At 65.8% G+C, this 230,686-nt stretch carries 198 protein-coding genes, 2 tRNA genes, 1 pseudogene, 1 riboswitch and 1 other annotated feature (2 of these 203 cut by a window edge); of the genes and pseudogenes, 106 read left to right on the top strand and 95 right to left on the bottom strand.

The window, feature by feature from the left end; translation table 11 throughout:
* Together U1763_RS02360 and U1763_RS02355 are read right to left on the bottom strand one after the other, a co-directional pair.
* Window positions 1–40, bottom strand: partial view of an ABC transporter permease/M1 family aminopeptidase gene (locus U1763_RS02360; RefSeq protein ID WP_332753926.1) — the beginning only. It extends 3,551 nt beyond the left edge of the window; only the first 40 of its 3,591 coding nucleotides appear in the window; the start codon lies at window positions 38–40; the stop codon falls past the left edge of the window.
* The gene (locus U1763_RS02355) at window positions 40–948 is read right to left on the bottom strand and encodes an ABC transporter ATP-binding protein (protein ID WP_332753925.1); all 909 of its coding nucleotides are present in this window, start codon (window positions 946–948) and stop codon (window positions 40–42) included. The genes U1763_RS02360 and U1763_RS02355 overlap by 1 nt, the downstream gene beginning before the upstream one ends.
* A gap of 272 nt (window positions 949–1,220) precedes the next feature.
* Between U1763_RS02355 and U1763_RS02350 the strand changes: the two genes are divergently transcribed.
* On the top strand, window positions 1,221–3,437 hold the full coding sequence (locus U1763_RS02350; RefSeq protein ID WP_332753924.1) for a hybrid sensor histidine kinase/response regulator: 2,217 nt from the start codon (window positions 1,221–1,223) through the stop codon (window positions 3,435–3,437).
* A 6-nt stretch (window positions 3,438–3,443) separates the two neighbouring features.
* Here the strand turns inward: U1763_RS02350 and U1763_RS02345 are convergent, their stop codons facing one another.
* From U1763_RS02345 to U1763_RS02325, 5 genes are all read right to left on the bottom strand, one after another.
* Complete coding sequence (locus U1763_RS02345) at window positions 3,444–4,790, bottom strand: ABC1 kinase family protein (protein WP_332753923.1); 1,347 nt, start codon at window positions 4,788–4,790, stop codon at window positions 3,444–3,446.
* Window positions 4,791–4,926: 136 nt separating this feature from the next.
* Window positions 4,927–8,055 (bottom strand): PAS domain-containing protein, encoded by a 3,129-nt coding sequence (locus tag U1763_RS02340; RefSeq protein ID WP_332753922.1) that lies wholly within the window; start codon window positions 8,053–8,055, stop codon window positions 4,927–4,929.
* Between the two features lie 274 nt (window positions 8,056–8,329).
* A complete protein-coding gene (locus U1763_RS02335) occupies window positions 8,330–9,883 on the bottom strand; it encodes an aldehyde dehydrogenase (NADP(+)) (protein WP_332753921.1) in 1,554 nt (517 codons plus the stop codon).
* Window positions 9,884–10,025: 142 nt separating this feature from the next.
* Window positions 10,026–11,222 carry a sensor histidine kinase gene (locus U1763_RS02330; RefSeq protein WP_332753920.1) on the bottom strand — a complete coding sequence of 399 codons (1,197 nt, stop codon included), beginning with the start codon at window positions 11,220–11,222 and terminating at the stop codon, window positions 10,026–10,028.
* The gene (locus U1763_RS02325) at window positions 11,212–12,426 is read right to left on the bottom strand and encodes a sigma-54-dependent transcriptional regulator (RefSeq protein WP_332753919.1); all 1,215 of its coding nucleotides are present in this window, start codon (window positions 12,424–12,426) and stop codon (window positions 11,212–11,214) included. The genes U1763_RS02330 and U1763_RS02325 overlap by 11 nt, the downstream gene beginning before the upstream one ends.
* Before the next feature lie 126 nt (window positions 12,427–12,552).
* Between U1763_RS02325 and U1763_RS02320 the strand changes: the two genes are divergently transcribed.
* The 7 genes from U1763_RS02320 to U1763_RS02290 all read left to right on the top strand — a co-directional run bounded on the left by U1763_RS02320 (window position 12,553) and on the right by U1763_RS02290 (window position 20,469).
* Entirely contained in the window at window positions 12,553–13,836 is a 1,284-nt protein-coding gene (locus U1763_RS02320) for an efflux RND transporter periplasmic adaptor subunit (RefSeq protein ID WP_332753918.1), read from the top strand.
* Between the two features lie 8 nt (window positions 13,837–13,844).
* Complete coding sequence (locus U1763_RS02315; RefSeq protein WP_132741823.1) at window positions 13,845–14,525, top strand: ABC transporter ATP-binding protein; 681 nt, start codon at window positions 13,845–13,847, stop codon at window positions 14,523–14,525.
* Window positions 14,525–14,653, top strand: coding sequence for a hypothetical protein (locus U1763_RS02310; RefSeq protein ID WP_279388909.1), 129 nt, complete (start codon window positions 14,525–14,527; stop codon window positions 14,651–14,653). The genes U1763_RS02315 and U1763_RS02310 overlap by 1 nt, the downstream gene beginning before the upstream one ends.
* A 10-nt stretch (window positions 14,654–14,663) precedes the next feature.
* The gene (locus tag U1763_RS02305) at window positions 14,664–17,081 is read left to right on the top strand and encodes an ABC transporter permease (protein ID WP_332753917.1); all 2,418 of its coding nucleotides are present in this window, start codon (window positions 14,664–14,666) and stop codon (window positions 17,079–17,081) included.
* A gap of 10 nt (window positions 17,082–17,091) precedes the next feature.
* Window positions 17,092–18,477, top strand: coding sequence for an ABC transporter permease (locus tag U1763_RS02300; RefSeq protein WP_332753916.1), 1,386 nt, complete (start codon window positions 17,092–17,094; stop codon window positions 18,475–18,477).
* A gap of 30 nt (window positions 18,478–18,507) precedes the next feature.
* Window positions 18,508–19,497 carry an FtsX-like permease family protein gene (locus tag U1763_RS02295; RefSeq protein WP_332753915.1) on the top strand — a complete coding sequence of 330 codons (990 nt, stop codon included), beginning with the start codon at window positions 18,508–18,510 and terminating at the stop codon, window positions 19,495–19,497.
* Window positions 19,498–19,668: 171 nt separating this feature from the next.
* Window positions 19,669–20,469: a SirB1 family protein gene (locus U1763_RS02290; RefSeq protein ID WP_332753914.1), complete on the top strand. Its 801-nt coding sequence runs from the start codon at window positions 19,669–19,671 to the stop codon at window positions 20,467–20,469.
* Window positions 20,470–20,484: 15 nt separating this feature from the next.
* On the opposite strand, the gene U1763_RS02285 is transcribed toward U1763_RS02290, so the two are convergent.
* The 3 genes from U1763_RS02285 to U1763_RS02275 form a co-directional block, all read right to left on the bottom strand.
* Window positions 20,485–20,706: a hypothetical protein gene (locus U1763_RS02285; protein WP_332753913.1), complete on the bottom strand. Its 222-nt coding sequence runs from the start codon at window positions 20,704–20,706 to the stop codon at window positions 20,485–20,487.
* A gap of 104 nt (window positions 20,707–20,810) precedes the next feature.
* Window positions 20,811–21,059 (bottom strand): hypothetical protein, encoded by a 249-nt coding sequence (locus U1763_RS02280; protein WP_332753912.1) that lies wholly within the window; start codon window positions 21,057–21,059, stop codon window positions 20,811–20,813.
* An 85-nt stretch (window positions 21,060–21,144) separates the two neighbouring features.
* Window positions 21,145–22,659, bottom strand: a complete 1,515-nt coding sequence (locus tag U1763_RS02275; protein ID WP_443026879.1) for an alkaline phosphatase D family protein — start codon at window positions 22,657–22,659, stop codon at window positions 21,145–21,147.
* Window positions 22,660–23,211: 552 nt separating this feature from the next.
* Here U1763_RS02275 and U1763_RS02270 point away from each other — a divergent pair.
* Window positions 23,212–23,580 carry a MerC domain-containing protein gene (locus U1763_RS02270; RefSeq protein ID WP_332753910.1) on the top strand — a complete coding sequence of 123 codons (369 nt, stop codon included), beginning with the start codon at window positions 23,212–23,214 and terminating at the stop codon, window positions 23,578–23,580.
* 42 nt (window positions 23,581–23,622) lie between these two features.
* Here U1763_RS02270 and U1763_RS02265 read toward each other — a convergent pair whose 3' ends face one another.
* Together U1763_RS02265 and U1763_RS02260 are read right to left on the bottom strand one after the other, a co-directional pair.
* A complete protein-coding gene (locus U1763_RS02265; protein WP_132897069.1) occupies window positions 23,623–24,105 on the bottom strand; it encodes a peptide-methionine (S)-S-oxide reductase in 483 nt (160 codons plus the stop codon).
* A gap of 118 nt (window positions 24,106–24,223) precedes the next feature.
* On the bottom strand, window positions 24,224–24,907 hold the full coding sequence (locus U1763_RS02260) for a RibD family protein (protein ID WP_332753909.1): 684 nt from the start codon (window positions 24,905–24,907) through the stop codon (window positions 24,224–24,226).
* 336 nt (window positions 24,908–25,243) lie between these two features.
* On the opposite strand from U1763_RS02260, the gene U1763_RS02255 reads away from it, so the two are divergent.
* From U1763_RS02255 to U1763_RS02245, 3 genes are read left to right on the top strand one after another with little or no spacing between them, the layout of a single operon-like run.
* Window positions 25,244–26,221: a L,D-transpeptidase gene (locus tag U1763_RS02255; RefSeq protein WP_332753908.1), complete on the top strand. Its 978-nt coding sequence runs from the start codon at window positions 25,244–25,246 to the stop codon at window positions 26,219–26,221.
* Window positions 26,218–28,845, top strand: a complete 2,628-nt coding sequence (locus tag U1763_RS02250) for a cation-translocating P-type ATPase (RefSeq protein ID WP_332753907.1) — start codon at window positions 26,218–26,220, stop codon at window positions 28,843–28,845. Before U1763_RS02255 ends, U1763_RS02250 begins: the two co-directional genes overlap by 4 nt.
* Window positions 28,827–30,452 carry a SulP family inorganic anion transporter gene (locus U1763_RS02245; protein ID WP_332753906.1) on the top strand — a complete coding sequence of 542 codons (1,626 nt, stop codon included), beginning with the start codon at window positions 28,827–28,829 and terminating at the stop codon, window positions 30,450–30,452. The genes U1763_RS02250 and U1763_RS02245 overlap by 19 nt, the downstream gene beginning before the upstream one ends.
* Here the strand turns inward: U1763_RS02245 and U1763_RS02240 are convergent.
* Entirely contained in the window at window positions 30,444–31,007 is a 564-nt protein-coding gene (locus tag U1763_RS02240; RefSeq protein WP_332753905.1) for a GNAT family N-acetyltransferase, read from the bottom strand. The genes U1763_RS02245 and U1763_RS02240 overlap by 9 nt on opposite strands.
* Before the next feature lie 167 nt (window positions 31,008–31,174).
* Here U1763_RS02240 and U1763_RS02235 point away from each other — a divergent pair, with 167 nt between their 5' ends.
* Window positions 31,175–31,789 carry a hypothetical protein gene (locus U1763_RS02235; protein ID WP_277982572.1) on the top strand — a complete coding sequence of 205 codons (615 nt, stop codon included), beginning with the start codon at window positions 31,175–31,177 and terminating at the stop codon, window positions 31,787–31,789.
* 60 nt (window positions 31,790–31,849) lie between these two features.
* Window positions 31,850–32,386: a hypothetical protein gene (locus U1763_RS02230; protein WP_332753904.1), complete on the top strand. Its 537-nt coding sequence runs from the start codon at window positions 31,850–31,852 to the stop codon at window positions 32,384–32,386.
* Here U1763_RS02230 and U1763_RS02225 read toward each other — a convergent pair.
* From U1763_RS02225 to U1763_RS02210, 4 genes are read right to left on the bottom strand one after another with little or no spacing between them, the layout of a single operon-like run.
* Window positions 32,383–33,093 carry a Crp/Fnr family transcriptional regulator gene (locus U1763_RS02225; RefSeq protein WP_332753903.1) on the bottom strand — a complete coding sequence of 237 codons (711 nt, stop codon included), beginning with the start codon at window positions 33,091–33,093 and terminating at the stop codon, window positions 32,383–32,385. The genes U1763_RS02230 and U1763_RS02225 overlap by 4 nt on opposite strands.
* Window positions 33,094–33,148: 55 nt before the next feature.
* Window positions 33,149–33,271, bottom strand: coding sequence for a cytochrome bd-I oxidase subunit CydX (gene cydX / locus U1763_RS02220; RefSeq protein ID WP_132897062.1), 123 nt, complete (start codon window positions 33,269–33,271; stop codon window positions 33,149–33,151).
* Window positions 33,272–33,297: 26 nt separating this feature from the next.
* Window positions 33,298–34,437 (bottom strand): cytochrome d ubiquinol oxidase subunit II, encoded by a 1,140-nt coding sequence (cydB, locus tag U1763_RS02215; protein WP_332753902.1) that lies wholly within the window; start codon window positions 34,435–34,437, stop codon window positions 33,298–33,300.
* 14 nt (window positions 34,438–34,451) lie between these two features.
* Entirely contained in the window at window positions 34,452–36,038 is a 1,587-nt protein-coding gene (locus U1763_RS02210) for a cytochrome ubiquinol oxidase subunit I (RefSeq protein WP_332753901.1), read from the bottom strand.
* A 121-nt stretch (window positions 36,039–36,159) separates the two neighbouring features.
* On the opposite strand from U1763_RS02210, the gene cydD reads away from it, so the two are divergent.
* Together cydD and U1763_RS02200 are read left to right on the top strand one after the other, a co-directional pair.
* Complete coding sequence (gene cydD, locus U1763_RS02205) at window positions 36,160–37,836, top strand: thiol reductant ABC exporter subunit CydD (protein WP_332753900.1); 1,677 nt, start codon at window positions 36,160–36,162, stop codon at window positions 37,834–37,836.
* Complete coding sequence (locus U1763_RS02200) at window positions 37,833–39,476, top strand: amino acid ABC transporter ATP-binding/permease protein (RefSeq protein WP_332753899.1); 1,644 nt, start codon at window positions 37,833–37,835, stop codon at window positions 39,474–39,476. Before cydD ends, U1763_RS02200 begins: the two co-directional genes overlap by 4 nt.
* 195 nt (window positions 39,477–39,671) lie before the next feature.
* Here the strand turns inward: U1763_RS02200 and U1763_RS02195 are convergent, their stop codons facing one another.
* The gene (locus U1763_RS02195) at window positions 39,672–40,367 is read right to left on the bottom strand and encodes an OmpW/AlkL family protein (protein WP_332753898.1); all 696 of its coding nucleotides are present in this window, start codon (window positions 40,365–40,367) and stop codon (window positions 39,672–39,674) included.
* A 290-nt stretch (window positions 40,368–40,657) separates the two neighbouring features.
* Between U1763_RS02195 and U1763_RS02190 the strand changes: the two genes are divergently transcribed.
* The 4 genes from U1763_RS02190 (at window position 40,658) to U1763_RS02175 (ending at window position 47,826) form a co-directional block, all read left to right on the top strand.
* The gene (locus tag U1763_RS02190; RefSeq protein ID WP_332753897.1) at window positions 40,658–43,762 is read left to right on the top strand and encodes a TonB-dependent receptor; all 3,105 of its coding nucleotides are present in this window, start codon (window positions 40,658–40,660) and stop codon (window positions 43,760–43,762) included.
* A 54-nt stretch (window positions 43,763–43,816) separates the two neighbouring features.
* Window positions 43,817–45,367, top strand: coding sequence for a tryptophan halogenase family protein (locus tag U1763_RS02185; RefSeq protein ID WP_332753896.1), 1,551 nt, complete (start codon window positions 43,817–43,819; stop codon window positions 45,365–45,367).
* Window positions 45,364–46,896: a tryptophan halogenase family protein gene (locus U1763_RS02180; protein ID WP_332753895.1), complete on the top strand. Its 1,533-nt coding sequence runs from the start codon at window positions 45,364–45,366 to the stop codon at window positions 46,894–46,896. The genes U1763_RS02185 and U1763_RS02180 overlap by 4 nt, the downstream gene beginning before the upstream one ends.
* A gap of 171 nt (window positions 46,897–47,067) precedes the next feature.
* The gene (locus U1763_RS02175; RefSeq protein ID WP_332753894.1) at window positions 47,068–47,826 is read left to right on the top strand and encodes a FadR/GntR family transcriptional regulator; all 759 of its coding nucleotides are present in this window, start codon (window positions 47,068–47,070) and stop codon (window positions 47,824–47,826) included.
* 59 nt (window positions 47,827–47,885) lie between these two features.
* On the opposite strand, the gene U1763_RS02170 is transcribed toward U1763_RS02175, so the two are convergent.
* From U1763_RS02170 to U1763_RS02150, 5 genes are all read right to left on the bottom strand, one after another.
* Complete coding sequence (locus U1763_RS02170) at window positions 47,886–49,517, bottom strand: alpha-L-fucosidase (protein ID WP_332754398.1); 1,632 nt, start codon at window positions 49,515–49,517, stop codon at window positions 47,886–47,888.
* Window positions 49,518–49,519: 2 nt separating this feature from the next.
* Window positions 49,520–50,320, bottom strand: coding sequence for an SGNH/GDSL hydrolase family protein (locus U1763_RS02165; RefSeq protein WP_332753893.1), 801 nt, complete (start codon window positions 50,318–50,320; stop codon window positions 49,520–49,522).
* Window positions 50,317–52,617: a glycoside hydrolase family 31 protein gene (locus tag U1763_RS02160; RefSeq protein ID WP_332754397.1), complete on the bottom strand. Its 2,301-nt coding sequence runs from the start codon at window positions 52,615–52,617 to the stop codon at window positions 50,317–50,319. The genes U1763_RS02165 and U1763_RS02160 overlap by 4 nt, the downstream gene beginning before the upstream one ends.
* A gap of 251 nt (window positions 52,618–52,868) precedes the next feature.
* On the bottom strand, window positions 52,869–54,944 hold the full coding sequence (locus U1763_RS02155) for a beta-galactosidase (RefSeq protein WP_332753892.1): 2,076 nt from the start codon (window positions 54,942–54,944) through the stop codon (window positions 52,869–52,871).
* 60 nt (window positions 54,945–55,004) lie between these two features.
* Entirely contained in the window at window positions 55,005–56,561 is a 1,557-nt protein-coding gene (locus tag U1763_RS02150) for an alpha-L-fucosidase (protein WP_332753891.1), read from the bottom strand.
* Window positions 56,562–56,950: 389 nt separating this feature from the next.
* Between U1763_RS02150 and U1763_RS02145 the strand changes: the two genes are divergently transcribed.
* The 4 genes and pseudogenes from U1763_RS02145 (at window position 56,951) to mqo (ending at window position 66,822) form a co-directional block, all read left to right on the top strand.
* Window positions 56,951–59,758, top strand: coding sequence for a TonB-dependent receptor (locus tag U1763_RS02145; protein ID WP_332753890.1), 2,808 nt, complete (start codon window positions 56,951–56,953; stop codon window positions 59,756–59,758).
* 157 nt (window positions 59,759–59,915) lie between these two features.
* On the top strand, window positions 59,916–62,843 hold the full coding sequence (galA, locus tag U1763_RS02140; RefSeq protein ID WP_332753889.1) for a beta-galactosidase GalA: 2,928 nt from the start codon (window positions 59,916–59,918) through the stop codon (window positions 62,841–62,843).
* Window positions 62,844–62,955: 112 nt separating this feature from the next.
* Window positions 62,956–64,599: a DUF5597 domain-containing protein gene (locus U1763_RS02135; RefSeq protein WP_443026869.1), complete on the top strand. Its 1,644-nt coding sequence runs from the start codon at window positions 62,956–62,958 to the stop codon at window positions 64,597–64,599.
* A 480-nt stretch (window positions 64,600–65,079) separates the two neighbouring features.
* Window positions 65,080–66,822, top strand: a pseudogene (gene mqo / locus U1763_RS02130) (malate dehydrogenase (quinone)).
* A gap of 219 nt (window positions 66,823–67,041) precedes the next feature.
* Here mqo and U1763_RS02125 read toward each other — a convergent pair.
* The 6 genes from U1763_RS02125 to U1763_RS02100 all read right to left on the bottom strand — a co-directional run bounded on the left by U1763_RS02125 (window position 67,042) and on the right by U1763_RS02100 (window position 70,677).
* Window positions 67,042–67,917, bottom strand: a complete 876-nt coding sequence (locus U1763_RS02125; RefSeq protein ID WP_132897050.1) for a hypothetical protein — start codon at window positions 67,915–67,917, stop codon at window positions 67,042–67,044.
* Between the two features lie 37 nt (window positions 67,918–67,954).
* A complete protein-coding gene (locus U1763_RS02120) occupies window positions 67,955–68,206 on the bottom strand; it encodes a CsbD family protein (RefSeq protein WP_207894213.1) in 252 nt (83 codons plus the stop codon).
* On the bottom strand, window positions 68,203–69,672 hold the full coding sequence (locus tag U1763_RS02115) for a PAS domain S-box protein (RefSeq protein ID WP_332753888.1): 1,470 nt from the start codon (window positions 69,670–69,672) through the stop codon (window positions 68,203–68,205). The genes U1763_RS02120 and U1763_RS02115 overlap by 4 nt, the downstream gene beginning before the upstream one ends.
* A gap of 52 nt (window positions 69,673–69,724) precedes the next feature.
* Window positions 69,725–70,090, bottom strand: coding sequence for a CsbD family protein (locus U1763_RS02110; protein ID WP_332753887.1), 366 nt, complete (start codon window positions 70,088–70,090; stop codon window positions 69,725–69,727).
* A 211-nt stretch (window positions 70,091–70,301) separates the two neighbouring features.
* Entirely contained in the window at window positions 70,302–70,472 is a 171-nt protein-coding gene (locus U1763_RS02105; RefSeq protein ID WP_332753886.1) for a hypothetical protein, read from the bottom strand.
* A 128-nt stretch (window positions 70,473–70,600) separates the two neighbouring features.
* Window positions 70,601–70,677, bottom strand: a tRNA-Arg gene (locus U1763_RS02100).
* 60 nt (window positions 70,678–70,737) lie between these two features.
* Between U1763_RS02100 and U1763_RS02095 the strand changes: the two genes are divergently transcribed.
* Complete coding sequence (locus tag U1763_RS02095; RefSeq protein ID WP_132897048.1) at window positions 70,738–71,505, top strand: queuosine precursor transporter; 768 nt, start codon at window positions 70,738–70,740, stop codon at window positions 71,503–71,505.
* 105 nt (window positions 71,506–71,610) lie between these two features.
* Here U1763_RS02095 and purQ read toward each other — a convergent pair whose 3' ends face one another.
* Genes purQ through purC form a run of 3 tightly spaced genes read right to left on the bottom strand, consistent with a single transcriptional unit; the run spans window position 71,611 to window position 73,303 of the window.
* A complete protein-coding gene (purQ, locus tag U1763_RS02090) occupies window positions 71,611–72,279 on the bottom strand; it encodes a phosphoribosylformylglycinamidine synthase subunit PurQ (protein WP_332753885.1) in 669 nt (222 codons plus the stop codon).
* Between the two features lie 13 nt (window positions 72,280–72,292).
* Window positions 72,293–72,523 carry a phosphoribosylformylglycinamidine synthase subunit PurS gene (gene purS, locus U1763_RS02085; protein ID WP_332753884.1) on the bottom strand — a complete coding sequence of 77 codons (231 nt, stop codon included), beginning with the start codon at window positions 72,521–72,523 and terminating at the stop codon, window positions 72,293–72,295.
* On the bottom strand, window positions 72,524–73,303 hold the full coding sequence (gene purC, locus U1763_RS02080; RefSeq protein ID WP_055876188.1) for a phosphoribosylaminoimidazolesuccinocarboxamide synthase: 780 nt from the start codon (window positions 73,301–73,303) through the stop codon (window positions 72,524–72,526).
* A gap of 244 nt (window positions 73,304–73,547) precedes the next feature.
* Between purC and U1763_RS02075 the strand changes: the two genes are divergently transcribed.
* From U1763_RS02075 to U1763_RS02030, 10 genes are all read left to right on the top strand, one after another.
* Complete coding sequence (locus tag U1763_RS02075) at window positions 73,548–74,954, top strand: L-serine ammonia-lyase (protein WP_332753883.1); 1,407 nt, start codon at window positions 73,548–73,550, stop codon at window positions 74,952–74,954.
* Window positions 74,955–74,964: 10 nt separating this feature from the next.
* Window positions 74,965–77,001, top strand: a complete 2,037-nt coding sequence (locus U1763_RS02070; RefSeq protein ID WP_332753882.1) for a M3 family metallopeptidase — start codon at window positions 74,965–74,967, stop codon at window positions 76,999–77,001.
* Entirely contained in the window at window positions 76,998–78,059 is a 1,062-nt protein-coding gene (locus U1763_RS02065; RefSeq protein WP_332753881.1) for a PLP-dependent cysteine synthase family protein, read from the top strand. The genes U1763_RS02070 and U1763_RS02065 overlap by 4 nt, the downstream gene beginning before the upstream one ends.
* Window positions 78,060–78,066: 7 nt before the next feature.
* On the top strand, window positions 78,067–81,609 hold the full coding sequence (locus U1763_RS02060; RefSeq protein WP_332753880.1) for a hydantoinase B/oxoprolinase family protein: 3,543 nt from the start codon (window positions 78,067–78,069) through the stop codon (window positions 81,607–81,609).
* Window positions 81,606–82,595: a DUF2891 domain-containing protein gene (locus tag U1763_RS02055; protein ID WP_332753879.1), complete on the top strand. Its 990-nt coding sequence runs from the start codon at window positions 81,606–81,608 to the stop codon at window positions 82,593–82,595. Before U1763_RS02060 ends, U1763_RS02055 begins: the two co-directional genes overlap by 4 nt.
* 297 nt (window positions 82,596–82,892) lie before the next feature.
* Window positions 82,893–83,348, top strand: coding sequence for a DUF4126 domain-containing protein (locus U1763_RS02050; RefSeq protein ID WP_332753878.1), 456 nt, complete (start codon window positions 82,893–82,895; stop codon window positions 83,346–83,348).
* Window positions 83,345–84,727, top strand: coding sequence for an FAD-containing oxidoreductase (locus U1763_RS02045; protein WP_332753877.1), 1,383 nt, complete (start codon window positions 83,345–83,347; stop codon window positions 84,725–84,727). Before U1763_RS02050 ends, U1763_RS02045 begins: the two co-directional genes overlap by 4 nt.
* Entirely contained in the window at window positions 84,724–86,388 is a 1,665-nt protein-coding gene (locus U1763_RS02040) for an FAD-dependent oxidoreductase (protein ID WP_332753876.1), read from the top strand. Before U1763_RS02045 ends, U1763_RS02040 begins: the two co-directional genes overlap by 4 nt.
* Window positions 86,385–86,690 carry a UBP-type zinc finger domain-containing protein gene (locus tag U1763_RS02035; protein WP_132741759.1) on the top strand — a complete coding sequence of 102 codons (306 nt, stop codon included), beginning with the start codon at window positions 86,385–86,387 and terminating at the stop codon, window positions 86,688–86,690. Before U1763_RS02040 ends, U1763_RS02035 begins: the two co-directional genes overlap by 4 nt.
* A gap of 263 nt (window positions 86,691–86,953) precedes the next feature.
* Window positions 86,954–87,625, top strand: coding sequence for a peptidylprolyl isomerase (locus U1763_RS02030; protein WP_332753875.1), 672 nt, complete (start codon window positions 86,954–86,956; stop codon window positions 87,623–87,625).
* Window positions 87,626–87,772: 147 nt separating this feature from the next.
* Here U1763_RS02030 and U1763_RS02025 read toward each other — a convergent pair whose 3' ends face one another.
* Window positions 87,773–89,404 (bottom strand): NAD(P)/FAD-dependent oxidoreductase, encoded by a 1,632-nt coding sequence (locus U1763_RS02025; protein ID WP_332753874.1) that lies wholly within the window; start codon window positions 89,402–89,404, stop codon window positions 87,773–87,775.
* 54 nt (window positions 89,405–89,458) lie between these two features.
* On the opposite strand from U1763_RS02025, the gene cobO reads away from it, so the two are divergent.
* The 5 genes from cobO to cobS all read left to right on the top strand — a co-directional run bounded on the left by cobO (window position 89,459) and on the right by cobS (window position 93,287).
* On the top strand, window positions 89,459–90,064 hold the full coding sequence (gene cobO / locus U1763_RS02020; protein ID WP_332753873.1) for a cob(I)yrinic acid a,c-diamide adenosyltransferase: 606 nt from the start codon (window positions 89,459–89,461) through the stop codon (window positions 90,062–90,064).
* Window positions 90,065–90,225: 161 nt separating this feature from the next.
* Window positions 90,226–90,421: riboswitch (cobalamin riboswitch) on the top strand.
* Window positions 90,422–90,593: 172 nt separating this feature from the next.
* Window positions 90,594–91,001 (top strand): DUF1636 domain-containing protein, encoded by a 408-nt coding sequence (locus tag U1763_RS02015; RefSeq protein ID WP_332753872.1) that lies wholly within the window; start codon window positions 90,594–90,596, stop codon window positions 90,999–91,001.
* Window positions 90,998–92,011: a nicotinate-nucleotide--dimethylbenzimidazole phosphoribosyltransferase gene (gene cobT, locus U1763_RS02010; RefSeq protein WP_332753871.1), complete on the top strand. Its 1,014-nt coding sequence runs from the start codon at window positions 90,998–91,000 to the stop codon at window positions 92,009–92,011. The genes U1763_RS02015 and cobT overlap by 4 nt, the downstream gene beginning before the upstream one ends.
* 8 nt (window positions 92,012–92,019) lie before the next feature.
* Window positions 92,020–92,577, top strand: a complete 558-nt coding sequence (locus tag U1763_RS02005; protein WP_443026868.1) for a histidine phosphatase family protein — start codon at window positions 92,020–92,022, stop codon at window positions 92,575–92,577.
* The gene (gene cobS / locus U1763_RS02000; RefSeq protein WP_332753869.1) at window positions 92,574–93,287 is read left to right on the top strand and encodes an adenosylcobinamide-GDP ribazoletransferase; all 714 of its coding nucleotides are present in this window, start codon (window positions 92,574–92,576) and stop codon (window positions 93,285–93,287) included. Before U1763_RS02005 ends, cobS begins: the two co-directional genes overlap by 4 nt.
* Here the strand turns inward: cobS and U1763_RS01995 are convergent.
* From U1763_RS01995 to U1763_RS01985, 3 genes are read right to left on the bottom strand one after another with little or no spacing between them, the layout of a single operon-like run.
* Window positions 93,252–94,721: a cobyric acid synthase gene (locus U1763_RS01995; RefSeq protein ID WP_332753868.1), complete on the bottom strand. Its 1,470-nt coding sequence runs from the start codon at window positions 94,719–94,721 to the stop codon at window positions 93,252–93,254. The genes cobS and U1763_RS01995 overlap by 36 nt on opposite strands.
* The gene (gene cbiB / locus U1763_RS01990) at window positions 94,709–95,647 is read right to left on the bottom strand and encodes an adenosylcobinamide-phosphate synthase CbiB (protein WP_332753867.1); all 939 of its coding nucleotides are present in this window, start codon (window positions 95,645–95,647) and stop codon (window positions 94,709–94,711) included. Before cbiB ends, U1763_RS01995 begins: the two co-directional genes overlap by 13 nt.
* Entirely contained in the window at window positions 95,640–96,614 is a 975-nt protein-coding gene (locus U1763_RS01985; RefSeq protein ID WP_332753866.1) for a threonine-phosphate decarboxylase, read from the bottom strand. Before U1763_RS01985 ends, cbiB begins: the two co-directional genes overlap by 8 nt.
* Before the next feature lie 72 nt (window positions 96,615–96,686).
* Here U1763_RS01985 and cobU point away from each other — a divergent pair, with 72 nt between their 5' ends.
* From cobU to U1763_RS01970, 3 genes are all read left to right on the top strand, one after another.
* Window positions 96,687–97,244, top strand: a complete 558-nt coding sequence (cobU, locus tag U1763_RS01980) for a bifunctional adenosylcobinamide kinase/adenosylcobinamide-phosphate guanylyltransferase (protein ID WP_332753865.1) — start codon at window positions 96,687–96,689, stop codon at window positions 97,242–97,244.
* Window positions 97,245–97,380: 136 nt separating this feature from the next.
* Window positions 97,381–97,560 (top strand): hypothetical protein, encoded by a 180-nt coding sequence (locus U1763_RS01975; protein ID WP_132897027.1) that lies wholly within the window; start codon window positions 97,381–97,383, stop codon window positions 97,558–97,560.
* A 335-nt stretch (window positions 97,561–97,895) separates the two neighbouring features.
* On the top strand, window positions 97,896–98,603 hold the full coding sequence (locus U1763_RS01970; protein WP_132741735.1) for a Crp/Fnr family transcriptional regulator: 708 nt from the start codon (window positions 97,896–97,898) through the stop codon (window positions 98,601–98,603).
* A 4-nt stretch (window positions 98,604–98,607) separates the two neighbouring features.
* Here U1763_RS01970 and U1763_RS01965 read toward each other — a convergent pair whose 3' ends face one another.
* The 6 genes from U1763_RS01965 to U1763_RS01940 all read right to left on the bottom strand — a co-directional run bounded on the left by U1763_RS01965 (window position 98,608) and on the right by U1763_RS01940 (window position 103,838).
* Complete coding sequence (locus U1763_RS01965) at window positions 98,608–98,826, bottom strand: hypothetical protein (RefSeq protein WP_132741733.1); 219 nt, start codon at window positions 98,824–98,826, stop codon at window positions 98,608–98,610.
* A 65-nt stretch (window positions 98,827–98,891) separates the two neighbouring features.
* Entirely contained in the window at window positions 98,892–100,145 is a 1,254-nt protein-coding gene (locus tag U1763_RS01960; protein WP_332753864.1) for an N-succinylarginine dihydrolase, read from the bottom strand.
* Window positions 100,142–101,158 carry an arginine N-succinyltransferase gene (locus tag U1763_RS01955; RefSeq protein WP_332753863.1) on the bottom strand — a complete coding sequence of 339 codons (1,017 nt, stop codon included), beginning with the start codon at window positions 101,156–101,158 and terminating at the stop codon, window positions 100,142–100,144. The genes U1763_RS01960 and U1763_RS01955 overlap by 4 nt, the downstream gene beginning before the upstream one ends.
* A complete protein-coding gene (locus U1763_RS01950) occupies window positions 101,155–102,360 on the bottom strand; it encodes a hydrolase (RefSeq protein WP_332753862.1) in 1,206 nt (401 codons plus the stop codon). Before U1763_RS01950 ends, U1763_RS01955 begins: the two co-directional genes overlap by 4 nt.
* A gap of 40 nt (window positions 102,361–102,400) precedes the next feature.
* A complete protein-coding gene (locus U1763_RS01945) occupies window positions 102,401–103,303 on the bottom strand; it encodes a DUF481 domain-containing protein (protein ID WP_243643137.1) in 903 nt (300 codons plus the stop codon).
* 52 nt (window positions 103,304–103,355) lie between these two features.
* The gene (locus U1763_RS01940) at window positions 103,356–103,838 is read right to left on the bottom strand and encodes an RNA pyrophosphohydrolase (protein ID WP_332753861.1); all 483 of its coding nucleotides are present in this window, start codon (window positions 103,836–103,838) and stop codon (window positions 103,356–103,358) included.
* Window positions 103,839–103,912: 74 nt separating this feature from the next.
* Between U1763_RS01940 and U1763_RS01935 the strand changes: the two genes are divergently transcribed.
* The 3 genes from U1763_RS01935 (at window position 103,913) to U1763_RS01925 (ending at window position 107,579) form a co-directional block, all read left to right on the top strand.
* Window positions 103,913–104,854 (top strand): histone deacetylase family protein, encoded by a 942-nt coding sequence (locus U1763_RS01935; RefSeq protein WP_332753860.1) that lies wholly within the window; start codon window positions 103,913–103,915, stop codon window positions 104,852–104,854.
* Window positions 104,851–106,212, top strand: a complete 1,362-nt coding sequence (locus tag U1763_RS01930; RefSeq protein ID WP_332753859.1) for a cryptochrome/photolyase family protein — start codon at window positions 104,851–104,853, stop codon at window positions 106,210–106,212. Before U1763_RS01935 ends, U1763_RS01930 begins: the two co-directional genes overlap by 4 nt.
* 122 nt (window positions 106,213–106,334) lie before the next feature.
* A complete protein-coding gene (locus U1763_RS01925) occupies window positions 106,335–107,579 on the top strand; it encodes a class I SAM-dependent methyltransferase (RefSeq protein WP_332753858.1) in 1,245 nt (414 codons plus the stop codon).
* 124 nt (window positions 107,580–107,703) lie between these two features.
* On the opposite strand, the gene U1763_RS01920 is transcribed toward U1763_RS01925, so the two are convergent.
* Window positions 107,704–108,414: an SDR family NAD(P)-dependent oxidoreductase gene (locus U1763_RS01920; RefSeq protein WP_332753857.1), complete on the bottom strand. Its 711-nt coding sequence runs from the start codon at window positions 108,412–108,414 to the stop codon at window positions 107,704–107,706.
* A 16-nt stretch (window positions 108,415–108,430) separates the two neighbouring features.
* A complete protein-coding gene (gene purF, locus U1763_RS01915) occupies window positions 108,431–109,888 on the bottom strand; it encodes an amidophosphoribosyltransferase (protein ID WP_332753856.1) in 1,458 nt (485 codons plus the stop codon).
* A 120-nt stretch (window positions 109,889–110,008) separates the two neighbouring features.
* On the opposite strand from purF, the gene hisI reads away from it, so the two are divergent.
* From hisI to U1763_RS01895, 4 genes are read left to right on the top strand one after another with little or no spacing between them, the layout of a single operon-like run.
* On the top strand, window positions 110,009–110,371 hold the full coding sequence (hisI, locus tag U1763_RS01910; protein ID WP_192144636.1) for a phosphoribosyl-AMP cyclohydrolase: 363 nt from the start codon (window positions 110,009–110,011) through the stop codon (window positions 110,369–110,371).
* Entirely contained in the window at window positions 110,368–110,853 is a 486-nt protein-coding gene (locus U1763_RS01905; RefSeq protein WP_332753855.1) for a hypothetical protein, read from the top strand. The genes hisI and U1763_RS01905 overlap by 4 nt, the downstream gene beginning before the upstream one ends.
* A gap of 32 nt (window positions 110,854–110,885) precedes the next feature.
* Window positions 110,886–111,338, top strand: a complete 453-nt coding sequence (locus U1763_RS01900) for a MerR family transcriptional regulator (RefSeq protein WP_056049049.1) — start codon at window positions 110,886–110,888, stop codon at window positions 111,336–111,338.
* 3 nt (window positions 111,339–111,341) lie between these two features.
* A complete protein-coding gene (locus U1763_RS01895) occupies window positions 111,342–113,144 on the top strand; it encodes an acyl-CoA dehydrogenase C-terminal domain-containing protein (protein WP_332753854.1) in 1,803 nt (600 codons plus the stop codon).
* Window positions 113,145–113,216: 72 nt separating this feature from the next.
* Here U1763_RS01895 and U1763_RS01890 read toward each other — a convergent pair whose 3' ends face one another.
* The 3 genes from U1763_RS01890 to U1763_RS01880 all read right to left on the bottom strand — a co-directional run bounded on the left by U1763_RS01890 (window position 113,217) and on the right by U1763_RS01880 (window position 116,808).
* The gene (locus tag U1763_RS01890) at window positions 113,217–114,452 is read right to left on the bottom strand and encodes a cell wall hydrolase (RefSeq protein WP_332753853.1); all 1,236 of its coding nucleotides are present in this window, start codon (window positions 114,450–114,452) and stop codon (window positions 113,217–113,219) included.
* Between the two features lie 86 nt (window positions 114,453–114,538).
* Window positions 114,539–115,459, bottom strand: coding sequence for a cysteine synthase A (gene cysK / locus U1763_RS01885; RefSeq protein ID WP_056048760.1), 921 nt, complete (start codon window positions 115,457–115,459; stop codon window positions 114,539–114,541).
* Window positions 115,456–116,808, bottom strand: a complete 1,353-nt coding sequence (locus U1763_RS01880; protein ID WP_332753852.1) for an MFS transporter — start codon at window positions 116,806–116,808, stop codon at window positions 115,456–115,458. The genes cysK and U1763_RS01880 overlap by 4 nt, the downstream gene beginning before the upstream one ends.
* Window positions 116,809–117,279: 471 nt before the next feature.
* Between U1763_RS01880 and pdhA the strand changes: the two genes are divergently transcribed.
* Window positions 117,280–118,332, top strand: a complete 1,053-nt coding sequence (gene pdhA / locus U1763_RS01875; RefSeq protein ID WP_056048766.1) for a pyruvate dehydrogenase (acetyl-transferring) E1 component subunit alpha — start codon at window positions 117,280–117,282, stop codon at window positions 118,330–118,332.
* Window positions 118,332–119,768 carry a pyruvate dehydrogenase complex E1 component subunit beta gene (locus tag U1763_RS01870; RefSeq protein ID WP_332753851.1) on the top strand — a complete coding sequence of 479 codons (1,437 nt, stop codon included), beginning with the start codon at window positions 118,332–118,334 and terminating at the stop codon, window positions 119,766–119,768. The genes pdhA and U1763_RS01870 overlap by 1 nt, the downstream gene beginning before the upstream one ends.
* 45 nt (window positions 119,769–119,813) lie before the next feature.
* Here U1763_RS01870 and U1763_RS01865 read toward each other — a convergent pair whose 3' ends face one another.
* From U1763_RS01865 to U1763_RS01855, 3 genes are read right to left on the bottom strand one after another with little or no spacing between them, the layout of a single operon-like run.
* Entirely contained in the window at window positions 119,814–120,533 is a 720-nt protein-coding gene (locus U1763_RS01865) for a TadE/TadG family type IV pilus assembly protein (protein ID WP_332753850.1), read from the bottom strand.
* 20 nt (window positions 120,534–120,553) lie between these two features.
* Window positions 120,554–121,168 carry a TadE family protein gene (locus U1763_RS01860; RefSeq protein ID WP_132735224.1) on the bottom strand — a complete coding sequence of 205 codons (615 nt, stop codon included), beginning with the start codon at window positions 121,166–121,168 and terminating at the stop codon, window positions 120,554–120,556.
* Entirely contained in the window at window positions 121,165–123,084 is a 1,920-nt protein-coding gene (locus U1763_RS01855; RefSeq protein WP_332754395.1) for a pilus assembly protein TadG-related protein, read from the bottom strand. The genes U1763_RS01860 and U1763_RS01855 overlap by 4 nt, the downstream gene beginning before the upstream one ends.
* On the opposite strand from U1763_RS01855, the gene U1763_RS01850 reads away from it, so the two are divergent.
* From U1763_RS01850 to U1763_RS01840, 3 genes are all read left to right on the top strand, one after another.
* Window positions 123,032–123,187 (top strand): hypothetical protein, encoded by a 156-nt coding sequence (locus U1763_RS01850; RefSeq protein WP_332754421.1) that lies wholly within the window; start codon window positions 123,032–123,034, stop codon window positions 123,185–123,187. The genes U1763_RS01855 and U1763_RS01850 overlap by 53 nt on opposite strands.
* A gap of 131 nt (window positions 123,188–123,318) precedes the next feature.
* Complete coding sequence (locus tag U1763_RS01845; RefSeq protein ID WP_332753849.1) at window positions 123,319–123,975, top strand: squalene/phytoene synthase family protein; 657 nt, start codon at window positions 123,319–123,321, stop codon at window positions 123,973–123,975.
* A 73-nt stretch (window positions 123,976–124,048) separates the two neighbouring features.
* Window positions 124,049–124,519: an EF-hand domain-containing protein gene (locus tag U1763_RS01840; protein ID WP_332754394.1), complete on the top strand. Its 471-nt coding sequence runs from the start codon at window positions 124,049–124,051 to the stop codon at window positions 124,517–124,519.
* On the opposite strand, the gene trmFO is transcribed toward U1763_RS01840, so the two are convergent.
* The gene (gene trmFO / locus U1763_RS01835; RefSeq protein ID WP_332754393.1) at window positions 124,455–125,822 is read right to left on the bottom strand and encodes a methylenetetrahydrofolate--tRNA-(uracil(54)-C(5))-methyltransferase (FADH(2)-oxidizing) TrmFO; all 1,368 of its coding nucleotides are present in this window, start codon (window positions 125,820–125,822) and stop codon (window positions 124,455–124,457) included. The genes U1763_RS01840 and trmFO overlap by 65 nt on opposite strands.
* Window positions 125,823–125,895: 73 nt before the next feature.
* Between trmFO and U1763_RS01830 the strand changes: the two genes are divergently transcribed.
* The 5 genes from U1763_RS01830 to U1763_RS01810 all read left to right on the top strand — a co-directional run bounded on the left by U1763_RS01830 (window position 125,896) and on the right by U1763_RS01810 (window position 131,837).
* Entirely contained in the window at window positions 125,896–126,339 is a 444-nt protein-coding gene (locus U1763_RS01830; protein WP_332753848.1) for a DUF488 domain-containing protein, read from the top strand.
* A gap of 254 nt (window positions 126,340–126,593) precedes the next feature.
* Window positions 126,594–126,649 (top strand) — a sequence feature (sul1 is cis-regulatory element that is thought to sense ions involved in sulfur or methionine metabolism; They are found in Alphaproteobacteria).
* Window positions 126,650–126,717: 68 nt separating this feature from the next.
* A complete protein-coding gene (locus U1763_RS01825; protein WP_332754392.1) occupies window positions 126,718–128,196 on the top strand; it encodes a SulP family inorganic anion transporter in 1,479 nt (492 codons plus the stop codon).
* Between the two features lie 70 nt (window positions 128,197–128,266).
* On the top strand, window positions 128,267–129,193 hold the full coding sequence (gene cysD / locus U1763_RS01820; protein WP_332753847.1) for a sulfate adenylyltransferase subunit CysD: 927 nt from the start codon (window positions 128,267–128,269) through the stop codon (window positions 129,191–129,193).
* Complete coding sequence (gene cysN / locus U1763_RS01815; protein ID WP_332753846.1) at window positions 129,193–131,106, top strand: sulfate adenylyltransferase subunit CysN; 1,914 nt, start codon at window positions 129,193–129,195, stop codon at window positions 131,104–131,106. Before cysD ends, cysN begins: the two co-directional genes overlap by 1 nt.
* Before the next feature lie 5 nt (window positions 131,107–131,111).
* Entirely contained in the window at window positions 131,112–131,837 is a 726-nt protein-coding gene (locus U1763_RS01810) for a 3'(2'),5'-bisphosphate nucleotidase CysQ (RefSeq protein WP_332754391.1), read from the top strand.
* Between the two features lie 81 nt (window positions 131,838–131,918).
* Here the strand turns inward: U1763_RS01810 and U1763_RS01805 are convergent, their stop codons facing one another.
* From U1763_RS01805 to U1763_RS01765, 9 genes are all read right to left on the bottom strand, one after another.
* Window positions 131,919–132,254: a hypothetical protein gene (locus U1763_RS01805; protein ID WP_132733984.1), complete on the bottom strand. Its 336-nt coding sequence runs from the start codon at window positions 132,252–132,254 to the stop codon at window positions 131,919–131,921.
* Between the two features lie 11 nt (window positions 132,255–132,265).
* The gene (locus U1763_RS01800; protein ID WP_332753845.1) at window positions 132,266–133,792 is read right to left on the bottom strand and encodes a L,D-transpeptidase family protein; all 1,527 of its coding nucleotides are present in this window, start codon (window positions 133,790–133,792) and stop codon (window positions 132,266–132,268) included.
* 140 nt (window positions 133,793–133,932) lie between these two features.
* Complete coding sequence (locus tag U1763_RS01795) at window positions 133,933–134,736, bottom strand: TrmH family RNA methyltransferase (protein ID WP_332753844.1); 804 nt, start codon at window positions 134,734–134,736, stop codon at window positions 133,933–133,935.
* A gap of 105 nt (window positions 134,737–134,841) precedes the next feature.
* Window positions 134,842–135,117 carry an HPr family phosphocarrier protein gene (locus U1763_RS01790; RefSeq protein WP_132733989.1) on the bottom strand — a complete coding sequence of 92 codons (276 nt, stop codon included), beginning with the start codon at window positions 135,115–135,117 and terminating at the stop codon, window positions 134,842–134,844.
* Complete coding sequence (locus tag U1763_RS01785) at window positions 135,114–135,521, bottom strand: PTS sugar transporter subunit IIA (RefSeq protein ID WP_132896320.1); 408 nt, start codon at window positions 135,519–135,521, stop codon at window positions 135,114–135,116. The genes U1763_RS01790 and U1763_RS01785 overlap by 4 nt, the downstream gene beginning before the upstream one ends.
* 15 nt (window positions 135,522–135,536) lie before the next feature.
* Window positions 135,537–136,451 carry an RNase adapter RapZ gene (gene rapZ, locus U1763_RS01780; protein ID WP_132733993.1) on the bottom strand — a complete coding sequence of 305 codons (915 nt, stop codon included), beginning with the start codon at window positions 136,449–136,451 and terminating at the stop codon, window positions 135,537–135,539.
* Window positions 136,452–136,461: 10 nt separating this feature from the next.
* The gene (locus U1763_RS01775) at window positions 136,462–136,896 is read right to left on the bottom strand and encodes an HPr kinase/phosphorylase (protein ID WP_332753843.1); all 435 of its coding nucleotides are present in this window, start codon (window positions 136,894–136,896) and stop codon (window positions 136,462–136,464) included.
* Between the two features lie 6 nt (window positions 136,897–136,902).
* Window positions 136,903–138,486, bottom strand: coding sequence for a sensor histidine kinase (locus tag U1763_RS01770; RefSeq protein WP_332753842.1), 1,584 nt, complete (start codon window positions 138,484–138,486; stop codon window positions 136,903–136,905).
* Window positions 138,455–139,162, bottom strand: coding sequence for a response regulator transcription factor (locus tag U1763_RS01765; protein WP_056058673.1), 708 nt, complete (start codon window positions 139,160–139,162; stop codon window positions 138,455–138,457). The genes U1763_RS01770 and U1763_RS01765 overlap by 32 nt, the downstream gene beginning before the upstream one ends.
* A gap of 180 nt (window positions 139,163–139,342) precedes the next feature.
* On the opposite strand from U1763_RS01765, the gene U1763_RS01760 reads away from it, so the two are divergent.
* Entirely contained in the window at window positions 139,343–140,953 is a 1,611-nt protein-coding gene (locus U1763_RS01760; protein ID WP_332753841.1) for a phosphoenolpyruvate carboxykinase, read from the top strand.
* Window positions 140,954–141,116: 163 nt separating this feature from the next.
* Here the strand turns inward: U1763_RS01760 and U1763_RS01755 are convergent, their stop codons facing one another.
* Together U1763_RS01755 and U1763_RS01750 are read right to left on the bottom strand one after the other, a co-directional pair.
* Window positions 141,117–141,578, bottom strand: a complete 462-nt coding sequence (locus U1763_RS01755) for an NfeD family protein (protein WP_332753840.1) — start codon at window positions 141,576–141,578, stop codon at window positions 141,117–141,119.
* Window positions 141,578–142,564 carry an SPFH domain-containing protein gene (locus tag U1763_RS01750; RefSeq protein WP_332753839.1) on the bottom strand — a complete coding sequence of 329 codons (987 nt, stop codon included), beginning with the start codon at window positions 142,562–142,564 and terminating at the stop codon, window positions 141,578–141,580. Before U1763_RS01750 ends, U1763_RS01755 begins: the two co-directional genes overlap by 1 nt.
* Before the next feature lie 133 nt (window positions 142,565–142,697).
* Between U1763_RS01750 and guaB the strand changes: the two genes are divergently transcribed.
* From guaB to U1763_RS01735, 3 genes are all read left to right on the top strand, one after another.
* Window positions 142,698–144,155, top strand: coding sequence for an IMP dehydrogenase (gene guaB, locus U1763_RS01745; protein WP_056048837.1), 1,458 nt, complete (start codon window positions 142,698–142,700; stop codon window positions 144,153–144,155).
* A gap of 452 nt (window positions 144,156–144,607) precedes the next feature.
* On the top strand, window positions 144,608–145,795 hold the full coding sequence (locus U1763_RS01740) for an RsmB/NOP family class I SAM-dependent RNA methyltransferase (RefSeq protein WP_332753838.1): 1,188 nt from the start codon (window positions 144,608–144,610) through the stop codon (window positions 145,793–145,795).
* A 32-nt stretch (window positions 145,796–145,827) separates the two neighbouring features.
* Entirely contained in the window at window positions 145,828–146,328 is a 501-nt protein-coding gene (locus U1763_RS01735; protein WP_332753837.1) for a tetratricopeptide repeat protein, read from the top strand.
* 153 nt (window positions 146,329–146,481) lie between these two features.
* Here the strand turns inward: U1763_RS01735 and rsmA are convergent, their stop codons facing one another.
* From rsmA to U1763_RS01715, 4 genes are all read right to left on the bottom strand, one after another.
* On the bottom strand, window positions 146,482–147,312 hold the full coding sequence (rsmA, locus tag U1763_RS01730; RefSeq protein ID WP_332753836.1) for a 16S rRNA (adenine(1518)-N(6)/adenine(1519)-N(6))-dimethyltransferase RsmA: 831 nt from the start codon (window positions 147,310–147,312) through the stop codon (window positions 146,482–146,484).
* A gap of 11 nt (window positions 147,313–147,323) precedes the next feature.
* Complete coding sequence (gene pdxA / locus U1763_RS01725; RefSeq protein WP_332753835.1) at window positions 147,324–148,361, bottom strand: 4-hydroxythreonine-4-phosphate dehydrogenase PdxA; 1,038 nt, start codon at window positions 148,359–148,361, stop codon at window positions 147,324–147,326.
* Entirely contained in the window at window positions 148,339–149,832 is a 1,494-nt protein-coding gene (locus U1763_RS01720; RefSeq protein ID WP_443026867.1) for a peptidylprolyl isomerase, read from the bottom strand. The genes pdxA and U1763_RS01720 overlap by 23 nt, the downstream gene beginning before the upstream one ends.
* Window positions 149,833–149,911: 79 nt before the next feature.
* Window positions 149,912–152,176 (bottom strand): LPS-assembly protein LptD, encoded by a 2,265-nt coding sequence (locus tag U1763_RS01715; RefSeq protein ID WP_332753834.1) that lies wholly within the window; start codon window positions 152,174–152,176, stop codon window positions 149,912–149,914.
* Between the two features lie 173 nt (window positions 152,177–152,349).
* Between U1763_RS01715 and U1763_RS01710 the strand changes: the two genes are divergently transcribed.
* From U1763_RS01710 to U1763_RS01695, 4 genes are all read left to right on the top strand, one after another.
* Window positions 152,350–153,825, top strand: coding sequence for a leucyl aminopeptidase (locus U1763_RS01710; protein ID WP_332753833.1), 1,476 nt, complete (start codon window positions 152,350–152,352; stop codon window positions 153,823–153,825).
* A gap of 116 nt (window positions 153,826–153,941) precedes the next feature.
* The gene (locus U1763_RS01705) at window positions 153,942–154,388 is read left to right on the top strand and encodes a DNA polymerase III subunit chi (protein ID WP_332753832.1); all 447 of its coding nucleotides are present in this window, start codon (window positions 153,942–153,944) and stop codon (window positions 154,386–154,388) included.
* A 74-nt stretch (window positions 154,389–154,462) separates the two neighbouring features.
* The gene (gene ndk / locus U1763_RS01700; protein WP_031393391.1) at window positions 154,463–154,885 is read left to right on the top strand and encodes a nucleoside-diphosphate kinase; all 423 of its coding nucleotides are present in this window, start codon (window positions 154,463–154,465) and stop codon (window positions 154,883–154,885) included.
* The gene (locus U1763_RS01695) at window positions 154,885–155,403 is read left to right on the top strand and encodes a GNAT family N-acetyltransferase (protein WP_332753831.1); all 519 of its coding nucleotides are present in this window, start codon (window positions 154,885–154,887) and stop codon (window positions 155,401–155,403) included. Before ndk ends, U1763_RS01695 begins: the two co-directional genes overlap by 1 nt.
* A gap of 96 nt (window positions 155,404–155,499) precedes the next feature.
* Here the strand turns inward: U1763_RS01695 and U1763_RS01690 are convergent, their stop codons facing one another.
* Genes U1763_RS01690 through purM form a run of 4 tightly spaced genes read right to left on the bottom strand, consistent with a single transcriptional unit; the run spans window position 155,500 to window position 158,147 of the window.
* Window positions 155,500–156,108 (bottom strand): hypothetical protein, encoded by a 609-nt coding sequence (locus tag U1763_RS01690; RefSeq protein WP_332753830.1) that lies wholly within the window; start codon window positions 156,106–156,108, stop codon window positions 155,500–155,502.
* Window positions 156,105–156,470: an MmcQ/YjbR family DNA-binding protein gene (locus tag U1763_RS01685; RefSeq protein WP_332753829.1), complete on the bottom strand. Its 366-nt coding sequence runs from the start codon at window positions 156,468–156,470 to the stop codon at window positions 156,105–156,107. The genes U1763_RS01690 and U1763_RS01685 overlap by 4 nt, the downstream gene beginning before the upstream one ends.
* Window positions 156,467–157,039 (bottom strand): phosphoribosylglycinamide formyltransferase, encoded by a 573-nt coding sequence (gene purN, locus U1763_RS01680; RefSeq protein WP_332753828.1) that lies wholly within the window; start codon window positions 157,037–157,039, stop codon window positions 156,467–156,469. The genes U1763_RS01685 and purN overlap by 4 nt, the downstream gene beginning before the upstream one ends.
* Window positions 157,032–158,147: a phosphoribosylformylglycinamidine cyclo-ligase gene (gene purM, locus U1763_RS01675; RefSeq protein ID WP_332753827.1), complete on the bottom strand. Its 1,116-nt coding sequence runs from the start codon at window positions 158,145–158,147 to the stop codon at window positions 157,032–157,034. The genes purN and purM overlap by 8 nt, the downstream gene beginning before the upstream one ends.
* Before the next feature lie 64 nt (window positions 158,148–158,211).
* On the opposite strand from purM, the gene U1763_RS01670 reads away from it, so the two are divergent.
* Genes U1763_RS01670 through U1763_RS01655 form a run of 4 tightly spaced genes read left to right on the top strand, consistent with a single transcriptional unit; the run spans window position 158,212 to window position 163,802 of the window.
* Window positions 158,212–159,456: a heavy-metal-associated domain-containing protein gene (locus U1763_RS01670; RefSeq protein ID WP_332753826.1), complete on the top strand. Its 1,245-nt coding sequence runs from the start codon at window positions 158,212–158,214 to the stop codon at window positions 159,454–159,456.
* 11 nt (window positions 159,457–159,467) lie between these two features.
* The gene (locus tag U1763_RS01665) at window positions 159,468–160,112 is read left to right on the top strand and encodes an HdaA/DnaA family protein (RefSeq protein ID WP_056482954.1); all 645 of its coding nucleotides are present in this window, start codon (window positions 159,468–159,470) and stop codon (window positions 160,110–160,112) included.
* A gap of 16 nt (window positions 160,113–160,128) precedes the next feature.
* Window positions 160,129–162,294 carry an RNA degradosome polyphosphate kinase gene (locus tag U1763_RS01660; protein WP_332753825.1) on the top strand — a complete coding sequence of 722 codons (2,166 nt, stop codon included), beginning with the start codon at window positions 160,129–160,131 and terminating at the stop codon, window positions 162,292–162,294.
* The gene (locus U1763_RS01655) at window positions 162,291–163,802 is read left to right on the top strand and encodes a Ppx/GppA phosphatase family protein (RefSeq protein ID WP_332753824.1); all 1,512 of its coding nucleotides are present in this window, start codon (window positions 162,291–162,293) and stop codon (window positions 163,800–163,802) included. The genes U1763_RS01660 and U1763_RS01655 overlap by 4 nt, the downstream gene beginning before the upstream one ends.
* A 125-nt stretch (window positions 163,803–163,927) precedes the next feature.
* On the opposite strand, the gene U1763_RS01650 is transcribed toward U1763_RS01655, so the two are convergent.
* Entirely contained in the window at window positions 163,928–164,224 is a 297-nt protein-coding gene (locus tag U1763_RS01650; protein WP_332753823.1) for an I78 family peptidase inhibitor, read from the bottom strand.
* Complete coding sequence (gene rnd, locus U1763_RS01645) at window positions 164,221–165,396, bottom strand: ribonuclease D (RefSeq protein WP_332753822.1); 1,176 nt, start codon at window positions 165,394–165,396, stop codon at window positions 164,221–164,223. Before rnd ends, U1763_RS01650 begins: the two co-directional genes overlap by 4 nt.
* Before the next feature lie 177 nt (window positions 165,397–165,573).
* On the opposite strand from rnd, the gene aspS reads away from it, so the two are divergent.
* From aspS to U1763_RS01630, 3 genes are all read left to right on the top strand, one after another.
* Window positions 165,574–167,397, top strand: a complete 1,824-nt coding sequence (aspS, locus tag U1763_RS01640; RefSeq protein WP_200912536.1) for an aspartate--tRNA ligase — start codon at window positions 165,574–165,576, stop codon at window positions 167,395–167,397.
* A gap of 224 nt (window positions 167,398–167,621) precedes the next feature.
* Window positions 167,622–169,022 carry an APC family permease gene (locus U1763_RS01635; RefSeq protein ID WP_332753821.1) on the top strand — a complete coding sequence of 467 codons (1,401 nt, stop codon included), beginning with the start codon at window positions 167,622–167,624 and terminating at the stop codon, window positions 169,020–169,022.
* Window positions 169,019–169,795 carry a polyphosphate kinase 2 family protein gene (locus tag U1763_RS01630; RefSeq protein WP_332753820.1) on the top strand — a complete coding sequence of 259 codons (777 nt, stop codon included), beginning with the start codon at window positions 169,019–169,021 and terminating at the stop codon, window positions 169,793–169,795. The genes U1763_RS01635 and U1763_RS01630 overlap by 4 nt, the downstream gene beginning before the upstream one ends.
* On the opposite strand, the gene U1763_RS01625 is transcribed toward U1763_RS01630, so the two are convergent.
* Window positions 169,781–170,422 (bottom strand): carbonic anhydrase, encoded by a 642-nt coding sequence (locus tag U1763_RS01625; protein ID WP_332754389.1) that lies wholly within the window; start codon window positions 170,420–170,422, stop codon window positions 169,781–169,783. The genes U1763_RS01630 and U1763_RS01625 overlap by 15 nt on opposite strands.
* A 174-nt stretch (window positions 170,423–170,596) precedes the next feature.
* Between U1763_RS01625 and lipA the strand changes: the two genes are divergently transcribed.
* Window positions 170,597–171,523: a lipoyl synthase gene (lipA, locus tag U1763_RS01620; RefSeq protein ID WP_120300234.1), complete on the top strand. Its 927-nt coding sequence runs from the start codon at window positions 170,597–170,599 to the stop codon at window positions 171,521–171,523.
* Window positions 171,523–171,996 carry a type II toxin-antitoxin system RatA family toxin gene (locus U1763_RS01615; RefSeq protein WP_132896343.1) on the top strand — a complete coding sequence of 158 codons (474 nt, stop codon included), beginning with the start codon at window positions 171,523–171,525 and terminating at the stop codon, window positions 171,994–171,996. The genes lipA and U1763_RS01615 overlap by 1 nt, the downstream gene beginning before the upstream one ends.
* On the opposite strand, the gene U1763_RS01610 is transcribed toward U1763_RS01615, so the two are convergent.
* The 3 genes from U1763_RS01610 to U1763_RS01600 are packed head-to-tail and all read right to left on the bottom strand — an operon-like array spanning window position 171,942 to window position 174,129.
* Window positions 171,942–172,457 (bottom strand): CinA family protein, encoded by a 516-nt coding sequence (locus tag U1763_RS01610; protein ID WP_132896344.1) that lies wholly within the window; start codon window positions 172,455–172,457, stop codon window positions 171,942–171,944. The two genes, U1763_RS01615 and U1763_RS01610, sit on opposite strands and share 55 nt — an antisense overlap.
* On the bottom strand, window positions 172,457–172,981 hold the full coding sequence (locus tag U1763_RS01605; RefSeq protein WP_332753819.1) for a hypothetical protein: 525 nt from the start codon (window positions 172,979–172,981) through the stop codon (window positions 172,457–172,459). The genes U1763_RS01610 and U1763_RS01605 overlap by 1 nt, the downstream gene beginning before the upstream one ends.
* Window positions 172,978–174,129 carry a bifunctional 2-C-methyl-D-erythritol 4-phosphate cytidylyltransferase/2-C-methyl-D-erythritol 2,4-cyclodiphosphate synthase gene (locus U1763_RS01600; RefSeq protein ID WP_332753818.1) on the bottom strand — a complete coding sequence of 384 codons (1,152 nt, stop codon included), beginning with the start codon at window positions 174,127–174,129 and terminating at the stop codon, window positions 172,978–172,980. Before U1763_RS01600 ends, U1763_RS01605 begins: the two co-directional genes overlap by 4 nt.
* Window positions 174,130–174,220: 91 nt before the next feature.
* Here U1763_RS01600 and dusB point away from each other — a divergent pair, with 91 nt between their 5' ends.
* From dusB to hflX, 7 genes are all read left to right on the top strand, one after another.
* Entirely contained in the window at window positions 174,221–175,219 is a 999-nt protein-coding gene (gene dusB / locus U1763_RS01595) for a tRNA dihydrouridine synthase DusB (RefSeq protein ID WP_132896347.1), read from the top strand.
* Window positions 175,206–176,270 carry a two-component system sensor histidine kinase NtrB gene (locus tag U1763_RS01590; protein ID WP_332753817.1) on the top strand — a complete coding sequence of 355 codons (1,065 nt, stop codon included), beginning with the start codon at window positions 175,206–175,208 and terminating at the stop codon, window positions 176,268–176,270. The genes dusB and U1763_RS01590 overlap by 14 nt, the downstream gene beginning before the upstream one ends.
* Entirely contained in the window at window positions 176,267–177,718 is a 1,452-nt protein-coding gene (ntrC, locus tag U1763_RS01585; protein ID WP_332753816.1) for a nitrogen regulation protein NR(I), read from the top strand. The genes U1763_RS01590 and ntrC overlap by 4 nt, the downstream gene beginning before the upstream one ends.
* 52 nt (window positions 177,719–177,770) lie before the next feature.
* Window positions 177,771–180,041, top strand: coding sequence for a sensor histidine kinase (locus U1763_RS01580; protein WP_332753815.1), 2,271 nt, complete (start codon window positions 177,771–177,773; stop codon window positions 180,039–180,041).
* Window positions 180,042–180,045: 4 nt separating this feature from the next.
* Window positions 180,046–181,422, top strand: a complete 1,377-nt coding sequence (gene ntrX, locus U1763_RS01575) for a nitrogen assimilation response regulator NtrX (protein WP_132734059.1) — start codon at window positions 180,046–180,048, stop codon at window positions 181,420–181,422.
* Between the two features lie 88 nt (window positions 181,423–181,510).
* Window positions 181,511–182,077, top strand: coding sequence for an RNA chaperone Hfq (hfq, locus tag U1763_RS01570; RefSeq protein ID WP_435368360.1), 567 nt, complete (start codon window positions 181,511–181,513; stop codon window positions 182,075–182,077).
* Complete coding sequence (hflX, locus tag U1763_RS01565; RefSeq protein WP_332753814.1) at window positions 182,074–183,366, top strand: GTPase HflX; 1,293 nt, start codon at window positions 182,074–182,076, stop codon at window positions 183,364–183,366. Before hfq ends, hflX begins: the two co-directional genes overlap by 4 nt.
* Here hflX and mazG read toward each other — a convergent pair.
* Window positions 183,347–184,081, bottom strand: coding sequence for a nucleoside triphosphate pyrophosphohydrolase (gene mazG, locus U1763_RS01560; protein ID WP_332753813.1), 735 nt, complete (start codon window positions 184,079–184,081; stop codon window positions 183,347–183,349). The two genes, hflX and mazG, sit on opposite strands and share 20 nt — an antisense overlap.
* Before the next feature lie 290 nt (window positions 184,082–184,371).
* Between mazG and U1763_RS01555 the strand changes: the two genes are divergently transcribed.
* From U1763_RS01555 to U1763_RS01545, 3 genes are read left to right on the top strand one after another with little or no spacing between them, the layout of a single operon-like run.
* Window positions 184,372–185,049: an ABC transporter ATP-binding protein gene (locus tag U1763_RS01555; protein WP_332753812.1), complete on the top strand. Its 678-nt coding sequence runs from the start codon at window positions 184,372–184,374 to the stop codon at window positions 185,047–185,049.
* The gene (locus U1763_RS01550) at window positions 185,046–187,553 is read left to right on the top strand and encodes an FtsX-like permease family protein (RefSeq protein ID WP_332753811.1); all 2,508 of its coding nucleotides are present in this window, start codon (window positions 185,046–185,048) and stop codon (window positions 187,551–187,553) included. Before U1763_RS01555 ends, U1763_RS01550 begins: the two co-directional genes overlap by 4 nt.
* The gene (locus U1763_RS01545; RefSeq protein WP_332753810.1) at window positions 187,553–188,626 is read left to right on the top strand and encodes a lipocalin-like domain-containing protein; all 1,074 of its coding nucleotides are present in this window, start codon (window positions 187,553–187,555) and stop codon (window positions 188,624–188,626) included. The genes U1763_RS01550 and U1763_RS01545 overlap by 1 nt, the downstream gene beginning before the upstream one ends.
* On the opposite strand, the gene U1763_RS01540 is transcribed toward U1763_RS01545, so the two are convergent.
* Window positions 188,602–189,819, bottom strand: coding sequence for an MFS transporter (locus tag U1763_RS01540; protein ID WP_332753809.1), 1,218 nt, complete (start codon window positions 189,817–189,819; stop codon window positions 188,602–188,604). The genes U1763_RS01545 and U1763_RS01540 overlap by 25 nt on opposite strands.
* A gap of 83 nt (window positions 189,820–189,902) precedes the next feature.
* On the opposite strand from U1763_RS01540, the gene U1763_RS01535 reads away from it, so the two are divergent.
* Window positions 189,903–191,573 carry a formate--tetrahydrofolate ligase gene (locus tag U1763_RS01535; protein ID WP_332753808.1) on the top strand — a complete coding sequence of 557 codons (1,671 nt, stop codon included), beginning with the start codon at window positions 189,903–189,905 and terminating at the stop codon, window positions 191,571–191,573.
* Window positions 191,574–191,690: 117 nt separating this feature from the next.
* Here the strand turns inward: U1763_RS01535 and U1763_RS01530 are convergent, their stop codons facing one another.
* The 3 genes from U1763_RS01530 to thiS all read right to left on the bottom strand — a co-directional run bounded on the left by U1763_RS01530 (window position 191,691) and on the right by thiS (window position 193,909).
* Entirely contained in the window at window positions 191,691–192,344 is a 654-nt protein-coding gene (locus U1763_RS01530; protein WP_332753807.1) for an HAD-IA family hydrolase, read from the bottom strand.
* A 278-nt stretch (window positions 192,345–192,622) separates the two neighbouring features.
* Entirely contained in the window at window positions 192,623–192,805 is a 183-nt protein-coding gene (locus tag U1763_RS01525; protein ID WP_056050734.1) for a CsbD family protein, read from the bottom strand.
* Between the two features lie 111 nt (window positions 192,806–192,916).
* The gene (gene thiS, locus U1763_RS01520) at window positions 192,917–193,909 is read right to left on the bottom strand and encodes a sulfur carrier protein ThiS (protein WP_332753806.1); all 993 of its coding nucleotides are present in this window, start codon (window positions 193,907–193,909) and stop codon (window positions 192,917–192,919) included.
* A gap of 170 nt (window positions 193,910–194,079) precedes the next feature.
* On the opposite strand from thiS, the gene aroQ reads away from it, so the two are divergent.
* The 12 genes from aroQ (at window position 194,080) to U1763_RS01460 (ending at window position 206,592) form a co-directional block, all read left to right on the top strand.
* Window positions 194,080–194,526 (top strand): type II 3-dehydroquinate dehydratase, encoded by a 447-nt coding sequence (aroQ, locus tag U1763_RS01515; RefSeq protein ID WP_132896360.1) that lies wholly within the window; start codon window positions 194,080–194,082, stop codon window positions 194,524–194,526.
* Window positions 194,527–194,540: 14 nt separating this feature from the next.
* The gene (gene accB, locus U1763_RS01510; protein WP_107955192.1) at window positions 194,541–195,029 is read left to right on the top strand and encodes an acetyl-CoA carboxylase biotin carboxyl carrier protein; all 489 of its coding nucleotides are present in this window, start codon (window positions 194,541–194,543) and stop codon (window positions 195,027–195,029) included.
* Window positions 195,029–196,381: an acetyl-CoA carboxylase biotin carboxylase subunit gene (accC, locus tag U1763_RS01505; RefSeq protein WP_056490598.1), complete on the top strand. Its 1,353-nt coding sequence runs from the start codon at window positions 195,029–195,031 to the stop codon at window positions 196,379–196,381. The genes accB and accC overlap by 1 nt, the downstream gene beginning before the upstream one ends.
* A gap of 144 nt (window positions 196,382–196,525) precedes the next feature.
* On the top strand, window positions 196,526–196,861 hold the full coding sequence (locus U1763_RS01500) for an arsenate reductase family protein (protein WP_332753805.1): 336 nt from the start codon (window positions 196,526–196,528) through the stop codon (window positions 196,859–196,861).
* 184 nt (window positions 196,862–197,045) lie between these two features.
* Window positions 197,046–197,384: a P-II family nitrogen regulator gene (locus U1763_RS01495; protein ID WP_055875939.1), complete on the top strand. Its 339-nt coding sequence runs from the start codon at window positions 197,046–197,048 to the stop codon at window positions 197,382–197,384.
* A 143-nt stretch (window positions 197,385–197,527) separates the two neighbouring features.
* Window positions 197,528–198,940 (top strand): type I glutamate--ammonia ligase, encoded by a 1,413-nt coding sequence (gene glnA, locus U1763_RS01490; protein ID WP_056490605.1) that lies wholly within the window; start codon window positions 197,528–197,530, stop codon window positions 198,938–198,940.
* Between the two features lie 302 nt (window positions 198,941–199,242).
* Window positions 199,243–200,838: an isocitrate lyase gene (locus tag U1763_RS01485; RefSeq protein WP_332753804.1), complete on the top strand. Its 1,596-nt coding sequence runs from the start codon at window positions 199,243–199,245 to the stop codon at window positions 200,836–200,838.
* 184 nt (window positions 200,839–201,022) lie between these two features.
* Entirely contained in the window at window positions 201,023–201,991 is a 969-nt protein-coding gene (locus U1763_RS01480) for a cytochrome c oxidase subunit II (RefSeq protein WP_332753803.1), read from the top strand.
* The gene (ctaD, locus tag U1763_RS01475) at window positions 201,988–204,534 is read left to right on the top strand and encodes a cytochrome c oxidase subunit I (protein WP_332753802.1); all 2,547 of its coding nucleotides are present in this window, start codon (window positions 201,988–201,990) and stop codon (window positions 204,532–204,534) included. The genes U1763_RS01480 and ctaD overlap by 4 nt, the downstream gene beginning before the upstream one ends.
* Window positions 204,531–204,950 carry a hypothetical protein gene (locus U1763_RS01470; protein WP_132896365.1) on the top strand — a complete coding sequence of 140 codons (420 nt, stop codon included), beginning with the start codon at window positions 204,531–204,533 and terminating at the stop codon, window positions 204,948–204,950. The genes ctaD and U1763_RS01470 overlap by 4 nt, the downstream gene beginning before the upstream one ends.
* Window positions 204,947–205,567 carry a cytochrome c oxidase assembly protein gene (locus tag U1763_RS01465; RefSeq protein ID WP_332753801.1) on the top strand — a complete coding sequence of 207 codons (621 nt, stop codon included), beginning with the start codon at window positions 204,947–204,949 and terminating at the stop codon, window positions 205,565–205,567. The genes U1763_RS01470 and U1763_RS01465 overlap by 4 nt, the downstream gene beginning before the upstream one ends.
* A complete protein-coding gene (locus tag U1763_RS01460; protein WP_332753800.1) occupies window positions 205,564–206,592 on the top strand; it encodes a c-type cytochrome in 1,029 nt (342 codons plus the stop codon). Before U1763_RS01465 ends, U1763_RS01460 begins: the two co-directional genes overlap by 4 nt.
* Before the next feature lie 4 nt (window positions 206,593–206,596).
* Here the strand turns inward: U1763_RS01460 and treY are convergent, their stop codons facing one another.
* The 4 genes from treY to glgX are packed head-to-tail and all read right to left on the bottom strand — an operon-like array spanning window position 206,597 to window position 214,813.
* On the bottom strand, window positions 206,597–209,023 hold the full coding sequence (treY, locus tag U1763_RS01455) for a malto-oligosyltrehalose synthase (RefSeq protein WP_332753799.1): 2,427 nt from the start codon (window positions 209,021–209,023) through the stop codon (window positions 206,597–206,599).
* On the bottom strand, window positions 209,020–210,996 hold the full coding sequence (malQ, locus tag U1763_RS01450; protein ID WP_332753798.1) for a 4-alpha-glucanotransferase: 1,977 nt from the start codon (window positions 210,994–210,996) through the stop codon (window positions 209,020–209,022). Before malQ ends, treY begins: the two co-directional genes overlap by 4 nt.
* Window positions 210,993–212,696 carry a malto-oligosyltrehalose trehalohydrolase gene (gene treZ, locus U1763_RS01445; protein ID WP_332753797.1) on the bottom strand — a complete coding sequence of 568 codons (1,704 nt, stop codon included), beginning with the start codon at window positions 212,694–212,696 and terminating at the stop codon, window positions 210,993–210,995. The genes malQ and treZ overlap by 4 nt, the downstream gene beginning before the upstream one ends.
* Entirely contained in the window at window positions 212,696–214,813 is a 2,118-nt protein-coding gene (gene glgX / locus U1763_RS01440) for a glycogen debranching protein GlgX (protein WP_332753796.1), read from the bottom strand. The genes treZ and glgX overlap by 1 nt, the downstream gene beginning before the upstream one ends.
* 157 nt (window positions 214,814–214,970) lie before the next feature.
* On the opposite strand from glgX, the gene U1763_RS01435 reads away from it, so the two are divergent.
* Window positions 214,971–216,074 (top strand): NADH:flavin oxidoreductase/NADH oxidase, encoded by a 1,104-nt coding sequence (locus U1763_RS01435; protein WP_332753795.1) that lies wholly within the window; start codon window positions 214,971–214,973, stop codon window positions 216,072–216,074.
* Window positions 216,075–216,253: 179 nt separating this feature from the next.
* Here the strand turns inward: U1763_RS01435 and U1763_RS01430 are convergent, their stop codons facing one another.
* The 3 genes from U1763_RS01430 to U1763_RS01420 are packed head-to-tail and all read right to left on the bottom strand — an operon-like array spanning window position 216,254 to window position 219,705.
* Window positions 216,254–217,057, bottom strand: a complete 804-nt coding sequence (locus U1763_RS01430) for an SDR family NAD(P)-dependent oxidoreductase (protein ID WP_332753794.1) — start codon at window positions 217,055–217,057, stop codon at window positions 216,254–216,256.
* Between the two features lie 28 nt (window positions 217,058–217,085).
* Window positions 217,086–218,921 carry a glycoside hydrolase family 15 protein gene (locus U1763_RS01425; protein ID WP_332753793.1) on the bottom strand — a complete coding sequence of 612 codons (1,836 nt, stop codon included), beginning with the start codon at window positions 218,919–218,921 and terminating at the stop codon, window positions 217,086–217,088.
* A complete protein-coding gene (locus U1763_RS01420; RefSeq protein ID WP_332753792.1) occupies window positions 218,914–219,705 on the bottom strand; it encodes a glucose 1-dehydrogenase in 792 nt (263 codons plus the stop codon). The genes U1763_RS01425 and U1763_RS01420 overlap by 8 nt, the downstream gene beginning before the upstream one ends.
* A gap of 171 nt (window positions 219,706–219,876) precedes the next feature.
* On the opposite strand from U1763_RS01420, the gene U1763_RS01415 reads away from it, so the two are divergent.
* Entirely contained in the window at window positions 219,877–220,029 is a 153-nt protein-coding gene (locus tag U1763_RS01415; RefSeq protein WP_165886423.1) for a hypothetical protein, read from the top strand.
* Between the two features lie 33 nt (window positions 220,030–220,062).
* Here U1763_RS01415 and U1763_RS01410 read toward each other — a convergent pair whose 3' ends face one another.
* Window positions 220,063–220,329 carry a hypothetical protein gene (locus tag U1763_RS01410; protein WP_132734113.1) on the bottom strand — a complete coding sequence of 89 codons (267 nt, stop codon included), beginning with the start codon at window positions 220,327–220,329 and terminating at the stop codon, window positions 220,063–220,065.
* A gap of 118 nt (window positions 220,330–220,447) precedes the next feature.
* Between U1763_RS01410 and U1763_RS01405 the strand changes: the two genes are divergently transcribed.
* A tRNA-Ser gene (locus U1763_RS01405) sits at window positions 220,448–220,537 on the top strand.
* A gap of 8 nt (window positions 220,538–220,545) precedes the next feature.
* Here the strand turns inward: U1763_RS01405 and U1763_RS01400 are convergent.
* Window positions 220,546–221,184: a glutathione S-transferase gene (locus U1763_RS01400; RefSeq protein WP_332753791.1), complete on the bottom strand. Its 639-nt coding sequence runs from the start codon at window positions 221,182–221,184 to the stop codon at window positions 220,546–220,548.
* Between the two features lie 133 nt (window positions 221,185–221,317).
* On the opposite strand from U1763_RS01400, the gene U1763_RS01395 reads away from it, so the two are divergent.
* Both U1763_RS01395 and U1763_RS01390 read left to right on the top strand, forming a co-directional pair.
* Window positions 221,318–221,521, top strand: coding sequence for a DUF5818 domain-containing protein (locus U1763_RS01395; RefSeq protein WP_332753790.1), 204 nt, complete (start codon window positions 221,318–221,320; stop codon window positions 221,519–221,521).
* A gap of 139 nt (window positions 221,522–221,660) precedes the next feature.
* Window positions 221,661–222,176, top strand: a complete 516-nt coding sequence (locus U1763_RS01390) for a Ros/MucR family transcriptional regulator (RefSeq protein WP_132734119.1) — start codon at window positions 221,661–221,663, stop codon at window positions 222,174–222,176.
* A 48-nt stretch (window positions 222,177–222,224) separates the two neighbouring features.
* On the opposite strand, the gene poxB is transcribed toward U1763_RS01390, so the two are convergent.
* Window positions 222,225–223,964, bottom strand: a complete 1,740-nt coding sequence (gene poxB, locus U1763_RS01385) for a ubiquinone-dependent pyruvate dehydrogenase (protein ID WP_332753789.1) — start codon at window positions 223,962–223,964, stop codon at window positions 222,225–222,227.
* Window positions 223,965–224,292: 328 nt separating this feature from the next.
* On the opposite strand from poxB, the gene U1763_RS01380 reads away from it, so the two are divergent.
* On the top strand, window positions 224,293–226,710 hold the full coding sequence (locus U1763_RS01380) for a TonB-dependent receptor domain-containing protein (protein ID WP_332753788.1): 2,418 nt from the start codon (window positions 224,293–224,295) through the stop codon (window positions 226,708–226,710).
* 25 nt (window positions 226,711–226,735) lie between these two features.
* Here the strand turns inward: U1763_RS01380 and U1763_RS01375 are convergent, their stop codons facing one another.
* The 4 genes in view from U1763_RS01375 to U1763_RS01360 are tightly spaced (at most 50 nt apart) and all read right to left on the bottom strand, a layout consistent with a single transcriptional unit that may run on beyond the window.
* A complete protein-coding gene (locus U1763_RS01375; protein ID WP_332753787.1) occupies window positions 226,736–227,500 on the bottom strand; it encodes an MBL fold metallo-hydrolase in 765 nt (254 codons plus the stop codon).
* Window positions 227,497–228,291 carry a TatD family hydrolase gene (locus tag U1763_RS01370; protein WP_332753786.1) on the bottom strand — a complete coding sequence of 265 codons (795 nt, stop codon included), beginning with the start codon at window positions 228,289–228,291 and terminating at the stop codon, window positions 227,497–227,499. Before U1763_RS01370 ends, U1763_RS01375 begins: the two co-directional genes overlap by 4 nt.
* Window positions 228,291–229,838: a methionine--tRNA ligase gene (metG, locus tag U1763_RS01365; RefSeq protein WP_332753785.1), complete on the bottom strand. Its 1,548-nt coding sequence runs from the start codon at window positions 229,836–229,838 to the stop codon at window positions 228,291–228,293. Before metG ends, U1763_RS01370 begins: the two co-directional genes overlap by 1 nt.
* Before the next feature lie 50 nt (window positions 229,839–229,888).
* A protein-coding gene (locus tag U1763_RS01360) for a DNA polymerase III delta subunit-related protein (RefSeq protein WP_332753784.1) crosses the window boundary here: on the bottom strand, window positions 229,889–230,686 show its 3' portion. 180 nt of this gene lie beyond the right edge of the window; the window shows 798 of its 978 coding nt (coding positions 181–978); its start codon lies beyond the right edge, outside the window — the gene reads right to left on this strand; it ends in the stop codon at window positions 229,889–229,891.

Raw genomic sequence — 230,686 nt, 5'->3', positions numbered from 1 at the left:
GTTGATAGCGCAGTTCGAAGCGGGCGATCTGGCCGAACATCAGGCAGCGACGAACTGGTCGGATGCCGCTGCCGGTATTCGCCGCGACCTAGCGAGCGTCGAGAAATAGACGTCCTCGAGCCCGCCATGTGCGGCGGCAAAGCCATCGCCGGGATCGTCGGGCGACAGGATGTGGATGATCGTCCGGCCAGCGAACAGGCGTGTCGAGATCACCTCGTAGCGCAGCTTGGCCTCATCGAGTTCGTCCCTGCCGATCGTCTTCGCCCAGACCTGGCCGCGGGTCCGCTCGATCAGGTCGAGGGGGGCGCCTTCGAGCTGGATCCGCCCGCCCGCTAGTACCGCCATCCGCGGGCACAGATCGGCGACGTCCTCGACGATGTGCGTCGACAGGATCACGACGACGCTCTCGCCAATCTCGGCCAGCAGGTTGAGGAAGCGGTTGCGTTCCTCCGGGTCGAGGCCAGCGGTCGGTTCATCGACGATGATGAGACCGGGGTTGCCGATCAGCGCCTGCGCGATGCCGAAACGCTGGCGCATGCCGCCCGAGAAGCCGGCGATCGCCTTCTTGCGGACGCTCCACAAATTGGTCTGGTTGAGCAGCGTGTCGACCGTCTCCTTGCGTTCGCGCGCCGAGGCGATCCCTTTGAGCACTGCCATGTGATCGAGCATGTCGTACGCCGACACGCGCGGATACACGCCAAAATCCTGCGGGAGATAGCCGAGCGTCTCGCGCAACGCCTCCGGGCTGGCGATCACGTCGATATCGCCGAACCGGATCGTCCCCGAGGTGGGGGTCTGCAACGTCGCCACCGTCCGCATCAACGTCGACTTGCCCGCACCATTGGGACCAAGCAGTCCGAACATGCCGTTGGGGATGCTCAGCGTCACGTCATCCAGCGCGCGCGTGCCATTGGCATAGACGTGCGTGACGTTGACCAGATCGAGCATGTGGAACCCCCGTTCGTTTCGAAGGCGCAACCTATCAAGTGTATTGCCGTTGTAAAGCGCTCAGACTGAGGGGATGCCCCGCGCGCGGTGGCGCACGATGGATTTCAGGGGCGGCGAGTCAGCACGATCCTTGTGTTTCAAAGACGTCGCTAGGCGGCGGGTAGTTGTGTCGATCCTGAGTTAACCGCGCGCCAACATGCGGAAAACAATCTTGTATTGTTGAGCGGGCCCCGACAGAGACGCGGAGCGGTCGGCGTGGAAAAGGCGGAATGGTGTCGAAGGAATTCGCGTTCTTGGGCGACGGCGGGCGACTGGCGACGCTGATCGGCGAGACGGACTGGGCGTCGACCCCGCTCGGACCGATCGACGGCTGGCCGCAATACCTCAAGACCGCGACGTCGATCATCCTGCGGGCGCCGGTGCCGATGGCGTTGTTGTGGGGCAGCGACGGCGTCATGATCTATAACGACGCCTATGCCGCCATCGTCGGCGCCCGGCACCCCGCGGGTTTGGGGGCAACGGTTCATGCTGCGTGGCCCGAGGCGCGGGCATTCAACGAGCATGTCCTGCGCGTCTGCCTGGCCGGCGAAACGCTGTCGTTCGCGCGACAGGAGATGTCGCAATATTTTCCGACACGCGATCATGCGGTCTTTCTCGATCTCAATTACTCGCCGGTGCTCGATCATGATGGCGTGCCCGGCGGCGTGCTCGCCGTCGTCGTCGAGACGACCAACGCGGTGCTCGCCGAGCGCGGGCTGCGGGGAGAGACGCACACGCTCGAGACGCTCAACCTCACCGGCGCGGCGCTGGCGGCCGAACTGGAGCTCGAGCCGCTGATCCAGATGGTGACCGATGCCGGCGTCAAGCTGACCGGTGCGCAGTTCGGAGCGTATTTCCACAACCTGATGGATGAGACGGGCGAGAAGCTGCATCTGTTCACGCTGGCCGGCGCCGAGCGTGCGGCGTTCGAAGCGCTCGGGCGCCCGCGTGCGACCGCGGTGTTCGGCCCGACCTTCCGCAACGAAGGCGTGATCCGTTCGGACGATATTCTCGCCGATCCGCGCTATGGTCGCAGCGCGCCGCATTACGGAATGCCCAAGGGGCATCTGCCGGTCCGCAGCTATTTGTCGGTGCCGGTGACGTCGCGATCGGGGGCCGTGCTGGGCGGGTTGCTGTTCGGGCATTCGGCGGTTGGGCGGTTCACCGAGCGGCACGAACGGCTGCTGGTCGGGGTCGCGGCGCAGGCGGCGATCGCGATCGACAATGCACGGCTGTTCAAGGCGGTCCAGGACGTCAACGACACGCTGGAGCAGCGCGTGGTCGAGCGTACGCTGGAGTTGACCGAGGCGCACGAGGCGCTTCGCCAGGCGCAGAAGATGGAGACGCTGGGCCAGCTGACCGGCGGGATCGCGCATGATTTCAACAACCTGCTGACGGTCATCCGCGGATCGGCCGATCTGCTCAAGCGCCCCGACCTGACCGAGGATCGCCGGACGCGCTATATCGCCGCGATCGCCGATACCGCCGACCGTGCGACCAAATTGACGAACCAGCTGCTCGCGTTCGCCAGGCGATCGTCGCTGACGCCGACCATCGTCGATGCGCGGACGATCCTGCGCGGGATGACCGACATGATCGCGACGCTGTCGGGCGCCTTTATCGAGGTGTCGATGCGGCTTCCCGACGAGCCTTGCCTGGTCAACGCCGACGCCAGCCAGCTTGAGACGGCGATCGTCAACCTGGCGGTCAATGCGCGGGATGCGATGCACCAACGCGGCCGCCTGACGATCGACGTCGATGCCGCGCAGCGTATTCCGGCGGTCCGCGGTCACGCGGCACAGCATGGGGATTTCGTCAGGATCGCGATCCGCGATACCGGCACGGGCATCGACCCTGCGCATATCGAGCACATCTTCGAACCGTTCTTCACGTCCAAAGCAGTCGGCCACGGCACCGGACTTGGGCTGTCCCAGGTCTTCGGGTTCGTCAAGCAATCGGGCGGTGAAGTGATCGTCGACAGTGTCCCGGGCGAAGGCGCGACGTTCGCGCTGTATCTCCCGCGCGAGCGTAATATGACCCCGATCATCGCCGATCCGGAGCCGGCCATCTGTCCCGAGCAGGTCTCGCTGCGTATCCTCGTGGTCGAGGACAATCCCGATGTCGGCAATTTTGCGATTTCGGCGCTTGCCGATCTGGGTCACGCTATCGTTTTTGCGCGCGATGCCGAGGAAGCGCTCGACGTGCTCGACGGGCAAACCACGAGGTTCGATGTCGTTTTTACAGACGTGATGATGCCGGGCATGACCGGGATCGAGCTCGGGCGCGAGATCCGCCGGCGCTATCCCGAGACCGCGATCCTGCTGACCAGCGGGTATAGCGAAGTCATTTCGCGGGAAGGCTCGCATGGATTCGATCTGTTGCGGAAGCCGTATTCGATGGGCGAACTTGCCGCTGCGCTTCAGCGCGCAACGTCGGCGTTTGTCGAGTAGATCCAGTCAGTCGACCGACGGTGCGGCGCAATAGGTGGCGACCATCGTCCGGATATCGACCTTCGCCTTCAACCGAGCGGCCAACAACGCCGTGCCGCTGATCTTGCGCTGGACGAACAGCGTGTCGATCGGCGGGAGGTGCCAGGTCTCGCGATCGCGCGCGATCTCGGTGCCCTGCTCGCGCAGCACGCCGACGAACGCGCGGTCGCCAAAGTCGAACGGGCCGGGCTTGGCGAGCTCGCCGAGGATCACGTCGATCATCCGGTCGACCAAGGCTCGATGCCGGACCACCGCCGCCTCGCCGAGGAAACCCGCAGCGATGGCGGCCTCGCGAACCGCATCGCGGTCGCCAGCCAGTGCGGCGGCGAGCAGGCGGCGATAGCCTTCGCCGGTTTCCGCAGGCAGCGGGCGCGCCGCACCGAAATCGAGCAGGACTAGCTTTTCGGTATCGGGCTGCCAGCGGTAATTGGCGAAGTTCGGATCGGTCTGCATCAACCGCCAGTCGAATAATTCGCGAAGGACCAGCGAGATCAGATCATGCATTACCCGGTCGCGCACCGCCTGCGGGGCGGTTTCGAGCGACTCGACGGGCACGCCGGTGACGAAGCTCATCGCCAGCACGCGCGGTGTCGTCAGGTCGGCGACCAGCGACGGCACGACAAACGCGCTCTCGCCCGCCAGGAGTTCGCCGTAGCGCGCGAGCATCGTCGCCTCGCGCAGATAGTCGGCCTCCTCGTGGAGCTGGCGCTTCGCCTCGTTCAGCAGCGGGGCGATGTCGAGCGACTTGGGCAACAGCCCCGACACGCGGAGCAGCGTGGCGACGTTGTCGACATCGGCGTCGATGCTGTCCTTCACGCCGGGATACTGGACCTTGATCGCCAGTTCGGATCCGTCGGGCAAGCGCGCGCGGTGGACCTGGCCGATCGAGGCGGCGGCAACCGGGTGCGCCTGGAAATGCGCGAACCGACGGCGCCAGTCCTTGCCCCATTCGGTGGCGAGCACGCGGTCGAGCTGTTGCGGCGGCATGTGGTGCGCGTTGTTGCGAAGCTTGGCGAGGATCGTCGCGAGTTCGGGCGGGAGCATGTCGCCCGCGTCCATCGAGATCATCTGACCGAGCTTCATCGCCGCGCCGCGCAGATGCGAGAGCTGATCGGCGACGCGCGTGGCGTTGGCGGGGGTCAGCAGCAGGTCGCCCATGCTCGGACGTTCGCCGCTGGCGAGCCGCCGTGCACCTTCCGCGACGACCCCGCCGGCGACACCACCCGCGAGACGTCCGAAAACGCCGAGACGCGCGAGACGGCCACTGGGAATCGCGCGTCCTGCGCTGGCTTTGCTGCCGCGGTCTTCGGTCAAATCACATCCTTCGGTCGCTGGGCGCGACCTTCGACCAGAATATGGGGCGGGAGAGCGAGGGCGCAATTGATGTGAGTCACCGCGGACCGATAACATCTCGATCCTCCCCCTGGCGGGGGGAGGATCGACTGGCGTTCTATTCTGCGTCGGTCAGGCGAACCGTCGCTGTTGCGGCCTCCAGCGGATCCGCAAGGATCGTTTCGCCGAGCGATGCCAGCACCGCGGCCGCGAGCGCGTCGAGGCCGTAGGGCTTCTCCAGCATGATCGCATCGGTTTCGTCCGCGACCGACGCCGTATCCCCCGTCGCGAAGACGATGCCGACGCCAGGCCGCAACGCCCGCGCGGTCCGTGCGAAGTCCGGCCCGGACACGCCCGGCAGGTTCACGTCGGTGACCAGCGCATCGATCGGCACGGTCTGGAGCGCGGTCATCGCGTCCTCCGCGCTCGCCGCGTCGACCACCACGAAGCCGCTGCCCTGCAACATCTCGGCGGTGTTGGCGCGGATCAGCGCGTCGTCCTCGACCAGCAGCACGGTGCGGCGGGCAGGCGTGTCGAGCCGACGATCGGCCTCGATCCGTGCGTCGCGCGCGGCCTTGGCGGCGGGGCTGCCCGAGCGCTGGCGATTGGCGAGCACCTGGCGGAATTTCCGCGCGAGGGCTTCCCGCGTGTATGGCTTCGACAACAGCTCGAGACCCGCATCGAGCTTGCCGCCATGGACGATCGAATTCTCGGTATAGCCAGATGTGAACAGCACCGCGAGATCGGGCAGGCGTTCCTTGGCCTTCCGCGCGAGTTCGGGGCTTTTCAGCGTGCCGGGCATCACGACGTCGGTGAACAGGATATCGATCGGCACGCCGCTCTCGACCACGTTCAGCGCGCTGGCCGCGTCGACCGCCTTCAGCACGCTGTAGCCGAGATCGGTGAGCAGCTCGACGACCGTGCCGCGCACCTCGTCATCGTCCTCGACCACCAGGACGGTCTCGATGCCGCCGGAGATCGGGCTGGCATCGGCGACGACCTCGACGTCCTCGCTCTCCATCGCGCGCGGCAGGTAGAGCTTGATCGTGGTGCCTTCGCCGACCTCGGAATAGATCTTCACATGGCCGCCGGACTGTTTGACGAAGCCATAGACCATCGACAGGCCGAGGCCCGAGCCCTTGCCCTCGCTCTTGGTCGAGAAGAACGGTTCGAAGACCTTTTCAATGATCTCCGGGCTCATGCCGGTGCCTGTGTCCGACACGGCGAGCATCACATATTGCCCGGCTTCGACCTCGTCATGACCCTGTGCGTAGCTGTCGTCGAGATGCGCGTTGCCGAGTTCGATCGTCAGCTTGCCCTGGCCCTCCATCGCGTCGCGCGCGTTGATCGCGAGGTTCAGGAGCGCGTTCTCGATCTGCGCAGGGTCGATGAAGGTGTTCCACAGGCCACCGCCGACCACCGTCTCGATCTCGATGCCTTCGCCGATCGCGCGACGGAGCATGTCGTCCATCCCGCGCACGAACCGCGTGACGTTGACGACCTTGGGCTCGAGCGCCTGGCGACGCCCGAACGCGAGCAGCTGCGCGGCGAGCTTCGACCCGCGCGAGACGCCGGCCATCGCGTTCTCGACCCAGCGCTCTGCGCGCGCGTTGCCCGCGAGGTTCTTGCCGAGCAGCTGGAGGTTGCCCGAGACGACCTGGAGCAGGTTGTTGAAATCATGCGCGACGCCGCCGGTGAGCTTGCCGACCGTCTCCATCTTCTGCGACTGGGCGAGCTTGGCTTCGGCCTGGCGACGTTCGTCGATCTCGCGGATGACGCGCGCTTCGAGCGTCTCGTTGAGCTGGCGGAGCTGATCCTCGGCGCGCTCGCGGTGGCGGACTTGCCGCGCGAGCGCCTCGGCCTGTTCGCGCAAGGCGGCTTCGGCAGCGCGCTGATGCGTGATGTCGGTGTGGACGCCGACCCATTCGAGGATTTCGCCGGCGTGGTCGAACATCGGCAGGCCGCGTACCGCGAAAGTGCGCCACGTCCCGCAGTGCCGACGGACGCGGTGCTCGAAAACGAACATCGACTTGCTAAGGACGGCGGCAGTCCACGCCTTGATCGTCGACGCCACATCGTCCGGGTGGATCGCGTCGGCCCAGCCGAAATTCTGGTATTCGTCGATCGACTGGCCGGTCAGCGCCGCCCAACCGGGCTGTTCGCCGATCATCCGGCCATCCGGGCTGTTGGTCCAGAGTACGCCGTGGACCGCGTCCATCGCGGTGCGGAAGCGGCCGTTGCTGATGCCGATCGCCGCTTCGCGCTCGGCGCGCTCCTCGACGTCGATGCCGAGCACGTAGATGCCAGGGATCGCGCCATCCGCCGCGATGTGTGGCACGTAACGAAATTCGGCACGGCGTGCGCGACCGTCGCGGTGCGGAAAGACGGTCTGCGCGGTGAAGCTTTCGCCGGCCAGCGCCCGGTCGAATGAGGGGCGGCGATCCTGATAGACCGTGTCGCCGAGGACGTCGCGGACGGGTCTGCCGATCATGGCTTCGGGGTTGGCGCCCAGCCACTCCTCGTACTGCGCATTCGCCAGGCGGTAGACGTGATCGCGGTCGATGTACGAGATCAGCATGGGCACCGCATCGGTGATCCGGCGCAGTTCGGCTTCGCTGGCGGCGAGACGGTGCTCGGCTTCGACCCGGCCGGTATTGTCGACCATCGTGCAGAGCACGCCGCCGACGCCGGCATGCGGGCGGTAGACGGGCGTATAGAACAGGTCGAGCGTCAGCGTCTCGGGGCCGTCGGGGCGCTGGAACAGGATCGGCTGATCGCGATAGGCGACGGTCTCGCCGCGGAAGCCGGCTTCGAGGACGGCGCGGTTCCAGTCCCACACTTCGGGGAATGCGGTCGCGACCGGGCTGCCGAGCGCGGCGGGATGGCGATCGCCGGCGACGGCACGGTAGCTGTCGTTGTAGAGCATGATGTGCTCGGGACCCCACATCACGACCTTGGCGACCGGCGAGTTGAGGATGTTGGCGAGCGTGACGCGGAGCTCGGCGGGCCATGAGTCGATCGGGCCGAGCGAGGTCGCGCTCCAGTCGCGCTGGCGGACGAGCATGCCGCATTCGCCGCCACCGATCAGGCTTTCGCTTGACGATGTCGCTTCGCCGTCGCGCATCCGTTCGAGCGCGGTGCGGAGAATCGTGGTGGCGTCGCCGTGGCCGGCGGCGGCGAGATCGTCGATATAGCCTGCAAGGTCGTCTGGCAGGGAAATGGTGCGCGACGCGACTGGGGTTGTCATGCCGGACTAGTGCGTATGCGGCGCACGCGTGTCAATGAATTCGCGTGGTTAGGGGGTGGCATGCGCCGTATCCAGACACCCGTCACCCCCGCGAAAGCTGGGGTATCCCCGTGACGAGCGATCCTTGCGCCAAGCCTGATACCCCAGCTTTCGCTGGGGTGACGGCGTTTGAATGCGTCGGGCGCAGCAGCTTCCGCCGGACACCGCACCACCGGCAGAACCCAAGAGGGCGCTTCCGTACGGCAGCGCCCTCTTCCCTATCACTTCGAGTCGATCAGCCCTCGGTGCGCGGCAGGCCCAGCGGGTTGCCGTGCTTGACTGCCTTGGGCAGCAGCGCATCCGGCAGGTCCTGATAGCAGACCGGGCGCAGGAAGCGCTCGATCGCCGCGGTGCCGACCGAGGTCGTGCGTGGGTCCGAGGTGGCCGGGAAGGGGCCGCCATGCACCATCGCCGGCGCGACCTCGACACCCGTCGGCCAACCGTTTGCGAGGATGCGCCCAGCCTTGCGCTCGAGCACCGGCACCAGCGCGGCGGCGTCGGCATAGTCACCTTCGTCGATCTGCAGCGTGATCGTGAGCTGACCCTCGATCTTTTCCAGTACGCTGTGAACCTCGGCGAGATCGGCGCAACGGACGATGATCGAGGCTGCCCCGAACACTTCGTGCGACAGCGCCGGATCGGCGACGAACGCCTTGCCGGTGGTCGAGAACAGCGCGGCGCGACCGCGGTTTGCGCCCTCGGCCTCGGTGCCTCGCGCGAGTGTCTCGACCGAGTCGTGCCCGGCGAGCGCCGATACGCCCTGCTCGTAGCTGGCATGGATGCCGGGCGTGAGCATCACCTGCGGCGCGGCCTCACCCAAGGCGGCAGCCGCTGCCTCGACGAACACGTCGAGATCGGGGCTGTCGACCGCGACGACGATGCCGGGGTTGGTGCAGAACTGACCCGACCCCATCGTCAGCGACCCGACATAGGCCTTGCCAAGCGCTTCGCCACGCGCCGCGAGCGCGGCGGGGAACAGGATGACCGGGTTGATGCTGCTCATCTCGGCATAGACCGGGATCGGCTCGGGACGCGCTGCGGCGAGCTTGACCAGTGCGAGGCCACCACCACGCGAACCGGTGAAGCCGACCGCCTTGATCCTTGGGTCGGTGACGAGCGCCGCGCCGAGTTCGTTCGCCGGACCCTGCACCAGCGAGAACACGCCCTCGGGCAGCCCGCATTTGGCGACGGCGGCCTGGATCGCCTTGCCGACCATCACCGACGTGCCGGGATGCGCAGGGTGACCCTTGACGACGACCGGGCAACCGGCCGCCAGCGCGGAGGCGGTGTCGCCACCCGCGACCGAGAAGGCGAGCGGGAAGTTCGACGCCCCGAACACAGCGACCGGACCGACCGCGATGCGGCGCTGGCGCAGGTCGGAGCGGGGCATCGGCTTGCGGTCGGGCTGCGCGTCGTCGATCACGACCGACGCCCAGGTGCCCGCGCGCAGATGCTTGGCGAACAGGCGGAGCTGGCCGGTGGTACGACCGCGCTCACCCTCGAGACGCGGGCGGGGCAGGCCGCTTTCCTGGATCGCACGCGCGACGAGCGGCTCGTGGATCGCCTCGATCTCGTCGGCGATCGTCTCGAGAAATACTGCGCGAGCCTCGGGATCGATCTCGCGGAAAGCGTCGAACGCCGCTGCGGCGAGCGTGCACGCCTCGGCGACATCGGCCTCGCTCGATACGGCGAAGGCGGGCTCGATCCTCGCATCCGTCGACGGGTCGATCGCGAGGAAGGTGACGTCGCTGCTCACGGCGCGCGCGCCGATCGGGAAGGTGCCGTCCATATCAATTCTCCAGGTCAGTCGATGCCCGCCGGACCATCGCGTCGGGGCCGGCGAGCGTTGCGCATGCAGTATTAGTGGGAGCGGTAACACGCAAGCGCAAGCCAAGCGTGATCACGGTGCAACGGCTTTGATGATGTTGCGATCACGGCGTCACGGCCGACGGAAGGATGCCTTCAAACCGAGTTTGCCCCGCGAGGGAATGGGTGAGCGTAAGATCGCCATTATGGCCGCGAACGATCTGGCGAGCGAGGGCCAGCCCTATTCCGCTGCCCGCCTGTTTCGTCGTGAAAAAGGGTCGGAAGATGTCCTTCAGGTTCTCAGCAGGAATACCGGGTCCGTTGTCCGTCATGGTTATGCGCGTTTCGCCGACGCGGGCCTGGATAGCCAGCGTGACGTGAGGAGCGGGCGTGGCGGCCAACGCCTCCGCTGCGTTTTGCAGCACCGCCCAAATTGCGGCGGTCAATTGATCAGGATCGGCCAGCAGAAGCGCCGGCGCCTCCTCAAGATCGGCGGTGAAGGCGATGTGGGGCCATCTGATCGTGAACAACGCCGTAAGGTCGTTCACAAATCCCGTGAGCGGAATCCGCGCGGGGATCGGCAAGGGCAGCTTTGCGAGCGTACGGTAGCTTTCGCCGAAACGATGCAGGCTGGCGGCGCGGCGCGCGACCGTCTCGATCGCCTCGCGGATCTTGGGCAGCGCAGGCTCGGGATCGTCGAGCATCGCCACCGCGGTCTCGGCGAGCGAGGCGATCGGGGTCAGCGCGTTGACGATCTCATGGCTCAGCACCTGGACGAGATCGCGCAATGCGGCAGCCTCGGCCGCCTTCAGTTCGGCGTCGATGTCGATCAGCGCGCCGATCCGCGTCATCCGGCCGGTCAGCGCGAGATCGCCGGTGGCGAGCGCGAAGCTGCGGACGTCGGCGTCTTGGCCGATGTCGATCGTGACGGTGCGGCCGGGACGGGTTTCCGAGAGCGCCGCGACGAGCCCCTCGGGTGGATCGGCGACCAGATCGCTGGCGCCGAGCAAGCGCCGCGCGGCGCGGTTGACGACGCGCAGCCGACCGTCGTCGAGCGCGACCAGCGGTGCGGGCGACAGATCGAGATAGGCGTTCAGGCGGCGCCGTTCCTCTTCTCCGGGGAAAACGGGCGCGGGGGGCGGGGGTGCCGGCGGCTGTCGAGGACCGCGATCGACCAGGTCGAGCGCGGCGATCCAGATCGTGATCAGCGCGGCAAGCAATGCGGTGGCGTACAGGCCGCGCATGGCGGCAACCGCGCCGCCAGCGCCGGCCGCGGCGATCACCAATGCGCGCAGCATCCCGCGCACCTGGTCAGAGGCCATAGCGCGCCATCCGTCGATACAGCGCGGCGCGCGTCAGACCGAGTTGGGCGGCGGCGCGGCTGACGTTAAAGGCATGGCGTTCGAGTGCTGCGGTGATCAGGGACTCTTCGTTGCGGGCCAGCGACAGGTCGGGCGCGAGCGCTGCGGGCTCGGCGGTGGCGGGTGACAGCATGAGGTCGCCGTTGCCGAGCAGTACCGCGCGTTCGATCGTCTGGCGCAGACCGCGGACGTTGTCGGGCCAGCGATCCGCGGCGATCGCGCGCGCGGCCTCTTCGTCGAGCGCTATGGTCGGCCGGCCATGACGGTACGCGAACAGCGCCAGGAAATGGCGGGCGAGCATCACCGCGTCGCCGCCGCGATCGACGAGCGGGGACAACGGGATTTCGATCGTGGCGATCCGGTCGAGCACGTCTTCGCCGATCGCCGCCCGGATCCCGGTGCGATCCAGCCGCGCGGTCGCTATGACGCGAATGCCATCTAACGCAGCCAGCAGAACGCCGTTGAGCGCGCGAGGCAGTCGGTCGATATGGTCGATCACCAGCATCCCACCAGCTGCGGCCGCAGTGCGTTCGGCGATAGCCGCGGCGTCCGCCGCCTCGGCATCCAGCGTGACGAGCGGCAAATGGGCATGCGGCGAGGCCTGATGGATCAGCCGGGCGATCAGCGTCTTGCCGGTGCCCGCAGCACCGTGGACGAGGATCGGCGCGGTGGTCGGCGCGACGCGGGCGATCAGGTCGCGGGCGCGCGCGATCCCGGCGCTTTCGCCGAGCAGGATGCCGTCATGGACAGGCGGTGTCGCGGCGGTCTCCAGCCTCGCGCGGCGCAGCGCCAGACCGCGCTCGACCGTCGTCAGCAGCCGTTCGTTGTTCCAGGGCTTGATCACGAAATCGGTCGCGCCGCTGCGCATCGCCCGCACTGCCACCGCGATCCCGCTATGCCCGGTGACGACGATCACGACCGCGCGCGCGTCCGCGGCGATCAGCCGGTCGAGCATCGTGAAACCCTCCTCGCCCGTGGTCCGCCCGCGCGCGAAATTCAGGTCGAGCAGGATGACGTCGATCGGTTCGCCCGCGAGCAATACCCAGGCCGCCTCCGGGTTCGCCGCGGTCGACACGCGCATCCCATGCCGCTCGAGCAACAACCGCGCCGCCTTGGCGATGTCGGGATCGTCGTCGATGACCAGGATATGCGATTCGGTTGACATGGCCGGCATAGTGTCCGGAAACGGACAGTTGGTACAGTCGTAGTGACCGCTCCGGTGCTTTCCTCAACAAAGCCGCCTAATAACAGCGGCTTAGGTTTGCTTCGTTCGATCCCGTACACTGTCGGCATGACGGAGACGACCTCAACAGGAACCGGTACCGCAATGGACCGGCGTATCGAGCGTCCGCACGCCCGGCGGCGCAAGCGGATCGTGCGCGGTGCGCTTGTACTCGTAGTGCTGGCTGCCGCGGTGCTGCTATGGGTGCTGATGCCCGGCGCCAATGCGCTGACCGTCGATGCCGCGGCGATCCGCACCGGCGATGTGTTGCGCGCGCCGTTCCGCGATTTCGTGCCGCTACGTGCCGAGGTCGCACCCTTGCGCACCGTGTTCGTCACCGCGATCTCGGGCGGACAGGTCGCCGAACTCGCCGCAAGCGACGGCGCCATGGTCGCGGCCGGCACGCCGCTCGCGCGCCTGTCCAATCCATCGCTCGAACTCGACGTCGCCAGCCGCTCGGCCGATATCGTCGGGCAATTGAGCGCGATCAGCGGCCAGCGGCTGTCGGTCCAGAACACCAGGCAGGATGGCGCACGCGATCTGGCCGAGGCACGCAACGCGCTGTCCAAGGCGCGGACGTTGCTCGCGCAGAAGCAGGTGCTGTTCGACCGGGGGATCATCACGCGCGCCGCGATCGATCCGGTGCGCGAGGATGTCGGCTATCAGCAGGCGCGCGTTTCGGCGCTCGATCGCGGGACCGCGGAAGTGGGGGCGACGCTGGCGGATCAGTCCTCGGGCATCGCCGCCACCGCGCGGCAGTTGCGCGAGAGCCTGGCGATGGTTCGCGCGAGCCTGTCCGCGCTGGTGCTGCGCGCGCCGGTCGCGGGACGGCTGACCGCCTTCACGTTGCAACCCGGCCAGACGCTCAAGAGCGGCGACGCGGTCGGCCAGATCGACTCCGAAGGACAGTGGAAGCTGACCGCCGATGTCGATCAATTCTACCTCGGACGCGTCCGGGCCGGGCTGGCGGCGACCGCGGATATCGACGGGCGCAGCTATCCGATGTCCGTCATCAAGATCCTGCCACAGGTGACCGAAGGCCGGTTTCGCGTCGAGCTTGGTTTTCGTGGGGCTGCACCCACGGGACTGAACCGCGGCCAGACGCTCGACGTGCGGCTCGTGCTCGGCGCGGACCGGCCCGCGGTGGTCGCGCCCTCAGGCGGCTGGCTCGATGCCGGCGGCACCACCGCGTTCGTGCTCGACGGTGACAAGAAGGCCGTCCGGCGGGCGATCGTCACCGGTCGGCGCAATCCCGACCAGGTCGAGATCGTCTCGGGCCTCGCCCCCGGCGAACGGATCGTGACCACCGCGCTCGGCACCTACACCCCCTTCCAGACCCTCATCATCCGATAGGATTCGATATGATCCAGCTACAGGACCTCAGCCGCACCTATGCCTCGGACGAGATCGAGACGACCGCGCTCGGCGGTATCGACCTGCTCGTCGAGGCGGGGGAATTCGTCGCGATCATGGGGCCGTCGGGGTGCGGCAAATCGACCTTGCTTAACATCATCGGCACGATCGACCGGCCGACCGATGGACGCTATCTCTTCGAAGGCGCCGATATCGCGCGCGCTCCCGAGGCCGAACTCGCCAGGCTGCGCCGCGACAGGCTGGGCTTCGTGTTCCAGAGCTTCAACCTGATCGACGAGCTGACGATCGCCGAGAACGTCGCGCTGGGGCTCGCCTATCGGACGATGCCCGCGCGCGAGAAGAAGGAGCGGGTTGCGGCGGCGATGGACCGCGTTGGCATCGCCCACCGCCAGCGTCATCACCCGCACCAATTGTCGGGCGGCCAGCAACAGCGCGCCGCGATCGCCCGCGCGATCGTCGGCGAGCCGCGGCTGATCCTCGCCGACGAGCCGACCGGCAACCTCGATACCGAGAACGGCGCACAGGTGATGGACATTCTCGGCCAGCTGAATGCGGAGGGCGCGACGATCGTGATGGTCACGCACAGCCCGTCGCACGCCGATATCGCCAAGCGGACGGTGCATATGCTCGACGGCCGCATCCTGTCGTCGGCACGGCGCGCCGCCTGATGCGCCGCTCGCTCCAGATGATCGTGCTGATGCTGCTCGTGGTGGTGCTCGTCCGCCATCTCGCGGCGACCAAGCCCGGGGCCAAGCCCGGCCCCCAGCTCGACCCCACGCCCGATAGCGAAGCCTGAAGGAACCGCCATGTCCGCGCTCACCAGTCTCTATCGCTCGCTCGCGCATCACCGGTTGTTCGCGCTGCTCAACATCGGCGGTCTCGCGCTCGGGATCGCGACGTTCCTCGTCCTGTTCCTCTTCGTGCAATTCGAGACCGGGTACGACCGCGTATTGCCGCAACAGGACCGCTTGTGGGTGATGGAGGAGCGCTATGTGATGCCGGGCTACCCGGCGGACACCAATCCGAGCACGATGGGCAGCGAGCTCAAGATCCTGCAGGCGGATTACCCGCAGCTGGTCGGCACGCGCTACATGAACATGGCGGCGACGGTGCAACAGGGCGGGCAGGCGACCGCCGAGGATTTGGGCACGGTCGACCCGAACTTCTTCGATCTCATGCGCTTTCCCGCGGTCGAAGGCGATCCGGCAGCAACGCTCGCCGATCCGAACGGCTTGGTCGTCACCCAGAAGACCGCGCGGAAATATTTTGGGAGCCAGTCGGCGATCGGCCGAACGCTGCAACTGTCGATCGATGGGACGACCTATCCCTACAAGGTCGGGGCGGTGCTGCGCGACATGCCCGACGACGTCACCTTCAAGAGCGAGATGTTCGCGCAAATCTCACGGACTCGCTTCGGCAACGAATGGTGGGAGCATTGGGGCAGCGCGTCGCTGACCACGTTCCTGCGGTTTCCCGATGCGGTGGCAGCGCGGGCGTTCGAGGCGCAATTGCCCGCCTTTCTCGACCGGCACGCCTATGCCGACCACAATCTCAAGAAAGGCGAGTATTTCCAGTCGCTGCGACCGCTGACCGCGATGCATCTGTATAGTCCGGGGGATCGCGCGATCGTCACGACCTTGGGGGCGGTCGGGCTGCTGACGCTGCTGATCGCGATCGTGAACTACGTCAATCTGGCCACCGCCCGTGCCGGGTTGCGTGCGCGCGAGGTGGCGATGCGCAAGGTGCTGGGCGGCACGCGGCAGTCGCTCATCCGCCAGTTCCTGGGCGAGGCGCTGGCGACCGTCGCGGTGGCGGCGCTGATCGGGCTCGCGCTTGCCGAGATCGCGCTGCCGTTCGTCAACGCGCTTGGCGGAACGTCGCTGGCGATCCGCTATGTCGGTTGGGACGGCGTCGTCCTGCCGCTGGTCCTGCTGGTCCTGGGCATAGCACTGGTCGCGGGGCTGTATCCCGCGTTCGTGCTGTCGGGGTTTCGCCCGGCGGCGGTGCTCGCCTCGACGCGCGCGCCCGGTGGTGGGCGGAGTGGCACGAGGCTGCGGAGTGCCTTGGTGGTCGTGCAGTTCGCGATCGCGATCGCATTCGCCATCGCCACCGGGGTCATGCTCAAACAGACCGAGCATATCCGTGACGCCGATCTCGGTTTTCGTCGCGACGGCTTGATGATCGTCCGCTCGCTGATGACCGGCGGGATCGACTCCCCGCAGCGCGCTGCGATCCTGCGCAGCCTCGCGGCGGCCCCCGGCGTCGTCGGTGTCACCGTCGCCAACAATGCCCCGGGCGACCAGAGCACGACCAATTTTTCGGGGTACACTCGCGCGGGCGCGTCGGGCGGCAAGATATCGTTGATGGATGTCGGTACCGGTCGCGACTATTTCCGCGTGTACGGCGCACGGCTTGTCGCGGGGCGCCTGTTCGACGCCGCGCATGCCGACGACCGCGGCCTGTTGACGACGGCCGAACGCAAGCGGGCAGGGCCCAACGTGGTGATCAACCGGACCGCGGTGACCGCATTGGGCTTCGCGTCGCCGGCCGCGGCACTGGGACAGGCGATCAACGATGGCGAGCGGGACGCGACGATCATCGGCGTGGTCGACGACCTGCGCTTCAGGAGCCCGCGCGATGCCGTCACGCCGGTCGCCTACACCTACAACACGGTCGATATCCTCTCGCCGTTTGCGGCGGTGCGCTATGCCGGCCGCGATGCGAAGACGATGATGGCGGCGCTCGAGGCGGCCTGGAAGCGCGTCGTTCCCGGCGTTCCGTTCGAGGCGCGCTCGGTCGAGGACAATCTGTACCAGCGCTATTACAAGGCGGATGCGCAACGCTCGCGGCTGTTCACGATCGGCGCGGTGCTGGCGGTCCTGATCGGTTGCATCGGGCTTTACGGCCTGGCGGCGTTCGACACCGCGCGGCGCGTGAAGGAGATCGGTATCCGCAAGACGCTCGGCGCCTCGACCGCCGAGGTGCTGCGGCTGCTGATCGGGCAGTTCCTGCGACCGGTGATCCTCGCCAACCTCGTCGCGTGGCCGCTCGCCTATGTCGCGATGCAGCGCTGGCTCGGCGGGTTCGACGACCGGATCGCGCTGTCGCCGCTGTTCTTCGTCGGTGCCTCGCTCGCCGCGGTGCTGATCGCGAGCGGCACGGTCTTCGGCCAGGCCTGGCGCGTCGCCCGCGCCGAGCCCGCGCGCGCGCTGCGTCACGAATAGGGGCCGATCGATGTCCCCAGCCTTCCTGACGCTGTACCGTTCGCTCACCCGGCATCGGCTGTATGCTGTGCTCAACATCGGCGGGCTCGCGCTCGGCATCGCGGTGTTCCTGGTGCTGTTCCTCTTCGTCCGCTTCGAGACCGGATACGACCGCGCGTTGCCGGGATGGGAGCGGGTCCGCGTCGTCAAGCAGACGATGCAGTTTCCAGGGTCTCCGGAAATGGCCATCCCTTCGCCGATGCCGCTGCTCGGCCAAATCGAGAGCGACTGGCCAGAGGTCGACGGCGCGCGGTTGCTGGAGGACTCGATGCCGGTGCAGAACGGCACTATGCTCACCAAGGAGAAGGTGGCCCGCGTAGACCCTGCCTATTTTACGCTGTTTCCCCTGTCAGCGATCGCCGGAAACCCCCATTCAACACTTGCGACCCCCGATGGCGCGGTGGTCACGCAGCGGATCGCCGAAACCTACTTCGGCAAGGGACCTGCGATCGGACGCACGCTGATGCTGATAGTCGATGGCAAGGCGACACCGTTTCAGGTCGGAGCGGTGATCGCCGAACCGCCGGCTGCGATGACGTACCGCCACTCCATTTATGTCGCCTTGCCGAGCGTGGATGTCGGCTTGGCGGGCGGGTCGGGCGTGGTCACCTTCCTCCGCTTTGCCGATGCACAGGCCGGGGCGCGAAGGGCTGCGATGTTTCCGGCATTCCTGCGCCGCCATCCCGGTCTCAATTTCGCGGACCTGCCGCGCGACGTGCTGAAGCAGAGCTTGGTACCGGTGGCCGATGTTCATCTGGCGAACCCGACCGACCGGATCGTCGTCGGTGCCTTGGGGTCAGTCGGCGTCCTCGCGCTGCTGATCGCGATCGTGAACTACGTCAATCTGGCCACCGCGCGCGCCGGGTTGCGTGCGCGCGAAGTGGCGATCCGCAAGGTTGTCGGCGCGACCCGCCAAGGGCTCGTCGCGCAGTTCGTCGGTGAGGCGATGGTGACTGCGGCAATGGCTGGGCTGATCGGGCTGGCGCTTGCCGAACTGGCGTTGCCGCTGGTCAACGTCGCTGGCGGTACGACGCTGTCGATGACGTATATCGGCACGGGATCGATCGTGCCGCCGCTTATGCTGCTGGTCCTCGCGGTCGGGCTGGTCGCCGGCATCTATCCCGCGTTCATCCTGGCGCGGTTCCAGCCGGCGGCGGTACTTGCGTCGGTCCGTTCGCCGGGTGGGCATCGTGCCGGAACGCTGCTGCGTCGCGCGATGGTGGTCGGCCAGTTCGGAATCGCGATCAGGTTGATGATCGGTACCGCGGTGCTGGTAGCCCAGACGCGCCATCTCCAGGCTTCGGACGTCGGGTTCGATCGTGAAGGGCTGATCGCTCTACGCATGTTCGGGGACTAGGCCATCGACGATAGTCAGCGGCGGGCGTTCATGGCCGCGGTTGCGCGACTACCCGGTGTCATGGCGGTGGCACAATCGGCGGTGGCACCGACCGGTGGCAGCTTCGGGATCGCGGCGATGCACCGCGAGGGTGCAACCGGCACGGAGCCGATGATCGTGCGTGCCGACGTCGCGCAGGGGTTCTTTGCGACCTATGGCGCGCATCTGCTCGCCGGACGATTTCTCGATGCGCACCGCTATCGCGGTGACGACGCGCTACGCAAGGCACCCGGTGCCAGCGCGATCGTGCTGAACCGGACCGCGGTGCGAATGCTGGGTTTCGCCACCCCGCAGGCGGCGATCGGCCGTACCGTCCGCGACGCCAGCAACGCGGGCACGGGGAATAGCGCCACCGTCGTCGGGGTCATTGATGACATGCGGTTCAAATCACCCCGCGATCCGGTCGAACCGCAAGCCTATTACCAACGCGATCAGACCCTTTCGAACCCCGTCCTAGCCGTCCGTCATGCCGGCGATGGTCGCCAGTTGACGGCTGCAATGGAGACGCTCTGGCGGCGGATCGCGCCGGCTATACCCTTTGTCGCGTTGCCGGTGGATCGACAATTATACGACACCTATTACCGCGCCGATGCGCAACGGTCGCACCTGTTCATGATCGGAGCAGTGCTCGCCGTCGCGATCGGCTGTATTGGTCTCTATGGCCTAGCCGCATTCGACACCGCGCGGAGGATCAAGGAGATCGGTATCCGCAAGACGCTCGGGGCCTCGACCGGTGACGTCCTGACGCTGCTGATCGCGCAGTTCCTAGTTCCTGTCTTCGTTGCGGGAGTGATTGCAATACCGGTGTCATACCTTGCGATGACCCGCTGGTTGGCCGGGTTCGACGATCGGGTCGCGCTATCCCCCTGGCTGTTCGTGGGGGCGATCGCGTTTGCCGGGAGTATCGCGACGGCAACGATCTTTGGTCAGGCATGGCGGGTCGCGCGCAGCGAGCCTGCGCGCGCCTTGCGGTACGAATAGCTCCGACGCGGCGCTCCGTAGTTCGCAACCGGTCTACGCACCGGAGGATCATGACGTTTTACTCTATTCGTCCAACGAATCTGCACGGTGCGGACGACGCCGCGCGAAGAGATATTCGTTTCATAGTGCCGGACGCGTTGCGGACGGTGGCGGCGCTACCATGTTGTCGGGATGCATGATGATTTGATCCGTCTCGGCCTTATCGATGACGACGACGTCGTTCTCGACGAGGCGGCGCTGGCGTTGGCGATGCCCGATCATCCCAATGTCGATCCCGATCGCGTGCTGAATGTGTTTCAGTCGATCGCAGACAGGCTGGCCGCAATCGGCGGCGAGGCGCGTGACGCCAAGTCGCAGGCCCGGCTTCTCGCCAATGTCCTTGGCGACGAATTCGGTTTTGTCGGTGATCGAACGACGTATGATGATCCCGCCAATACCGACATGATCCGCGTTATCGAACGCCGTCGGGGGCTGCCGGTGAGCCTGTCGATCCTCTACGTCGCGGCGGCGCGGCGGCTGGGTTGGACGGCGAACATGCTCGACGTTCCGGGCCATGTGCTCGTGTTGCTCGGCGAGGACGCGGTTCCGGTCATGATCGATCCGTTTCGCGGAGGCGAGGCCGTCGATCGCGATCAACTCGTCGTACTGCTACAAACGATGGATCCCGGGCGGATCGCTGCGGCCAGCCACGTCGCGACCATGTCGAACCGGGCGATCCTGGTCCGCCTGTTGCTGAACGAGGCGACGCGGGCGGAAGCGGCAGGGGAGGGACGGCGCGCGCTCACCCTCTACCACCGTATGACCCTCGTAGCGCCCGACTCCGGTCATGCCTGGTGGGAGCGGGCGCGTCTCGAACTCATTGGCGGCGACGTTGCCGGCACTCGCAAGAGTCTAAGTGCCATGCTGGAGATCACACGCGAGCCGGAACTGCGCGCAAAGGTCTCCAGCATATTGGCGTCCTTGCAGACGTGAGAGCCGCGTCGGGGTTCAACCGGGAATACCCCAGTTCGCATCCTCGTTCGCGGCCTTGGCGGTCCGCACCAGATGCTCGACATAGTTCTGGAAAACCGGGACCGTAAAGGTGACGAGCGTCGGCTCGCCGTTCGGCTCCTTGAACCTGAGCACGACGAAGCGGCTGCCTTCCTCGTCGAGGACCAAGCCGGCTTCCATAGCGCCGGGGCCGCTGGGCGTGATGACAGTTGGGGTCATGGACAGGTTCTCTTGGGTGCGGCGTTACGCGCTAGGCGGGCGCAGCCACGTCGCAACGCCGATGTTGTCGGTTCGGCATCAATTTGCACAGGTTCGTCGACGTGTCACGGTCGCGTGCGTCGCAGGTCGATGATGAGAGCGTCAATCGCGTGGCGGTCGAACGTATGCGGCGGGACGCGACGATCGGGTAATGATACCGACAGGCCGCGACGCGCGTCCGGCGGCATTGCGGCAACCGTCTCCACCACGTGGTGCAGCGGGCCTTGCTGCACCATCTTGCGGCTCGCCGCCGTTTCAGTCGTACGGTCGGTGACCCGGATCAGCGTCGCCAACTCGTTCCACGGGATACCCATGTCATTCCCCCCAGGCCACAGTCCAAAAGGGTGTTTAGCATCGTCGTCGCAAACTTAAATTGACGTGGCGCAATACGCGCGGGTTTCAGGCGGAGGCGGTCATCGTCACCGCCGCGAGGCCGTGTTCGATGATCGCGGTGCCGGCCGTCTTCACCGGCGCATCGGGACGTGTGACGCTGTCGACGGTGCGGAACTCGGTCTTCCACTGGTCGGCGGTCACCTCGCAGAGCAGGTAACCGCGCCGGTCATTGGTCCAGGCGAGGAACGGGTTGCGGTCTCGGATGCGGTCCTCTCCGACGCGGCGGTCCGCGCCATCGCCGCCCGAGGTGATCGACGTGCCGACGAACTCGACGGCGACTGCGTCCCCCTGGCCAGCCTCGGTACGTAGCACGCCTGCATAGTTCTGATGCTCGTCGCCGGTCAGGACGACGGTGTTGCCGAGTCCTTCGACCATCTTCAGCACGCGTTCGCGCGGCGCGTCGTAGCCGCCCCAGCTGTCCATATTGCGGATCGGCGTGGGCTCGTCACCGGTGCGACGGTCGAGCGGCATCATCATCACCTGCTGCGCCAGCGCGTTCCAGCGCGCCTTTTTTTGCTTCAGCGCGGTCGCCAGCCACGCTTCCTGCGCGCGTCCCATGACCTGCGCCGCCGGATCCGCCCACCCCTTGCAACGCGTCTTGAAGCCATCGTCGCAGGGCTGATCGGTCCGAAATTGCCGGGTGTCGAGCAGGTGCAGGTCGAGCAAATTGCCGATCGTCGCGCGACGGTAGATCTGCATGCCGGCCGGTCCCGGAAACGCCGAACGACGCAGCGGCATGTGCTCGTAATACGCCTGGAACGCCGCAGCCCGGCGCAGCGCGAACACTTCGGGCGGATCATTCTCCTGGTCGATCTCGCCGACCCAGTTGTTCTCGATTTCATGATCGTCGAACGTCACGAACCACGCCGCCGCCGCATGCGCCGCCTGGAGGTCCGGGTCGGTCTTGTACTGGGCGTAACGGCGGCGATAATCGGCGAGGTCGAACAGCTTCTGCCCGGCATGCTCGCGAACGAACCGTCGCGGCTTGCCGTCATACCCGACCGGCATCGGCGCGCTTCGGCCTTCGTAGATATAGTCACCATAGTGGAAGACGAACGCCGGTTCCTCCGCTGCGAGGTGGCGATAGGCGGTATAGAGCCCATCCTCGTAGTTCTGGCACCCGGCGACCGCGAAGCGAAGCCGCTCGAGCGACGCGCCGGCGATCGGCAGTGTCCGGGCACATCCTGCCGGCGAGCGCTCGCTGCCGACGCTGAACCGGTACCAATAGGGGCGATCGGGCAGTAGGCCTTCGACCTCGACATGGACCGAATGCGCGAGTTCTGGACGTGCCAGCGCCTTGCCGCCGGCGACCAACGTCGCGAAGCGCGGATCGGTCGCGACCTGCCACGCGACCTCGACCGGCTGCATCGGCATGCCGCCATGCTCGGCCAGCGGATCGGGGGCGAGCCGCGTCCAGATGACGAAGCCGTCCGCGACCGGATCGCCCGCCGCGATGCCCAGGCGAAACGGGTAGGCGCCGAACAGCTGTTGTGCGTGCAGGATCGCCGGTGCGCCGATCATCGCTGCGGCGGCACCGATCAGGGTGCGGCGATCGAGAAGCAGGCGCGAGCTAGTGTCGGTCATGGATGTCCCGTCAGTAGAGAGGTTGGGTATGCAGAATGCCGTGTCGGGTTTCGCCGCGCCGCCGTCCTGTCGGAGCGCCGCGATCTCGTGTCGGGCCGCGGCGAGATCGGCGGTGAACGCCGGGTCGCCTTGCATCGCTGACACCATCAAACGCGTCATAGGGTGAGCATCCTGCTGCCTCGGACCACAGATGAGCCCGGCTGACACGTATCGATCATGGATCGCGAATGTGTCAGCTGCGTTGCATGGCGCCGTTTTCCCGCCATTGCGGGTCTGATGTTCGAGGACAGTCCAACGCGCGAAGCCGCTGCGCTGCGGCAGCGGGAGCCCATGGTAGAGACTTTGGATCCGAAATTTTGGTCCGAACAACCGTCGAAGCTTTCCTGCAACCGCCTATGGTGCATCGGTGCGTTACCCCTTACGTGAGATGATGTATCATAACCTAAAGTATGTGAGGTCGGCAAGATTAATAGTGCGCGTATCTACGGTGTGGACTGGCTCGATCGGGTGGCGGTGACGGGATCGGCGGCGTGCATGATCCATTGTCTGGCACTGCCGTTGCTTCTGGCTGCGGCACCGTCATTGTCCGCGATCATCGCCATTCCCGAAAGCTTTCATCGCTGGGTACTGCTGTTCGCGGCGCCGGTCGCTGTGGTCGCTCTGCTAGGTGGAAACGTCCGCCACAAGGTCCCGTTGCCGCTCTGTCTCGGGCTGATCGGGCTCGCGCTGATGACGATCGGCGCATTTGCGCTGCAGGAGGGAGCGGCCGAGATCGCCATGACCGTTGCCGGTAGCGTCCTGGTTGCTACGGCGCACATCATAAACCTGCGTCTGCGGCATTCCTCCTGCACCGCCTGACGGCACGATGCGCAATACGCGCTCGGTACGATATCCCGCCTCTCAAGGCCGCGCTATGGCCGCGAAATTGCGCCGGATATAATCCAGTTTGGGATCGATATAGCGGCGGCAAAAGGGCCGGTCCGGGTTGCTGCGGTAGTAATTCTGGTAGCGCGCCTCGGACGGTTTGAAGGCGACGAACGGGAGCACCATCGTCCGTGCCGGCGCTCCGGACTCGGTCGCGATATGGTCAATCATCAGCACCGCTGTCTGACGCTGATGCGCGTCGAAAACGTAGATAGCGCTGCGATACCGTCCGCCGGGGGAGTAGGTTCCGTTCGCCGAATGCGTCCTCAGGTGGACCTCGGCGAGTGTTCCGAGATCGATGATCGCAGGGTCGAAATGGACCAGCACACCTTCTGACCAAGCATCCCACGGGGCGTCAGACTGAATGAAGCCCTGCTCAACCTCGACGACGCCGAGCAACGCTTGGAATACCCCTTCGGTGCACCAGTGGCAGCCACCGCCAAAGCCGATTTTCTGCATTGCCAATTCCCCAACGCTGGTTGCGACGCCATGTTACGCCGGGCGGTCAGCGGCAGACCGCCCGGAGAGTATGACCGCTGTCCCCAGCCGGCGCGCCATGGTGATGAAACGTCCGAGCCTAGCGCCCGTCAACCGAACGGACGTCGTAACATAACAGGACGGCGCCGTGATCGAGGCGATCGCAGCTTTTCAACGACAGACTGGTTTTGCCGGCAAGTCCGTCTCGACCATATGAGACGAATGCCTGCATGTCCGTACGCGCGTCGAGCGTTGGCGTGACGATGACGTTCAATTCGTCGACCAGACTCTCTGCCAGAAAGCTGCCGATGATTGCGGCACCGCCCTCCACCAGCAAACGCGTGACGCCAAGATCATCGCGCAGGGCGCGAAGCGCTGCCTTGAGATCGACCTGCTCTTCGGCAGAGACAATGTAAGATACGCCGCTGGCTGCCAGTTCCGCGAGATGCGTGTCCGAGACGTCTCTGCCGAGCAGCACCACGACGTCGTCGCCGGCTATCTTCGGCTCACCGAAGTGCAGTTCGCCGCGCGTATCGATTGTGATCGCGAACGGCTTGGCAATCCCCTTTGCGAAATGCCGTGGCCGCTGGACCGTCGAGACGGCCGCAAGCGGGTTAGCCTCACCCTTCGCCATTTCCGCCATCGTCGCGCGCCCGACGAGCCAGGCATCTCCCGCCAACCGATCGTGCAGAGCCTCGTAGAGCATGGCCCAGTCCTTCGACGTGCCGTCGGGGCTCTTGGTACACCGACTGGCGTGGAGACCGCCGTCGAGGGACGATGACATCAGGCAAATGGTGTGAAGGCGATCAGGCATGGGCGAACTCCGCTACGACGTTGAAGCGCCGGTCGTGTGATACTCGACGCCAAAGATACCCATTATTGTCAGCGCGTTATAGCGCCATCACAATTAACGGGACGGTCTAGCGATGATCGCCGCGCCGAGCCGGGTGCAGCTGGCGAACACCGCCCTGAGCCGATCTGAGGGTAATGCTCGAGCTGGGCGCGTGCGGGGTGATCCACCCCCGATTGTGTAGTTTCCGACGGTGATGCTTGGCGACGTCGATCGATAGCAGCGGGTCGAATACTCGCTTCGGCGAGGCCCTTTGGATCGGAACAGATCATGATGCCGTGCCGAACCTCGCGCCGTATCCGTCCCGCACGGTCACTTGTCCTGCCGCTGGCCCTGACGCTTGCCATGACGCTCGCGGGCCCCGTGGTAGCGCAGGCCCCGCCGAGTATCGACGGCCGGATCGAGCAGCTCAAACCCGGCGAGTATCTCTGGGCGCCCGAGATTGCCCCCGCCGGGCCCGTCACCGTGATCGTCAGCCTCGCTACGCAAAAGGCCTATGCCTATCGCAACGGTGTGGCAATCGGCGTCTCGACCGTGTCGACTGGCAGCGATGGCCATGCGACGCCGACCGGGGTCTTCACCGTGCTCCAGAAGGATGCGGATCATGTGTCGAACGTCTACAAGGACGCGCAGATGCCGTTCATGCAGCGGCTGACTTGGGGCGGGATCGCGATGCATGCAGGCAATCTGCCAGGCTATCCCGCGTCGCATGGCTGTATCCGCCTGCCGCCCGCGTTCGCCAAACTCCTGTTCGGGATCACCCGGCTGGGGATCACCGTCGTCATCACGCGCGACGCGACCGTTCCGGTGGTGGCCGCCGCGCCGGGCATGCTGACGTCGGCGGGATCGGCGGGCGGGGACTTCGCGTGGAACCCCGCCTTGTCGCCCAAGGGGCCGGTCTCGATCGTGATCAGCGGGCGCGACCGGCGCGTGGTTGTCCTGCGCAACGGTATCGAGATCGGCTCCAGCGCGATCGCGTTCGATGCGCCGATCGCGCAGACCTCGGCGTTCACGCTGCAATCGATCGATGCGGACGGCGAGCATTGGCTGCGCCTGCCGTTGCCCGGCGATCCGAGAACCGGCGAACTGACCGCCGAGGACCGCGCCAAGGGGCATCTCCCGGAGAGCTTCCGCATCGCGCTGGCGACCGTGACGACGCCCGGTACGACGCTGTTGGTAACTCGCGAGACGCTGGCGAGCGCGGGCACCGGTACGCCCGTGACGATTATCGAGGCGACCGGGCAATGATCGCCGAGCGCCCGATCGACCAGCCGCACTCGCCGGCGCTCATTCCGCGACCCTGGCATGCGAAGTCGGCAGCACGCGTGATGGCGTTGCTGAACACCCGTGCGACCGGCTTGAGCGCGGTAGATGCTGCCGCGCGCCTGATCCATGACGGCCCGAACGCACTCGCGCCACCGCCCGTCCCATCGATGCTGCGGCTGTTCGTGCGGCAGTTCGACAGTCCGCTGATCTATCTGCTGATCGCGGCGGCGGCGATCTCGCTCGGGCTGGGCCACCACACCGATGCGGGGTTCATCGGCGTCGTTCTGCTCGTCAACGCGGCGATCGGCACGGTGCAGGAGAGCAGGGCGGCCGACAGTCTGGCCGCGCTCGGCCGGATGATCGGGCAGACCGCGACCGTGCTGCGTGACGGTGCGGTGTCCGTGATCGACGCGCGTGCGCTCGTAGTCGGTGATGTCGTCGTGCTCGAGAGCGGCATGGCGGTGCCCGCCGATATCCGGCTGTCGTCGAGCAGCGCGCTCAGCGTCGACCAGTCGACCTTCACCGGCGAGTCCGTCGCGGTTGCCAAGGACCAGGCAGCGCTGTTGCCCGAGCGGACCGCGCCGGGCGAGCGGACGACGATGGTGCTGGCGGGGACGATGATCGAGCAGGGGCGTGGTGGCGGCATCGTCGTCGCGACCGGCGCGGATACCGCGCTGGGGGCGATCGATGCGTCGTTGCGGACCGCCAAGGCGCCGCCGCCGCCGCTCGTAATCCGGCTCGACCGGCTGGCGCGGCAGATCAGCCTCGCGACGATCGCGTTGATCATTCCGTTCGCGCTTGTCCTGCTGGTGCAAGGGCGGCCGGGCGACCAGATCCTGCTGCTCGCCGTTGCGCTGGCGGTGTCGGCGATCCCCGAGGGGTTGTCGATCGCGGTGACGGTTGCGCTGGCGGCGGGCACGCGGCGGATGGCGGCGCGGAACGTGATCGTCCGCTCGCTGCCTGCGGTCGAGGGGCTCGGTGCGTGCACGATCATCGCCAGCGACAAGACGGGCACGCTGACGCGGAACATCCTCTCGGTGGAGAAAATACTGCTCGGCGGTGGACGGGCGTTCGCGAGCGGGGACTGGTCGAAGGATGCCCTGACCGAAATCCGCCGTGCCGCCGCGCTCTGCAACGAGGCGTCGATCGGACCCGATGGTGTGCCGGTTGGGGATTCGGTCGACGTCGCTTTGCTCCGGTTTGCGGGCGAGGGCGACGAGGATCTTGCCGCGCTGCATGCGGTGGTGCGGACCGCGGCGCTTCCTTACGAACCGGTCCGCAAATTCTCGACCGTCGCGGTGTCCGAGGGGCAGGGCGTCCGCGTGTTTGCCAAGGGGGCGCCCGAGATCATCCGGCAGATGTGCCGCGCGATCGATCCCGCCGCGTTCGCCGCCGCCACCGCGATGGCCGGCGAAGGCTATCGCGTGATCGCGGTCGCTGCGTCGGACGGTGCGACGACCACCGACCTGACCTCGCCGACCGATCTCGTCCTGCTTGGCTGGATTGGGCTGATCGATCCGGTTCGCCCCGAGGTCCCCGCAGCGATCGCACGCTGTGCCGAGGCTGGGATCGGCGTGCGAATGGTTACCGGCGATCATCCCGGCACCGCGTTGACAATCGCCCGCGGGCTCGGGCTTGAGGTCGCGGCCGAGCAGGTTGTCACCGGTGCGCAAATGACCGACCTCGTGGACCAACCGGAACGGCTCCCCACCCTCGTGCTCGGCGGCCGCGTGTTCGCGCGGATCGAACCGGTGCAGAAGCTCGAGATCGTCCGCATCCTCGCTGCCAGCGGCGAACTCGTCGCGGTCACCGGCGACGGGGTGAATGACGCCCCCGCGCTCCAGGCGGCGCATATCGGCGTCGCGATGGGCGTGGCCGGCACCGACGTCGCGCGCGGCGCCGCCGACCTGGTGCTCGCCGACGACAATTTCGCGTCGATCGTCGCAGGCGTCGAGGAGGGCCGCGTCACTTACGCCAACGTCCGGCGAATCGTCATTATCCTGCTCGCGACGGGCGCCGCCGAGATCGGCATGTTCATCGGCGCGGTGATGCTTGGCCTGCCGATGCCGCTGACCGCGGTGCAGCTGCTGTGGCTCAACCTCGTCACGAACGGCGCGCAGGACGTGATGCTAGGCTTTGGTCGCGGCGAGGGCGACGAACTGCGCCAGCCACCGCGTCCGCCGAGCGCGCCGATCCTCGACCGGAGCGCGATCGCGCTGATGATCCCGCCCGCACTGCTGATGACCGGGCTGGCGCTGTGCCTCGTGGCGCAGATGCGGGCCGAGGGGCGCCCGCTGGCCGAAATCCAGAACGCGGTGCTGCTGATGACGGTGCTGTTCCAGAACGCCTATGTGCTGTGCATGCGCAGCGAGCGTCGCTCGATCGTCCGCGAGCCGCTGTTCTCGAATACTTGGCTGCTGGTCGGTGTCGGCATCGCGCTGGCGTTGCAGGCGACCGCGATGCTGTGGCCGCCGCTCGGTAGCGTGCTCGGGACGTCGCCGGTCTCGGCTGCGACGATGCGGTTCTGTGTCGTCGCGGTCTTTGGGACGATCGTTGTCACCGAAGTGACCAAGCAGGTGGTTGCGCTATGGCAACGCCGCGCGTGACCGCCTTCGTCCCGAAGATCGTCACGACGATGCGCGAAGGCTATTCGCTCGCCACGTTGCGCGCCGATGCGATCGCCGGCGCGACGGTCGCGGTCGTCGCGTTGCCCCTGGCGATGGCGCTTGGCATTGCGAGCGGCGCTTCACCCGACAAGGGGCTGATCACCGCGATCGTCGCAGGCTTCCTAGTGTCGGCGCTCGGCGGATCGCGCGTCCAGATCGGTGGCCCCACCGGGGCGTTCGTGGTCGTGGTGTTCACCGTGATTGCGCGGCACGGTTATGACGGCCTGGTCCTGGCGACGTTGCTCGCCGGCATTATCCTGATCGTCGCTGGCTATGCCCGGTTGGGGGCGATGATCCGGTTCATCCCCTATACCGTCGTCACGGGCTTTACCGCAGGCATCGCGGTGATCATCGCGTCGAGCCAGGTTCGTGACTTCCTCGGGCTGGCCATGGCCTCGGTGCCCGCCGACTTCGTGCCGAGATGGGCGGCCTATGCGGGCGCGATGCGGACCATCGACGTCCCGACTGTTGCAGTCGGAGTAGGCGCGCTGGCCGTCATCCTGATCTTGAAGCGGATCGCACCGCGCGTGCCCGGGTTCCTGGTCGCGGTCGTGCTCGCCTCGATCGTCGTCGTCGTAGGCGGCGTGGATGTCGCAACGATCGGCTCGCGCTTTCCGGCGATGCCGAACGGGATCGCGATGCCGGCTTTCCCCGTCTGGACGCTCGCGAAGCTTCAGGCGGTGCTGCCCTCGGCGTTCACTATCGCGTTTCTTGCCGGTATTGAGGCGCTGCTCTCCGCGGTCGTCGCGGACGGGATGATCGGATCGCGACACCGGTCGAACCAGGAACTGGTCGCGCAAGGGATCGCCAACATCGCGTCGGCGCTGTTCGGCGGGCTGCCCGCGACCGGCGCGATCGCGCGCACCGCGACCGCGATCAAGGCGGGCGCGCGGACCCCGGTCGCGGGGATGCTCCACGCGGTGTTTATCCTGCTGTTCGTGGTGTTCGGCGGGCGGCTGATGGCGTTCGTCCCGATGGCGGCGCTCGCGGCGATCCTGTTCGTCGTCGCCTGGGGGATGAGCGAGCAGGAGCGCTTCGTCGGCCTGTTGCGGATGCCCAATGGCGACCGGGCGGTGTTGCTGCTGACGTTTGGCCTGACGGTGCTGTTTGACCTGACGGTGGCGATCGGCGTCGGCGTGACGCTCGCCGCGCTGCTGTTCATGGCGCGAATGAGCGAGACGGTCGCGATCATTGGCCCCGAAGACGACGCGCCCACCGAACGCGCGGCGCTGCCTGCCGGCGTCGAAATGTTCCGGATCGACGGGCCATTCTTCTTCGGTGTCGCGGCCGGATTGATGGATACCTATCGCAGGTTGGGCAGCGTGCCGCGCGTGCTGATCCTGCGGCTGGAACGCGTGCCGATGCTCGATGCGAGCGGCGTCGCGGCGATCGCCGAGCTGCTGCGGCGGGCGGGGATGACGCATACGCGCGTTATTCTCTGCGGCATGGCCGCGCAACCGGCCGCGATGCTGGGCCGCGCCCGGCTAGGGCCGATGACCAGCACCGCCACGTATGCCGAGGCGTTGGCGATGTCGGCGTCAGGCTGAGAGCGTCATTCGCAGCATCATTGAAGCGGGATCGCCCGGGCAGGCGGACGCGATCCAGCCGCGTTGTCGTTCCAGCTCGATTGCTTGGTGATTGTCCCGGCTCTCGATCGATTCGAGCGTCGCGATACCCTTCGCACGGGCGAATGCCGCGACGTGATCGAGCAAAGTCCAGCTGATCCCGCGGCGTTTGAAGTCGGCGCGGATCGCGACGGCGACTTCGGCGCGGGTCAGGCTCTCGTCCGCCGCCAACATCGCGGTCGCGATGATCCGCCCGGTCGCGGGATCGAAGGCGAGGAAGCTCTCAATATGCTCGTGGTCGACGGTGACGAGTGCGCGGAGCTGGTCTTGACCGACCTTGTGGATCGCGCTGAGGAATCGGAACCGGAGGTCCTCCCTGTCGACATGCTCGAAGAATTCCGCGAGCGCGGGTTCGTTAGCGGGCGAGGCGGGGCGGACGTGGAAGACGTAACCGTCGCGTGTCGTCAGGTCGGCGCTCCAAGACACGGCCGGGAGTGTATGTGGGGCGGCTGCGCGCTCGCTGACAAGTTCGACCATGAGAAATCCTTTGCGATTGCGCGCCGTCGATGGCGATGCACGTCGTGCTAACCGCAAAGCCCGCGTCCCCGCAGCGTCGGGAAACACGTAGTTTCCGACGCTACCGGGCCGGTTGGTGCGCGCTAGGCTGCCTCCCAAGGGCGATCTCCGCCCGTCAAGGAGACCGCATGACGATCGATATCCAGCGGATGCAGGATCTGGCGCACGAGATCGTCCGGCTTCAGGGCGAACTCGATCGCGAGATCGAGAACAGGCGGCGGGCACTCGGCGTCGAACTCACCGGCCGGATCGTCGGGTTCGAACACGGCGTGCTCGATGCGCAGCGGCGGCTGAAAGTGTCGGTGCTGCGGTTCGTCGCGCGGTCCGACCTGGTCTCGATCGTCACCGCGCCGGTGATCTATTCGCTGATCGTGCCGCTGGTCATCGTCGACCTCTGGGTCACCGCGTATCAGGCGATCTGCTTCCGCGCCTACGGGATCGCGCGGGTGCGGCGGCGCGACTACATCATGTTCGACCGCGCGCATCTCGGCTATCTGAACCGGATCGAGGCGCTCAACTGCGCCTTTTGCTCCTATGCCAACGGCTTGATCGGGTTCGTCCGCGAGGTCAGCAGCCGGACCGAGCAATATTGGTGCCCGATCAAGCACGCGCTCCGCGTCAGCGATCCGCTCCACCGCTATTACGCATTCCTCGAATATGGCGATGCCGATGGGTATCGCGCGCGGCTGGCGGAGTTTCGCGACCGCCTTCGCGAGCGTGAGGTGGCGGATCGCACGGCCTGATTGACCGTCGTCAATGTCGCGCGCGAAACGGCGTGCGACCGCGGCTCATGAAGAGCCGCGATGACCGAGCATGACGAGTTTGCCGCGCGCGTCGTGCCGTTCGCGGCGCGCTGGCATGTCATCCACGAGCTCGATCTGGCAGGGCTGGTTGCTGCCCATGCCCGGCTGCGCGACGTGTGCGATCGGCTGGAGGCGTGCGCCGATGCGTTGCCGGGGCGGCTGTCCGATGCCGAAGCCAAGGCGATCTGCCGAGACTTGCGCGCGGTTGTCATCAGCCAACCGCGTGACGAGACTGCGGTGGTCGACGCGCTGTTCGCGCGGAATTTGGGCGATCCCCTCACAACGGCTGTGACGGCGCGCGTGCGGGCCCGTCATGCGAGCGAGGCAATCCAGGCCGATGACATTCTCGCCGCGCTGTCCGGCGTTACGACGCCCTGCGCGGAAGCGTTCGGCTATATCTTGCGGAGCTTTTTCGACGGGGCCCGGCAGGCGATGGACTTCACCCAGCTCGCCATCCTGATGCTCGGCGCCGGACGTCTGACGCGTGGCGCACGCGGCATGCTGGTACGCGGGCTTTGCGAGCGCAGCGTGGTCTAGGCCGCCTCGGCGCGTCCTTGCAGTGCATCCGGGTCGGAGATCGTGATCGCGCGGCCCCCCGGTAGAGCGATCACGCCGGCAGCTTTCAACCGGGTCATCTGGCGGCTCACCGTCTCGATCGTCAGCCCGAGCACGTCGGCGATCTGGCCGCGCGTGAGCGGCAGGTCGAACGTCATCGGTCCGTCCGGCGTCGCGCGACAGCCGGTCGCCGTGGCCCGTGTCGCCATGTCGAGAAGAAAACCGGCGATCTTCTCCTGCGCCGACTGTCGGGCGAGGGACAGAATCCGCGTCCGGGCGACGCCAAGCGCCGCCAGCGTACGCTGCAACAAGAGCCGCTCCATCCGCGCGTGATCTTCCAGCACGCGTTCGAAGGCGTCGCGCGGGAAGATGCACAGCTCGGACTCGGTCAATGCGGTGATCGTGAAGTCGGCGTGGCCGGCATAGGGCTGGCCCACGAAATCGGCGGGATACAGCAGCCCGACGATCTGTTCGCGGCCGTCGGACGTCGCCGCCACCAGCTTGAGCACGCCCGACAACAGGTTCGCGCAGATGATGCTCTCGTCGCCCGCCCAGATCAGCGTCTGGCCGCGCGCGATCTTGCGACGACGGCCAAACGTATTAAGCGCGCCCAGCTCGACGTCGCTCAGGCTGCTGCACAGAGCCTTGTCGCGGACCGCGCAGTCAGCACAGATGTCGTGGTGAGCCATTGATCGAGTATAGTATGAAGGCGCACAATATCCGCGCGAATTCTTTACGCGACCGTTACGAGTTCGCCGGAGCGTCCAGATCGTCTTCGATCGGCAAATGGAACTCATGCCAGATGCCGTTGAGAATGCCGAAGCCGACCGCGAGTCCAAGGCCGAGAACCCAGGTGAAATACCACATGATCAGATGTCCTTGGTGATCGAGGGTCAGTAGAAATCGGGGTTGGTCGCGACCTCCTGCGTGGTCACCCGGCCGAACATGACCTTGTACGCCCAGGCGGTGTACGCGACGACGATCGGCAACAGTACTGCGGTGACGAACAGCATGATCCCGAGCGTCTTGGCGCTCGACGACGCGTTCCAGACGGTGAGACTGGAATGCGAGTCGATGCTCGACGGCAGGATGAACGGGAACATCGACAGCCCGACCGTCGCGATGATTCCGATCGCCGACGCCGACGACCCGGCGAACGCGGCGGCCTCCGATCCACGCCGGATGCCGAACAGCGCGAGCGCCGCGCCGCCGAAGCCGAGGACGGGGGCAATCATCATCCACGGGTAGAGGCCGTAATTGGCGAGCCAGCCACCACGCGCGAGTTCACTGGTAGTGCGTAGCGGGTTGGAAGGCCCCGAGGGATCGATCGCGCCGACGATCCGGTAGCCGATGTCGCCATAGGTCACGAACGCCCAGCCGGCTGCGAACAGTGCGAGAGAGGCGACCCCGGCGACCGTGCCGAACTTGCGCGCGCGATCGTGGACCGGGCCATGCTCGATCTTGATCGCCAGCCATGCGCTGCCGTGCAGCACCATCATCGCGACAGACAATAGTCCGCACAGCAATGTGAACGGTGTGAACAGCCCGAGAAAGCTGCCGTCGAAGAATGCGCGCAGGTCGCTGTCGAGGCGGAACGGCGCGCCCGACAGGACATTGCCGACCGCGACGCCGAACACGAGCGCGGGCACGAACCCACCGACGAACAACGCCCAGTCCCAGCGCGACCGCCAAGCGGGATCGGGGCGTTTCGAGCGGTATTTGAACCCTACCGGCCGCAGGATCAGTGCCGCGAGGACTAGGAACATCGCGAGGTAGAGCCCCGAAAAGCTGATCGCGTAGACGAATGGCCACGCCGCGAAGATCGCCGCGCCGCCGACGATGAACCACACCTGGTTGCCTTCCCAGGTCGGCCCGACCGCGTTGATCACCATCCGTCGCTCGGCATCGGTGCGGCCGACGAACGGGAGCAGCGCCGCGACGCCGAGGTCGAAGCCGTCAGTCAGCGCGAACCCGATCAGCAGCGTGCCGAGCAACACCCACCAGATCAGGCGCAGCGTTTCATAGTCGAACATCGTCTTGTCTCCGGTCAGGCGGCCAAGGGAAGGGGTGGGGTCGGTGCTTCGAGGATCGGGCTCGCAGCCGGCTGCGGGTCCTCGTCATGCTCGAACGGCCCTTTGCGGATCGTCGCGAGGATCAGCCGCACCTCGATCACCGCCAGCGTGCCGTAGATCGCGGTGAAGCCGATGATCGTCGTCCACAGCACCCCGGGGGTCAGCGACGAGGCGGCGAGGAAGGTCGGCAGCACGCCCTCGATCGCCCAGGGCTGGCGACCGATTTCGGCGAGCATCCAGCCGAGTTCGATCGCGATCCACGGCAGCGGGATCGCGATGACCGCGAGCTTCAGGAACCATCGCGTCTGCGTATGCATCCGCAGCGAGGTTAGCACGAACGCGGTGCCGAACAGCGCGATCATGAAGAAGCCGATGAACGCCATGATCCGGAAGCTCCAGAACATCAGCGGCACGTTCGGCACGACGTCCCAGGCGGTCGAGGCGATCAGTTGCGGGCTCGCCATCCGCGGATCCGCGACATGGCGTTTCAGCAGAAGCGCATAGCCGAGGTCCCGCTTGTGCGCCTCGAACCGCGCGCGTTGCGCGATGTCGGTGCGGTCGATCTTGAGATTTTGAACCGCGTCATAGGCGGTGACGCCCGACGTGATCCGCTCCTGTGCCTTCAGCACGAGTTCGGACATGCCGGTCACCTCCTTATCGAGGCTGCGCGTCGCGATCAGGCCGAGTACCCAGGGCACCTGCACCTCGTAGCGCGTTTCGCGCGCGGCGACGTCCGGTACGCCGAACAGCGTCAGCCCGGCGGGGGCGGGCGCGGTGTGCCAGGCGGCCTCGATCGCGGCGAGCTTCATCTTCTGGTTGTCGGTCAGCGCGTAACCGCTCTCGTCGCCGAGCACGACGACCGACAGCGATCCGGCGAGGCCGAACGCGGCGGCGACCGTCATGGAGCGGCGTGCAACCGCGGTGTAGCGGCCCTTCAGCAGCCAGAAGGCGGAGATACCGAGCACCACGACCGAGGCACAGACATAGCCCGCGCTGACGGTATGGACGAACTTGGCCTGCGCGATCGGGTTGAACAGCACCGCGCCGAAATCGCTGACTTCCATCCGCATCGTGTCGGTGTTGAACTCCGCGCCGGTCGGGTTCTGCATCCAGCCGTTCGCGACGAGGATCCACAGCGCCGACAAATTGGTGCCGAGCGCGACCATGCAGGTGACGATCAGGTGGCCGAGCTTCGACAGGCGCTCCCAGCCGAAGAACATTAGCCCTACGAACGTCGCCTCGAGGAAGAAGGCCATCAGCCCCTCGATCGCGAGCGGCGCGCCGAAGATGTCGCCGACGTAGTGCGAGAAATACGCCCAGTTGGTGCCGAACTGGAATTCCATCGTCAGCCCGGTGGCGACGCCCAGCACGAAGTTGATCGCGAAGATCCGCCCCCAGAACCGCGTGATCACACGCCAGATCGGCCGGTTCGTCATCACGTACACGGCCTCCATGATGACCAGCATCATCGACAGCCCGAGCGTCAGCGGCACGAACAGGAAATGGTACAAGGCGGTCAGCGCGAATTGCAGCCGCGACAGATCGATGACCCCAAGGTCCATGGTGATGCTCCCCGCAAGGCCGTCGACGGCGCTGCCTGGACGCCGGGCTAGCCGCGGTCGGCGACGCGAACATTGACCGCGGTCAAAGACGCGCGCGGTCTAGCGCTCGATGGCGGTGGGCATGAACAGCCTTACCGAGCGCGACGGTTCGAAACAGCGCGCGCGTGCGTCGAAAGCGTATCTGAGCGCGGTGGTCGCGGACGGCGGTGGCGCGCGCGTGTCGGCCAGCCTGTTGGTGCTCGACAGCGTTGCGGCGATCGGCTTCGCGGCAGGGCTGGCGGGCGGGGTCGTCGTGGTTCCCGCGGGCCTCGCGGCGATGCTGCCTTGGGTGGGGCTGGCATTGGCGTCCGCGATAGGCCGAGGTGCGTGCGCGATGCTGGCAGCGCGCGTCGGCGCGGGCGGTGCGTACAGGGCGAAGACGCGGTTGCGGCGGCGGATCGTCGACGCGGCGCTGCACCGCACGCCGGGCTCCGACGTGACCACCGGTACATTGATGACCGCGGCGGTGGACGAGGTCGATGCGATCGATGGCTATGTGTCGCGCTTCTTGCCCGCGCGGATGGCCGCATCGATCGCGCCGCTGTTGGTGCTTGCCGCGACCGCCATCGCTAGCCCGATTGCGGCGGCGATCTTGGTGGCGACGGTCTTTCCGTTCCTCGCGGCGATGATTCTTGCAGGCGGTGCCGCGGCGGACGCGTCGCGCCGTCAGTTCGTGGCGCTCGCCCGATTGTCAGGACTGTTCGCGGATCGGATCGGCGCGCTGCCGATCATCCTCGCCTTTCGTGGAGAGGGGCGCGAGGCCGCGGTGCTGGGCGACGCTGCGGAGGATCTTGCGCGGCGGACGATGCGCGTGCTGCGCGTCGCGTTCCTGTCGTCGGGGGCGCTGGAGTTCTTCGCCGCGCTGTCGGTCGCGCTGGTCGCGGTGTATACCGGGTTCAACCTGCTCGGCTTGCTCCCGTTTCCGGTTCCCGAGACACTCGACCTCGGCCGCGCGTTCTTCGTGCTCGCGCTCGCGCCGGAGTTTTATGCGCCGACGCGTCGGCTGGCGGCGGCGTATCATGATCGACAGGCGGCGGAGACTGCGGCGGAGCGATTGGCGACGGTCGAGCAGGCCAAAGCCGCGTCGCCTTCGACCGTACCAGTCTGGTCGAACATCGCGCCGACGATCCGCTTCGAATCCGTGGCGATCCGCTACGATGGCCAGGACCGCGCTGCGGTATCTGGCGTTTCGTTCGAGGTTCTGTCCGGCATGGTCGTGGCGCTGGTAGGTCCCTCGGGGAGCGGCAAGAGCAGCCTGCTGCATCTGTTGCTCGGCCTCACGCCCTTGTCCGAGGGGCGCGTTTGGATCGGCGACCTTAGCCTTGCCGAGATCGGCAGCATCGCGCCCGTCGCGGCGTGGATGGGGCAATCGCCCTTGATCTTGCCCGGAACGATCGGCTCGAACATCGCGCTCGCCGATCCGAGCGCCTCGGCCGAGCGCATCGCGGAGGTCGCACGGATTGCCGGGCTGTCGCCGATGCTGCTCGCGCGTGGAGGGTTCGGTGCGGTGATCGACGCAAGGGGCAGCGGGCTGTCGGGGGGAGAACGACGCCGGGTCGCGCTCGCCCGCGCGCTGTTGAAAGCCGCGCCCGTATTGTTGCTCGACGAGCCGACCGCGCATCTGGATGCGGACTCCGAAGAGCGCCTGATCGAGGCAATCGCGCGGGCTTGTGTCGGGCGAACGACGATCATCGCAACGCACAGCGCGCGGCTGGCCGCGATCGCCGATGTCGTGATCGACCTGGGAGAGCGGGCATGACCGCTTTTGAGGCGCTGATCACCGACGAGCGACGGCGGCAACGGCGCGGGCTTTTGCGGGCGAGCAGTTATGTCGCGATCGTCGCGATGGCGTCGGTCTTGCTGCTCGGACTTTCGGGCTGGTTCATCACCGCCGCCGCGGTCGCCGGGCTTGCCGGGCCGATCGCCGCGCAGGGCTTCAACTACATGCTGCCGAGCGCGGGGATCCGTCTGCTCGCGATCCTGCGCACTGCCGGGCGCTATGGCGAGCGGCTGGCCAGCCACGACGCGGCGTTCGGCGCGCTCGCCCGCATCCGCCCCGCGCTGTTCCTCGGTCTGACGCGCGGCCCTGTGGATCAGGCGCTGGCGCTCACCCAGGGCGAGGCGACCGCACGGATCGTCCAGGACGTGAACGTGGTCGAGGCGCAGTTCGTGCGGCTCTCCGCGGTGCCCGGCATGATCGCCGCACTGGCGAGCGGCCTGTTCCTGTGTGCCTTGGGAGGGTGGCGGCCTGCTTTGGCGTTGGTACTGTGCTTGGCGGGTTTGTTGATGATCGCGACCGCGCTAGCGAGACGGTTGGAAGGACCGGGACGCGACGTGCAGCGCGCGAGCGGAGCGTTGAAGGAGGCGTTTGCCGGCATGGCCGATGCCGCCGCCGAACTCCGATGCTATGGGATCGAAGCGAAGGCGCTGGCCGCGGTCGATGGCTGCAGCCTGCGTCTGGCGGCAGCGCAACGCGCGCAGGCTGGCGTCGCGGGTTGGTTCGAGTTCATCCAGGCGGTCGCGCTCGGCGTGGCGGGACTCGCGGTGCTGCTGCTCGCCGCGCCTGCGGGTGCACCGATAGCCGCGTTGTGCGCGCTGGCGGCGGTCATGACGATCGACGCGGCGGGGCCGGTGCTGCGCAGCCTTGCGCAGCGGAGCGCGGTGCGTGAGGCTGTCGCGCGGCTCGATCATCTGTTGCCAGCTGCGGTGGAGCCGGACGCAGCGATCGCGAGCGTAACCGCGCCGTCGATCGTTCTGCTCGGCGCGTGCCTGTCCGCTGGAACGCGTGTCGCGTTGGTGGGCGCGTCAGGGACGGGCAAGACCACGCTCGTGGAAAGTCTGCTCGGTCTTCGTTCGGTGGAGCCGCGCACGGCGTTCATCGACGGGGCGGACATTGTCGGCATCCCGCTCGCTATCCGCCGCGCGACCTTCGGTTGGGCACCGCAGGACGCGGCCTTGTTGTCGGGCACGATCCGCGACACGCTCGCGCTCGGCGATCCCTTGGCCGAAGATGCGGCGATGTGGGCAGTGCTCGCCGACGTTGCGCTAACCGACGTGATCCAGGCCATGCCGAACGGTCTGGACAGCTGGATCGGCGGGCACGGCGTACGCTTGTCGGGCGGCGAAAGGCGGCGGCTTTCGCTTGCCCTCGCCTATCTCGCCAAGGTGCCGTGGCTGTTGCTCGACGAACCGACCGAGGGGCTCGATACCGCCACCGAGCGGCGCGTCGCCGACCATCTGTCCGTGCGGCTCGCAAGAACCGGGCAGGGGCTGATCATGGTCAGCCACCGTCCGGCGATGGTCGCGCTGTGCGATCAACAACTCGCGGTCGCGCCGGATGCGATCGTCGCGCGCCCCACGGATGCCGTGCCGCGACCACGACGGTATAGCCGAGATTAAACACCGTCGGGCTGTTTAACGGCCGTTCGCCGCGCCGATAGAGCAACCAAAGCACGCGGTCCGAGGCAAAACCGGTGATCCCGAAATGACCCGTCTCGTCGTGGAAATGATGCTCAATGTGATGCACCTTGATCGTCGCCAGCCATGCGAACCAGGGCTTGTACGCGGGGTACTAAGTGCAAAACGCGTGCGGCGTCACAACCGGATGCCGAGCCCGATCCCGAACACGAGCGGATCGAGGCTGATCGCGACCCGCTGCGTGCCGGCCGCGGTTGTCCGCAGCCGTGCGGTCGTGTCGATGTCGATGTATTTGACGTCGAGATTGAGGAAGACCTTCGGCGTGATGTCGATGTCGACGCCCGCCTGTGCCGCCCAGCCGAAACTGTCCTTCATGCGGACGTCGGTCGGTCCGACCGAGGCGGCGAGCCCCGACGACGCCTTTTCGTTCCAGAAAATCGTGTAGTTCACGCCGGCACCGACATAGGGCCGGATCTTGCCCATCGGGTTCAGGTGATATTGTGCGGTCAACGTCGGCGGCAGGACCCAAGTCGAGGCGAGCTTGCCGATCGAGCCGGTCGTGCCGGTGCGGCCATCGGCGTGGTGTTTGGTGGTCGCGGCAATCAGCTCGAAGCCGATATGGTTGGTCGCCATGTAGGTGACGTCGACCTCGGGCATGACGCTGTCGTTGACGCGTACATGCTCGCCGGGAAACGCGGGCAGGACGCTGCCCGAGGTCTCGTTCGGCGCTACCATGATCGCCCGGACGCGGACGAGTACGTCGCCGGCGGCGATGCCTTGTCGCGGTGCTGCGTCGGCCTGCGCGAAAGCGGGGGATGCGACCGCAGTCGCTGCGCATGCCGCTAAGGCGAGGCTCTTGATCCACGTCGTCATGGTCCGGCTCCTGTAATCCATACGGCCGGGCTATCTGCGCTGGAGAGTCGTGGCGTTGATCGCGGACAAGCAACGTGTTGACCGCGATCAAGGCGCCGTCCGGGCCGCGGCAATGCCGAGCGTTTCCGGACGGCCATCCGGCGCGCGTTCGAATGGTAAAATATGACAAAGAAATTAATTGTCGTATAATAATGGTAGGGCTAACACGGAACGAAGCACCAGGCTGATAAGGTGCCGGTTGGGGACTGCGACGGCCAAGAGCCTGTTGCAGAAAAAAGGGGGAGGATTTCATGAGCGCGCATATTCTTGACGTTGATCGGCGCCGCGGAGCCGTTGCTGCAATGCGGACCGGTGTATCCCTGGTCGCTTTGCTGACCGCTGGGGTAAGCGGTACGGCGTGGGCGCAGGCTGAGACACAAAGCATCTCCCCCGACACGACCCAGGCCGCCGTGCCTGGGCAGAACGTCGGCGAGCCCGCAGCGGACCAGACGGATGGTGACATCGTCGTTACTGGTCGCCGCGCCGCGCTCGAGGCTGCCGACGAGCGCAAGCGGCGCAGCGAGACGATCGTCGACTCGGTCGTCGCCGACGATGCCGGCAAGCTGCCCGACAACTCGATCACCGAAGTCCTGCAGCGCGTCTCGGGCGTGTCGATCGTGCGCTTTGCCGCACTTGGCGATCCCGATCACTATTCGGTCCAGGGTTCGGGCGTGCAGGTGCGCGGCCTGACCGGCGTCGCTTCGCGCCTCAACGGCCGCGAGATCTTCAGCGCGAACAATGGTCGCGCGATCCTGTGGAGCGACGTGACCCCCGAACTGATGTCGGCAGTCGACGTCTACAAGGCATCGACAGCAGACCTGATCGAGGGCGGCACCGGCGGCCAGATCGATCTGCGCACCAAGCTGCCGTTCGACTTCAACGGCAAGTTCCATATCGCGGGCACCAGCGAACTCGCGCTCGGCGACATGGCGAACAAGGCGGATCCGTCGGGTTCGGTGCTGATCACCGACTCGTTCGATACCCCGATCGGCCGGATCGGCCTGCTCGGCGACGTCGCGTTCAGTCAGTTCAGCTCGCTGTCGCAGTTCATCCGCGTCAGCCCGTATTTCAAGACGACGCTTAGCGACGGCAGCAGCAAGTACGTCCCGAGCGGCTTCGCGTATGGTGACGAGGCGTTCCAGTATAAGCGCTACGGCATCTATGGCGCGGCGCAGTGGCAGCCGGCAGAGTCGCTGACCTTCACCGGCAGCTTCTTCCAGTCGCGCTACAAAAGCCAGTCGAGCGATTACGGCACGCAGCTCGATGCGCAGACGCTGGCGGTCGATCCGGCGAGCAGCACGTTCGACAGCAACGGCCTGCTGACGAAGACCGACGCGCTCTTCAATCGCGATACGGCCACGTTCCTCCCCACCGGCGGCGCGGTCAACAGCAGCGGCAACAAGGGTTTCGTGGAGAGCAATACGCGGACGCGCGATTACTCGCTGTCGTTCGCCTGGGCACCCGTTGATAGCCATTTGTCGCTCAAGGGCTCGTTGCAGCGCGTCGACTCGCGTCAGATCTACGATCGCCTCGACATTTTTCGCGACATCGGCTTCGGCCAGAGCTTCGGCATGGATCTGACCGGCGACCTGCCGCAGATCACCGTCAGCCCGGCGACGCAGGCGTCGTTCGCGGATCCGGCGAATTATTTCTGGACGGCGTCGATGCCGCACAACGAACGCAACAAGGGCCGTCTCGACGCAGGGCAGCTCGATGCCGAATACAAGTTCGACAACAGCTTCTTCCGGTCGGTTAAGGTTGGTGGCCGTTATGCCAAGCGGACCGAGCGCGACCTGTCGAACGGCTATAACTGGACCGCGCTCGGCCGCGGCTGGAACGGCGACCCGCAGCTGACCTACGCCAACGCGGCGCCGGGCGACGTCGCCAGCCACGCGTTCAAGGACTTCTTCCGCGGCAACACGACGCTGCCCGGCAACCTGATGTTCGCGTCGGAAAGTCTGGCGGACCGGTTTAACGCCAACCGCACCGGGCTGGTAACGGCGCCGCCTGCCGGCTTCTGCACCGGTCGTGAGTTCGATTGTTCGGCCTCAGGTCCTCTGCCGGTCACCGGCTATGGCGGCCAGTTCAATCCGGACGGCACCCTGGCGATCAGGCCAGTCGGTTTCGTCCTGCCGGGCGATCAGGTCGAGAACCGCACCAAGAACATCGCAGGCTATGCGCTGGTGCGTTTCGGCCCCGAGGGCGACGCGCGCGGCATCTCCGGCAATATCGGCGTGCGGGTCGTGCGCATCGAGAACGAGGGCAGCGGCTTCATCCAGCAGAATGGCGGGACCGTCTTCATTCGCAATGGCGCTCAGGTGACGCTTGCGAACACCTTCCTCGCACGCGGCGGCAAGGCCGACTTCACGCGCGTCCTGCCGTCGGTCAATCTCGAATATGCGCCGACCGACAAGATCAAGGTGCGCGGCGGCTATAACATCACGATGGATTTGCCGACCTTCAACGCACTGCGCGCCTCGGGTTCGATCGGCGTGGCGACGACGCCCAGTCAGACTCCGGGCGGGATCGGGACGTTCAACAACTTTACCGCGGACACCGGCAATCCGTTGCTCAAGCCGACGCTGTCTAACAATTTCGATCTCTCGCTCGAATATTACGGACGCGCGGGCACGTCGTTCCACATCGCCCCATTCTACAAGCGGCTGACCAACCTGCCGATCTACGCGCTGACGACCCGGCAGGTGACGGTCCAGTTTACCGATGGAACGACGGAGAACGTATCGGCGTCGGCCACCGATTACAGCAACTCGACCAAGGAGGCTACCGTCAAGGGCGTCGAGGTCGGCGGACGCTTCTTCTTCGACATGCTGCCGGGTGCGCTTGCCGGGATCGGGTTCGAGGGGAACTACACGTTCATCAAGAGCAGCAATCCGGGCGACGTCTACCGCGACATTACCGGCGCGGTGAAGAGCGACGCGCCGCTGGTGGGTCTGTCGAAGCACAATCTGAACGCGACGCTGCTATATGAGCGCAATCCGATCTCGCTGCGGATCGCGTACTCGTGGCGCTCGCAATATCTGCTGTCGACCAACAGCAACGGCACGAACGGCACGTACACCTATTACAGCGCGCCAGGCGTCGTCAGCAATCAGGATGGCGGCCTCGATGCCTCCACCCAGATCGCGCTGCCGATCTATGGCGGCAATTACGGGTCGATCGATGCCGGCGTCCGCTTCAAGGTGACCGACTATCTGTCGTTCGGCGTGCAGGGGACCAACCTGACCGCGTCGACGCAGCGTACGCTGATGGGCGGGTATCCCGGCGGCAAGCTGGTCGGGCGTAGCTGGTTCCAGGCCGATCGTCGTATCAGCACTGGTATCAACCTCGCCTTCTGACGATGATACGCCGCTCGTCGACACCGTGTCGGCGAGCGGCAAAGCGAGGCTGTGATGACCAAGCGGATCCTGATCGTGGGCGGCGGCACTGCCGGGTGGCTGACCGCAGGCTATCTCGCCAAGCGGCTCGGCGCGGACCTTCCGGGCGGCGTCGCGATCACGCTCGTCGAATCGCGTGACATCGGGATTCTGGGTGTCGGCGAGGGGACCTTCCCGACAATCCGGCGGACGCTGGCGACGATCGGGATTGACGAGGCCGACCTGATCCGGCGCTGCGGCGCGACGTTCAAGCAGGGTGCCAAGTTCGTCCACTGGCGCCACGCGCCGGGGCAGGGGGCGACCGATCATTATTCGCACCCGTTCCAGGTCGCAGACGCGAGCGATGGCCTCGACCTGTTGCCCTATTGGCTGCTGGGCCTCGGCGGCACGGAGAATTGGGACGAGGTCTCCAACCCGCAGAAGAAGGCGGCCGACCGGCACCGCGCGCCCAAATTACCGACGCATCCCGATTATGTCGGTCCGCTGAACTACGCCTTCCACTTCGATGCGATTGCGCTGGCGGGGCTGTTGCGGGAGCAGGGCGTGAAGAACGGCGTCCGCCACCTGACCGACACCGTGAGCGAAGTGCTTCTTGAAAACGACGGCGCGATCGGTGGCGTCCGCACCGAGCAGAACGGTACACTTGACGCTGATCTCTATATCGACTGCACTGGCTTTCGCGCCGAGCTGATCGGCAAGGCGATGAATATCCCGTTCCGGTCGTGCCGCGACGTGCTGTTCTGCAACCGCGCGATCGCCGCGCAACTACCCTATACGCGGCCCGACGAACCGATCGCCTCGTACACGATCTCGATCGCGCAGGAGGCGGGCTGGATCTGGGATATCGGGCTCGATCGCCGGCGTGGCATTGGCCATGTCTATTCGTCCGACCATAGCGACGACGATGCTGCCGAGCGTGTGTTGCGCGGCTATCTAGGCGCGGCGGGCGAGACGGCCGACGTGCGCCACTTCAAGTTCGAGGCCGGCTACCGCGAGGTCAATTGGTACAAGAACTGCGTCGCGGTCGGGCTGTCGAGCGGCTTTTTCGAGCCGCTCGAAGCAACCGGCATCGCGTTTGCTGAGGTGTCCGCCGGGATGATCGCCAACCTGTTTCCCTGGGGTGGCGATTACGAGACGTCCGCACGCCAGTTCAACGCCAACATGCTGCGCCGCTACGAACGTGCGCTCGATTTCATCAAGCTGCATTATTGCATTTCGGAACGCCGCGACACCGCGTTCTGGCGCGACAATGTGGCCGACGCCTCGGTTCCGGATCGTCTGCTGGAGATGCTCGATCGCTGGCGGTTCCGGCCGCCCAACGAGCTCGACATCGACGGGCAGGTCGACATCTTCACCGAGGCAAGCTGGCAATATGTCTTGTACGGCATGGGCTGGAAGACCGACCTGAGCGCCAAGGCCGGCGTGCTGCGCTATGGCGACGACGCACGCCGGGCGTTCGCTGAGGTACAGCGCCAGGCGCGCTATGCGATCGCCAACCTCCCGTCGAACCGCGAATTGGTATCCTACGCCCAGTCCCACAGCTTTGGCGCGCGGGTCGCAGCGTGATCGGCCCATGGCCTGGGAAAATCACAAAGGTCGTGATCGTCGGCGGCGGTACGGCAGGCTGGATGACCGCGGCGGCCCTGTCGCGACTGGTCGCCAGCGGCGTTTCGGTCACCTTGGTCGAATCCGAGGAGATCGGCACGGTTGGCGTCGGCGAGGCGACGATCCCATCGCTGCTCGATTACAACCGCATGCTCGGGATCGACGAGGACGCGTTCGTCCGCGCGACCGGCGCTACGTTCAAGCTGGGGATCGAGTTTCGCAACTGGACGCGGGCCGGCGACTCCTATCTGCACCCGTTCGGCACGCACGGCCGCGACATCGACGGCGTTTCCTTTCATCAGCTCTGGCTCCGGCAGGCTGCCTCGGGCAACGCGGATCCGGGACCGATCGGCGACTATTGCCTGTCCTCCGTGGCGGCTCGGCGCGGGCGGTTCACTCGGCCGAGCGCCAATCCGCAGTCGGTGCTGTCGACCTTGTCGTACGCGTTCCATTTCGACGCAGGCCTCTACGCGACGTTCCTGCGCGACATCGCCGAGCAGGACGGGGTGGTCCGCGTCGAGGGGCGCGTGATTGCAGTCGATCGGAATGCCGAAACGGGATTCATCGAGGCGGTGCGGCTCGAAGGCGACCGCCGGATCGAGGGCGAATTGTTCATCGACTGCAGCGGTTTCCGGTCGCTGCTGCTCGGTAATACGCTGGGTGTGCCGTTTACGAGCTGGAAGCGATGGCTTTCCTGCGACCGGGCGTGGGCGGTGCCGAGCGAACGGCAGGGGCCACTGACGCCCTATACGCGGGCGACCGCGGATAGCGCCGGATGGCGCTGGCGGATTCCGCTCCAGCACCGGGTCGGCAACGGCTATGTCTATTCCAGCGCGCATATCGACGACGACGATGCCAAGCAGGTGCTGCTGGCGGGGCTTGATGGCGCGGCGTTGGGCGACCCCCGCCAGTTGCGTTTCGAGGCCGGGCGGCGCGAGCGGCTTTGGGACCGGAACTGCGTGGCGATCGGGTTGTCCGGCGGTTTCCTCGAACCGCTCGAATCGACCAGCATCCACTTGATCCAGTCGGGCATCGCGCGGTTGATGACCCTCTTCCCCGATCGTGGTTTCGATCCGGTCGAAATCGACGAGTACAACCGTGTCATGCTCCGCGAATACGCGCAGGTCCGCGATTTCATCATCCTCCATTATCACGCGACCGAACGATCGGATTCGCCATTCTGGGACCATTGTCGGACCATGGCGCTGCCGGAATCGCTGAAGGGCAAACTCGCGTTATGGCGGGGCAAGGCGCGGGTATTTCGCGGGCAGGGCGAATTGTTCACCCCCGATAGCTGGATCGCGGTGTTGCTCGGCCAGAATGTGCAGCCGGCGTCCTTCGATCCGTTGACGGGCGGGTTGCCGCTTGGCGAGGCGACGCGGTTCATGGCCCATATTCGAGAGATGATCGGCAAGACCGCCGAAGCGATGCCGACACACGAGGATTTCATCGCCCAGCACTGCGCGGCACCGATGTTCCGACAAGCGTGATGGGGACGCGCTATTCGGCCGATGCCGCGGCCATGTGCGGGGTGGGATGAGATACGGTGCTGGTGAGGCAATCGGGTGCGCTCATGATCTTCGCAGCGTAAAAGTGGGCACCTGTCGTCCGATATGCAGAGGGACGCTTGTAGCGGTCACGAATTTGGGCAACCAAGCCCTATGACCGAACCCAAGCCCACGAAGGTCCGCACGGCGCTGGGCCGCAATCTGACTTACGGTATGCTCGACGCCGTGGGACGCGCGATCGTCACGGGCCATTACGACGGAAAGCGATTTCCTACCGAGGCGGAACTGGCGATCGAGCACGGCGTGAGCCGGTCGGTGACGCGCGAGGCGGTCAAAATGCTGACCGCGAAGGGTTTGCTTTCCGCGCGTCCGCGGCAGGGTACCATCATTCAGCCAAATTCGACCTGGAACCTCTTCGACACCGATGTGCTGCGCTGGTTGCTCGAACGCCAGTTTACCCTGCCGCTGCTCCGCAGCTTCAACGAGCTGCGCCTTGCGGTCGAGCCGATGGCGGCGCAACTCGCGGCACTGCACGCCACGCCGTCGGGCATCGCGATGATTGCGGCGGGCTATGCGCGCATGGAGGCGGCCGAGCGCGGCGATGACGATGCGCTCGAGGCCGACATCGTGTTCCACGTTGCGATCCTGCGAGCGTGCGACAACCCGTTCTTCGCGCAGTTCGAGGATCTTGTGTCGACGGCGCTACGGACCTCGATCCGCTTCACCAACCGGTTCAAGGGCCGCAGCGCAAGCCTGCCCGCGCATAAGGCCGTGCTCGAGGCGATCGCTGCGCGCGATGCGGCTTCCGCGAGCGCCACGATCCGATCGATCATCGAGGACGTTATGATCTTGATCCGCCAGGCCGAGAGCGAGGGCGCGGTGGTCGATCGCGGGGCGGCCCTGCTGGGCTGAGCAGCGCTCCCAATCGTATCCGCGTTGATCCGTGGTCCGTAAGGCGCAGCCCATAATGGTTAGACCAGGCCTCGGCCTTCGATCTTCAGGACAGGGACGAAGCTGTCCCCCGGGTTCGTGGGCATCGTCAGGTGCAGACCGCGCGCGTCGCGGTGATGCGCCATGCCGCCGCCGCCGAGCAACGTCACACGCTCGACCACGCCATCGGCGAAACGGTTGCGCCCCAGTGCCTCGATCGTGACCTCGCCCTGCGGCCAGCCGAGGAACAGCGCGTAGAGTGCGCCCTTGTTGGTGGTGAAGCGCACGTCGCGCGGCGTGAACACGCCCGACGACTGCTCGTTCTGCATGCCGGCCTGAAGCTTTGTCGGGCCTTCGCCGTAGATCCGCCATGGCCGCGAGCCGAAGATCGCTTCGTCGTTGACCGCGATCCAGCGGCTCATGCCGTCGAGGATCTTTTCCTCTTCGCCGTCGATCGAGCCGTCGCCGGGCTGCGGGATCGAGAGAAGCAAATTGCCGTTCTTCGACACGACATCGGCGAGCCGCTGGATCACCTGCTCAGCGGTCTTGTAGCTTTTGTCGTTGAGCCGGGCGACGTTGTAGAACCAGTCGCCGATACAGGTGTCAGTCTGCCACGGCTCGTCCCACAGATGGTCGGTGAAGCCGCGCTCGACGTCCTGCACGAGGCCGAACCGCGCATAGGGCTTCAGTTGCTTGGCGGTCAGCACGACGTCGATCTTGCCGTGCCAGGCGATCGAGCGGTTGTAATAATCCGCCGCTGCCTGGAGCCCGATCGGCCCGAACGGCAGTTCGTAATCGTCGAAATAGCAGAAGTCGGGCTTGTACTTGTCGATCATGTCGGTCTGCCGCAGCAGCCATTTCGCGGCATAGCCCGGATCGTTAGGCGGCGGCGTCTCGATCCACTGGCCGTCATTCGCGTCGTGCCATGCGTTCATCGCCGCGATCGTATCGATGCCGTTGGGCAGGACCGCATGCGCGCCGGTATAGAGCTGTTGCGGGTCGAGACCTTCCCACCACTTACCGTGGCCATCGGCGGTCCGCAGTTTGAACGCGTCGTAGCGCTGGCCCTTCAGCGGACCGGTCGGATCATAGCCATAGGCGGTCTGATACCAGTGCCAGCTGTGTGCGGCATGGTTCGAGACGCCGAACTTGAGCCCGGCCTTCCGTGCCGCCTTTTCCCAGGTGCCGACGACGTCGCGCTTCGGCCCGACGCGGAGCGAATTCCAGGCGTGATAGCGGCTGTCGTAGCAGTCGAGATTGTCGTGGTGATTGGCGAGCGAAACGAAATATTTCGCGCCGGCCTTCGCATAGCGGGCGATCAGCGCGTCGGGATCCCAGCGTTCCGCGGTCCAGCGGTTCATCACCTCCATCATCCCCAACTTAGTCGGATGACCATAGGTCTTGAGGTGATGTTCGTACGCCGGATGGCCCTGCATATACATGAAGCGGCCGTACCAATCGCCTTGCTCGGGCACCGACTGCGGACCCCAATGCGACCACAGGCCGAGCTTCGCGTCGCGGAACCACTCGGGGTAGCGATAGTGATCGACCAGCGATTGCCAGGTCGGCTGTACCGGCCCGCGCGCGAGCCCCATCGGGCTTTGCGCAAGCGCGTGTGTTGCCGGACCGAGTGCGGCGATCCCGGCGAGGACCGAACGGCGGCTGAGATCGATACTCACTTGGCTGCGATGGTCCGGCGGATCGCGGCCAGGGCCAGCGGGCGCATCACCGCATAGCCGGCGGGAGTCGGGTGGACGCCGTCGCTCGCGAGCCCCGGCTTCATCGCGCCTTCGGGTGTGGCTAGCGCGGTGTAATAGTCGACATAGGTGAAGCCGTTCTTCGCCGCATAGGCCTTCAGCCAGCTGTTGAGCGCGCGGATCTGCGGCACCGGCTGCTTGTCCTTGCTCCACGGGAAGGCGGCGGCGGGCGGGGTCGAGGCGATAATCACCTTGATACCGTTCGCACGCGCGAGGTCGGCCATGCTGGCAATGTTGCCCTGGACGATTTCCATCGTCGAGGCACCGGTGTTGCCGGCGATGTCGTTGGTGCCCGCCATGATATGGACCGCGCGCGGTTTCAGCGCGATCACGTCCTCGCGGAAGCGTACCAGCATCTGCGGCGTGGTCTGCCCGCTGATCCCGCGATCGACCAGTCCGTCGGTGAACAGCGTGGCATCCGCACCGATCCAGTTGTCGGTGATCGAATCGCCCATGAAGACCACGCGGACCGGTGTGTTGGAAGCCTTCAGCTCTTCGTTCTGCCCGCGGTAGCGGCACAGTTGGCCAAAGTCGCGCGTGAGCGAATGCAGCTTCCACGCCTCCCATCCGGCGCCGTCTGTCGGCGACGGATGCGCAGGGCAGGGCGCCGTGACGATCCCGACCGGATCGCCGGCATAGGGATCGCCCGGGATATTGGTCTGCGCGGCCACCGGTAAGGCGACCAACGTCAGCGCGGCGATGCAGACTGCGCGGATCACTTCGAAGAGACGATCTGGATCAGCGATGCGGCGTCCTGCCCGGTCGGCAGCTTGCCCGATGCGGTCAGGCGCCGGGTCTTGTCGTCCCAGCGCAGCATCGCCTTGCGCCCGCCCTTGGTCCGATAGTCGTTGGTCACGCCGTCATCGTCGTACAGAGCGAAGCTCGCGTCTGCGCCGGGATACACACGGATGCTCTCGAGCGCCTGCGCGGTCGCGGTGCTCGGCACCTGGACGCCCATCGGGATGATCGAGCCGGCGCGCACGAACAGCGGGATCTTGTCGATCGGCGCATTCGCGGTGACGGTCTGGCCGCCTGTGAACCGCTGGTTGGTCCAGTAATCATACCATTCGGCACCCGCCGGCAGATAGACCTGGCGGCTGGTCTTGCCCTGTTCGGTGACAGGCGCGACCAGGAAGGCGGGGCCGAACATATATTCGTCGCCCATGTCGGCGACGTTGGGATCGTTCGGGAAATCCATGAACAACGCCCGCATCATCGGCGCATTGCTCTCGTAGGTGTGGCGACCAAGCGAGTAGATGTACGGCATCAGCGCATAGCGCAGCTTCAGGAAGTTCGCGAGGACCGGCTCGGCGGCCGTGCCATATTGCCAGATCGCGGTTGCCGGACGCTGGCCGTGAATACGCAAGGTCGGCGTGAACACGCTATACCCGAACCAGCGCGTGAACAGCTCGGGGTAGTCCGCGTAATCCGGCGCCATCGCGGTCGCGCCGGCGGGATCGAGCAGCACAGGACGCGTCGCCTTCGGCCCGTTCGGCCATTGCCAGCCACCGATGTCGCTGCCCCAATAGGCCATGCCGCTCGCGGTGAAGCCGAGCCCGGCCGGCACCTGTCGATGCAGCGCTTCCCAAGTCGACTTGATGTCCGACGACCAGAACAGGCCGCCGTTGCGCTGGGCACCCAGATACGCCGCGCGCGACAGGATCAGGTTGCGCATCGTGGGACGGTCCTTGGCCGACCCGTCCGCGACGCTCATCGTATGGAGCAGCGGGAAGACGTTGTGATAGCGGTCGCCCGAGCCGATCGAGTAGAAGCTGCCGTCGGGCACCAGATCGGGTTCGGTCTCGTCGAGCCAGAACCAGTCGAAGCCCTGGCTGGCGATGTTGTCGCGGATCCGGTCCCAGAACCAGTGGCGCGCATCGGGGTTGGTGCTGTCGAGCAACGCGCCCGCACGATCCGAGCGGATCGGCAGGCCGTCGACGACGTTGCCGTCTTTGTCCTTCAGCAACCAGCCCTTGGTCGACAACAGGTCGAAATACCGCGATTCCTTCTCGAAGCGCGGCCAGACGCTGATGATCGAATGCATCCCCATCGACTTCAACTTGTCGTTCATGCCCTTGGGATCGGGGAAATAGTTCCGGTCGATGTCGAGCTGGCCCATGCGCGACCAGTAGAACCAGTCGAGCACCATGATGTCGAGCGGCAGGCCGCGGCTGCGATACCCGGTGGCGACGTCGAGCAATTCTTTCTCGGTCTCGTACCGCGCCTTGCTCTGGATAAGGCCGAACGCAGCCTTTGGCGGCAGCGGCGTGGTGCCGGTCAGCGTCGCGTAGCCGGCATAGATCTCGTCGGTGGTGGCGCCGGTGATGACGAAGAACGAGACGCGCTCGCCGACCTCCGACTGCCAGTGCGTCGAACTATGCAGGCCGGGGGAAACGACGGTCGAGGACGGATTGTCCCATACGATGCCATAGCCCTTGTTGGTGACCATGAACGGCACGCAGACCGTCTCGCCCGCGGGCGCATCGTAATTGTGGCGGCAGTCGATCGTGCGGCCGCGCAGGTCGAGCTTGCCCTCCTGGTTCTGGCCGAGCCCGTAATAATGCTCGTCAGCGGGCGAGGCGAAGCTCGCGCCGACGCGGAACGTCTTCTCGCCGTTGACGGTATGCGGCGCCATTTCCCAGCCGGTCATCTGCGTTAGCATAGTGCCGTCCGCCTTGCGGATCGTCACCGACACCGGCGGTAGCGACGGTGCGAAATAACGCTCCATCTGCGTCGGCGCCTTGGGCCAAGGCTTCGCATCGACCGAGAGCGACAGCGCGGAAGAGACGAAGACGTCGGCGCCTGCGTCGTTACGATGCATCCAGCCGGCGGCATCGGGCTTTGCGTTGGGGCCATCGCCGGGGGGCGCGTCGACCTGCCCACGGTCGGTCGCGATCGTCACGCGGACGATGTTGGGGGCATAGGCCTCGACCGAAACCAGGCTGCCGTTGCGATCGACCGTCGCGATCGGTGCAGCAGTGGCGGCGGTGCCGAGCGTCGCTAGTGAAACCCCCATGGTCAACCGGGCGATCAGCCGCGAAGACCAGCCCCATCGCGACGTGGTGCGGGACTGGTCAGACGATTGCGCGTCGATACGGGCTGGGGAAATGTACATCGAAATCCTCTCCACGGGTCTATGCCCTGACGGTAGCGCTATCTTGGCCGAGACGGTAATTTTGTCGTATAATTGCAGATACGGCGCGCGGATCAACCGTATTCCGCGTCGACGCAAGGCGAAGACCCGGATTGGCCACTTATCGGGCGTCGTTATTGGAGCAGCGCCACGCCGTACGGCGGAAGGTCGAGCCGATCGGTATAGGCTTTGCCAATCAGAATATCGTGCTGCTTGCCTGCCAAGGCCACACGAGCAGGCGCGGTGTTCGTGTTCACGTACAGCGTCCGCCTATCGACAATGCGCGCGACCACGCCCGGCGGAGTGACCGGGCCACGCTCGATCCCGAGTTCGGTATAGAGCGATCGCACGAGCGGATCGAGAAACGCGCCTTGCGCGGCGGTGGCGAGATAGATCGCCCGGCCCTTGCCGAAGCGGTTGACCGTGACCGCCGGGCTGGGCTTGGGCGTGTTGGTGAACATGGCCAGCGGTTTGGCCGTGCTCGGTTCGAGCACCTCGTAATAGGGATCGCTACCAATCTGCTCCTTGCCGTCGAACATGATCTTCAGCGGTTGCTCGGCGCTATAGAATTCGTTGGTCCGCACGCCGAACACGTCGGTCAGCCGGCCGGGCAGCGGCGTCTCGAACCATTTGCCGGTCTCGTCGACCTTAGCAGAATAGCCGGTCATGATCACCGTCCCGCCGTTCGCGACATAGCGACGCACGGCCTCGGCGGTTTCCTTGTCGATCATGTATGCGCTGGGCAGGATCACGAGCTTGTAGCGGTCGATCGCGTCGTGGCCGATGTCGATCACCGCGGTATCGATGTTGTCGGCGAACAGCGGTGCGAGCGCAGCCTTGGCCTGATCGGGATAGCTGGTCTTGAAATATTCCTGCATTGTGTTCGGCCCCGGCGGGGGCGAGGTCAGCCAGTTGGTCTGGAACGAATAGGCGATCGCCACCTCGGGCTTGCGATAGCGCGGGAAGCCCATCGACTTCAGCTTGGCGAACTCGCTGGCGATCTGGCCGAACTCGCCGACCTTCCACGACGGGCGGCCGTCATGGTCGACCAGCCCGAACAACCCCTGTTCCTCGCCGCCGCTATGCGAGTTGAAGGTCCAGGCGAGGAAGGTCTGCGCGTAATAGATCAGCCCGAAATAGGCCCACATCCGCGACCGGCCCGGCGTGCCGTAATAACCGCCGCCGCCCGCAGTGAACTCGTTCAGCCACATCGGCGTATCGTGGCCGGCGCGGTTGCGCGACACGTCGAGCGCGGCGCCGAGCGGCTCGCCCGGATAGAAGCCCTGGCCGCCATAGGTCGAGACCTTCTCCCACGACCGCAGATAATCGAACCCCTTGGTCCAGGCGTCGGGCCAGAAATTCGACGCGACGGGCAGGTTGGGCGCGTATTGTTTCCGCACCGCTTCGAGGTCGGTCAGCGCGCCGACCGTGTCGTCGGACCAGAAGCGGCGGAGGTCGAGATTGCGCTCGTTTGGTCCGGGGCCAGTGCCATAGGGCAGGTCGACCTCGTCCCAACTGTTGATCCGACGCGACCAGCGCTGCGTCGCCCAGGCGGTGTTGAGCGCTACGATCGTCCCGTATTTCTTCTGCAGCCAGCCGACGAAGCGTTGCCGATCAGCCGGCGAATACGACATCTGGCCGTTGCCGATCTCGTTGGTGTAGCCGACCGCGATCACCGCGGGATTATGCGCGTACCGCTTGAGCATCTGCTCGGCGAGCCGCCGAACCAGCCGGCGATAATCGGGATCGCTGATATTGTCCCAATAGCGCGTCGCGGCATTGCGGCGGACGCCGTCCTGGGTGACGAGATCGACACCGGGGTAGTGTTTGTGCAGCCAGGTCGGGGCGGGCTGGCCGGGAATGTCGAGGAGCACCTTGATCCCGGCGGCATGCATCTGGTCGAGGATCGCGTCGAACCATTCGAACGTGAAATGGCCTTCCTGCGGCTCGAACGAATCCCAGGACAGGTCGCCCATCCGGACCATGGTGAACCCGGCCTTCTTCATGATCGCGATGTCCTGGCGGATCTGCTCGGGCGAACGGTCGATTGGCTGGTAGCAGGCGCCGACGAACAGGTCGCCGCGGCCGGGCCAGTCGGGATGCCCGACGGCACTCTGCGCCTGCGCCGGAGCGATGCCGGCAAGCGGTACCGACAGCGTTGCCGCGGCGAGCATCGCAAACCGCAGGGCGCGGATCAGGGGGTGTTTCAAATAGCCTCTCCAAGCTCGTGTTCGATCGACGCGCACATCGTGCACGTGCGGTATTTCCGGTCAGGCGAAATCGATCGCGAACGCGCTCGCGTGACGCGTCGGCAAAGTCGCAGGCAGGTCGATCACCAGAGCCTGTCCGGTCTGGCGAAACGCGATCGCGCCGGGGCGGCCGAGCAGGCGCACTGCGCGTACCCGGCGTCGTTCGTGCGGGTTGGGCTGGGCGAGCGACGTGATCACGGTCTGCCCCCGAGGCATGCCGAGCGTGATCGCGTACAGCGTCTCGCCCTTCGTCGTGAAGCGGATGTCCTGCGGGGTGTAACTCGTCTTTTCCGCAAACGCGCCAGCGACCGCAGTGGTCGGTCCCTCGCCATAGATCTTCCACGGACGCGTGCCGTGGATCGCCTCGCCATTGGCAGCCATCCATGGCGCCAGATCGCTCAGCAACCGATCGGATTCCGGGGGCAGGCTGCCGTCGCCGTGCATCACGACGTTCAGCAGCAGGTTGCCGTTCTTGCTGACGACGTCGGCCAGCATCGCGACGACCTCGTCGGTGGTCTTGTAGGTGTCGGTCCGGTTGAAGAACCAGTCGCCGTTCGAGGTGTCGGTCTGCCAGGGGTGTGGGTTGATACCCTTCAGGACCCCGCGCTCGACGTCCTGCACCGCCCAGTCCGTGCTGAACGCGCCCGAGCCCGTATCCTTGCAGTTGTAGACGGTGTCCAGCTTTCCGGTGCGCGCCATGCTGTTGAAGAAATGTGCGAGCAGCGAGCGTCCGACCTCGCCGAACGGCAGGCCGCCATCCGAATACAGCAGGTCGGGCTGGTAGCTGTCGATGAGGTCGCGGATCCGGTCGAACCACAGCGCGTGATATGTCGGGTTGGTCGTGTACCAGCTCGCGGGCGTGTTGATGAACGGCTCGTCGCGGTTGGTGTGATAGAGATCGGCATAGCGCGGATCGGCGCCGTCATAGGCGACCCCGAGCTTGGGCCAGAACTGATCGTAGAGGTGGTTGGGATACCACCAGCTATAGCTCGCGCCGAGATGCTCGGACACGCCGAAGCGAAGGCCGCGCCGTGTCGCAGCCGCTTTCCACTCGCCGACGATGTCGCGCTTTGGGCCCATTGCCACAGCGTTCCAGCGATGATGTTTCGACCGCCACAGGTCGAAATTATCGTGATGCACGCCCATCGAGACGAGGTAGCGCGCGCCGGTGGCGGCATAGCGCGCGGCGAGTGCGTCGGGATCGAACTTCTCCGCGCGCCATAAAGGAATGATATCCTTGTAGCCGACCTTGGAGGGGTGGCCGTAGGTCTTGACGTGGTGGTTGTAATGCGGGTGACCGGGGACGTACATGAAGCGTGCGTACCAGTCGCCCTGGCTCGGTACCGCCTGTGGTCCCCAATGAGCCCAGATCCCGAACTTGGCGTCGCGAAACCAGTCCGGTGCGCGATAACCGGCGAGCGACTGTGCGGTGGAATCGAACCGGCCGGGCGTTATGGCGCGATGGAAGAGAGGCGACGGTTTCGTCGCCGCCGGCGATGCGGCGGCACGCGACAGCCCGCTCAGACCCAGCGTCGCTGCTAGCGGTGCTCCCAGTATCTCGCGTTTGCTGAACGTCATTACGCTTCTCCCCACACGCGGTTTCGACAGTCCGGAAAGAGCGTCGATGGAATTTACGCCTTTTTTTTTAGGTCGGCGTTTAAGTCCTACAATTACAATTTGATACGCTACCTTGCTGGAAGCCTACACCAGGATCGCATAGCAGTTTAGGACCGATTTGGTCGGATATTGACGTAGTTCGACGAAACAACTCCGAGTATCGTCATTCCATGTGCGACATTTTTGCCATCGTACCGGATGAATTGTCCGCGTAAATCGAATTAGCATATAAATGATCTAAATCATTCGCTAGGCGCCGCTGACGATACGGTAGTGGCGTGGCCGCGCACGATATCCAAGAGTGAACCGCAGGCGGTCCGTAAGGATCAGACCCGCTGGAGGAGAGTGTGATGAAGCGTTCCAAGATTAGCGTTGGCAGCATCAAGGGTCTGAGCACGACCGTGTCGCTGCTAGCACTCGTGATAGTCGGTTCGGTAGCGCAGGCGCAGGTCGCGGCACCGCAGGATGGCGCGCCCGCGCCGGTTGCGGATGCTCAGCAGACCAGTGGTACTGCCGCCCCGAGCGCCGATCAGGGCCAAGCAGTCGATACCGCCCCCGTCGCCGCAGAGGGGGGCGACGACATCGTCGTGACCGGCGTCCGTGCGAGCCTTCAGTCCGCCCAGAACATCAAGCGCAACTCGGCGCAGATCGTCGACTCGATCGTGGCCGAAGACATCGGCAAATTGCCCGACCGCAACATCGCCGAAGCCCTGCAGCGCATTTCCGGCATCCAGATCCAGCGCAATTTCGGCGAGGGCAGCTCGGTCGCGATCCGAGGGCTCACGCAGGTCCGCACCGAGCTGAACGGGCGCGACATTTTCACCGCGAGCGGCTCGAGCAACGCGCTGAGCCTCGAGGACGTGCCGTCCGAGCTGCTTGCCGGGATCGACGTCTACAAGAACCCGTCGGCGGACCTGATCGAGGATCAGCTCAGCGGCACGATCAACTTCCGCACGCGCAAGCCGTTCGACTTCGACGGCTTCAAGATCTCGGGTTCGGCGACCAACACCTATTACGATCTGATCAAGAAGAGTCAGCCGGCCGCATCGCTGCTCGTCAGCGATCGCTGGAATACCGGCATCGGCGAAATCGGCATCCTTGCCAGCGCGTCGTATCAGAAGACCAATTTCCGCCAGGACACGATCTCGACCGAGCCGTTCTACACGCTCGACGAGAGCAATCCCGGTGACGCCGCCACCGCAGCGCTGCTCGGGCGGACCGGCCAGACTACGACGCTGCCGCATGGCACCGGGATCGGCGAAGTGTTCGGCGACCGCCGTCGCCTCGGCATCGACGTGTCGCTCCAGTGGCGTCCGACCGACACGCTTGAGTTCACCGGCGAGGTGTTCCGCAACGATTACAAGCTGCGGTCCTACGGCTACAGCTATTTCGCGTACACCAGTGGGGCGTCGATCACCCCGCTGGCCGGCGCGCCGTTCACCTATGCACCGAACGGCGATTTCCAGAGCGGCACGTTCACCAACGTCCCGATCGGCAACAACACCTCGCTCGGTTCGCGGCATTCGGTGACGACCGATTATTCGCTCAACGGCAAGTGGAAGCCGACCGCCAACCTGACGATCACCGGCGATCTCCAATATGTCGATTCCAAGACCGACAACCTGAACTCGATCGTCGGATTGAGCGGCGTCGCCACCACGTTGACGCAGGACATCTCGGGCGAGATCCCGTCGTTCCAGATCGCGTCCGCCGATGGCCTCGCGAACCCCGCGACCTACAGTAACGGCTTCTACCTGGATAACCTCAACAACTCGAAGGGTACCGACAAGGTCGGCCGCCTCGACGGCGAATATCGCTTCGACGGAGGTATCCTGAGCTCGATCAAGGCGGGCTTCCGGTTCGCAGATCGTCGCAACCGCACCAGCGATACCGGCTATCGTTATACCGGGCTGACCGGCGCTGCGACAAATCTCCGTTATGTCGACCTCGGCGGCTTCTTCCGCGGCCAGGCCGATCTGTTCGGCGACATCCAGGCGTTCTCGCTGCCGACCGTCCTCGACTACGACGCCACGCGAGCATCGCTCGGCATCGCGACCACGCCGAGCTATGTCCCGAGCGGGACCAACACACAGGCGCAGAAGACCTATACCGGCTATGCCGCGGCGTTCTTCAAGGCGGACGACCTGCCGGTGCCGATCGACGGCAACATCGGCGTGCGCGTGGTCCAGAGCAAGGTCGCGGTCTCGGGCTTCTACCAGCAGGTCGACCTGATCACCGCGCCCGACGGCACTCAGTCGACCGCGGCTCCGACCTTCACCGAGGTCAACGAGGCGACCAAGTACACGTCGGTTCTGCCGAGCCTCAACGTCCGTGGGCGTCTGACCGACCGGCTCCAGCTGCGTTTTGCCGCGTCGAAGAACATCTCGCGCCCGAACTTCAACCAGCTCAACCCGAGCCTGACGATCACCGAGCCCGGCACCGCGCAGATCGACCAGCAGCATGTGACCTCGACCGGCAATCCGAATCTCAAGCCCATGAAGTCGACCAATTTCGACGCCTCGCTCGAATGGTATTTCGCCAAGAGCGGATCGCTGACAGTCGCGGGATTCTACAAGGATATCTCGAACTACATCCAGACGGTCATCACGCCGCGTGACGTAACCTTTACCGACGGCGTCACCGCGACCTACGACGTGACCACCTACAGCAACGCCGCCAAGGCCAAGGTGAAGGGTGCGGAAGTCGCGTATCAGCAGTTCTTCGACTTCCTGCCGGGTCCGCTCGCCGGCCTCGGCGTCCAGGCGAACTTCACCTATGTCGATTCCGAAGCGCCGAGCCCGGCCAGCGACGGTCCGGTGACGCAATTGTCGCTCGAAGGGCTGTCGAAGTATAACTACAACCTGATCGGCATCTACGAGCGCGGGATCGTTTCCGCCCGCGTCGCTTATAACTGGCGCAGCGAGTTCCTGGTGACGACGTCGGCCAACGGCACCGGCAACCTGCCGCAGTTCCAGAAAGCGTCGGGGCAGCTCGATGCGTCGGTCACCGCCAACGTGACCCCGCATCTGTCGCTGACGCTGAACGGGACCAACCTCACCAACACGGTGCGGTCGACCTATTACGGCATCACCACCCGGCCGCGCGATTCGATCATGAGCGACCGCCAGATCAGCGGCGTGGCGCGGATCACCTTCTGATCCGGCAACGCTGGACGTCAGGGCTGGGCTCGATCTTCGGATCCGGATCAGCCCCTGGCGGGCAGGGAATGATAGACACGGTTATGACAGAGCCGCTGGCTTCGGATACGCAAGCGTAAAGCATGGCCGCTATATGCGCGCTTCGGAGGGGGAAACGATGAAGCAGGACCAGCCGACGACTCGGATCAGCCGCCGCCTGTTTCTTGCGAATAGTGCAGCGCTTGGCGCGGCGGTAGGTCCGGCTCAAGTCGCGCGCGCCACAGTGCGTTCCGCCGAACCCGATGCGGGGGCACTGCCTATGCCGGCGACGCGCGATGCTCTGCCGCTACGGGCGCCGGTCGAGGATCCGGGCCGGCTGCTGCTCGACGGCGGCTGGCGGTTTCATCTCGGCGACATACCGATGCCCGAGATTCGCGGGCATGGCTGGTCCTACAACAGCGCGAAGGCCGGACAGGCACAGGGTGCCGCGGCCCTATATTATGACGATTCGGACTGGCCCGAGGTCGCCTTGCCGCACGATTGGGCCATGGCGATGCCCGTTGCCGAAAGCGCCAACGTGTCGCAGGGTTATCGCCGCCGCGGTTTCGGCTGGTATCGGCGCACGTTGCGGCTCGATCCGCAGGATCGCGGTCGGTATCTCGAAATCCAGTTCGGCGGGATCGCGACGAACGCGACGATCTGGTTCAACGGATCGGTCGTGGCGCACAACTGGAGCGGCTACAATTCGGTGTATGTCGATATCACCGACCTCGCACGCTATGGCGACGACCTGAACACGATCGTCGTGCGCGTCGATGCGCAGACAATGGAAGGCTGGTGGTACGAGGGCGCAGGGCTGTACCGCCACGTCTGGCTGGTGAAGCGCGATGCCACATACATCACCACCGATGGTATCCATGCCGATCCGCGCCGCGGACCCGACGGCGCATGGTCCGTCCCGGTCACCTCGACGCTCGGCAATATTGGCAAGGACGCGGCCGCGGTCACGATCGAAGCGACGCTGATCGATCCGGACGGCCGCGTGACCGCGACGCAAACCGCCGGCGGGACGGTGCCGTCGCTCACCCCGGCCGACGTTGCGCTTACTCTCCCGGTCACGAGTCCCCGGCTTTGGTCGGTCGAGACGCCGACGCTCTACACGCTGCGGGCCAGGCTGATCCGCGCGGGAAAGACGGTCGACGAGCGGACGCTTCGGATCGGCTTCCGGACGCTGCGGTTCGATGCCGCGACCGGGTTTTATCTCAACGACCGCCCGCTCAAGATCAAGGGGACGTGCAACCACCAGGATCATGCCGGCGTCGGTGTCGCGGTGCCCGATGCGCTGTGGGACTGGCGGCTCCGGCGTCTGAAGGATCTTGGCTGCAACGCAATCCGGTTTTCGCATAACGCGATCGCGACCGAGGTGTTGGATGCCTGCGATCGCCTGGGTTTTCTGGTGATGAGCGAGAACCGCAACTTCAACACCAGCCCCGATTATATCGCGCAGCTGCAATGGCTGGTCCGACGCGATCGCAACCGGCCGAGCGTCATCATGTGGTCGGTCTTCAACGAGGAGCCGATGCAGGGCACGCCCGCCGGCTATGAAATGGTCCGGCGCATGTCGCGGACCGTCAAGGCGCTCGACGACAGCCGCCCGGTGACCGCGGCAATGAACAGCGGGATGTTCGCCCCCGTCAACGTCAGCCAGGCGGTCGACCTGGTCGGCTTCAATTATCAGCGCGACCAGTATGACCGGTTCCACGCCGCCAATCCGACGCTGCCGATGATCAGTTCGGAGGATACGTCGAGCTTCATGACGCGGGGCGCGTGGAAGACCGACCGTGCCGCCCACGTCATGGCATCCTATGACGAGGAACCGGCCGACTGGGGCAGTACGCACCGCGCCGGCTGGAAATCGATCGCCGAGCGCCCCTTCGTCGGCGGGACGTTCGTGTGGACCGGGTTCGACTATCACGGCGAACCGACACCGTTCGAATGGCCGTCGGTCAGCAGCTATTTCGGGATCATGGACCTGTGCGGGTTTCCCAAGATGGCCTTTTATCTCCACCGCGCGCAGTGGATCGACGACGTGCCGCTGCTGGACCTGATGCCGCACTGGAACTGGCCGGGCCGCGAGGGCCAGCCGGTCAAGGTGATGGCGCTGACCAACGTCGATACGGTGCGGCTGCTGCTCAACGGTACGGTGATCGGCGAGCAGGCGGTCGATCGTTTCACGATGCCGCAGTGGCAGGTTTCCTATGCGCCGGGGCGGCTGGAGGCGATCGGCTATCGCGGCGGGCGCGAGGTCGTGCGCAGCGTGGTCGAGACGACCGGCGCGCCGGTCGCGCTTCGGATCACGCCCGATCGCCGTGTGATGGCCGCCGATGGCGAGGACGTGCAGCCGTTTACGATCGATGCGGTCGATGCGCGCGGACGCCATGTGCCGACCGCCAACCTCCCCGTCGCGTTTGCGGTGACCGGGGGCACGATCATCGGGCTCGGCAACGGCGATCCGATCAGCCACGAGGCCGAGCAGGGTGACAGGCGAGCGCTGTTCAACGGCCTGGCGCAGGTCATCGTGCGCGCCGAGCAGGGCGGGGCAGGGGCGCTGTCGCTTAAGGCGACGTCGGCCGGTCTGCGCAGCGCGACGACTACGGTCCGCCTGCTGGCAACCGCACCCCGGCCGAGCGTACCGACCACCGCAGCGACGCTCATGCTGCAGGACTGGCGGCAATCGCCCGCGTTTGCGACCCGGCCATCGCCCGATATCGTGCTCGCGGACAACGACATGAACAGCTGGCTGTTCGTGCGCGCCGGCGAGGTCCAGGCGGCGCAGGGTCAAGGGACCTGGAGCGTGCTGCGCGCGAAGGTCACGCCGCGTCGGCCGGTGCGGGAGCGCGGCGGTAAGCTGGTCTTCCAGGGCGTCGTCGGTCGTGGCGAAGTCTGGGTCGACGGCAAGCGCGTCGGGACGAAGGCCGGGTTCGCACCGGCGACGGTCATCGTGCCGATGCCTGCGGGCGAAGGCGAACGGATCGTAACGGTTGTGCTGGAAAGCAACGGCACGCAAGCGTCGGGGCTGGGGGGCATCGTATTCGTAGAGGAATGACGCGGTGAGCGTGCGTGCGTCACGCCGATAGCCGGTGCGGAACGCAAGTATTTCGGTGTCGATCGGCAGGGGATTTCCGGTCGGCGCCGCTTCGACAGAAAAGGATTCAGTGATGGTTCGTATGAAGAAAATGCTCGCGGGCTTGGCTCTTTCCGCATCGTTGATCGCCGGCATCGCGTCGGCACAGACGACGACTGAGGTACCGCGGATCGTCACCAAGGGCGGCCGGCATGCGCTGATGGTCGATGGGGCGCCGTTCCTGATGCTCGGCGCGCAGGTCAACAACAGCAGCAACTATGCGTCCGCATTGCCGCAGATTTGGCCGATGCTCGACCGGATGCATGCGAACACCGTCGAGATCCCGATCGCCTGGCAACAGATCGAGCCGGTCGAGGGCAAGTTCGACCTGTCGTTTCTCCAGACACTGCTCGATCAGGCGCGCGCGCATGACAAACGCGTCGTGCTGCTCTGGTTCGGGACGTGGAAGAACACCTCGCCCGGCTACACGCCCGACTGGTTTAAGGCCGATAACAAGCGTTTTCCCCGGATGAAGCTGAAGGACGGCACCGATCATTATGTCCATTCGCCGATGTTCCGCGCGACGCTGGAGGCGGACAAGCGCGCGTTCGTCGAGGTGATGAAGTACCTCAAGGCGCATGATCCGCAGAACACGGTGATCATGGTCCAGCCCGAGAACGAGGTCGGCAGCTATCGCTCGCCACGCGATTACGGCGCCAAGGCCAGTGCGGTGTTTGCCAAGCCGGTGCCCGCCGAACTGGCGAAGGCGCTCAAGAAGCCGGGCGGAAGCTGGACGCAGATGTTCGGTGCGCAGGCCGACCGCGCGTTCAACACCTGGCATACCGCGCGGTTCGTCGATGAGATCGCGGCGGCGGGGAAGGCGATCAAGCCGCTGCCGATGTACGTCAACGCCTCGCTCGCCGGACCGTCGAACGTGCCTGACCCGACCGGCGTGGCAAGCGGCGGTCCGCAGCAGGACGTGCTGGATATCTGGAAGGCGGCGGCGCCCGCGATCGATTTCCAGGCGCCCGACATCTACGATCGAGATGCCGCCCACGTCGCGCTGTACCTCGACGCCTATGCGCGCCCCGACAACGCGCTGATGGTCCCCGAGATCGGCAACGCGAAGGAATTTGCGCGGTTCTTCTACGCGGCGCTCGGCCGCGGCGCGATCGGCTATGCGCCGTTCGGCATGGATGAGACCGGGTATTTCAATTACCCGCTCGGCGCGAAGGCGCTCGACGACGAGACCGTCGATGCGATCGGGCTGAAATACGCGGCACTGTCGACGATGGCGCGCGACTGGGCGAAGATCGCGTTCGAACATCCCACCTGGGGTGTCGCCAAGCCTGACGAAAGCGCGGGGCAGGCCGCAGTCCAGTCGGTCACGATGGGCGACTGGACGATCGGCACCAGCTATGGCGAATGGCAGTTCGGGCAGAAGGACTGGACGTGGATCAAGTCCGAGCCGCCGGTCTGGGCGAAGGAGCCAGTCGGCGGTGTCGCGGTCGCGCATCTGTCGCCGAACGAATTCCTAGTGGTCGGCGATCATGTCCGATTGAACTTCGGGACCGCGAAGGGTGGCCCCGCGAACGGCTCGGTATTCCGCGTCGAGGAGGGCCGCGTGGTCGACGGACGCTGGGTGATGAGCCGCATCTGGAACGGCGACCAGACCGATTACGGCATCAACCTGCTCACCCCGGTCATTCTTAAGGTGACGATGGGGCGCTACAAATAGCGATCGCGGCGCCGCTGATCGTCGCGCGGGGACTCGCTGAACGCTATCCGCTTTCTGGTGCTGCCGGCAGGTCAGGCAGCACCAGAAGCTGACGCGTGCGTCTGGATAGCCGGGCACGGCGCGGCTTTCAGACGAAAGCAGATGGGAAAATATCGCGTCCGTCGCCTGAACGCCAGCGGGGCGGAGAGAGGGATCGACGGCAAGGCTAGGGCCCCTGCCGTAAGCGTTAACCTTGCGTGAAGCGCCCTAGAATGCCATATCCGGCATGGATAGTCGCCGCTTACCATAGACATGGCGACACCCAGACATTCCGACGACAGATTAGGCGAGGACTTGGAGCATCAGCTGTGCTCGGTCGTCGGCCTCGTGCTGTCGGTTCCGTTTCACACATGCTCCCGACGATAACCAGGTGATGGACGATCGCCTTTCGCCGTTTGACCGGTGAAAAGCGCGCGAGGCCAGCCGCAACGAGAAGGTAGCATGGTGCCGCGCGACATGAACAACGATAACTCACATTCCACGACCATTTCGGCCGCAGATCCGGCCGGTGCCGCGGCAGGCGTAACGCGGCGCGGCCTACTCGGCTCCGCGATCGGCGCGGGCGTCGTTGGCGGGGCTTCGATGCTACCGCTGGCGCAAGCCGATGCCGCGACGACCGAGCGCAACGTCGACGTGCTGCTGGTCGGCGGCGGCATCATGAGCGCGACGCTCGCGGTGCTGCTCCGCCAGCTCGAACCGACCTGGACGATCGAGCTGATCGAACGCCTCGACAAGGTCGCCGAGGAGAGCTCGAACGGCTGGAACAACGCCGGTACCGGCCACTCGGCATTGTGCGAGCTGAACTACACGCCGGTCAACGCGGCGGACGGACTGGTCGAGATCAAGAAGGCGATCGAGATCAACTAGCAGTTCCAGGTCACGCGCCAGTTCTTGAGTCATCAGGTCAAGGCCGGGATGCTCGCCAACCCGCGCTCGTTCATCAACTCGACGCCGCACATGAATTTGGTGTGGGGCGACGCAAACGTCGAATTCCTGCGCAAGCGCCATGCCGCGTTGCAGGCGAGCCCGCTGTTCTCGGGGATGGAATTTTCGACCGATCGCAAGCAGATCGCACAGTGGGTGCCGCTGATGATGCAGGGCCGCGACCCGACGATGAAGCTCGCCGCGACGCGCTCGCCGCTCGGCACCGATTGCAACTGGGGCGAAGTGACGCGCCAGTATATCAAGACGATGACCGCGCAGCCGGGCTTCACGCTAACCACCGGGCATGAGGTCCGCTCGCTCGAACGTAGCGCCGACAAGAGGTGGCGCGTGACCGCGCGCGACATGAAGAGCGACCAGAAGCAGATCATTAACGCGCGCTTCGTGTTTGCGGGCGCGGGCGGCGGCGCGCTGCCGATTCTGCAGAAGTCGGGGATCCCCGAGGCCGACGATTATGCCGGCTTTCCGGTCGGTGGGTCGTTCCTGGTAACCGAGAAGCCCGCGGTCGCGCAGGCGCATCTCGCCAAGGTGTACGGCAAGGCTGCGGTCGGTTCGCCGCCAATGTCGGTGCCGCATCTCGACACGCGCTATCTCGACGGCAAGCAGGCATTGCTGTTCGGGCCGTTTGCGACCTTCTCGACCAAGTTCCTCAAGGAAGGCTCGTATTTCGATCTGCCGGCGTCGGTGACGCTAGACAATTTCCGGCCGATGATCGCGGTCGGCTGGGACGATTTCGACCTGGTCGAGTATCTTGCGGGCCAGCTGATTATGTCGGATGCCGACCGGATGACCGCGCTGCGCGAGTATTTCCCGGGCGCGAAGGATGGCGACTGGCGCCTCTGGCAGGCGGGCCAGCGCGTGCAGATCATCAAGCGTGATCCCGAGAAGGGCGGCGTGCTGAAGTTGGGCACCGAGATCGTCGCGTCGAAGGACGGCTCGATTGCCGCGCTGTTGGGGGCATCGCCGGGGGCGTCGACCGCGCCGTCGATCATGCTCGATCTATTGAAGAAGGTGTTCCCGAACCATCTCGCAACCGCGGCGTGGCAGGGCAAAATCCGCGAGATCGTGCCGAGCTATGGCACCGCGCTGAATGATAATCCGGAAGCGATCGCCAAGACCTGGGCTTCGACGGCCGAGACGCTGCAGCTGACGGTGCCGTCGCCTGCGGTGTTTGTCGCGACCCAGCCGAAGCCGGCGGCAACGCGGGTGAAGGTGGACCGGAGCCCTGATCTGGCGCTGTAGTGCGCGGAACGGTCCAAGCACGCACCTCACGTCATCCTGACGAAAGTCAGGACCCAGAGCCAAGCAGCGCTGTCCTTGGTATCCCTGGGTCCTGACTTTCGTCAGGATGACGGAGGGGTGGCGGCACAATCCAGCCAAAAAAAAGGGCGCTGCCGGTCGAACCGGCAGCGCCCTTTTTCGTAGTGGTCGCGGCTGAGGACCCGCCGCGACCTTGCGTTCTTACACGCGGCGACGGGTCGCTGCGGTTGCGCCGAATGCAGCGGCGGCTGCACCGATCAGGAGCGCGATCACGATCGTGAACGACGTCCCTGCAGCAGCACCGGCAGCCGTGTCGGTGGCCGACTTGGCGGTTGCGATCGCCTTGTTCTTGCTCTGAACGAACTGCGCCTTGGCGCGGGTCACCTGGGCCTGGGCTTCCGGTCGGCTGATCTTGCGCTGCGCTGCGATGATGTCGACGATCCGGCTCTCGGCACGGGCGCCATCCTGGCCACCAGCGGCGAGCGCGGGCAGTTCCTGGGCGATTTCCTTCTGCGCCTGCTCAGGCGTCATCTGTGCGGGATCCGACGGTGCGGTCGAGAAATACTGCGCCGCTTCGTTGCGCACGTCGCTGACGTCCACACCGGCGACGTCCGCCACCTTGGGAGCCGCCGCGCCGATACCGGTGCCGGCTGCCGAGGCGACCGAACCGACGGTGCGGAAGGCGCCGCCGACGATGCCGCCGACTGCCGAGGTGAGCAGGTACAGCGTCAGAATCAGCGTGACGCCCCACACGACCAGGCCGTGGACCAGACCGTCGAAGCGGTCATGGACGCCGGCGACGCGTGCTGCGGTGTAGCCGCCTGCGCCGAGCGCGATGACCGTGGTGATCAGCCAATAGATGCCCGCGCCGATGCCGAACCCGGCTGCCCCCGGCGTCGTGCCCTCGACCGGATCGACCATGCTGAGGCCAATCCCAGTGCCGAGGATGCCGAGCACGAGCTGAACCGCGATCGCGAGGACGACGCCTGCGAAGATCGCGCCCCAGGATACGCGGGTGACGGACTTGCCGTAGCGTGCGTCTTCGGCCGGCACGTAGCCGGTGGTATTGTTGATCATAAACACTCCTGTTGAAACGAAAATCTGTCGGTCGGCGTCAGTGCGCGCCGTCCTTTTGCCCCGTGCGCCTGCGTCCCGATGTCGGACGGGAATCAGGCTTCGGCTCAGGGGAAGACTTGGTACGCGGTGGCGCTGCCTTGGCGTCGGCCCCATCGGCCTCGCGCGCGCCGGCTTCGCTTTCGCTGGCCCCGCGCTGCGTGACACTGGTATCGCCGATCAGCTTGCCGATCGCCTCCTGTACGGAGCCCTTGGCCTGCCGCGCGCGGCCCTTGTCGGTGTCGCGAGTCATGCGGCGACCTCCTTGATATTGGGAATGACGACCGAGTCCCCGTCGAACCCTCGTGCACGCGCCCAGGCCGCAGCGGCGTTGCGACGGTTGACGCCGATCTTCGAATAGATCCGCGCGACATGGTTGCGCACGGTGTTGGCCGAGACGTCGAGCGTCCGTGCGATCGACTTGTCGTCCAGCCCGCGGCAGATCAGCGCCAGCACCTCGCGCTCGCGCTGCGTCAGTTCGCCGAGACCGACACCGGTCGTTTCGGCTTGCGGTGTACGGATCCGCGCGAGCTTCTCCATGATCGAGCGGCTGAGCCAGCTCGTATCCTGCATCACCGCCTCGATCGCGTTGACGAGTTCGCGCTCCGACGTTTTTCGCGTGGTGATGTCGCGCATCGCCCACAGCACGCACTTCTCGTTCTCGAGCATGATCGGCTCGGTCGAGACGATGCCGTCGATCACCGTGCCATCCTTCAGCTTGATCCGGACCTCACGATCGCGGATCGGGCGACCTGCCGCGATCTCGTCCTCGAGTTCGTGACGTTGTGCCGCAGTTTCCCATAATTCGACATCGCCGAGCGGCGTGTCGGTGATGTCCGATGCGGCATAGCCGGTCAGCTCGGTGAACGCCGCGTTGACGTCGCACAGGCGATGACCGTCGAGCGTGCCGATCGCCAACGCGACGGGGGCGAGCGAGAAGGTCCGCATGAAGCGTTCCTCGCTCTGGCGCAGCGCGGTCTCGGCCTTTCGACGCGGCTCGAGATCGGCGAAGGTGAACAACATGCAGGGCTGATTGCCCATGTCGATCGGCTGACCCGCGACGATCACCAGCTTCGACGTTCCGTCCGGCGACGCCAGTTCGGCTTCCATCTGCGGGATCGTCCGACCCTCGGCGAGGCGCTCCTTGGCCAGATCGCGCTGCTCGGCGCGTTCGAGCACGTCGATGTCGTACACGGTCCGCGCAAGTATGACCTCGCGCGCGTGCCCGGTCATGTCGACGAACCCCTGGTTCACCTTTACGAACCGCAGATCGCATAGGCGACAGATGACCGCAGGCGCGGGGTTGGCGTTGAACGACTGTTCGAAGCGATCCTCCGCCTCGAACCGTGCCGAAACGTCCTGGATGATCATCACCAGGCATTCGGGCTCGTCATGATCGTCGGTCAGGACCAGGCTGCGAACCTGATGGACCCAACGCGGTTCCGCTTCGCCCGCGACCGCCACCTCGACGACCACCTCCGAAAATGCCTCGCCGGAAACGACGCGTTCGATCGGATAGTCGGCGTTATCGAGGCGGTGGTTGTTGCGATACCGCAGCTGAAACCGGTCGCGATACTCGTCGACCGTCTCACCGAGCTCGGCCATCGACTCGACGCCGTGCATCCCGAGGGCAGCGGTGTTCGCCCACAGAATGCTCTGATCGGGATCGATCAGGATGACGCCCTCGTCGAGCCCTGCGATGATCTGACGCAAATGCATCAGATCGGCAGAGTCGCGCAGCGATTTCAAGGCGGTCCGGGTCGCCAAGGTCTCAGTCGCGCGAACCGTGGACGAGCCAGGCGAGGCCGTAACCGACTGCCGCTGCGCCGAGCGCCCAAAGCAATGGTGCGTCATTGGCAGAGTCCTGTGCGGTCTGCGCACCGCGGCGTGCGACATCCGCAGCGCGATCGGCGACGTCACGCGCGTCATGGCTCAGCTTGTCGGCGAGCTCGGGGGCGCCATCGACGATGTCACCGACCGCCGACTTGGCGCGACCGTAGAGGTTCTGCGCGCCGCCCGCGACTTGATCGACGACACCATCGACCTGCCAGTCACGGCTGCCAACCACATCGCCCACGCCCTTTTCGACCTTGCCGCCGACATAGCGCGCGCCGCCCTGGAATTCGTCCTTGTTCATGGTCATTACCTTTGCTTGAGGTCTCGCCGACGCACGTCACCAGTCCCGTCGCGATTGGAGCGACGAGGGCCGATGACGGACTGCCGATAGAGCTTCGTCAAATCTTGCCAGGACCGGCCGCAACGATACGTCCGGTGTGGACGGATAAACCCCGTCCCGGTCACTAGGTTCCTGGTATTTCTAACGAATTTCCTAAGCGGAATGTACCAGCTCAGGACAATGCACGGGCGTGATACAGCTTTGCAAAGCGCAAATGGATCGATCGCGTACTGTCGTCGGTGGCCATTTGCGCACGATGTTCGTGCCACTGCGCGCGGCTCAGGAAATAGGGCTTGTCACCCTCGCCGACGGATTGGGTGTAGTTGGTCTCGTCTAGCGTCACGCTTGGCATCCATCGCAATGTTGCGCCTTTATACCCGGCCTGACACGCCGCGCGTGATCGGGAAGGACTAGGCCATAGGGTGTTTTGGACAGTCCCGCAGACCATCGTGCCAACTTGCGAAAGGCGATTGGCGCGCCCGGAGGGGTTCGAACCCCCGACCGAGGAGGTAGAAGCTCCTTGCTCTATCCAGCTGAGCTACGGGCGCGCGCTACGGCGACGACTAGCCCGGATTGTGCGGGCTTGGAACCTCGATCATAACGCGCGAATGGAAAATGGAACGGGCATTGGGAATGCGCGCGAGCGGGGGCTCGAACCGGTCGACGCGAATGCGGTCGGCGGCACGCACTTTCGCTATTTCGATTTCGTGATGGCGGCGTTCGTCACGATCCTGCTGCTGTCGAACGTGATTGGCGCGGGTAAGCGTGCGGTGATCGACCTGCCGTTCATCGGCGCATGGCCGTTCGGCGCGGGCATACTCTTCTTCCCGGTCAGCTATGTGATCGGCGACGTCCTGACCGAGGTGTACGGGTACGCGCGGGCGCGCCGCTGTATCTGGGCAGGGTTTGGCGCGATGTTGTTCATGGTGTTCATGTCGGCGGTGGTCGTCGCCTTGCCGCCCGACAAGGGGTGGACGGGGCAGGCGGCGTACGAGTCCGTCTTCGGTCAAGTGCCGCGGATCGTGTTCGCGTCGATCTGCGCGTTCTGGGTCGGCGAATTCGCAAACAGCTTCGTGCTCGCGCGGATGAAGATCTGGACGCAAGGGCGGATGCTGTGGACCCGGACGATCGGCAGCACCGTGGTCGGGCAGGCGTTCGACAGCCTGATCTTCTACCCGCTCGCGTTTTATGGCGCACCGGACTGGCCCGTCGAGGCGATGCTGATGGTGATGGTCAGCCAGTTCTTGCTGAAGGTGTCATGGGAGGTGCTGCTGACGCCGCTGACGTATGTGGCGGTGGGGTGGCTGAAGCGGCGCGAAGGGGTGGATGTGTACGACCGGGGGACGGACTTCTCGCCGTTCCGGACTCGGGTTTGAGGGCTTATCCCGCCTTCCTGTTCTCCCGCGAAGGCGGGAGTCCAGGGTTACAGGCGCTGAGGGTGGTATCCTGGACCCCCGCTTTCGCGGGGGAACGGGTAGTGGTCAGGCGCTGACCGCCTCCAGCAGACCTTCGAACAGACGCCGGCCATCGGTGCCGCCGTGCGCCGCTTCGATGCGGCGCTCCGGGTGGGGCATCATGCCGAGGACGTTGCCCTTGTCGTTCAATAACCCGGCGATGTTGCGCGCCGACCCGTTGACGCTCTCGGCGTAGCGGAAGGCGACACGGCCTTCGCCTTCGAGGCGGTCGAGCGTCTCGGTGTCGGCGAAATAATTGCCGTCGTGATGCGCGACCGGGAAGGACACGCGTTCGCCGGCCGTATAGCCTGACGTGAACGTCGAGCTTGCCGTCTCAACCGTCAGCGCGATATCGCGGCAGACGAAGTTCAGTCCCTCGTTGCGCATCAGCGCACCGGGGAGGAGCCCCGCTTCGGTCAGTACCTGGAAACCGTTGCAGATGCCGAGCACGGGCAAGCCCTTGCCAGCCTGCTCGACGACCGCGCGCATGATCGGCGAGCGTGCTGCGATCGCGCCGGAGCGGAGGTAATCGCCGTAGGAGAATCCACCGGGGACCGCGACCAAGCCGATGTCCGCCGGCAGGTCCGCATCACCGTGCCAGACCATGAGCGGCTTGACGCCGGTCACCGCCTCCAGCGCGACGGCGATGTCGCGGTCGCAGTTGGAGCCGGGGAAGACGATGACCGCAGTCTTCATGACAAAATCGCCTTCATGCGCGCTCGACCCGGTAATTCTCGATCACCGTGTTGGCGAGCAGCTTGCGGCACATACCGTCGATCGTCGCGTCGTCGATATCGTCGGCGACTTCCAACTCGATCAACTTGCCCTGGCGGACGTCGTGCACGCCCTCGAAGCCGAGGCTGCCGAGTGCGTGATGGATCGCCCGGCCCTGCGGATCGAGCACGCCGGGCTTCAATGTCACGAAAACCTTGAGTTTCATTTACTTGCCCCGGTTCTTGCGATGCTTTTCGAGGTCGAGGACCGAATTGTCGCCACCCTCGGGCAACAGGCCAAGACGGCGTGCAACCTCTTGATAGGCCTCGACTTCGCCGCCGAGATCGCGACGGAAGCGGTCCTTGTCCATCTTCTCGTTGGTTTCCATGTCCCACAGACGACAGCCATCGGGGCTGATCTCGTCGGCGAGGATGATGCGACCGAAGTCGTTGTCGAAGATGCGGCCGAATTCGAGCTTGAAGTCGACGAGGCGGATGCCGACGCCGGCGAACAGCCCGCACAGGAAATCGTTCACGCGGATCGCGAGGTCGGCGATGTCGTGCATCTCCTCCTGGCTGGCCCAGCCGAACGCGGCGATGTGTTCGTCGGAGATCATCGGATCGCCGAGCGCATCGTCCTTGTAGTAATATTCGATGATCGTGCGGGGCAGCTTGGTGCCCTCCTCGATCCCGAGACGCGTCGAGATCGAGCCCGCGGCGACGTTGCGCACGACGACTTCGATCGGGACGATCTCGACCTGGCGGATCAGCTGCTCGCGCATGTTGAGCCGGCGGATGAAGTGCGTCGGCACGCCGATATGATCGAGCAGCGTGAAGATGTGCTCGGAAATCCGGTTGTTGAGCACGCCCTTGCCGTTGATCGTGCCCTTTTTCTGGGCATTGAACGCGGTCGCGTCGTCCTTGAAATACTGGATCAGCGTGCCCGGCTCGGGACCCTCGTAGAGGATCTTGGCCTTGCCTTCGTAGATCTGGCGGCGGCGAGCCATGCGCGGTCCCCTGGAAATCGAGCGGTGAAAATCGAGCGGCCCCAGCCTACGCGATATACACCGCGAAGCCGAGGCCGGAATAGGCCGCGCCTATAGGCGAAGGGTGCGGGGAGTGCAATCGGATCGGTGCGGTGAGGCGAAACCTATTGTCGGGCGGCAATTGTCGGCACGGCCGTACGGGCAAGAGAGGCGGTTGCGCGCTCGCTGCTTTCCTCCGTGCAACCAAGACGATAGGAGCGCTCAGATGGAGCCACTCACTCGCGATCGCCCAGACGAACAGACGCGCGCTCGCCCGGATTGCCACCAGGCGATCTCTATTCTCGACCTGTTCACGATCGGAATCGGGCCGTCGAGTTCCCATACCGTCGGGCCAATGCGTGCGGCGTGGCTGTTCGCCGATCTCGTGGCGGACGAGCATCCGGTGGCGGTGCGGGTCGATCTATATGGCTCGCTGGCGCTAACCGGGCGCGGGCATGCGACCGACAGCGCGGTGATGCTGGGGCTCAGTGGTGCGCAGCCGGAGATGATCGATCCGGACCTGATCCCGGTGCGTCTTGCCGCGATCCGCTCGAGCGGGCGGCTGATGCTCGCCGATCGGGTGGAGATCGGGTTCGAGGAGAGCCAGCATCTGCTGTTCCATGCGCAGACCTTCCTGCCAGGGCATCCCAATGCGGTGACCTTCACTGCCTCAATTGGTGAGGGGCGCACGGTCGAACGCACCTATTTCTCGATCGGCGGCGGGGCGATCGTCGAGGCGGGCTCGGGGCCGGTGAAGGCGAACATCCTGTTGCCGCGGCCATTCTCGTCGGGGGCGGAGCTGCTCGCGACCGGCGATGCGACGGGGATGACGATCGCCGACATCGTCCGCGAAAACGAGATCGCGTGGCGGCCGGAGAGCGAGACCGACGCGTTTCTCGATGCCGTCCGTGGCGCGATGTTCGCGTCGATCGATCGCGGCTGTCGGCAGGGGGGTATCCTGCCGGGCGGATTGAAGGTGCCGCGGCGGGCGAAGGCGTTGTTCGAGGGGTTGCAAGCGCGCGATACCGCGGCCGATCCTTCCGCGGTGTTCGAGTGGGTGAGCCTGTATGCGCTCGCCGTGAACGAGGAGAATGCCGCGGGGGGCCGCGTCGTCACTGCGCCGACCAATGGCGCGGCGGGGGTGCTGCCCGCGGTGCTGCGATTCTACGAGACCTTCACCAAGGACCCGACGGCGAAGGGTGCGCACGATTTCCTGCTGACCGCGGCCGCGATCGGGTTTCTCTACAAGAAGCGCGCGTCGATCTCGGCGGCGGAGATGGGGTGCCAGGGCGAGGTCGGCGTCGCGTGCTCGATGGCGGCGGGCGCGCTCGTCGCGGCGCTCGGCGGCACCAATGCGCAGATTGAGAATGCGGCTGAGATCGGCATGGAGCATAATCTCGGCCTGACCTGCGATCCGATCGGCGGGCTGGTCCAGATCCCGTGTATCGAGCGCAACACGATGGGTGCGATCAAGGCGATCAACGCGGCGTATCTGGCGCTGCGCGGGGATGGTCGCCATATCGTCAGCCTCGATGCGGTGATCGAGACGATGCGCCAGACCGGTGAGGACATGCGCTCGCAATATAAGGAGACGTCGCTTGGGGGCTTGGCCGTCAACGTCGTCGAATGCTGAAGGATTTCGAATGACTGCCCCGACGAACCCGCTTCTCGATACGCTTTCGCTGCCCCGTTTCGCGGAGCTGTCGCCCGACCAGATCGCGCCGGCGCTCGACGAGGCGATCGCGCGGCACGAGGCGATGGTCGAGGCGCTGACGACCGCGCGGCCGACCGATTTCGCGGGCGCGTGGCTGCCGTACGAGCGCGCAAATACCGAGATCGGCGCGATCTGGTCGGCGGTGTCGCATCTGCACGGGGTGGCGGACACGCCCGAACTGCGCGCGGCGTATTCCGAGGGGCAGAAGCGGCTCGTCGAGAACGACATGAAGGTCGGGCAGAACCGCGACCTGTACGAGGTGTTCGTGGCGCTGAGCGTGTCGCCGGAGTTTGCCGACTTGGCCGTCGAAGACCGGGTCGCGGTGGAGCAGGCGATCCGCGATTTCACGTTGTCGGGCGTGGCGCTGGAGCCCGAGGCACGCGACCGGTTCAGTGAGATTTCGGTCGAGCTGTCCGGCCTGTCGAACGAGTTCGGCAGCGCGGTGCTCGATGCGACCGACGCGTGGTCGGAACTCGTGACGGACGAGGCCGATCTCGCCGGAATCTCTGACGCGGACAAGGCGATGTTCGCGGATGCCGCCAAGGCGAAGGGGCAGGCCGGCTGGCTGGTCGCGCTCCAACAGCCGAGCGTCAACGCGGTGCTGACCTTCGCCGAGAACCGCGAGTTGCGCGCGCGCATGTACCGGGCGTTCGCGACGCGCGCGTCGGACCAGGGGCCGAATGCGGGCGAGTTCGACAACAGTGCGCGGATCGCGCGTATCCTCGAGTTGCGGCATGAGGGCGCCAAGCTGCTCGGCTTCACCGATCCGGTCGCGTGGTCGCTGGAGACCAAGATGGCCCCCAATGGTGCGGAGGTGATCGCGTTCCTGCGCGATTTGGCACGGCGCGCAAAGCCGGCGGCGGAGCGCGACCTTGCCGAACTGAAGACGTTTGCCGCGGACCAGCTCGGGATCGCCGATTTCGAGCCCTGGGATGCGGGCTTCGTGTCGAACCGGTTGCGGCAGGATCGCTATGCGGTCGATGCGCAGGTGGTGAAGGCGTATTTCCCGGTCGAGCGCGTGATGGAGGGCTGGCAGACGCTGATGCAGCGGCTGTTTGGCATCAAGCTGGTCGAGCGCGGCGACGTGTCGCTGTATCACGAGGACGCGCGGTTCTTCGATGTGGTGGACGAGAGCGGGACGGTGTTCGCCGGGCTGTATCTCGACCTGCACGCGCGGACCGGCAAGCGTGGCGGCGCGTGGATGGCGCAGGCGCGGCCGCGGTTGCACGACGGCAATACCGTGACGGTACCGGTCGCGTATCTCGTCTGCAACTTCGCGCCGGATGGCGGCGAGACGCCGTCGCTGCTGTCGCACAACGACGTCACGACGCTCCTGCACGAGACCGGCCACTGCATCCACCTGCTCTTCACCAAGGTGAACCGGCCGAGCATCGCCGGCACCAACGGTTTCGAGTGGGACGCGATCGAGCTGCCGAGCCAGCTGATGGAGGATTTCGCCTGGGACGAGGCCGTGCTGACCGGCATGTCCGGCCACTACAAGACCGGCGAGAAGCTGCCCGCCGACCTGTTCGAGCGGATGGTGAAGGCGCGGCATTTCCAGGCGGGGATGTTCATCCTGCGCCAGGTCGAGTTCGCGCTGTTCGACCTGCTGCTGCATCTCGGCACGATGGGCAGCGACCCGATCGAGGTGATCGAGGCTGTGCGCGACGAGGTGGCGGTGATCCGGCCGCCGGAATGGCACCGCTTCCCGCATGCGTTCAGCCACATCTTCGCGGGCGGCTATGCGTCGGGCTATTACAGCTATCTCTATGCCGAATTGCTGGCCGCAGACGGCTTCGAGGCGTTCGCGGAGGCTGGCCTGGTCGATCGCAAGACCGGCGACCGATTCCGCGAGGAAGTGCTCGCGCGCGGTGCGACGCGTCCGGCGGCGGACAGCTTCCGCGCGTTCCGTGGGCGTGATCCCGAGCCGACCGCGATGCTGGTCCGCCACGGGCTGCAAGCGTGACGAAGCGCGTCGACCGGCGTTGGTTGTCGGAAGCGGTGCGGCGGATCGAGGCAGACTATAACCGGTCTGCCGACACGCACCTGATCCGCGTCGACCTGCCGCGGTATCCCGGCATCGTGCTGTACCTGAAGGACGAGAGTTCGCACCCGACCGGCAGCCTCAAGCACCGCCTCGCGCGCTCGCTGTTCCTGTACGCGCTGTGCAACGAATGGATCGGGCCCGAGACGACGGTGATCGAATCCTCGTCGGGATCGACCGCGGTGTCGGAGGCGTATTTCGCAAGGATGCTGGGGCTGCGGTTCATCGCGGTAGTCCCTGCGACGACCGCCAAGCCCAAGCTCGACGCGATCCGTTTCCACGGCGGCGAGATCCACATGGTCGACGATCCGCGCACCGTCTACGCGGTCTCCCACCGCCTCGCGGCCGAAACCGGCGGGCATTATCTCGACCAGTTCACCTATGCCGAGCGCGCGACCGACTGGCGCGGCAACAACAACATCGCCGAAAGCATCTTCGCGCAGATGGCCGAGGAGGAGCATCCGTGCCCGTCCTGGATCGTCTGCGGCGCAGGGACGGGGGGCACGTCGGCAACGATCGGGCGGTTCATCCGCTATTGCCGCCACGACACCAAATTGTGCGTCGCCGATCCGGTGCACTCGGTGTTCCATCGCCATTTCGAGGACCGCTCGGTGGTCGCGTTGCCGGAAGGGTGCGCGTCGCGGATCGAGGGGATCGGGCGGCCGCGCGTCGAGCCGAGCTTCGTGCCGAGCGTGATCGACCGGATGATCGCGGTTGATGACGCCGACAGCATCGGTGCGATGCGCGCGCTGTCCGACCGGCTTGGGCGGCGCGTCGGCGGATCGACCGGGACCAACCTCTGGGCGTGCGCGCAGATCGTCGAGGAGATGGCGGCGGCAGGTGAAACGGGCAGCATCGTCACGCTGTTGTGCGATGGCGGCGACCGCTATGGCTGCACCTATTACGACGACGCATGGCTCGACGATCGCGGGGTCGCGTGGACCGGGGCGGCGGCGCGGATGACGCAATTTCTAGGCTGAGTAACCGATGACCACATGGCAGTTCTGGATCGACCGCGGCGGCACGTTCACCGATGTCGTCGCGCGGGAGCCGGACGGGCGGATCGTCACCGCCAAGCTGCTATCGGAAGATCCCGAGCGCTACGGCGATGCCGCGGTCGAGGCGATCCGGCGGCTGACTGATGGGGCGGACGTGCCGCTTGAACTGCGCATCGGCACCACGGTCGCGACCAACGCGCTGCTCGAGCGCAAGGGCGAGCCGACGTGTCTCGCGATCACGCGCGGGTTCGGCGATGCGCTGCTGATCGGCCACCAGGAGCGGTCCGACATTTTCGCACGCGACGTGAACCGTCCGCCGCCGCTGTTTGCGCATGTCGTTGAGATCGACGAGCGGGTCGGGGCCGAGGGCGATGTGCTCCGTCCGCTCGACGTCGACGCGGCCGGTGCAGGATTGCAGGCTGCATTCGATAGCGGTCTGCGCGCGGTCGCGATTGTTCTTGTGCACGGCTATCGCTTCACGGCGCACGAGGAGGTGCTGGCGGCAATCGCGGCTGAGATCGGCTTCACGCAAATCTCGGTCAGCCACCGCGTCGCGCCGCTGATCAAGCTGATCGGGCGCGGCGATACGACCGTCGTCGATGCGTATCTGTCGCCGGTCGTCGATCGCTATGTCTCGGGCCTGAGCGACGCGCTGGGGCAGGGCGCGCTGTTCATGCAGTCGTCGGGCGGACTGGTCGACGGCGCAGGCTTTCGCGGCAAGGACGCGATCCTGTCGGGTCCCGCGGGTGGCATCGTCGGCATGGCCGCGACCGCGCGCGAGGCCGGGTTCGAACAGATCATCGGCTTCGACATGGGCGGCACCTCGACCGACGTCTCGCACTACGCCGGCACGTACGAGCGCGATACCGAGACGCTGATCGCCGGCGCCCGTATCCGCGCGCCGATGCTGCGGATCCATACGGTGGCGGCGGGCGGCGGCTCGATCTGTCGGTTTGACGGCGAGCAGCTGATCGTCGGGCCGGAGAGCGCGGGCGCGGTGCCGGGGCCGGCGTGCTATCGCCGCGGCGGGCCGCTGACGGTGACCGACTGCAACGTGATGCTGGGCAAGGTGCGCCCCAAATTCTTCCCGGCGCTGTTCGGACCGGCGGGCGATCAGCCGCTCGACGCCGAAGCAGTGACCGCCCGGTTCTCAGAATTGCCGCTCGATCCGCAGGTCGCGGCGGAAGGGTTCGTCGCGGTCGCGGTGGCCAACATGGCGAATGCGATCCGGACGATCTCCGTCGCGCGTGGGCATGACGTGACGCGTTACACGCTGGCATGTTTCGGTGGGGCCGGGGGGCAGCATGCATGCCTCGTCGCCGACGCGCTGGCGATGGACCGCGTGATGATCCACCCGCTGGCCGGCGTGCTGTCGGCGTACGGCATGGGGCTGGCCGATCGTCGCGTGCTCCGCGAGGCGACCTCGGGTGCTGCGTTCGCGGACTATGCCGCGATCACGCAGGCGCTGGACGGTCTGGCGGAAGCAGCGCGCGACGCGCTGGTGGCGCAGGGTGTCACGGCGGACGACGTCCGGATCGAACGCCGCGTGCATCTGCGTCGAGGCCAGACCGACCACACCATCGAACTTGATCTCGACGACCCGGCAGCAATAATCGCCGCGTTCGACGCGGCACACGTCGCGCAGTTCGGGTTCGCCAGCGAAGCACCGCTGATCGCCGACCGGATCGTAGCCGAGGCGATCGCCGAGAGTCCGGCGATCGACGCCGCGCTGGTCGCGTTCCCCGAAGAGCCGGCCGCGCCGCTGTCGGTCGCGCCCGTCTACATGGCCGGTGCATGGCACGACACGCCCGTCCTGGCGCGCGAAGGCCTCCCCGCCGGCCACGCCATCGACGGCCCCGCGCTGATCCTCGACAGCGTCTCCACCACCATCGTCGAGCCCGGCTGGCGCGCGCGCGTCGATCCGATCGGCAATCTGATCCTCGACCGCATCGCACCCCGTGTCGGCGCGAGCATCGGCACTGAATCCGATCCCGTCCGGCTGGCGATCTTCGCCGGTCTGTTCATGAGCATCGCCGAGGAAATGGGCGCCGCGCTCCAGCGCTCCGCCGCGTCGGTCAACATCCGCGAACGCCTCGACTTCAGTTGCGCGCTGTTCGACGCGCAAGGCAACCTCGTCGCCAACGCCCCGCACATCCCGGTACACCTCGGCTCGATGGGCGAGAGCATCCGCACGATCATCGACGCGCGAGGCGGCGGCGCAGACGGCCGCGGTATCCGCCGCGGCGACGCCTACGCGCTCAACGCCCCCTATCGCGGCGGCACGCACCTGCCCGACATCACCGTCATCATGCCGGTCTTCGCGGACGACGGCGACGCGCCGGCGTTCTTCGTAGCCGCCCGCGGCCATCACGCGGACGTCGGCGGCATAACCCCAGGATCGATGCCGCCCGAAAGCCGCTCGGTCGAGGAAGAGGGCGTTCTGCTCGACGATCTTCTGATTGTCGATGAAGGCCGCTTCCTCGAAACCGAACTTCGCGCCGTGTTCGCCGGCGGACCCTATCCCGCACGCAACGTCGACCAGAACATCGCCGATCTCGCCGCGCAATTAGCCGCCTGCACGCGCGGCGCGACTGGTCTCACACGACTCGCGAACGAGTACGGCACGGACGTCGTCGCGGCCTACATGGAGCACGTCCAGGCCAACGCCGACGCTGCCGTCCGCCGCCTGATCGCGACGCTAGGCGATGGTGCGTTTGCCTATGAGATGGACGACGGCGCAGTCGTGCGCGTGGCGGTCCGCGTCGATCGCGAGGCCGCGACGATGGAGGTCGACTTCGCCGGCACCAGCGACCAGCGCCCGACCAACTTCAACGCCCCCGTCTCGATCGTCCGCGCGGCGGTGCTCTACGTCGTCCGCGCGCTGATCGACGAGGCGGTCCCGCTCAACGACGGCTGCCTGCGCGGCGTGACGATCCGCGTGCCCGAAGGCTCGATGCTCAACCCGCGCTATCCGGCCGCGGTCGTCGCCGGCAACGTCGAGACCAGCCAGGTCGTCACCGACGCGCTGTTCGGCGCGCTGGGCGCGATGGCCGCCAGCCAGGGGACGATGAACAACTTCACCTTCGGCAACGACACGCACCAATATTACGAGACCATCGCCGGCGGGGCAGGCGCAGGCCCCGGTTTCGACGGCGCGTCAGTGATCCAGACGCACATGACCAACAGCCGGCTGACCGACCCTGAAATCTTCGAAACGCGCTTTCCCGTGTTGCTGGAAGACTTCTCGATCCGCCGCGGCTCGGGTGGGGCAGGCGCAAACCAGGGCGGCGACGGCGCCACGCGGCGGGTGCGCTTCCTCGAAGAGATGACCGCCTGCATCCTAGCTAATCGCCGCCGCGTCGCGCCGTTCGGCATGGCGGGCGGTGCAAGCGGCGGGCTGGGCTCGGCAACCGTCGAGCGCGCGGATGGCAGCGTCGAGCCGCTCGGCTCCACCGCCAAGGTCGACATGAAAGCTGGCGACGTATTCGTCATAGAAACGCCCGGCGGCGGCGGATTTGGGAGAGACGAATGACACACGGCATCGATCAGGCGACCGCGGCGCGGTTCGCGACGCTGACACTGGGGCATCTGACCCGCGAATGGCCGTACAAACTCGACCAGACGCTGGGTGGTCCCGGCGATCTTGCCTTGCCCAAGACGCTGCATCCGATCTTTCACGGCAGTTTCGACTGGCATAGTTGCGTACACGGCTGGTGGCAGGTGATGCGGCTCGCACGCCTGTACCCGGCCATGCCCGAGGCGGTGGCGATCGAGGCGCTGGCGGACCGTATGCTCGTGCCGGCGTTGGCGGCAGGCGAACTCGACTATCTGGCAAGGCCGACGACGGGAAGTTTTGAGCGCCCTTACGGCTGGGGCTGGTTGCTCGCGTTGCATGACGAACTGGCGCTTCGGATCGATCGTTCCTGGGCGGCCGCGATCGCGCCGCTCGCACACGCATTCGCCGCCCGGTTCGCCGAGTATCTGCCGAAGCTTATTTATCCGGTACGCAGCGGCAAGCATGACTGCACGGCATTTGCGCTGGTCCACGCGCTACGCTGGGCGCGTACGCATGACGCGGCGCTCGCGGCGTTGATCGAGACGCGTGCGCGCGATTGGTTCGGGGCGGATCGCGCATGCCAACCGTGGGAGCCAAGCGGTGAGGATTTCTTGTCCGCGACGTTGTGCGAAGCGGTGCTGATGCGCGAGGTGCTCGGTGCCGACTTCACGGCGTGGCTGACCGCATTCATGCCCGATCCGTTCGGCTCGGCGACCACCTGCCTGCGAACGCCGGCGATCGTCAGCGATCGCTCGGATGGACAGCTCGCACATCTCGACGGCGTGAATTTGTCACGCGCATGGGGGTGGCGGTCGATTGCCAAGGCACTACCCGACCCGAAGCGGGCGTGGTTGGTGGCGGACGATCACCTCGCCGAGGCGCTGCCGCATCTTGCCGACGATTATATGGGTGAACACTGGCTGGCGACGTTCGCCCTGCTCGCTCTCGATGCCGAATCATAAGACGATATCGGGCCTTGCGGTGGCTTCGTATCGTTACGCACCCGAAATGGACCCTTCTCTGGTGGTGTACCGGCGATAGTCGATCGGTGTCGCTGCTGATGGTCTGACGTACGGAGCTTTGGGATTGTGTCGCCACGGCAAGGGTTTCCGGACCGGTCCTGCCTCTGTCGCTCTGACCCCCTGCTTAAACTCTGCCTCATCCGTACCCGATCGGATCGTGCGCTGAAACCGATCGACGATTGACCGCTCGAAGCGGGCGTGAAAGCGTCTGTTCAAGGAATTTTGCAGGAGGCGGCCATGCTAGTTCTCGCTCTCGTTATCGGTATCGTCGCCGGGTTGCGCGCGATGATGGCGCCGGCCGCGATCGCCTGGGCAGCCTCAACCGGGTTGGTGCCTCTGCAGGGGACATGGCTGGCCTTTCTCGGGTGGCGGTTCACGCCTTGGATAATATCGTTTCTCGCAGCCGCCGAACTCGTCACCGATCAACTGCCCTCGACGCCAAGCCGGACGGTACCGGCGCAGTTCGGCGCACGGATCGTCACGGGCGGAATTTCGGGCGCGGCGATCGGTTATGCCTTGGGGGCGTCGTTTTTTGGACTGGTGCTCGGCGTGATCGGCGCCGTCCTCGGGACGCTGGGCGGTGCGAGATTGCGCGCGCGGCTGGCGGCATCATTCGGCAGCGATCGTCCCGCCGCGTTGGTTGAGGATGCGCTGGCGATCGGCCTGGCTGTGCTGGTCGTCGCGCTGTTGTGATGCGGCGGTTCGACGCGATCATCGTGGGCGCCGGTCAGGCGGGACCGCCGCTCGCGGGGCGTTTGACCGAGGCCGGGATGACGGTGGCACTGATCGAGCGCAAGTTGGTCGGAGGTACCTGCGTCAATACCGGGTGCATGCCGACCAAGGCGCTGGTTGCAAGCGCCTATGCCGCCCATCTGGCTCGTCGGGCCGCGGAGTTCGGCGTGCGGACCGGCGAAGTCGGCATCGATATGCCGGCGATAGCGGCGCGCGCGCGTGCCATCGTGATGGATGCGCGTTCGCGTAACGAAGCCTGGTTGGACGGCATGGCCGGGCTGACCTTGTTGCTCGGTCATGCGCGCTTTACCGGCCCTGGTACGATCATGGTCGACGGAGAGGAACTGACCGCACCGCGGATTTTTCTCAACGTCGGCGGACGCGCGAGCGTGCCTGATATGCCGGGCGTAAACGACGTCCCCCATCTGGACAACACCGACATGGTCGCGCTGGAGGCCGTACCCAAGCATCTGGTGGTCGTCGGCGGCAGCTATGTCGGGCTCGAATTCGCGCAGATGTATCGCCGGTTCGGCGCCGCCGTCACCGTGGTCGAGCGCGGCGAGCGGTTGATCGCGCATGAGGATGCCGACGTGTCCGAGGCGGTCCGTGCGATCCTTGAGGATGAAGGCATCGTCGTACGGACCGGCGCGACCTGCATCGCCTTCGCCGCGCATGAGGCCGGCGTCGCGGTATCGGTCGATTGCACAGCGGGCGACCCGGTGGTGATCGGCAGCCATGTGCTGCTTGCGGTCGGGCGGCGGCCGAACACCGATGATCTCGGGCTCGAGCTTGCCGGGGTCATGACCGATGCGAAGGGCTATGTGATCGTCGACGATCTGCTCCAGACCAACGTGCCGGGGGTCTGGGCACTCGGCGATTGCAACGGGCGCGGCGCGTTTACGCACACCGCCTATAACGACTTCGAGATTGTCGCGGCCAACCTGCTCGATGGCGACGAGCGCAGCCTGAGCCAGCGGTTGGTCGGCTATGCGCTGTACACCGATCCACCGCTCGGACGGGTCGGGATGACGCAGGCGGACGCCGAGCAGACCGGGCGGACGATCCTCGTCTCGACGCGGCCGATGTCGCGAGTCGGGCGGGCGATCGAGAAGGGTGAGACCAAGGGTTTCATGAAGATCGTCGCCGATGCGGAGACGCAGCGGATCCTGGGTGCGGCGATCCTGGGTGTCGGGGGCGATGAGGCGATCCACGGTATCCTCGACATGATGAACGCGGATCAGCCGGTGTCGGCTTTGCGCTGGGCGGTGCCGATCCATCCGACCGTATCTGAGTTGATCCCGACGCTGCTGCTCGGTCTCGAACCGGTGGAGCCTCGATGACCACGACCGGCAGCGTCGCCTCGCGCGAGCACCAGATGTTTCCGGTGCTCGACGCCGACCAGATCGAGACGGCCAAGCGGTTCGCGAGCGGCCCCGCGCGAAAATTCGCAGCGGGCGAGCAGGTCTATGCGATCGGTGAACAGGGCGCGCCCGCATGGCTGGTGCTGGCGGGATCGATCAAGGTCATCCGCCGCGACGGGCTGACGCACGAGGCGCCGATCACCTCGCACGGAGTCGGACAGATCACCGGCGAGGTGAACCAGCTCGCCGGACGCCCCTCGATCGCGGGGGGCCGTGCCGGCGCCGATGGCTGCACCGCTTTGCCGTTCGATCCGGCGCATTTGCGCGCGCTGATGGTCGGCTCGGCGGACGTCGGCGAAGTCGTGATGCGCGCGCTGATCCTGCGCCGCGTCGGACTGATCGAGCAGGGCAGCGGCGGGACGGTGATCGTCGGCGTGCCGGGCAGCCCCGATATCGTCCGGTTGCAGGGTTTCCTCACCCGGTCGGGCTATCCCAACGTCGTGCTCGATGCGGCGTCGGACGAGGAGGGGCGCGCGCTGGTCGAGCGGATCGGCGTGTTGCGCGCCGATCTGCCGCTGGTGGTCTGTCCGAACGGGAAAGTCCTCAAGCGACCGTCGGATGTCGAGGTTGCCGCGTGCCTGGGGATCACGCCCGAGCTCGATCCGGACGTGGTGTACGACGTCGCGATCGTCGGCGCGGGGCCGGCAGGGCTGGCGGCGGCGGTATATGCCACATCTGAGGGACTGTCGGTGGTCGTGCTCGACGAGCGCGCGATCGGCGGGCAGGCGGGGGCGTCCGCGCGGATCGAGAATTACCTGGGGTTTCCGACCGGAATTTCAGGGCAGGCGCTGGCGGGCCGCGCGTTCAACCAGGCGCTGAAGTTCGGCGCGGAGATCGCGGTGCCGCTGGAGGTCGCGCGGCTCGACTGCGATGACGCGCGGCCGGCGGACGATCCGCTGGTGCTCGCGCTGCCGGGTGACACGCGGGTCCGGTCGCGGACCGTGATCGTGGCCTCGGGCGCCCGCTATCGCCGGCCCGACATTCCCGGTCTGGCGATGTTCGAAGGCGCAGGCGTCTCCTATTGGGCGTCGCCGATCGAGGCGCGGCTGTGCGAGGGCGAGGAAGTCGCGCTGGTCGGCGGCGGCAACTCGGCCGGGCAGGCGGTGGTATTTCTCGCGCCTCGCGTGAGCCGTCTCCATTTGATCGTGCGACGGCCGCTGGCGGCGACGATGTCGAAATACCTGATCGACCGGATCGCCGCGTTGCCCAACGTGACGCTGCATGTCGGTACCGAGATCGTCGGTCTGGAGGGCGACCGCGCGACCGGGCTCACGGCGGCGACGTTCCGCCAACCCGATGGCGCGATCAAGCCTTGCGCAATGCGGCATTTGTTCCTGTTCATCGGCGCCGACCCTAACGCGGGTTGGCTACAAGGCTGCGTCGATACCGACGATAAGGGGTTCATCGTCACCGGCAAGGCTGCCCTCGCGTTACAGACGAGCCGCGCGCGCGTGTTCGCGATCGGCGACGTGCGCGCGGGCTCGACCAAGCGCGTCGCGGCGGCGGTCGGCGAGGGGGCGGCAGTGGTCGCGCAGGTTCATGTCGCGCTGGCCGACATGGCCGAACGGGAGGCGTCATGAGTTACGGCTGCACGCATATGGAGACGATCCGGTCGGTCACGCCGAGCGCCAAGGGGTGCGAGGATTGCCTTCGGATCGGCAGTGAATGGGTCCATCTGCGGCTGTGTCGGGCATGCGGGCATGTCGGCTGCTGCGACGATTCGCCACACCGCCACGCGACCGCGCACTTTCATGCGACGCGGCATCCGATCATCGAGGGCTATGACCCACCGGAGGGCTGGGGCTGGTGTTTCGTGGACGAGTCGATGGTCGACCTGCCCGACCAAACGCCGCAATGGGGGCCTATCCCGCGGTATGTTTGAAGAGGGGTAGGCTTTGTTTGCGTCGGTTCAGCCGCGTGTACTACCACCCCGGCGGAGGGCGGGGCCCAATCGGCAAAGCCGCAGTGCTGGCGGGCGATCCTTTGTTATTGCCGTCCCCCAATTGGGCCCCGGCCTGCGCCGGGGTGGTGGTGCTCAGCGCGGCAACGACCGTCGATGCAACCACACCGTTGATCACCCTCGCTTGCTTCGCCCGACCCTGACCGCTAGCCGACCTTCATCGGTAAAGGCGTGAGTAGTCGAACATGCGGCGTGTGATGATGGGGCTAATGGCCGTTGCGGCGCTCGCTACGGCGGGATCTGCGCAAAAGCCGAACCGCGCAGAACCGAAACCCGGCATCGTACGCGTCCGCATCGTCACGTCGGAGGGGCCGATCCTACTGGCGCTCGACGCGCGCCATGCGCCCAAGACGACGGCGAATTTCCTCGCCTATGTCGATGACGGCCGGTTCGACGGGACAGACTTCTACCGCGCGAGCCGCCAGAAATCCGCGCCGAAGCTCGGCTTCATCCAGGCGGGCATCCGCACCGACGCGCGGCGGATCCTGCCGCCATTTCCGCTCGAGACTACTGCGATGACCGGGATCAAGCATCTCGACGCGACGATCTCGATGGCGCGCGGGATGACGCCGGCGTCGGCTGGCGGGAATTTTTTCATCACAGTCGGTCCGGCACCGGCGATGGACGCCCGAGCGGGCTATCCTGGCTATGCGGCGTTCGGACACGTCGTCGCGGGAATGGAGGTGGTGAAGCGCATTCTCGCCAAGCCGACCGGGGGCGGGATGGATGCGTTCAAGGACCAAATGATCCTGAAGCGCGTGGCGCTGGTAAGTGCGCGACGGCTCGACGGGGTGGCGAAGCCAACGGGGTTGCCGCGGGCTTGGCTGATCGAGACGGGGCTTGGTCGGAAGAAGTGAAGTATCCGTCGCCCCAGACTAGTTTCGGCGCCTATCCCCTTCGAACACGTGCCGACGATGGTCGTACGGTACCACGTCCTTCCTTGTTCTCCCGCGAAGGCGGGAGCCCAGACTGGATCCCCGCCTTCGCGGGGAAACAAGCTTTACTTACAGGACGGAGGGTCCCGCAGTCAGGCTGAGCGCTACCGCTTCCGCGACCTTGATCCCGTCGACTGCGGCGGAAAGGATGCCCCCTGCATAGCCGGCGCCTTCGCCTGCCGGAAACAATCCCGCGGTGTTGAGGCTCACGAAATTATCACCGCGCGTAATCCGAACCGGCGACGAGGTCCGCGTCTCCACCCCCGTCAACACCGCATCGGGATGATCATAGCCAGGAATCTCGCGCCCAAACGCCGGCAATGCCTCGCGCAACGCGGTGATCGCGAACTCCGGCAGGCATTCCGACAAATCAGTCATATGCACGCCCGGTTTGTACGACGGGATCACCGAGCCCAGCGCGGTCGACGCACGCCCTGCGAGCAGGTCGCCAATGCGTTGCGCAGGCGCCTTGTAGTTCGAGCCGCCGGCGACATAGGCGCGCGATTCCCAGTGGCGTTGCAGTTCGATCCCCGCCAGCGGGTGGCCGGGATAATCGCGCTCGGGGTCGATGCCGATGACGATCCCCGAGTTCGCGTTGCGTTCGTTGCGCGAATATTGGCTCATGCCATTGGTGGCGACGCGGCCCTCCTCCGAAGTCGCTGCGACGACGGTGCCGCCCGGGCACATGCAGAAGCTATAGACGGTCCGACCGTTCTTGCAATGGTGCGACAGGCTGTACGCCGCCGCCCCGAGATCCGGATGGCCCGCGCAGGGGCCGAAGCGTGCTTCGTCGATCCACGACTGCGGATGCTCGATGCGGACACCGATCGAGAACGGCTTCGCCTCGACGTGGACACCCTTGGCATGCAGCATCTCGAATGTGTCCCGCGCGCTGTGCCCGACCGCGAAGACGACGTGGTTGGCTTCGAGATAGTCGCCGGTGCTCAGGTGGAGCCCGCGGAGCTGGCGCGTGCCGGCGTCCTCGACGATGTCGAGACCGTCGACGCGCGTCGAGAAGCGGTATTCGCCGCCGAGCGCCTCGATCGTCTCGCGCATGCTCTCGACCATAGTGACGAGCCGGAACGTGCCGATGTGCGGGTGCGCTTCGGTTAGGATTTCCGGCGGCGCGCCGGCCTTCACGAACTCGGTCAGGACCTTCCGGCCGAGATGGCGCGGATCCTTGATCTGGCTCCAGAGCTTGCCGTCGGAGAAGGTGCCGGCGCCGCCCTCGCCGAACTGGACGTTGGATTCGGGGTTGAGGACGCTCTTGCGCCATAGGCCCCAGGTATCCTTGGTGCGCTCGCGGACGACTTTCCCCCGGTCGAGGATGATCGGGCGGAACCCCATCTGCGCGAGGATGAGCCCGGCAAACAGGCCGCATGGGCCTGCGCCGACGACCACGGGGCGCGGGCCGGTATAGCTCGGGCCGCCCTTGGTGACGAAGCGATACCCCGTGTCCGGGGTACGCTGGACGTGGCGATCTTTCCGGAAGCGCGTGAGGACGGTGTCCTCGTTCTTCAGCGTGACGTCGACCGAATAGACGAGCTGGATGTCCATCTTGTCGCGCGCATCGTGCGCGCGCCTCGCGATCGTGTAGCGGATCAGGTCGCGCGGGGTTACGCGCAGGCGATCGCGGATCGCGGCGGGGAGCGCTTCGTCGGCATGGTTGAGCGGCAGCTTGAGGTCGGTGATGCGGAGCATGCTCGGTCCTCTAGCGCCGCGCGGCGCGATCCGCCATCGGAAGCAAAAGAGGACATGATCATGCGGACCGACGACGAGCAGAATGCCAAGAGCGCCAAGCGCAAGGAGGTCCACGATAAGATCGTCGCTGGCAAGACGATCGAGAAGGGGCTGATCATCGTCCACACCGGCAAGGGCAAGGGCAAGTCGACCGCCGCGTTCGGCATGGCGGTGCGGATGATCGGGCATGGGCGCAAGGTCGGCGTGGTGCAGTTCGTCAAGGGCGCGATGGCGACCGGCGAGAAGGCGATCTTCGACGCGTTCCCGGACCTGTGCGAATTCAAGCCGATGGGGGAGGGGTTCACCTGGGATACGCAGGATCGTGCGCGCGACATCGCGGTGGCGCGCGAGGCTTGGGACGAGGTCAAGCGGATGATTGCCGATTCATCCTATGCGATGGTGGTCGCGGATGAGCTGAACATCGTGCTGCGGTATGACTATCTGCCGGTCGACGAGGTGCTCGCTGTGTTGGCGGCAAAGCCGGAGATGACGCATGTCGTGGTGACAGGTCGGAATGCGCCGGATGCGTTGATCGAGCTGGCGGATCTGGTGACCGAGATGACGCAGGTAAAGCATCCGTTCCGGTCGGGCGTGAAGGCACAGGCGGGGGTGGAGTTCTGACTTCTTGATCCTCCCCTTGCAGGGGAGGTGGCTGGCGCTTGCCAGACGGAGGGGTATTGCGATCACGACGGCGGGTCACCCCTCCGTCAGCCCAAACGGGCTGCCACCTCCCCTGTCAGGGGAGGATTAGAGGCTGCTTGTCTACGGTCGATCGTACGCGTATCGCTCGGCCTGCGACAGGTTTTCCCGAGGCGGCAACGCTTAGGGAAATGAAAATGGGAACGGGAAACACCCGGCTGCCCCTGCAACTGTACGCGGCGAGCCATCGTGCCTCATGCCATTGGGATACTCCCGAGAAGGCGGCGCGGACGGCGTTGACCCGCGAGCCAGGAGACCTGCCCGTCGCGGTCGTCTTTCGTCCGGCCAGGGTGCGCCGAACGGACGGGTAACACCCCGAGCGACGACATCGCTTCGCGTCGCGCGGAGGCTGGAGGCGTGCGCCTCTCGCCCTTCGTGCAATGCGGGATCGACTGTCCGAAGGGGTTCCTATGCCAAATCTACATAATGCTGCGACCGTTCGGGAACGGACATGCTGAAGCCCGCCGAGGACGGCGTCGCGGTGGTCGCGTGCAACACGTGCCGCCATTCGGCCGATGCGCGCGACGACGAGCAGGGCCAGCGCGGCGGCGCGCGGCTCGTGCAGGCGCTGAAGACGGTGCAGCAGAGCGACCCGGCCTATGCCGACGTCGCGGTGCAGGAGATGCCGTGCCTATTCGCATGCCAGGATTTCTGCACGATCCACCTGCGCGCACCCGCCAAAGTCGGCTATGTGCTCGGCCGGTTCGAACCGACCGAAGACGCCGCGCGCGCGATCCTCGATTACGCGCGGCTCTACGGTGAGAGCGCGTTCGGGCAGGTGCCGTTCAAGCAATGGCCGCAGGGCGTGAAGGGGCATTTCATCACCCGCACGCCGCCCGCCGGCTTCGTCGTCGAATGACCGCGTTCGCGACGCCCGCCGGGTTTCTGGCGGCCTTGCGCGGCTTGCCGCAGGCGGACGCGGCGGCGCGATCCGCGGCGATCGTCCGGCAAGGCGAACTGACCAAGCCGCCGGGCTCGCTGGGGCGGCTGGAGGATATAGCGGTGTTCATGGCCGGCTGGCAGGGCAACCCGATGCCCCGGCTCGATCGTGGCAGCGCGGTCGTATTTGCGGGTAATCACGGGATCGTCGCGCGCGGCGTGAGTGCGTTTTCGGCTTCGGTCACCGCCCAGATGGTGTCCAATTTCGAGCATGGCGGCGCGGCAATCAACGCGCTGTCGCGGGCGGCGGGCCTTGAACTTAAGACCGTGTCGCTCGACCTCGATCGACCGACGGCGGATTTCACGCAAGCGCCTGCGATGTCGGAGGACGAGTGCCTGGCCGCGTTGAACGCGGGCGCGGCGGCGGTAGCGGATGCGCCGGACTTGGTCGTACTCGGCGAGATGGGGATCGGCAACTCGACGACCGCCGCCGCGCTGTGCCTGGCGAGCTTCGGCGGGTCGGCAAGCGACTGGGTCGGGCCGGGCACCGGAGTCGATGGCGAGGGCATCGCGCGGAAGGTCGCGGTCGTCGAGGCTGGGCTCGCGCTGCACCGCGAGGCGCTGACCACACCGTTCGAGATTTTGCGGCGGCTCGGCGGACGCGAGTTGGCGGCGATCGCGGGCGCGGTGGTCGCGGCACGGCAGGCGGGCGTGCCGGTGATGCTCGATGGGTTCATCTGCTGTGCGGCGGTCGCGACATTGGCGGCGGCGTGTCCGGACATTCTCGCGCATTGCCTTGCCGGACATGTCTCGGCCGAGCCGGGGCACCGTCTTCTGCTTGAGCGATTGGGCCTCGACCCGTTGCTCTCGCTCGGGATGCGGCTGGGCGAGGGCAGCGGCGCTGCGACCGCAACATTGCTGATTCGAGCCGCGCTGGCCGTGCATGCCGAGATGGCGACGTTCGCCGAGGCGGGCGTTTCGGCGGCGTGAGCGCGTACATGCTGCACCTGATGCGGCATGGTGCGCCCGACGTGGCGGGGCGAATGCTCGGGCGGACCGACGACCCGGTAACCAAGGGAGGGATTGCCGCCTGTATGGCACGCGCCGAGAGTCTTGCGATCGAACGGATCGAGGCCTCCGATCTGATCCGCGCACGCGCCTGTGCGGCGGCGATCGGTGAACCGCGAGGCGTTGCGGTCGAGGTCGACCCACGCTGGCGCGAACTCGATTTCGGGGCATGGGACGGGCTGGCCCCGGCGGCAATCGATCCCGCCGAATTGACCGCATTCTACGACGATCCCGATGCGTCACCACCGCCGGATGGCGAACGCTGGTCCGCGTTGCAGGACCGGGTCGCGCAGGCACTGGCCGCGATGCCGCAGGTCTCGACACTCGTCGTGACGCACGGCGGCGCGATCCGGGCGGCGCTCGCGGAGTTGTGCGGGTTCGATCGAAGGCAGATCTGGGCGTTCGACCTCCCCTATGCCGCGCTGGTGTCGCTGCGGATATGGCCGGGCCCGACGCGGACCGTGCAGATCGTCGGCTTGGCGACATGAAGCGGTTGATCATCGCGTTCGGCTTCCTCACCCGCCTGCCGATGCTGGGCGTCGACGTCGAGGCAGAGGATTTCGCGGCAGCGATCCGGTGCTACCCTGTCGTCGGTCTCGCGATCGGCCTGATCGTCGCGGCGGCCGGCTGGCTGGGTACGCTGGTCGATCCTTGGACGGGGGCCTGCGCTGCGTTGCTGGCTTGGATCGCAGTGACGGGGGCGCTGCATCTCGACGGGCTCGCCGACCTCGCGGATGGGTTGGGCGCGGCGCATGGCGATCGGACGCGGCTGCTCGCGGTGATGGCCGATCCGCATATCGGGAGCTTCGGCGTCGTCGCGATCGTCGGTCAGGTGCTGGCCAAGCTGGTATTGCTCCACGCGGCGGGGATGGGCTGGACGCTGATCCTCGTGCCGTGCGCGGCAAGGATGGGACCGCTCGTCTGGGCGAGACTGTTGCCGCCGCTGCGGCCCGGCGGGCTGGGCGCGGCCGTCGCCGGCGCGGTCCGAACGCGTGACCTGCTGGGGTGGGGACTTGTGCTTGCGCTCGCGGCGGTCGCGGTGCCTGCACTGGTCGCCCTACCGCTGCTCACGTTAGGCGTCGCGGCATGGTTGCGGCGGACGCTGGGCGGTGTGACCGGCGACGCGCATGGCGCCGGGATCGAGATCGTCGAGACCGGGCTGCTAGTTGCGCTCTCGGTGGCCGGCGCGCTCGCTTAGCGCGAGTAGCGCATCGAGATCTACATGGCGTTCAAGCGTCGCGGCGATCGCATCGAGCGCGGCGTCGATCGACGCGCCATGATCTGGTCCACTGGCCGCGACGCCGAGCCGAGCCAGCCACGCCGCGCGTTGCTCTGCCAGCGCGAGCAGGCCGTGGACGTAGCTGCCCGAGATCAGTCCGTCCGCACTCGTCGCGCCTTCGGGGCTGCCATCGGCGCGGTGGCCGACCGGGTGCGCGGTGGCGGGTCCGGTGGTCGCGCCCATGTGCATCTCATAGCCCTCGAATGCCGCGCCTTGTGCCCGGCCGCGCACCCGCTCCAGCGTCTTGCGGCCGGTAAGGACCGTGTCGATGTCGAGCATCCCGAGCCCGTCGACACGCCCCGCCGGCCCCTCGATCCCGTCGGGGTCGGCGATGCTGCGACCGAGCATCTGATAGCCGCCGCAGAGCCCGAGCACCGGCTTGCCGCGGCGGTAATGCGCGCGGATATCGATGTCCCATCCCTGCGCACGAACGAAGGCGAGGTCGGGGATCGTCGCCTTCGATCCCGCGAGCACGATCATGTCGACGTCCGGGATCGGCGTGCCCGGCGGTACCATGACCAGCGCGACACTGGGCTCAAGGCGAAGCGGATCGAGGTCGTCGAAATTGGCGATCCGCGGCGTGATCGGGCAGGCGATCGTAACGCGACGCTGAGCACCGGCGGAGGGGCGTTCGAGGATCACGGCGTCCTCGCTCGGCAACCGTACCGCGTCTGCAAGCCACGGCACGACACCGTAGCCGCGCCAACCGCTCCGCGCTTCGATCGCGCGATAGCCGTCGTCGAACAGCGCCGGGTCGCCGCGGAACTTGTTGATCAGGAAGCCGTGGATCATCGCCGCGTCGGCCGGATCGATCACCGCGCGCGTGCCGATGATCGCCGCGATCACGCCGCCGCGGTCGATGTCGCCGACCAGCACCACGGGCACGTCGGCAGCACGCGCGAACCCCATATTGGCGATGTCCCCGGCGCGCAGGTTGATCTCCGCCGGACTGCCCGCCCCTTCGACGACGACGAGATCGCAGCCTGCCGACAGCCGTTCGAAGCTGTCGAGCACGTCGACCAGCAGCCCTTCGCGCCCCTCACGCCAGCGCGCCGCGGCGAGCGTGCCGCGCACCTGCCCGCGGACGATCAGTTGCGAGGTGCGGTCGCCCTGTGGTTTCAGCAGCACCGGGTTCATGTCGACGCTCGGCTCGACGCGACACGCGATCGCTTGGGTGGCCTGCGCGCGACCGATCTCGCCGCCATCTGCGGTAACGGCGGCGTTGTTCGACATGTTCTGCGGCTTGAACGGGCGGACCGACAGTCCGCGATTGGCGAACGCGCGGCATAGCCCGGCGACGAGCACCGACTTGCCGACGTCGGAGCCGGTTCCCTGGAGCATCAGAGCGCCCATGCGATCCCTCCGGCAATGACAAACAGGAGCACACACGCTCGGCGATAGATGCCGAGCGCGGCGCATAGATCGGCGGCGGTAGCGTCCGCACGGCCATCGCCGATATAGGGCTTGGCGACGCTCACCCCGTCATAGGCGATCGGCCCGGCGAGACGCAGGCCAAGCGCGCCCGCGATCGCCGCTTCGGGCCAGCCTGCGTTGGGCGAGGCATGGTTGCCAGCGTCGCGCCACATCGTCTGCCAACCGCCGAGGCCGGCGACGCACAGCAGCACGCCGCTCAGCCTCGCCGGGATCAGATTGGCCAAGTCGTCGGTCCGTGCCGCAGCACAGCCGAACGCACGCCAGCGCTCTTCACGGTGCCCGATCAAACTGTCGGCCGTGTTGATCGCCTTATACGCCCACAGTCCCGGCAGCCCGGCCACGAGCAACCAGAACAGTGGCGCGACGACGCCGTCGCATACGCTCTCGGCAAGGCTCTCGATCGCCGCCCGCGCGACGCCGGCTTCATCGAGCGACGCGACATCCCGCCCGACGATCATGCCAACGCGGTCACGGGCAGTCTGGAGGTCGCTCGCTCCCAGCGCATGCGCCACGGGAACGACATGATCGTGCAGGCTACGGATCGCGAGTCCCGGCGTGGCTAACAAGGCGATCGCGATCCAGGCGGAAGACCCGAGCAGCATTCGCAGAACGACATCTAGCGCGAGCGCGATGACGACCGCTACCCCGACAACGAGTATCATCGTCAAGACACCCGCCGCCCGACGGGTCGCAAACGATGTTCGCGGATCGTTCCAGCGTGCCTCGGCGGCGCCGATCAACCGCGCGAACCCGCCTACCGGATGTCCTATCCGTGCATAGAGTGCGGCCGGCCAGCCGATCGCAGCGTCGATCGCTATCGCTAGGACCGCTATCGGCTCAGCCATGCGCCAGCGCTCGGTCCAGCCGGTCGAAGGCGATGTCGTCGCGTGGCAGGCCGATCCGCAGCCAGTGTGGCGCATGGTCGAACGTGCGCGTCAGTATCCCGGCATGCGCCAGACGGTCGAATATCGCGGCTGCGGCGCTGCTTTCCACGAGCCGGAACAGGGGGCAGGCACCGGTCGCGTGCAGCCCGTGGCGCGCCAGCATCGTGTCCATGCGTGCCGCCCGGTCGATGCAGGCGAGCCGGTTCGCATCGATCCAGGCGCTATCGCGGTAGGCGGCCGTCCCATAAGCCACTGCGCAGGCGGAAACCGGCCAGCTTCCCAGCCGGTGGCGCATCGCGGAAACCTGCGCCGGCGGGGCGATCATGAAACCGAGCCGGACGCCGGGCAGGCCGAACGTCTTGCCAAACGAGCGAAAAACGATGACGCGGTCGGATGGCCGAAGATGCGGGACGATGCTGTACGATGGGACCAGGTCGACAAACGCTTCGTCGACCACCAGCCATGCGCCGTTTCGCGTTACGGCGAGCAGGCGCTCTGGTTTGTCGAGTAGTCCATCCGGATTGTTCGGGTTTGCGAGCAGCAGCGTTCCGTCTTCGATGTTATCGATGGTCGGTCGCATAACGGCGCTGGCGTGTCCGAACACTTCCGCATGGGTTGCGTAGCTCGGCGCTACAAATCGGGCGGGCCGTGGCAGATCGAGACCGGCCAGCAAGCGTAGTCCGATCTCGCTGCCCGGCAACGCGAGAACGCAGGCGGAATCGGTTCCGAACATTGCAGCCGCCGCTTCTTCGAGCACCGCGATCGATGCCGGCGATGGCAGCGTCGTGAGATCGACGGGCGGCAAAGGGTCGGACCGCCAGGCGCACGGATTGATCCCGGTCGACAGATCGATCCACGGGGTGGGGGCATCGGGGTACAGGGTTGCGGCGAGATCGACCCTCCCGCCATGCGCGCGCAACCCCGTCATGATATCCTTTCGCTTGATCTTGCGCCGCTCATCGTCATTCCGGACGCGCGCTGCAAGCGCCAAGGAGAGACCATGCCGCCATTACAAACCAGCCCGTCGTTCGGTAGGAGCCTGTTCGTGCTCGGCGGCGCGCGGTCCGGCAAGAGCCGTCATGCGCAGGCCGTCGCCGAAGCCGCCGCGGCATCATTTGCGGGACCGCTGGTGTATATCGCGACCGCGCAGGCATTCGACGACGAGATGCGCGATAGGATAGCGCGGCATCGGACCGACCGCGATGCGCGGTGGCAGACCGTCGAAGCTCCAACCCAACTCGCCGCCGCATTGCGCGGGGTGGACGACGCGAACACGGTCGTCCTCGTCGATTGCCTTACTTTATGGCTTTCCAACCTATTGCTCGCCGATCTCGACATCGACCAGGAAGTCGATGTTTTGCTAGCGACGCTCGCCTGCGCGCAGGCGCGGATCATTCTCGTCTCGAATGAAGTCGGTCTCGGTATCGTCCCCGACAACGCGCTCGCGCGGCGCTTTCGCGACGCCGCGGGATTGTTGCACCAGCGGCTTGCGGCACAGGTGGATTCGGTCGACGGACTGATGGCTGGTCTGGTCCAGTCTTGGAAACGCCCGGTCTAAGCGCGCCTGGGCGACGCACGACGCCGCGCGCACCGACCACAATTGCCATCTTGCCTGCCGACACCGGGAATGGTTAATCGTCGCCAACTGCACCGAACTGGTCGCAACGACCATCATTGCGTGAATGGAGGCCGGAATGCATAGCAAAGCGCAGGCAGTCGCGCGTTTAAAATCGATGGTCTTCCTGATCGAGGAAGCGCTGCGGATCGCCGATGAGGGCGACAATCCGCTATTCGGGGCCAAGTTGAGCGATTGTATTGATTGCCTGCAAGGCGCATTGGATGAAATCAGCAGCGCGACATCCGTCAAACCGTAACGCGTCGCGTGATCGATATCCGTATGGATAAAACGCTACGGCGCAAAGGCAATGTCCCGGCAGGCCAGTATAGTGGAAGATGCTGGCAGCATCGCCTTCGATAGACCCGGGGTCATAGCTTATCGATTTTAACGCAGGTTTATTTTGCGTGAAGACCAAATGTTACGATAAGCCTTATCCGAATATGTTATCGTCTTTCACCGACAGCCGATCCTTGGGCGCTGACGGCCGAGAGAGGCATGTGCTCCCGCCCCGATTTGTGCGGGAGAACGCATTTGAACGATGTTCTGACGGATCATGGTGCTGTGATTTCCCCTTTGGCCCCCTTGGCTTTGATGGTGCGAAAGCTTGAAACACACGCGGTTCTGCACGAAGCTGATCGTCGCGCACTGCTGGCGTTACCCTATACGCTGCGAACCTACGAACCGTCGTCCTATCTCGTCCGCGAAGGCGACGCGCCCGAGCAATGCGCCGTCTTGCTGTCCGGGTTTGCATACCGCCAGAAGCTGACCGGCTCGGGGATGCGACAGATCGTGTCACTGCACGTGCCGGGGGAGGCGCTGGACTTCCAGCACCTGTTTCTCGACGTCGCCGACCACAATGTGCAGACGCTGACCCGCGCGGACGTCGCGACGATCTCACGAACGGCGTTGCGCGATCTCGCCCGGACGCGAGCGTCGATCGGCAATGCAATCTTCGTCAACACGCTGGTCGAGGCATCGATCTTCCGCGAATGGATCCTCAATATCGGCCGGCGCGATGCCCGGTCGCGGCTGGCGCATTTCCTGTGCGAATTCGCGATCCGGCTCGACATGCAGGGCTTGGTCGACGAGACCGGCTACGAACTGCCGATGAGCCAGGAACAGCTCGGCGATGCGCTCGGGCTGACCGCGGTGCACGTCAACCGGACGATCAAGTCGCTCGAAGCGGACGGTCTGATCTCGCGCAACCGGCGGCGGATCAGCTTTCCACGCTGGGATGCGTTGCGCGAACTCGCCGACTTCTCGAGCCGCTATCTGCACCTGTCGCAGCAGAAATCCTGACGGGTCAGCGTTCTCGGCCGTGACTGACCGAGTCGATGATCCGCCCGCCTGCCATGAAGACTGCGATCGGGCAGGCGGCGAACAGCATCCAACCGCCATAGCCGGGATATTGCTGAAGATAATGGATGCCGCGCTCGACCGCGCCGAGCCCGAGCCCGTAGATGACGAGGAATGCCTCGAACTTGGTCTTGATGATGAAGAGGCGGGCAAAGCGAGTCCACATGGCCGCGACACAGCAAGACCGGTGCCAATGGCTGATTTCTGCGGTTTAGCTCTCCGCAAAGATGGTTAAGTGTAAATTAACCCGACAAGATTCAGGTCGGCGAGGAGCGTATTCCGCGCGGCTTGGATGGCCACGATCAGCTTGGGATCGCCGATCGACGCCGGATCGATCGCCTCGGGCCAGTGCACGGCGACGATTGCGGCGATTCGGTCGAGCTTGGCGTGATCGACGAGGAAGCGGGGATCGACGGTTGCCGGATCGGCGACCACGCGCAGGCGGAGGCAGGCAGGGCCGCCGCCATTGCTCATCGATTCGCGCACGTCGACGACGTACAGGTGGCGGATCGGACCATTGCCTGCGACGTGCGCTTGGAGCCACGACCACACCGCGGCATTGGCGCGCGCCTCCTCGGGCAGGATTAGCGCCATGCCATCGGCGAACGAAACGAGCTGCGCGTTGAACAGATAGGACGCGATCGCGTCGGCGAGGCTGACGCGGTCGGCGGGAATCTCGACGATCTCGACCTCGGGCAGGAGGCGGCGCAGATCGGCGTAGAACGCATCCTTGTCCTCGAAGGCGTGTTCGTGGGCGAACAGCACGCGCTCGTTGGCGACCGCGACGACGTCGTTATGGAACGCCCCCGCGGCGATCGCGATGTCGGACTGCTGGACGAACACAGTCCGCGCCGGATCGAGCCCATGCGCGCGCGCGATGGCTTCGCTCGCGTCGCGGTGCTGACGGGCGGGGAAGCGTCCGCCGGGCTTGCCGTAGACGAAGACCTCGACCCCGGGTGCGGCATGATCGGCGCAGAGCCGCATGTGGTTGGCGGCGCCCTCGTCGCCGAACGGGGCCGGGACGGGGGAATGCACGACGAAGGCGGGGTTTGCGAACGCCGTCCGGAGTTGCGCGAGCGTGCCCGGCCATTCGTGACTGCGATGCGGCATCGTCACAAGGTTGGCGACGGTCAGGTGACAGCGGTGATCGCGGGTGTCGGCCGCGGGCGAGACCGTCGCCGCGTTCGCCGCCCACATCGCCGACGCCGACAAGGCCTGCGCGCGAAGATGCGGCGGCGCCTGGTCGTAGGTGGTCGCCAAAGCTTCGAGCCAGCGATGGTCGGGGCGGGCGAGCGGCATCAGCACGCCCTGCACTAGGCCCAGATCGAGATTCGCGCGCATCTTGGCGATGCCCTGCAACGCCGCCGCCCGCGGATGCGCGATCTGCCCGGCATGCTGCGTCGCGGCCAGATTACCGGGGCTGAGCCCGGCGAAATTATGGCTGGGGCCGATCAGCCCGTCGAAGTTGATCTCGACCATGGTCATAGCCGTGCAACATGCGTCACGAGCGCGCCCTCGGCTAGCGCGAGCGCCGCGGCGCTGTCGGGAGAGAGGGCAACGCCGTCTTCCGTCTCGCGGACATGCCCGAAGGCACAGCGGAAGTCGGCGAGGTTGCCGGTCGCGACCAGCGCTTCGGTGCCGCCGTCCTGGTCGATCGCGACGACGCGGCTTTCGCGCGCATCGGCGATCGAGCGGACCCGGTCGGTGCGCGCGGTCATCGTCGGTCCGCCGTCGAAGATGTCGACATAATTCTCGAACGCGAACCCCTCGTTCTCCAGCATACGCATCGCGGCGCGACCCGAGGGATGCGGCAGGCCGATCGCCGCGCGAGCGCTCTCGGTGAGCATCGCGGTGTAGATCGGATGCTTGGGCATCAGATCGGCGATGAACTGGTGGCCGTTGATCGCATTGAACTGATCCGCGTCCTGGAAATTCATCCCGAAGAACCGGCCGGCGAGACCGTCCCAGAAGGGCGAGCCGCCGGCTTCGTCGATCACCCCGCGCAGTTCGGCGAGGATGCGGTCGGCGAAGCGGGCGCGGTGCATCTTGATGAACAGATAGCGACTGCGCGCGAGCAACAGGCCGAGACCGCCGGCGCGTTCGCCGGGGTGGAGGAACAGCCCGCCGACTTCGCTCGCGCCTTCGAGATCGGTGGCGAGCGACAGCATGTCCGCGCGGAAGGTGCGGTTTAGCTCCTTGCTGTGCTGCGTGAGCTGGCCGATCCGGTAGCTGTAGAACGGATAGCTCTGGCCGACCTGCGTGAAGATCTGGCAGGTGCCGCGGACTTCGCGCGTCTCGGTGTTTTCGAGGATCAGCACGAACAGCTCGTCGTGAACCGGGCCATCGCTGCGCGCGAAGGCGGCGTGGCTACGCTCAAGCTTGGCGGTCAGCGCACGCCGATCAGGCGGCAGGTTGGTGAAGCCGCCACCCGTGAGCTTAGCCATCTCGTAGAGATGCTGGAGATCGTCGTCGACCGCGGCGCGGATCCTGAAGCTCACAACCGGCCCTCCGCAATGCGCAATATGGTGACCGCCGACAACGCTGCCCGCTCGGGCAGGCTGTCGGGGATCATGAATTCGTCGGTCGAGTGGATCGCACCGCCGCGGACGCCCATTGTGTCGACGACCGGCACGCCCGCCGCCGCGATGTTGTTGCCGTCACACACCCCGCCGGTCGCTTTCCAGGCGATATCGAGGCCGAGATCGCTGCCCGACGCCTTGACGAGGTCGAACAGGCGAGCGGCGCCGTCGTCGATCGGTTTGGGCGGGCGGTTGAAGCTGCCATGGACTTCGATACGGACGTCATGCTCGGCAGTCACCATCGCGACCGCGGAGTCGATGTGAGACTGGGCGCGGGCAATGTCGTCGAGCGTGGCAGGGCGGAAGTTGATGCGGAGGATGGCGAGGTCGGGGACGACGTTGTTGGGGCCGCCGCCTTCGATTCGGGCCGGGTTCACCGCGAGGCGTGGGCCGCGGACCTTCGAAAGCCGCACCGCGATATCCGCGGCGGCGACGAGCGCGTTGCGGCCGTCCTCGGGGTTGCGACCGGCATGCGCGCTACGGCCGCGAACGATGATCGAAAAGTTGCCGGTGCCGCCGCGTGCGCCCGCCAATGTGCCGTCGGCGAGTGCTGGCTCGTAGGTCAGCGCGGCGATTTTGCCGTGCGCGGCGCGGGCCAGCAGCGGGGCGGAGGAGAAGGAGCCGGTTTCCTCGTCCGAGTTGATGACGACGTCATAGCCGATACGGGCGGCGAATGGGCTCGCTTCGACCGCTTGAAGCGCCGCGAGCATCACGGCCAGCCCGCCCTTCATGTCCGCAACACCCGGCCCGTTCAGCCGGCGCTCGTCGAGCCACTGGAGCGACTGGAACGCGTGATCGACCGGATAGACCGTGTCCATGTGCCCGGTGAACAGCATCCGCACCGGCGCGTCGGGGCGGACGACGAGATGCAGATGCTTGCCGTGATCGATCGACGACACGACGCCGTCCGCCGCGACGCTGTCGACCGGAGTCGGGTCGACCAAAGTGATGTCCCCCGGCAGGTTGGCGAATGCGTCGCCTAGCAACCCGGCCATCGTCGCGAGGCCGGGCAGATTGCGCGTCCCGCTGTTCACCGCCGCCCAGGCCTCGACCTGCGCCAGCATCGGAGCCGCGTGCGCCTTGTCGACGGCATCGCGCTCCATCGTTGAAAGTCCCCTCATCACCCGACCCTAGCGAAACCGGCCGTGTGAGGGAACAGCGTCAGAAGCTGTAGACGAGCGACGCGCGGCTTGTGGTGTCGGTCGAGACCGATCCGACCGGCGGCTCGCTTTCATACTGGACGCTGTACGACAGTGCGGCGGAGAGCGGCCCGATCAGCTTGGCATTGAGCGAGGTCGTGCCGCTGAGCGTGCTGTTGTAGCGCTGGACATACGCCGACGCGACCTGGCTGACCGACAGCCCGCTGAGAATGCGGATGCTGAAGTTGGCGGTGCCACGCGCGGCGATGCTGCTCTGTACGGTATTGTCGGTAAACTCGGTATCACGATACGCCGGCCCAAGTTCAAGATCGAGCTTGGTGCCCGCAGTCTTGATGACGCTGTAACCGGCGCCGACCGACGTCGAATATCGGTTGAAATAGCCGAGGAACCGATCGCTCTCATACTGCGCGACGCCGTACACATAGGCGCGGTCGTCGATCTTGTAGTTGGGTTCGTACGAAGCGAGGTAGTGCTCGCGCGTCGTTATGTTGAGGTTCGATTGATAATCGGCTTGCGCATGAAACTTGTGCCGCCAGCGCAGGCCTTCGCGGTTGAGGTCGAGCACCGCGGTGCCGCCGGCGGTGTCGGAATTGCCGGTAGTCAAATAGCCGCCGATTTCCGCCTTGCCGCTCCAAAGGTCAAGAAAGCTGGCCTGACGGATGACCTGCGTGCGTTGAGCCGCGCGGTCGGCCTTCCACTTTTCGGCGATCGCGAGCACCGCGTCGCCGCTAAGCGGGTCGGCGGCGCGAGCGTATTTGGCGATCGTGTTGACGTCGGCCTCGTTGCCCGCCTCCAGCGCCGCGTCGAGCATCGCGCGGATCGTCTCGGGAATCATCACCGATTGCGGATCGGGCGCGTTGGCGAGCAACAGCGGGGCGAAGATGAGACATGTTAAGCGGCGCACGCTGGATTCCGTAACGGCAGCGCAACGCGATGGGAACTGTGGACCGATGCGGTTATGCGCCGAGATGTGGCGCGAAGGCGGCGAGTACCTGTTCGTAGAGCGCGGTCTTGAACGGTACGACCAACCGCGGCAGGTCGGCGGGATCGCTCCAGCGCCAGACGCGGAACTCCTGATGCTCGGTGGCGATGTCGATGTCCGCGTCGGTGCCGTTGAACCGATACAGGAACCAGCGCTGCGCCTGGCCGCGCCATTTCCCCTTCCACACCTTGCCGAGCAGTTCGGGCGGGAGGTCGTAGACGAATTCACCCGGCGCTTCCGCAATCAGCGCGACTTTGTCAGGCATGACGCCGGTTTCCTCGCCGAGTTCGCGGAGTGCGGCGGCTTTGGCGTCCTCGCCTGGGTCGATCCCGCCCTGCGGCATCTGCCAAGCCTCGGATGGCGAATCGTTGCGCTGGCCGACGAAGACCTTGCCGTCGGCGTTGACGAGCATAACGCCGGCGCAGGGGCGGTAGGGAAGGGTCGAGTAATCGGTCACGAAAGTCTCCGGAACGCAGGCGCTTGTGCGGCGAACCGCTTGGGCCTCGGGCAGCGCGCTCCTACCTACGGCGCATGATCCATGTCGTCCACCATCCCGACTATGTTACGCCAGCGCCAGCGCGCTCGACCTATCGCTGGAACAAGAACGGGCTGATCCGCGACCTGCTGCTCGAAAAAGGCGATGCGGTGACGTGGCATCGGGCCGAGACGACGCCGACCGCTTGGCTCGAGGCGGTGCATGACGAGGATTACGTCGCCGAGGTGCTTGGGGCGCAGGTGCCCAAGGAGAAGGAGCGGCGGATCGGGTTTCCGGTGACGGCGGCGGTGGCATCGCGTGCCGCAATCGTCCCGCAAGGGACGTGGCTGGCGGCGTGTCTCGCGCTGGAGCACGGGTTTGCGGCAAATACGGCGGGCGGGAGTCATCATGCGCTGGCGAATACCGGCGCTGGATTCTGCGTGTTCAACGATCTGGCGGTGGCGGCGGCGCGGCTGATCGACGAGCGCCGCGTGGCGCGCGTGTTGGTCGTCGATTGCGACGTGCATCAGGGGGATGGGACCGCCGCGCTGCTGGCGGGGCGGCCCGAAATCGCCACCTATTCGATCCATGCGGAGAAAAACTTTCCGGTCCGGAAGGCGCGGTCGACGCTCGATGTGCCGTTGCCGGACAAGGTCGGCGACGAGGTCTATCTGGTGACGCTGGAGGCAAGCCTCGTACCGTTGCTCGACGAGTTTCGGCCGGAGTTGATCCTGTATCAGGCGGGGGTCGATCCATTCGAGGGCGATCGGCTTGGACGGTTGTCGCTCACGCTCGACGGGTTGGCGCGGCGCGAGCGGCTCGTCGCCGGCCTCGCGATCGACCGCGGCGTGCCGCTCGCGAGTACGGTGGGCGGCGGCTATGGTGACGATGCGCTGGCAATCGCAGAGCGGCACGTCGCGTCGATTCTGACGCTGGGCGAAACTTTTGCCGCCGCGGGTGACGCCGGACTGCGGGTTGGTGCATTGAACGCGCGATGACGACACCTTCTTTGCTCTGGCTGCGCCAGGACCTCCGCCTTCACGATCACCCCGCGCTGATCGCCGCCGCGCATGCCGGGCCGGTGATTCCGGTCTACGTGCTCGACGACGACGCGTCGGGGAAATGGAAAATGGGCGGCGCCCAGCGTTGGTGGCTGCACCACACGCTCGAGTCGTTTGCCAAGTCGCTGGCGGACAAGGGCTCGAAGCTGGTTTTGCGCCGCGGCGATGCGGTCGAAGTGTTAAAGGCGCTGATGGAGGAAACCGGTGCCGAGCAGATACACGCGATCCGGCATTATGAGCCTTGGTGGCGGAAGGCCGAGGCGGCGCTTGGCGATAGGCTGTGCCTGCATGACGGCAACCATCTTGCCCGCGTCGAGGATGTGAAGACGGGGTCGGGCGGGCAGTTCAAGGTGTATTCCTCGTTCTGGAAGGCGCTCAACCAGATGATGCCGCCGGGCGACCCCGAGCCTGCGCCGCGCACGATCCCGGCGCCGTCGAAATGGCCGAAGAGCGAAAAGCTGTCCGACTGGGATCTGCTGCCGACCAAGCCGGACTGGTCGACGGGGTTCAAGGACTGGACGCCGGGCGAAGCGCAGGCGTTAAAGAACGCGAAGGAGATGGCGCCGATCGTCGAAGCCTATGACGTCGATCGCAACATGCCGTCGATAGAGGGCACCTCGCGCCTGTCCCCGCATCTCCATTTCGGCGAGATCTCGCCGCGTGCGGTGTGGCATGCCGTCGATGGTCACGGCGATGCGACGACGTTCCGCAAGGAACTGGCGTGGCGCGATTTCACCGATGGCGTCGTGCTGACGATGCCGGATTACGGCGATACGAACGGGCGACCCAAGTTCGACAAGCTTCCTTGGCGGTCGGGCAAGGACGCCGAGGCGGACCTGAAGGCGTGGCAGGAGGGCAAGACCGGGTATCCGATCGTCGATGCCGGGATGCGCCAGCTTTGGGCGACCGGCTGGATGCACAACCGCGTGCGGATGATCACGGCGAGCTTCCTGGTGAAGCATTTGCTGATCGACTGGCGCGAGGGGGAGCGGTGGTTCTGGGACTGCCTGGTCGATGCGGATTACGGGAATAACTCGGTGAACTGGCAGTGGGTCGCCGGGACCGGGGTGGATTCGAATATGTTCGGGCGCATCATGGCGCCGCTGACGCAGTCGGAAAAGTTCGATGCGGGGAATTATATTCGTGAGTGGGTGCCGGAACTGGCGAAGGTGACCGGCGAAGCGATTCATGATCCTGACGAGTCCGGTTGCCGGCCAAAGGCGTACCCGGCGAAGATCGTCGGCCATCGCGAAGGCCGCGAGCGCGCGCTTGAAGCCGGGCGGCATGCGCGCTGAGTAGCGGCCACCATCGCACTTCGTCAGGATGACGGTTGGGGGGGGGAGCGGTTGTCCTAACGTTCGAGTGTTTGACGCCTGCCTCTTTCCTAGCCGCGGCCGCTGTTGCATGGAGCGCCGCGATGACTGCCGTTCCCGCTTTCGATGATGTGCCCGCCGCGCAAGGTTCCACGGTCGCGCGCCTCGTCGCGCCGGTGTTTCACCGTCTGCTCGACCGGATAGACGCAGGGCTAGAGAGCGGAGGCATAGACGCGCACTTGCCCGACGGCACGCGGCGGCTGATCGGCGGACGTGCGCCCGGGCCTGTGCCCGTGGTGATCATGCATCGCTGGCGCGCGCTTGTCCGTCTGGCTACCGCGGGGTCGGTCGGCTGGTACGATGGCTGGGCCGCAGGCGATTGGTCGAGCCCCGATCCGGTGCCGCTATTCGACCTGTTCATGCGCAATCGGCGCTCGCTCGGGAGTTCGGCACGGTCGGGCGGCGTGGTGCGGCTCGCGGCGCGGGCGTGGCACCGGATGCGGCGGAACGACCTCACCGGCTCGCGCAAGAATATCGCGGCACATTACGACCTCGGCAATGACTTCTACGAGACGTGGCTCGACCCGAGCCTGACCTATTCGAGCGCGATCTTTGCCGAGCCGTTCGACGATGCCGAACCGCATGAGGTGGCGCAGGGGACCAAGCTGCGCGCAATCCTCGACCGGACCGGGGCGCGGGCTGGCGATACGATCCTGGAGATCGGCTGCGGTTGGGGATCGTTCGCCGAGATGGCGGCGCGCGCGGGGGTTGGCGTGCACGCGCTGACGCTGTCGACCGAGCAGAAGCGGCAGGTCGACGAGCGGATCGCGGCGGCGGGGCTCGACGGGGTGCAGGTGGCGCTGACCGATTACCGCGACGTCACCGGTACTTATGATGCGGTCGCGAGCATCGAGATGGTCGAGGCGGTCGGCGAGGAATATTGGCCGGTGTATCTCGACGCGATCGCGCGCGCGCTGAAGCCGGGCGGGCGCGCGGCGTTGCAGTATATCTCGATCGACGATGCGATCTTCGACTCGTATTCGCGGAGTGTCGACTTCATCCAGCGCTACGTGTTTCCGGGCGGGATGCTGTTGTCTGAACCACGGTTTCGCGCACTGGCCGAGGCGCGTGGGCTGGCGTGGGAGGACCGGCGCGGGTTCGGGCTGCACTATGCCGAGACGTTGCGACGGTGGCGGGTCGCGTTCGATGCGGCGGTCGCGGAGGGGCGGTTGCCGGCGCGGTTCGACGCGCGGTTCGCGGCGTTGTGGCGTTACTACCTGATGTATTGCGAGGGCGGGTTTCTCGGCGGCGGGATCGATGTCGCGCAGGTTACGCTAGTTAAGCGCTAGCACTTGCCGCGCGAATGCCGTCATCCCCGCGAAGGCGGGGATCCATATTGGCGGACATCAGTGAGTAAGCCGCTAGGCCAGCCGGTCTGGGTTCCCGCCTCCGCGGGAATGACGGGGTAGTGGCTTAGGCGACCCGCTCGAAATGCCCAGCTTCGAAGCCTTCGATCGCCAGCGCGACGATGCGGTCAGCAACTACCGTCGGTTCCTTGACCGAGTTCGGATCCTCGCCCGGATAGGCACGCGCGTGCATCTTGGTCCGTGTCGCGCCGGGATCGACGATCGCGGTGCGGATCGCGCTGATCTCGGCCATCTCGTCGCAATACGCGCCGAGCAGCGTCTCGAATGCCGCCTTCGACGCGCCGTAGAGGCCCCAATACGCGCGAGGCTTTCGGCCGACGCTGGAGGTCACGCCGATCACTCTGGCCGACTTCGCCTTCTTCAGCATCGGATCAAACGCTGCGATCAACGCCGCTTGCGCGCTGACATTCAAAGTCAGGACCTGCGCCATTTCCTTCGGATCGATCGCCGGCACCGACGACAGCGAGCCGAGCATGCCCGCGTTGAGCACGAGGATGTCGAGCGCATCCCAGCGGTCGCCGATCGCGGTTGCCAGGCGCGCGATCGCTTCACTCTCCGCCAGATCCAGCGGCGCAATCGTCGCGGAGCCGCCGGCAGCGTGGATCGTCGACTCGACGTCTTCGAGACCGCCGGGCGTGCGCGCGGTCAGGACGACGTGCGCGCCCTTTGCCGCCAACGCGATCGCGGTCGCGGCGCCGATGCCGCGGCTGGCACCGGTGACCAAGGCCAGCCGGCCTTCGAGAGGCTTGTCCATCATATCAGCTCCGCGAGTATCAGATGACGCGTTCGGCGAGCATCGCGAACTGATCGACTTCCGAGCCTTCGTCATGGTCGGTCAGCGTCGTCGGGTAATCCCCGGTGAAGCACGCATCGCAATATTTCGGGCGGACATCCGCGCGCTTCGCCTCGCCGAGTGCCTTGTATAGGCCGTCGATCGAGATGAAGTTGAGGCTGTCTGCGTGAATGAAGCCGGTCATGCCGCCGAGATCGAGCTTGGCCGCGAGCAGCTTCTCGCGCTCGGGCGTGTCGACGCCGTAGAAGCACGAATGCCGCGTCGGCGGGCTGGCGATCCGCATATGGACTTCGGCCGCACCGGCTTCACGCATCATCTCGACGATCTTGAGCGAGGTCGTGCCGCGGACGATCGAATCGTCGACGAGGATGACGCGCTTGCCCTTGATCAGCGCGCGGTTGGCGTTGTGCTTGAGCTTCACGCCGAGGTGGCGGACCTTGTCGCCTGGCGAGATGAAGGTGCGGCCGACATAGTGCGAGCGGATGATGCCGAGCTCGAACGGGATGCCCGACTGCTGGGCATAGCCAATCGCCGCCGGCGTGCCCGAATCGGGAACCGGAATGACGAGATCGGCATCGACCGGCGATTCGATCGCGAGCTGCGCGCCGATCGCCTTGCGGACCGAATAGATAGAGTGATCGTCGACGATCGAATCGGGGCGCGAGAAATACACCCATTCGAAGATGCACGGCCGCGCCGCCATCGGCGCGAATGGGCGGATCGAGCGGATCTCGGAGCCCTGGACGATGACCAACTCGCCGGGCTCGATCGCGCGGACGAAGGTGGCGCCGACGACGTCAAGCGCGACCGTCTCCGAGGCGAAGATCACCGCATCGCCCAGCTTGCCCATGACGAGGGGGCGAATGCCGAGCGGATCGCGGCAGGCGATCATGCCCTCTGGCGTCATCACGATCAGCGAATACGCGCCTTCGATCTGCTTCAGCGCATCGATAAAGCGATCGAGCAGCGTGCGGTAGTTCGACGTCGCGACGAGGTGGATGATCGTCTCGGTATCGCTGGTCGACTGGAAGATCGAGCCGCGGCGGACGAGCTCACGACGCAAGCGCATCGCGTTGGAGATGTTGCCGTTATGCGCGATCGCGAAGCCGCCGGTCGACAGCTCGGCATAGAGCGGCTGGACGTTGCGCAAGGCCGTCTCGCCGGTCGTCGAATAGCGGACATGACCGCAGGCAACGGTGCCCGGCAGCGACCGGATCACGTCGTCGCGGTCGAAGTTCCCGGCGACGTGGCCCATCGCGCGGTGCGTGTGGAAATGTGCGCCGTCGAAGGTCGTGATGCCGGCGGCTTCCTGGCCGCGGTGCTGCAACGCGTGCAGCCCCAGGGCTACGAGCGCGGCCGCGCCATCGGTGGCCGAAACGCCAAACACCCCGCATTCTTCGTGGAGTTTGTCGTCATCATAAGGGTTTGTCGTCAGCATGCCGGTTCTCACGTCGTGCGGAAGCTGCCCTATACGAGCGGATCGCCGGCTTGTCGCCTGTTTGTAATAACATTGCGCGTCGCTAGTCGCATCGGGGCAGGTTTCGGGTATATCCGGGGCATGACACACAGCCGCGACACGGGCCTGACGCTCGATCCGAAATTCGATTCCGCCGGGCTCCTGACCGCGGTCGTCACCGATCGCGTATCGGGCGACGTGCTGATGGTCGCGCATATGAACGCAGAGGCGCTGGCCGAGACGCAGGCGACCGGCGAGGCGCATTTCTGGTCGCGGAGCCGCGAGAAGCTTTGGAAGAAGGGCGAGACGTCGGGGAACGTGTTGCGCGTCGCCGAGCTGCGGATCGATTGCGATCAGGATGCGGTGTGGGTGATCGTCGATGCGGCCGGCCCGGCGTGCCATACCGGCGAGCGCACCTGCTTCTTCCGGCGGATCGAAGGGGGCAAGCTGGTGCCGGCCGAATGAAGCGTGTGCTGCTGCTCGCGCTCGTGCTCGGCGGGTGTTGGCGCGAGCCGAAGATTGCGGCGGCGGACAGCGCGGGGGCTAGGCTCGAGTCTGCGGCCGAGACGGCGGGGATCGTACCCGACCCGAACGCGCCGCTGCAGGGATCGTGGGCGCGCGATACGGACCGCGTCTGCGTCGTCGGCACTGAGAAGACCGCCCGGATCGGCGTCAGCGTCGACTATGGCGAGGATCAGGCGTGCGCTGCGTCGGGAACCGTCGAGCGCTCTGGCGATGCCCTGAAACTCGCGTTCGGCACCTGCAAGTTCGACGCACGCTTCGACGGCGATCGCATCGTGTTTCCCGCCGAAGTGCCCGAAGCCTGCGAGTCCCTCTGCACCGGCCGAGCCTCGCTCGCGGCACTGACCGTCGACCGGCTCAGCGAATCGCGATCGGAGGCTGCGACGCTACGGTCGACGAAGGGAAAGTTGCTCTGCGGCAATTGACGTTGACGTAAACGAGAGTTATTTCTCCTGGGATGGCGACACAAGCATCCCCTCGATTGCAGGCGACCCCGCAATCCTACGCGGTGATCGAGCCGCGGCATGATCGCGAAAGCTTCACGATCTCCGATCTCTCCGCCGAGTTCGACGTCACCGCGCGAGCGCTCCGTTTCTACGAGGACGAGGGCCTGATCGCGCCCGAGCGTCGCGGTACTCAACGCATCTATTCGCACCGCGACCGCGCCCGGCTTGCCTGGATCCTGCGCGGCAAGCGCGTCGGGTTCAGCCTCGGCGAAATCCGCGAGATGATCGACCTCTACGATCTCGGCGACGGTCGGCGTGCGCAGCGCCAGGTCGTGATCGAGCGCAGCCAGGCGCGGATCGCGCTGCTGACCGCGCAGAAGCGCGACATCGATCTCGCCATCGACGAACTCACCAGTTTCGTGGCCCTCCTCGAAGTGAGCCGCGCCCAGGACAACCAAGGATAAACCATGCCCCAGTACACGCCCCCCGTCCGCGACACGCGTTTCGTCCTCGAGCATGTCGTCGGCCTCGATCGCTACAATAACCTCCCCGGCTTCGATGCGGCCTCGCCCGACGTCGTCGACGCGGTGCTCGAAGAAGGCGGCAAGTTCGTCGCCGAAGTCCTGTTTCCGCTCAACCTGTCGGGCGACCAGCAGGGTTGCACGCGGCACGAGGATGGTTCGGTGACGACGCCGGATGGCTTCAAGGAAGCGTACAAGCAGTATGTCGAGAGCGGCTGGGCGACGCTTGGCAACCAGCCGGAATATGGCGGGCAGGGGATGCCGCATGTCGTGTCGACCGCGTTCCAGGAATACATGATCTCGTCGAACATGGCGTTCGCGATGTATCCAGGGCTTACGCACGGCGCGATCGCCGCGCTGATCGCCAAGGGCTCGGACGCGCAGAAGGCGATGTACGTGCCGAAGATGGTGTCGGGCGAATGGGGCGGGACGATGAACCTGACCGAGCCGCAGTGCGGCACCGATCTCGGCCTGATCCGCACCAAGGCCGAGCCGCAGGCGGATGGTTCGTACGCGATCACTGGTACCAAGATCTTCATCTCGTCGGGCGAGCATGACCTGACCGACAACATCATCCACCTCGTGCTCGCCAAGACGCCGGGCGCGCCGGATAACGTGAAGGGCATTTCGCTGTTCGTCGTGCCGAAGGTCCTCGTCAACGAGGACGGTTCGCTCGGCGCGCGCAACGGCGTCACCTGCGGGTCGATCGAGCACAAGATGGGCATCCATGCGAATTCGACCTGCGTGATGAACTATGATTCGGCGACCGGCTGGCTGGTCGGCGAGGAGACGAAGGGCCTCGCCGCGATGTTCATCATGATGAACGCCGCACGTCTTGGCGTGGGCTTGCAGGGCCTCGGCGTGGCCGAAGTCGCGTATCAGAATGCCGTCCAGTACGCGCAGGACCGTCGCCAGGGTCGTGCGCTGACCGGGCCGAAGGAGCCGCAGGAGAAGGCGGACACGCTGTTCGTCCATCCCGACATCCGCCGCATGCTGATGGAAGGCAAGTCGCTGACCGAGGGCCTGCGCGCGCTGATCCTGTGGACCGCGCTGCAGGCCGATCTCGAGCATCATGCCGAGACCGAGGAAGAGCGCCAGCTGGCCGGCGACATCATCAGCCTGCTGACCCCGGTCATCAAGGGCTACGGCACCGACATGGGCTATGCGATCGCGACCAACGCGCAGCAGGTGTACGGTGGCCACGGCTACATCGCCGAATGGGGCATGGAGCAGTATGTCCGCGATGCCCGGATCGCGATGATCTACGAGGGCACCAACGGCGTCCAGGCGATGGACTTGGTCGGGCGCAAGCTCGCGCAGAACGGCGGGCGCGGGATCCAGGCGTTCTTCAAGCTGGTGGCGGACGACGTCGCCGCGGCGAAGACCGATCCGGCGACGGCGGTGTTCGCCGAGGCGCTGGAGAAGGCGAACGGCCAGCTTCAGGCGGCGACGATGTGGTTCATGGCTAATGGCATGAAGAATCCTGAGAACGTCGGCGCGGGTGCGGTCAGCTACATGCACCTGATGGGGATCGTCGCGGTCGGCGCGATGTGGCTGCGGATGGCGGTCGCTGCGACCAAGCTGAAGGCGGCGGGCGAGGGCGAAGTCGCGTTCCTCGACGCCAAGCTGGTGACCGCGCGCTTCTATGCCGAGCGGATCCTGCCGGATGCTGGTGCGCTACGTCGCAAGATCGAGGGTGGTGCGGAGTCGCTGATGGCGCTCCCGCCCGAAATGTTCATGGCGGCCTGATCGAAAACGGGGCGGATCGCCAAAGCTATCCGCCCCATATGCTTCCCTCTGACGGGGAGCGATGCGTTGGCGCTATTTTGTAGCCGTCGCGGCTGCAGAAGACGATGTTTGCGTTGGCGATGACGACGCTGCAGCGCTCGATTTTTGCCGAACACCGCTGAGTTCTCCCGCCGCTGCGGCTACGTTCTGTGTGACTGGAGGGGACTGCGGTACTGCAGTCATCGTCGCCCGTGTCACGATGCATTGCGTCGGGTCCGCACGCTTGAACTGGCGACAGTTCCACAGCGAACGTTCATAATTGCTCCCCCGATCGCGCATATAGCTAAAGCTCAATGCGGCCATTTGCGCGAGGTCCAGCGGGATCGACGTCGCTGTCTTTGTGGCGTCCGTCCAGGCCATGAAGCGGCAAAATGGTTTATCGCCGCAGGCTTGGGTTGCGAGTGCGACGAGGCCGTCGGCCGTTTGATTGCGCGGCAGTGTTATGAGAACCGTATCACCGTCGACTGCGCTCGCCGTGACCGAAGCTTCCGCCTCCGTCCCTGCAGCGAACCCCATTGCGACCGATGCTTCAGCCAAGGCCGCATTGGCCTCGACGAGTGCAGCGCCAATTTTGTGCGCATCGGAGAGCGCGGCGAGCTGCGTGATCACGGGCTCGATGGTTTCGGGGTGACGGCCGAATGCTGAGGGCGTCCCCCACCAGCCGGACCAGCGGAAGAACAGGTGCGTGTTGACCGCGGTGATCTTGTCGAGGCTCGACTGCCAGTATGGCACGACCCAGTCGGTATGATAGTGGGTAGCATAGCCGACCTGCTTGAACACCGCGCCGTTAAGCGCCGCCGCGGCGACCTCGCGCGCACGCCGCCAGGCGTCATCAGTCGGGTGCCAGCGGGTTAGCGCGCCATCGCAACTGAAGCTGAATTGACAACCGGTTGAACGGTCCTGGCCCTCGAATACGACGCCGCATACCGTCTTGGGGAAAGCCGGGTGGCGCAGGCGGTTCAGCACGACCTGAGCGACCGCGCGTTCACCCAGCGTATCATCCCCGGCCTCGTAGAGGATGCCCGCCGCCATGCAGTCGGTGGCGCGTGCCAGATCCTCTGCACCGCCAGCGAAGAGGAACGGCCGCGCGGCGGGGTTGGGCGCGGTTGAGAACGGCACGGTCGCATTGAACGCGCGTGCGTCGTCGGGCGTCAGGTCGACGAACTTTACCGGTTCGACCTGAGGCACTTCGGCTTGCGGCACGACCCGCCCCGGCGGCAGTTTAACCCGCTTCGACACGTGGACGATCGTCGGCGCGTTGGCGACCACGAGCGCGGGCCCAAGGATCGCTAGCGCGGAAATTCCGACGATAGTGGCGCGCAGCACCGTCGTGCCGCGCGGGGATAGAGGCTTTGTCACTGTTCGGGCAGGAAGTCCGGGACCGACAGATAGCGCTCGCCGGTGTCGTAGTTGAACCCGAGAACCCGAACGTTGTCAGGCAGATCGGGGAGCTTCTGAAGGATCGCTGCGAGCGTTGCGCCCGAGCTGATGCCGACCAGCATGCCCTCTTCGGTCGCCGAGCGGCGCGCCATGTCCTTGGCTACCGCGGCATCGACCTCGATCACGCCGTCGAGCGCCTGGGTGTGCAGATTGACCGGAATGAAGCCTGCTCCGATGCCCTGGATTGGGTGTGGCCCAGGCTGGCCACCGGCGATCACCGGCGATGCGGCGGGCTCGACCGCGTAGACCTTGAGCGACGGCCATTCCTTCTTCAGCGCCTCCGCAACACCGGTGATGTGGCCACCGGTGCCGACGCCGGTGATGATCACGTCGATCGGCGTGTCACGGAAATCGGCGAGGATTTCCTGCGCCGTCGTAGCGACATGCACGGCGATGTTCGCAGGGTTCTCGAACTGCTGTGGCATCCAGGAACCGGGGGTCTGCTCGACCAGTTCCTTGGCGCGCTCGATCGCGCCCTTCATGCCCTTCTCGCGCGGAGTCAGGTCGAAGGTCGCGCCATAGGCGAGCATGAGACGGCGGCGTTCGATCGACATGCTCTCGGGCATGACGAGGACGATCTTGTACCCTTTGACCGCCGCGACGAGTGCTAGGCCGATGCCCGTATTGCCGCTGGTCGGCTCGATGATCGTGCCGCCGGGCTGGAGATGGCCGTCCTTCTCGGCCGCCTCGATCATCGCGAGTGCGATGCGGTCCTTGATCGACCCGCCGGGGTTCGAGCGCTCGGACTTCACCCAGACTTCGGATTCGGGGAACAGCTTCGACAGGCGGACGTGCGGCGTGTTGCCGATCGTGTCGAGGATCGAGTTGGCCTTCATGGCTTGGCTTCTCCGTGTTCGGGTTCGGTCTCTAGGATCTCTGGGGGATCAAAGGTTTTCGCGCGGCCAAGTTCCGGGAACAGTCGCGCCCAGCCGATCGTGATCGCAATAGCACCGACGCCGCCGAACACCACCGCGCCGACCGGACCGAGCAGCGACGCCATCACGCCGCTCTCGAATTCGCCGAGTTCGTTCGAGGCTGAGATGGTGAGCTGCGATACCGCGCTGACGCGGCCGCGCATCGCGTCGGGCGTATGGAGCTGGATCAGCGACTGGCGGACATAGACCGAGATCATGTCCGCGCCGCCCGCGACGATCAGCGCGACCAGGCTGAGGACGAAGGCGGGCTGGACGGGGATGCCGCCGATCGTGCCGGGTGCGATGCCGAGCAGGGTAACGATCGGCGTGGCGACGCCGAAGGTCAGGATCGCAAGGCCGAACACGACGACAGCCACGAGCATCTTCACGCCGACATTGGTGCTCATCGGCCGGAACGAGAACCAGATCGCCGTCACCGCCGCGCCGATGCCCATGCCAGCCGCGAGGACGCCTAGCCCTTGCGAGCCGACGTGGAGGATGTCGCGCGAATAGACCGGAAGCAGCGACGTCGCGCCGGCGAGGAGTACCGCGAACAGATCGAGCGTAATCGTCGCCAGGACGAGGCGGTTGCGGCGGACATAGGTGAAGCCCTCGATGATGCGGGCGAGGGGTCGGTGATCGGTCTGTGCCGCGGGCTGAGGGACCGGGCCGATCAGGAACATGAAGAGGAGCGCGACGACGAACAGGATCGTCGCGACGCCGTAGGCGACCTCCGGGTGGATCGCGTAGAGGAGGCCACCGACGCTGGGGCCGGCTATGGTGCCAACCTGCCAAGCAATCGAGCTGATCGCGATCGCAGTCGGGAGGACGGCGCGGGGGACGAGGTTGGGGGCCAGCGCGGAATAGGCAGGGCCGGAGAAGGCTCGCGCGACGCCGAAAGCCACTGCTGCCACGAACAGGACGCCGAGCGTGAGGTGTCCGGTCCACGTCAGCAGCCAGAGGGTCGCTGCCGTGAGCACCAGCAGCGCGGTCGTGCCGCGGACGATCCAGCGGCGGTCGAAGCTGTCCGCGACCAACCCGGTGATCGGGGTCAGCAGGAACAAAGGCACGAACTGCGCGAAGCCGATCATGCCGAGCATGAAGGCGGCCTGGCGGATGTCCATCGTCTCGCGGGCGATGTTGTAGACCTGCCACCCGATCACGATCGACATCGCGCTGACGGCTATGGTGCCGGTGAAGCGGGACAGCCAATAGGCGCGGAAATTGGCGATCCGTAAGGGATGCTGGTGGGGGTCTGCGGTGGAGTCCATTGCGACTGGCTTTAGGCTTGGGTGCGCGGCGAGGGCAACCGGAGCTTTGCTTGGGCTGGGGATAGTGGCCCGAACCAGGACTGCTCGTGCCCCTTGTTCTCCCGCGAAGGCGGGAGCCCAGGCTGGGCTCCCGCCTTCGCGGGAGAACAAGGAGGAGGGAGACACCGTCCGTTGGCAGACATGCCCCTGCCACCATTTCTCCGCCAGTATCACCACCCCGGCGAAGGCCGGGGTCCAATTGGGGGGCGTCGCCAACTGAGTGATGCACATCGTTACTGCAACCTCACCAATTGGGCCCCGGCCTCCGCCGGGGAGGTGGCCTGCTGGGAAAGGGTGGCCGCGCAACGCGCAGGCAGAAAGCCCCATCCCAAGCCCCCAAACCAACATACCCCAGACGGGAATTGATGTTCCGCCCCGTCCGCGCCTATAGGCTCCCTCAACTCCCCTACGGAAAACGAGGTTTCCCACATCGTGGCCAAGACCCCCCCACCAGCACGCGCAATCGCCGAACCGCCGATTACGAACCGCGAACGACCGGCCGAACCAAAGCCGTACGAAGCGTCGAAGGACGAACTGCTCGAAATGTATCGGCAGATGCTGCTAATCCGCCGTTTCGAGGAAAAAGCGGGCCAGCTCTATGGCTTGGGCCTGATCGGTGGCTTCTGCCATCTCTACATCGGCCAGGAAGCCGTGGCGGTCGGCCTTCAGTCCGCGCTCAACGGCGAGACCGATTCGGTGATCACCGGCTATCGCGATCACGGCCACATGCTCGCCTACGGGATCGACCCGAAGGTGATCATGGCCGAGCTGACCGGACGCAATTCGGGCATCTCGAAGGGCAAGGGCGGGTCGATGCACATGTTCTCGACCGAGCATAAATTCTACGGCGGCCATGGCATCGTCGGCGCGCAGGTGTCGCTCGGCACCGGCCTCGCGTTCAAGCACAAATACTCGAACGACGGCGGCATCTGCATGGCCTATTTCGGCGACGGCGCCGCGAACCAGGGCCAGGTGTACGAAAGCTTCAACATGGCCGAGCTGTGGAAGCTCCCGATCATCTTCGTGATCGAGAACAACCAGTACGCGATGGGCACCAGCGTCAACCGCGCCTCCGCCGAGGACCAGCTGTATCGCCGCGGCGAGAGCTTCCGCATTCCCGGCATCCAGGTCGACGGCATGGACGTGCTCGCCTGCCGGGGTGCCGCCGAGGAAGCGCTGGCATGGGTCCGCGCGGGCAAGGGCCCGGTCATCCTCGAGATGAAGACGTACCGTTACCGCGGCCACTCGATGTCCGATCCGGCGAAGTACCGCACGCGTGACGAGGTCCAGGCGGTTCGCGACAAGTCGGATCCGATCGATCACATGAAGAAGCTGCTCGACGCGCAGGGCGTGACCGAGGCGGACCTCAAGTCCCTTGAACAGGAAATCAGGAAAATCGTGAACGAAGCCGCCGATTTCGCCGAGCAGACCCCGGAGCCGGATGCTGCCGAGCTCTACACCGACGTTCTGGTGGAGAAGTACTGATGGCGATCGAGATCAAGATGCCCGCGCTCTCCCCGACGATGGAAGAGGGCACGCTGGCCAAGTGGCTCGTCAAGGAAGGCGATAGCGTCAAGTCGGGCGACATTCTCGCCGAGATCGAGACCGACAAGGCGACGATGGAGTTCGAGGCGATCGACGAAGGCACGATCGGTTCGATCGCCGTCGCCGAGGGCACCGACAACGTGAAGGTCGGCACCGTCATCGCGACGATCCTCGAAGAGGGCGAGAGCGCGAGCGACGCCAAGGCTGCTAAGCCCGCCGAGGCACGCTCCGGCGATGCGGCCAACGCCGCGCCTAACGAAACGCCGTCGGACGACAAGGCTCCCCCGGTTCCCGAAGGCGCTTCCCCCGCCAAGGCCGAGAGCGGCACGCAGCAGCTCGTCGCGTCGGCCGAGAAGGTCGGCATCTCCGACCCTGCGATCCCCGAGGGCACCGAGATGGTCAAGACGACCGTCCGCGAGGCGCTGCGCGACGCGATGGCCGAGGAAATGCGCGAGGACGACCGTGTCTTCGTGATGGGCGAGGAAGTCGCGCAGTATCAGGGCGCGTACAAGGTCACGCAGGGGTTGCTCGACGAGTTCGGCGACCGTCGCGTCATCGACACGCCGATCACCGAATACGGTTTTGCCGGCATCGGTGCGGGCGCGGCGATGGGCGGCCTTCGCCCGATCGTCGAGTTCATGACCTTCAACTTCGCGTTGCAGGCGATCGACCACATCATCAACTCGGCGGCCAAGACCAACTACATGTCGGGCGGCCAGATGCGCTGCCCGATCGTGTTCCGCGGTCCCAACGGCGCGGCGTCGCGCGTAGGTGCGCAGCATTCGCACAACTTCGCGGCGTGGTATGCCAGCGTCCCCGGCCTGATCGTGATCGCGCCGTATGACGCGGCGGACGCGAAGGGCCTGCTCAAGGCCGCGATCCGCACCGAGGATCCGGTCGTGTTTCTCGAGAACGAGCTGATGTACGGCCGCAGCTTCGACGTTCCCAAGCTCGACAACCACGTCCTGCCGATCGGCAAAGCGCGGATCGTCCGCGAGGGCAAGGACGTCACGATCGTCAGCTACTCGATCGGCGTCGGCATTTCCTTGGAAGCCGCCGAGAAGCTGGCCGAAGAGGGCATCGACGCGGAGGTCATCGACCTGCGCACGCTGCGCCCACTCGACACCGAGACGGTACTCAAGAGCTTGGCCAAGACCAACCGCATGATCATCGTCGAAGAGAATTGGGCAACCTGCTCGATCGCCTCGGAGATCGTGTCGGTGGTGATGGAACACGGCTTCGACGACCTCGACGCGCCGGTGCTGCGCGTGACCAATGAGGACGTGCCGATGCCGTATGCGGCGAACCTCGAAAAGCTGATGCTGGTCGATGTCGCGAAGGTCGTGACGGCGGTGAAGAAGGTGACCTACAAGTAATTGATTACGACGGGACTGCGACCATCCGGCCGCGGTCCCGTCCAGTCACGCTGCGTAGATATCGCAGGTGGATTTGCTCGCACCCGGATTGGGATTGTAGATCTGCGTAAAGTCGCGGTTGTCGCGCACGATGAACGACGCGATGTAGTGAAGGCGCCTCGGGCCCGTCATCCAATACGGCGCAATCGGCTGATATTGATAATTGACCTCGACGAACATGACGCCTGAATACAACGGTGCGGTCACCTTCGCTCCAGCGTCACCCATGCCGGCATTAGCGCCCTTGCCGGTACTCACATCGGTACCCTGAGTAGCCGGCTTGTCGTCGGTACCGTCAGTGGCCAACGTCGTGCCGTAACTCGAATCATACCCGGCGCCCTTCATCAAACCGAAGCAGCGCTGCCAGTGGATGCGCTGCGTCCCCGATGCGTTCTCCAGGCTGGAGACGGTGACCCGTCCATATTTCGACAGGTTGATCCGCCCGCCCTGAATGCGCGAAGCCTGCAGCACGTCGTTCATGTCGACTTCGCGCAACTGCACCGTGGTGAGACTGCTCGCGAGCCCGACCCGCGACGCATTGTCGGCAAGATTGAGTGCGATCTGACTGACGCGAAGATTGGCGAGCGCCAAGTTCGCCGTCTCTACGCCGTAAAGGCCAATGGTCAGCACCAGAGGCAGGCCGAGCGCGAACTCCATGAGCGCCAGACCGCTGCGGTCGGTTCGCAGCCGGGTGACCGCGCGATCCTTACGGGCGGCCGATGCCATCGGCAGAGCGTTCAACCTGCTCACTTGCATTTCCCATTCGGATTGGCGACCGGGACGCGTTGAGAATCATACGGCTGGTTCTTCAGTAACGTGGTTGCCGCGATGCTCATCGTCGATGGCCAGCCCATCAGTCCCGCTACCGGGAACAGGCGCTGGTAGGTGACGGTCATCGTATATTGGGTCACGTCCTCGGCACCGCCCTGACCGGTCAGCCCGGGATCCGCATCCCAGGTGCCGTTACCATTGATGTCGGTGAAGGTTTCGCTGTTGTTGCAGATCTTGTCGCCGTTCTTGTCAGTGAAGTCTTCGGGTTTCATCGACTGGAATGTCGAATAGCTCTTGCGTTTTGCCTCGTAGGTGGCGCCGGGCGCCACCATCTTGACCATCTTCCAGACTTGATCGTCGAACGTCCCCGCGTTTGCTGCGCCGCCCTCGATGGCGGAATCCCGTGCCGCCTTCTGCAGGGCGCCGTCCAGAATCGACTGCGCGTAGATTTGATGCACCAGATCGAACAGCCCCATCAGGAGGATCATCAGGACAGGGATCACCATCGCGAATTCGATGATTGTCGCGCCCCTTCGGTCCGATGCGAGGTTTCGGCTGCGGCGAACGCGGATCTTGGTTTGGCGGATCATTTCGACAACCGTAGCCGGGCAACTTGCTTGGCGATCCTGATGAACGCCGCCGACAGATCCTCGCCGCTCGTGGTGAACAGCGCCTGATCCGCCGTCGTGGCGCACTTCGTCATCTCCGCGGTGGCGCTTGGCGCGATCGATACGGTCCAGACGTCGATCTGCATGTTCTGCGCCTTTGCGCATTCCGCCAGTAATCGAGCATTGTGATAGGCTTTCTGCCGGTCCGTCCCAAGATCGCCGCCGGTTACTCGCCCGTCATAATATTCCATCCCGTACAAGCCATAGCCATAGGGGGAAGGCGACATGTCGCCGTCGGTTAGGAAGATGATCACCTTGTTGGTTGCGCCGCGGCCGGGCCATGGCGCATTGTCATCCGCGAAAATGCCGGACGTCGACATCATTCGAGTACCCCAGATCATCCCGACATCGTGATAGGTCCCGCCCAGAGCCACGAAATCCGCCGCAGAAACATACGCCTGTACTTGCGCCTTGGTCATTGTAGTCAACCGCTGGACGGGCTTGCCGCACGCGACCCATCCTCCCTTCTGCTTGGTCGGCGAGTTCATCTTTTCCCAAAGATTTGCATTGCCGCCATTGTCGTTCACGTTGATCGTGTTGGTGGTAAAGACGTTGGTCGACGAAAACCGCTGATACTCGACGTCAGGCCATAGCGGACGCCACCGTGTGTCATCGTTAGATGGCACGAGATCGGGATCGAGGTCGGCAGGCAGGTTATCCGTATCGAACGTCATGGCCTTGGCCGTGGTGACGCGCTCCTCGATACAGCCCAGCCAAGCCGACGATGCGCCATTGATTTCGGTGGGATCGGCGACGCTGTTCCCGGCGACATAGTTCGTGACGTCCCAGGGATAGGATTGGTACGTCCATACGGCGCTGACGGTCTGCGTGGACGTCGTACACACCTTGAAGACCGTATCCCAATACTGGGTCGCGACCGTGGCGCGCAGAGTGGAGGGGTTGTAGGTGAAAGGCTGACTAGGGGTTGCACTAGGTGTCCGCGTGACCGTCGGGTTGGCCGCCGTCGGGCAGAGCTTCTGGCTCGTCGTGTTCGTCGTGATTATCGGAATGCCTTCTTTCCTGTCGGCAGTCACCTTACGGGACTGATAGTCCCATGTCGTCCGCGCGCCCGGGCTGCCGATCATGTAGCCCATCGATTTGGCCTGCACTGCGGCACCCGTATTGACGCTGGAACTGTAGGTCACGAAACCGTAGCGAACATGCGTCGTCGCCTGAATGTTCGAATCCATCGTCGAATAGAAGTCGACCACCGCCTTGCGGAGCGCGGCAATGCGCGATCCGCTTTTTTCGGGAACGGCATAGCCGACCGTCCCGGCATACCCATTGGTCTGGTCCAGACCGTCGTATCCGGAGGCTGCATCGGCCGGCACCCTGGCCGGGCGAGAATAGCTCGTGATGGCGTTATTGTTGACCTGGGTGTTCACATAGGCCGAACAGGTGGCTTCGCTGTCCGACGGCAGGCACGCCATCGATCCGGTTGTATCAAGGACGAACAGGACGTCGGTGTCGGCAACGTCGTAGCGTGCTTCGCAGGTGACGCTGAGCGTGACGTCTGGCGCCATGAACGCCTTCATGATGGTCATCGGCACCACGACCGTCGCGGTGCCGGCGACCCGGTTCTCGGTTGTCTTGACGGGTACGAAATTGACGTTCGACGTGCCAATCCAGCCGGCGCGCAGGTTGTTCGCGAAGAATATCCCTGCTTGGTCGGCCGCGGTTTTCTCCAGCGTCTTGCTCTCGCTGTCGGTCATGAACTTCCGTCCTGCCAGCACACCCGCGTCGCAGGCCTGCTGCATGCGGCTTTTCACGACATACAGCCGTGCCATGTCGATCGCCGAACCGGCAATGGCACATAACGGTATCAAGGCTGCGGCCATGATCGCGAGCGTATTGCCCCGGATGTCGCGGCGCAGGCGTCCCAGAACCGTATTTGCCTTTGCCACTTTACTTCGCATCGTCGATTCCCATGTCGGCTTCTGATGAGCCCGGTGTGCCATGCGGGATGACCCGGTAAGCTTGGCTCAAGAGAGATGGTAAACAGCGCCGTAACCAACGGGCTTCGGCGCTCGATGCGGCTTCTGTGCGGGGGGTTGCTCCGCTATCGCACCCGAATGACCCGAGACACCGCCGCCTTCGCGCTTGCTCTCAGCTACGCCCCGACCGCAATGCGGCCCGGACTCGCGGCCCTGTTCGCGCTTGATGACCGGTTGGCGGCCATCGTCCGGTCGACGCGCGAACCGATGGTGGGACAAATGCGGCTGACATGGTGGTACGAGGCGCTTGGTCGGCTTGACGAGGCTGCAGCGCCGCGGGAGCCCGTGTTGCAGGCAATTGCGCAGATGGTTCAGCCGCACGGTGTGGCGGGCAGTTCACTCGCGGCGATGACCGATGGCTGGGAAATGCTGCTGCAGGAAGAGCTTACGGATACGGCGATCGCGCGGTTCGCAACGGATCGGGGCGGGCGGCTGTTCGCAGCAGCCGGAAAGATCCTGGGCGTGCATGATCCTCGTATCGCGCTGGCCGGAGAGGGCTGGGCGCTCGCCGACTTGGCGCTCGGCATGACGGATCCGCGCGTCGCGGCGCGGGCGCGAAGTCTGGCGAAGGTGCGGTTCCGAGCGGCCTTTACAGGACGATGGCCCCGTCGCGGTCGATCCCTGGGCGCGATGGCGCTGATGGCCCAGTTCGACGCAACAGCGGCCGCCGACGGTGCAATTGCCCCCACCCGACAAATCGCGCGTCTACTGCGGCGCAGATTGACCGGATACTGACCAATCGGGTTGGGGACGATCGTCGGGGCGCCTAGCATCCCGCCGGATGACGGGCGGCAGCGGGGGCGGGACGATGTGGCGATACCTGACGGGTGGTGCGGCGGTGATCGGGTTGATCGTCGCGGGGTTCATGCTGTTCAGCGGCAAGGCGAGGCCGGGGCCCATTCTGCCAGCGCAACCCACGTCGCAGATCGGCGGGTCCGCACTCGCTTTAGATCCGCTACCCGATGCCGCGCCCGAAGCCACCGACAAGACGCGCGAACAGAAGCGGTTCGATCGCTACGACAAGGACCGCGATGCGAAGATCACGCGCGAGGAATACCTCGTCCAGCGGCGTAAGGCTTACGCGCGGCTCGATGTGGACGGCGACGGCAAGCTGTCGTTCGACGAGTGGGCGGTGAAGGCGACGACTAAGTTTGCCGACGCGGATCGCGACAAATCGGGCACGATGACCGCGCCCGAATTTGCCACGACCGCGGTCAAGCGGAAGGGGCCAGCTCGGGTGAATTGTCCACCGTCTCAGGCTGTTGCCGAGGAGAGTTGAGCCACTCTGCAAGCGCCGCGCGGCCCCGGTCGGTGTACATCTTCTTGCGATCGGTCTTCTTGGTGCGGCCGGGAATCGGCGGGAACAGCCCGAAGTTCACGTTCATCGGCTGATACGTCTCGGCCTCCGCGCCGCCGGTGATGTGGCCCAGCAGGGCGCCGAGCGCGGTCGCGTAGGGTGGCGGCGTCAACGTCTTGCCCGTCAGTTCGGCCGCCGCGAACAACCCTGCGAGCATACCGATCCCGCAGCTCTCGATATACCCCTCACACCCGGTGATCTGGCCGGCGAAGCGGATGTTGGGGCGCGACTTCAGCCGCAGCGTCTCGTCCAGCAGTTCGGGCGAGCGGATGAAGGTGTTGCGGTGCAGGCCGCCCAATCGCGCGAACTCGGCGTTTTCCAGACCGGGAATCGTGCGAAACAGCCGCACCTGATCGGCGTGCTTGAGTTTGGTCTGGAAGCCGACGATGTTCCACAGCGTGCCTTGCGCATTGTCCTGCCGAAGCTGGACGACCGCGTGCGGCCAGCGTCCGGTCTTCGGATTGTCGAGGCCCACGGGCTTCATCGGGCCATAGCGCAACGTATCGACGCCGCGCTCCGCCATCACCTCGATCGGCATGCAGCCGTCGAAATACGGCGTGTCCTTCTCCCAGTCCTTGAACGGGGTCTTCTCGCCGTCGACCAAGCCCTGGTGGAAGGCGAGATACTGGTCCTTGTCCATTGGGCAGTTGATGTAATCCTTGCCCTCACCCTTTTCCCAGCGCGATGCGAACCAGGCGGTGTCCATGTCGATCGAATCGCGGTGGACGATCGGCGCGAGCGCATCGAAGAACGCGAGCGCCTCGCGGCCGGTCTCCGCACCGATCCCCGCGGCGAGCGATGCGGCGGTGAGCGGGCCGGTGGCGATGATGGTCGGGCCATCTGGAAGCGCGTCGATGCGTTCGCGCACCAGCGTGATGTTCGGATGCTGGTCGATCGCCTCGGTCACGCTGTTCGAGAAATTGTCGCGATCGACCGCGAGCGCTGAGCCCGCGGGGACGCGGTGGATGTCCGCCTGGCGCATGATCAGCGAACCGAGCGTGCGCAGTTCCTGATGAAGCAGGCCAACCGCGTTGCTGTCGGCATCGTCCGAGCGAAAACTGTTCGAGCAGACGAGTTCGGCGAGCCCGTCAGTCTGGTGCGCGGGCGTACCTTCGCCGCTGCCGCGCATTTCGGAGAGGCGCACCTTGAGGCCCGCTTCGGCGAGTTGCCAGGCGGCTTCGGAACCGGCGAGGCCGCCGCCGATGACGTGAATATCGTGGGTCATTCCGGTCAGATAGCGCGGGACGCCTGTCATGTCAGCGGTTGTCGTGCCAGCGGTGTAATCCCACTTCGCCTTCATGACCCACCCCACGAAGATCTTCACGATCGGCTATGAAGCCACGACGATGGCCGATTTCCTCAGTACGCTGAAGGCGGCGGGGGTGGAGCGGGTGATCGACGTCCGCGCGCTCCCGTTGTCGCGGCGGCCTGGGTTCTCGAAGACCTCGCTGGCTGCGTCGTTGCGCGAGGTCGATATCGACTATGTGCATCTGAAGGCACTCGGAACGCCGAAGCGCGGACGTGACGCGGCAAAGAAGGGCGACGTAGCGACGCTTACCGCGGTGTACGATGAGCAACTCGACCTCCCCGAGGCACAGGCGCAGGCCGCGATGATGCTCGGGCTCGCCGCGGAGACGCCGAGCGCGCTGCTCTGTTACGAACGTGACCCGTGTCATTGCCACCGGACCTTGCTGTTGCACGCGGTGGGCGAGGGGGCAGAGGTCGTGGATCTTTATACGTAGGCCGGGCTAGCCGCCCCTTCGTAAAACCCGGCCGCGCCGCCTCGTCCGCTACCCACACTATCCGTCACCCCAGCGAAAGCTGGGGTATTCCTGTTTGGCGTGCGACATCTGCCCCGAGAGATACACCAGCTTTCGCTGGGGTGACGGTAAGATAGGTGGGGCATGCGAGAGGTTGCGGTCGAGTGTTATGTCGACAGCGTGACGCAGGGCAATGTTGCGTTGCAGCACACTCTCCGCTACAAAGCCCCTACTCGCTGGGACCCGGTGCAATTCCGGGTGGCTATTCCGGCCGCCGATCCGCCGGACAACGCACCGACGCTTTTATCACGAACCGCCCGCGCAATCGCCGCGGTTCTCGCGTCCTATGCGGATACACACATGACATCATATTCTCGTTACCGGGCCGAATGGTTCAGCGGCCCCACGGCTGCGCGCCGTGACGTTCTCGCCGGCATGGTCGGCACCTTCGCGCTGATCCCCGAGGTCATCGCCTTCTCGTTCGTTGCCGGCATCGATCCCGAAGTCGGCCTGTTCGCCTCTTTCGTGATCGGCATCGTCATCGCGGTCGCTGGCGGGCGCCCCGCGATGATCTCCGGTGCGGCAGGCTCCGTCGCGCTGGTCGCCGCTGCGCTCGTCCACGCCTACGGCCTGCAATATCTGCTCGTCGCGACGATCCTCGCCGGCGCGCTCCAGATCGCCTTCGGGCTCGCCAAGCTCGACATATTGATGCGCTTCGTCTCGAAGTCGGTCCATGCCGGCTTCGTCAACGCGCTCGCGATCCTGATCTTCTCCGCGCAGGTGCCGCAGATGGTCGGCGTCAGCTGGCAGGCCTATGCGATGATCGCCGGCGGCCTCGCAATCATCTACCTCATGCCTCGTATCTCCAGCGCGATCCCGTCGCCGCTGATCTGCATCGTCGTCCTCACCGCGATCGCGATGTCGTTCCCGATGCCGCTGAAGACCGTTGGCGATCTCGGTCGCCTGCCGGACTCACTCCCCTCGTTCGGGCTACCCGACGTGCCCCTGACCTGGGACACGCTGCGGATCGTCGCCCCCTATGCGTTCGCGATGGCCGCGGTCGGCCTGCTCGAATCGATGATGACGGCGAGCGTGGTCGACGAACTCACCGAAACCACGAGTTCGAAGGCGCGCGAGTGCACCGGCCTCGGCCTCGCCAACATTGCGGCGGGCGCGTTCGGCGGGATCGCCGGGTGCGGGATGATCGGCCAGACCGTCGGTAACGTCCGCTACGGCGGCACCGGGCGGCTCTCGACGATGGTCGCGGGCGTGTTCCTGCTGATCGTCATGGTCCCGCTGCGGCCATGGGTCGCGCAGGTGCCGGTCGCGGCGCTGGTCGCGATCATGATCATGGTGTCGATCAGCACCTTCTCCTGGGGCTCGCTCCGCGACCTCACGCGGCACCCGAAGATGTCGAGCGTGGTGATGGTCGCGACCGTCGTCGTCACCGTCGCGACGCACGATCTGTCGCTCGGCGTCGGGATCGGCGTGCTGCTCAGCGGGGTGTTCTTCGCGTGGAAGGTCACCCGGCTGATGGACGTCGCGATCGATCACGACGTGGCAACCGACACGCGTATCTACCGGGTAAGCGGGCAGATCTTCTTCGCCAGCGCCGACATCTTCGCCGACCGGTTCGACCTGCGCGAGGCGGCCCGCGCTGTCCGTATCGACCTGACCAACGCGCATCTCTGGGACGTCACGGCAGTCGCCGCGCTAGAAGATGTCGTCGGCAAACTGCGCCGCCACGGTCGCGAGGTCGAGGTCATCGGCCTCAACACGGCGAGCGCAACGCTGGTCGATCGCCATGCCCCGCTGATGATGGACCCGATCAAGGGGTAATGCTCGATCTTTGGGGCGGGCGAGAAATACGATGCTGTACGCGCCGCCCCGACGCCCTACGTCGAGGAGGATGACGAAACTTTCAGATACCGGCCCCGTGTCGCTCACGCATCTCCAGCGGCTCGAGGCCGAGAGCATCCACATCCTTCGCGAGGTGGTCGCCGAGTGCGAGCGCCCGGTGATGCTCTACAGCGTCGGCAAGGATTCCGCGGTGATGCTGCATCTCGCGCGGAAGGCCTTTTACCCGTCGCCGCCGCCATTCCCGCTGCTGCACGTCGATACGACGTGGAAGTTCAAGGCGATGTACGACCTGCGCGACCGGATGGCGGCGGAGAGCGGCATGGAGCTGCTCGTCTACAAGAACCCCGAGGCCGAGGCGCGCGGGATCAACCCGTTCGATCACGGCGCGCTCCACACCGATATTTGGAAGACCGAGGGGCTCAAGCAGGCGCTCGACCTTCACGACTTCGATGCGGCGTTCGGCGGGGCGCGGCGCGACGAGGAAAAGAGCCGCGCGAAGGAACGCGTCTTCTCGTTCCGCGCGGCGCATCACCGCTGGGATCCGAAGCAACAGCGCCCCGAGCTGTGGAACCTCTACAACGCGCGGAAAGCGAAGGGCGAGAGCATCCGCGTCTTCCCGATCTCGAACTGGACCGAACTCGACGTCTGGCAATATATCCAGCTCGAGGACATCCCCATCGTCCCGCTCTATTTCGCCGCCCCGCGCCCCACCGTCGAGCGCGACGGCATGCTATTGATGGTCGACGACGATCGCTTTCGGCTGGAGCCCGGCGAGGTGCCGGTCGAGCGCTCGATCCGATTCCGCACGCTTGGCTGCTACCCGCTGACGGGGGCGGTAGAGAGCGAGGCCGACAACCTGTCCGCGGTGATCCAGGAGATGCTGCTGACTACTACCAGCGAACGCCAGGGCCGCGCGATCGACCGCGACGCGGGCTCGGCCAGCATGGAGAAGAAGAAGCAGGAGGGCTATTTCTGATGGCAACGCGCGTGCAAGAGTCCGCCTATCAGGTGCAAGACATCATCGCCGAGGACATCGACGCCTATCTGTTCCAGCACCAGCATAAGAGCCTGCTCCGGTTCATTACCTGCGGGTCAGTGGACGATGGAAAGTCCACGCTTATCGGGCGGTTGCTGTATGATTCTAAGATGATCTTCGAGGATCAGCTCGCTGCGCTGGAGAGCGATTCGAAGAAGGTCGGCACGCAAGGCCAGGAGATCGATTTCGCGTTGCTGGTCGACGGGCTCGCCGCCGAGCGCGAGCAGGGCATTACGATCGACGTCGCCTATCGCTATTTCTCGACCGAGAAGCGCAAGTTCATCGTCGCGGATACGCCGGGGCACGAGCAATATACGCGCAACATGATCACCGGTGCGTCGACCGCCGATCTCGCGGTGATCCTGGTCGATGCGCGCAAGGGCATCCTGACGCAGACCAAGCGCCACAGCTATCTCGCGCACCTGATCGGCATCCGGCACCTCGTGTTGGCGGTGAACAAGATGGACCTCGTCGGGTACGAGCAGGCGACCTACGACCGGATCGTGGCGGACTATGCGGCGTTCGCGGAGTCGATCGGGATCGCCGGTTTTACGCCGATGCCGATCTCGGGATTCAAGGGCGACAACATTACCGCCGCGAGCGCGAATACGCCTTGGTATGACGGTCCGACGCTGATCGACCATCTCGATACGGTGATGCTCGACGTCAGCGAGGATCAGGCCGGCGCATTCCGGATGCCCGTGCAGTGGGTGAACCGTCCGAACCTCGATTTCCGGGGCTTTTCCGGCCTGGTCGCGAGCGGTTCGATCGCACCGGGTGACGCGGTGCGCATCCTGCCGGGCGGGCGTACTTCGACGATCGCTCGGGTCGTCACGTTCGGCGGCGATCTGTCGAGCGCCGTCGCCGGGCAATCGGTCACGCTGACGCTCGCGGACGAGATCGATTGCTCGCGCGGTGACGTCATCGTTGCCGCTGAATCCCCCCCCGAGGCTGCCGATCAGTTCGAGGCGACCGTCGTCTGGATGGCAGACGAGGAGATGCTGCCGGGACGTCCTTACTGGCTGAAACTCGCGACGCAGACCGTGACGGCGACCATCCAGCAGCCGAAATACGCGATCAATGTCAACACGCTGGAGCGGCTCGCTGCCAAGACGTTGGAGCTTAACGCGATCGGCGTCGCCAACCTGTCGACAGACCGACCGCTGGTGTTCGAGCCCTACGCAGACAATCGCCAGCTCGGCGGGTTCATCCTGGTCGACAAGATCACCAACGCGACCGTCGCGGCGGGGATGCTGCACTTTTCGCTCCGGCGTGCGCAGAACGTGCACTGGCAGGCGACCGATATCGGCCGAGAGGCGCACGCCGCGCTGAAGAACCAGAAGGCGGCAGTGCTGTGGTTCACTGGTCTGTCGGGCGCGGGGAAGTCTACGATCGCCAATCTGGTCGAGATGAAGCTCGCGCGCATGAACCGCCATACGTTCCTGCTTGACGGCGACAATGTACGCCACGGGCTGAACCGCGATCTCGGCTTCACTGATGCGGACCGGGTCGAGAATATCCGCCGCGTCGGCGAGGTCGCCAAGCTGATGACCGATGCCGGGCTGATCGTGATCACCGCGTTCATCTCGCCGTTCCGCGCCGAGCGTGAGATGGTGCGGCAGATGATGGCGCCGGGCGAGTTCATCGAGGTGCATATCGACACGCCGCTCGCGGAGGCGGAGCGCCGCGACGTGAAGGGGCTGTATGCGAAGGCCCGGGCGGGGAAACTGACCAACTTCACCGGGATCGACTCCCCCTATGAAGCGCCGGCCAACCCGGAGATCCGGATCGACACGTCGGGCATGACTCCCGACGAGGCGGCCGATGCGATCGTCGCGATGCTGATCCCATGAGCGTGATGACCGATGGCGAACTCGCCGCGCATCTGGCCGAGACGGCGGGGCGGTTGCTGCTCGAAGTGCGACGGTCGGGCGTGTTCTCGCCCGGCGCGCTCGGCAAGGCCGGGGACGAGACCGCGAACGCCTTCCTCGTTCACGCGCTGCAGGATGCGCGGCCGAACGACGGTCTGTTGTCGGAGGAGCGGCGGTGCGACGGGACGCGGACGGCGATGTCGCGCGTGTGGATCGTCGATCCGGTCGACGGAACGCGCGAATATGGCGAGGCGCGCGACGACTGGGCGGTGCATGTCGCGCTTGCGATCGACGGGGTCGCGACGGTCGGCGCGGTCGCGCTGCCGGGATTGGGGCTCGTCCTGCGCTCGGATCAACCCGTGCCCGTACCGCCACCGGCCGATCCGCTGCGGATGGTCGTCAGCCGGACGCGGCCCGCGCCCGAGGCGGTGAAGGTCGCCGAGGTCCTGGGAGCGATGCTGATCCCGATGGGCTCGGCCGGCGCAAAGGCGATGGCGGTGGTCCGCGGCGAGGCGGATATCTACCTGCATTCTGGCGGGCAGTATGAGTGGGATTCCGCCGCGCCGGTCGCGGTGGCGGCGGCGTTCGGGTTGCATTGCAGCCGGATCGACGGGTCGCCGTTGGTGTATAATTGTCGGGATGTCTACATGCCCGACCTGCTGATCTGCCCGGTTGCATTGCGTGACCGGGTGATGGCGGCGATGGTAGCGTAGGTTCTCCTGCGAAGGCAGGAGCCCAGGGTTACAAACGTCAACACCCGTAACCCTGGACTCCTGCATGCGCAGGAGAACACATTACTGCTGCGGTTCGGCGTCGTTCTCTACCGGAGCCTCATCGCGCGTAACCCGAGCGGTCATGCCCGTGGCGTCGGCATCGTCAAGCATCTGCTCGTCCGGCGCGACCGGTTTTTCGCGTGGCGGTTCGACCACAGCGGGTGCTGCCGGTGCGGCTTCGACCGGTGCCGCCTCGACCGGGGCAGGGGCCGCCTCGGTCTCGGTCACGCCGGTATCCTCGACCATGTTGGTGTCCGTCGGCGGCTGCTCAGGCTCGGAACGAGAGCAGCCGGCCAGCGCCATGGCGGCTAGCAGGCCGCCGGCGATGGCGGTACGGGTGCGGGTGGAAATCGTCATGTCTGACCCTCTCAGCGAGCGGCGATCGTCTGGCGTGCGGTGCGCGCCTCGATCTTGGAGGCAAGGATGCCGTCCCAGTCATAGGGATCGGCGCGAAAGTTCATCTGGCCGTTGCCGCTGGCAAATGCGGTCCAGTAGAGCAGATAGACCGACACAGGCTTGGTCAGGCGGGCACGGACCGTGTCACCCTTGGCAACCGCGGCATCGACCATCTCGGGCGTCCACGCGGGATCGCCCTTGAGCAGCAGGTCGGCAAGTTCGGCAGGCTTTTCAAGGCGAACGCAGCCATGGCTCGCAAGCCGGCTGAAGCTTGCGAACTTCGCACGGCTCGGCGTGTCGTGGAGGTACACCGAATAATCGTTGGCGAAGTCGAACTTGAACCGCCCCAGCGCGCTCTGATCGCCAGCCTGTTGCTGAAGCCGCGTGCCGTCGATCACCTTGATGCCGTTGCGCTTGAAATAGCCCGGGTTCGCGCGTTCCTTCGGCCACAATTCCTTCGTAGCGATCGACGTCGGCACGTTCCAGGGCGGGTTGATGACGATGCTGTGGATCGTCGACGAGAGCATCGGCGTTTCGTCGCCCGGTCGCCCGGTGACCGCGCGCATCGACTGCACCGGCGTGTCGCCATCAAACACGGTCAGCACGGCGGCGGCGATGTTCACCTGGATCCGGTCGCGCGGCAGGTCCTGCGGCAGCCAGCGCCAGCGCTCCATGTTCGCCATGATCTGACGCACGCGGTCGGTTGCCGACACATTGAGCGCAGCCAGCGTCTGCGTCGAGACAATCCCGCTGGGGTTGAGGCCGTAGCGTCGTTGCGCGCGACGGACCGCATCGACGAGCGCGGCATCGAATTTGTCGCCGCTCGTCGAGACGTCCTTGTCCTCGGCCGCGAGCCGCTTGCGCAGCGCCAACACCCGCGGACCCGACGCACCGATCGTGAAATCCGGGCCGGATGCGAGCGGCGACCAGCCACCGGCAGCGGCGATCGAACGGTAGTTCTGGAGACCCTTGCGAAGCCCGTCATAACCGGCATAGGGCGGCGGCAGCGACGCGAACCACGCCGCGATCCGATCGAGCCGGACTGCGTCGGCAAATGCCGGGGTCGGATCATAGGCGGGCGGACGCAGGCCCCAATCCTTCTGGAAATCGGCGCCGCTAAGACGACCGGCATGCACCGCGCGCGCATGGTCGAGCGCGGCACGGACGAGTTCGTCCTTGCTCGGCGCGCTGGTCGATACCGTGGCGGCGGACTTCAGGCCCTGTGCGACGATGTCGCCATTGAGCAGCTTGTCGAGCAGCGCGGCCTGCGTGTCGCTCAGCGGCGGCACGGTGATCACCGGTGGCGCGAGCGTCGGCGTTGGCATGGCAGCAGGCGTGGTCGGGACGACCGGCGGCGGCGTGACCTGCGCGAACGACGGAGTTGGCATGGCAGCAGGCGTGGTCGGGACGACCGGCGGCGGCGTGACCTGCGCGAACGACGGAGTTGCCATCAACAGCGGGGCCGCCGCGAGCACGGACCGGATCACGCCAGTCTTCATTCGTCCATCATCGAAACCGCGAGCCATAATCGTCCTGTCTTGTATCTGGTCGATGCTTTCGCACGACGTAGCTCTCCCTTAGCTGAACCGGACTCGCTAAGCATCGCCAATCGGGCAAAATTAACGGTTGAGGCTACGGATTAAGGTTTTTCCTTCCGGGCAAGCACTTCATAGGCCATCACGGCCGTCGCGACGGCAGCGTTGAGGCTGTCCGCCTTGCCCAGCATCGGAATCTTGACCAGCACGTCGCAGGCTTCGGCCATTTCGGGCGGCATGCCCTGCGCTTCGTTGCCGGTGAGCAGGAAGGTCGGGCCGGTATAGGTGGCGGAGCGGTAATCCTTGTCGGTATCGAGGCTGAGACCGACCAGCTGGCCGGGACCGGTCCGAAGCCAGGTCTGGAACGGCGCCCATTCGGTCTTCACCACCGGGATCGTGAACAGCGCGCCCATGCTCGCGCGGACCGCCTCGACCGAGAAGGGGTCGACCGACTCGCCGATCAGGATCAGTCCACCCGCGCCGACCGCGTCGCCGGTGCGCAGGATTGTGCCAAGATTGCCGGGATCGCGCAGGCGTTCCGCGACGAGCCAGATGCCGGAGCTGGTGCGATCGAGGTCTTCGAGCGTCGCGTCGAACTCGTCGAACACGCCGACCACGGCTTGCGGGTTATCCTTGCCCGACAGCTTCGACAGAATATCCGGCGTGGTCTGGATCGAATCACCGCCGGCATCCTCGACGTCCATCGACAGCGCGTGCACCAACGGATGGTTCGCGCTGGCCGCTGCATAGAACAAGGTGCGGGGCAGGCGGCCGGTCTCGCGCGCCTCGGTGAGGATGCGCAGGCCCTCGGCGAGGAACTGCTTCGCCGCGCGCCGATGTCGCTTGTCGCGCAGGTCGCGGACGTACTTGATCAGCGGGTTCGAAAAGGCGGTTATCTCGCGGGGCATCTAGCGCCCCTTCCGCGTGCGGGAGGGCGTGGGGAGGGGTTTGTAAACACGCCGTCGCTCATGCCCTCCCCCGACCCCTCCCGCAAGCGGAAGGGGGGAAGATCGTCAATCCTCGCCGAACTTCGCCTCGACCAGTTCGGCCAGCGCAGCCACCGTATGCTCCGCGCCATCGCCGCTCGCGCTGATCGTGATCGCGTCGCCCATCGCCGCGCCAAGCATCATCAGCCCCATGATCGAAGTGCCGGTGACGTGATCCGACCCGTCCTTCGTGACGCTAACCTCGACCGGATGCGAGGAGGCGAGCGTGACGAACTTGGCGCTCGCCCGCGCGTGAAGCCCGCGGCGGTTGGTGATCTGCACGGTGCGCGAGACCTGGCTCACGCGGCCGCCTCGCCGAGAACCTCGGATGCTACCGAGATATATTTGCGACCCGCCTCACGTGCGGCCGCGACCGCAGCGACGACCGTCATCGACTTGCGCGCCGAGCCGAGCCGGATCAGCATCGGCAGGTTCATGCCCGCGATCACCTCGATCCGCCCGCGCTCCATCAGCGAGATGGCAAGGTTGGACGGGGTGCCGCCGAACAGGTCGGTCAGCACGATCACGCCGCGGCCGACATCGACCGCCTGGATTGCGGCGGCGATATCCGCGCGGCGCTCTTCCATATCGTCGTCGGGACCGATCGCGATCGGCTCGACGCGTTCTTGCGGGCCGACGACATGGATCATCGCGCGAACGAATTCCTCGGCCAATCGACCGTGGGTTACTAGAACAAGGCCGATCATATCAGCGTTTCATACTCATAAGACGACCGGTGATCCTTCGAGCGCATCTTGTGGAGCGGCCCCCAGGTCGCGGTGAACGATACTGGGCGAAAATCCCGCGTCGCGCAACCGTCGGGCGACACGGTCGGCGACATGCACCGACCGGTGTCTCCCTCCGGTACACCCGAATGCCACCGTGACGTAGGACTTGCCCTCCGCCCGGTAGCGCGGGAGCAACAACATCAGCAGCTCCTCGATTCGACTCACTGCGGCTTCGTAGGCGGGATCCTCGATGATGTAGGCAGAGACGTCTGCGTCGAGCCCGGTACCGGGACGGAGTGCTGCGTCCCAGTGCGGATTACGGAGGAAGCGCATGTCGAACACCAGATCGGCGTTGCGCGGCAGCCCGCGGGCGAACCCGAACGATCGGATCGACAGAGTCGGCTCACCGAGATCGTCGCCACCGAAGCTCGTGCGGATTTGTTGGGCGAGCTCGTTCGCCGCCATGTCGGTGGTGTCGATCAGCCGGTTCGCCCAGTCGCGCAACGGGGCGAGCAACTCGCGTTCACGACCGATGCCGTCATTGGCGGGACGATCGAGCGCGAGCGGGTGCCGCCGCCGCGTCTCGGAATAGCGGCGTTCGAGTTCGCTACCGGAGCAGTCGAGGAACAGGATCCCGACCTCCAAGCCGTGACGATCACGCAGATCGCGGATTCGGCGGATAATCCGCTCCGGATCGAAATCGCGGGTCCTCGCGCCGATACCGATCGCGAGCGGTCGCGAATCGTCGGTCGATCCTTCGGGAAGCGGTGCATCGAGGAGGCGGTCGAGCAGCAACAGCGGGAGATTGTCGACGACCTCCCAGCCGAGATCCTCGAGCGTCTTGAGGACGGTCGACTTGCCCGCCCCAGACATGCCGGTGACGAGTAGGATGTCCTTCGGTCGAGTCATGGCGAACACATCATTCTAGAGGCTCCGGATTGCACAATGCGAGTTCGACCTTGATCGGTGCGGAGGCTTCGAACGGATCGACCGCGAACTGACGGATTTCGATCCCGGCGATTTTTCGGGCGCGGCGTTCGGGCATGCGGTCTATCGCGCCATCGACGCGGACAAGAAGGCCGACGGGAACATCCTCGACATAGGGCATGGCGAGGATACCGATTCCCCGGACTTCGATCCGGCCGGCGATCGTCGCCGGTGCGCGTGCGCGGAGCATTTTGCCGGCGCGGATCACGAGCGTCTGGTCGTCACTGACGAGGACGGCACCGCGGTCGATCAGGCGTAAGGCGAGGTCGGACTTGCCCGATCCGGACACGCCCTCGATCATGACCGCCACGCCGCCGATGGCGACCGTGGTGGCGTGGAGCCTGTCGGAGGAGGGGACGACCACCAAGCGTCCTTACTCCGGCATGTCGGCGAGCGGTAGCCTTACCACGAAGCGCGCGCCGTCGAGCCGGTCTTCGCGGGATTCGACGAAGATCGTGCCCTGATGGCCGTCGACGATCGTCCGCGCGATCGCCAGCCCCAATCCAGAATGCTGGCCGAACGTCTCGCTGTCGGGGCGGACCGAATGAAAGCGCTTGAACACGTCTTCGCGCGCCTCTTCCGGAACGCCGGGACCTTCGTCCTCGACGCGGATGACGAGGTCCTCGCCTTCGCGGATGGCGGAGATCGCAATGAGCCCCGCGTCGGGCGAGAAGGAGAGCGCGTTGTCGATCAAATTCTCGAAGACTCGTTCGAGCCGCGCGCCTTCGCCGAATATGACCGTGCGATCGTCGGGGTTGCGATCGAACCGGAGGCGGATACCACGCTCGACCCCGCGTGCGTCGCGTTGCGCGACCAGACCGTCGATCATGGCGGCGACATCGACCGGCTCGAACTTCGCCCGACTGAGCTGTGCGTCGAGCCGTGACGCTTCGGAGATATCGGAGAGCAGGCGGTCGAGCCGGCGGACGTCGTCGCGGACGATCGCGAGCAATTGTGCCTGGAGCGCCGGATCCTTGACGCGCGACAGTCCCTCGACCGCGGACCGGAGCGAGGCGAGGGGGTTCTTCATCTCGTGCGTCACGTCGGCGGCAAACGCCTCGGTGGCGTCGATGCGGGCCCTGAGCGCGAGACTCATGTCGGAGAGTGCGCGTGCGAGCATGCCAAGTTCGTCGCGGCGCGAGGGGAGTCGGGGGACGACGACCTCGCGAGCACGACCCAGCCGGACACGCACAGCGGCACGCGCAAGGCGGCGAAGCGGGCGGACGATCGTGCGCGCGAGGAACAGCGACAACAGGATCGAGACGATCGACACGCCGAGCAGCACCATGCTGAGCCGGAACCGCTCGATGCGCACCGTCTTGGTGATATCGCGTGCGTTGACCGTGGTCATCACGACGCCGCCCATCGGCAGCGGCGCGGCGGCGGTCAGCACCGGCGTACGATCGGGCGCCCGCCAGACCGTCGTCGATACCATGCTGCGTCCGCGGACCGCCGTCACATCAGGCCATTGCTGCGTACCGCTGCGCTCGCGGTAGAGCGGCGGGCGCGGCGCCATGACGATGACGTCGATCGCCGCGTCCAGGAAGCGGGCGATCGTCTGGTCCCAATCTTCCTTGTCCGGGTCCATCAGCACGAAATTGCGCAGGCCCAGCACGCGGCTGTCAACGGTCGTCCGTCCCGTGCCGTCGAACAACCGGATACGCGAGCCCGTGTCACGCGCGAGCCTGACCACCAGCGGATCGCGCAGCGTCGGATCGACGGCGGCGATCGCCTCGCCGATCAGCCGCGCTTCACGCGCGGTCTGTGCGACACGATTGTCGACGACCCGGCTGCGATACGAGTCGAGATAGAAGAACCCGCCCGCCAGCAGCAGCAATGCGAAGATGTTGACCGCGAGAATCCGCCGCGTGAGCGAGATCTGTCCCGACCAGCGCAGCGTGAGATCGCGCCCGTCGACCCCCAGCTCATTCCTCAGAAAATCGATACCCGGCACCATATAATGTCTCGATAGCGTCGAACGCGGGATCGACCTGCCTGAATTTGCGGCGGAGCCGTTTTATGTGGCTGTCGATGGTCCGGTCGTCGACATAGATGTCGTCCTGGTACGCCGCATCCATCAGCTGGTTGCGCGTCTTGACGATGCCGGGGCGCTGCGCGAGCGTCTCGAGGATCATGAACTCGGTCACCGTCAGCGTGACCGGCTCGCCGCCCCACAACGTCCGGTGCCGAGCCGGGTCCATGCTGAGCCGCCCGCGATCTAGCGGCCCCGCCGCTTCGGCCTCGGTCTCGGTGCCCGGCGATTGCGTCAGCTCGGTACGCCGCAGGATCGCGCGGATGCGGGCGATCAGCAGTCGCTGCGAGAACGGCTTGGCGATGTAATCGTCCGCGCCCATCGCGAGCCCGAGCGCCTCGTCGAGCTCGTCGTCCTTGCTGGTGAGAAAAATCACCGGGATCTGGCTCTTCTCGCGCAGCCGACGCAGCAGTTCGAGCCCGTCCATCCGCGGCATCTTGATGTCGAACACTGCAAGATCGGGAGGGTTGTCGGTCAGCGCCTTCAACGCCGTCTCGCCGTCCGAATAGACGCGCGTGACGAAGCCCTCGGTCTGCAGCGCGATCGACACGGATGTCAGGATGTTGCGGTCGTCGTCGACCAGCGCGATCGTTGCCGTCATCTGGGAAGCTTTGCCTCGGTCGTTGGCGTGTCGGCGTAGGGCAAACCGCCGCGGCACTCAACTAGAGCCGTATCGGGACAGCGTCGTGGCTCAGTGGATTTGACCGGTGGAAAGCTGACCCGTACAGCCGGCCGCAACGACATACATACGTATGCGACAAAAACTTAGGAGAGAGATGCCGTGTCGAGCGAGCGTATTCCGGCCGTCGGCCTATCCGCGCAGGGGATCGAAACCCGCGCCAATCTGCACTGGAACCTGGTTACCGCGCAGCTCGTCGAGGCGGCGCTGGAACGGCGCGAGGGAACGTTGTCCGCCGACGGTCCGCTAGTGGTCGAGACCGGCGCGCATACCGGGCGATCGGCGCAGGACAAGTTCATCGTCCGCGATGCCGAAACCGACGCGACCGTCTGGTGGGGCAAAAGCAACAAGGCGATGGAGCCCGCGCATTTCGCCGCACTGAAGGAAGATTTCTTCGCGGTGCTGGCGCAGAAGGACGAGCTGTTCGTGCAGGATCTGTACGGCGGATCGCAGGCCGATCACCGCGTCAACGTCCGCGTCGTCACCGAACTGGCCTGGCATAACCTCTTCATCCGGACGATGCTGGTGCGGCCCGAACAGGCGGCGCTGAAGGACTTCGTCGCCGACTACACGATCGTCGACCTGCCCAGCTTCCGCGCCGATCCCGCTCGGCACGGCTGCCGCAGCGAGACGGTGATTGCGGTGAACTTCACCGACAAGCTGATCCTGATCGGCGGCACCAAATACGCAGGCGAGATGAAGAAGTCGGTGTTCGGCCTGCTCAACTATCTGCTGCCGCCGACCGGGGTGATGCCGATGCATTGCTCGGCCAACATGGGCGCGAACGGCGACACCGCGGTGTTCTTTGGCCTGTCCGGCACTGGCAAGACCACGCTATCGGCCGATGCCAGCCGGACGCTGATCGGCGACGACGAGCATGGCTGGTCCGACACCGCGGTCTTTAATTTCGAGGGCGGTTGCTATGCCAAGATGATCCGCTTGTCCGCCGATGCCGAACCCGAGATTTTCGCGACCACCAAGCGGTTCGGGACGGTGCTGGAGAACGTCGTGATGGACCCAGCAACGCGGTTGCTCGATCTCGACGACCACACGCTCGCCGAGAACAGTCGCGGCGCGTATCCGATCGACTTCATCCCGAATGCGTCCGCCGAAAACATGGGCCCGGTGCCGCGCAACATCGTGATGCTGACCGCGGACGCGTACGGCGTGCTGCCGCCGATCGCGAAGCTGACGCCCGACCAGGCTATGTACCATTTCCTGTCGGGCTACACCGCGCGCGTCGCCGGGACCGAGATCGGCGTCACCGAACCGGACGCGACCTTCTCGACCTGCTTCGGCGCACCGTTCATGCCGCGGCATCCGTCGGTCTATGGCAATTTGCTCAAGGAGCGGATCGCGAAGGGCGGCGTCGATTGCTGGCTGGTCAACACCGGCTGGACCGGCGGCAAATACGGCGTCGGCAACCGCATGCCGATCAAGGCGACGCGGGCGTTGCTAAACGCCGCACTCGATGGGAGCCTGAACGATGCGGAGTTCCGGACGGACCCGAACTTCGGGTTCCAGGTCCCGGTAAGTGTACCGGGCGTCGACAGCGCCATCTTGGATCCGCGCACGACTTGGGCAGACAAGGATGCGTACGACGCGACGGCCGCCAAGCTGGTCGACCTGTTCGTCGAGAACTTCGCCCAATTCGCCGAGCATGTCGACGAAGGTGTGAGGCAGTCGGCCCCGAAGGTTCGAGAGGTAGCCTAAACCTCCTCTCCCTCCGGGGAGAGGAAGGGGCCCGCACGACGAAGTCGAGTGGGAAGGTGAGGGCACGTGATACGGCGTGCCCTGTCCCCACCCGTCATCCTGACGAAAGTCAGGACCCAGAGTACCAGGCGTCGCGTCTCATGGCTCTGGGTCCTGACTTTCGTCAGGATGACGAGTCGAGGGGTTCCACCACGATTTCGCCATCCACAACCGCAGTGATGCGAACGCGCATTCCAACCGAGGCATCTTCACCCCTAGCTGGCCAGCTCCCGTCGCCCACCAGCACCCGACCACGCCCGCCGACGATCGCGGCCTCCACCACCACAACCTGACCCACCAGCCGAGCAGAACGATCGTTCAACATCGGATCCCCACCCTCGACCGGATAATCTCGGTACCAGCGCTTCCCGATCAGCACCGTAACCGCACTCCAAACGCCGAAGGCAGCCAGTTGCGCCGCCGCCGGCAGGTCCGGCAACACGAACACCGCTGCGCCGGTCACCGCCGCAGCGATGGCGAGGAACACCAGGAACACGCCCGGCACCGCAAGCTCTGCGATCCCCAGCACCAGCGCCGCAATCAGCCACGCGCCAGCCGCACCGCCGATCCCGTCAAGCGCGTCCATCAGCTCTTCGAAATCTCGGTCGACTTCGACAACTCGAACGGCCCTCGCGCGGCAGGCTTGGCCGGTGGCGACGCGACCGCATCGCGCAACGCATCCTTGGCCAGCTCGCCGATCCCGCCAAGCGTCCCCATCAATTGCGTAGCCTCGACCGGAAACAGGATCGTCTTCGCATTAGGCGAGGTCGCGAACTTGCCGATCGCCTCGACGTATTTCTGCGCGATGAAGTAATTGATCGCTTGAGCGCCACCCTCCTCGATCGCCTGCGACACCGCGCGCGTTGCCGAAGCCTCCGCCACCGCCGCCCGCTCCCGCGCCTCGGCATCGCGGAACGCCGACTCCTTGCGCCCCTCGGACTCGAGGATTCGCGCCTGCTTCTGCCCCTCGGCGCGGAGAATTTCCGAAGCCCGCGAGCCCTCGGCGTCGAGGATGTTGGCCCGCTTCTCGCGCTCGGCCTTCATCTGCCGCCCCATCGCGTTGACGATGTCGGCGGGCGGGCGGATGTCCTTGATCTCGACGCGCGTGATCTTCACGCCCCACGGCGTCGTCGCGTGATCGACCACGTTCAGCAGCCGCGCATTGATCTCGTCGCGCTTCGACAGCGTTTCGTCGAGGTCCATCGATCCCATCACGGTGCGCAGGTTGGTCGTCGTGAGCTGCAACAGCGCCTGGTACAGGTCCGACACCTCATACGCCGCCTTCGCCGAGTCGAGCACCTGGAAAAACACGACCCCATCGGTCGAGATCATCGCATTGTCCTTGGTGATGATCTCCTGGCCGGGGATGTCGATCACCTGCTCCATCATGTTCACCTTCCGGCCGACGCGATAGAAGAACGCCGGGTAGAAATTGAACCCGGGCCGCGCGACCGTGGTGAAGCGGCCGAAATGCTCGATCGTGTATTGATAGCCCTGATGGACGATCTTGATGCTGGTGAAGAGGTACAGCAGCACCAGCGCCAGCAGGAGCGCGGCAACGATCAGGCCCATCGAACAATCCCCCATCCGTGTATCGCACCGCTATAGCACGTCGCTGCCCCCTGGAGCCAGACATCAGGCCTAGCCGTACGCGCCGCCTTTGGTTACATGGCGCGCCACCTCATACCCAGGAACGGCAGCTCTCATGGATATCCGCCTCGGCCTCACATTCGACGACGTCCTCCTGTATCCGGGGGAATCGGACGTGCTGCCAAGCCAGGCCGATACCCGGACTCAGCTGACGCGCGGTATCGCGCTCAACATCCCGATCCTCTCGTCCGCGATGGACACCGTCACCGAAGCCGACATGGCGATCGTAATGGCACAGCTCGGCGGCATCGGCGTGCTCCACCGCAACCTGACCGTCGAGGAGCAGGTCATCGCGGTCCGTCAGGTCAAGCGGTTCGAGTCGGGCATGGTGGTCAACCCGATCACGATCAAGCCGACCGCGACTCTCGGCGAGGCGCAGGCCCTCATGTCGGGCCACCGCATCAGCGGCATCCCGGTGGTGGAAGCGGACGGCAAGCTCGTCGGTATCCTCACCAACCGCGACGTGCGGTTCGCGGGCGATCCGAAACAGCCCGTCAGCGAGCTGATGACGCATGAGAATCTCGCGACGGTCTCGACCGAAGTCGGCAAGGAAGAGGCGCGTCGCCTTCTCCACGCCCGCCGCATCGAGAAGCTGCTGGTCGTCGACGCGCAGTATCGCTGCGTCGGTCTGATCACCGTCAAGGACATCGAGAAGGCGGTGATGTTCCCGGATGCGACCAAGGACGAGGCGGGCCGCCTGCGCGTGGCCGCGGCGACGACGGTTGGCGACAAGGGCTTCGATCGGACGGAGCAACTGGTCGACGCCGGCTGCGACCTGATCGTGATCGACACCGCGCACGGCCACAACCGCGACGTCGGCCGTGCGGTCGAGCGGGTGAAGAAGCTGTCCAACTCTGTCCAGGTGGTAGCGGGCAACGTCGCGACCGGTGAAGCGACGCGTGCGCTGATCGGTGCGGGCGCGGACGGGATCAAGGTCGGCATCGGCCCGGGCTCGATCTGCACGACGCGGGTAGTGGCTGGCGTCGGCGTACCGCAGCTTACAGCCGTGATGGATTGCGCGGAGGCGGGCCACAAGGCTGGCGTGCCGGTGATCGCCGACGGCGGCATCCGCACCTCGGGCGACATGGCCAAGGCGCTCGCAGCGGGGGCGTCGACCGTCATGATCGGCTCGCTGCTCGCAGGCACCGACGAGGCCCCTGGCGAGACATTCCTGTACCAGGGCCGCGCGTACAAATCGTACCGCGGCATGGGCTCGGTCGGCGCGATGGGCCGCGGGTCGGCGGACCGCTATTTCCAGGGCGACATCAAGGACCAGCTGAAGCTCGTGCCCGAAGGCATTGAGGGGCAGGTCGCGTACAAGGGCCCGGCGAGGGATGTCGTTCACCAGCTGGTCGGCGGCATCAAGGCGGCGATGGGCTATACCGGCTCCGCGACGATCCCGGATCTCCAGGCGCGGGCGGAGTTCGTGCAGATCACCGGTGCCGGGTTGATGGAGAGCCATGTTCACGACGTCACGATCACGCGCGAAGCGCCGAACTACCCGACGCGGTAACGGCGCTTCCCCCTCGCTGGAAAGGGAAGCGGGCTTGGGTCGGTTGCCGCTTGCTCACTGGCCAGCGACTGGGAAGTATCCCTACTCACAATCGTCATCTTCGCCTGCGCGGGAATGACGATTGTATGCGGGTCCTAAGCCAGAACGACGTGACAATGGTCACACCCTTCCGTCATCCCGGCGAACGCCGGGACCCACGGACACGGTGGACCCAGCGTAGCGCGCAACCATCACTCAAATCGCAACCATGGGTCCCGGCGTTCGCCGGGATGACGGGGAAAGGGATGAGACGGGGAAAGGGATGTCGGGTGAACGGGTGGGATGCGCTGCTATGTGGCGGCCAACCCGAAATTATTCCCCTCCCGCTCGCGGGAGGGGCTAGGGGAGGGGATGATGACGAACACTCCGTACCAAGCCTCCCCCCGAACCCACGCAAAGTCGGGAGCCCAGAAGTGACCCCCCCCGCACGCACCCAAGCCGCGATCGAACTCCTGGACCAGATCATCGCCGCCGCCCGCGAGTCCGGCGCTGCCGCCGACACGCTGATCGCGCGCTATTTTCAGACCCGCCGCTACGCCGGCTCGAAGGACCGCCGCGCGGTCCGCGAGCTCGTCTACGCCGCGATCCGCAAGGCCGGAGACCGCCCCGAAAACGGTCGCGCCGCGATGCTACTCGTCGCCGACGCCGATCCGGAAGTCGCCGCGACCTTCGACGGCTCCACCCACGCGCCCGCCCCGATCGCCAAGGACGAACCCCGCGCCCGCGCCGGCGTCGCGCCGCAGTGGCTGAGCAAGGCCCTCCGCGCCTCCGGTCTCGACGGCGCCGCACTGACCGACCTAGCCGGCCGCGCCACGCTCGATCTCCGCGTCAACACGCTGATCGCCGACCGCGCGACCGTCCTCGCAGCACTTCCCGACGCCGAAGCCACCCCCCACGCCCCGGACGGCATCCGCCTCCCCACCGGCACTAACGTCGAAGCGCTCCCGCTCTTCAACGAAGGCGCGCTCGAAGTGCAGGACGAAGGCAGCCAACTCGTCGGCCTCGCGATGCAGGCGAAATCCGGCGAACGCATCGTCGATCTCTGCGCCGGCGCCGGCGGCAAGACCCTTGCGTTGGCCGCAACGATGAAGAACGAAGGCGTAATTCTCGCCTGCGACACCGACCGCAACCGCCTCTCGCGCCTCGCCCCCCGCGCCACCCGCGCCGGCGCAACGATCGTCGAGAGCCGCTTGCTCAACCCGACGCGCGAGATCGAGGCGCTCAGCGAGTGGGCAGGCCGTGCCGATGGCGTGCTTGTCGACGCCCCCTGCTCGGGCACCGGCACATGGCGGCGCAATCCCGAGGCGCGCTGGCGGCTTACCCCCGACCGCGTCTCGCGGCTGCAATCGACGCAGCAGCAAGTGCTCTCCGTGGCCGCCACGCTGGTCAAGCCCGGCGGCGCGCTCGTCTACATCGTCTGCTCGCTGCTCGACGCCGAGGGTACCGACCAAGTCACCTGGTTCCTCAACGCGCATCCCGGCTGGACGACCGAGCCCCTGACGCTCCCCGCCGGCGCCAAACACGGTCACGGCGTCCGCCTGGAACCCGGCCGCGACAGCACCGACGGCTTTTTTGTCGCGCGCCTCCGGGCTGCGTGCTAGCCAGCCGGTTAATGACCCGCCTGGAGACGATCATGCGTTTTTCGTCCGTTGCCCTTGCCGCCACGCTGACTCTCGTGTGCGTATCGACCTCGCTCAGCGGGCAGCGTCCCGACGCGCAGATCGATGCCCGCTCGATGCAGCTTCTAGCGCAGGGGCGTTCGTTGATGACGGCGGGCAATCTCGACGGCGCGACCGATGTGCTGGAAACGTCGGTCGCGGTCGACCCGCGCAACCGCGCGGCGTTCCTGCTGCTCGCCCAGGTCGCCGAGAGCCGCGATCTGCCGGGCAAGGCGATCCGGCTGTACCGCGAGGCGTTGTTGCTCGAACCGAACGATGTCGCCGCACTGAAGGGCCAGGGCGAGGCGCTGGTCGCCAAGGGCGCAGTGGTCCGTGCGAAGGACAATCTCGTGAAGATCCGCACGCTCTGCAAGGGCGCGTGCCCCGAGGCGACGCAACTAGCCGCGGTGATTGCCAAGGGGCCGCCGATCGCAACCGCACAGGTCGAGAAAACCCCGGTCGCCGCCAAGGACTGAGGGTTCCCGCGAAAGCTGCACCTCCCCGGCGGAGGCCGGGGCCCAGCTGGGGAACGGTTATAACTTCGGACGGCGGGTCGTTACTACGCCTCTTCCAACTGGGTCCCGGCCTCCGCCGGGGAGGTACTCCTCGAAACGTCCTGCGCGTGTAGGCTAGTCGCCCCGGGGCGCTCCGACCGCTTTCGCCAGCGCCACGAAATCCTCCACTGACAACGTCTCCGCCCGCCGCGTCGCCTCCACCCCGATCCGCTCCAGTGCATCGAGCGCCCCCGGCACGCCCTTCAGGCTCTGCCGGAGCATCTTGCGCCGCTGCCCGAACGCCGCGCCCGTCAGCCGCTCCAGCACCGCAAAGTTCACCCCCTCCGGCGCCTCGACCGGCACCAGGTGCACCACCGCCGACATCACCTTCGGCGGTGGCGTAAACGCCGACCGGTGCACCGGCATCGCGATCCGCGCGGTCGAGCGCCACTGCGCCAGCACAGCCAGCCGCCCATAATGATCGTCGTTCGTCTTCGCGACGATCCGCTCCGCGACTTCCTTCTGGAACATCAGCGTGCACGACTGCCACCACGGCAGCCACGATGTCGACAGCCACCCGACCAGCAACGCGGTGCCGATATTATACGGCAGGTTCGACACGATATGCGGCTTGCCCTCGAACAGCGCAGGGGCATCGATTTCCATCGCATCGCCCTCGATCACACGTAGCTGCCCCGGGTACGCCTCGCCGAGTTCCGCCAGCGCCGGGATACACCGCCGGTCACGCTCGATCGCCGTAACGCGCGCACCCGCCGCGAGCAGCGCCCGCGTCAGGCCACCAGGACCGGGGCCGACTTCGAGCACCTCGGCATCCTGAAGATCACCCGGCACCGCCGCGATGCGCTTGAGCAACTGCCCGTCGAACAGGAAATTCTGCCCAAGCGCCTTGCTCGCGTTCAAGCCATAGCGCGCGATGACCTCGCGCAGCGGGGGGAGGTCCGTCATAGCTGGTCCGCTCACGACTGGGCGGCGGTCTGCGCGCGCCGGTCCGCCGCCTCACCCGCCATCGCGATCGCCGCGATCATCGCGCCAGGCTCGGCGAGGTTCTTGCCCGCGATCGCGAACGCGGTGCCGTGATCGGGCGATGTCCGCACGATCGGCAAGCCGAGCGTCATGTTGACGCCTTCGTCGAAATGAATCGTCTTTAACGGGACGAGCGCCTGGTCGTGATAGCAGCACATCACGACGTCATAGGTCTCTCGCGCGCGCGGGTGGAACATCGTGTCCGCCGCAAACGGCCCGGTCGCATCAATGCCTTCCTCGCAGAGGATCGCGATCGCCGGCGCGATAATCTCGATCTCTTCCCGCCCGAGCGCACCCTGTTCGCCGGCATGCGGATTGAACCCCGCAAAGGCGAGCCGCGGGTTCTCGATCCCGAAGTTCCGCAACAGTCCGCGTGCGGTCGCGCGCGCCTTGGCGACGATCAGATCGACCGTCAGCATCGCGGAGACGTCTTTCAACGGCACGTGCGTCGTGATCGGCACCACCTTCAGCGAAGGTCCGGCCAACATCATCACAGCGTTGTCGCCCGCGACGCCGTAGCGCTCGGCCACGAACTCGGTCTGCCCCGGATGACTGAAGCCGATCGCATACAGCTGGGACTTAGACACGGGGCCCGTTACGAGCGCACGCGCTGCACCTGTGCGGACCAAGCCGACGGCGAGCTCGAGCGAATGCAGCGCACACCGCGCACCATCGGCGTCCGGCTCGCCCGGAACGATCGCGCCTGCATCGCCGACGGTGAGCACCGGCAATGCCGTTGCGAACGCGTCGGCCGCGGCGGTCATGTCCGCGACGCGCGCGATCGGGCCCGCCCAGACCCGCTCGATCGCACGCGCATCGCCCACCGCCACGAAAGGCGGCAGGCTATGCGTTGCACGCGCATCCCACGCCTTGGCGATGATCTCGGGCCCGATCCCGGCAGGATCGCCCATCGACACCGCCAGCGGCTGGACGCGCGTCATGCCGCGATCACCGATATTCGACCACGGCATCGCGCCGCAGATCGCGCAGCTTCTGCTGCGCGCGCAGATTGACGCGCTGCTGTTCGAGCTGGCCCTGGATCTGCTCGGAGTTGGGCACCGATCCGCCAGCCGCTTCGTCGCGCCCGCACAGCACCAGCGCACGAACGCCCTGCTCGGCGGACCCGAACGGCGGGCTCGATTCACCGACCTGAAGCTTCAACATCACTTCCTGGAGCTGCGGCGGCAGGTCGCGAATCCGGACCGTATCGTTGTCCACCACGTCCGCGCCGATCCCGGCCGCCACCTTCTCGACCGTGCCGCAGCCACGCAACTCCTGCGTCGCCTTCGCGAACGCCTGCGCGCGAGCCGAAGCCTGCGCCTGGTTGGTGTTCGGCGGGAAGCGCAAGGTGAGCTGCTTCAGGCTGAGCTTGGCGTCACGCGGATCGGCGGTCAGCACCTGGCGCTTGTCGGTGAGGTACAGGATCGAATAGCCGCCCGAGACCTCGATCGGTCCGGCAACCTGACCGACCTGCATCGTCGTCGCGGCTTCGGCCAGCTGCGCCGGCAACGTCGCCGCACGGATCCAGCCGAGATCGCCACCGACCGCGCGGGTCGACGCTTCGGAGAACTGACGTGCATAATATTCGAACGGCTGCGCACCCTTCTGGATTTCCTGCAGGATCTGTTTGGCGTTCGCATAGACCTGCTGGCTGTTCGCCGGCGTTGCCGCGAGGTAGATTTCCTTGAGGTTGAACTCGTCGGTGCCCTTGGCGGCCTGGAGACGGTCGATGATCGACTTCACTTCCTCGTCGCCGACGTTGACGAACGGCTCGACCCGGCGACGCAGATAGCGCTGCCACGCAAGCTCACCCTCGATCTGGCGCTTCAGCGACCGCTCGGACGAACCGGACTCGCGCAGATAGGCGCGCATCGCGACCGGTGTGCGGTTGAACCGCTTCGACACCGCGTCATAGCTCTGCGTGAGCTCGGCCGGGGTGATCGTGATGTCGGCGGTCTTCGCTTCCTGGATCTGGAGCGTTTCGTCGATCAGCTGGCGGAGCACCTGGAGCTTCAGCCGCTCGCGATCCTCCGGCGATAGCTTTGCCTCGTTCGCCATCGCCACCAGCGCCACGCGCTGGTCGACGTCGGTGCCCGTGATCACGGTGTCGTTGACGATCGCGGTCGGCTTGCGGACGTTCGGATCGAGCTTGCCGAAGATCTGGAGGTTGGTCGGGATGTCGAGACCGGTATTGTCCGGCACGCTCTGATCCTGCACCGTTTGACCTGGGGTTTGACCTGGGGTTTGACCCGGGGTCTGAGCCTGCGCCTGAGCACCGCGCGGTGCGCCCTTGGGCGGCGCAGCCTGAGGCGCCGTGCCCTGTGGCGGCACAGCCTGCGCGATCGCGCTTGCCGCCAAAGCGGCCAGAACCACCCCACCGATCACACGGCCGCCACGCGCCGCCAGTCGAACATCATGCTTCAAGTGTCGGTATCCCATCATCGCACGCCGTACATCGCGCCATCATTGCCATGACGACGCATATCCGACGCGGGTTGCCCCAGAGTAGCTGAACGCGGGCTTAGCGGCCGAGGTTGGTGAAGGCCAGCGTCAACAGGAAGCTGTTGCCCTTCCGCGCGTCGCCGGTGTCGTTGTAGGTCCGCCGCCAGGTGCCGCCCAGGCGGAGGCAATCGTCTTCATACTGGATGCCGATCCGGTGGCGGATCGGCGTGAAGCCGTCGCTGCGGGAAAGCGGATCCTCCGCGGTGTTGGTCAGATCGACCACGCCCGAGCCGAATGCGGACCAGAAGCGCGCGAACTGGACGCGGCCGGCGAGACGGACTTCCTCGCGGTCGCGCAGATCTTCGATCGACGCGTCGATGTTGCGGTTGAGTTTGAGGTAGCCGACCAGCACATAGGTCGCGCGCGAACCGATCGTCGCGTCGACTTCGTTGCGACGGATCGCAAAGCCGTCCTTGTCGAGCCGGTAGCGGTGGACGATCGAGACGAAGTCGCGGAACCGCAATTCGCTGCGCCCGACGATGTCGGAGAACCGATCGCTGAGGCCGGTACCGTCGGGCAGGATGGTCGGCCGCTTGTCGACACGGTAGCTCTGCCCGACATTGGTCGTGAAGCTGATCCCCGGCAGGTCGAGTGCCCATTCGCCGCCATAGGTGACGCGTGACGAATCCTCGAACCTGTCATACCCGGCGAACCGGTTGAGCGAGAAGAGGTTGGTGTCGTCGAGATCGACTGCGCGCGAATCCTCGTTGGGCAGCGAGAGGTTGGCGACCTTCGGGGCGGCGACGAACTGGACGCGCGGGGTGAAGCGCTGCGTCCCGCCCAGGAACGTGCCGATGAACGGCCATTTCACGTCGACCGCGGCCGCGCCGATTACCCGCTGGTGGAAGCCTTCCAGCCCCTGGTAATTGACGATGGTCTCGGAGATGTCGTTGGTATTGTAGAGGTCGCCGCGCGCAAACGCCGTGAAGGTGACCTCCTGGCCCCAGTTGGTGAAGCGACGCAGGTCCCATTGCAGGCTGGCGAACGCGCGCTGCGTGTCCTGGCCGTCGGTGCGGGTCAGCGCGAGCGTGTTAAGCTGAAGTTGGAACTTACCGCCGACGAGGCCATCGTCGAAGCGCTTGCGATAATCGATTTCCGGCAGCGCGATAGGCTGCTGACCCTGGCTGTCGTTGACGCGCAACGTCTGGGCGTACCAACCGCTTAGCGAGAAATAACTGGTGTCGTCGATCCGCTCCAGGCTCGCCGTGGTGCGCAGCCGGTCGTCTCGCGAGATATCGTAGCGGCGCAGGAACGTCCGGTCGGTCGTCAGGCGAAGCGAGCCGCTCGCGGTCCAGTTCGGCGAAAGCTGATAGCGCGCCATGCCGTCGATATAGCCGCGGAACGCCATGCTGGTGTCGGTGGACGCCCCAGTGGTCAAGTCGTCGCTGCGGCGGCTTTCGGTCGCATAGGCGCGAACGCTGAACGCGCCCTTCGAATTGAGCGCGGAATAATCGACCTGCGCCATCGGCAGCACGCTGCTGTAGATGTGCGGCGTAATGACCAAACCCTGGTTCGGGGCGAGCTTCCAATAATAGGGGACGCTGACTTCGAGGCCGTTGACGCGGCTATAGCCACCGTTGGGCGAGAGCAGCCCGCTGTCGCTGCCGCCGCCGACCGGGTTGGAGAATTTGGGCAAAGGCAGGCTCGGCAGTCCGAACAGATGCAGCCGTGCGCCCGAATAATAGATGCGCTTGCGCTCGGGGCGATAGGTGACGCGGACCGCGGTGATCTTCCACGTCGGCTCCTTGGGGCAGCCCGCCGAGTTCGTGACGCCGCACGGGGTGTAGGCGGCGCTCTTCAGATTGACCGTGCCGTCGGTCTCGCGCGTGCCCTGCTTGGCCGCGAGGCGCCCGCCTTGTTCGAGAACGACGAGCATGTTGTCGACCACGCCGTCCTTGAGCGAGTCGGTCAGATTGATCTCATCGCCATAGGCAATGTCGCCTTCGGGATTGGTGACCGCGATATTGCCCGTCGCGACGACCTTGCCGGTCTTGCGGTTCCAGACGACCTTGTCGGCGCGCAGGCGACTGCCTTGCCGGAACATACGGACTTCGCCGTTGGCGGTGACGATTTCCGTATTCGTGTCGTATTCCAGGCCGTTAGCGCTGAACTGGACCTGATCCTCGGCGGGAGCTGCAGCAGGCGTGTTCGCGACCGGTGCGTCCTGTACCGGCGGCGCGACCGGGCGGTTCTGGAAATCCTGAGCCTGCACGGGGGAAGTCGCCAGTCCGCACGCCAGCGCGAGCGAAACGGCACAACCCGTCAAAAGGTCGATACGCAACACGATCCGAACCAACCCCTTTGGCACTCGGCAGCCATTTGCCGCCCTATCGCCCGCCTATCGCACCACCGGGGCTTCGCTGCAATCGCCGTGCGATGGCAGGCCGCCACCTTGCTTTGCCGGGCATGCGGCATCAACTTAGTGTATCCGTTCAAAACGCTTCCCGAGGTTTCTTCATGCAAATCGTCTTCGCGCCTACCGTCCCCGCTAATGCCCCGATTCTCGCCGTTCCGGTCGCGAAGGACGGCATGGCGCAGGTGACTTGGCGCGCGATCGGTGGCGATGCCGAGGCGCTTGCGACCAGCGCAACTGCCGCGGCACGCTTCGCGGGTGAAGCTGGCGCGGTGGTCGAGCTGTTCGTGTCGGTCGAGGGTAAGGTCCGTCAGGTCCTGCTGGTCGGCGTCGGCGCGGGCGACACCGCCGATTGGGAAAAGGCCGGCGGTGCGATCACCGGACGCCTGCTGACCTCGGGCGCAACGTCGGTCGTCGCCGATCTCTCTGCCGGTGCCACGCCGACCCCAAAGGCCGCTGCACACTTCGCCGCCGCCGCTGTTCAGCGCGCATGGCGCTACGACACGTACCGCACCAAGCTCGCCGAGAAGTCGAAGCCGACGCTGACCGAGATCACGATCGCCGGCGCGCCCGACGGGACAGACGCCGCCTGGACCGAGGCGTCCGCGGTCACTGGCGGTCTCGACCTGACGCGCTGGCTGGTCACCTCTCCGCCGAACGTCGTCTACCCCGAAAGCTTCGTCGAGAAGGTGACCAAGGACGTCGAGGGTCTCGGGCTTGAGATCACCGTGCTCGACGAAGCGCAGATGACCGAACTCGGCATGGGCTCGCTGCTCGGCGTCAGCCAGGGCTCGCGCCGTGAAGCACGCATTCTCGCGCTGAAGTGGAACGGGGCAGGGGCCGACGCGCCCACCCTAGCGTTCGTCGGCAAGGGCGTGACGTTCGATTCGGGCGGCATCTCGATCAAGCCCGGTGCGGGCATGGAAGACATGAAGTGGGACATGGGCGGCGCAGGTGCCGTCGCCGGCGCGATGAAGGCGCTCGCCAGCCGCAAGGCCAAGGCGAACGTCGTCGGCGTCATGGGCCTGGTCGAGAACATGCCCGACGGCGCCGCGCTGCGTCCGAGCGACGTCATCACCTCGATGTCGGGCCAGACCATCGAAGTGCTCAACACCGACGCCGAGGGTCGTCTCGTGCTCTGCGACTGCGTGACCTGGGTACAGCAGGCGCACAAGCCGACCACGATCGTCGATCTCGCGACGCTCACCGGCGCGATGATCGTCGCGCTCGGCACCGAGAACGGCGGCATCTTCGCCAACGACGACGCGCTCGCCGACCAGCTGATCGCGGCAGGCAAGACCACCGGCGACACGCTCTGGCGCTTCCCGCTGTCGCCCGCCTACGACAAGCTGATCGACTCGCCGATCGCCGACATGAAGAACGTCGGCCCCCGCGGCGCCGGCTCGATCACCGCCGCGCAGTTCATCAAGCGCTTCGTCGACGAGGGCGTGAAGTGGGCGCATCTCGACATCGCCGGCATGGTCTGGTCGGACAAGCCCGGCACCAACCACGACAAGGGCGCTACGGGTTATGGCGTGCGCCTGCTCGACCAGTTCGTCGCCGACAATTTCGAGAGCTGAACGCAAGAATTCCCCTCCCGCTTGCGGGAGGGGTTAGGGGAGGGGCCAACCGCGAGCGGTATCGAGCGAGGCAAGTCCCTCCCCCGACCCCTCCCGCAAGCGGAAGGGGAGTAAGCATGCAGGTCGATTTCTACCACCTAACCAGCCCCCTCGACCGCGTCCTCCCACGCATCGCCGAGCGTGTCGTCCAAACCGGCGGCCGGCTCCTGATAGTCGCCGAACCCGAAGAACAGCGCGTTGCGCTCGACCGCCTGCTTTGGTCCTACGCCCCCGAGAGCTTCCTCCCCCACGCCCAGGCGGGCAGCAACGACGACACCGCCCAACCCATTCTAATCGCTCAAGATATACTGGAAACAGCCCCCGCCAACGCCGCCCGCAACGTCGCAGTGGTAGACGGACGTTGGCGTGACCTTATCCTAACCTTTGACCGCGGCTTCCACCTCTTCGACGACGAAGCGATCCGCGAAGCCCGCCTGGCTTGGAAAGCGCTCGCCGACCGCGACGGCGTCGAACGCCGCTACTGGAAGCAGAACGACTCTGGGCGGTGGGAGCAGTCGGCATAACCGTTGCTTTAGCCGCGTCCCCCGCCTAAGCGCCGCGCATCCGATTACCGTCAACACAGGAGCCCGTGACCATCATGGCCGCGAACCGTACCTTTTCGATCATCAAGCCCGACGCAACCCGCCGCAACCTGACCGGTGCGGTCACCAAGATGCTCGAGGAAGCCGGCCTGCGCGTCGTCGCTTCGAAGCGCATCCAGATGACCCGCGAGCAGGCCGAAGGCTTCTACGCGGTCCACAAGGAGCGTCCGTTTTTCGGTGAGCTCGTCTCGTTCATGATTTCGGGCCCGGTCGTCGTCCAGGTTCTCGAAGGCGAGAACGCGATGCAGCGCAACCGCGACATCATGGGCGCCACCAACCCCGCCAACGCAGAGCCCGGCACGATCCGCAAGGAACTCGCCGAGTCGATCGAAGCCAACTCGGTGCACGGGTCGGATTCGGACGAGAACGCCGAGATCGAGATTGCCTATTTCTTTAAGCCCGAAGAAATCGTCGGCTGATGACCTGGCGGTTGCGACGGGCAGGGCCGGGCGACGCGCCCGCGCTGTCGCTCGTCGCATCCGCCACGTTCCTCGACACCTATGCGACCGTGCTAACGGGGGCCGACATTGTCGCCCACTGCACGGCCAAGAACAGCATCGCCGCGTTCGAGACGTGGCTGAGCGATCCCGCCACGATCGTGACGCTCGCCGAATACGAGCCCGGCCACGCGCCGATTGGTTACACCGTGCTCACGGCGGCCGATTTCCCGACCGAACCCGGGCCCGCGGATATAGAACTCCGCCGCATCTATCTGCTGAAACAGGCGCAAGGCACAGGCCTGGGCGCCGCCCTGATGGCCCGCGCCCTGGAAGACGCCACCGCGGCCGGCCGGACCCGAGTCCTGCTAGGCGTCTGGGACCAGAACACCCGCGCCCGAGCCTTCTACGAACGCCAGGGTTTCAAGGTAATCGGCGCCCGCCAGTTCACGGTCGGCACCACCCTTCACGACGACCCGGTCTACGCACGAGCGTTGTGAGTCGGGCAAACGCACTCCCGCCTCCATGTTCTCCCGCGAAGGCGGGAGCCCAGTCTGGATCCCCGCCTTCGCGGGGAAACATGCGGTAGGGTGCTACTAAGCCGCCGGCTTCTCTTTCGCCCAGATCGCATCAAGCTTCGCCTGATCACCGCCGCGCTGGCGAACGCGCAAGCCCTCGAGCTTCAGTGACCGACCCATCAAGGGCAAGCCGGCTTCGGTCTTCCAGATCACTTCATAGATGCCGCTCGCCGAACGGGTCGTGTCGCCATCAAAATATTGGACACTAACCAGAACCGGCAACCGGCCTGCTCGGTTGTCCGCGCCGCCATCGGTCAACTTCAGAAGCGGCTTAGAGAACCACGATTTGTCGATGACCGGCTCCGCCGGCGGCCGCTGCGGCGAGACGCCCAGCGCACGCGGGAAGGTGATCGTCACGTCCTGAAGGTCATGCCGCGCGTCCATCAGCAACAGCGTGTTGCCGCCATCCTGCACGATCGCAGAAAGATCGATCTTCGTCCGCTCACGCGCCGCACTCGACTGCGCAGCGATCTTGTCAGCCTCGTTCGCACGGTGATCCGACCAGTTGGTCCACAGCGTCAGCGCCGCGATCAGCACACCCGCAACCGCGACGACTTCGGCCAGCGTCACCCAACGCCGCCGCGTCGCCGCAGCCTCGCGCCGTTCGGTCGGAGTCTCGGTGCTCATCGCCCTCCAGCCTCCAGCAAACGGGCAGGGGCGGCGAGTTCCCAACTCCGCGCGATCCGGTCCTCGACCAGCGCCCAGTCCGGATCGCCGGCGACATTCATTCCGACCCAGCCGGTCGCACCGAGATAGGCCGGTCGCGAATACATTGCCGGGTCCGCCTCGATCAGCGTCGCCTGTTCATCGGTGCCGCTCGTCTTCACGCACACCATGGTCAGCCCATCGCCGTGATGATCCGCCCGGAACTGCACGAACTGCCTGTCGGCCACGAAAAAGGTCGGCTCGCCGTGCCACACCTTCTCCTCGGTCTCGGGCAAGGCAAGCGCCGCCGCACGAACGCGGTCGAGGGGGGACAGATCGGTCATCGTGTCACGAACTCCGCCAAGGTCTTCGGGTATAAAACATGTTCCGCCGCCAGCACGCGATCCGCAAGCGCGTCCGCATCGTCGCCGGCAAGGATCGGCACCTCGGCCTGCCCCAGCACCACGCCGCCATCGAGTTCCTCGGTCACGACATGCACCGAACACCCGCCGACCGCATCGCCTGCCGCGATCGCCCGCGCATGCGTGTCGAGGCCCTTGTACTTGGGCAGCAGCGACGGATGAATGTTGACGATCCGGTCCCGCCACGCCGCGACGAACCCGTCCGACAGCAACCGCATATAGCCGGCCAGCGCAACGACCTCGACGCCAGCCTCGCGCAACGCCGCATCGATTGCCGCCTCATAGGCCGGCTTCCCCAGACCCTTCGGCGAGAGCGCGAACGTCGCCACACCTTCCGACCGCGCCCAGTCGAGGCCCGCCGCGTCCGGCTTGTCCGACGCGACAAGCGCGATCTCGTACGGACACTGCGCCGCGCGCGATGCGCCGACCAGCGCCATCATGTTCGATCCACGCCCCGAGATCAGCACGCCGACACGCGTCTTGTCAGCCATGCGTCGCGGTCCAGTCCTCGCGCGCGCTCCACGTACCCGCCGACCCACGCACCGTACATCCATGCGACCCGGTCTCGATCCGCCCGATCGTGAACACCGTCTCGTGCGCCGCCTCCAGCGCCGCGGTCACCGCCTCGGCCTCGTCGGCGCTGACGATCACGACCATGCCGATCCCGCAGTTGAACGTCCGCGCCATCTCCTCCGGCTCGATCGCGCCTTGAGCTTGCAGGAACGCCATCAACCGCGACTGCTCCCACGCATCCGCGTCGACCACCGCATGCACGCCCTCAGGCAGCACCCGCGGGATGTTCTCGAGCAGGCCACCACCGGTGATATGCGCCAGCCCCTTGATCCGCTGCTCGCGCAGCAACGGCAGCAGGCTCGCGACGTAGATCCGAGTCGGCGCCATCAGATGATCGATCAGCAACTTGTCCTGGTCGAACAGCGCCGGTCGATCGAGCTTCCACCCGCGATCGGTGGCAAGCCGCCGGACCAGCGAAAACCCGTTCGAATGCACGCCCGAAGACGCCAGCCCGAGCATCACGTCGCCCGCCGCGATCTCTCGCCCGGTCAGCACGTTGGTCCGCTCGACCGCACCGACGCAGAAGCCGGCGAGGTCATAATCGCCGTCCGCATACATGCCCGGCATCTCGGCGGTCTCGCCCCCGATCAGCGCGCAGCCAGCGGTCTTGCACCCTTCCGCGATCGAGGCGACGACACGCTCCGCGACCGCGGCATCAAGCTTCCCGCTCGCATAATAATCCAAGAAGAACAGCGGCTCGGCGCCCTGCACGATCAGGTCGTTGACGCACATCGCGACGAGGTCGATTCCGACGCCTTCATGCCGATCCCACTCGATCGCCAGCTTCAGCTTGGTGCCCACGCCATCGTTCGCCGCGACCAGCAACGGATCGACGAACCCTGCCGCCTTGAGGTCGAACATCCCGCCAAAGCCACCAAGATCGGCATCCGCCCCCGGCCTACGCGTCGAGCGCGCGAGCGGCGCGATCGCCCGCACCAACGCATTGCCCGCGGCGATCGAAACGCCTGCCTGAGCGTAGGTGTAAGGGCCCGAAGCGGGAGCGGCGGAGTCTGGCGTATCGGTCATGATCGGTGCTGCTAGCCACATCGCGCTTGGATTTCCACGTCTGCTTCGCCAAAAGGCCCGCTTGATGCGTATCCGTACCCTTCCCACCGCGCTTGCTGGCGCCGCTCTCCTGCTGAGCGGTGGAGCCGTGCTCGCGCAGATCGAAGGCGGCAGCCGAGGCGCAGCCCCGGTCGACAGCGGCAGCGCCTACGAGGTGAGTGGCGTCACCGTCGACGTCGCGGGCAAGACCGCCGACGCCGCGCGCTATGGCGGCTGGCGGCTCGCCCAGCGCAAGGCCTGGGTCCAATTGTCGAACCGGCTCGGTGGCGGAGGCGGTCTCGTCTCCGATGGCACGCTCGATTCGCTCGTCTCCGGGATCGTCGTCGAGAACGAACAGATCGGCCCGCAGCGTTACATCGCCAAGCTCGGCGTGCTGTTCGATCGCGGCCGCGCCGGATCAATCCTCGGCATATCGACTTACGCCGATCGCTCACAGCCGATGCTCGTCATCCCCATCCAATATTCGGGCGGCGTCGGCCACGCGTTCGAGCAGAGCACGCAGTGGCAGCGGGCCTGGGCGCGCTATCGCACCGGCAACAGCAGCATAGACTATGTCCGCCCGTCCGGCTCCGGCCCCGACGCGCTTCTGCTCAACGTCGGCCAGACGCAGCGCCCTGGGCGCGGCTGGTGGCGGACGATCCTCGACCAATATGGCACGAGCGACGTGCTCACCCCGGTCGTGAAGCTCTATCGCCAATGGCCCGGCGGCCCGGTGATCGGCGTGTTCGAAGCGCGCCACGGCCCCGACAACGACCTGATCGGCAGCTTCACGCTGCGAGTCGGTACGCCCGACGGCATCGCGCAATTGCTCGACACCGGCGTGAAGCGGATCGACGACCTGTATCAGCAGGCGCGTCGCAACGGCTCGCTTCGTGTCGACTACAGCCTCTCGCCACCGCCGCCGCCCGAAGCCGCGGTGACCGACGACCTGCCCACCGACGAGACCGCGGACGCCAACACCGCGGCGCTGACCGGCGGCGAGGGCATCTCCGTCATCGTCCAGTTCGACACGCCCGCAGCCACGGCTGTATCCTCGACCGAAGCCGCACTCCGTGCGATTCCCGGCGTACGCTCGGCCGCAACAACCAGCCTAGCGCTAGGCGGCGTCTCGCTGATGCGCGTCGCGTACGATGGCGACCCTGCGGCGCTGAAGACCGCGCTCGAAGCGCGCGGCTATCAGGTATTCGGCTCCGGCCAGACGATCCGCATTCGCCGGGTCGCCCAACTTCTTCCGCCGGACTTGCCCGCGGACAATGCGACGACAGGGTGAGCGCGACCAAGATGACTCAAATTGCGCTGCCACTCGGGTGGCCGGCGGACCCTCGCGACGACGCCTTCCTGGTTACCCCCTCCAACTCGCGGGCCGTCCACACGCTGGAGCATACCGCGACGTGGCCGGTCATGACCGCCATCCTCACCGGCCCGCGCAAATCGGGCCGCAGCCTGCTCGCGCGGATCTTCGCGGCGAAGAGCGGCGGGACGATCATCGACGATGCCGAGCGCGTGCCCGAAGCGCAGCTCTTCCACGCCTGGAACCGCGCGCAGGAGGAGCACAAGCCGCTGCTCATCGTCGCCGATGCCGCGCCGCCCGAATGGAAGGTGAAACTTCCCGACCTGCGCTCGCGCCTCGCCGCCAGCCCGATCGCGGCGATCGGCGCGCCCGACGACGAGCTTATGCGGCTGTTGCTCGCTCATCTGTTCGAGCGCCGCAGTCTCGATGCGCGGCCCGATCTGATCGACTGGCTTGCGACCAGAATCGAGCGCAGTCATATTACAGTAACGCGAACCGTCGATGCGCTCGATCAGGAGGCGATGGAACGTCGCAAGCGCTTGTCCATTCCTCTTGCACGAACCACACTCACCGAGGCCGGGCTGATCCTCCGGCCGCAACTCGCTCTCGACCTCCCGCTCTTCACGCCACCATAAGCCCCCAAGAGGCCCGATGAACCGTCCAGCCCATATCGTCCGCCAATCGGAAGACGACGACGATCCCATCGGCGCAGAGCCGAACGACCGGTTTTTCAACCGCGAGCTGTCCTGGCTGGCGTTCAACCGGCGCGTGTTGGAAGAAGCGTGCAACCCTGCGCATCCGCTGCTGGAGCGGCTCCGCTTCCTGTCGATCTCGGGGTCCAACCTCGACGAGTTCTTCATGGTCCGCGTCGCCGGCTTGAAGGGGCAGCAGACGCAGGACGTCGACCGACGCTCGGCGGACGGCCTTACCGCAGGCCAGCAGCTCACCGCCATCGTCCGCGAGGCCGACGCGCTGATGGCCAGCCAGCAGGCGGTATGGGGCGATCTCCGTGTGCTGCTCGACGAAGCCGGGCTGTTCGTCCTGCGCCGCGAAGCCATCGAGGGCGAAGCGGACGAGTGGCTCGAAACGCATTTCCGTGACCAGATCTTCCCGATCCTGACCCCGCAGGCACTCGATCCGGCACATCCGTTCCCGTTCATCCCGAACCGCGGCCTGTCGGTGATCTTCGACCTCGTCCGCATCTCGGACAATGAGCCGGTCCGCGAACTGGTGATGCTCCCGCACACGATGACGCGCTTCGTCCGCCTTCCCGGCGAGCCCGCGCGCTACATCGCGGTCGAGACGCTGCTCAAGCGGTTCGCCCCCGTGCTGTTCCCCGGCTACGACGTCCTCGCCGCCGCCAGCTTCCGCGTCCTGCGCGACAGCGACATGGAGATTGAGGAGGAGGCGGAAGACCTCGTCCGCTACTTCGCGAACGCGATCAAGCGCCGCCGCCGCGGCCGCGTGATCCGTCTGGAACTCGAAACCGGCATCCCCGACGTGCTCGCCGCAGTCCTCAAGGACGAACTCGGCGGTGCGGACGCGATCATTACCGAGAGCGGCAACCTGCTCGGCATCGTCGATCTCGACGGCTTGGTCGACGAGGATCGCCCCGACTTGAAGTTCCCGCCGTTCACGCCGCGCTTCCCCGAGCGAATTCGCGAATTCGGCGGCGATTGCTTTGCGGCGATCAAGGCCAAGGACATCGTCGTCCACCACCCCTACGAGACGTTCGAGGTGGTGCTCGCCTTCCTCAAGCAGGCGGCGAACGACCCCGACGTGGTCGCGATCAAGCAGACGCTCTACCGCGCCGGCAAGCAGCCAGCGGTCATCAACGCGCTCATCACCGCGGCCGAGGCGGGCAAGTCGGTCACCGCGGTGGTCGAGCTGAAGGCGCGGTTCGACGAAGAACAGAACATGGTCTGGGCCTCGGCGCTGGAGCGCGCGGGCGTGCAGGTCGTCTACGGCTTCATCGACTGGAAGACGCACGCCAAGGTCTCGCTGGTGGTCCGCCGCGAAGGCCAGGCGTTCCGCACCTACTGCCATTTCGGCACGGGCAATTATCACCCGGTCACCGCGAAGATCTACACCGACCTCAGCTTCTTCACCGCCGACGCCGCGGTTGGTCGTGATGCGGCGCAGATGTTCAACTACATCACCGGCTATGTCGAACCGACCGACATGGCGCGTGTCAGCCTGAGCCCGCGTGACCTTCGCCAGAACCTGATGAACCTGATCGACGTCGAGATCGCCAACGCGCGCGCCGGCAAGCCCGCGGGCGTCTGGGCGAAGATGAACTCGCTGGTCGACCCCGCGGTGATCGAAAAGCTGTACGAGGCGAGCGGTGCGGGGGTCGAGATCGACCTCATCATCCGCGGCATCTGCTGCCTGCGCCCGGGCGTGCCTGGGTTGTCCGAGACGATCCGCGTGAAGTCGGTCATCGGGCGCTTTCTCGAGCACAGCCGGATCTGGGCGTTCGGCAATGGCAAGGCGCTCCCCAACGACGGTGCGAAGCTGTTCATCTCGTCTGCCGACTGGATGCCGCGCAACTTCGACCGCCGCGTCGAATATATGCTGCCGATCCTCAACCCGACCGTCCACGACCAGATCCTCGATCAGGTCATGGTCGCGAACCTGATCGACAACGAGCAGAGTTGGGAGCTAGGCCCCGACGGCGAATATAGCCGCGTCGATCCCGGCGACCGCCCGTTCAACCTGCATCGGTATTTCATGACGAACCCTTCGCTCTCCGGCCGCGGCGCCTCGCTCGCGACCAGCAATGCCGTGCCAACGCTGTCGCTCCGCCGAAAACGATGAGCGTTACCAGCGTCCTGTTTGGCAATTCGCCCCCCAAGGCGGAGACAGATGATCACCCGCGCACCGGGATCATCGACATCGGCTCGAACTCGATCCGTCTGGTGGTGTATCAGGGGCCACCACGGCTGCCGGCGATCCGCTTCAACGAGAAAGTGCTCGCCGGGCTTGGTCGGGGCCTCGCAGTGACAGGGTCGATCGAGAAGTCGGCACTGAAAACGGCGCGCGTCGCTCTGGCGCGGTTCGCGGCCGTGGCACGCGAGATGGAGTGCTCGACACTTCGTACAGTCGCAACGGCGGCGGTGCGTGATGCGAAGAATGGCGGCGAACTCATTGCAACCGCCGAACAACTCGGCCTCAAGGTCGAAACGCTCTCCGGTGAACAGGAAGCGAGCGCAGCCGGCTACGGCGTGCTCTCCGCGATCCCCGACGCGGACGGCATCGTCGGCGATCTTGGCGGCGGCAGTCTCGAACTCGTCCGCGTCCGCCGCGGCAAGATCGAGGACCGCGTTTCGTTTCCCTTGGGCGTACTTCGCATCGGCCCGCTTCGCGCCAAGCGCGGCAAGGTGCTCGAACGCTATGTCGCAAGGCTGGTGCGCGAGGCTGGCTGGACGGCCAAGGGGCAGGGGCTTCCGCTCTATCTCGTCGGCGGATCGTGGCGTGCGCTGGCGCGTCTCGACATGGAGCTGTCGGACTATCCGCTGCCGATTATCCATCAATACCCGATGACCGCCGCGACCATCACGCGGTTGAGCCGAACGATCCCGCAGCTTTCGAAGCCCCGCCTGAAGGCGATCCCCGGCTTGTCGTCGGGCCGTACCGCGACGCTGGCAGACGCAGCCGCGTTACTCGGCGTGCTGATGCGTCAGCTTGGCAGCAAGACGACGGTCGTATCGGCATACGGCCTGCGCGAAGGGCTGCTCTACGAACATCTGAAGCCCGCAGACCGCACCCTCGACCCTCTGATCGTTGCAGCCCGCGAAGAAGGCCGTCTGCTCGGCCGGTTTCCCGAGCACGGCGACCTGCTCGATCGCTGGCTCGCGCCGTTATTCACCACCGAGCCGCCTGCGATGGCGCGACTCCGCCATACCGCATGTCTGCTCGCGGACGTAGGTTGGCGGGCCAATCCGGAGTTTCGCGCCGAACGTGGCGTGGAAGTCGCGCTGCACGGCAATTGGGTGGCGATCGACGCCCCGGGTCGGGGCATGTTGGCGCAAGCGCTTTACACGAGCCTCGGCGGCGACTTGGCGGCCGCGGATCCGGTAGGCCGCTTGGCAAGTCCAGCGGCGGTAAAGAGCGCGACCGCATGGGGGCTGGCGATGCGTCTTGGCCAGCGCATGAGCGGCGGCCTGGCCGGACCGCTGAAACGCTCCAGCCTCGCGGACGACGGGGTCTGCTTGACGCTGACGCTCCGCTCGGACGATCGCGGGCTTTACGGAGAGGCGGTAGAACGTCGCCATACCGCGCTGGCGACCGCGTTAGGCCGCAAACCCCTGTTGGCCCTCGCGTAGATCCTCCCCTGCAAGGGGAGGTGGCAGCCCAAAGGGCTGACGGAGGGGTGACGCGCTATCGAGAGGGTGTCACTCCTCCGTCTGGCGAGCCAGCCACCTCCCCTTGCAGGGGAGGAACAAAGTGATCAAGCGCAGGTAAAGCGCTCGATCCGCCCCTTCGCGTCGACGTACACATTCAGCCGGTCAGGCCGGAAATCCATCGTCATCGCCGTATTCGGTGCGATCCAGCGCAGCGTTCGAGCGCCCGACCGCGTCTGCATCACATCCGCCCGGGCATCGCTTGCGCGCTTGCCGACCAAATCGCCCAACGAGTCGGCATTGCACGCGGTAGCGACCGGTGCAGCGGCAGGCGTCTCGCCCCGCATCTCGACCGGCGTACACGCCGCCGTGGCGATCAAGGCTGCGACAAGAACAACTCTCATGCGGCATCCTCCGTACGCGTCATCTTGAGCTTGCCGCCGATGACCGCAAACGCGAGTCGTCCTTCGACCAAGTCGAGCGCATCACGCCCGAACTGATCGAACCGCCAACCCTCGAGCATCGGCAGCCCGGTCCGCACGCCCGCCGCCAAAGCCTCGAGTTCATCGGTCCGCGCGAGCAATTTCGATGCGACATCAATGTCTCGCGAGCGGATCTTGAGCAACAGCTTGAGGAGATCCGCGACCAGCGACCCTTCCTTGCCGAGCCCTGGCTTGCGATCGTCCCGCGGCGGCATCTCGTCGTCGCTCAGCGGTTGCGCACCCTCGATTGCCGCCATCAAGCGACCACCGATGTCGTTGCCGGCCCAAGTCGCCGACAACCCACGCACCCGCGCCAAGTCCGCCTGCTTCCGCGGCGGATGACCCGCCATGTCGCCGAGCGTCTCGTCCTTGACGATCCGCCCACGCGGCAAATCCTTCGCCTGCGCTTCGAGTTCCCGCCACCGCGCCAGCGCCTTCAACCTGCCCAGCACGTCAGGCTTGCGCCCCGAAATCCGCACGCGCTTCCACGCCAGATCGGGATCGTTCGCATAATTGGCAATGTCGCCAAGCCGCTCCATCTCCTGATCGAGCCACACGCCGCGCCCGGTTTTCCGCAACCGCTCGAGCATCTTCGGGAAGATCTTCGACAGATGCGTGACGTCGCCGATCGCATATTCGATCTGCCGGGCATCGAGCGGCCGCCGGGCCCAGTCAGTAAACCGCGCGCCCTTGTCTACCGCGATTCCAAGCCAGCTGTCGACGAGGTTCGAATAGCCGATCTGCTCGCCCTGGCCGAGCGCCATCGCCGCGACCTGCGTGTCGAACAGCGGGAAGGGCGTCTTGCCGGTAAGGTTATAGACGATCTCGATGTCCTGCCCGCCGGCATGGACGACCTTGAGCACGTCGTGATTCTCGACGAGCAGGTCGAGCAGCGGCGTCAGGTCGATGCCCGGCGCCATCGGGTCGATCGCGGCGGCTTCCTTGTCGTCGGCGATCTGGATCAGGCAGAGCTCCGGGTAATAGGTGCTCTCGCGCATGAATTCGGTGTCGACGCACACATAGTCGGCGTCGGCCATGCGCGCGCACAGATTGGCGAGCGTGGCACTGTCGGAGATAAGCGAGTGGATATGCATCGCTCGTCCATAGCGAGGCTCCCTCTCGTTGACAAAGGGGCGGGTTGACAAAGGCGGGTAGGGAAGGTGAAGCGCGAGCCATCCAATTCCCGTCATCCCAGCGAAAGCTGGGATCTCCCGTCGCAGGGCGCATCCTTGCTGCACGAGATGCTGGGACGACGTATGAGAGACAGAGACATGCACGCCTATCGCACCCACAATTGCGCCGCCCTCCGCCCCGAACAGGTCGGCGAAGAGGTTCGCGTCTCCGGCTGGGTCCACAAGAAGCGCGATCACGGCGACCTCGTCTTCATCGATCTGCGCGATCACTACGGCATCACGCAGATCGTCACGGACGTCAGCGGGCCGGTCTTCAAGGTCATCGAGGGTCTGAAGAGCGAAAGCGTCGTCACGATCACCGGCAAGGTCACCGCACGTGCACCCGAAGCCGTGAACCCGAACCTGCCGACCGGCGGAATCGAGATCCGCGCGACTGCCGCGACCGTCCAGTCGATGGCCGGCGAACTGCCGATGCCGGTCGCCGGCGAGGCCGAGTACCCCGAGGATATCCGCCTGCGCTATCGGTACCTCGATCTGCGTCGCGAGCGGCTCCACGCGAACATCATGCTCCGCAGCCAGGTGATCACGTCACTCCGCAACCGGATGAATTCGCAAGGGTTCACCGAATTTCAGACGCCGATCCTGACCGCATCGTCGCCCGAAGGTGCGCGCGATTATCTGGTGCCGAGCCGCGTTCATCCGGGGAAGTTCTACGCGCTCCCACAGGCGCCGCAGATGTTCAAGCAGCTGCTGATGGTTGCCGGCTTCGACCGCTATTTCCAGATCGCCCCGTGCTTCCGCGATGAAGACGCCCGCGCCGATCGTTCGCCGGGCGAATTCTACCAGCTCGATTTCGAGATGAGCTTCGTCACGCAGGACGATGTGTTCAATGCGATCGAGCCCGTCCTGCACGGTGTGTTCGAGGAGTTCGCAGACTGGCAGGGCAAAGGCCGACAGGTCTCGGCGCTTCCGTTCAAGCGCATCCCCTACCGCGAATCGATGCTGAAGTACGGCAGCGACAAGCCCGACCTGCGCAACCCGATCCTGATCCACGACGTCGGCCATCACTTCGTCGATTCGGGCTTTGGCCTGTTCGCCGGGATCGTCGCCGGCGGTGACGTGGTCCGTGCGATCCCCGCGCCGAACACCGCCGACAAGAGCCGCAAATTCTTCACCGACATGAACGACTGGGCGCGCGCCGAGGGGCATGCCGGGCTCGGCTACATCACGCAGAAGAACGGCGAGCTCGGCGGCCCGATCGCCAAGAACCACGGCGAGGAGGCGACCCGGAAGCTAATCGCCGAGATGGGTCTCGGCCCGAACGACGGCATCTTCTTCGCCGCCGGCAAGGAACTGCCCGCCTCGAAGCTGGCGGGCGCCGCCCGTGCGCGGATCGGCGCAGACCTCGGCCTGATCGACGAGAACCGGTTCGAGTTCTGCTGGATCGTCGATTTCCCGATGTTCGAATATGACGAGGACGCCAAGAAGGTCGATTTCAGCCACAACCCTTTCTCGATGCCGCAGGGCGAGATGGACGCGCTGGAAAACAAGGATCCGCTCGATATCCTGGCGTACCAGTACGACATCGTCTGCAACGGCGTCGAGCTGTCGTCGGGCGCGATCCGGAACCATCGTCCGGAGATCATGTACAAGGCGTTCGAGATCGCCGGCTACACGCAGGCCGACGTCGACACGAACTTCGCCGGCATGATCAACGCGTTCAAGGTCGGCGCACCGCCACATGGTGGCTCGGCGCCGGGGATCGACCGGATGGTGATGCTGCTCGCCGGCGAACCGAACATCCGCGAGGTCGTGCTGTTCCCGATGAACCAGAAAGCCGAGGACCTGATGATGGGCGCGCCGAGCCCGGTCAGCGCCAAGCAGCTGAAGGAACTCAACATCCGCCTGACGGTCGATGGTCCGAAGGACGCGACGAAGGTGGTCGCGCCGAGCGCTGGGTGACTGCTCTCTGTCCCTCGCCCCTACGGGGAGAGGGAAGGAGGAGCCGCTTGGCGACGGGAGGGTGAGGGGCGGTTGGTGCGCACCAACTTCCCCTCACCCTCCCACCCGCAAGCGCGGGCGGGGCCCTCCCTCTCCCCGAAGGGGCGAGGGAAAGATGTTATCCCCTCCACCGCTTTCCCCATCCAGCTAACCATGCAAATACGCATGCCGGCTAAGGGGCTGGCATGCGCGACGATCAGATGACACCGGCGCCAAGCCTCGTCCGCAGCCTTGGCGTCATGGGCGTCCTGTTCCTCACTCTCTCCGTCGCGACCCCGGCGTCGTCGGTGTTCGTCATCGTCCCCGGCATGCTTCAGGTCGCGGGCACCGGCGCGGTGTGGGCAACGCTGATCGCCGGACTCGTCTGCGTAGCGACCGCGTTCGTCTACGCGGAACTCTCCTCCGCATGGCCAGTCGCGGGCGGCGAGTATGTCGCGGTCGCGCATACGCTCGGGCCGATGGCGGGGTTCGTCATGCTCGGCGTCAACGTCTTCAACAACCTGCTCTTCCCCCCGGTCGCAGGCCTGGGCGTCAGCGCGGTGCTCGGCACGCTGACGCCCGGCCTGCCGCAGATCCCCATCGCTATCGCCGTGGTCGCAGGGTCGACGCTGGTCGCTATCCTCCAGATCAAGGTGAACGCCTGGCTCACCGGGCTCTTCCTGCTGGTCGAGATGCTGGCGATCCTCGCGGTCGTCTGGCTCGGATTCGCCGACGCCGTGCGCCCGTTCGGCGACCTGCTCCTCCACCCGGTGATGCCGCAAGCTGGCGCGCTCATCCCCGCGTCCGCCGCCTCGATCGGCCTCGCCACCTCGATCGCGATCTTCGCGCTCAATGGCTATGGCGCCGCGGTGTATTTCGGCGAGGAGATGCTCGACGCCCCCCGGCTGATCGCGCGCGCCATCATGGCCTCGCTCGCGCTGACTCTGCTGTTCGAGGGCATCCCGATCGTCGCGGTCCTCGTCGGTGCACCAGACCTCCACGCCACGCTTACCGCCGACGACCCGTTCGGCCTCCTCGTCACCCTCCGCAGCGGCACCACGACGGCGAACTGGATCTCGATCGGCGTCGTCGTCGCGATCGTCAACGCGGTGATCGCCTGCATCCTCGCCTGCGCGCGCTTCTTCTACGGCACCGCGCGCGACGGGAGCTGGGGGCGTCCGCTCGATCGGTGGATGACGCAGGTCCACCCGAAGTTCGGCTCGCCCTGGGTCGGCACGCTGCTGGTCGGCGGGTTCGGGATCGTCGCGTGCTTTCTGCCGCTCCAGTTGCTGCTGGTGCTCAGCGGCACCGGCCTCGTCGCGATCTACACGGGCATCTGCGTCGCGGCGATCGTCGGCAGGCGTACCGGCAAGACCGCCCACGCCCCCTACCAGATGCCGTTCTACCCAATCGCTCCGGTGGTGACGCTGCTCGCGCTCGGCTATGTCTGCTGGACGAGTTGGCTCGATATCGAGGAGGGACGCCCCGGTTTGATCATGACGGGCGCGCAGATCCTGCTGTCGATCGCCTATTATTGGTTCGTCCTGCGCCGACGGGGCGCCTGGAACGTTCAGATCCCGACCCTTGCGACGGAGCATGATGCATGACGATACACCTGGCCGACTACGAAGATGGCGACGAGTACGATGGCAAGTACAAGCACGACCTCGCCGCGCTGCAAAAGCGGCTCGAGCATATCCAGGTTGCGCACATCGTAGGCGGTACGCGCGCGATCGTGATGTTCGAAGGCTGGGATGCGGCAGGGAAGGGCGGCATCATCCAGCGCCTGTCGGCCGAATGGGACCCGCGCAACTACAAGGTCTGGCCGATCTCGGCGCCGACTGCGGACGAGAAGGCGCATCATTTCCTCTGGCGCTTCTGGAACCGGTTGCCGGCCAACGGCAACATCGCGGTGTTCGACCGCAGCTGGTACGGGCGAGTCCTGGTCGAGCGCGTCGAGGGGTTCGCCAGCGAGACCGAATGGCGGCACGGCTATGACGAGATCAACGCGTTCGAGGCGCAACAGGTCGAGAGCGGCACCACCCTCATCAAGCTGTTCATCCATACCACGCAGAAGGAGCAGGACCGACGATTGAAGGCGCGTCTCGACGATCCGTGGAAGCACTGGAAGACCGGACTCGATGATTTCCACAACCGGTCGCGCCGTGAAGACTATCTGGAAGCGATGGCCGAAATGTTCGCGCGCACCGACACCGCGACTGCGCCGTGGACCGTCATCGACGGCAATGACAAGAAGGCGGCCCGGATCGCAGCGCTGACGCTGATCGCGGACCGCCTCGAAGCCGGCGTGTCGATGATGCCGCCACCGCTCGACCCGAAGGTCAAGAAAGTGGCGGAGAAAGCGTTAGGCCTTCGCTGACTTGGCCTCTGCTGCATCGGCCTGGATGAACTCGTCATCCTCGTTGAGCAGCAGCATCTGGCCCTTATCGATGCCGAAATAGGCACCGCGCAGGGCCAGCGTGCCGGCGGCCTCTGCCTCGGTCACGAACGGGAAGGTGCGCAGGTTGGCGATCGAGGTGCGGACGGATTCGAGTTCCATCTCGCGACCGGCCTCGGCACCATCGCCGAATTTCGCGACAACCTTCTCGCGTGCGCCGTCGAGCAGGCTCACCCAGTCGGAGACGAAGCCACCCGCGCCACGCTCGGCATCGGCGAACGCCTGCGTGAGGGCAGCCTTGCAGCCACCGCACTTCTCGTGGCCCATCACGACGATCTCTTCGACCTTCAGCTGCGTGACGGCGAACTCGATCGCCGCCGAAACACCGTGATGGCCACCACCGGTCTCGAACGGCGGTACGAGGTTGGCGACGTTGCGCACGACGAACACTTCGCCCGGCAGCGTATCGAAAATCTGCGCGGGTTCGACGCGGCTGTCGGAGCAGGCGATGATCATCACCTTGGGGCTCTGGCCGTCCTGCAGTTCCTTCCAGCGCTCGCGCTGCTCCTCCCAGGGGCCGTCCTTGAAGCGGTGATAGCCTTCGATCATTTCCGGAAAGTGAGTTGGCACGGTTAGCCTTCCATATCAGTTTGCGATGCAACATGAAAAACTTGTCATGTTGAAACTGGTTCCATGATTTTATCCGGTTCGTCCGATGGTTCCAACCCGCTGACATAGCCCGCCGCCATTGTCTCAGCGGCAGGGCGGGGCTATCTGGCGTGCATGAACGACATGACCCCGATGGCTGCGCCGGTCCGCGCGCGCAAGCCCGACTGGATCCGCGTCAAGGCGCCGACCTCCGCTGGCTTCGCAAAGACGCGCGAGTTGATGCGCTCGAAAAGCCTCACCACCGTATGCGAAGAGGCAGCGTGCCCGAACATCGGCGAATGCTGGTCGAAGAAGCATGCGACGGTCATGATCCTCGGCGACACCTGCACGCGGGCGTGCGCGTTCTGCAACGTCAAGACCGGCATGCCGCGCGCGGTCGATCGGATGGAGCCGCAGAACGTCGCCGATGCGGCGGCGCAGATGGGGCTCAACCACATCGTCATCACCTCGGTCGATCGTGACGATCTGCCCGATGGCGGCGCGTCGCAGTTCGTGAAGGTGATCCAGGCGATCCGCGCGTCGAACCCGACCACGACGATCGAAATCCTCACGCCCGATTTCCGCAACAAGGCGCAGGCCGCGATCGAGTCGATCGTCGAGGCGCGCCCCGACGTCTACAACCATAACCTCGAGACGGTGCCGCGGCTCTATCCGACGATCCGCCCGGGTGCGCGCTATTATGCGTCGCTGCGCCTACTGGAGAGCGTCAAGAAGCACGATCCGTCGATCTTCACCAAGTCGGGCGTGATGCTCGGGCTCGGCGAGGAGCGTCTGGAGATCCATCAGGTGATGGACGACATGCGCTGTGCCGACATCGATTTCCTGACGATGGGGCAGTATCTCCAACCGACGCCCCGCCATGCCAAGGTCGCAGAGTTCGTGCCGCCCAAGGCGTTCGACGCCTATGCCTCGATCGCGCGTGCGAAGGGCTTCCTGCTGGTCGCGTCGTCGCCGCTGACCCGGTCGAGCTATCACGCGGGTGACGACTTCGAGCGGTTGCGCGCGAACCGCGATGCCAAGCTGGGCGTCGCGCGCATCTGATGCCGAAGCATTCGGAAACGCGCCATCTGCCCTATACGCCTGAGCAGATGTTCGACCTGGTGGCCGATGTCGGTCGTTATGCCGAGTTCCTGCCGTGGGTCAGCGCGATGCGCGTGCGGTCGAACAGCGAGACCGAGACGCTCGCCGACATGATCGTCGGCTTCAAGGGCCTGCGCGAGACGTTCACGTCGCGCGTGCAGAAGGTCCGGCCGAGCGAACTTAACGTCGATTACGTCGATGGCCCGCTCAAGTATCTGCGCAACGAATGGCATTTCCGCCCCGAGCCCCAGGGCTGCGCGGTCGATTTCACCGTCGACTTCGCGTTCAAGAACCGGATGTTCGAGATGATCGCGGGCCAGGTGTTCGGCGCCGCGTTGCGAAAGATGATCGGCGCGTTCGAAACGCGCGCCGCCGAACTCTATGGTGCGGATGCATCCGGCAGTAAGAGTTCGAGCGCCCACAACGCGGCCTGAAGCCGGATCCCGCCTCGGCCGAGATCGCCGAAGTCCTTGCGATCGGCATGGACGTCAGACGGGTCGCCGCCCTTCTCCGCACGGCCGAACACGACCGTACCGACCGGCTTCTTGAGCGAGCCGCCGCCGGGGCCCGCGACGCCTGTAATGGCGACCGCGATGTCGGCGCCCGACTGCTTGAGTGCAGCCTGCGCCATGCTCCACGCCACGGCGATCGAGACCGCGCCGAACGTTTCGAGCACATCCGAGCTGATCTTGAGCACGCCGAGCTTGGCTTCGTTCGAATAGGTGACGAAGCCCACCTCGAACACGTCGGACGAGCCGGGAATTTCCGTCAGCGCGGCCGCGACGAGGCCACCGGTGCAGCTTTCGGCGACCGCGACACGGCGCCCGATCGCGCGGTTCTGCTCGACGACTTTACGCGCGGCGTCGACCAGTTCGGCGGGAAGGATGGTGTCCATCAGCGTGTCTCCACCGGGCAGAGCAGCATCGCGACCGCGGCGATATCACCGCTGCGCGACTTCTGGGATTTGAGGTACCGCAACGTCTCGACGACGATGCCCGCGGTGTTGCGCGGTGGCAAGGGCTGGAGCAGCGTCACCATCCGGTCGATCGTCCCGCAATCGCGCGTCGCGATCCGCCCGACGATCTGCGGCACCAGCAACGTCGTGAGCAACGGTCGCGCAAACTCCGAGTCGAGCATCGCATCGACCGCAGGATCGCTGAGCTTGACGATCGCCGCACGGGCCGCGGGCCAAGCTCGGTCGGACTCGATCTGGTAGCGACCGATCAGTGCACTAGACTGCGACCGGATAAGGCTGGCGGCGGGAAGCTGTGCCGCGCAGACCCGACCGGTTTCACGGAGGATGTCGGGCATCGCGACGAGCGTCAGCGATTCGGCCTCAGGGCCGGTGATGCACCGCGGTTGCGCCGCTGCGGGGCTGGCGACGAGCGCGATCGCAGTGAGCGTTGCTGCAATCTTCACAAGGACGATCCCGGAACGCGGACGGTCGCAACGGCCTGCGCGGCGATACCTTCGCCGCGCCCGGTGAAGCCGAGCCGTTCGGTCGTCGTCGCCTTGACGCTGACCCGGTCGAGCGTGAGCCCAAGCAAGTCCGCGATCCGCGCAGTCATTGCCGCACGGTGCGGGCCGATCTTGGGCGCCTCGCACATGAGTGTCAGGTCGACGAAATCGATCCGGCCGCGCTTGTCGGCGATCAGCTTGGCCGCGTGCTGGAGGAACTGCGCGGAGTCGGCGCCCTTCCACTGCGGATCGCTCGGCGGGAAATGCGTGCCGATATCGCCCGCCGCGATCGTCCCGAGCAGCGCGTCCGTCAGCGCGTGAAGCGCGACGTCGGCGTCGCTATGCCCCGACAGTCCCTTGTCGTGCGGGATCAGGACGCCGCCGAGCCAGAGTTCTTCGCCGGTTTCGAGCCGGTGGACGTCGAAGCCCATCGCGGTGCGGGTTTCGTAGGCGACCCGCGCTTCGGCGGCCGCGAAATCTTCGGGATGAGTGACTTTCTCGAGCATCGCCGAGCCCTGCACCAACGCGACGCCGACGCCAAGCCGTCGCACCATCTGCGCATCGTCAGTCGCCTCTTCGTCGGCAGGCCAGACAGCGTGGGCGGCGCGCAAGGCCTCCACCGCAAACGCCTGGGGAGTCTGCACCCGGTTGAGGTTTGCGCGGGGCACGATGTCACCCAGCAGGCCACTGCCGCGCGCGAGCGTATCGGTCACCGGGAGCACTGGAATCGCCGCGTCCCTAATCTTCAAGGCGGCGACGAGCGAATCGATAACCGCGGCAGGCAGGAAGGGGCGGGCGGCGTCGTGGATCAACACATGCGTTGCACCGCCGACTGCCGCGACCCCGTTCGCGACCGACTCGCGCCGGGTCGCACCACCAATGACGATCGTCGCATCGCGCCCCAGTGCGTCGATCGCCATCGCCTTCTGCCCTTCGGCTACGACGACGATCGTCTCGGCAATCGAAGGATGCGCCGCGAACGCGGCGTGCGAATAGGCGATCATCGGTCGCCCACCGATCCGCGCATATTGCTTGGGAACCGATCCCCCGGCGCGCACGCCGGTTCCGGCTGCGACGATGATCGCGACGATACGCTGTCCCTGTGTCATCCCCGCGACCTAGCGGTTCGCCCCCGCGCTCGCCAGTCTTGCGAGAAACGGCCAGACAGGGTAGGGCCGTGCCTCTTTTTCAGGCACATTCATGCGTAATCTATCCCCCATCCAGATCGGTCCCGTCCGGATCGAAAGCCCCGTCGTGCTCGCGCCGATGACCGGCGTCACCGACATGCCGTTCCGCACGCTCGTGCGACGCTATGGCTCGGGCCTCAACGTCACTGAGATGGTGGCGAGCCAGGCCGCGATTCGCGAGACCCGCCAGTCGCTCCAGAAGGCGGCGTGGGACCGGCTGGAAGAGCCGGTGTCGATGCAGCTGATCGGCTGCACCCCGTACGAGATGGGCGAGGCCGCCAAGCTCAGTCAGGATCGCGGCGCGGCGATCATCGACATCAACATGGGCTGTCCGGTGCGGAAAGTCGTCAACGGCGATGCAGGCTCAGCACTGATGCGCGACACCAAGCTCGCCAGCGCGATCATCGAAGCGACGGTCAAGGCGGTCGACGTGCCCGTGACGTTGAAGATGCGGATGGGCTGGTGCCACGACAGCCTCAACGCCCCCGATCTCGCACGGATCGCCGAAGATCTCGGCATCAAGCTGATCACCGTCCACGGCCGCACGCGCAACCAGATGTATAAGGGCAGCGCCGACTGGGGCTTCGTCCGCAAGGTCAAGGACGCGGTCAGCGTGCCGGTGATCGTCAACGGCGACATCTGCACCATCGAGGACGCCGAAGCGGCGATGGACCAGTCGGGCGCGGACGGCCTGATGATCGGCCGCGGCAGCTACGGTCGCCCGTGGGTGCTCGGCCAGGTGATGGAGTGGTTCGCCACCGGCCGCCGCATCGAAGACCCGTCGATCACCGAGCAATATGACGCGATCGCAGGGCATTACGAGGCGATGCTCGAACATTACGGGATCGAGACCGGCGTCAACATGGCGCGCAAGCACATCGGCTGGTACACCAAGGGCCTCCCCGGTTCGGCCGAGTTCCGCAACAAGGTGAACCAGGTGCCCGATCCCAAGCAGGTCAAGGCGATGCTTGCCGAGTTCTACGCGCCTTGGCGTGACCTTGCGGCGGCCTGACACCAGTTCACGCGGACGGCCGAGCTTTGCGGAGCTGTTCGCTGCGCTTCCGGTCGCGGTCGTCGTCGTCGATCCCGACCACCGTGTCGCGCACGCCAATGCGCTCGCCGAACAACTGCTGAACTTGTCCGAGCGGCTGATGATCGGCCAGCCGCTCGACGCGATCATCCCGCCGCCCGACGATCCGCGCAACCGCGATGGGCACGGGCTGGCGGTCTATGACACCGAGATATCGACCGCGCGCGGCGTGAAGATCCGCGTCGACTTTGCCGAGACTCAGATCGCCGATTATCCTGGCTGGCGCGCCATCACGCTTCATTCCGCCGCAACCTCGCGCCGCCTCGGCCATTCCGCGGACCGTGCGGCCGGAGCCAGGGCTGCGGTCGGTGCGGCGGCAATGCTGGCGCACGAGATCAAGAACCCGCTGTCGGGCATCCGCGGTGCCGCCCAACTGCTCGGCGCCGGTGAATTGACCACGCTGATCGTCACCGAGGTCGACCGCATCGCCGCGTTGATCGATCGGATGCAGGATTTCAGCGACACGCGGCCGCTGCCACTCGCCAGCGAGAACATCTATCCGCTGCTCGGCCATGCCCGCCGGCTCGCGCTCGCTGGGTTCGCACGCGGCATCACGATCGAGGAACGCTTCGATCCGTCGCTCCCCCCCGCACAGATCAACCGCGATGCGCTGCTCCAGATTGTCATAAACCTGCTTAAGAACGCGCGCGAAGCCGTTCGAAACGAACGCGAACCGCGGCTCGTGATGACCACCGCCTATCGTCACGGCATCACCGTCAGCGCCGCACCGGGCAAGCCGCGCGTGCCGCTGCCGATCGAGATCTGCATCTTCGACAACGGCCCGGGCGCGCCGGCCGACATTGCCGATCACCTGTTCGATCCGTTCGTGTCAGGTCGTCGCGAAGGGCAGGGGCTCGGCCTCGCGCTCGTCGACAAACTCACGCGAGACATGGGCGGCATCGTCCAATACGCCCGGGAAGGTACGCCGGAAATGACCGTCCTCCGCCTGTTGCTCCCGAGAGCGGCATCATGAGCACCGTCCTGGTCGTCGACGACGATGCCGCGATCCGCACCGTCGTCGCGCAGGCACTCCGCCGGGCGGGGCATGACGTCACCGTCGCCGACAGTCTGGCGCAACTCGAACGCGCGCTCGCGGCCTCGCTTCCCGACGTCCTCGTCACCGACGTCATTCTCCCCGACGGCGACGGCATCGACCACGTCCGCAGCGTCGCCGCGCGCTTTCCGCTGCTGCCGATCATCGTCCTCTCGGCCCAGAACACGCTGACCACCGCGGTCCGCGCGGCCGAAGTCGGTGCCTACGAATACCTCCCCAAGCCGTTCGACCTCGACGTCCTTACGCGTGCAGTCGCCGGTGCGCTTGCCCGTGGCGGCATGGTCAGCGAGGATGCGCTCCACGACGCGGATCGTGCACTCCCGCTGATTGGGCGTTCGGCGGCGATGCAGGACGTCTATCGGATCATCGCCCGGGTCGTCTCGAACGACCTGACCGTGCTGATCTCGGGCGAATCGGGCACCGGCAAGGAACTCGTCGCGCGCGCGATCCATGATCTGGGGCCACGCAGCGCGGCCCCGTTCGTCGCGATCAACATGGCCGCGATCCCGCGCGAACTGATCGAGGCCGAGCTGTTCGGGCATGAGCGCGGTGCCTTCACCGGCGCGGCAACGCGCAATGCCGGGCGGTTCGAGCAGGCGTCGGGCGGCACGCTGTTCCTCGACGAGATCGGCGACATGCCGATGGAGGCGCAGACCCGCCTGCTCCGCGTGCTTCAGTCGGGCGAGTTCACCAGCGTCGGCGGGGCAAGGACGATCCGCGTCGACGTCCGTATCGTCGCCGCCACCAACCGCGATCTGGCATCGCAGGTCGCTAATGGCCAGTTCCGCGAAGACCTGTTCTACCGCCTCAACGTCGTGCCGATCGCGCTGCCGGCACTCCGCGAGCGGCGGCAGGACATCGCCTTGCTCGCACGCCACTTCCTCGATCACGCCGCCATGCAAGGCCTGCCACGCCGTCAACTCGGCGGCGACGCGCTGACCGAACTCGGCGCACATGATTGGCCGGGCAATGTCCGCGAACTCGAGAACCTGATGCGTCGTCTCGCCGTGCTGGCGCGTGACGAGGTGATCGGCGCCGAGGCGATCCGGGCGATGATCGGCACCCAGGCGGCGTCGAGCGAAGCGGTGGAGATCGAGATCGGCCAGGCGGTGCGCGCGATGATCGACCGGATCGCGCGCGAAGATCCCGCATCGCTCGACGATGGCACGCTCTACGACCGCGTGATCGGCGAAGTCGAACGCCCGCTGATCGAGGCGATGCTCGCGCGCCACGGACAGAATCAGCTTCGCGCGGCGCGCGCGCTCGGCATCAACCGCAACACGCTCCGCAAAAGGCTCGATACGCTCGGCATCCATATCGACAGCGGTGTCGATGCACAGCGCGGTGACGAGGCGGAACGGCGCTGATCCTGTCATTATGTGGTTTCCTGGCAACGGTTGACGTTGTATCGGGGCAACGATGATCGCTTCCGCGACGCTACCGATGGATGATGACGGGCCCGCGCACCGGTTCGCGGTGACGCCTGCGGTCGAAGCGCTTGTGCTGGGCGTCGCGATCGCGATCGCCGTGGCCAGCTATTTCGTCATCACCGGCTCCGACGCACCGCAGCGTCTGTTGGCCCCGCCGCTCGTCGCGCTGCTGCTCGTCGCCAATCTCGTGCCGGGGATCGCCCTGCTCATGCTGCTGGGGCGGCGGGTGGCGATGCGGCGTGCGGCGCGTTCGCCGGTCGGTGGTGGCGGTCGCCTCCATGTCCGCCTCGTCGCATTGTTCTCGATCGTTGCGGCGGTGCCGATGCTGCTGGTGACGATCTTTGCGTCGCTGCTGTTCCAGTACGGCGTCCAGTTCTGGTATTCCGACCAGGCGCGCGGAATGCTTGAGAATGCGACCGGGCTTGCCCAGTCGTCCTACGCCCGCCAGCTTAACCGATGGCAGGAAGCCACCGTGACGATGGCGAGCGACATGTCCGCCTATCTCCGCGAACGCTCGCTGCAGAGCCCGGATTTTTCCGGTTGGTTCCTCCAACAGGTCTATTTTCGCAGCCTGTCGGAAGCGGCGTTGTTCAAGCTGTCCCCCCAGCAGGGGATCCAGACGCTAGCGATCGTCAACCCGTACGAGATCGACTTTACGCGTCGTGTCACGCCCTCGGCGATCGCCGAACTGCGATCAGGCAAAAGCGCGGTCGTGGCGGTGACCGGCGATCGTATCCAGACGATCACGATGCTGCCGGGATCTGATGAGCTTTTCCTCTATGCGGGCCGCGTCGAGGATACGAAATTACTGTCCGAACAGACCACGCGCGCGAACGATGTGCTGAAGAGTTATCGATCGCTTCTGGCCAGGGCGCGCAGCCTGCAACTGCAGTTCAATGCGGCACTGCTGCTGATCTCGTTGTTGATCGTCGGGATTGCGGTGTGGATCGCGCTGGCGGTCGCGGATCGCCTCGTCCGGCCGGTCGGCGAGCTCGTCGACGCCGCACGCCGGGTGGCAGGCGGCGACCTGACTGCGCGCGTGCCCGATCCTCGCAGCCGCGACGAGGTCGGCACGCTCGCCAACGCGTTCAACCAGATGACCGGGCAGCTGGAGGCGCAGAACACCGAACTCGTCACCGCCAATGGCCAGCTCGAAAGCCGCCGCGCGCTGATCGAGGCGGTGATGGCAGGCGTTTCCGCGGGCGTCGTCGCAACCGGACGCGAGCGGACGATCACGATCGCCAATGATTCGGCGACGACGTTGCTCGGCACCGATGCCGGCGGGCTGGTCGGTCGGCGACTGGTCGATGTCGCACCCGAGCTCGACGCGATGCTCGACGGTGGGGACCGCGAGGCGATCGTCGAGGTCGGGCAGGGCGGCGACGTCCGCACGCTGGCGGTGCGGATTGCGAGACCTGCGACGGGCCCGATCCTGACCTTCGACGACATCACGCAGCAATTGCTCGATCAGCGCCGTGCGGCCTGGTCCGACGTCGCGCGGCGGATCGCGCACGAGATCAAGAACCCGCTGACCCCGATCCAGCTTGCCGCCGAACGCCTACAACGCCGCTACGGCACAAAGACCGAGATGCAGGACGGCACCTTCTCGCGGCTGACCGACACGATCATCCGTCAGGTCGGCGATCTGCGCCGGATGGTCGACGAGTTCTCGTCGTTCGCCCGGATGCCAAAGCCCGTCTTTCGCGAGGAATCGCTGGTCGACGCCGCGCGGCAAGCGCTTTTCCTGCACGAGGTGGCGCACCCCGCGATCGGGTTCCATCTGGTCAACGACGACCCCGGCCTGGCGCTGGTCTGCGACCGTCGCCAGATCGGACAGGCGCTCACGAACCTCGTTAAGAACGCGGTCGAAGCCATTGAGGCAAAGGGTGAACCCGGTGGATCGGTCACCATGGCGCTGAGCCAGGATCCGGGCCGCAGCGTGACCATCGCGCTGGCCGACACGGGCATCGGCCTGCCCGTCGATCGCGACCGGATCATGGAACCCTATGTCACGACACGGGCGCGTGGCACCGGTCTCGGGCTTGCCATCGTCAAGAAGATCATTGAGGAACATTGTGGCACGATCGGGTTCTCCGATCGACCGGGTGGCGGTACACTCGTCACCATGATCTTCGATATAAGGGCGCTCACCGCGCTCGACCAAGGGGGCCTGGATCAAGGGGGGCTCGACGCAAGAGGGCCGCTACCCGAGGGGGCAGGGGATGGCCAACTCGCCACCATGACTCGCAACCGGACATGATTTGATGGCGCTCGATATTCTCGTCGTGGACGACGAACGTGACATTCGCGAACTGGTCGCCGGCGTCCTGGAGGACGAAGGCTATGCGACGCGTGATGCTGGCGACAGCGACAGCGCGCTAGAGGCGATTGCCGCGCGGCGACCATCGCTGGTGCTGCTCGACGTCTGGCTGCAAGGCTCGCGGCTCGACGGGCTAGAATTGCTCGACGAGATCAAGCGGCGCGATCCGTCGATCCCGGTGCTGGTGATCTCGGGCCACGGCAACCTCGACACTGCGGTCGCCGCCATCCGCCGCGGCGCGTCCGATTTCATCGAAAAGCCGTTCGAGGCCGAGCGCCTGTTGCTGATGGTCGCGCGCGCGACCGAGACCGAGCGGCTGCGTCGTGAGGTCGCGACGTTGCGAGCAACCGTCGGCCGCGAGACCGATCTGACCGGCAGCTCGGGATCGATCAACGGCGTCCGCGCCACGCTGAAGCGCGTCGCCGCGACCGGCAGTCGCGTGCTCATCATGGGCGGGGCAGGGGTCGGCAAGGAAGTCGCCGCGCGCCTGCTGCATGGCTGGAGCCTGCGCACCGACGCGCCGTTCATCGTCGTCAGCGCTGCACGGATGACTCCGGAGCGCGTCGATGAGGAGCTGTTCGGCGTCGAGGAAGCGGGTGATCTCGTCCGTCCAGGCCTGTTCGAGCAGGCACATGGCGGCACGCTGTTTCTCGACGAGATCGCCGACATGCCAATCACCACGCAGGCGAGGATCCTGCGCGCGCTGACCGACCAGAGTTTCACGCGCGTTGGTGGCACCCGAGTGGTCAAGGTCGACGTCCGTGTCGTCTCGGCGACCGCCCGCGACCTCGTCTTCGAGATCGCCGAGGGGCGGTTTCGCGAGGACCTGTATTACCGTCTCAACGTTGTCCCCGTGACGATCCCGCCGCTGTCCGATCGCCGCGAGGACATCCCCGCGCTGGTCCAGCATTTCATCGCGCATTACGCGTCCGAACGCCGCGTGCCGACGCCCGAGATCGCAGCCGACGCGATGGTCGCGCTGCAATCCTATGACTGGCCCGGTAACGTCCGCCAGCTGCGCAACGTCGTCGAGCGGACGATCATCCTCGCACCGGGCGACCGGATCGGCCGGATCGATATCGACCTTTTGCCCGCCGAAGTGCTTGGCGATCAGGGCGACATGGGCGCGGCGGGCGGCACCGCGATCATGGGATCGCCGTTGCGGGAGGCGCGCGAGACGTTCGAACGCGAATATCTCCGCGTCCAGATTCGGCGCTTTTCGGGCAACATCTCGCGGACGGCGAGCTTCATCGGCATGGAGCGATCGGCGCTCCACCGCAAACTGAAGCTCCTCGGCATCACCGAAACACGCGACGAATAAGGCGCCGCAATTTCGCCCCCCTCTGGAACTATTGGGGTGGCGATCATAGATCATATACGGTGCCCGGTAACCGGGTGCATCTCCGACGCTGGGAAACAGCGCCTTGCGGGCAAAGTCCCGCCAAAAACAAAGGGTTATCCCATTGGCCGATAAACCAGGCTCGCTTCAGGACCTCTTCCTGAATGCACTCCGGCGCTCCAAGACGCCGGTCACGATGTTCCTCGTCAAGGGCGTGAAGCTCCAGGGCATCGTCACATGGTTCGATAATTTTTCCGTGCTGCTCCGCCGCGACGGCCAGTCGCAGCTGATCTACAAGCACGCCATTTCGACGATCATGCCCGCCGGACCGATGGACGTGTCGGCGATCGTGGACGCGGTTGGAGAGAACCAGAAGAAGCACCCGTTGCTGCAGGACATTTTCCTCAACGCGGTGCGGAAATCCGAAGACAGCGTGACGATGTTCCTGATCAACGGCGTCATGCTGCAGGGCCAGATCGCCGGCTTCGACCTGTTCTGCATGCTTCTCCAGCGCGAAGGCATGGCACAGCTCGTCTATAAGCACGCGGTCTCGACGATCCAGCCGGCGCGCCCGCTGAACCTCGCCGAGGAACCCACTGATACGGATGATGTCGATGACGCGGACCATGACGATTGAGTAGCGGTTTCGAACGCGATCGGGACGAGTTCACCCGCGGTACGCGCGCGATCGTGGTGTTGCCCGACCAGGGTGACGCATCGCGCGACGTCGATGCTCGCTTGGAGGAGACCGCCGGTCTCGCCGCGGCGATCGGCGTCGAGGTGGTCGAGCGGATCGCTTACCGCGTTCGTCAGCCCAAGCCGGCGACGCTGATAGGCAGCGGTCAGGTCGAACTGCTCGCGACCCAGGTGCGGATGGAAGAGGCGGGGCTCGTCGTGTTCGACGCGAGTCTCAGCCCGGTCCAGCAGCGCAATCTCGAAAAGGCGCTCGAGACCAAGGTCATCGATCGCACCGGGCTGATCCTCGAGATCTTCGGCGAGCGCGCAGCGACCGCCGAGGGCCGCTTGCAGGTCGAACTCGCGCATCTCGATTATCAGGCCGGCCGGCTGGTACGGAGCTGGACCCATCTCGAACGCCAGCGCGGTGGCTTCGGCTTCCTCGGCGGTCCGGGCGAGACCCAGATCGAGGCGGATCGCCGCCTGATCCGCGACCGGATGGCCCGGTTGAAGCGCGAATTGGAGCAGGTCAGCCGCACCCGTGGGCTTCACCGCGAGCGGCGCCAGCGTGCGCCGTGGCCAGTGATCGCGCTGGTCGGCTACACCAATGCGGGCAAGTCGACGCTGTTCAACCGGCTCACGGGCGCCGACGTGATGGCAGATGATCTGCTGTTCGCCACGCTCGACCCGACGTTGCGGCAGATCCAGTTGCCCGGCATCGACAAGGCGATTCTCTCCGACACGGTGGGGTTCGTCTCGGACCTGCCGACGCAGCTGGTCGCCGCGTTCAAGGCGACGCTCGAGGAGGTGGTCTCTGCCGACCTGCTCGTCCATATCCGCGATATCGCGCATCCCGATACCGAGGCGCAGCGGACCGACGTCGAGACCGTGCTGGCCGAAATCGGCGTGGACGAGAACACGCCGCGGTTCGAGGTCTGGAACAAGCTCGACCTGCTCGATGCCGAGACGCATGACGAGATTGCGGGCCAGGCCGCGCACCGCGACGACGTGGTCGCGATCTCGGCGCTGAGCGGGGAAGGGGTGGATGAGTTGATCCACCAGGTCGCCGCCAAGTTGACCGGCGCGCATCGTCGCTACAGCATCACGCTCGATGCGACCGACGGGGCGGGGGCGGCATGGCTACATGCGCACGGTGAGGTGCTTGGCAGCTTGGACGACGAACTCGAGACGACCTACGACGTGCGGCTGTCCGAAACCGACTACGACCGGTTTATCCGCCGCGACGCTTGACCGACTGCCACAGGGCTTCCTTCTGATCGAGTGTCATGGCGGCGAAGGCATCGCCGCCATCGGCCTCGATCGCCCGGAACCGCGCCTCGAACTTCGCATTGCCGGCGCGTAACGCCGCCTCCGGATCGATGCCGAGATGACGCGCCCAGTTCGTCACTGCGAACAACAGGTCGCCGATCTCTTCTGCCACCGTATCTGAACCAGCCTCGCGAACCTCTTCGATTTCCTCAAAAACCTTCGCGAGCGGCCCTGCCGAATCGGGCCAGTCGAACCCTATGCGTGCGGCGCGCTTCTGCAGTTTCTCGGCGCGCGACAAGGCGGGCAGGCCGATCGCGACTCCGGCCAAGGCGCTGGGATCGGACTTCTCCGCACGCTCCGCCGCCTTGATCGTTTCCCATCCCGGCGAGGTCGCGGCATCGCCGAAGATATGCGGATGGCGGCGCTCCATCTTGTCGCTGATCGCGGCGACGACATCGGCCAATGTGAACGCGCCCGATTCCTCGGCGATGCGGCTGTGGAACACGACCTGGAGCAGCAGGTCGCCAAGCTCGTCCTTGAGATCGGCGGGATCGTCGCGTGCAATCGCATCGGCGACCTCATACGCTTCCTCGATCGTGTAGGGCGCGATGGTCGACCAGGTCTGCACGCGGTCCCACGCGCAACCGTCGACCGGATCGCGCAACCGCGCCATGATGGACATCAACCGTTCGATCATCGGAATCTTCTGCCTGCCATGAGCCTGTCGTATCGCCATAGCGCGCGAGGTCACCAAAGCGCGACGGTCATTGCGCTGCGGACAGGCAATTGGTGGCCGGGGATGACGAACGCTCTGCATCCGGTATCAATCTCGCTACGTATGCAAGATCGATAATATATATTATGTTAAATAAGATATAGTATTGGGCGGGTGAGGCCCATGCTGCTCGCGGCATATGCGTCGGAAAAGCAACCTAGCGCACTATCGCGTCACTGTCGCCAGCTCGGCGCACATGGCATGAGCGACGTATGATTGACGATAGCCTTTTGTGCGTTTCGGGTCTTGCAAAGTCGGTGCCCGGTGGTCGCGAGCTGTTCCGCAATCTCGACCTGGTCGCTCAGCGCGGCCAGTTGATCGCGATCGTCGGCGAGAGCGGCGTGGGAAAATCCACGCTGCTCAACATCCTCGCCGGTCTCGACCGCGCCGATGCCGGGCATGTCGTGGTCGAGGGCGTCGATCTCGGATCGCTCGATGAAACCGCGCTGACCCGTCTCCGCGCGACGCGGGTCGGCTTCGTGTTCCAGGCGTTTCACGTCCTGCCGTATCTGACGCTGCGTCAAAACGTCGCTTTGCCGCTCGCGCTCGTGTCCGCCGATCGCAAGGCGCTCGCCGCGCGCGCCGACGATATGCTCGATCGCGTCGGTCTCGGCGCTCGCGGCGACGGCTATGCGCGCGATCTGTCGGGTGGCGAATTGCAGCGCGTTGCGATCGCTCGCGCGTTCGTCCATCGCCCCGCAATCATCCTCGCCGACGAGCCGACCGGCAATCTAGATCCCGATACCGCGGCAAGTGTTCTTGACCTGTTCTCAACGGCAGTCCGCGAGGACGGGGCCGCGGCGATCATCGTCACACATTCCGAAGCTGCCGCGGCGATTGCGGACGTCGTCCTGACACTGACCGCGACGGGTCTGGAACGACGGGCGTGAGCCTGGTGTCGGCGCGGCTTGCGCTGGGTTGGTTGATCGGCGGGGAATGGCGTGCGCACCCTGCCCGGCTTGCCCTCACGGCGGTTGCGATCGCGATCGGCGTGGCGCTCGGATTCGCGGTTCATCTGGTCAACGGGTCAGCGCTGACGTCGTTCGAAGGCGCGCTGCGGACCGTCAACGGCAGCGCGGACGTCCAGGTCAACGCGACCACTCCGCTGGGCTTCGACGAGGCGCTGTACGCCAAGGTCTCGACTGCGTCCGGCATCGCCGATGCAAGTCCGGTCGTCGTGCTACGCGCCACGGTCGGCAAGGCGCGCTTCACGCTGCTGGGTCTTGACGTGATTCGCGCGGCTCAGGTTACGCCGTCGCTGGTCGGCATCGCGCCCGCCGGGATCGACCGTCGCACCGACGACGCGTTCGATGAACAAGCGCTGTTCCTCTCGTCAGCGGCGATGCGCGCTATCGGCACCAAGCCGGGCGACAGGCTGACCGTCGCCGCCAACGGTCGGGCCACGCCGTTGCGCATTGCCGGTGCCCTCCCCGGCGTCGCGGAAGGCCAGGCGATCGGCGTCGTCGACATCGCCACTGCGCAGTGGCGGTTCGGCAGGCTGGGCCGGCTGGACCGGATTGACGTCAAGCAGGCAGATGGGGCGTCGACAGCCGCGCTCGCCACGATCCTGCCGCGCGACGCGACGATCGGGACCAGCGCGAGCGATGCCTCGCGCAGCGACGCGCTGTCGCGTGCCTATCGCGTCAATCTCGACATGCTCGCGCTCGTCGCGTTGCTGACCGGCGGCTTTCTGGTGTTCTCCGCGCAGTCGCTGTCGGTCGCGCGCCGGCTGCGGGCCTTTGCACTGATCCGCACGCTTGGCCTGCCACGCAACGGGATCGTCGCCACCGTCGCGCTCGAAGGTCTCGCGATCGGCGTGATCGGGGCGAGCCTTGGACTGCTGCTCGGTTATGCGCTCGCCTATGCCGCACTGACCCGGTTCGGTGGCGATCTCGGCGCAGGCTATTTCGCCGATGGCAGCGTCCGTCTAACCTTCGCCCCAGCCGCTGCGGTCGGGTTCTTTTCGCTCGGCCTGCTCGCAGCGGTCGCGGGCAGCGTCCTCCCGGCGCGCATCGCCGCCCGTGCCGCGCCTGCCGCCGCGCTGCGCAATGCGGGCGACGTGATCGATCCGCGCACGCCGGTACCCTGGATCACTGCCGCGGTCCTGATCGCGGTCGGCGGCGTCGCGGCGCTGATTCCGGCGATCGGCGGACTGCCATTGTTCGGGTTTGCGAGCATGGCGCTGATCCTTGCGGGCGGCATCGCCGGCATGCCCTGGCTCGCGCGGACGTTGCTGAGCCCCCTCGCCCGCCGCCCGGACCGCAACGTCGCGACAGGCCTCGCAATCCGTCATCTTCACGGCGCCCCCGGCCAGGCCGCCACCGCGCTGTGCGGGATCGTCGCCAGTACCGCGCTGATGATCGCGATGGCGGTAATGGTCACCAGCTTCCGCGGCGCGGTCGACGAATGGCTCGGCCAGATCCTGTCGGACGACCTGTATCTGCGGGTCGAGGGTGGCAACGGCTATGATCCCGCCGCGCAGGCGGTCCTCCGCGCGACGCCCGGCGTGGCCCGCATCGCGTTCAGCCGTCAGGTGCCGCTTACGCTTCGCGCCGATCGTCCGCCCGTGACGCTGATCGCCCGTCCGGTCGCTGACGGCGAGGATCCGACGCTGGTATTGCTCGACAAGGCCGAGCGTCTCCCCGCCGGCACGACACCGATCTGGCTCTCCGAACCTGCCGCCCGGCTTTATGGCTGGAAGGTCGGCGCACCCGTCACGTTGCCGCTCGCCGGTCGCTATGCGGTCGCCGGCATTTGGCGCGACTATGCCCGACAGCAGGGAGCGATAGTGATCCGCGACACCGACTATGCGAAGGCGACGGGCGACCTTACCCGCACCGAGGCGGCGATCACGCTTCGCCCCGCCGCCAACGCCCGCGAAGTCCAACGCGCGCTCGCCGCCCGCTCCCCTCGCGCGCTCGCCAGCCTGATCTCGATCGCCCAACCGGCGACATTGCGCCGCTACGCGCTCGAGCTGTTCGACCGCAGCTTCGCCGTCACCTATCTGCTCGAGGCAGTCGCGATCCTCGTCGGGCTGGCCGGGGTCGCCGCGACGATGTCTGCGCAGACCATCGCCCGCACGCGCGAGTTCGGCATGCTCCGCCACATCGGCGTCTCGAAACGCCAGATCATCGCGATGCTGGCGAGCGAAGGCGCGCTGCTCGGGCTGGTCGGTGGGATCGCCGGGATCGCGCTCGGCGGCATCATGGCGCAGGTCCTCGTCCACGTTATCAATCCGCAGTCGTTCAACTGGACGATGGCGACGCGGGTGCCCTGGGGCATTGTCGCCAGCGTCGCAGGCGCACTGGTCATTGCCGCCGCGGGAACCGCCACGCTCGCCGGACGCCGCGCGATTGCCGCCGACGCGGTCCGCATGGTCAGGGAGGATTGGTGATGCGCCGCTCGGTCAAATCCGTTCTCACCGTCGCCGCGCTCGCGCTGACCGCCGCGATGCCTACCGCGACCGACTATCCCGTCGTCCGCCCCGGCGCGCGCTTCGTCTTCCCGCGCGAGCACGGCGCCCACCCCGCATTCCGTACCGAATGGTGGTACGTCACCGGCCTGCTCAAGACGCGAGACGGCCGCGATCTCGGCTTCCAGATCACCTTCTTCCGCACCACACCCAAAACCGACGCCGCCAACCCGAGCAGGTTCGCGCCGAAGCAGATCCTGTTCGCGCACGCAGCCCTATCGGACCCGAGCATTGGCCATCTGCTCCACGGCGAGCGCGCGGCCCGAGCCGGGTTCGGCCTAGCCCAGGCGCGGATCGGCGACTCCGACGTGACCTTGCGCGACTGGCGGATCCGCCGCCTCCCCGACGGTCGCTTCGTCACCACCGTCGCGACGCCCGACTTCGCACTTGCGCTGACCCTCACCCCACGCCAGCCCCCGCTGCTCGAAGGCCAGGACGGCTACAGTCAGAAGGGTCCCCGCCCCGAGCAGGCGAGCTATTATTACTCGGTCCCGCACCTCGCCATCACGGGAAGCCTCACCCACGACAGGAAGGCGCAGCCGGTCACCGGCCAGGCGTGGCTCGATCGCGAATGGTCGTCGGATTATCTCGGCGGCGGTGCGGTCGGCTGGGACTGGACGGGGCTGAACCTCGACGATGGCGGCGCGCTGATGGCGTTCCGGATTCGAGGGGCTGGCGGCAAACAGGTCTGGGCCGGCGGCTCGCTGCGCCGCGCCGACGGGCGCGTCGTCCGGTTCGCGCCCGGCGACGTCCGCTTCGACCCGTTGAAGCAATGGCGCTCGCCGCGTACCGGCGCGCTCTATCCCGTCACGCAACGGCTTAGCATCCGCCTCCCCGAAGGTGTCCGCCGGTTCGACCTGAACCCGCTATTCGCCGACCAGGAACTCGACGCCCGGCGCAGCGGCATGCCGGTCTATTGGGAGGGCGCAGTCCGCACCAACGGCGGCAGCGGCTATCTCGAACTGACCGGTTACGCGGATCCGCTCAAGATGTGATCGTCTCGCGGCTCTGTCAGGAACAGCGCGAACGCCGCCACCGCCAGTACGCCACCGACCGCCATCGTCGCGGTCCAGCCGCCATGATACAGGCTAAACGACGCCAACATTGACCCCGCCGCACCGCCCAGGAACACGATGGTCATGTAGATCGCATTGATCCGCCCGCGCGCCTCGGGCGCGATCGAATAGATCACGCGCTGGCCGAGCACCTGGTTCAACTGCGTCGCAGCATCGAGCAGCACCGCCGCGAGCGCCAGCACGATCAGCATGTGCACTGCGCCCGCCCAGCCCGCGACCAGGCAGGCGAGGATAGCGCTGCCCAGCGCGATCCCGGTCCCCATCCTGATATAGCCGCGGTCCCCCAACCGGCCGGCGATCGGCGCGGTCAGCGCACCGCCCGCTCCCGCCAAGGCGAACAGCGCGATACCGCCCTGCCCGAGCCCGAACTGGCGCGCGAGCACCAGCGGCACCGCGGTCCAGAACAGGTTGAAGATCGCGAACATCGTCGCCTGATACGCCGTCCGCCGCCGGATCGCCGGCGTCCGCGCGAGCAGCCGGAAGCTCGACGCAAGGATCTGGCCATAGCCGAGACCCGGGCTCGGTCGCCGCTCGGGCAGCATCTTGGCCAGCAACAGCGCGAGTGCGACCATCGCCACCGCCGACACGGCAAAGATCGCGCGCCATCCGGCGATTGACGCGAGCCCGCTCGCCAGCGGCCGTGCCAGCATGATCCCGGTGATCAGCCCCGCCATGATGTTGCCGATCACCTGGCCGCGCTTGGCATCCGGGGCCAGATGCGCGGCGAGCGGCACCATGATCTGCGCACCGACCGAACAGAAACCGGTAACGAACGAGAACAGCAGGAAACTCATCGCGCCGGTCGAGAACACCACGCCAATCAGGCCGACCGTCGTCCCGGCGACCATCATAAGGATCAGTCGGCGATTTTCCACCAGATCGGCGAGCGACACGATCAGCAGCAGACCCGCGCCATAGCCGAGCTGCGTCAGCGTCACGATCAGCCCGGCGGTGCTGCCGTGAAGCCCGAGCGCCGGCGCGATCTCGCCGATCAGCGCCTGTGCGTAATAGAGGTTGGCCACCATCATCCCGCACGCGACCGCAAACACGGTGGTCAAAGCGGGCGTCATTCCGGAGGAAGTCTCGGGCGTCTTGCTGTCGGTATCCGTCATTGCGGTTGCGTTTACGGAAATGCCATCGCCCGCGCTAGCGTAGCATCTGGAAACCTGTCGCGACCCTCGCTAGGCCGATCCGCATGGATACCGATATCGCCATCGCCCGCAGCGTCGCGCTGCGCCCTATCGCCACCATCGCGGACGGCCTCGGCATCCCCGACGCGGCGATCGAGCCTTACGGCCGCTTCAAGGCAAAGATCGCGCTCGACTGGCTCGAAACGCGGAAGTCGGGCGCGAAGGGCCGCCTGATCCTTGTCACCGCGATCAACCCGACCCCGGCCGGCGAAGGCAAGACGACGACCTCAATCGGTCTCGCTGACGCGCTGCGCCACACCGGGCGCAAAGCGGTTCTCGCGCTCCGCGAACCCTCGCTCGGGCCGTGCTTCGGCACCAAGGGCGGCGCGACCGGTGGCGGCCGTGCGCAGGTCGCGCCGATGGAGGACATCAACCTTCACTTCACCGGCGACTTCCACGCCATCACCGCGGCGCACAACCTGCTCGCGGCGATGATCGACAACAATATCCACTGGGGCAACGCGCTCCAGATCGACGTTCGCCGCGTGGTCTGGCGCCGCGTGCTCGACATGAACGACCGTGCGCTCCGCGACATCGTCCAGTCGATCGGCGGCGTCGCCAACGGCTATCCGCGCGAATCGGGCTTCGACATCACCGTCGCCTCCGAAGTGATGGCCATCCTCTGCCTCGCCAACGACCTCGCCGACATGGAACGCCGGCTCGGCGATATCGTCGTCGCCTACACCCGCGACCGCAAGCCCGTTACCGCGCGCGACCTGAAGGCCGACGGCGCGATGGCGGTGCTGCTGGCGGAGGCGATCAAGCCGAATCTCGTCCAGTCGCTCGAAGGCACGCCCGCGTTCCTCCACGGCGGCCCGTTCGCCAACATCGCGCATGGCTGCAACTCGGTGATCGCCACGCGCGCCGCATTGTCGTTGGGTGATTACGTCGTCACCGAAGCCGGCTTCGGCGCGGACCTGGGCGCCGAGAAGTTCTTCGACATCAAGTGCCGCCAAGCGGGGCTCGCCCCCGACGCGGTCGTGATCGTCGCAACCGCGCGCGCGCTGAAAATGAACGGCGGCGTTGCGAAAGCCGACCTCGCGCAGGAAAATGTCGACGCGGTCCGCAAGGGTGCAGTGAACCTCGTCCGCCACATCGAGAACATCCGCCAGTTCGGCGTCCCCGCGATCGTCGCGATCAACCATTTCTACACTGACAGCGACGCCGAGATCGCGGCGATCGTCGAGGCCGCTGCCCAGCACGGTTCGCGCGCGATCCTGTGCCGGCATTGGGCCGACGGGGGCGCGGGCGCAGTCGAACTGGCCGACGCGGTCGCCGAGATCTGCGAGACGCATGGTGGCGGGTTTGCGCCGATCTATGGCGACGAACTGTCGCTGTTCGACAAGATCGACACCGTGGCGCGGCGGATTTATCGCGCGGAGCATGCGGTCGCGGAGCCGAGCGTGCTCGCGCAACTCAAGCGCTGGGAGGATGCGGGCTACGGCCATCTGCCCGTTTGCCTCGCCAAGACGCAGTATAGCTTCTCGACCGATCCCGCTCTGTTGGGCGCGCCGACCGGTCACATCGTGCCGGTCCGCGAAGTCCGCCTCGCCGCGGGTGCAGGGTTCGTCGTCGCGATCTGCGGCGAGATCATGACCATGCCGGGCCTGCCCCGCGTGCCAGCGGCGGAGGCGATCCACCTGAACGCCGAAGGGCTGATCGAGGGGCTGTTCTGAGGCCCCAGATGCTACCCTCTCCTCCGTCATCCTGACGAAAGTCAGGATCCAGGGTAACCGTCGGCGCCCTTCATGGCTCTGGATCCTGACTTTCGTCAGGATGACGCGGGCGGGGCGTCAGTCTCGCATGACGACCAGACCGTCCGGCCCGACCGCGACCGACAACCCGACATAATCGACCACCGTCGGATGTGACGTCGCGACACCGTGCGAATGCGTGGCGGTGATAACCAGCACATCCGCCCCCGCCGCTTCACCCGCCGCAATCCCTGCGGCGGCGTCCTCGAACACGAGGCAATCGCCCGCCGCAACGCCGAGCCGTTCGGCCGCGACGAGGAAGCAGTCCGGTGCGGGTTTGCCGTTGGGGATGTCGTCGGCTGCGATCATGGTGGCAGGCATCGGCAGGCCGGCAGCCTTCAACCGGACTTCGGCCAACGCCCGCGGTGCCGAGGTGACGATCGTCCAGCGTTCGGGTGGCAGGCTGGCCAGGAACGCAGCCGCCCCGGCGATCGGTTCGATGTCGTCGACATCCTCCATCTCGGCGGCAGTGATCGCCGCGGCTTCGGCGACCGGGTCGACGCCGGGGAGGTTCAAGCGGCGGACCGTCTCGACCGATTGCACGCCGTGGATCGTCGGCACGAACGTCGCGGCGTCGAGGCCATGTGCGATTGCCCATTTGGTCCAGGTGCGCTCGGCCGACGCGATCGAGGTGAGGATCGTGCCGTCCATATCGAACAGAAAGGCGGCGTAGCTGCGGGTCGGGAGAATCATGCGGGTGCTCGTGAGGGAGGTTGGCGGGTGGGGCAAGGCGATTTGGTTCTCTGCACCATCCCGGCGAAGGCACCACCCCGGCGAAGGCCGGGGCCCAATTGGCATGTCAGAGGTAACGACGCGCTACCCTTGATGAGCATCGTTCCCCAATTGGGCCCCGGCCTTCGCCGGGATGGTAGTAGTTGCGGTTGCGGTTGCGATGCAGCGGAACCTACCACACAAAGAAAAGGCCGCTCCGGTTTCCCGAAGCGGCCTGTATTCTCACATCAAGCCAAAGCTTAGATGTCATCACCGAGTGCGCCCTTGACGCTGCCCTTGACGTTCTGCGCAGTGCCCTTGGCCTGCTGCGCTTCGCCTTCGGCTACCAGCTTCTCGTTGTCGGTCGCCTTGCCGACGGCTTCCTTGACGTTGCCTGCAACCTTGTTGCCTGCTGCTGCGACCTTGTCGGTGAACTCGCCCATCAGAGCCTCCACTTGCTTTTGCGGGCCCGCCAACCGGGCCGCTTGAACTTGCTAAGGTATAACGGCCGTCTTTACCGTGGGTTCCGTGACGTTTGCGTCATGACATATGTTTCAAATCAACCCCGCCAGCGGGCTCGACGGATCGGCATAGCGACGCTGCCCCATCCGCCCGGCACGGTACGCGAGCCGCCCCGATTCGACCGCGGCCTTCATCGCCGCCGCCATCATCAACGGGTCCTTCGCCTCTGCAATGGCCGTGTTCATCAGCACGCCGTCGCAGCCGAGCTCCATCGCCACCGCAGCATCCGACGCGGTGCCGACGCCGGCGTCGACCAGCACGGGCACCCCTGCCCCCTCGACGATCAGCCGAATCGTCACGCGGTTCTGGATGCCGAGGCCCGAGCCGATCGGCGCGCCCAGCGGCATGATCGCGACCGCGCCGGCATTCTCCAGCCGCTTGGTGGCGATCGGATCGTCGATGCAATAGACCATCGGCTTGAAGCCCTCGTTGGCGAGAATCTCGGTCGCGCGCAGCGTCTCGACCATGTCGGGATACAGCGTCTTCGCCTCGCCGAGCACTTCGAGCTTCACCAGCTCCCAGCCGCCCGCCTCGCGCGCCAGTCGCAGCGTGCGAATCGCCGATTCGGCGTCGAAGCAGCCGGCGGTGTTGGGGAGGTAGGTGATCTTCTTGGGGTCGATGAAGTCGGTCAGCATCGGCGCGTTGCGGTCCGAAACGTTGACGCGGCGTACCGCAACCGTGACGATCTCCGCGCCCGACGCCTCGACCGCGGCGGCGTTCTGCGCGAAGTCCTTGTACTTGCCGGTACCGACGATCAGCCGAGACTTGAACGTCTTACCCGCGACCGTCCAGCTGTCCTCGTGGTCGCCACCACCGACGAAATGCACGATCTCGAGGTCGTCGCCGTCCTCGACCATCACATCGGCCAGTGTCGAGCGCGGCACGACCTCCATGTTCCGCTCGACCGCGATCTTTTCGGGTACAAGGCCGAGTTCGGTCGCGAGTCCCGCTAGGCTCAACCCGGCCGTCACCCGCTTGTGTTCGCCGTTGACGGTAATGGAGACGGTACCATCGGAGTGGGGCATGCAAAACTTTCCGTTCGTTGCGAGCCCCTCGACATGGCTCGGGACAGGCTGATCGAGAAACCACCCGTCCGCTGCTTGTCTCATGTCTCGACTTCGCTCGACACGAACGGGTAAGGGTGGGACGACGCATATAGGGGGTCGTTCGCAGCCCCCGCAACCAGGAGCTGCCCTTGCCAGATACCGTCACTGCGACAGTGTTCGTCCTGAACGGCCCCAACCTCAACCTGCTGGGAACGCGCGAGCCGGAAATCTATGGCGACGAGACGCTCGACGATATCGCCGGGATGCTGGAGGATCGCGCGCGCGAGCTCGACCTGGAGATCGACATGCGCCAGTCGAATCACGAGGGGCACCTCGTCGACTGGATCCAGGAGGCGCAGGCGCGCGGCGCGAAGGCCGTGATCCTCAACGCGGGCGCGTTCACGCATACCTCGGTCGCGGTGCACGACGCGATCAAGGGCGTGAAGACTCCGGTGATCGAAGTGCATCTTTCCAATCCCCATACGCGTGAATCGTTCAGGCATGTGAGCCTGGTCGGTCAGGCAGCGAAGGGCACGATCGCGGGTTTCGGCGCGCTTTCGTATCTGCTCGCGCTTGAAGCCGTCGCACGGTTCTGACAGGAGGCCCCGCCATGAACGATACAACCGAAAACACCGGTGCGATGCAGGTCGACGTGACCCTGGTGCGCCAGCTCGCCGAATTGCTCGACACCACGCAGCTGACCGAGATCGAAGTCGAGGACGGCTCGCGCCGCATCCGCGTCGCGCGCAAGGCCGCCCAGGCAGCCCCCGTCGCGCATTACGCGCCGGCGCCCGCTCCTGCCCCCGTCTCGGCACCATTGTCGATCCCGCAGGCCGAGGTCGGCGCGTCCGCCCCCGCGATCAGCGCGAGCGCGGTCAAGTCGCCGATGGTCGGCACCGTCTATCTCGCAGCCAATCCCGAGGCGAAGCCGTTCTCGACCGTCGGCCAGAAGGTCAATGCGGGCGACACGCTGCTGATCATCGAGGCAATGAAGGTGATGAACACGATCGTCGCGCCGTCGGCCGGCACCGTGACCGCGATCCTGGTCGAGAACGGCCAGCCGGTCGAGTTCGACCAGCCGCTGGTCGTGGTGGAATAATGCCGCAAATCAAGAAGCTGCTCATTGCGAATCGCGGCGAGATTGCGCTGCGGATCCACCGTGCCTGCCACGAGATGGGGATCAAGACGGTCGCGGTGCACTCGACCGCCGACGCCGACGCGATGCACGTCCGGCTCGCGGACGAGGCAATCTGCATCGGACCGCCGTCCGCTGCGGACAGCTATCTGAACATCCCGAACATCATTTCGGCCGCCGAAATCTCCGGCGCAGACGCGATCCATCCGGGTTACGGCTTCCTCAGCGAGAACGCGCAGTTCGCCGAGATCGTCGAGCTGCACAACATCCTGTTCGTCGGGCCGAAGCCCGAGCACATCCGCACGATGGGCGACAAGGTCCAGGCCAAGCGGACCGCGGGCGCACTCGGGCTGCCGCTCGTCCCCGGTTCGGACGGCGCGATCAGCGACATCGCCGAGGCCAAGCGCATCGCCGAGGACATCGGTTATCCGGTGATCATCAAGGCGGCATCGGGCGGCGGCGGTCGCGGCATGAAGGTCGTCAACGACGCCGACGATCTCGAAACGCAGATGCAGCAGGCCGGCAGCGAGGCGAAGGCCGCGTTCGGCGACGCCACCGTCTACATGGAAAAATACCTCGGCAACCCGCGGCATATCGAATTCCAGATCTTTGGCGACGGTGAGGGTAACGCGATCCACTTGGGTGAACGCGACTGCTCGTTGCAGCGCCGCCACCAGAAGGTGCTTGAGGAAGCGCCCTCGCCGATCATCACCGCCGAAGAGCGCGAGCGGATGGGCGGGATCGTCGCCAAGGCGATGGCCGACATGGGCTATCGCGGCGCGGGGACGATCGAGTTCCTGTGGGAAGCGGGCGAATTCTACTTCATCGAGATGAATACCCGGCTCCAGGTCGAGCATCCGGTGACCGAGATGATCACCGGGCTGGACCTGGTGCGCGAGCAGATCCGCGTTGCCGAGGGTCATCCGCTGACGCTCCGTCAGGAAGACGTCCAGTTCCGCGGCCATGCTATCGAATGCCGCATCAACGCCGAAGACCCGCGCACGTTCGCGCCGTCGCCGGGGTTGGTGAAGGTGTATCACGCGCCGGGCGGGATGCATGTGCGCGTCGATAGCGGGCTGTATGCGGGGTATCGCGTGCCGCCATACTACGACTCGATGATCGCCAAGCTGATCGTCTACGGGACGACTCGGCAGGGTGCGCTGCGACGGTTGCGGCGGGCGTTGGAGGAGATGGTGATCGAGGGTGTCACGACGACGATCCCGCTGCACCGTGCGCTGCTCGACGATCCGGAGTTCCAGGAGGGCGCGTACACGATCAAGTGGCTGGAAGAGTGGTTGGCCAAGCAGGGGGCTTAACCCTCCCACCTCATGCGTCATCCCAGCGGAAGCTGGGATCTCCCGCTTGGTTTGCGGTGCGACCCGAACGGGGAGATCCCAGCTTTCGCTGGGATGACGGAGGTAGAGCGGGATGACGGGGCGTCAGATGATAACGGAGCATTCGTGAAGGCGACGATTTACCACAACCCGCGTTGCTCCAAGTCCCGCGAGGCGCTCGCCCTGCTGCAGGAAGCCGGGGCGGACGTCACGATCGTCGAATACCTCAAGACCCCGCCCACCCGCGCGGAACTCGTCCGCCTCTACGACCGCGCAGGCATGACCCCGCGCCAAGGCCTCCGCATGGCCGAAGATGGCGCCAAGGCGATCAAGCATGGCGACGCCGAGGCGATCCTCGATGCGATGATGATCGATCCGCTGCTGATCGAACGCCCGCTGGTCGAGACCGACAAGGGCGTCCGGCTCGGCCGCCCGATCGCGCGGCTGCACGAAATCCTGTGATCGGCTCCCCTGCCCTTACATTGCGCACGCACCGCCCAGGTGCCGCAATTTCGGGCAGTGAAATCAACGATATTCCGCGGTTGCCCGAGGGCGCTGCGGCTGGCACGCTTGGTGCAAGGCGCCCTTCAGGGCGGACGGCTCGCTCGCAAGGGCGAGGGTTTCAACGACAATCGGGGGCGTACCTGTGAAAAAGATCGAAGCCATCATCAAGCCGTTCAAGCTGGATGAGGTGAAGGAAGCGCTGCACGAGATCGGCGTGAGCGGCATCACCGTGACCGAGGCCAAGGGTTTCGGCCGGCAGAAGGGCCACACCGAACTGTATCGCGGCGCGGAATATGTCGTCGACTTCCTCCCGAAAGTGAAGCTCGAGGTCGTCGTCGAGGACGGTCTGGCACAGCGCGTCGTCGAGGCGATCGCCGCGGCTGCGCAGACCGGCCGGATCGGCGACGGCAAGATCTTCGTCATCCCGGTCGAGAGCGCGCTTCGCATCCGCACCGGCGAGCGCGACGACGACGCTATCTAGTTCCAGACCACGCATAGGGCGTTGACGACGAGTGACGACATCGTCATTTGACGCAGCGCAACATTGTGTGGAAATGATCATCCATACCGCAATTAGATTCCCCGCATGATGCGGCGGAAGTCTCAAAACGAAGGGCAAGCATCATGGCGAATTCGGCCTCCGACGTTCTCAATATGATCAAGGACCAGGAGATCGAGTGGGTCGATCTGCGGTTCACCGATCCCAAGGGCAAGTGGCAGCATCTGACGATGGTCGCGAGCCTGATCGGCGAAGACGAGCTGACCGACGGCCTGATGTTCGATGGCTCGTCGATCGAGGGCTGGAAGGCGATCAACGAGAGCGACATGACGCTCAAGCCCGATCTCGACGCGGTCTATGTCGATCCGTTCTCGGCGACGCCGATGATGATCCTCATCTGCGACATCGCCGATCCTTCGACCGGGGAACTGTATTCGCGCGATCCGCGCTCGACCGCCAAGCGCGCCGAGGCGTATCTGCTGACCACCGGCGTCGGCGACACCGTGTATGTCGGCCCCGAAGCCGAATTCTTCATGTTCGACGACGTCCGCTTCGAGAACAGCTATTCGACCAGCTATTACAAGATCGACGACATCGAGCTGCCGGGCAATTCGGGTCGCGAATATGAGGGCGGCAACCTTGGTCACCGTCCGCGCGCCAAGGGGGGGTACTTCCCGGTCGCGCCGGTCGACTCGGCCGTCGACATCCGCGGCGAGATGGTCTCGACGATGATCGAGATGGGCCTGCCCTGCGACAAGCATCACCACGAGGTTGCAGCCGCACAGCATGAGCTGGGCCTGACCTTCGGCACGCTGACGCAGACCGCGGATCGCATGCAGATCTACAAGTACGTCGTCCACCAGGTCGCGCATGCGTACGGCAAGACGGCGACGTTCATGCCGAAGCCGATCAAGGAGGACAACGGTTCGGGGATGCACACGCATTTCTCGATCTGGGAAGGCAAGACCCCGCTGTTCGCCGGGAATGGCTATGCGGGCCTGAGCGACATGTGCCTGTATTTCATCGGTGGCATCATCAAGCATGCGAAGGCCGTCAACGCGTTCACCAACCCGTCGACCAACAGCTACAAGCGCCTCGTCCCCGGCTACGAAGCACCGGTGCTGCTCGCCTACTCGGCGCGCAATCGGTCGGCATCGTGCCGCATTCCGTACGGCACCGGCCCCAAGGCGAAGCGCGTCGAAGTGCGCTTCCCGGACGCGCTGGCCAATCCGTATCTCGCGTATGCGGCGCTGATGATGGCCGGCATGGACGGCATCCTCAACAAGATCCATCCGGGCGAAGCGATGGACAAGAACCTGTACGACCTGCCGCCGGCAGAACTCGCGCAGGTCCCGACCGTCGCGGGGTCGCTCCGCGAGGCGCTCGAATGCCTGCTCGCGGATCACGACTTCCTGCTGAAGGGCGACGTGTTCTCGAAGGACCAGATCGAGAGCTATGTCGAGATCAAGTACGCCGAGGTCGCGCGTTGGGAGATGACGCCTAGCCCGGTCGAGTATGACATGTACTACAGCGGGTGATGCGCACGGCGCACGCGGCCAGCGCAAGCTGACCGCGAGACGCCGAAGCCCGGCCGGCGTCGCGAACCGCGACGACCGACGGCGTGGCTTCGCCACGTCGCTGAATAGAGAAAGGGCGCCCGGAGCAATCTAGGCGCCCTTTTTCATATCGCACCCGCCAATCCTATTCTGTAATCTTTTTTACACAACGACACTGCCTGCGCGCGGCCAGTGACACCCACACCTCATCCCCAACCGCATTCCAGACCAAAACCCTGTCAACAACCCTACACGACGATCAACGCAGCAGCGAAGGATCGCCCGTGACCTACCAGACGCACATCGCCCGGATCACCAACCTCATCGCCGACCAGAACGGCACCTGGGACGCGATCTCACCTGAATCGGTCGCGCGCATGCGATTGCAGAACCGCTTCGCCACCGGCCTCGACATCGCCCGCTACACCGCCGCGATCATGCGCAAGGACATGGCCGCCTATGACGCCGACCCCGCCAACTACACGCAGTCGCTAGGCTGCTGGCACGGGTTCATCGCGCAGCAGAAGATGATCAGCATCAAGAAGCACTTCGGCACCACCGACCGCCGCTACCTCTACCTTTCGGGCTGGATGGTCGCGGCGATGCGCAGCGAGTTCGGCCCGCTGCCCGACCAGTCGATGCACGAGAAGACCAGCGTCCCCGCGCTGATCGAGGAACTCTACACTTTCCTCCGCCAGGCCGACGCACGCGAACTCGGCATGATGTTCCGCGAGGTCGACGCGGCCCGCGCTGCCGGCAACGCGATCGAGGAACAGCGCCTGCTCAACGCGATCGAGAACCACCAGACGCACGTCGTGCCGATCATCGCCGACATCGATGCGGGCTTCGGCAATGCGGAGGCGACCTATCTGCTCGCGCGGAAGATGATCGAGGCGGGCGCCTGCGCGCTTCAGATCGAGAACCAGGTCAGCGACGAGAAGCAGTGCGGCCACCAGGACGGCAAGGTCACCGTGCCGCACGAGGACTTCTTGGCGAAGGTCCGCGCGTGCCGCTACGCGTTCCTCGAACTCGGCGTCGAGGACGGCATTATCGTCACGCGCACCGACTCGCTCGGTGCGGGCCTCACCAAGCAGATCGCGGTCAGCAAAGAGGCGGGCGACCTCGGCGACCAGTATAACTCCTACCTCGACTGCGAGGAGATCGACCCTGCCACCGCGCAGAACGGCGACGTCATCCTCAACCGCGACGGCAAGCTGCTCCGCCCGAAGCGCCTGCCCTCCAACCTGTTCCAGTTCCGCGCCGGCACCGGCGAGGATCGCTGCGTCATGGATTGCATCGCGTCGCTACAAAACGGCGCCGACCTGCTCTGGATCGAGACCGAGAAGCCGCACATCGAACAGATCGCCAGCATGGTCGACCGCATCCGCGAAGTCGTGCCGAACGCGAAGCTCGTCTACAACAACTCGCCGAGCTTCAACTGGACGCTGAACTTCCGCCAGCAGGTGTTCGACGCCTGGGTCGAAGAGGGCAAGGACGTCTCCGCCTATGACCGCGCGCGCCTGATGAGCGTCGACTATGACGGCACCGCGCTGGCCGACGAGGCCGACGAGCGCATCCGCACCTTCCAGGCGGATTCGGCCAAGCGCGCCGGCATCTTCCACCATCTGATCACGCTGCCGACCTATCACACCGCGGCGCTGTCGACCGACAACCTCGCCAAGGAGTATTTCGGCGACGCTGGGATGCTGGGCTATGTGAGGGGTGTTCAGCGCAAGGAGATTCGCGAGGGCATCGCCTGCGTCAAGCACCAGAACATGTCCGGCTCCGACCTCGGCGACGATCACAAGGAGTATTTCGCAGGCGAGGCGGCGTTGAAAGCCGGCGGCGCGCACAACACGATGAACCAGTTCGCCGCCTGATCTCGATACCGGAGCGCAAGCTCCGGCATCGACTCTGGACGGGGCCAGCGCCGTTGAACGGCGAATCCTAATCGAAGATAAGCGACAGCGCTCCGTCCATACATGAAATAATTGTCATTTTCGGGTTTACGCCGCCCTGCCCTCACCGCTAGGGGACCCCCTTCCAAAGGGTGGCAAGGTGATGATGCGGAAGGCTATTTTTCTTTCCGTGGGCGCGTGCCTGCCATTGTTGGCAGCGTGCAACCGACACCAGTCGACGCTCGCGCCGTTCGGCGAGGAAGCGGACAAGGTCCTCTCGATCACCATCGTTCTGGTCATCGGCGCGATCATTCTCGCGGGCGGGCTCACGCTGCTGATGCGCCACGCGATGCGCGCACCCGAGGGTCGGCTGACGCACAAGGGCGGGATGAAGCTGGTGCTGTGGCTCGGCGGCATCGGGCCTTCGATCCTGCTGCTAGGCCTGCTGCTCTACGCCCTCCCCGCGATGCGCCCACGTGAAGTTGCGAACAACGATCTGCGGATCGGCGTCGAGGGCGAGCAATTCTGGTGGCGGGTCCGCTATGCGCCGCCGGGCGGATCGGTGGTCGAGGCGGCCAACGAACTGCGCCTGCCCGTCGGACGCACCGTCGAACTGTCGCTGCGCAGCCCCGACGTCATCCACAGCTTCTGGGTGCCAGGCCTCGCTGGCAAGATGGACATGATCCCCGGCCGCACCAACCGCCTCGTGGTCCGCGCGACCAAGGCTGGGACGTACCGCGGCGTCTGTGCGGAGTTCTGCGGGCTCGGCCATGCGCTGATGGCATTCGACGTGATCGCGATGGAGCCGGCCGCCTTCGAGCGTTGGCTCGCCGGGCAGGCCCGCCCCGCAACCGTCACCGCATCGCCCGGCGCGCGCCTGTTCGCAAGCTATGGCTGTAGCGGCTGCCACAGCGTCCGCGGCGTCGGGCCCGTCGCGAAGATCGGCCCCGACCTCACCCACTTCGGCTCGCGCCCGACGCTCGCCGCGGGTGTGCTGCCGATGACGCACGCCAATATCGCCGGCTTCGTCCGCGATCCGGGCAAGACCAAGCCCGGCGTGCGGATGCCCGCCTTCCCGCAGATGTCGGCCGCCGAAGCCGACCAAATCGCCAGCTACCTTCAGGGGCTCAAATGACCACCGAGAGCACCCCCTATGTCGCGCCCGATCAGAACGATCCTGCGGTGCGGAAAGGCCAGGAGGATCGCCTGCGTGAAGTGTGGAAGCCGCCCACCGGCTGGTTCTTCCGCTGGACCGACGTCAACAACAACCGGATCGGCGTCTGGTACACGCTAACCGCGTTCGGCTTCATGCTGTTCGCGGGCGTGCTCGCGCTGATCATGCGCACGCAGCTGGCGGTGCCGAACAACGATCTCGTCACGGCGAACACGTTCAACCAGCTGTTCACGCTGCACGGCTCGATGATGATGTTCCTGTTCGCGGTACCGATGTTCGAGGCGGTGTCGATCATCCTGTTGCCGCAGCTGCTCGGCGCACGCGACCTGCCGTTTCCGCGGCTGTCGTCGTTCGGATACTGGAGCTTCCTGATTGGCGGCGTGTTCGTGTCGGGCTCGATCTTCTTCGACGCGGCGCCCGATGGCGGCTGGTTCATGTACCCGCCGCTGACAACGCGGACCGACCTCAGCGGGCTTGGCGCGGATATCTGGATGCTGGGGCTGAGCTTCATCGAGGTGTCGTCGGTCGCGGCCGCGGTCGAGCTGATCGTCGGCGTGCTGAAATGCCGCCCGCCGGGCATGCGGCTCAACCTGATGCCGCTCTACGCCTGGTACATCCTGGTCGTCGCGGTGATGATCCTGTTCGCGTTCCCGCCGCTGATCGCGGGCGACGTGCTGTTCGAGATGGAGCGGCTGCTGAACTGGCCGTTCTTCAACGCGGAGAAGGGTGGCGACCCGCTGCTGTGGCAGCACCTGTTCTGGATCTTCGGGCATCCGGAAGTCTACATCGTCTTCCTGCCGTCGATCGCGCTGTTCGCGATGCTGATCCCGACGTTCGCGCAGCGGCATCTGCTCGGCTATCCGTGGATCGTGCTGGCCGCGGTCGGGACCGCATTCCTGAGCTTCGGGCTGTGGGTCCACCACATGTTCACGACCGGGCTCCCCAAGATCAGCCTCGCCTTCTTCGCGGCGGCGTCGGAAGCGGTGGCGATCCCGACCGGTGTGCAGATCTTCGTGTTCATCGCGACGCTCTGGGCGGGCAACGTCAAGAAATCGACGCCGTTGCTGTACGCGAGCGGAAGCCTGGCGGTGTTCGTGATCGGCGGCCTGACCGGCGTGATGGTGGCCGTGGCCCCGTTCGACTGGCAGGCGCACGACACCTATTTCATCGTCGCGCATCTGCATTACGTGCTGATCGGCGGCACGCTGCTGCCGCTGTTCGCCGGGCTCTATTATTACTGGCCATTGATCACCGGCAAGAAGCTCAGCGACAGGCTCGGGCGGATCGCGTTCTGGATCATGTTCGTGGGGATGAACGTGACGTTCTTCCCGATGCACCTGTCGGGGCTGCTCGGGATGCCGCGGCGCGTGTTCACCTATCCCGAGGAACTCGGGATCGGCGGGCTCAACCTCACCTCGACGATCGGGTCGTACATGTTCGCGCTCGGCGTCGTCATCGTCTGCATCGACCTCGCACTGTCGCCGCGCCGCCCCAAGGCCCCGCGCAATCCGTGGAACGCCGGCACGCTCGAATGGCTCGCGCTACCCGACGACGAGGATTGGGGTATCCGCTCGGTGCCGCTGATCGAGAGCCGCTATCCGATCTGGGACCAGAAGAACTTCGTCCAGAAGGTCGACGAGGGCCGCTTCTTTCTGCCCGACGCTGAGGAGATGCGGCGCGAGTCGATCGTCACCTCCGTGCTCGACGCGCGCCCGGTGCAGGTGATCCGCCTCGGTACGCCGAGCGTGAAGCCGATGATGACCGCGGTCGCGCTCGCGGGTGTGTTCATCCTGACGACCTACCATCTGTATATCTGGTCGGCGGTCAGCGGCGTCGCGACGCTCGCCTGCGTGCTCTGGTGGCTGTGGACCGGGACCGCCGAGATCCCAGAAAAGCCGACCAAGCATATCGGCCACGGGATCGAGGTGCCGCTCCACACTTCCGGCCCATCGGCGCCGGGCTGGTGGGCGATGTTCATCACGATGATGGCGGACGCGACCGCGTTCTCTGGGTTGGTCTTCGGGTATTTCTTCTTCTGGACGATCCACAACGACTTCCCGCCGAGCGGCGCAGGGCTGAACGGGCCGGGCGTGTTCTGGCCGATGGTCGCGCTCGCGCTCACCCTCACCGGCTGGGCCGCGACCGTCGGCGCGCGCGAAGTGCATCGCCGCGGCAACGTCGGCGCGGGCCGGGCGCTGCTGGTGGTCGGGATCGTGGCGACGCTGACCAGCCTGTTCGCCGGGCTCGCCGGACCGTGGTATTCCGGGCTCGATCCCGAACTCCACGTTTATCCCGCGATCGTCTGGACGCTGGCGATCTGGACCGCGGTGCACGCCGCGATCGGGGTCATCATGCAGGGCTATACGTTGGCGCGCAGCCTCGCGGGGAAGATGACGCCGGTCTATGACGCGGACCTGCGCAACATCACCGTGTACCACCACTTCCTCGCGCTGACCGGCATCGTGACGTTCTGCACGATCGGCCTGTTCCCGGGGGTCGCATGACGAAGCCCGACTCCGACCGCCAGCTCGAGTCCAACCGCAAGCATTGGGCGCGTGACCTCAAGGTCACGCTGTGGACGTTGATCATCCCGCCGACGATCTGGGCGGTGCATTTCCTGTTCTGCTATCTGTGGGTCGCGGTGACGTGCGCGAAATCGTCGGCGCCAGGGACGGCGTTGAATGGCTTCCCGCTGGCGACGCTGATCGCGACGATCGCGGCACTGCTCGGCATCGTCGCAGCGGGCTATATCGCGCGTGTCCAGTCGGAGACACCTGGTGATCCGCCGCCGCACGAACAGGGCACCGCAATCGACCGCCTCCGTTTTCTCGCGCTGTCGACGCGGTTGCTGGCGGGCCTGAGCTTCGTTGCGGTGATCTTTACGGCGCTCCCGGTCATCATCTTCGGCGATTGCCGATGAGACGCGCGAGCCTCGCACTGGGCGCCGCGCTAGTCCCGCTCGGCTGGGCCTTCGCGGCCGCACCGCTGGGTATGGTCGGGCATATGACCGGACACATGATCGCGGTCGCGGTCGCCGCGCCGTTCCTGGCCTACGGGATCGCCGGTTCGCGCTGGGACCCGGCCGAGCGCTGGCCCGCGATCGTAACCCCGCTCGCGATGTCACTGGCCGAGCTGGTCGTAGTTTGGATCTGGCACCTCCCCGCGCTGAGGCTGCGCGTCGATATGCAGCCACTGGCTTTGTTGATCGAACAGGCGAGCTTCCTCATTGCGGGCGTCCTCCTGTGGAGCGCTGTGCTCGGGACGCGCATTGGCGGTGCGACCGACCGTCGCGCATCAGGCGTGGCAGCCTTGTTGCTGACCTCGATGCACATGACCCTGCTCGGAGCGCTGATCGGTCTCGCCCCCCGACCGCTCTACGCGATGATGGCGATGCATCCGGCTACACACGGCCTCGACGCACTCGAAGACCAGCAACTTGGCGGCGTCGTCATGCTGATGGTCGGCGCGGCGAGCTATTTCATCGGCGGGCTAGCCATGCTCGGCGGACTGTTGAAGACACGGAGCGCGACGGCATGACGATCCGGATTACTTGGGCGCGCGCCGCCGCCGCCATCGTCGCGCTGGCGCTCGCCGGGCTGTTGTTCGCATGGTCCGGCGTGTTCAATATCGCCGCCTCGTCGGGCCATTGGAAGATCACCGACTGGTTCCTCCACTGGACGATGCGCAACTCGGTTCGCACCTACGCCGCGGTCACCGCCCCCGACGATCCCAAGGTGAACGAAGGCCTTGTCAGCGCCGCCGGCCTGTTCAAGGCAAGCTGCGCGTCGTGCCACGGCGCGCCCGGCGTCCGCCCGCTCCCGGTGATGCAGGCAGCGACGCCCCCTGCCCCAGACCTGTCGATCAACGCGCGCGAGTGGACCGACAAGCAGATCTTCTGGATCCTCAAGCACGGCGTCAAATACACCGGGATGCCCGGCTGGGCCGCGAAGGACCGCGACGACGAAGTCCGCCGCATGGTGGCCTTCGTCCGCCTGTTGCCGGAGATGACGCCCGCGACCTATCGCTCGCTGACCGAAGTGCCTGGCGTTGCAGATGCGAAGATCGCGACCTGCGCCGGCTGCCACGGCGCGGACGGGCGAGGTCGCAACCAGCCCGACATGCCCGTACTCGGCGGCCAGAGCCCGGCGTATCTCCGTGCAGCACTGGAGGCCTATGCGACCGGTAAGCGCCAAAGCGCGGTCATGGCGAACGCCGCCGCGACGCTGACGCTCGCCGAGATGACGCGATTGGCGGATCAGTTCGCAGCGATGAAGGGTATCGGCAGCGTCACGCCGTCGGGCTCGACCGAGGCCGCGAAAATCGACCGTGAGGGCCTGCCGAAGGTTCAGCTCCCCGCCTGTGCGAGCTGCCACGCCCCCGGCAAGCCCTACCCCGTCCTCGCCGGCCAGCGCGCCAGCTACATCGCGCAACGCCTCCGCAACTGGCGCGGCGACGAGACGGTGGTCGATGCTCGCAAATCGCAGTCGACGATGCCGGTCATCGCCCGCCGCATCCCGGAGGACATGATCGACCCGCTCGCCCACTATCTCGCAGGCCGCTGATCGCTCAGCCTTGCGCGGGCAGCATCTCGATCGAAACGGAACGCTCGCCGAGCAGATCGGCGAGCGCTTCGCCTGATGCGAGCGCGGTATCGCTCCACCAGTCGCGGGCGTCGATCCGGTCGAGATAGCGCTCGGCACAGCGTAGCGGGATCACACACCGCAAAATTGCGTCCGGACCGATCCGACGAAACGCAATGGCGTGGTCGGCGCGGATACCGCTTAACGCGATGGGCTCGTAACGTCCCTCAGAGAACAATCTCGGATGCGTCCGTCGCAGCCCGAGAAGTTGCCGGATCAGCGCCATCTTGGCGGGCGTATCAGCGGCTAGCGAAGACTGAAGCTGCGCGTAATCGACCGGACGACGGTTGTCGGGATCGACCAGGCTCAGGTCGGCGATCTCCGTGCCCTGATACAGATCGGGGACGCCGGGAACGGTGTAGCGCAGCGCGACCTGCGCAAGGCCGTTCGCCGCCGCCGCGGGTGCGATCCGCCCGACGAACGCGGTCATGTCGTCGAGGAAAGCTTGCGATTGCGCGGGATCGAGCAGCGCGCGTGCCAGCCCGTGACAGCGGCCCTCGTAAGCCTCGTCCGGCGCCTCCCAGGACGAGCGCAGCTTGGCTTCACGCAACGCCTTTTCCTGCCACGCAACGATCCGCTCGGCAAAGTCCGACAATCCTTCTGTATCCGATGCAGTCAGGCGCTCGGGCCAAGCGCCAAACAGCGTCTGGAGCAGCATATACGCGTCGGCGGGATCGACCCCGTCGGCAAACGGCGCGGCGAGTTCGCGCCATCGTTCCACGCGCGCCCCCCAGAGGTCGGGCACTTCGCTCAGCACCGCGAGCCGTGCACGGACGTCTTCGCCACGCTTGTGGTCATGCGTGGCGGTCGCGAGCATCGCCGCCGGCCAATCGCGGGCGCGCTCGACCATAGCCGCGTGGAACTCGTCGATATCGAGCGACATGCGGGCGGCGTCGAATCCGACGTCGTTGCGCGATAGCAGGCGACCATAGCGGTAGAACGCGGTGTCCTCGACCGCCTTGGCCGCAATCGGCGCGGAGAGTTGCTGGAATTTCCGCACTGCCTCGGCGGCGAGCTTTGCATCCCCAGGCCCCTCGCCTGCCAGCCATACGAGGATCCGCTCGACCACCGCGTCCTCGCCCGGCGGCACAAATTGAGCCACGCGTTGGCGGACCGTCTCGCGAATCGCGGCGTCTGCTGCCGGGGCGGAATCGCCCGTTCCATAGGTACGATAGACGGGAAAGACCCACAGCAGGCGCTCGATCGCGCGGTCGAGCATACCACGCGTTAGGCCATCACATTCGGGCGTCGATCGAGCGAGCGCGACGAAAGCTTCAACACAACGGCGGCGCTGGCCATCGAACTGCCACGCCAGCAATTCCTGTCGCGCGCGCAGTTCCTCGGGCGCGAAGTCGGCAGACCTCCCGCTTATGTCCGCCCAAAGTTTGGCGAGCGGTTCGGCGCCGGCGGGGGCATGGAGCAAGGCCGTGACCTGCTCCATAAAATCGTAGCCGCTTGTGCCATCGACGCCCCAGTCGGTCGCGAGCGGTTCGCCGTCGGCAAGAATCTTCTCAATGACGATGTAGGCGGGGCCGGGTGGCACATCGGCAGGACGCTCGATCGCATCGAACCTCGTACGGAGCTGGCGGCAATAGCCGGCGGGGTCGGTCAGCCCGTCGACGTGATCGACCCGGACGCCGTCGATCAGGCCCTCGGCATACAGGCGGAAATAGAGCGCGTGTGTTGCCTCGAACACGACCGGGTCTTCGGCGCGTAGGCCGGCAAGGTCGTTGATGGTAAAGAACCGCCGCCAGTTCAGTTCGTCATTCGCGACGCGCCAGGAGGCGAGACGGTAATGCTGGCGATCGACCAGCGCAGCGATATCGTCGGTCGCTGCGGTGGGCTGATCTTCGTCCCGGATCGGCAGGCGGTGTTCGCCGTACGCTTCGAGGACATAGCGGCCGTCGACCTGCTTGACCTTGAGCGCGCCGCTGGCCAGCGTTTCGGCGAGCGGATCGCCGAGGATCGGGAGCACGAGCTTCTCACGCCAGTCGATGTCGAAGTAGCGGGCGAATTCGCTGGTTTCACCGTCTGCTAGAACATCATTCCACCACGCATTCTCACCACCGGCAACGCCCATGTGGTTGGGCACGATGTCGATGATGACGCCCATACCGCGCGCGCGGAGTGCTGCGACTAGGTTGCGGAACGCCTCTTCACCGCCGAGTTCGGGATTGATCCGGGTAGGGTCGACGACGTCGTAGCCGTGGGTCGAGCCGCTGTGGGCGGTGGTGATCGGCGACGCGTAGAGGTGGCTGATCCCGAGCGCGTCGAGATACGGCACCAGCGCTTCCGCGTCGGCGAAGGTGAAATCCTTGTGGAACTGGAAGCGATAGGTTGCGCGGGGGGTCATGATGGTCTCGCGGCGTTGAGCGTGGCGATGCGGATGGCGACGTCGGGACGTTGCAGGAGCGTCTCGGTCGTGTCGGGGATGCGACGGCGCCAATTGGGATGTTCGTCGATCGTGCCGGGCAGGTTCGGTTGCTCGATCAGCCCAGCGAGGTCCTCGATGGGGATGATCGCGAGTGCGCAAGGCGTGCTGGCGACATGCGAGATAGCCGCGTCGACCACCGCCGCGGTATGTTCAAGCGCGGGTTGGTCGATGCCCGTGTCGAACGCGGACCAGAGAGCGGTCCGATCCTCGGCGCGGGCCGCCCGGTCTGCTTGTTCGTCGACCGCGTCGGATTTGCGACCGAGGTCCCACGTCCAGTCGATGTCGCGCCCGCTCCACCAGCCTGCGATCGTCGCCAGATCGTGCGTGCCGGTCATCGCCACCGCCTCGGGAGACCATTTCGCCGGGGGCACGAAGCCGTCCGCATCGCGCTCGAACCAGAGCACGCGCATCCCGAGCATCGCGCGCGCGTCCATCGCCTCGCGGAAGCCGTCGGGAACAGTGCCGAGGTCTTCGCCGATAACGATCGCTTTCGCCCGCTGCGATTCCATGGCGATGATCCGCATCATGTCACCGAACGGCATGTCCAGATACGCGCCCTCTGCGGCTGAGGCGCCTTCGGGGACGATCCAGAGGCGGCGAAGGCCGAACGCGTGGTCAATCCGAATGCCGCCGGCGTGTGTGAGCGCTGAGCGGATCGTAGCAATGAACGGGGCAAAGGCGGTATCCCGCAGCGCTTGCGGATCGAACCCGGTGATGCCCCAGCTTTGCCCATCCGGCCCGAGCGGATCGGGCGGTGCGCCGATCGACAGGCCGGTCAGCAGGTCGCCGCGGCGACTCCAGCCATGACTGCCGCCCGGGTCCATGCCCACGGCAAGATCCGCGATGAGCCCGACCGCCATGCCGGCGTCCTTGGCAGCGGCCTGCGCGGCGTCGAGGTCGCGGCGGGCTAGCCATTGAAGGAAGATGTAGAACGTAACGTCGTCCGCATGTTCCGCAACGAAGCGGCGGACGGTCGGGCTGGCGAAATCGTGATACTCGGCGGGCCATTGCTGCCAGCCGCGTGCGCGGGTGGTCGCGAAGAAGTGCGCGTGGAGGGTGTCGAACTCAGCATGGCGTTCGAGGTCGTCGCCGCCTTGCCGCCTGAAGTCCGTCAGGGTTTCTTCAATCTGTGGAAGCACTTGGTCGAAGCTCTTGCGTAGTCGCGCGAGATTTTCGGGGATCGCGGCGTGCCAGTCGATCAGTTCGGGGCAGTCGCGGCTGTCGAACTTTGCACCAAATGCCGCCGGGTCGCCGTAGAGCCCGTTGAGGAACTGCCGGCTTGAGGGTGCGTAGGGGCTGTATCGGCTGGCGTCGGCGGGGAACAACGCGTGCGTCGGACTGATCGCGAGGGCATCGGCGCCGCGCTGGCCAAAGGCTCGGGCGGCGTCTGCGAGCGAAACGAAGTCACCGAACGCCTTCGGCGCATCGGTGCGCAGGCTCGGGATCTGGACGGCGGGCGCCCAGAGTTTGCGGCCCGGTAGCGCATCGGCGATCGTGTAGCAGCGGCGCGGTGCGACGAGAATGTCGATGACTTCGCCATTGATTTCAAGCTTGTGGTAGCCGCTTTTGCTTATCGGCCTCAACTCACCGTTATCGACCGTGACGGAGCGCGTCGTACCGTCCTCGAACGTAAGTTCGGCGTTGCCTAATACCTTCGATGTCAGCCGGATCGGGTCTTCCACATCGACGGACAAGAAACGGACACCTTGCGCGTTTCGCGCTTCGATCGCGGCGAGGCTTTCGGCGATCTGCTTTTCACTTCCGGACGGATGGCCCAGGCAGTTCAGGATCGCCCGCAGCGCATCGTCGGCGACGGTCTGGCGACGACCCGCTGCGTCCTGCCATTCGGGTTGCAGGCCGGCCGCGACAGCGAGTGTTCGCAGGCTGCTCATCGATCCAGCCATACTGCCACGCTAGCAGCCTCCCCCGGTTCGCCCTCGGCGAAAATCGGCGAAACCTCTAGTGGAGGAAAACCAACGACATCGTTGCCGAGGTTGAGTGCAATTGTCAGGATAGCGCCGTCACCCATCCGCCAGCGCGCGACGACCGCCCCCTTCCCGATCGCCTCGGCGCCGATTGCGGTCGTGTCGCGCAGGCGGGGGATGATCTGCTCGTGTCGGATCTTGAGCAGGGCGCGGTACAGGTCCTGCCACTCGGCCGCATCGGCGCCGGGCCGTGCTCGCGATTGGAGGAAGGTTTCGTGTGCGTTGGGGTCTGGGATCGCCTCGCGCGCTTCGGGGTCGGCGAAGGCCGCGAACTTGGCGAACTCTTTCCTTCTGCCTTCGCGAACCGCGTCCGCTAGCTCGTCGTGAAAGTCGGTGAAGAACAGGAACGGGCTTTCGCTGCCGTGGTCGTCGCCAATGAACAGCAACGGGATCTGCGGGCCGAGCAGGAGCAGCGCGGTGGCCGCACGAAGCTTCTGGCGGTCGGCGAGCAGCGTCAGGCGCTCGCCCATCGCGCGGTTGCCGATCTGGTCGTGGTTCTGGAGGAACGCGACGAATGCAGTCGGCGACAAATGCGCGCTGGGCTTGCCGCGCGGCTTGCCGTCATGGTTGGGCGAGCCTTCGCCCTGGTAGATGAAGCCTTCGCCGAGGCAGCGCGCGAGGCGGTCGGCGGGGCGGTCGGCGAAGTCGGCGTAATAGGCGCTGGTTTCGCCGGTGAGCAGGACGTGGAGGACGTTGTGGAAGTCGTCGTTCCACTGCGCATCGAACGCGGCGGGGTGGAGGCGGTCGGCGTCGTTGCCCTCGTTCTCGAGGACGAGGTGGACGTGGCGACGGGCGGTCTTCTCGCGCAGCTCGGCGGCCATCGCGTCGAGGAAGGCGTCGTTTTCGATCGCATGGACTGCGTCGAAGCGAAGGCCGTCGAACTTGTACTCGTTCAGCCACATCAGCGCGTTATCGACGAAATAGCGGTGGACCGGCGCCTGGTCGACCGCGACCGCGCCGCCCCAGGGAGTGTCGACCTCCGCGTGGAAGAAGCCTTTCGCATAGGCGCTAAGGTAGTTTCCATCGGGGCCGAAGTGATTGTAGACGACGTCGAGAAACACCGCGAGGCCGAGTTCGTGGGCGCGATCGACCAGCGCTTTCAGCTCGTCGGGCGTTCCGTAGCTTTCGGCGGGAGCGTAGGGCAGCACGCCGTCATAGCCCCAATTGCGGGTGCCGCCGAACGCGTTGACGGGCATGAGTTCGATTCCCGTGATGCCCAGCGCGGCGATCGCCGGGAGCTCGTCCGCGACGCCGGCGAAGCCGTCAAGCGTGCCGACATGGACCTCCTGGATGACCATCTCTTCCCACGGGCGGCCGCGCCAGTCCGGGGTCCGCCACACATAGGCCTGGTCGACGACCACGCTCCAACCATGAACGCCGCCGTCCTGTGCACGCGAAGCCGGGTCCGGAACAGTCAGATCGTCCGCAAGTCGGAACCGGTACCGTGCGCCCGCACCGACCGGGGCCTTAGCACTAAACCAGCCCTCCCCCTCGCGGGTCATGGGAACCGCGTTGCCCTCAGCGATCTCCAGCGTCACCGCATCGCGATCGGGTGCCCAGAAGCGGAAGGTCGTCCCGTCTTCGGCGAGCGTAGGTCCCCAGGCCATCATGCTGCTGCGATCGTCCAGGTCAGCAACGCCGCACCCTGCGGGGGGAGCTCATAGCTGTCCTTGATCGGCGTCGCCGGCTGGTCGGTCCTGCTGCTGTCGATCAGCACGGTGCGCTCGACGTCGGCCGGGGGCGGCATGTGGAAGGTCAGCGGGCCTTCCGAGGCGTTCAGGAACAGCGAGATCACTTGCACCTCGCCCGAGTCCCGCTCGCACGCGCGGCGCATCACCAGCGCGCGGCCGTTGGTGTTCTCCCAATCTTCCGAAGTCAGTTGCAGACCGCGTTCATCCCACCATTCGATGTCCTTGAGGCCTTCCGCAGGCGTGTCGTCGCCGTAGAGGAAGTTGCCCGCGCGGAGCATCGGGTAGTCGCGGCGGAGCGCGATCAGCCGCGCGGTGAAGTCGATTAGCGCATCGCCTTCGGGAGACTTCGCCTTCTCCCAATCGAGCCAGCTGATCTCGTTGTCTTGGCAATACGCGTTGTTGTTGCCGTTCTGCGTGCGGCCGAACTCGTCACCCGCGACCAGCATCGGCGTGCCGAGCGAGGCGAACAGCGTGGTCAGCATCGAGCGCATTACTCGCGACCGGGTCTCTAGGATCGCGGGGTCCTTGGTCGGGCCTTCGACGCCCCAGTTGCGGGAGCAGTTGTTCGAGTGACCGTCGTTGTTGTCTTCACCGTTCGCTTCGTTGTGGCGTTCCTCGTAGGCGACGGTGTCGGCGAGCGTGTAGCCGTCATGCGCGCCGAGCAGGTTGACGCTGGCCCAGGGGCGGCGTGCGCGGCGGTCGAACAGATCGGCCGAGCCGGTCAGGCGCGCGGCGAGATCGGCGCGCTGCGCGTGGTCGCCACGCCAGAATTTGCGCACGGTGTCGCGGTACTTGTCGTTCCACTCGGCAAAACCGGGGGGGAAGTTGCCAAGCTGATAGCCGCCGGGGCCGATGTCCCAGGGCTCGGTGATGAGCTTCAGCCTGCCCAGCACCGGGTCCTGGCGGAGGACGTCGAAGAACCCTGCGCCCGGATCGAAGCCGGTGTCCGTCCGCCCCAGCGTCAGCCCTAGATCGAAGCGGAAGCCGTCGATGCCGAAGCTGGTCGCCCAATACCGCAGCGAGTCCGCGACCATCTGGATCACGCGCGCCTTGGTCAGGTTCAACGTGTTGCCGGTGCCGGTGTCGTTGATCGAGTAGCGCGGGTCGTCCTTGACGAGGCGGTAGTAGCTCGCGTTGTCGAGACCGCGCCACGATAGCGTCGGACCTTGTTCCGAGCCTTCGCAGGTGTGGTTGTAGACGACATCGAGGATCACCTCGATCCCGGCCGCATGCAGCCGGCGGATCGAACGGCGGAGTTCGTCGTGGCTGTCGGTGGCGAAGAACGAGCGCTCGGGGGTGAAGAAGTTGAGGGTATTATACCCCCAATAATTGCGCAGACCCTTTTCCTGGAGGAAGCGGTCCTGGATATAGGTGTGGATCGGCAGCAGCTCGAGCGCGGTAACGCCGAGGCGCTTGAGGTGATCGATGACCTTGGGGTTGCCGAGCGCCGCGAAGGTGCCGCGTTCGGAGGGTTGAACCTCCTCGAACAGCTTGGTCAGGCCCTTGGTATGCGCCTCGTAGATCACCGTCTCGGACCACGGCGTGTTCGGGCGCACGTCGCGCGACCAGTCGAAATGGCTGTCCGTTACGACGCCCTTGGGCATCGTCAGCGCGCTGTCGCGCTTGTCGAAGCTCAGGTCTGCGCGCGGCGACTTGACCTGATATCCGTACATCGCGTCGGTCCAGCGGAGTTCGCCGATCATCTGCTTGGCGTACGGATCGAGCAGCAGCTTGTTGGGGTTGAAGCGGTGGCCCTCTTCCGGCGCATAACGGCCATGCGCGCGGTAGCCGTAGACGAGGCCGGGCTGCGCGTCGGGGAGGTAGCCGTGCCAGACTTCGTCGGTCCATTCGGGCAGCGGATAGCGCTTCAGCTCACGGCGGCCGGTCTCGTCATAGACGCAGAGTTCGATCTTCTCGGCATTGGCGGAATAGACCGCGAAATTGACGCCGAGACCGTCGAAGGTCGCGCCGAGCGGATAGGCCGTGCCGGCGTCGAGCGTGTCGGGCAGTAGATGCAACGTGAAGACCCCCATCTGTCGTCGCTGCCGCGGCTTTATCGCGGTGCAGCATTCCTTGGCGTGAAACCCGCCCGCCGCTTCCTATGTTCCGCATCGAGCAGCGAGTTTTCGCCGTACTCCTCTACGTATCAAGGGACACGCCCATGCCTTATTCCATCCGATCGATCTTCGCATGAGCGGGCCGAAACTGTTCGAGCCGCTCAAGGTCGGCAACCTCACGCTGGCCAACCGGATCGTCATCGCGCCGATGTGCCAATATTCGGCGAACAATGGCTGCATGAACGACTGGCACCAGATCCATCTGGGGCAGCTCGCGCTGTCGGGCGCGGCGCTGTTAACGATCGAGGCGAGCGCGGTGCTGCCCGAGGGGCGGATCACGCATGGCGATGTCGGGCTGTACGACGATGCGACCGAGGCGGCGATGGCGGTGGTGATCGAGAGCGTGCGGCGCTGGTCGGACATGCCGATCGCGATCCAGTTGTCGCACGCCGGGCGGAAAGCGTCGTGCGAGGTGCCGTGGAAGGGCGGACTCCAGATTGCGCCAAGCGAGCCGAACGGGTGGCAGACCGAAGGGCCTTCGACGGTCCCGTTCCTGCCCGAGGAGAACGCGCCGGTCGCGCTCGACGCCGACGGGCTCGCGCGCGTGCGCGATGCGTTCGTGGCGGCGACGGTGCGCGCGGCGCGGCTCGGCATCGACGCGGTGCAGTTGCATGCGGCGCATGGGTATCTGTTGCACGAGTTCCTGTCGCCGCTGTCGAACCGGCGCGAGGACGAGTATGGCGGCAGTCTCGAAAACCGGATGCGGTTCCCGCTCGAAGTGTTCGATGCGGTGCGCGCGGCGTTTCCGGCTGAACGAGCTGTAACGATGCGTGTGTCGGGGACGGACTGGGCCGAGGGCGGCTGGGATTCGGACCAGACCGTGGCGTTCGCGAAGGCGCTCGAAGCGCGTGGGTGCTCGGCGATCCACGTGTCGAGCGGCGGGATCACGCCGGCGCAACAGATCCCCGTCGGGCCAAGCTATCAGGTGCCGTTGGCGCGGGCAGTGAAGCAGGCGGTGTCGATCCCGGTCGTCGCGGTCGGGCTGATCACCGATTTCGAGCAGGCCGAGGCGATCGTGGGCACAGGTGACGCGGACATGATCGCGCTGGCCCGGACGATCCTCTACGATCCGCGCTGGCCCTGGCATGCGGCGGCGCATCTTGGCGGTAAGGTGAAGGCGCCGCGGCAGTATCTGCGGTCGCAGCCGAGGCAGTTTAAGGACTTATTCGAGGGGTAACCCGCCGCCCCTGCAATCCTCCCCCGCCAGGGGGAGGTGGCGCGAAGCGACGGAGGGGGAGGAACACGCACCATCGGTTGCACCTGCCTCCCCCTCCGGCAGGCAAGTGCCTGCCACCTCCCCCTGGCGGGGGAGGATTGCTCGGCTCCGCTCCTGGGGGAGTGGCGATTCCTGAGCGCTCAGCCAGCGACAGTCATCACCGAACCCGAGTCCACGCGGATGTTCGCGCCATTGATAAAGCTCGCGCGCTCCGAGCACAGGAACAGAATCGCCGACGCGACCTCTTCTGCCTTACCGCGGCGCTTGAGCGTCATCCCAGGACGCTCCTCCTCCAAAAAAGTTTCGATAGCCTCGTCGAAGCTCATGCCCTTCTCATCGGCGCGCTTCTGCATCATCTTGTCGGTCATCGGCGTCGCGATGAACGCGGGCGAGACGGTGTTCACAAGGACATTGTCGCAGCCATAGGCCTTCGACAGCCCCTTCGACAGGCTCGAAATCCCCGCCTTCGACGCGCAGTAGGCGAGTTCGTCGACATAGGGCTGCACCGCGTCCTCCGAGCTCATCAGCACGATGCGGCCCCATTTCGCGGAGCGCATCGCCGGGATCGCCTCGCGGCAGACGCGCACCGCGCCCATCAGGTTGATGTCGAGCGTCGACTGCCAGCCGGCATCGTCGACGTCGAGAAAGTCGCCGGTCGCGCCCGTCACGCCTGCGCAGTTCACTAGGATATCGGGGTCGCCAAGCTGGTCGCGGACCTTGGCGAACAGCGCCTTCACGTCCTCGAGCTTGGTCAGGTCGGCCTCGACCGCGATCACCTCGCCGTGTGCCTTCAACTCCTCGACACTGGCGTCGAGGTCGCCGCCGGGTTGGTCGGTAATCGCGACGCGGACGCCTTCCTGGAGCAGCATCCGGGCGGTTTCCTTGCCCATGCCGCTGTCCGCGCCGGTGATGAGTGCGATCTTGCCTGCGATATCGAGGTTCATGCTGTCGTCCTTATGTCGGTGAAAAAGGTCATGCCCATTCCCGCGGACCGTCGCTGTCGAGTGCGCGGTCGAGGTAGAAGGCCGCGCTGATCAGCGCTAAGTGGCTGAAGCCTTGCGGGAAATTGCCAAGGAAGCTGCCGTCTTGCGCGATCTCCTCGGCGAACAGGCCGAGATGGTTGCCGTGCGCGAGGAGCTTCTCGAAGTTCAGCCGTGCCTCGTCGAGCCGCCCTGCCCGTGCGAGACATTCGACGTACCAGAACGAGCAGGCGACGAACGTCCCCTCCTGCCCCGGCAAGCCGTCGTCGATCCGGTAGCGATAGACCTGCCCGTCGTCGGACAGGTCCTCGCCGATCGCCTCCAGCGTCGCGAGCCACTTTGGGTCGGTCGCGCCGACGAAGCGGACCAACGGCATCATCAGCAGCGCGCCATCCACCGCCAGATCTTCGGGCGCATCGCCGATCGCGCGGACGAAGCGGCCGAGATCGTCATTCCAGAAGTTCGCCCAAATATCGTCGTGGATCGCCGTCCGCGTCTCCGACCAGCGGACCAGCGGCGCGGGGAGCGAACGCTTCTGCGCGAGCCGCACCGCGCGATCGACCGCGACCCAGCTCATCAGGCGCGAATGGAGATAATGCTTGTTCGGCCCGCGGACCTCCCAGATGCCAGAGTCCGGCGTGTCCCACGTCTCGCAGACCTGATCGACGATCCGCCCGATCGCAACCCAGGAATCATGCGCGATCGGCTCGCCATATTTGCTGCCGAGATATGTCGCGTCGAGCAGTGCGCCGTAGATGTCGTGCTGCGTCTGATCCTTCGCCTCGTTGCCGACGACGATCGGCGTCGCGCCCTCGAACCCGGCGAGGTCGAGCTTGCGTTCGTCGGCGATCTCACCGCCGTCGAGCGCGTACATGACGCCGAGATGGCCCTTCGAACACGCCTGCGCGCGGTCCATCGCCCAGTGGAGGAAGCCGACCGCCTCACCCTGATAACCCAGTCGCAGCAAGGCGTAGACGGTGAACGAAGAGTCGCGGATCCAAGTCGCGCGGTAATCCCAGTTGCGCACGCCGCCGGGCGCTTCGGGCAGGCCGAACGTCGCCGCGGCGGCGATCGAGCCGTGCTTGCGCGAGGTCAGCAGCTTCAACGCCATCGCCGAGCGCTCGACGGTCTCGCGCCAGCGGCCACGGTAGCGCGACTTGCGGCTCCACGCGCGCCAATACGCGATGTCCTTCTCGACGATCGCATCAAGCGCTTCGGTATCGAGCGAGACGTCGTCGGGGTTGCTGAGGATCAGCGAGACGGTGTCGCCTTCGTTGAGATGGATCTCGGCGGTCAGGTCGCAGCCATCTGCTACGAGGGTCGCTGCGCCGTGAACCGCCAGCGCGAGGCCGCTCTCGTGATCGAACCGCCCGCGCGACACGTCGACGCCGGTGGTCGTGACCGAGGCCTTGCGTCCCATTACGCCATAGTCGAACCGCGGCGCACAGCGGACGCGGACCGTCGCCGACCCACGCGTGCAGGTCAGCCGACGAACGAGCCGCGACGGCGCGTCATCGGCATCGTTGCCGACCGGCATCAGGTCGACCAGATCGACGCTCGCCGCGTTCGCCATCCAGCGGGTTAGCAGGATGTTGGTCTCGGGCAGGTACATCTGGACGATGTTCGCATCGGGCAGGTCGGGCTCGACCGAGAAATGGCCGCCCTTCTCGCCGTCGAGCAGCCGCGCGAACACCGACGCGCTGTCGAGGCACGGCCAGCAGAGATAGTCGATCGTGCCCGCCGTATCGACCAGCGCGATCGTCTCCAGGTTACCGATCGCGCCGTGATCCGCGATCGATATGGCGTGCTTATCCCCAAGGTCAGCCATTATCGCGGAAGCCGGGATACAGGCTCATGCCGCCATCGATCGTCAGCGTCGAACCGACGATATAGTCCGCAGCGTCCGACACCAGGAACAGCGCGGCGCGCGCGACGTCTTCCGGATCGCCGATCCGGCCATAGGGGATCAGCTCGAGCAGCTTGTCCTGGTCGGCGGTCGCGTCCTCGTTGATCTCGGTCGCGATCGCGCCGGGGGCGATGCCGTTCACGCGGATGCGGTCGCCGGCGACCTCCTGCGCGAGCGTCCGCATCAACATCCCGCTGCCGCCCTTCGACGCGGCGTAGTTGGCGTGGCCTGCCCAGGGGATGACCTCGTGCACCGAATTCATGAACAGGATTTGCCCGATCGACCGGCTGAACCCGCGGTCGCCCTGCTTGCGGAACCGGCGCACGGCTTCGCGCGAGACGAGGAACTGCCCGGTCAGATTGACGTCGATGACGCGTTTCCAGTCCTCCAGCGTAAGGTCGGCATAGGCCGCGTCCTTCTGCATGCCGGCATTGGCGAAGACGATATCGACGCCGCCGAAACGCTCGACCGTCTCGTCGAACAGTTTCAACACCGCAGCCTCGTCTGAGGTATCGGCTTCGCACGCGAACGCTTCGCCGCCCGCCTGCTCGATCGCCTCGACCACTTCGCGCGCCTTGTCCGCGCTGCTGTTGTAGTTGACCGCGACCTTCGCGCCGGCCTTGGCAAAGGCGATGGCGGAGGCGCGGCCGAGTCCCGAACTCGCGCCGGTAACGATCGCGGCCTGGCCCGTCAGGTCGATGTGCATGGCTAATCTTTCGCTGGGGGATATCGCTGCTCAACGCGCCCCTGCGAAAGTTTATCCCTCCGCTCCCCATCGACCAGCCGGCGCTATGCGTCTGAACCCGCTCGGCGTTTTGCCGCCAACCTTTGGTTAACGGTTAGCGGGCATGATCGCGGGAGCGAAGGGATCGGACCAATGGCACGCCAACAGGATATTTTCACGCTGGTCGGCAACCGGATGCGCGCGCCTGCGCCCTGCGAGATCGAGTATCCAGCCTTTGAGCGGCCACCGATCGCGGACTTGATCCGGCGTATCGACCAGGCACTCGAGGCTCGTCGAGCAGCCTGACCCCAGTCGTCCGCCTTATCAGTCGTCCGCCCCTCAGTCGTCCGCCTCGTCGGACTGGCTCAACATGCTTGCATACATCTCCGCCGCACGCCGTTCGCGTGGATCCTTGAAGGCGAGGTGCGGCGCAGGCGCCTCGCCAGTCGCGCGAAGAACGGTCCATAACGCAAACCGCCGCCCCGACTCCCGCTCGGTCCCGAATGCGAGCGAGAGGCGGTCCCGCCCTGCCTGCAGTGCATCGGGATCGAGGGTGTCGATATCGGTCGTGCCGAAAAAATGATGCGAGATTGCGTCGAGGTCCATGCGATCGTCATGCCGTCGGCGCTGCCTTCGCGCAACACGTAGAGCCGCTCGCCTGCCCAGATAGCGCAGGTGTTGCGAACCGACCGTGCACCGCCTAGATGCGCTCACCGACTGACTTGGAAGAGTGTCCGAGTGGTTTAAGGAACTGGTCTTGAAAACCAGCGAGGGTGCAAGCCCTCCGTGGGTTCGAATCCCACCTCTTCCGCCAAGTCAGCATTATCCGGAAGACCGCGCGGGAAACACGATCGCCGGATGATCGGGTTGCCAGGGCACAAACCGGACCATCGCGCGCGCGAATAGCGGCGAGCTCAGGAAATCGGCCAGCCAGCGTTGCAGATCGGCAAACGGCAGCGCGTCGAAATACGCCCGGTCGGTTTCGGCGAACTGCCGGACGAACGGGAGTATCGCGAGATCGACGGTCGATCGCCGTTCCCCGCCCAACGCCGAGCTTCTGCCAAGCCGGGCATCGAGCCGTTGTAGGAACCGGTTCGCCTCGGCCCGGTGGTCGGTCGGATCGTCGGGATACCGATCGGCATATTTGTAGCGATCCAGATGGTGCTTGAACGCCCCGTCGTTGTCGGCAACCCGCGCCGCGTCGTCGGGCGTCATCCAACCGGCGTCACCGCTTTCGACCGATGCCCATCGCATGATATCGAGGCTCTCGTCGATAACCCGGCCGTCTGGCAGCACCAGCACCGGAACCGTAGCCTTGGCCGATACCGCGAGCATTGCCGCCGGCTTGGCCCGTAACGCCACTTCGCGAAGTTCGACCTCCACTCCGGCGATCAGCAGCGCGAGGCGTGCGCGCATCGCAAAGGGGCAGCGGCGGAAGCTGTACAGGATCGGTGCGGTCATCTGCCAGCGTGTACCTGATCTGGCGGGCATGATCACCGTCGCTCTGCGGGCCCGTCGGTCCCCGCCAGCCGGTCCTGATCGCCGTGCACCAATCGACCAATGATCTACATGAGAAGCCGCGCGTTGTCGTCGAATGATACAGCCAGGCAACCCGGTAGACGAAACAGGAACGCTGATCCGGGAGGGCGGTGCATTTCTATTGCAGCGTGATTCCGGTGGTCGATACCATCTCCAACTCGGCCGTATGCCGGTCGATCATGTCCAGAAACGAGTCCGTATAATCGGGGTGGAAATTGCGCCGGATTTGATCTGCGTCGACGGTGTATCGAGCGCGTGATCGTCACTGATCGAAAGAATTTCGTCGCCAAATTTTGTCCCGAATAGTGTCGATTATTTCATAACGTCGTGTCTTTTCATTCTGTTGCGCACGTTGTAGTCACGCCCCCGCCGGGGGGCCGTAGAGACAAGGACCGAGTGTGACCGATACATTGAACGCCGTTGAACTGGCCGCGGAACTGACCGCAGCGTGGCTCGCGAATCCGAACACTCGTACGTCGGCCGACGACGTTCCTGCGTTTCTGCTCTCGATGCATGCTGCCGTGGTCAAGCTGACCGATGGCACCGATACCGATGTTGAGGCCGCCCCCGCGCAGAACTACGAGCCCGCCGTCACGGCGCGCAAGTCGCTTGCTTCGCCCGATCACATCATCTCGATGCTCGACGGCAAGAAGTACAAGACGCTGCGCCGCCACCTCACCACCAACGGCCTGACCCCCGAGCAGTACCGCGAGCGGTTCAACCTCAAGCCCGACTATCCGATGGTCGCCGCGAACTATTCGGAAGCGCGTCGCGCGATGGCGAAGTCGATCGGTCTGGGCCGCAAGGCTGGCAGCACCGTCGAGAAGGCTGCCGACTCCGCGGTCAAGACGGTCCGCAAGAGCGGCAAGGCTGCACTCGATGCTGCCAAGAAGACGCTCGGCAACGAAGAGTGATCGTACGCGGGGAAGATCGCTGATCTTCCCCGCATCGGTCGGGATCGCCTACACGCCGGGCAAAGCCAGCCGCAAGTTGGTCTTGGCCAGTTCGACGACTTCGTCGCCGCGCCCGTTGAGGATCGCCTTGGCCATGTACAGGCTGAAGCCCTTCGCCTGCTCCGCCTTGATCGATGGCGGCATCAGCAGTTCGTAGGACGCCGTCTTTACCGACACGAGCGCCGGACCGTCATGCGCCAAGGCCTCGCGCAACGCGCTTTCGAGATCCGCCGACTCGGTGACGTTAATCCCGAGGATCCCCGAAGCCTGCGCGATCATCGCGAAATCCGGGTTCTCCAGCTTCACGTTCACGTCGAGGAAGCCGCCGGCCTTCTGCTCGAGCGCGACGAAGCCGAGTTCGCCATTGTCGACGATCACGATCTTCACCGGCAGATTGAGCTGCTTCAGCGTCAGCAGGTCGCCCATCGACATCGCGAACCCGCCATCGCCCGACAGCGAGATCACCTGACGACCCGGACAGGCCGCCTGCGCGCCGATCGCCTGCGCCAGCGCGTTCGCCATCGATCCGTGATTGGCGGAGAACAGCAGCCGACGCTGGCCGTTGACGGTGATGTAGCGACACGCCCAAGCGGTCGGCGTGCCGACATCAGCGGAGATGATCGCGTCGTCCGCCGCCAGATCGCTCAAGACCTTGGCGAGATATTGCGGATGGATCGGGCGCCCCGGCTTGGACGGCGTCGCGAGATCGTCGAGCCCCTTGCGAGCGCTGGCATAATGTTTGCGCGCCGCCTCGATGAAGGTGCGATCGGTCCGTCGCGTCAACCGCGGCAACAGCGCGGCCAGCGTCTCGCCGACATCGCCGACGATCCCGAGTGCCAACGGCGCACGCTTGCCGAGCTGCGACGGATCGCGGTCGACCTGGACGATCTTCGCGTCCTTCGGATAGAAATTGCGATACGGAAAGTCGGTGCCGAGCATCAGCAGCAGGTCGCCATTCTCCATCGCCTGATAGCCCGATGAGAAGCCGATCAGGCCGGTCATGCCGACGTCGAATGGATTGTCCCACTCGACATGCTCCTTGCCGCGCAGGGCATGGACCACCGGCGCGCCAAGCGTGTCCGCCAATGCGACGACGGCGTCATGCTGCCCCGCACAGCCCGCGCCGGCCAGGATCGTCACCGTCTTGGCCTCGTCGAGCAACGTCACCAGCGTATCGATATCGCCCGCATTGGGCACGATCCGCGGTGGATTGAGCCGAGGGAATGTCCCGCTCGCCCCCTTCGGCGCATCGAGCAGCGCGACATCGCCCGGAACGACGATCACCGCGACGCCACGCTTGCCGATCGCCGTGCGCATCGCCCGGTGCATCACCTCGGGCATCTGCGCGGGGTTGGTAACAAGCTCGACGAAGTGGCTGCATTCGCGGAAGAGTTCCTGCGGATGCGTTTCCTGGAAATAGCCGAGGCCGATCTCCGACGACGGGATATGCGCGGCGATCGCCAGCACCGGCACGTGGTTCCGGTGGCAGTCGAACAGGCCGTTGATGAGATGCAGGTTGCCCGGCCCACAACTGCCCGCACATACCGCAAGCTCACCGGTGATCGCGGCTTCGGCGCCCGCGGCGAAGGCGGCCACCTCCTCGTGACGGGTCATCATCCAGTCGATCTTGCCCATCTTCCGAAGCGTCTCGTTGAGCCCGTTGAGGCTGTCCCCGGTAACCCCCCAGATCCGCTTCACGCCGGCATCGGCGAGCGTGAGTGCCATGATATCCGCGATCGTATGAGCCATTGCGCGCTGTTTCCCATGTGATGACCCGCAGGCTTTTCCGTGACCGCTCGTCGACGGGCCTATGCGGTGGTCATCAACGCAAAGCGTCGCCGACGCGATCGGTTCCGTGTGAGCGCGGATCTAACCTAGCGCAAGATCTCCAGCGTCGCCCGGACGACCCTAGGTGTTGCGAAACGGACACGCGGAGATCGTTAAATCGACCTGTCGAAAGGGGCCGACCCGGAATTACCGGCTAGACATCAAACCGTCACTGAAACGTCGCTGCCCGGTAACCTGCCGCGTCGATGGGCGCTGAGAGCGCTGCGTCATGGCAGCGCAGGGGACCATTATGAACCGTCTATCCGGCCTTCTCGCCAGTGTTGCCGTGCTCGCGATCGCCGCACCTGCCGTCGCACAGACCACCGCCGATGCTTCGGCTCCGGTCGCGCAAGCCGATCAGGCGGTGCCGGGCGATAACGCGGGCGCCGACGGTTCGCAGGGCACCCCCGCCGACATCGTCGTGCTCGGCTTCGGCCAGAGTCGCCAGGTGCAGAGCGTCAGCGCGGTCGACCTCGCGCGGCTCACCCCCGGTTCGAGTCCGTTGAAGGCGATCGAGAAGCTGCCAGGCGTCAATTTCCAGGCGTCCGACCCGTTCGGCGCGTATGAATGGGCGGTCCGCATATCGCTGCGCGGATTCAACCAGAACCAGCTTGGCTTCACGCTCGACGGCGTACCGCTCGGCGACATGAGCTACGGCAACGTCAACGGCCTCCACATCAGCCGCGCGATCATCTCCGAGAACGTCGCGCGCACCGAAGTCGCGCAGGGCGCCGGCGCGCTCGGCACCGCCTCGACCAGCAACCTCGGCGGCACGATCCAGTTCTTCAGCGATAAGCCGAGGGACACGCTCAACGTCACGGGCGGCGGCACCTATGGCTCCGACAACACGTATCGCGGCTATGCCCGGCTCGACACCGGCGATCTCGGCGGCGGCCTCAAGGGCTATCTGAGCTATGGCTACCTCACCACCGACAAGTGGAAAGGCGACGGCGTCCAGCGCCAACACCAGGCGAACGGCAAGATCGTCAAGGATCTAGGCAGCTTCGGCAGCCTGTCGGCGTTCGTGAACTTCTCGGATCGTCGCGAGCAGGACTACCAGGATCTGAGCTACGACATCATCCGCCGTCGTGGCCTGCGCAACGACAACATCGCCGATAACTACCCGCTCGCGCTGCAGATCGGCAAGACCTACCAGAACCAGGCGGCACTGGCCTCCTACACCAAGGCGAACAACGGCTCGTCGGTCGGCTTCGTCGCGCCGTGGGCCGGGGTCGGCACGACCTTCCCGACCGGGTTCGGCACGGTCGACGACGCCTATTTCGATGCCGGTGGCGTGCGGCGCGATTATCTCGGTGGCGTGACGCTAAACGCGAACCTGACGCCCGAACTGACGATGGTCACGACCGGCTATTACCACGACAACAAGGGCCAGGGATCGTGGATCACGCCCTATTCGCCAACTGCGGCGGGTGCGCTGAACCAGGACGGCAGCGCGATCACCGCGCCCAGCCCGCTCGGCTTCCGCACGACCGAGTACAGCATCAAGCGCGGCGGGGCGCTCAGCAACATCGCCTATGAGACGGGCGCGAACACCGTCGAGGTCGGCGGCTGGCTCGAGACCAACACCTTCACGCAGGCGCGGCGCTTCTACGGGATGACCGACAGTGCGACCCCGAACCGCGACGTGCTCGAGTTCCAGAAGAACCCCTATGCAACGCAGTGGGACGGCAAATACGGCACCGATGCGATGCAGTATCATGTCGAGGATACGCTGAAGCTCGCCGGCGATCGGCTGATCGTCAACGCCGGGTGGAAGGGCGCCTATGTCGTCAACAGCGCGACGATGCTGCCCGACACGACCTCCCCGCTCGCGGTCGGTCGCATCTCGGCGAAGGACTGGTTCCAGCCACAGGCGGGCATCCTGTTCAAGCTGACCCCGGCGGCGGAAATCTTCGCGGACTATACCGAGAACATGCGCGCGTTCGTCTCGTCGGCGACAACCGGGCCCTTCGCCGCGACTCAAGCGGGCTTCAACGCCGTCCGTGGGCGCCTCAAGCCCGAGCGCTCGAAGACCGCGGAAGGCGGCGTCCGCCTGCACAGCGGCCCGTTCCAGGCATCGGCAGTCGGCTATTATGTCGACTTCTCGAACCGCTTGCTCGCGTTTGCGAACGGCGTCGGCATCCTCGGCAACGCGCCGACGCTCAACAACGCGGGTAGCGTGCGGACCTACGGCGCCGAAGTCTCGGCCAATTACCGCGTGTTCCGCCCGCTCTCGTTGTTCGCCAGCTACTCCTACACCAACGCGGAATACCAGGACACCGTCACCGACGCCTCGGGCTCGGTCCAGGTCCGCAAGGGCGATACCGTCGTCGACACGCCCAAGCACATGGTCAAGGGCGAGATCGTGCTCGAACAGTCGGGCTTCACCGGCCGGGTCGGCGCGGACTATATGAGCAAGCGCTACTTCACCTACCTCAACGACCAGTCGGTGCCGAGCCGCGTTCTGGTCGACGCCAGCATCGGCTATCGGTTCGAGGGCGACGGCCCGCTGCACGGCGTCGCGATCGAGGGCAACGTCACCAACCTGACCAACAAGAAGTATATCGCGACGGTCGGCTCGAACGGCTTCACCGCAAGTGGCGACAACCAGACTTTGCTCGCCGGCGCGCCGCGGCAGTTCTTCGTGTCGCTGAAGAAGGGCTTCTGAGTAGGCGGATGGGCTCGTGCGACCGTCAGGCGGTCAGCACGAGCCCGTCATAGCCGGGCTCGACCCCGCTGGGCAGTTCATCGCGCAACGTCGCGTAATCCATCGTGTTATCCATATGGATTAGTGCGGTCCGCTTCGGCGTCAGGCGGTCAACCCAGCCGAGCACCGCTGACAACTCCATGTGTGTAGGATGTGGTCGCCGGCGCAGTGCATCGACCACCCAGATATCCAGATCTTGATACAGGCTGGCCATATCGTCCGTCATCACGTTGAAATCGGTCGCATATCCGATCGACGTGCCGCCGGCATCGAAGCGCAGGCCGGCAGCGTGGATGCTGCCGTGCGGCTGATCGGTCACGCGGATGTCGATCCCGCCGATCCGCAATCGGTCCGGCAAGACCTCCGCATCGATCGTCGGTGGATAGCCGGGACGACCGTGAAACGCATAGGTGAAGCGCGCATCGAGCGCTGCCAGCGTGAACGGCCGCGCATAGCCGCGGACCGGCGTTCCCATCGCGTGGAAGAGTTGCCGCACGTCGTCGATGCCGTGGCAATGATCGGCATGGTCGTGCGTCCAGAGTATCGCATCGACCCGGTCGATATCAGCCGCCAGCAACTGCTCGCGCATGTCGGGACTGGTGTCGATCAGGATCCGGGTGCCGTCATGCTCGACCAGCGCGGAGGCGCGGGTGCGGCGGTTGCGCGGTTCGGTCGGGTCGCACTCGCCCCAGTCGTTGCCGATCCTCGGCACACCGGAGGATGTGCCCGAACCGAGGATCGTGATCTTCATGCTGCGACGGCTCCCGACGCTCGCGTCTTGGCGAACAGCGCGTGGAAGTTCTCCGCGGTACGACGCGACAATTCCTCGACATTTTCGCCGCGCAGATCCGCCAGGAACTGCGCAGTATCCGCGACGAAGCCGGGTTCGCCGGTCTTGCCCCGATGCGGCACCGGCGCGAGGAACGGCGCGTCGGTCTCGATCAGCAGCCGCTCGATCGGCAGGCGTGCCGCGGTTTCCTGGAGGTCACGCGCGTTCTTGAACGTCACGATCCCCGAAATCGAGATATAAAGTCCCATATCCAACGCCTTGTCGGCAAAAGCTCCGCTCGCGGTGAAGCAGTGGATCACGCCCGGATAGGCCCCCTTCGCCATCTCCTCCGCCATGATCGCCGCCGTATCGTCCTCGGCATCGCGGGTGTGGACGACGATCGGCAGCCCGGTCTCGCGCGAGGCAGAGATATGCGCGCGGAAGCTCGCCTGCTGGCGCGCGCGGTCCGAGGTATCACGGAAGTAATCGAGTCCAGTCTCGCCAAGCCCGACGACGCGCGGATGCGCCGCACGCGCGATCAGCTTGGCCGCGTCGACGTCCGGATAGGTATCCGCCTCGTTGGGATGGATACCGATCGTCGCCCACACGTCCGGCTCGCGCTCGGCGGTGGCGACGATATCGTCCCACTCGCTCTCACGCGTCGAGATGTTGAGCATCGCCGTCACGCCGCGGGCCCGAGCGCGCGCAAGGACCGCCTGCTGGTCCTCGACGAGGCCCTTGTAGTTCAGGTGGCAATGGCTGTCGGCGAGCATCAGGCCTCCGCGGGTATTTCGAGACGGGGAAACACGGGCGATGGCGGCGCGATCCGGAAGTCCGATGCGGCGATCCGGTCGTACCAGCCGTCATCGTCGATCGCGGCATGGTCGCGCTCGGTCGCGCCGATCTGGTCGAGCACCTTGCCAGCGGACTCGGGCACGACCGGCAGGATCGCGATCGCGAGCATGCGGATTGCGCGGACTAGCGTGCGGAGCACTGCGTTCATCCGCTCGGGATCGGTCTTGCGCAACGCCCAGGGCGCCTGCACGTCGATATACTGGTTGCAGGCGAACACGCCGCGCATCCACGCCTCGATGCCCTGCGACAGCGCGAGATCGGTGAAGCCCGACTTGAACCCGGCGCAGGCGACGACGACCTCCTCGATCAGTATCCCGTCGGCATCCTGGACCGTACCCGCGGTGGGAAACTCGCCACCCAAGTTCTTGGCGATGAACGACAAGGTGCGCTGCGCAAGGTTGCCGAAGCTGTTCGCCAGCTCAGCATTCACGCGCATCACGATCGCCTCGGGGGAGTAGCTGCCGTCCTGCCCGAAGCTGACCTCGCGGAGGAAGAAATAGCGCAGCGCATCGACGCCGTAGGCATCCGCGAGCGCCATCGGATCGACCACGTTGCCGACCGACTTCGACATTTTCTCGCCGCGGGTGAGCAGGAAGCCGTGGCCGAACACGCTCTTGGGCAGCGGGATGCCCGCCGACAGCAGGAACGCCGGCCAGTAGACCGCGTGGAAACGGACGATGTCCTTGCCGATCAGATGGATATCCGCCGGCCAGTATTTTGCCTTGTCGCCGGTCATGTCGGGATAGCCGATCCCGGTCAGGTAATTGGTAAGCGCATCGACCCACACATACATGACGTGCCCCGGACTGCCCGGCACCGGCACGCCCCAGTCGAAGCTGGTGCGCGAGACCGACAGATCCTTCAGGCCCCCCTCGACGAAGCGCATCACCTCGTTGCGACGGCTTTCGGGCCGGATGAAATCGGGGTTGGCCGCGTAGAGATCAAGGAGCGGCTGCTGATATTTCGACAGGCGGAAGAACCACGTCTCCTCCGCGGTCCACTCGACCGGGGTGCCTTGCGGCGAGCGGCGATCGTCGCCCTCCCCGGTCAGTTCGGATTCGTCGTAGAATGCCTCGTCGCGGACCGAATACCAGCCCTCGTAGCGATCGAGATACAGATCGCCCGCATCCGCCATCGCCTGCCAGATCGCCGAGCTCGCGGCATAATGATCCTCGTCGACGGTGCGGATGAAGCGGTCATACGAGATGCCAAGACGGTCGGCCATCGCATGGAAATACGACGACATTTCATTGGCGAGGTCGCGCACGGGCATGTCCCGGTCGCGCGCGGCCTGGACCATCTTGAGACCATGCTCGTCGGTTCCGGTCTGGAAGAGCACGTCGCGGCCCGCCTGGCGCTGGAAACGCGCGATCGCGTCGGCGGCGACCATCTCGTAGGCGTGACCGATATGCGGACGGCCGTTGGGATAGTGGATTGCGGTGGTGATATAGAAAGGATCGGCCATGCCGCGCTCCTAGAGCATCGCCCCGGTGAGGTGAAGCCTGTGCGGCCCGATCACTGGCGTAATGTCGCGACGATCCCCGCCATCTCGAACACGGTCGCCTGCGCATCGAGCGACAAGCCGATCGCCGCGCCCGCGAGGTCGCGTGCCGCGGCGTGCGCGTCGAGTGCGGACCGGAGCGCTGGCCCCGACCGCGTCCGCGCGGCGTCGGCGATGAATGCGGGCGCACGGTCGAGAAATGCCTCGTACCGCGGTTGCGCTGCCTTGAGCCCAAGCGCCTTGGCAAGCTTCAGTCGGCGCCCGTTGTCGCGGTCGCCGTCCTGCGCGATCGCGGCAATGGCATCGTCGATCGCCGCGATGTCGAGCCCGGCATACCGCAGCGCGCGGCCGGGCGCGCCGTCGCTCGCGCGAACCAGCGCGGCAACCTCGCCCTCGTCCGCATCGGGCTGCAACGTCCGGATCGCGGTCGCGACCTCGCCGTCCGAGAGCGCCTCGAACCGCAACAACCGGCAGCGCGAGCGGATCGTCGGCAGCAACCGTCCCGGCGCATGACTGACCAACAGGAATATCGTCCCGGCCGGCGGTTCCTCGAGGTTCTTGAGCAGCGCATTCGCCCCGCCCCGCTCCAGATCGTCGATCGCGTCGATCACCACGACGCGCCGCGGGCTCATCGACGGCGTCGTCGCGAACAGCGGTTGCAGCGTCCGCACCTGCGCGATCGTGATGCTGCGCGCGAGATCCTGGTCGGGCTTCTCCGGATCTTTCGGCAGTCGCGCAAGCACGCGGAAATCAGGATGCGACCCGGCCTCCATCAGCGACCGCGTCCGGTTCCCCTCGGGAACCTCCAACCC

Origin of the sequence: Sphingomonas sorbitolis, assembly GCF_036663875.1 — a bacterium.
Lineage (GTDB): Bacteria > Pseudomonadota > Alphaproteobacteria > Sphingomonadales > Sphingomonadaceae > Sphingomonas.
This window is presented reverse-complemented; position numbering and strand designations above follow the sequence as displayed.

Bases quoted from the DNA above. Each gene is read 5' to 3' on its own strand.
- U1763_RS02355 (WP_332753925.1), bottom strand. From the start codon at position 948: ATGCTCGATCTGGTCAACGTCACGCACGTCTATGCCAATGGCACGCGC.
- U1763_RS02340 (WP_332753922.1), bottom strand. From the start codon at position 8,055: ATGACAACCCCAGTCGCGTCGCGCACCATTTCCCTGCCAGACGACCTT.
- U1763_RS02335 (WP_332753921.1), bottom strand. From the start codon at position 9,883: ATGGACGGCACCTTCCCGATCGGCGCGCGCGCCGTGAGCAGCGACGTC.
- U1763_RS02330 (WP_332753920.1), bottom strand. From the start codon at position 11,222: ATGGCCTCTGACCAGGTGCGCGGGATGCTGCGCGCATTGGTGATCGCC.
- U1763_RS02325 (WP_332753919.1), bottom strand. From the start codon at position 12,426: ATGTCAACCGAATCGCATATCCTGGTCATCGACGACGATCCCGACATC.
- U1763_RS02320 (WP_332753918.1), top strand. From the start codon at position 12,553: ATGACGGAGACGACCTCAACAGGAACCGGTACCGCAATGGACCGGCGT.
- U1763_RS02315 (WP_132741823.1), top strand. From the start codon at position 13,845: ATGATCCAGCTACAGGACCTCAGCCGCACCTATGCCTCGGACGAGATC.
- U1763_RS02310 (WP_279388909.1), top strand. From the start codon at position 14,525: ATGCGCCGCTCGCTCCAGATGATCGTGCTGATGCTGCTCGTGGTGGTG.
- U1763_RS02305 (WP_332753917.1), top strand. From the start codon at position 14,664: ATGTCCGCGCTCACCAGTCTCTATCGCTCGCTCGCGCATCACCGGTTG.
- U1763_RS02300 (WP_332753916.1), top strand. From the start codon at position 17,092: ATGTCCCCAGCCTTCCTGACGCTGTACCGTTCGCTCACCCGGCATCGG.
- U1763_RS02295 (WP_332753915.1), top strand. From the start codon at position 18,508: ATGGCCGCGGTTGCGCGACTACCCGGTGTCATGGCGGTGGCACAATCG.
- U1763_RS02290 (WP_332753914.1), top strand. From the start codon at position 19,669: ATGCATGATGATTTGATCCGTCTCGGCCTTATCGATGACGACGACGTC.
- U1763_RS02285 (WP_332753913.1), bottom strand. From the start codon at position 20,706: ATGACCCCAACTGTCATCACGCCCAGCGGCCCCGGCGCTATGGAAGCC.
- U1763_RS02280 (WP_332753912.1), bottom strand. From the start codon at position 21,059: ATGGGTATCCCGTGGAACGAGTTGGCGACGCTGATCCGGGTCACCGAC.
- U1763_RS02275 (WP_443026879.1), bottom strand. From the start codon at position 22,659: ATGATCGGCGCACCGGCGATCCTGCACGCACAACAGCTGTTCGGCGCC.
- U1763_RS02265 (WP_132897069.1), bottom strand. From the start codon at position 24,105: ATGCAGAAAATCGGCTTTGGCGGTGGCTGCCACTGGTGCACCGAAGGG.
- U1763_RS02260 (WP_332753909.1), bottom strand. From the start codon at position 24,907: ATGTCATCGTCCCTCGACGGCGGTCTCCACGCCAGTCGGTGTACCAAG.
- U1763_RS02255 (WP_332753908.1), top strand. From the start codon at position 25,244: ATGATGCCGTGCCGAACCTCGCGCCGTATCCGTCCCGCACGGTCACTT.
- U1763_RS02250 (WP_332753907.1), top strand. From the start codon at position 26,218: ATGATCGCCGAGCGCCCGATCGACCAGCCGCACTCGCCGGCGCTCATT.
- U1763_RS02245 (WP_332753906.1), top strand. From the start codon at position 28,827: ATGGCAACGCCGCGCGTGACCGCCTTCGTCCCGAAGATCGTCACGACG.
- U1763_RS02240 (WP_332753905.1), bottom strand. From the start codon at position 31,007: ATGGTCGAACTTGTCAGCGAGCGCGCAGCCGCCCCACATACACTCCCG.
- U1763_RS02235 (WP_277982572.1), top strand. From the start codon at position 31,175: ATGACGATCGATATCCAGCGGATGCAGGATCTGGCGCACGAGATCGTC.
- U1763_RS02230 (WP_332753904.1), top strand. From the start codon at position 31,850: ATGACCGAGCATGACGAGTTTGCCGCGCGCGTCGTGCCGTTCGCGGCG.
- U1763_RS02225 (WP_332753903.1), bottom strand. From the start codon at position 33,093: ATGGCTCACCACGACATCTGTGCTGACTGCGCGGTCCGCGACAAGGCT.
- cydX (WP_132897062.1), bottom strand. From the start codon at position 33,271: ATGTGGTATTTCACCTGGGTTCTCGGCCTTGGACTCGCGGTCGGCTTC.
- cydB (WP_332753902.1), bottom strand. From the start codon at position 34,437: ATGTTCGACTATGAAACGCTGCGCCTGATCTGGTGGGTGTTGCTCGGC.
- U1763_RS02210 (WP_332753901.1), bottom strand. From the start codon at position 36,038: ATGGACCTTGGGGTCATCGATCTGTCGCGGCTGCAATTCGCGCTGACC.
- cydD (WP_332753900.1), top strand. From the start codon at position 36,160: ATGAACAGCCTTACCGAGCGCGACGGTTCGAAACAGCGCGCGCGTGCG.
- U1763_RS02200 (WP_332753899.1), top strand. From the start codon at position 37,833: ATGACCGCTTTTGAGGCGCTGATCACCGACGAGCGACGGCGGCAACGG.
- U1763_RS02195 (WP_332753898.1), bottom strand. From the start codon at position 40,367: ATGACGACGTGGATCAAGAGCCTCGCCTTAGCGGCATGCGCAGCGACT.
- U1763_RS02190 (WP_332753897.1), top strand. From the start codon at position 40,658: ATGAGCGCGCATATTCTTGACGTTGATCGGCGCCGCGGAGCCGTTGCT.
- U1763_RS02185 (WP_332753896.1), top strand. From the start codon at position 43,817: ATGACCAAGCGGATCCTGATCGTGGGCGGCGGCACTGCCGGGTGGCTG.
- U1763_RS02175 (WP_332753894.1), top strand. From the start codon at position 47,068: ATGACCGAACCCAAGCCCACGAAGGTCCGCACGGCGCTGGGCCGCAAT.
- U1763_RS02160 (WP_332754397.1), bottom strand. From the start codon at position 52,617: ATGGGGGTTTCACTAGCGACGCTCGGCACCGCCGCCACTGCTGCACCG.
- U1763_RS02150 (WP_332753891.1), bottom strand. From the start codon at position 56,561: ATGACGTTCAGCAAACGCGAGATACTGGGAGCACCGCTAGCAGCGACG.
- U1763_RS02145 (WP_332753890.1), top strand. From the start codon at position 56,951: ATGAAGCGTTCCAAGATTAGCGTTGGCAGCATCAAGGGTCTGAGCACG.
- galA (WP_332753889.1), top strand. From the start codon at position 59,916: ATGAAGCAGGACCAGCCGACGACTCGGATCAGCCGCCGCCTGTTTCTT.
- U1763_RS02135 (WP_443026869.1), top strand. From the start codon at position 62,956: ATGGTTCGTATGAAGAAAATGCTCGCGGGCTTGGCTCTTTCCGCATCG.
- U1763_RS02125 (WP_132897050.1), bottom strand. From the start codon at position 67,917: ATGATCAACAATACCACCGGCTACGTGCCGGCCGAAGACGCACGCTAC.
- U1763_RS02120 (WP_207894213.1), bottom strand. From the start codon at position 68,206: ATGACTCGCGACACCGACAAGGGCCGCGCGCGGCAGGCCAAGGGCTCC.
- U1763_RS02115 (WP_332753888.1), bottom strand. From the start codon at position 69,672: ATGCATTTGCGTCAGATCATCGCAGGGCTCGACGAGGGCGTCATCCTG.
- U1763_RS02110 (WP_332753887.1), bottom strand. From the start codon at position 70,090: ATGAACAAGGACGAATTCCAGGGCGGCGCGCGCTATGTCGGCGGCAAG.
- U1763_RS02095 (WP_132897048.1), top strand. From the start codon at position 70,738: ATGGAAAATGGAACGGGCATTGGGAATGCGCGCGAGCGGGGGCTCGAA.
- purQ (WP_332753885.1), bottom strand. From the start codon at position 72,279: ATGAAGACTGCGGTCATCGTCTTCCCCGGCTCCAACTGCGACCGCGAC.
- purS (WP_332753884.1), bottom strand. From the start codon at position 72,523: ATGAAACTCAAGGTTTTCGTGACATTGAAGCCCGGCGTGCTCGATCCG.
- purC (WP_055876188.1), bottom strand. From the start codon at position 73,303: ATGGCTCGCCGCCGCCAGATCTACGAAGGCAAGGCCAAGATCCTCTAC.
- U1763_RS02075 (WP_332753883.1), top strand. From the start codon at position 73,548: ATGGAGCCACTCACTCGCGATCGCCCAGACGAACAGACGCGCGCTCGC.
- U1763_RS02070 (WP_332753882.1), top strand. From the start codon at position 74,965: ATGACTGCCCCGACGAACCCGCTTCTCGATACGCTTTCGCTGCCCCGT.
- U1763_RS02060 (WP_332753880.1), top strand. From the start codon at position 78,067: ATGACCACATGGCAGTTCTGGATCGACCGCGGCGGCACGTTCACCGAT.
- U1763_RS02055 (WP_332753879.1), top strand. From the start codon at position 81,606: ATGACACACGGCATCGATCAGGCGACCGCGGCGCGGTTCGCGACGCTG.
- U1763_RS02050 (WP_332753878.1), top strand. From the start codon at position 82,893: ATGCTAGTTCTCGCTCTCGTTATCGGTATCGTCGCCGGGTTGCGCGCG.
- U1763_RS02040 (WP_332753876.1), top strand. From the start codon at position 84,724: ATGACCACGACCGGCAGCGTCGCCTCGCGCGAGCACCAGATGTTTCCG.
- U1763_RS02035 (WP_132741759.1), top strand. From the start codon at position 86,385: ATGAGTTACGGCTGCACGCATATGGAGACGATCCGGTCGGTCACGCCG.
- U1763_RS02030 (WP_332753875.1), top strand. From the start codon at position 86,954: ATGCGGCGTGTGATGATGGGGCTAATGGCCGTTGCGGCGCTCGCTACG.
- U1763_RS02025 (WP_332753874.1), bottom strand. From the start codon at position 89,404: ATGCTCCGCATCACCGACCTCAAGCTGCCGCTCAACCATGCCGACGAA.
- cobO (WP_332753873.1), top strand. From the start codon at position 89,459: ATGATCATGCGGACCGACGACGAGCAGAATGCCAAGAGCGCCAAGCGC.
- U1763_RS02015 (WP_332753872.1), top strand. From the start codon at position 90,594: ATGCTGAAGCCCGCCGAGGACGGCGTCGCGGTGGTCGCGTGCAACACG.
- cobT (WP_332753871.1), top strand. From the start codon at position 90,998: ATGACCGCGTTCGCGACGCCCGCCGGGTTTCTGGCGGCCTTGCGCGGC.
- U1763_RS02005 (WP_443026868.1), top strand. From the start codon at position 92,020: ATGCTGCACCTGATGCGGCATGGTGCGCCCGACGTGGCGGGGCGAATG.
- cobS (WP_332753869.1), top strand. From the start codon at position 92,574: ATGAAGCGGTTGATCATCGCGTTCGGCTTCCTCACCCGCCTGCCGATG.
- U1763_RS01995 (WP_332753868.1), bottom strand. From the start codon at position 94,721: ATGGGCGCTCTGATGCTCCAGGGAACCGGCTCCGACGTCGGCAAGTCG.
- cbiB (WP_332753867.1), bottom strand. From the start codon at position 95,647: ATGGCTGAGCCGATAGCGGTCCTAGCGATAGCGATCGACGCTGCGATC.
- U1763_RS01985 (WP_332753866.1), bottom strand. From the start codon at position 96,614: ATGACGGGGTTGCGCGCGCATGGCGGGAGGGTCGATCTCGCCGCAACC.
- cobU (WP_332753865.1), top strand. From the start codon at position 96,687: ATGCCGCCATTACAAACCAGCCCGTCGTTCGGTAGGAGCCTGTTCGTG.
- U1763_RS01975 (WP_132897027.1), top strand. From the start codon at position 97,381: ATGCATAGCAAAGCGCAGGCAGTCGCGCGTTTAAAATCGATGGTCTTC.
- U1763_RS01970 (WP_132741735.1), top strand. From the start codon at position 97,896: ATGGTGCGAAAGCTTGAAACACACGCGGTTCTGCACGAAGCTGATCGT.
- U1763_RS01965 (WP_132741733.1), bottom strand. From the start codon at position 98,826: ATGTGGACTCGCTTTGCCCGCCTCTTCATCATCAAGACCAAGTTCGAG.
- U1763_RS01960 (WP_332753864.1), bottom strand. From the start codon at position 100,145: ATGACCATGGTCGAGATCAACTTCGACGGGCTGATCGGCCCCAGCCAT.
- U1763_RS01950 (WP_332753862.1), bottom strand. From the start codon at position 102,360: ATGAGGGGACTTTCAACGATGGAGCGCGATGCCGTCGACAAGGCGCAC.
- U1763_RS01935 (WP_332753860.1), top strand. From the start codon at position 103,913: ATGATCCATGTCGTCCACCATCCCGACTATGTTACGCCAGCGCCAGCG.
- U1763_RS01930 (WP_332753859.1), top strand. From the start codon at position 104,851: ATGACGACACCTTCTTTGCTCTGGCTGCGCCAGGACCTCCGCCTTCAC.
- U1763_RS01925 (WP_332753858.1), top strand. From the start codon at position 106,335: ATGACTGCCGTTCCCGCTTTCGATGATGTGCCCGCCGCGCAAGGTTCC.
- U1763_RS01920 (WP_332753857.1), bottom strand. From the start codon at position 108,414: ATGATGGACAAGCCTCTCGAAGGCCGGCTGGCCTTGGTCACCGGTGCC.
- purF (WP_332753856.1), bottom strand. From the start codon at position 109,888: ATGCTGACGACAAACCCTTATGATGACGACAAACTCCACGAAGAATGC.
- hisI (WP_192144636.1), top strand. From the start codon at position 110,009: ATGACACACAGCCGCGACACGGGCCTGACGCTCGATCCGAAATTCGAT.
- U1763_RS01905 (WP_332753855.1), top strand. From the start codon at position 110,368: ATGAAGCGTGTGCTGCTGCTCGCGCTCGTGCTCGGCGGGTGTTGGCGC.
- U1763_RS01900 (WP_056049049.1), top strand. From the start codon at position 110,886: ATGGCGACACAAGCATCCCCTCGATTGCAGGCGACCCCGCAATCCTAC.
- U1763_RS01895 (WP_332753854.1), top strand. From the start codon at position 111,342: ATGCCCCAGTACACGCCCCCCGTCCGCGACACGCGTTTCGTCCTCGAG.
- cysK (WP_056048760.1), bottom strand. From the start codon at position 115,459: ATGAAGGCCAACTCGATCCTCGACACGATCGGCAACACGCCGCACGTC.
- U1763_RS01880 (WP_332753852.1), bottom strand. From the start codon at position 116,808: ATGGACTCCACCGCAGACCCCCACCAGCATCCCTTACGGATCGCCAAT.
- U1763_RS01870 (WP_332753851.1), top strand. From the start codon at position 118,332: ATGGCGATCGAGATCAAGATGCCCGCGCTCTCCCCGACGATGGAAGAG.
- U1763_RS01865 (WP_332753850.1), bottom strand. From the start codon at position 120,533: ATGGCATCGGCCGCCCGTAAGGATCGCGCGGTCACCCGGCTGCGAACC.
- U1763_RS01860 (WP_132735224.1), bottom strand. From the start codon at position 121,168: ATGATCCGCCAAACCAAGATCCGCGTTCGCCGCAGCCGAAACCTCGCA.
- U1763_RS01850 (WP_332754421.1), top strand. From the start codon at position 123,032: ATGTCGATCGCCGAACCGGCAATGGCACATAACGGTATCAAGGCTGCG.
- U1763_RS01855 (WP_332754395.1), bottom strand. From the start codon at position 123,084: ATGGCCGCAGCCTTGATACCGTTATGTGCCATTGCCGGTTCGGCGATC.
- U1763_RS01845 (WP_332753849.1), top strand. From the start codon at position 123,319: ATGACCCGAGACACCGCCGCCTTCGCGCTTGCTCTCAGCTACGCCCCG.
- U1763_RS01840 (WP_332754394.1), top strand. From the start codon at position 124,049: ATGTGGCGATACCTGACGGGTGGTGCGGCGGTGATCGGGTTGATCGTC.
- trmFO (WP_332754393.1), bottom strand. From the start codon at position 125,822: ATGACCCACGATATTCACGTCATCGGCGGCGGCCTCGCCGGTTCCGAA.
- U1763_RS01830 (WP_332753848.1), top strand. From the start codon at position 125,896: ATGACCCACCCCACGAAGATCTTCACGATCGGCTATGAAGCCACGACG.
- U1763_RS01825 (WP_332754392.1), top strand. From the start codon at position 126,718: ATGACATCATATTCTCGTTACCGGGCCGAATGGTTCAGCGGCCCCACG.
- cysD (WP_332753847.1), top strand. From the start codon at position 128,267: ATGACGAAACTTTCAGATACCGGCCCCGTGTCGCTCACGCATCTCCAG.
- cysN (WP_332753846.1), top strand. From the start codon at position 129,193: ATGGCAACGCGCGTGCAAGAGTCCGCCTATCAGGTGCAAGACATCATC.
- U1763_RS01810 (WP_332754391.1), top strand. From the start codon at position 131,112: ATGACCGATGGCGAACTCGCCGCGCATCTGGCCGAGACGGCGGGGCGG.
- U1763_RS01805 (WP_132733984.1), bottom strand. From the start codon at position 132,254: ATGACGATTTCCACCCGCACCCGTACCGCCATCGCCGGCGGCCTGCTA.
- U1763_RS01800 (WP_332753845.1), bottom strand. From the start codon at position 133,792: ATGAAGACTGGCGTGATCCGGTCCGTGCTCGCGGCGGCCCCGCTGTTG.
- U1763_RS01795 (WP_332753844.1), bottom strand. From the start codon at position 134,736: ATGCCCCGCGAGATAACCGCCTTTTCGAACCCGCTGATCAAGTACGTC.
- U1763_RS01785 (WP_132896320.1), bottom strand. From the start codon at position 135,521: ATGATCGGCCTTGTTCTAGTAACCCACGGTCGATTGGCCGAGGAATTC.
- rapZ (WP_132733993.1), bottom strand. From the start codon at position 136,451: ATGACTCGACCGAAGGACATCCTACTCGTCACCGGCATGTCTGGGGCG.
- U1763_RS01770 (WP_332753842.1), bottom strand. From the start codon at position 138,486: ATGGTGCCGGGTATCGATTTTCTGAGGAATGAGCTGGGGGTCGACGGG.
- U1763_RS01765 (WP_056058673.1), bottom strand. From the start codon at position 139,162: ATGACGGCAACGATCGCGCTGGTCGACGACGACCGCAACATCCTGACA.
- U1763_RS01755 (WP_332753840.1), bottom strand. From the start codon at position 141,578: ATGGACGCGCTTGACGGGATCGGCGGTGCGGCTGGCGCGTGGCTGATT.
- U1763_RS01750 (WP_332753839.1), bottom strand. From the start codon at position 142,564: ATGGGCCTGATCGTTGCCGCGCTCCTGCTGGCGCTGGTGCTGCTGTAC.
- guaB (WP_056048837.1), top strand. From the start codon at position 142,698: ATGGATATCCGCCTCGGCCTCACATTCGACGACGTCCTCCTGTATCCG.
- U1763_RS01735 (WP_332753837.1), top strand. From the start codon at position 145,828: ATGCGTTTTTCGTCCGTTGCCCTTGCCGCCACGCTGACTCTCGTGTGC.
- rsmA (WP_332753836.1), bottom strand. From the start codon at position 147,312: ATGACGGACCTCCCCCCGCTGCGCGAGGTCATCGCGCGCTATGGCTTG.
- pdxA (WP_332753835.1), bottom strand. From the start codon at position 148,361: ATGCCGTGGTCGAATATCGGTGATCGCGGCATGACGCGCGTCCAGCCG.
- U1763_RS01720 (WP_443026867.1), bottom strand. From the start codon at position 149,832: ATGATGGGATACCGACACTTGAAGCATGATGTTCGACTGGCGGCGCGT.
- U1763_RS01710 (WP_332753833.1), top strand. From the start codon at position 152,350: ATGCAAATCGTCTTCGCGCCTACCGTCCCCGCTAATGCCCCGATTCTC.
- U1763_RS01705 (WP_332753832.1), top strand. From the start codon at position 153,942: ATGCAGGTCGATTTCTACCACCTAACCAGCCCCCTCGACCGCGTCCTC.
- ndk (WP_031393391.1), top strand. From the start codon at position 154,463: ATGGCCGCGAACCGTACCTTTTCGATCATCAAGCCCGACGCAACCCGC.
- U1763_RS01695 (WP_332753831.1), top strand. From the start codon at position 154,885: ATGACCTGGCGGTTGCGACGGGCAGGGCCGGGCGACGCGCCCGCGCTG.
- U1763_RS01690 (WP_332753830.1), bottom strand. From the start codon at position 156,108: ATGAGCACCGAGACTCCGACCGAACGGCGCGAGGCTGCGGCGACGCGG.
- U1763_RS01685 (WP_332753829.1), bottom strand. From the start codon at position 156,470: ATGACCGATCTGTCCCCCCTCGACCGCGTTCGTGCGGCGGCGCTTGCC.
- purN (WP_332753828.1), bottom strand. From the start codon at position 157,039: ATGGCTGACAAGACGCGTGTCGGCGTGCTGATCTCGGGGCGTGGATCG.
- purM (WP_332753827.1), bottom strand. From the start codon at position 158,147: ATGACCGATACGCCAGACTCCGCCGCTCCCGCTTCGGGCCCTTACACC.
- U1763_RS01670 (WP_332753826.1), top strand. From the start codon at position 158,212: ATGCGTATCCGTACCCTTCCCACCGCGCTTGCTGGCGCCGCTCTCCTG.
- U1763_RS01665 (WP_056482954.1), top strand. From the start codon at position 159,468: ATGACTCAAATTGCGCTGCCACTCGGGTGGCCGGCGGACCCTCGCGAC.
- U1763_RS01660 (WP_332753825.1), top strand. From the start codon at position 160,129: ATGAACCGTCCAGCCCATATCGTCCGCCAATCGGAAGACGACGACGAT.
- U1763_RS01655 (WP_332753824.1), top strand. From the start codon at position 162,291: ATGAGCGTTACCAGCGTCCTGTTTGGCAATTCGCCCCCCAAGGCGGAG.
- U1763_RS01650 (WP_332753823.1), bottom strand. From the start codon at position 164,224: ATGAGAGTTGTTCTTGTCGCAGCCTTGATCGCCACGGCGGCGTGTACG.
- rnd (WP_332753822.1), bottom strand. From the start codon at position 165,396: ATGCATATCCACTCGCTTATCTCCGACAGTGCCACGCTCGCCAATCTG.
- aspS (WP_200912536.1), top strand. From the start codon at position 165,574: ATGCACGCCTATCGCACCCACAATTGCGCCGCCCTCCGCCCCGAACAG.
- U1763_RS01635 (WP_332753821.1), top strand. From the start codon at position 167,622: ATGCGCGACGATCAGATGACACCGGCGCCAAGCCTCGTCCGCAGCCTT.
- U1763_RS01630 (WP_332753820.1), top strand. From the start codon at position 169,019: ATGACGATACACCTGGCCGACTACGAAGATGGCGACGAGTACGATGGC.
- U1763_RS01625 (WP_332754389.1), bottom strand. From the start codon at position 170,422: ATGATCGAAGGCTATCACCGCTTCAAGGACGGCCCCTGGGAGGAGCAG.
- lipA (WP_120300234.1), top strand. From the start codon at position 170,597: ATGAACGACATGACCCCGATGGCTGCGCCGGTCCGCGCGCGCAAGCCC.
- U1763_RS01615 (WP_132896343.1), top strand. From the start codon at position 171,523: ATGCCGAAGCATTCGGAAACGCGCCATCTGCCCTATACGCCTGAGCAG.
- U1763_RS01610 (WP_132896344.1), bottom strand. From the start codon at position 172,457: ATGGACACCATCCTTCCCGCCGAACTGGTCGACGCCGCGCGTAAAGTC.
- U1763_RS01600 (WP_332753818.1), bottom strand. From the start codon at position 174,129: ATGACACAGGGACAGCGTATCGTCGCGATCATCGTCGCAGCCGGAACC.
- dusB (WP_132896347.1), top strand. From the start codon at position 174,221: ATGCGTAATCTATCCCCCATCCAGATCGGTCCCGTCCGGATCGAAAGC.
- ntrC (WP_332753816.1), top strand. From the start codon at position 176,267: ATGAGCACCGTCCTGGTCGTCGACGACGATGCCGCGATCCGCACCGTC.
- U1763_RS01580 (WP_332753815.1), top strand. From the start codon at position 177,771: ATGATCGCTTCCGCGACGCTACCGATGGATGATGACGGGCCCGCGCAC.
- ntrX (WP_132734059.1), top strand. From the start codon at position 180,046: ATGGCGCTCGATATTCTCGTCGTGGACGACGAACGTGACATTCGCGAA.
- mazG (WP_332753813.1), bottom strand. From the start codon at position 184,081: ATGATCGAACGGTTGATGTCCATCATGGCGCGGTTGCGCGATCCGGTC.
- U1763_RS01555 (WP_332753812.1), top strand. From the start codon at position 184,372: ATGATTGACGATAGCCTTTTGTGCGTTTCGGGTCTTGCAAAGTCGGTG.
- U1763_RS01545 (WP_332753810.1), top strand. From the start codon at position 187,553: ATGCGCCGCTCGGTCAAATCCGTTCTCACCGTCGCCGCGCTCGCGCTG.
- U1763_RS01540 (WP_332753809.1), bottom strand. From the start codon at position 189,819: ATGACGGATACCGACAGCAAGACGCCCGAGACTTCCTCCGGAATGACG.
- U1763_RS01535 (WP_332753808.1), top strand. From the start codon at position 189,903: ATGGATACCGATATCGCCATCGCCCGCAGCGTCGCGCTGCGCCCTATC.
- U1763_RS01530 (WP_332753807.1), bottom strand. From the start codon at position 192,344: ATGATTCTCCCGACCCGCAGCTACGCCGCCTTTCTGTTCGATATGGAC.
- U1763_RS01525 (WP_056050734.1), bottom strand. From the start codon at position 192,805: ATGGGCGAGTTCACCGACAAGGTCGCAGCAGCAGGCAACAAGGTTGCA.
- thiS (WP_332753806.1), bottom strand. From the start codon at position 193,909: ATGCCCCACTCCGATGGTACCGTCTCCATTACCGTCAACGGCGAACAC.
- accB (WP_107955192.1), top strand. From the start codon at position 194,541: ATGAACGATACAACCGAAAACACCGGTGCGATGCAGGTCGACGTGACC.
- accC (WP_056490598.1), top strand. From the start codon at position 195,029: ATGCCGCAAATCAAGAAGCTGCTCATTGCGAATCGCGGCGAGATTGCG.
- glnA (WP_056490605.1), top strand. From the start codon at position 197,528: ATGGCGAATTCGGCCTCCGACGTTCTCAATATGATCAAGGACCAGGAG.
- U1763_RS01480 (WP_332753803.1), top strand. From the start codon at position 201,023: ATGCGGAAGGCTATTTTTCTTTCCGTGGGCGCGTGCCTGCCATTGTTG.
- ctaD (WP_332753802.1), top strand. From the start codon at position 201,988: ATGACCACCGAGAGCACCCCCTATGTCGCGCCCGATCAGAACGATCCT.
- U1763_RS01470 (WP_132896365.1), top strand. From the start codon at position 204,531: ATGACGAAGCCCGACTCCGACCGCCAGCTCGAGTCCAACCGCAAGCAT.
- U1763_RS01465 (WP_332753801.1), top strand. From the start codon at position 204,947: ATGAGACGCGCGAGCCTCGCACTGGGCGCCGCGCTAGTCCCGCTCGGC.
- U1763_RS01460 (WP_332753800.1), top strand. From the start codon at position 205,564: ATGACGATCCGGATTACTTGGGCGCGCGCCGCCGCCGCCATCGTCGCG.
- treY (WP_332753799.1), bottom strand. From the start codon at position 209,023: ATGACCCCCCGCGCAACCTATCGCTTCCAGTTCCACAAGGATTTCACC.
- malQ (WP_332753798.1), bottom strand. From the start codon at position 210,996: ATGAGCAGCCTGCGAACACTCGCTGTCGCGGCCGGCCTGCAACCCGAA.
- treZ (WP_332753797.1), bottom strand. From the start codon at position 212,696: ATGGCCTGGGGACCTACGCTCGCCGAAGACGGGACGACCTTCCGCTTC.
- glgX (WP_332753796.1), bottom strand. From the start codon at position 214,813: ATGGGGGTCTTCACGTTGCATCTACTGCCCGACACGCTCGACGCCGGC.
- U1763_RS01435 (WP_332753795.1), top strand. From the start codon at position 214,971: ATGAGCGGGCCGAAACTGTTCGAGCCGCTCAAGGTCGGCAACCTCACG.
- U1763_RS01430 (WP_332753794.1), bottom strand. From the start codon at position 217,057: ATGAACCTCGATATCGCAGGCAAGATCGCACTCATCACCGGCGCGGAC.
- U1763_RS01425 (WP_332753793.1), bottom strand. From the start codon at position 218,921: ATGGCTGACCTTGGGGATAAGCACGCCATATCGATCGCGGATCACGGC.
- U1763_RS01420 (WP_332753792.1), bottom strand. From the start codon at position 219,705: ATGCACATCGACCTGACGGGCCAGGCCGCGATCGTTACCGGCGCGAGT.
- U1763_RS01415 (WP_165886423.1), top strand. From the start codon at position 219,877: ATGGCACGCCAACAGGATATTTTCACGCTGGTCGGCAACCGGATGCGC.
- U1763_RS01410 (WP_132734113.1), bottom strand. From the start codon at position 220,329: ATGGACCTCGACGCAATCTCGCATCATTTTTTCGGCACGACCGATATC.
- U1763_RS01400 (WP_332753791.1), bottom strand. From the start codon at position 221,184: ATGACCGCACCGATCCTGTACAGCTTCCGCCGCTGCCCCTTTGCGATG.
- U1763_RS01395 (WP_332753790.1), top strand. From the start codon at position 221,318: ATGATACAGCCAGGCAACCCGGTAGACGAAACAGGAACGCTGATCCGG.
- poxB (WP_332753789.1), bottom strand. From the start codon at position 223,964: ATGGCTCATACGATCGCGGATATCATGGCACTCACGCTCGCCGATGCC.
- U1763_RS01380 (WP_332753788.1), top strand. From the start codon at position 224,293: ATGAACCGTCTATCCGGCCTTCTCGCCAGTGTTGCCGTGCTCGCGATC.
- U1763_RS01375 (WP_332753787.1), bottom strand. From the start codon at position 227,500: ATGAAGATCACGATCCTCGGTTCGGGCACATCCTCCGGTGTGCCGAGG.
- U1763_RS01370 (WP_332753786.1), bottom strand. From the start codon at position 228,291: ATGCTCGCCGACAGCCATTGCCACCTGAACTACAAGGGCCTCGTCGAG.
- metG (WP_332753785.1), bottom strand. From the start codon at position 229,838: ATGGCCGATCCTTTCTATATCACCACCGCAATCCACTATCCCAACGGC.